The following is a 223,610-nucleotide window of genomic DNA, read 5'->3' as shown; positions in this document are numbered from 1 at the left end:
TGCATGCCGATCTGACTGCGTTCCGGCACCCGCAGTCGCAGCGCACCTCGCCTCTCGGCCTGCGGTCCTTCCTGCTTGGGTAACCCCTCGAACAACTGCTCGTCAGCCATCATCAGCCCCTGCTTCGCGCCATGCGATCGAATCACAGCTTCGCCTCTGTGGCAAATGCTGCCAAAAGATTCTCACGCTCTCAGGATGAGGACGGAATGCGCGGGAGCAGTTTCAACGGACGCTGACGCTGATTAGCCTCATCCTGAGGAGGCGCGTAAGCGCCGTCTCGAAGGACGAGGCGTAGGCACAGGCCGCCGCACCGGGGCTGACACCTCATCGTGTCACCTCTCGATCGTTCCGGTTCGCCGAATCTTCTTCTGCAGGAGCACGAGCCCGTAGAGCAGGGCTTCAGCCGTCGGAGGACAGCCGGGCACATAGATGTCGACGGGCACGATGCGATCGCAGCCGCGCACGACCGAGTACGAATAGTGATAGTAGCCGCCGCCGTTTGCGCACGATCCCATCGAGATGACGTAGCGCGGCTCCGGCATCTGGTCATAGACCTTGCGCAAGGCTGGTGCCATTTTGTTGCAGAGCGTACCCGAGACGATCATGACGTCAGACTGCCTTGGCGATGCGCGAGGAGCCGCGCCAAACCGCTCGATGTCGTATCGTGGCATCGATACCTGCATCTGCTCGATCGCACAGCACGCAAGGCCGAAAGTCATCCACATCAGAGATCCCGATCGCGCCCATGTGATGAGGTCGTCGAGTGGGGCTACGAAGTAGCCACGGTCACCGAGATGGTCCTGGACATTGTCGAAGGGAGCGTTTTCGAGATGACCCATGGCGGTATCGCCTCGCAAGCCCTGCCTGATGCTGCAAGGCACGGCTCCGTCTCGCTGTTCCTAATTTCTTCTCTGTTTCCTTCGGCCTGAAGCTCAAATGTCTTTTGCAGCCCGATTGGCAAGGAACAGTCTCGCGGATAGGCGGTTGACCGTCAAATCCGGAACTCGGGTCATCCCAAACCCAAGCCATGGACGGACATCATGAGGATCGAAAACTTCAAAGACCTGTACATCGCCGAGCTGCAGGAACTCGTCAGCATGGAGGATCAGCTGAGTGACGCACTCAAACGAATGGCCGAGATGGCGGTGCATCCTTCCCTGAAACTTGCCCTGGCCGAGCATCAGCAAGAGACGGAGCAACAAGCCCAACGGCTTCAGCAAATCCTGCGCAGGCATGGCGCAGATGCGCGCGTACACACCGATCAGGCTGTGGAATCGTTGATCGAAGAGACTGCGAAGATGATGAAGATGGTGACGCAGGATGACTTGCGCGACGCCGCGATGATCGCCTCCGCCCAGAAGCTGGAACATTACGAGATTGCCGCTTATGGCAGCGCAGCCGCTCTTGCCGGGCAGCTCGAGCTTAGGGAGGACCAGAACATCCTGCACGAGAGTCTGGAGGAGGAGAAGGCCACCGACGCCATGCTGACGACGCTCGCGAAGGGCGAAGTCAATCTCGACGCTCTTGCGGCCTGACTGGAACGTCGCTGGTTGAGTCCTTGGCGGAGGGCCACCAAGGTCCTCAAAACAAGGACCCCGCCGGTTACCGGGGTAACCTGGCGGGGCTTGTGAACGAATCTTTGATCTGGTTTATCCGCAGCTTTCGCTTTGGCCTTGCCATATCATTGATCGCTCACTGAATGACCAACCGACGAGCTCCATGGACGTTCCGGAGGATGGCCATTTTTAATGTTTCCGATCGTCGGTGCCAGGAGCGCAGTTCCCTCTCTGCCCTCCCGCTCCTCGTCCGTTTTCACCTCATCGACGTGCGACTGAAGGATCCGACGCAGCTTGGCGCGGCGGGGGCCGTGATCGTATGATGCCGAACGGCCGCGCATACGAGGCGTCAGTTGAAATCCGAAACGTCCTTGGGACGCCGCAGCACTTCCTTCTCGGTCGGACGCTCGGACGCGGGTCGCCCCCGATTCATGATGTCGTCATACGCCAGTTCTTGCTGTGCGGTCAGCGGTCCGTCGACGCCAGCGAGGTTCGCTGCGACCTGAATCGGCGAGTTGTGATAGATCATCAAGGCGTCGTCGTGCGACAGGGCGTCCAACCGCTCGGTGAGCGATTCGATCTCCGTGTCCGCATCCCGCTCGGACTTGCCAAGGACCTCGACGAGCGTTCGCCTGACGAGCCCCCAGAACTCATTCTTCGCGGACTGATCGAGATCGCCCACACTTTTCGCTATCGCCGCAACCGATGCATTTTCATCGTCTGAAGTCATCATGGGCACCTCGATAAAGGTGGTATCCAGCCAATTTAGAACAACGTAGACCTCTTGGCACCATCAATTGCCCTTCTGTGTACGATCGGACTGGGGAGTGCCGCCGCCGCTTGTGTCGAGTGAAAGCTGATCTGATCGCAATCGTTGATGATCAGCTGCTGCGGCCAAAGGGTGACCGGCCCGTACACGACATCGTAAGGGTGCGAGGAACTGCGCTGATGCGGAGGAAATCCGATCCGGCAGTCCGTCACCAAATCCCAGAAATCCTGGGTCGGCCTGACGAAAGCGAGAGCGTCCAGGCCCGCAAGCCAGTCGCGATTGAGCTGAAAGCGCAAGACGACCGCAAACACAGCTCTGGAAGGCAGACTGATCACCCGCGTATTCGCCCATTGTCTCGCCTGATGCGGATTGGTGGTGACGTAGAAGCCGCGGCCGAAATCTGTTCTTGGTCGGCACAGCGCCAGCCTCACAGCGAAGCTGCTCAAGGTCGCACCGCTTGCAACCAACGGGACGCCGAGCGGATCCGATACGCCGACCGAAGCGCTATCCGTCCCGTGATAGACGAACAGGTCCTTATTGTTCCATTGCGGCACGGCCACCTTCCCAACGGGCGATCAACAGATACGTTCCGTCGCACGAGCGTGCGGCGTCACGTCTGCACCACGACCTGATGGCCAGAGAGGCGCGATGCCCCCAAGCCCCAGCCCAATGGGGAACATTATCGGAAAACCTGAAGTTGTCGACGGTCAGGTTGGAATCTGGAGCGGGTGAAGGGAATCGAACCCTCGTATTCAGCTTGGAAGGCTGCTGCTCTACCATTGAGCTACACCCGCGTTACGGGCTCCCTAACACGGCCGGACGGCGGTCTCAACTGCCCAGGAGGTCGCTTTCTGGCGTCTTCCACCCCTCGCGAACCGCCTCTGGTCCCTCCGGACTCACCGGCACTTAACAGCGGCAGCAATGCTACCTATATTGAAGACTTCCGAAACCAACGAAAGGAGGTGATCCAGTGTCTTATCTCAAGCGCTGTCACCTCGCTGGGATCGCCCGCTGAGCTTTGACCAAAGCTTGGCATCGGGGCGCTCTCAGCCCTGGACCAGCGAGCAAGAAATCGGGCGCGACGGGGCCTCCCCGCCGCGCCTTTTCTTTTGCGTCTTTTGCGATTTCTTGGAGACGGGAAGCCGGGTCAGCCGGTGCGCAGCCGCTCGCGCAGCGCGACGGCGGCGATCAGCATGCCGACGCACCAGGCGACGACCGCGCGGTGCGGCTCTCCGCCGAGCAGCACCGTGAAGAGGCTCGCCAGAAGGCACGGCGCGATGGCCTTGCCGGTCCGGCTCATCAGCGCGAGCAGGAACGGCATCGCCGCGATCGCTATTTGCAGGAGGTTCATTTGAACGGCCGGCTCGTCGCAAGGCTTCAGAAGCCGAAGATGTTGAGCATGCGCGGCCGTTTGCCGCGCCGGCTCTCCGCGATCCGCTCGCCGCCGTTCTCGGCCGAGCTGCCGTAATAGCGGTGATGGCCCGCCTCGTCGTGCAAATCGGCCGGCTGCGACTGTCCCGCCCGCCGCGCGTCGCAGATGATCTTGCAAACGGTCTTGATGGTGTGACCCGACATTGCCGCCTCCAGCAAAAAGCTTGTTGTTGTGGTCCATCAGTCGCGACCAATTCCGGCGGCGTTCACATGGCAAGGCCGCAATCGGGTTTCAGGACGGTTTCGCCGCTTGCCGGCCACGCAATATTTTGCTTCGGGATTGTCGGCACGGGCTGCCGTGCCACGTCCTTGGGACTTGCGCAGAAAAGAAACGAGGTGACGATGCTGTACGCCATCCTGGCCTATCACGTGGAAGACGAGGTCTTGTCCTGGACGCCGGAGCAGGACGCCGCGGTCGTGGCCAAAGTCATCGAGGTTCAAGCACCTCTTCGGGCAAGCGGACAGTTTGGACCGGCGGCCCGTCTGGATGAGACGCGAAAGGCCCGCACCTTGCGTGGCCCCGGCGCGGGAATGGTGCTGGACGGGCCGTTTGCCGAGACCAAGGAGCAGCTCCTGGGCTTCCACCTGATGCAATGCGCCACCGAGGACGAGGCGATCGCGGCGGCGCGGAAGCTGCGTGCGGTCAATCCGACGGCGGTCTACGAAATCCGCCCGGTCAAGCTTTACGTGCCGGCCGATGGGTTCGGCGCGACACAAGAGTGAGCAGCCGCCTTACGCGCCCGGCTCGGTCCGCCCGATATAGAAGCGCTGGATCACGAGCCCGCCAAAGGCGATGAACCACACGAACGGGGCGACCTGCGGCGCGAACGCCGCAACGATCGTCCCCGGGATGAACACCAGCAGCGGAAACAGCGAAGCCATGATCTCGTGGCGCCAACCGCCCAGGATCGTCCACCACAGCCAGGCGTTGAGGCCGGCGATCGCGGTCAAATGCAGACCGTAGAGCACGGCGACGGCGTTGCTCATGCCGTAATTGGTGTAGAGGCCGTTGGTGACCGGCAGCAGCACGATCGAGAGCAGGAAAAACAGATTCAGGATCACCATCCCGCGGCTGCCGATGGGCTGGCGCGCCAGCCGGCGGTGATGGCTGATCCAGAACACGCCGGCGATGATGAAGCTGAGCGCGAAGCCGGCGAGCTTGCCGGAATAGACCCGGGCGAGATCGCTCCAGCCCGGGGCGCTGGTGAACACCGCGGCCTTGGGCAGGTCGTAGGCCAAAAGCGTCATGGCGACACCAAAGATGGTGTTGCTGAGCGATTCCAGCCGCCGCATCTCGAACTGGTCGGGCTTGAGCTCGGTCATCTCGGTCATGGGGGTGCTGGAACCAAAGGGCCGTCTTCCCCCTAAATCCTAATTCCAGTTCCGTCCAGCCGCATTGCGATTCGCGCTGGGATCGCCGAATCTCATCCTTTCACCGGGGCGATTCGTGGCGACATATCTGGACACGCTCAATGCGGAGCAGCGCCGCGCCGTCGAGCATGGCGTGGCCGAGGGCTCGACCGTGGGCGCCCCCCTGCTCGTCATCGCCGGCGCGGGCTCCGGCAAGACCAACACGCTGGCCCACCGCGTCGCGCATCTGATCGTCGCAGGCGCCGATCCGCGCCGCATCCTCCTGATGACGTTCTCCCGCCGCGCGGCGGCGGAGATGGCCGGCCGCGTCGAGCGCATCGCCCGCAAGGTGCTGGGCGAGAACAACACCGCAATCATGCGCGATGCCCTCACCTGGGCCGGCACCTTCCACGGCATCGGCGCGCGGCTCCTGCGCGAATATGCCGAGCGGATCGGCGTCGATCCCGCCTTCACCATCCATGACCGCGAGGACTCCGCCGACCTGATGAACCTGGTGCGGCACGAGCGCGGATTGTCGAAGACGGAATCCCGCTTTCCGGCCAAGGGCACCTGCCTCTCGATCTATTCCCGCTGCGTCAATGCCGAGATGGAGATCGAGAAGGTGCTTGGCCAGCACTATCCGTGGTGCAGCGGCTGGGCCGCCGAGCTGAAGGGTCTGTTCGCCGCCTACGTCGAGGCCAAGCAGGCCCAGCACGTGCTCGATTACGACGACCTCCTGCTCTATTGGTCGCAGATGATGAGCGATGCGCTGATCGCGGAAGAGATCGGCGGCCGCTTCGATCACGTGCTGGTCGACGAATACCAGGACACCAACCGTCTGCAATCCTCGATCCTGCTGGCGCTCAAGCCCGACGGACGCGGCCTCACCGTGGTCGGCGACGACGCGCAGTCGATCTATTCGTTCCGCGCCGCCACAGTACGCAACATCCTGGAGTTTCCGCAGAGCTTCTCGCCGCGCGCGGAGATGATCACGCTCGACCGCAATTACCGCTCGACGCAAGCGGTGCTGGCAGCGGCGAACGGCGTCATTGGCCTGGCACGCGAGCGCTTCACCAAGAACCTGTGGACCGACCGCACTTCCGGACGGAAGCCGCAGCTCGTCACCGTGCACGATGAGGCCGACCAGGCGCGCTACATCGTCGAAGCGGTGCTGGCGAACCGCGAGCAAGGCGCGCTGCTCAAGCACCAGGCGGTGCTATTCCGCACCTCCTCGCATTCGGGTCCGCTGGAAATTGAACTCACTCGCCGCAACATCCCCTTCGTGAAGTTCGGCGGGCTGAAATTCCTCGATGCCGCGCATGTCAAGGACGTGCTGGCGCTGTTGCGCTTCGCCGAAAATCCACGCGACCGCGTCGCCGGCTTCCGTATCCTGCATCTGTTGCCGGGCATTGGGCCCGCGACCGCGCAGCGCGTGCTCGACCAGATGGCGGAGAGCACCGACCCGCTTGCCGCGCTCGGCCGGCTCCCGGTGCCGGCGCGCACGGGCGCGGACTGGACCGACTTCGTCCGCACGACCCAGAATTTGCGCTATTCGGAATGGCCGGTTGATCTCGAACGCGTGCGGCTCTGGTACGAGCCGCATCTCGATCGGATCCACGAGGATTCCGAGACGCGCCGCGCCGACCTGATGCAGCTCGAGCAGATCGCGAGCGGCTATGCCTCGCGCGAGAAATTCCTGACCGAGCTCACGCTCGATCCGCCGGATGCGACCAGCGACAAATCAGGTCCACCCCTGCGCGACGAGGACTATCTGATCCTCTCCACCATCCATTCGGCCAAGGGCCAGGAGTGGAAATCGGTGTTCGTGCTCAACGTTGTCGACGGCTGCATGCCCTCCGATCTCGGCGCCGGCACCAGCGCCGAGATCGAGGAGGAGCGCCGCCTGCTCTATGTCGCGATGACCCGCGCCAAGGACGATCTCCACCTCGTCGTGCCGCAGCGCTTCTTCGTCCACGGCCAGGCCGCCAAGGGCGACCGCCACGTCTATGCCTCGCGCACCCGCTTCATCCCGGAATCCCTGGTCTACCTGTTCGAGCGCACCGCCTGGCCGAAGGCCGCGGCGGGCGCTGCGCGCACCGCGGCGCAGGGGCCGAAGATCGACATCGGGGCAAAGATGCGCGGGATGTGGCGGTAGACACAAGAGGCTAGTCTCGCGACCTGTCAGGATAACTGAAACAACAGAGGTCCGACATGAAAGCCGTCGTCGTCGAGCAATACGCACCCATCGATCAGGTCGAGCTGAAGGACATCCCGCGCCCGGCCATGGAGCCGGGGCAATTGCGCATCCGGGTGGACGCTGCAGGCATCGGATTTGTCGACGGTCTGAAGATCGAGGGACGCTATCAGACCAAGGATCCGCTGCCCTTCATTCCCGGGACTGAGTTCGCGGGGGTGGTGACGGACGCGCCCGGCGCACCCGGCGGCTATCAGCCCGGCATGCGGGTGATGGGCATGACGCGGTCGGGCGCGCTGGCCGAAGAGATCGTCGTCGACCCCACGGCGCTCCATCCCCTGCCGGACGGCGTTGCGGCCGAGGTCGCCGCCTCGTTTCGCGCCAATTACCTGACGGCGCTCTATGCGCTGAGCGCGCGCGCGTCGCTGTGCGCAGGCGAGCAGCTGCTCGTGCTGGGCGCTGCCGGCGGCACCGGAATTGCAGCCGTGCAGATCGGCAAGCTGCTCGGCGCGCGGGTGATCGCAGCCGCATCGACACCGGAGAAGCGTGAGTTCGCGCAGGCGCACGGCGCCGACGCGGTGATCGATTATACGCAAGCCGGCTGGCGCGACACGCTGAAGGAGTTGACGGGCGGTCACGGCGCCGACGTCATCTTCGATCCCGTTGGAGGCGAGATCTCGGTGCAGGCATTTCGATCCATCGCCTGGCGCGGACGCCATCTCGTGGTCGGCTTTGCCGCAGGCTCCATTCCCGCGCTGCCGTTCAATCTGCCGCTTCTGAAAGGCGGCACTCTGCTCGGCGTCGACCTCGCGCAGATTCCCGTGCGCGAGCCCGACGTGCAGAAGCGCCTGATGTCGGAGCTGACGGGCTGGCTCGCCGACGGCAAGCTGAAGCCTGTCGTCGGTCGCGTCTTCGCGCTGGACGATTTCCGGGAAGCGTTCAAGACGATGCAAACGCGCGGGGCGCTCGGCAAGATGGTCGTGCGCGTCTCGTCCCAGCCCCCTCAGTGATCGGGCGCCGCGCGGCCGGACTCAGAAATTATAGTTCAGCCCGGCCCGGACCAGATCGATCGTGGCGCTCGAACGCGCATTGAGAAAGCTCGGAGCGAACGGCGCGCCGGCATAGAGACTGCCGACGACCGGGTAGCTGCCGCTGCCGAGATCGACGTGCAGATACTCGACCTTCAGGCTGAGGTTCTGCGTGAAGCGCTTTTCGCCACCGATGCCGGCCGTCCAGCCGGTCGCGATGCGGGACGAGCTGCCGGCGAAGCACGCGCCCAGCCCATAAAACGGACCGCAGGCGAAGGCATAGCCGAAATTGCCGATGGAGTTCGATGCACCCGGCGGCAGCGACACGCTGGCCGATTCACTGACGCGCCCATAGGCGAAGCCGCCGGTGGCGAAGACGAGGAGATCCGGCGCGGCCAAGAATCCGACACGGCCGCGAACGGTGCCGAACCAGTCGATATTCCGGCTGACGTCGAACGTCGCGGGCTGTGTCCCGAGCAAGATTGTCGGCACCGACGAGCTGGATTTCAGGCTTGCCGCCGCGATATCGGCCTCCACGCCGACCACGCCGCGACCGGCAAACTGCCAATCGTAGCCGACCTGCCCGCCACCGAGCACACCGCCGGCGTTGAGCGAGGCCGAGACCGCCGGAACGACCGGCTGACCGAACGACACACTCTGCGTGAGCGGATCGCCGGGAAGCACTGTGACGCCGCCCCTAGCCCAGCCATAGCCTCCGTTGAGGCCGAGGTGAAATCCCGTCCAGCTGATCTCACCGGCCTCTGCAGATACGCATCCGCCGAGAGCCAACAGTGCCGCCGCAAGAGCCTTCTTCATACGCGTCCTTGTTGATGTCGCATCACACCGCGAGCTGGCGCGCACGGCCGTTTCGGGATTCGGAGCCGATCCTAGAAGATGACGCGCCGAGGTCTCGGCGCTCCGCGCAACTGACACGGCAATTTCCGCAATGATGCGGAAATGTTTCGCCTGTTGCGAGCACATCACACGGACGATCGCGCCGCATGTCGGCAGCGCGGCCTCAGCTCGAACCGGGTTTGCGAGACGCGCGACAAAGCCTTCGGATTTTGCCGGGGGCTCGACCAGTTTGACGATCAAGCGCGCGACGCGTTTTCTGTTCGACACCGACGTTCTGCCGCCCGAGGACAGGCTCGCCGTCTGGATCGAGGATCTCGGCGCCCACGGCATGCGGCTCGAGATCGCGCGCGTCGACCTCAGCGCCGATGAGCCGCGCGCAGAGGGCAATGACGGCTTCGCGTTCTGCTGGGTCGGGCAATCCGGCTATCGCATCCTCGGCGCGGATGGGGCGATGCCGCGGGACGCGGCGCACGGCATGCTGCTGTTCTACGGTCCTGAGAAGCCATCCGTTACCGAAAGCGGAGCCTCGCTCACCAACGTCCGGCTGGACGGCGCGCTGGTCCGCAGTAGAATCCCCGAGATCGACGCGCTGCTGCCGCGCCAGTCGTCCGTAGACAGCGCTGCGCTTCGTCTGCTGCAGGCCTATGTCGATGCCCTCGCAGCAAGCGGGATTCCCTCCGAGCGCAAGCTCGCCTGCACCGTCCATCACCATATCGTTGATCTGATTGCGGCCTCCCTGCAGCCGAACGGCAGCGATCTTGCGCATGCCGCAGGTGGTGCAGTTGCGCTGACGCGGCTTGACGCGGCGAAGACAGATATTCGTGCCCATCTCGCCGATCCGGCCCTGTCGGCGCGACAGGTCGCCCAGCGACTGGGCCTGTCCGAACGATCGATCTATCTGCTGTTCGAACGCAGTGGTCTCGGCTTTTCGTCCTTCGTCACGGAGGAACGGCTCGCGCGCGCCACCGCGATGCTGCTCGATCCGGCGCGGCAGCAGCAACGGATCGGCGACATTGCGCTGGCCGCAGGCTTCGGCGACCTCTCGACGTTCAACCGAAGCTTTCGCCGCCGCTATGGGCAAACACCCTCCAGCATGCGCCGTAGCAAGGTCGATCATCCAGATCCCCACCGAACGGATTGAACAATCGGAAACCGAGCATTTCCGGAATCCGACTTGTCGCGCGGCCGCAGTGCACTAAATCTGGCCGATCTTCCCCGCAGAGACCTGATCGATGACCGCACCGCTTCAATTCGGACTGGACACATTTGGCGACGTCACCAAGGACGCCTCAGGCGCCATGCTTCCGCATGCGCAGGTGATCCGCAACGTCGTCGAGGAGGCGGTGCTGGCCGACGAACTCGGCCTCGATTTCATCGGCCTCGGCGAGCACCATCGCGCCGATTTCGCGATCTCCTCGCCGGAAACCGTGCTCGCCGCAATCGCATCGCGCACCGGGCGCATCCACCTCGGCTCGGCCGTGACGGTGCTGAGCTCGGACGATCCTATTCGCGTCTTCCAGCGCTTTGCCACGCTGGACGCGGTCTCGAACGGGCGCGCCGAGGTGATCCTCGGCCGCGGCTCGTTCACCGAATCCTTCCCGCTGTTCGGCTTCGACCTGCGCAAATATGAAGAGCTGTTCGAGGAGAAGCTCGACCTGTTCGCCGCACTGCTGTCGCAGCAGCCGGTGACCTGGCAGGGCAAGCTGCGCCCGCCGCTGAAGGACCAGCTGGTCTATCCGCCGGTCGAGAACGGCCGGCTCAAGACCTGGATCGGCGTCGGCGGCAGCCCGCAATCGGTCGTGCGCGCCGCGCATTACGACCTGCCCTTGATGCTCGCGATCATCGGCGGCGATCCCGCGCGCTTTGCGCCTTACGTCGATCTCTATCACCGCGCGTTCAAGGAATTCGGCCGCCCGGCGCAGCCGATCGGCGTGCATTCGCCGGGCTATGTCGCCGAGACGGATGCCCAGGCGCGCGAGGAGCTATGGCCCGACTACAAGGCGATGCGCGACCGCATCGGCAAGGAACGCGGCTGGCCGCCGATGGGGCGCGACGAGTTCGTCAGCGAGGCCGAGCATGGCTCGCTCTATGTCGGCTCGCCGGAAACGGTGGCGCGCAAGATCGCGAAGACGGCGAAAGCGCTCGGGATCTCGCGGTTTCAGTTGAAGTACTCGGCGGGGCCGCTGCCGCATGAGAAGCTGATGCGGAGCATCGAGCTTTATGGGCGGAAGGTGATGCCGATGGTGCGGGAGATGACGGGGTAGCGGTTCGAGGCAGTCGCCTACTTCATGAGCCCAAGCCGGGTCGCGCCGACATAGAGCGAGAGTACGGCGGCGTTGGAGACGTTGAGGCTCTTGATCTCGCCGGGCATGTCCAGCCGCGCCACGACGCTGCAGGTCTCGCGCGTCAATTGCCTGAGGCCTTTGCCTTCAGCCCCCAACACCAGCGCAAGCGGCTCGCGCAGTGCAACGTCCGAAAGGTTCTCGGTGCCCTCGCTGTCGAGGCCGACGGTCTGGAAGCCGCGCTGGTTGAGCGCGGTCAGCGCGCGGGCGAGATTCTGCACGGTGACAACAGGCACGAGTTCGAGCGCACCGGAGGCGGCTTTTGCGAGCACGCCGGTGGCTTCCGGACTGTGACGCGCGGTGGTAACGATTGCCTTCACCGCAAAGGCCGCAGCCGAACGCAGGATGGCGCCCACATTGTGCGGGTCAGTGATCTGGTCGAGCACCAGCACCATGCCTTCCTGCTTCAGGGTTTCGATGTCGGGCGAAGGCAGAGGATCGGCTTCGGCGAGCAGGCCCTGATGCACGGCGTCAGGCGACAGCAAGCGGTCGATCTCCTGCGGCCGCACGATCTCAGGCGCGACGCGGGTCGCGATGTTTTCCTCCGCCAGCCGCCTTGCGGCATTCTCGGTCAGCGTCAGCTTGCGGATCCGCCGCGCAGGATTGGCGAGAGCCATGGTGACGGTGTGCCAGCCATAGAGGATGACGGGTCCGTCGCCATGCGAATCGCGGTCGCGCCAGGCCGGGCGGCCGGTCGATTTTCCGGGCTTGTTGAAGGGCTTAGCCCCGCCGCGGGAGCCCTTGGGGGCGAATTTTCGTTCCTTCATGGGCTCGCTTGTGTCACGGGCGCCGGAATATGGCAATTTGGGTGCCTCCAGGGGCGATTTTAGCTGTTCGCCTCGGTTGACTTTGCCCCACCGCTTCGCCCATAAACGCGCCCGGTCGCGCCCCGATCCGGGCTGTCGCGGCCTTCACGTTCCATGGCCGTCTTCGGTCCGCCGGTAAGGTCCGGCCCGATTGTGCTGCCGTCGAGCGGGGGAGTGTCCCGAGTGGCAAAGGGAGCTGACTGTAAATCAGCCGCCTCATGGCTTCGAAGGTTCGAGTCCTTCCTCCCCCACCAGCCTTCGCTCGCTTCGCGAGCTTCAGCTTGGCCACCTCAGAACATCATCGCACGGACTTGGCTTAGCCGACAGCCGCAGGCTGTCGATAAGCGATCGCCGATGCAGGACAGTTCGCATCCGTAAAGCAAAACGCCCGTCCGCATCATGCGAACGGGCGCTTCGCAAATCTCAACCGATCAGGCGATCAGTAGTAGCGGCGCAGCACGCGGTGACCGCCGTAATACGGCGCGTGGCGATGGGCATAGCCGTAGCGCGGAGCATGGCCGTAGTGCACGCGCGGCAGATAGCCGTAGCGCGGGCCGTAGCCGTAGCGATATGGACGGTAGTACGGGCGGTGATAGGGAGCGGCACGATAGCCATAGCCATAGCCGTAATTGGCGGGCGCGACGACCGCGTCCTCACGATAGGTCGGATACGGCGCGAAGGCGCCCGGACCGGTATAGGTCGGGCCCTGGTTCACGTAATAATACTGCGTGGTCGGCTCGGCGAGACGCTCAAAGCCGCCATAGCCGTACCCATAACCATAGCCGCCGCAGCCGGTGTTGCAGCCGGAATAGACCGGCGCAACCGGCGCGCACGTGGTGAAGCCGCAGGCCGCGGCGGGCGCGGTGGCGGCGAACATCACGGCGGCAGCCGCGACCAGTCCCGAAATCATTTGACGCATTACTCTCTCCTGTTGATTTCCGTTTTTTGGAATTTCACGTTTCTCAACCCGGCGGCTTGCCGGGTAGCTCTGTGTGCGGCCGCGGCCGAGGGGGCCGAGGACGGTCGTTGATCTCGGGCGCATAGATCACCGGCGGCGGATCGACGGGCACGTCCATCTGCGGCGGCAGCGGCGCGGACGAGGCGCCCCAGCTCTGGTGGTAGCTCTCGGCGGGCTTCGGCAATTTGCGGTTCGCGGGTGGCTCGACCTCGAGCCGGCCGTAGCCCGGCCGCAGGCCCAGCGTCGGATAATAGTGGCCGACGTCGTCGGGCTGCCGCTCGGCGATATAGCGTCCACCATAGATTGTGGGCTGTACCTGCTGGTTCTTGCCGAGACCCCAGACGCCCTCGACGACGGCATAGGACGCGTCGATGTTGTTGATGATGATCGGCACGCCGGGACGGCCGGGAACGACGATATCGAAGCCGCCGGCAAACGCCGTCGCAGGCAGTCCGATCAGAAAGGCGGCGAGCGCCACAGCGCGCATGAGGAGACCCCGGTTATCCGGCTACAACCTAACCGATCGCGGCACAGAGAGGGTTAAGGCCTGCTCACCAAATTCCGGTAAGCCTAACGTGCAAGGATTGCGCGCCACTCAAATGCTGCACAGCGGACTAGCGAAGCGTTAACGGCGCGGGACTCCGCCGCCGGAGCGGCGCCGCTGTGCTCACATCCGTTTGACTGTTCGCTTGCGAAAAATCCCAGGGTTGCATCGGAACGTCCGGCGCCGCCAGCGTTTAGCTCCCGTCAACAAAATGGGAGCGAACAACCATGACCATCAAGCTTCTCGGGGCCACGGCGATTGCAGCGACCATGCTGGCAGGCTCTGCCATGGCGCAGGCGGTCGTCACCAATCCGGGCCGGTGCTCGGCGCAATTCCCCAACGCCAACTGCCAGAACCTCGGCCCCGGAAACCCGTACACCGATAGCGGATACCGCCATCGCCGCGGCTCCTATCGTCAGACCCGGGCCGACTGGAATAACGATTGGAACAGGAGCCGCACCGGCTTCTGGCCGACCGACGTCGCGGCCGGCGTCGCCGGCGCTGCGATCGGCACCGCCGGCGCGATTGCCACCGCCCCATTCCGCGCCTGGGACAATTCCTATGCCTACGACCGCGGCTGGGACAACCGCGGATGGGACACCCGCACCTTCGCCCAGCGCAACGGCTTCGTCTGTACGCCCGGCACTTACTTCAAGGGCGAAGACGGCCGCCGGCACATCTGCCAGTAAGGCGGGCTCAAGCGAACGCAACCTGTCAGGCGGCCCCCAGGGGGGCCGCCTGAAACATGTCCGCACGGGCGGTCCGCGGGTTCTGGCACTTTCCAACCAAGTCTGGTATTGCGGCGCACGGGCGGATAGCCCCGGTAGATGCCGGGCCCGGCCCCGCTTTCCAGCGTCGCCGGCTTAGCTCAGCGGTAGAGCAGCGGTTTTGTAAACCGAAGGTCGGGGGTTCAATCCCCTCAGCCGGCACCATTGGTTTAGCCGACACCGCGTCGTGGCCGGCCACCGCAAGAACCAAATCATCGGCGTGGCGTTATCCTCGCACTATAGAGCGGTCTCGCGGAGATCCAGCGATGGACCCGAATGATCGAGCAGCCTTAGCCCTATCCGCTGTCGCCTTGGCCATCGCCATTGTGGTTGCATCGACGGTCACGTTAGAGCGCGTCAATACCCGTACCGCCAGCAACGACGCACCTCCCGGAACAGTAGGACTCGCCAGGCCTCACCCACCGCTGGACCGTGCTCCCGGTGAACCGATACAGACAACAGGAACGCCGTCCAACGCAAGGCAGCGTCCCTGACCGAACGCCGACCGCGACCAGCCTGGTCGGTCCCGGAAGCGAAAGTGAAACAGCGCTGCAACTTCAACTTCATCTCGCATCGATCATCGGACATGCTCCAGCCGCCAGAGCCCGAGGCTCTTGTCGCGCCAGCCGCCGCCACCCTCCTCGCAGTGCTCGTTGATCAGCTCGTGCGGCGAGGGCCAGTTGAACGGCGCCTTTGTCATGTTCAGTGCCCGCCAGTCACCGTCCTCGCAATCCTGATTTTCCTCCCATTCGGGAAAGGTGGTGACCAGCAGGAAGCGCGCGCCGCTCATCCGAAATTGCGCGAGGGCGCGATCGATATTCGCAAGGCTCAGATGCACCAGACAGTCGCGGCAGAGAATGATGTCCGCGCGCGGCAGTGCATCGCGCGTGATGTCGGCGACGAGAAACCGGCCCGGCGAACCGCCGCCCGCGACACGCCGGCGATTGGCTTCGATCAGCGACGGCACGATGTCGATGCCGGTGTAATCGATATCGAGCTCGAGCCGGCCAATCCATCCGGCCTCGCCGCAGGGCGCATCCAGCAACGAGCGCGCGCCGAGCCGCCGCAGCAATGGAGGCAGTGCCTCCCGGATCGCGGCGGTCGCGGGGGCCTCCGAGCCGAGGCCCGACACCGAAGTGGCCGCGCCCCAAAGGTTGGTGCGCTCGATCCGCTCGAACCGCGCGGCGAGATCGAGGCCCGCGAAATTGTCGCGGTCGGCGACGAAGCGTTCGTGGGCGAGCACCGGTGGACGATCGGGGATCATCGGAGGATTCCAAATCCAGATTCCATCGCCAGCGCAGTCTACACATGAACGTCGCGTCAGAAATCACCGGCCTCGCCATTCAAGCCGGCTTCTGCCACTCCATCATGTGAAAGTAGGGCACGCGGCGATGAAATGCGTTTCTGCTGGGATCGCCGCCCGCGGGCTCCGGCTCGACGAATAGGCGCAGCTGGAGCCCTTGGTCGAGCAGCAGCGTCATGTAGGTGCTGAGCGGACGATGCCAGTTCTGGATCCGGATGCCGCTCCAACTCACCCAGATCGGGCGCTCGTCCATGTAGTGATCGATCGCGAAGCGCATGTCGCCCTCGCCGTCGCGTGTCCAGCCGTCGGGTTGGCCGGCGGTGTTGAAGCTGGTCAGATTGGCGATCAGCAGCGTGCCGCCCGGGCGCAGCGCCGCCACCATCCTGGTGATTGCCACGTCGAGATCGGGCATATCGATCAGGCTGAGATAGCTGACGACCAGGTCGAAGCTCGCATCGATATCCATCGTCTCGGCGCGGCCGAGCCGATAGTCGCCATCCGGGTCCAGCTCACGGGCGCGCGCGAGCAACGCCTCGGTCGGATCGATGCCGGTGGCGCGGATGCCGGCGCGCTGCATGATGCGGCAGAAGCGCCCTTCCCCACAGCCGACATCGAGCGCATTGCGAAAACCGCGTCCTTCGATCCGCGCACGCATCGGCGCATCCAGCACGAAGCGCCGACCGTAGTCGCCGTCTTCGCCCTGCTCGATAATCCAGGCGGCCGCGGACGCGGCCCAGCCGTCGCTGATGTCCTCGTTCATAGGATAGACCTTCGGGAATGGATATTGGCCGCACGCATCGCGGGCGCGGCTACTGACCACAGATTGGATCAGAGTTCAACATCAGGTAGCATGCGCACACGATGCGCTCCACCACGCTCAAAGAAAAAGCCAGGATCGCCGCCGGTGCGGTGACGGCGATCGTGATGACAGCCGTGCTGTTCGCAATCGCAATGGGATTTCTGCTGGCGCTGTAGACGGCATCGGCACCGCGGGCATGCGCCGCGCAATCGCACCCGGCGCTCACGGTCCGGAGTTTTCGGACGTCATCATTCAGGCAGTCGCGCTTGATCCGTCAGCTTCGGGCGGGTCTCGGAGGCGGCTGATCCGATCAGGCCGGATCGGAACCAAAGACGTGCGTCACTCGTTCTTGCCCCATGCGGATCAGAGAAGAAAACCGAAATATGATTCTGCTGGCGACGGTGATGCTGTGCTGTGGCGCCGTGGCCGGCGCATTGACCCTGTTAGAACCTGTGCTCGGGCCGGCGCCGGAGAAGCCGGCCGCCAAGCGGGTCGACATCACCGCTCAGACGGTTCGGGTGGTCGGCGCGCCGTTCGAGCCCAACGTCAATCCGCGCGCGCGGTAACCTCACCGCGGCGAGGCCTCCTTGCCCCCCTCGGGACGGGCGTGGGCACGCGCCAATTCTTCCACGAACGCAATCACCTCCGCCCGCTTGTGGGGCGGCAGCGACAGGAACGCACGGATGAGCCTTAGGCCCTCCGCTTCGTCCGGACGTTCTTTTGTTGGATCCATTTTCCCAGTGTCGGACGACCGGGAAAAATATGCAATCCCTTGTAAACCTCCTTGATTCGACGCAGCCGCTTTGCTGGAATAAGCGTGGCTGAGGTGGATCATGAAATGGATCAGGGAGCGCGACGCACTGATCGCGCAGACACTGGCCTTCGTCCAATCGGTGACCGGCAGGAAGGATGACGTCCTGCAGCCGGAGGCGCCCGCGGCTGGCTCGACCGTGGCGGTGGAGATCGTCGCCTTGGAGGCGGTCGCCGTCCAGGTCGAACCGCCGCCAGTTCCCCTTCCGCCCCGGCCCGCACCTCTCCCCCCGCCGCGGACGAGCGGCGATTTCCGCACCGAGATGCAGGCCCGCATCGCCAATTTCCGCAAGCATCAGGAGCGCTTCGAGCGCGAGCGTGAGGAATATTGCGCGGCGACCCTGACCAAATTGCGTGCCGCCATCCGCGACGCTTCCGGCCCACCGGCCGAAAAATAAGGCCGCCCGGTCAGGGGCCTACAACCAAGACCAGACCAGCCAAAGATTGGCCGCGCAGGCGCCGAACAGCGCCAGCGTGAGGGGCAGGAGCATATGCCCGCAGGATGTCTTCAGGTCGCTCGTCATGGCGGAAAACATCCGCTGATTCCGGCGGACGAGTCCCAGGGATTCTTTTTTCCGGGATTCAGGACTCGTTAAGGACTCAAGGGCCCGGCGGCAACGGATCACGGCGCCGTGATCGAAGCGCACACCGGAACCCCTTACCGGGCGAGCTCGTTAATTGGGTTTCTTGGAGCGGGAAGAATGCCCTACGCCCTGTTCTGCAATGACGCCCAGATCAGCAAGGCCTATCCGAGCGAGTCCGACGTCTGGAAGCTCGCGCAACGGAGTGGTCTGGTCGTGGACGTGATGACGGACGACGAGCGGCCGGGACCGCGCCGGGTGCTCGACAACGACTACGAGATCGCGCCTTGCCAGGCAGCTCAGGGCGAGGACCCCGCCAAGAACAAGGCTGAGGCCGACCAGCAGTCGAGGATGGAGCTTGAGCTGAATTCCTGAACTCCGGCACGAAACCCGGAGCGGAGCTCAGGGCATGGCAGCCGCAAGCGAGGCCTGCTCGCCTGGCATCGCCACGCAGGCCTTGCGGCGATGCAGCCCACGGATGGCGCCGGTAACCTTCAGCACCTTGCCGGACGGACAGGAAGCGTCCTTGACGAAGGCGACCTCATAAGGTGCCAACATCAGCGGCTCGGATTTGAGGATTGTCTGTGCAGAGCACGGCAGGCCAAAAAAGCATGAGAGTACCACTGCTGACACCAAGATACGCATGTCCGTCGTCCCACCAGCCCGGTAATTCTCATATAACGCGTTCCGGAGCGCGAGTTCCGTAAATCGCAAAAATTATTTTTGCTTTACCCCGCCCCCATGACGCGCGTGAGAAGGCGCGCCAGCATCGTTTGCAAGCAAATGACGCGCCAGATGGTTCACGCAAAGCAAACGCGGCGTCGGCAGGCGGAGGACCGGCAAACGACAGGCCGGCGGAGCCGGCCTTTGTCGGATCTTGGATCGCCGCCGGCCGTCAGTAGCGAGAGCCGGCCGGACCGCCCCAGCCGAAGCGATAGTTCACACCGACCTTGACGGTATGCTCGTCCTCCCGGCCACGAACGCCTACGATGTCGGCCGGACCGGAGGTGAAGGTGGTGCTGCCGAAATTGTAGTACTGGTATTCCGCCTTGGCCGACCAGCTCGGCGCGAACATGTATTCGAGGCCGGCGCCGACGGTATAGCCGTCCTTGCTGTTGCCGGTGGTCGTGAAGGTCTGCGGCACGCCAGCGATGTTGACGCCGAGATTGTTGTTACGCCAGGCATAACCGCCCTTGGCGTAAAGCAGCGTCGGTCCCCAGGTGTAGCCGACGCGGCCGGTCACCGACCCGAGCTGGTCGGTGTTGGAGGTGACCTGCGTGCCCAGCGGGAAGGTGACACCGTTGTTGTTGGTCGGCAGCCAGGAATACTGAGCCTCGACACCCACCACCCAGTTGGGCGCGAACTGGTAGTCGAAGCCGCCCTGCACGCCGCCCATGAAGCGGGCGTCGCTCGACTGGAAGCTGTTGTCGCCGGCGAAGGCGCCACCGACATGGCCGCCGATGTAGAAACCGGTCCAGTTATAGATGATCTGAGGCGGCGTAGGGGCCGGAGCCTTGGTGTAGGTGCGCGGCTGCATGTCCGCGGCGGCGGCCGGCGCGGCCAGCGCAAGCAGAGCGGCTGCACCCAGCAAGATCGACTTCATGATCGTCCCCGTTCTTTCATTTACGACACTCGGGAAACAACGTGGCGTGAATTGGGTTGCCTCGCGGCAATGCCGGAACGTTGATCGTTCGTTACTGTGACGGGTTGGCAACAACGCAAATTTGTTCCGCCACGTGGCCTGCGCAAGGCCGCCGCTACGATTTGTCGCTATGCGAAACCACCCCGTTCAAAGCTCGCCGAAATGTGATCCAGCGGCTCCGGCTGCTTCTGTCTAACACCAGGCGATGAAGGCGGGCTTTGCGCTACCGCGTCATCTTTTCCAGTTCCGGAAAGGGTGTGTAAACCGCACCGGCGCAGAGATCGCTGGTCCGGTCGACGACGCGATCCGCTCGGCCGTTGACGAAGATCACGGCACGCTCGCGCATGATCTTATAGCTGCCATCGGTCTCGCGCGGGGTGAAGTGCAGGCAGCTCACATAGAACTGTCGGCCGCCGACCTCACGCTGCACCGGCTCGGCCATGCTGGCATCGCGCACGCCGACCGGATTGTTGAGATAGGTCCGCATCAGGGCCAGCGTGTCGCTCCGGAAATTGTCGGGAAACGGCTGCGGCCCGCCGGCCTGTGTCCCACCCAGCAGGGTTGGACGGTCACCGTCGCTGCCGAAACATGCCGCAAGCGCCAGCGGCAACGCCAGGATCACCGCACATCTCGCCAATCGCCCCACAGGCCCCGCTCTCCGCTGGATCAGATTCGGAGACGTTCTAGCCCCAAGCCTGCGCGAAGGGAATTCGCTTGCAGCGGCGCAAACAGCGCACCGGCCCGCCGCCGACACCTCGGGCTTGCGCACGAGGCGTGGCGAACGGACCAGGCCTGACGTCCGCGCGCGGCGGCGGGGCAATGCCAGGGATGCCGCCGCGCGGGATCAGTCGTCAGTTGCGCTTGTCCGACGTCGCCGGCTTGGTCACGTCCGGCTGCGCCTTCTGCGACTCCTTCACCGAGACCTGCTTGTGGTGATGGCGATGCTTGCGCACCTTCTTGTGCTCGTCAGACGTGACGGCCGCGTTGGCATTCATCGCCTTCGACTTGCTGTCCACCTTGGCATCCGCCTTGACATCGGTAGCCTTGACGCCGGCGTCCGGTTTCGCGGCGGTGGTCGCCGCCTTGGTCTGGCTCTGGTCCGACTTGATCACCGGAGCAGTCGTGGTGGTCTTGCCGGCCTCGGCCGCGACGGCCGGGGCTGCGATCACGGAGGCTGCGAGCAAAGCTGCGGAAATGGTCTTCAACATGGTGGTCTCCTCTTGGAAGGATCTTGAGGCGGGCGCCCTCTCGCCAACCCTTCGATCGTAGGTGGGAGCCTAGGCGCCGCGCACTGAACCCATTCTGAAGCCGATTGCAGGCTTCCGTTCATCTGGATGACAAGTTTGTCATCTGCGCCGGGGCGATTAGATCGTGCGAAGCGGGAATGTTTTCCCTTCCTGGGTGTTCCGGTCTTCGGGCAATCGTGTAGGATCGCCACGTTCCATACGGGAGACTTTTAGATGCGAAAACTCTCAACGCTTGTTGTGCCGGGCCTCGTCGCCGTGACGCTGGCGGCTGCGCCGGTGCTGTCCAGCGCCTACGCCGCTGGCAGCGACGAGCCGTCCTCGCCGCCGAAATCGGACTCCTCGTCCAAGAAGGGCAAGAAGAAGAGCTCTTCCGTTAGCGATCCCAAATTCCTCGCGGCCTATCGCACCGCCTACGCCGCGATCTACGACAAGCACGATTACACGGGCGCGATCGATCAGTTGAAGTCGCTGGGGCGCGACGACGTCGCCGACGTCGCCAATCTGATCGGCTATTCCTATCGCAAGCTCGGCGACTACCAGTCGTCGAAGGTCTATTACGAGCTGGCGCTGAAGGACGATCCGAACCACGTCCGCACCTGGCAGTATTACGGCCTCTGGCAGCTCGAGCAGGGCAACCGCGAACAGGCGCAGTATCATCTGAACAAGATCGCCTCGCTCGCCGGCACCGACAGCTCTGAATATCGCTCGCTTGCCGCAGCGCTCGACAAGCCGACCGGCGCGACGCTCGTCTACTGAGACAATCGCATCTTCAAACGACGCGGACGACGGGCACAACCACAGGGTTGTGCCCGTTCTGCATTTTCGGCTAGCCTTGCGCACCAATCCTCCCTCGCAAACCGGTAGCGCAATGGACATGTGGCTGCGATCCGCGATCGACTACATCGGCTCCTGGATCGAATTCCAATTGACGACAATCCAGCAGCCGGGCGTCATCGTGGCCTTCGCCCATCGCGGCGAAATCGTCGCCGAGCATGCGTTCGGCCTCGCCAATCTCGACACCGGCGAGAAGCTCACCCCGCGCCACCGCTGCCGCATCGCCTCGCACTCCAAGAGCTTCACCTCGGCCGGCATCATGAAGCTGCGCGAGCAGCGCAAGATCCGGCTCGACGACACCGTCGGCCAATATGTCGGCGGCCTGCATCCGCACGTCGCCGAGACCACGATCGCGCAAGTGCTGTCGCACAGCGCGGGGCTGACGCGCGATGGCGCCGATTCCGGCCAGTTCATCGACAGCCGCCCCTATCTCGACGCCAACGAGCTGCTCGCGGAATTGAAGCTGGCCACCGCAATCGAGCCCGGCACCCGCTTCAAATATTCAAATCACGGCTTCGGCCTGCTCGGCCTCGTGATCGAGGCCGTGACCAAGGAGCCCTACCCGGTCTGGATCAAGCGCGAGATCATCGAACCTGCGGGCTTGCGCGAAACCGAGCCGAATGCACCGCTTGCCAAGGGCACGCCGTTCGCGTGCGGTCATACGCGCAAAGTGCCGCTGGGCGAGCGCGGCGTGATCCCTGGCGACAATCCAGCACATGCGATGGCATCCGCCGCAGGCTTCGTCGCCACCGCCGCCGACACTGCCCGCTTCTTCGCGCAGCTGGCACCTAACGCGAAGAAGAGCGTGCTGTCGGTCGCGAGCCGCCGCGAGATGACGCGAAACCATTGGCGCATCCCGCAGAGCTTCGAGGCCTATTATGGCTTGGGCGTCAATGCCGGCAAGACCGACGGCTGGGACTGGTTCGGCCATGGCGGCGGTTTCCAGGGCTACATCTCCCGGACCTGCGCCATTCCCGCTTGCGAGCTTTCGATCAGCATCCTCAGCAACTCGATCGACGGCGCGGCCCCGTTCTGGATGGATGGCGCGATGCAGATCCTGCGCGTCTTCCAGACCCGCGGCGCGCCCGACCGGCGCGTGCGCGACTGGACCGGCCGATGGTGGACGATCTGGGGCGCGACCGATCTCGTCCCCGCAGGCAACCGCGTGCTCGTCGCCAATCCGCAGTTCAACAATCCGTTCATGGATGCCGCCGAGATCGAAGTCACCGGCCGCGACACGGGCAAGCTCGCCTGGGCTGCCGGCTATTCCAGCCATGGCGAGCCGGTGCGCCGGATCCGTGACAAGCGCGGCAAGATCAGCGACATCTGGATCGCCGGCGCGAACGTGAAGTCGGCCAAAGTCGTCGCGCGCGAGATCGCGCGGAGATATCCGCCGCGCAAGCGTCGCCCTACTCCCTGATCAGCGCCTCGACCTCGCTCCGGAATGCTTGCCGCGATCCGTCGCGCGAATAGAACATGTGGCCGCCGGGATAGACGACGAACTTCACGCGCTGCGTCACGAAGGCCGGCAGCTGGTCGAGCACCCGCTTCGTTCCGAAATAGGGCGTGGCGAGATCGAACAGGCCGTGCCCGACCAGCACGTTCAGCTTGGCATCGGTGGCGAGGATCTGGCGCAGCTCGGAGACCGATTGCGGCGGGTTGATGCCACGGCCGAAATCCCAATGCCCTTCGACGGCGCCGTTCAGGACTTCATAGGAGCCGTCGGGCCGCCAGTTGAGCTTGCGCGTCAGGACGTCGACCGCGGCACTCGTCAGCGGCGCCTGCAGCGCATCGCCGGAGGGATCGCCGAAGCGCGAGCTGCTGGAATCCGGATAGGGATCGAAGCCGCGCACAGAGGCATCGTAGCGTCCCGTCACCTTGCCGTTCTTGCGGTCGAACTCGCGGCGGAATTCACCGACATCGAAGCGCCCGGCGAGCCTGCGGCTGACCGCCCGATCGATGCCGGTGAGCTCGGCGACCTTGTCGGCAAGACGATTGGTCGCCTCCTTGTCCGCCTCGCCCTTGACGAGATCGGTCAGGAATTCGCCGCGCGCGTAAGCCTCGACGTCGGCGAGATCGGCGCGCTTGACCGGTCCCTTGGGTTCGCGCGCCACCGCGACATAGCTCGGCAGCGTCGCGACATATTGCAGGAGGCTCGTGCCGGTGAACTCGCGGAAATCCAAGAGCGGCGACACCATGATCAGTCCCCTGACGCCGATACCGTGCTGAAGCTGCAACTGGCGCACGACCTTCGGTCCGCGAATGCCGCCATAGCTCTCGCCGGCGACGTATTTCGGCGAGGTCAGCCGGTCGTGCTTTTCGAGCCAGCGTCGGATCACGAGTGCGATCGAATTGACGTCGCCGTCGACGGAGTAGAAGGATTTGCGCGCGTCCTCGCCGCTCGCGACGAAGCGGCTGTAGCCGGTGCTAACAGGATCGATGAAGACGAGATCGGTGAAGTCGAGCCAGGTCTCCGCGTTCGGCTTCACCTCGGGCGAGGCCGAGGGTGACAGGGCCTCGCCATCGAGCGGCAGCCGCCACGGACCGGCCGCGCCGAACTGGAGCCAGGCCGAGGACGCGCCCGGCCCGCCGTTGAAAAGGAACGTCACGGGGCGCGTCGCGCGATCGGCACCGTCGAGCTCATAGGAGGTGACGGCGATGTCGGCCAGCGGCTCGCCCTTGCCATCGAATACGCGGATCGAACCGGCGGTCGCGGCGAAGTTGAGGGTCCGGCCGGGCAGATCGAGCGTCTGCTTCGTGGTCGAGTCCGGCGGCAGACGGCGCGGCTCGGCCGCCGATGGGGAGGCCTGCGTCGCGCTTTGCGCGCCACCGCCGCGCCCGCCCTTCTGTCCGGCCGGCGATGCCGCCTCGGAGCGCGGCTGCGGCGGATCATCCGCGCGCGCAAGGCCCGCGAGCGCGAAAGCCGAGACCGCAAGCACCAGGCTCGCGCGGCGGAGCACCGGCAAATTCGTGACCATGATCGCTCTCCCTGTCCGGCTGTGACAGCCGGTGAGGACGGAAAGGTTAGCGCGAAATTGCGACGGTTTGGGGGATCATTGGTCTGGCGGGACCTGGAGCGGCCGACCAGGTTCAAATCGCCCGGTTCTGTGCTTAAATCCGTCCGACAGTCGCCGTTAGCTTTGGAGGACGGACCTCCTCGACAATGGAGGCTTAGGTCGTATAGACGAGCCCGGCGGAACTTTTCTCCAGCAAGGCGGCCCTGCCGAGAAGCCATGACCAAGCCCTCGCGATACGACCGGATCGCCTTCGTCGCCAGCCCGAGCAACGAGGCGCAGGTCGCCTTCGGCCAGCTCACCAGGGACTATGGCAATTGCGACCCCAAGGAGGCCGACGTCGTCGTCGCGCTCGGCGGCGACGGATTGATGCTCCAGACGCTGCATCAGAACATGCACTCGGGAAAGCCGATCTACGGCATGCATCGCGGCACCGTCGGCTTCCTGATGAATGAGTATTCAACGCACGATCTGCGTGCGCGGCTCGAGGCGGCCCACGAATCCGAGATCAATCCGCTCCTGATGCGCGCGACCGACGTCAATGACCGCGTCCATCTGCACCACGCCATCAACGAGGTCGCCCTGTTCCGGCAGACCTACCAGGCGGCGCGGCTGCGCATCCTGATCGACGAGCGCGAGCGCATGTCCGAGCTGATCGCGGACGGCATCATGGTGGCGACGCCGGCCGGCTCGACCGCCTACAACCTCTCCGCCCAAGGGCCGATCCTGCCGATCAACGCCGCCCTGCTGGCGCTGACGCCGATCAGCGCCTTCCGCCCGCGCCGCTGGCGCGGCGCGCTGCTGCCCAACACGGCCTATGTCGTGATCGAGGTGCTGGAGGGCGACAAGCGGCCGGTGGCAGCCGTCGCCGACCACGACGAGGTGCGCGACGTCCGCCGCGTCGAGGTGCTCTCCGACAAGACCATCGCGATGCGGATGCTGTTCGACCCCGGCCATAGCCTGGAAGAGCGCATTTTGCGCGAGCAGTTCGGCTACTGAGCCGCCTGCCCCGCAACGCCTCCCGAGCCCCGGTCGCAACCCTTCGTTAACCCCCGGCACGATATGGTTAACGAAGGTTGACCGCTTTGGCCAGGGCGTCATGTTCCGCATCGACTTCAACAAGCTGCGCTTCCTCGTCTGCGACGACAATCCGCACATGCGCCGCATCCTGCGGACGCTGCTGCATTCCTTCGGCGCGCGCGAGGTCTATGAAGCCGAGGACGGCGCCACCGCGCTGGAAATGTACAGCCATTACGTGCCCGATATCGTCATCACTGACTGGGCCATGCCGATCTTCGACGGGCTCGAGCTCGCGCAGATGATCCGGCAGCCGGAGTCAAAGGGCAATCCTTACGCGCCGATCATCATGCTGACCGGTCATTCCGAGAAGCGCCGCGTCACGGTGGCGCGCGATGCCGGCGTCACCGAATTCCTGGCCAAGCCGATCTCGGCCAAGGGGCTCTACCAGCGCATCCTCAACGTCGTCGCCAATCCCCGCCCCTTCATCAAGACCAAGACCTATTTCGGTCCGGACCGGCGCCGCAACACCAACTCCGCCTATATGGGCCCCGAGCGCCGCGTCGGCGAAAAGCACGAGGTGCTGCAGCAGCCCTCGCTGCTCGACAAGGCCCGCTCCACCATCTAGCGCAACGTCCTTCAGACGAGGCAGGAATCATGGCGAAGAACAGCGCAAAGGACATCGAGGTCAAGGCCTTCGCCACGCATCAAATCATCACGCAGCCCAACCCGCTGCGCAAGGTCCTGCGCCGCGTCGAGGAAAAGGACATGGACGATCCGGTGGGCCGCGCCGAACAGGCGCTCGCGGGCCTCGCCAGTGAGTTCAAGGACTGGATGACGATCGAGGTCCACAGACTGTCCGCCGCCTGGACTGCCGTGCAGAAGGATGGCTTCACGAAGGAGCTGCGCGACGAGCTGTTCCACGCCGCGCACGACATCAAGGGCGATGCGGCGACTTTCGGCTTTCCTTCGGCAGCGGGCATCGCCGAGAGCCTGTGCCGCATCATCGAGCACGCACCTGATCTGGAAAAGGTGCCGGCCGAGCTGTTCACGCACCACATCAATGCCATTCTCGCCATCGTGCACGAGAACACCAGGCTCGACAGGATCAGCGTTTCAGCCGAGCTCAGCCATCGCCTGCGCAAGGTCGCCGACGATTATCTCGCCCACGTCAACCGCGACCGCCCCGAGCATCTCGAGGTGATCCTGGCCCCGAGCATCGCGCCGGTGGAGTAATTCTCCTCTCGTCATTGCGAGCGCAGCGAAGCAATCCAGAATCCCTCCGCGGCGGCAGTCTGGATTGCTTCGCTGCGCTCGCAATGACGGAGCATGCGGGGCCGGCTACGCCGCAATCAGATCATCATAGACCGGATCGATCGCATCATCCGCGACGAGCTCGTCGCAGAACAGCCGTGCCTCTTCACGCGCGGATTCGGTGGCGAAGCGGCGCAGCAGGACCATCAGCGGCTCGGTGGCGCCCCGGTCGGTCTCGCAATGCGTGAGCACGCGCTCGACCATACGCCGGCGCAGCCGCACCGCGCCGTCGTCACTATCGACGAAGCCTTGCTCGTGGCAGGCCTCGAGTGCGACCTGGAATGCAGCAAACGTCGCCTCGGGCAACCCGGCGCGGCGGAGCAGCGCGTGCAGGCTATTGCCGCCGCGGTCGTGCAGCAGCGCCGAGACGCGTGCCAGCGGCAGATCGGCCAGTTCGGCGAGGGCCGCGTCGAACACATCGAGATTGCCCGATAGCAGTGCACGCAGGATCAGGCCCGCGGTGAGCTGGCCGGTGATGCGCAAATGCCGGACCAGGCCTTGCATGTCCTCGCCGCGCGAGCGCGCCGCGATGTTCATGGTGGAGCGGTCACGCGCCTCGATGGTGATGCGATCCGCGCGGTCGGCGCTCAGCCAGTTCCGCGCCACGACGAATTGCGCCAGTGTCTCCGAGAGCTTTGCCACCAGCGCGGCACGCGTTGCGGCCGGCAGATCCTCCAGCACCAGCATCGCCTCGCGGATCGCTGCGAGATGGCCGTGACGCTCGACGATGCGGTCCCAGGAGAACGGGGCCAGCTCGGCGTGGGGATTTTCGATCAGCTCGAGCGCGGCAGCCGCGCAGCCGACTTCGGCGATCGCGGCGCAGACCGATACCGGCAATGCGATGCGGCGGGCAACGGCGCATTGCACCTCCTCGTTGCCGGTCGCGACGATGTCGACGAGATCGGCGTCAATCAGCAGCGGAGAATGCTCGAGCAGCGGCAGCGCGACGGTCGGCTGATCTGTCGACAGCGCCCGCACGATCGCGGCCGGCGCATCAAGGCTGCGGGCAAAAGCTTCAGCCATCGCCTGCCGCACCAGCGGCGAGGGATCGTCGAGCAGCATCAGAAGCGCGCCTTCGGCGGCGATGCGGTCGTCCGCAGAAAGGTCTGAGATCAGCCAGGCCCGGGCCAACGCCCTTGTGGCCTCGGCCCGCTCGCCGGCGGGCGCCGTCCTGATCCAATGAATGAACTGCCGAACAATCATGCTGCTTCCGGCTTACACAACAAACGAAAAACGATGACGGCTCGTCACCTGCAACACAAAATAAACCACGACGCTTAACAAAGCGTTCACCATAACTGGCTGGTTTTATTGACGTTTTGTTAAGGGAACAAAGACTCCTTCCGCGCGTGCCCCGGACGCGGCGCAGCGCGCCAGCGATGCGCTGCTGAGCCGGGGTCCAGAATCTGAGCGAGTGGTGCGCGTGGCCTGGGTCCCGGCTCTGCGGCCCGTCGCTTGCGCGACGCGCCTTGTCCGGGACACGGCTTCAGAATTAGCTGCTGAACGTGCCGCTGCGATCGCTGAAGAGATCGAGCGGCTGCGGCGGCCGCACGTCCGGCGTCGCCGATGCGACCGAGGTGAGCGAGGCATTGTTGCCCCATAATTTCTGCACCGTGGTCGAGACCGGCTGCGTGGCATCGCCGGGCTGATAGATCGAACGAAACACCGGCGTGCTCGGCGCATTGTCCGCGACGACCGTTGGCGAGGTCGCATTGACGGGCGTCACGGCGCGCGTGTTCGGGAAGGTCTGGAGATAGGCGGCGTTGTCGATGACAGGCACAGCGGGCTGCACGCCGTTGGCGCTGGCGACCTCAGTGGTCGACGGCGTGCCGCCATACATCGCCATCGCGCTGCGGGTGACTTTCGAATTGGCCGCGCTGGCGTAGCGTGCGTCGAGCACCGAATAGACCTCTGAGACGCTGCGGGCGCGGCCGTCCTTGGCGTAGAAGATCGAGCGGTTGGCGGCAGCCGCGTTGGGAAACAGCCGCGCGCCGACGGCTTGCGGATTGTCCTCGGCATTGGCGATGAGTTTTGCGGCGCCGCCGACGCCCATGAAATGCGCCATATAGAGCTCGCTGTCGCTCGGCCTGCGGCCGAGCAGACCGGTGAGCTTGAAACTATTCGACTGCGTCAGCGCCGCCGCCATGGTAGATGCGGCCTCCGGGTCATCGCGCAGCTTCATGATCGATCGCTTCATCACGGGATCATCGACGGTGTAGGTGCCAGCCGAGGTCCTGGTGATGGCGTCGGCGTAGCTGCCATAACCGAGCTGGGCGCCCGCCTCCTTCACCGTGCCGAGCCAGGTCTGGTCGATGAACTGGTAGAGCCCGTGCGCGGACGAGGTGGTGGCCCCCGCCGTCGGATCGAAATCCGATTCCATCTTGGCGGTGGTCAGCATGTACTGGAAGCTGACGCCGGAGATGTTCGAGGCCTGCTTGATCGCACCGGCGACGCGCGCCCGCGACGGATCGAGGCCGGCCGTCTGCGTGGCACTGGAATTGTCGATCGACATGATGAAGTGCCCCGCCCCGCGCGGCGTTGAGCGGCGCCGGCAATTCAGCGCCCGTCGTCTCACCGTGGGACAGGTATGGTTAATGCGGGGTTAATTGACTCTCCGCGTCATTCCGGGGCATCGCGCAGCGATGAACCCGAAATCCCTCCGACCGCGCGTGTTGCCGTGCGATGGATTCCGGGCTCGTGCTTCGCACTCCCCGGAATGACAGCCGGCTATTTCTTGTAGACTGCGTCCGGATCGAACAGCCGCTCGGCCCCACTGAAGACCAGCTTCGCTCCCCCGCCCTCCGCCTCGACCTTGCGATAGAAGCACGACCGTCGGCCGGTGTGGCAGGCCGCGCCGATCTGCTCGACGCGGATCCAGACCGCATCCTGATCGCAATCGGTGCGCATCTCGATGACGCGCTGGGTCTGACCTGAGGTCTCACCTTTTCGCCACAAGGCATTGCGCGAGCGGCTGAAGTACCAGGCTTCGCCGGTCGCAATGGTCTTGCGCAGCGCCTCCTCGTTCATGTGCGCGACCATCAGCACGTCGCCGGTGGCGACGTCGGTCGCGACGCAGGTCACGAGGCCGGCGGCGTCAAAGCGCGGCTGGAAGGACAGCCCTTCCTCGATCTCATGGGAGTGAGCGGACACGACAAACCTCGCCAGTTCTTCGCGAGGTCAGCGCGTCGTGCCTCGCACCAGGGACAGGAAACGGGCTTGCTCCGCGGGGTTGTCGCGGAACATGCCGGTGAAGCGGCTGGTGAAGGTGGAGGCGCCATGCTTGGCAACGCCACGCACCGACATGCAGGTATGCTCGGCCTCGATCAGCACCGCAACGCCGCGGGGCTTGAGGATCTCGTCGATGGCCGCGGCGATCTGCGCCGTCAGGTGCTCCTGGGTCTGGAGCCTGCGGGCGAAGATGTCGGTCAGGCGCGCGAGCTTGGACAAGCCGACGACGCGTTCCACCGGCGTATAGGCGATGTGCGCCTTGCCGTAGAACGGCATCATGTGATGCTCGCACTGCGAGGTGAACTCGATGTCGCGCACCAGCACGAAATCGTCGTAGCCGGCGGTCTCGCCGAAGGTGCGGTCGAGCACCTCGGCCGGGCACTGGTGGTAGCCTTGATAGAGTTCGTCGAAAGCCTCGACGACGCGGCGCGGCGTGTCGAGCAGGCCCTCGCGCCGGGGGTTCTCGCCGATATAGGCGAGCAGCGTCTTCACCGCCGCTTCCGCCTCGGCGCGCGCGGGGCGCGGCTGGTCGGCGCGGACGGCGGCCTCCAGGAATTCGGCAGGATCAAGCTCGGCCGGACGGCTCTCGGGCTGCCGGTCAGAGGGCTTGTTGGGGCGGATGGATTTGATTGCAGCGTCCATATCGACTCCGTTCGACGGCCTCAACGGCCGGAGTGTCACCGGCAGACGGGGCGGCCAAGCCGCCGGACGCCTGAACAGAACAACTGAAGCCGGTGGAAAAGATCCTCACCACTAACGTCGGCCGCGTAGGTCTGGCCGCTCCGTTGGGCTATTTTTCCGCCGGTTCCGCCCCTATATAGGACCGTGGACGCCGCCCGCCAAGGCCGATCGGGTGCGGAAGTGCTGGACTCCATCACATGCTGAACGACATCTACAACAAGCGGATCATCGAACTGGCCGGGAATATTCCGCGCCTCGGGCGGTTGTCGGACCCCGACGCCTCTGCCACCGCCCACTCCAAGCTATGCGGCTCGACCGTGAAGGTCGACCTCAAGATGAACGGGGACACCGTCACCGACTTCGCCCATGACGTGAAGGCGTGCGCCTTGGGCCAGGCCTCTTCATCCATCATGGCAAGTCACGTGGTCGGCTCGACTGCAAGCGAGCTCCGTGAGTTACGTGAAACCGTTCGCAAGATGCTGAAGGAGAACGGCGCGCCTCCTGAAGGCAAATGGGAGGAGATCAAGTTCCTCGAGCCGGTCCGGGACTACAAGGCGCGTCATGCCTCGACGCTTCTAACCTTCGACGCCGTGGTTGATGCCATCGGCCAGATCGAGGCCAAGGCCGAGCAGCCGGCGGCAGCGCAGGGCTGATCTCTCTCCGTCCGTCATTCCGGGGCGATGCGCAGCATTGGACCCGGAACCTAGAGATGATCGATCGAGATTCTCAGGTGCGCAATTGCGCACCATAGGTCGAATGACTGCCAGGATTTTGAGAGGTTACTTCTGCGCCGCCGTAGCCGGCGCTGCCGCGCTGCCGGTCGGCACCAGGGCCTCCGCCGTCTTGGTCGACTTGGCCGGCTGTTCCGGTTCCGCGCCGAACCTGGCTTGCGTCTTCGGCGCAAGCTGCGCCATTGCCGGCGCTGAGATGTCCACATGCGGGAGCACATCAGCCACGAGATCGGTCGTGACCAGGTTGGTGAGCTTGAGCTCGCCGACGTCGAGCTCGTGCAGCTCTTCCCAGGGCGGAACGCTGAGCGCAAGCGATAGCAAGTCGCCGGCGCCGCCCATGTCGAAGGTGTATTTGGCGAGGCGGCCGATGTCGCGCTCCACGATCATCAGATCCTGCGCGCTGTAGCTCGCGGCCTTGGCATCATCGGCCCGGTCACCCATCCAGATCTGATGGACGCGGACATGAGCGGCTTCCGGCACGTAGCGCTTCTTGCCGGCCAGCAGCAGGAACACGCACATGGATTCGCAATAGGCTTCCGGCGCGACCGCCGGGCGAGCCGACTGCCCGCTGCGGAGGGTCACGCCGACCGTGGTCAAAAGCCCGAGATTGCGGAAGCGGCGGCCGAGCGTGATCGCGTCGTTGACGGAACCGCCGCTGGAGTCGAGCACCACGGTCGCGCCGCCGAGCTGGCGTCCACGCGAAAACTCTTCGAATTCCTTGGGCGTATCGGCGGTGATGATGCCGACTGCGCTGATCCAGCCGCGGCAGTTCGGCTCGCAGGCGACCCAGCTGAACTTCATCGGCAGCTTGCGCTCCTCGAGGGCAGCGCCGGCTCGGGCCGACGACCCGAATGTCGCGACGGCACCAGCCAGCGCGACTCCACAAACGGCGGTTCCCACTAGCAACCAGCCGCGAAGATCAAGGGAGTTCAGAAGTCTCAATCTGGTTCCTTCCCCAAGCCCCAAAGGTCCCTAAAACAATCCCCGGTAGCGCTCTCTGAGTCCATCATACAGGCGTATGTTTCTACACATGGACGTCACAAAAATGGTATCCGTGGGAATACAGCTCGTCCACAGCTACTTGCTGCACTGCTCCCAAAAAGCACGCAAAATATGGCGCGCAAACAACAGCTTACGGTTCCCTGCGCCGGAACCGTGCAACACCGCGATCAACGTCGCAGCAAAGCGCACATGAAGCATTCAGCCTGCGAGCATTGTTCCAGCTCTACCGACGGTGTGCTGCGGCTGCCGCGCAGGTTCGGCCGCGCGCTGATCTGGCTGTATCGGCATACGCTGTCGCCCCTGGTCGGTTACAACTGCCGGCATTTGCCGACCTGCTCGGTCTATGGCGATGAGGCAATCGAACGGTTCGGGCTTTGGGCCGGCGGCTGGATGACGCTCGCGCGCCTGCTCCGCTGCAATCCCTTCGGCACGTCCGGCATCGACAACGTGCCCCTCACCGCGCCGCAAGGCGCACGCTGGTATCTGCCCTGGCGCTACGGCCGCTGGCGTGGGGTCAATGCATCCTGACGTTGGCGCGGTGCTTTGTGCATCGCTGCCCTGACCGGAACCGGAACTTTCCGCTCGCGTTGTTTTGATGCTCCCACGGGAGGAAACAACAATGCGCTGGAAAATCAGCCCTCATTTTCACTTCAAGCCTGGTTCAAATCTCGGTTCCAAGGGGCACCTCGACCCCAGAACAATGGATCTCCTCGCCACCATTGCCTTGCTGGCGCTCGCCGTCGGTGCAGGTTGGTATCTGGCGACGAGTCTTGCCACGCCGCAGAGCACGACGACGTTCATCGTGCCGAGCCAGAGCGTGCATTGGTAGCTTAGAGGTCAAGCACCAGCCGCTCGGCGTCCGAGCCGGCCACGCAAACCATGAGATAGCGCTCGCGCTCGTAAGGCGACAGGATGCGGTCGCGGTGCACCGGCTTGCCCTCGATCCATCCGACTTTGCAGGCGCCACAGATGCCGCCGCAGCAAGAGGTGGCGATGTCGATGCCTCCCTCCTGCAATGCAGCCAGCATGGTCTGGCCGGCCCGCACGTGAATCTCGGCGCCCGAGCGCGCCAGTGACAGCGTGAACGGTTTGGCGTCGAGATCGATGACCGGTGGTGGTGCGGTGAACCGCTCGATATGGACACTCGCCGCGGGCCACGCCGCGGTCACCCGCTCGAAATCGTCGATCATGCTTTCCGGGCCGCAGCAGGCGACCATGATCTCAGATCCGCCCTCTCCGACGAGCGTTGCGAGATCGGGCCGCCCGGCCCGAGACGTCCGATGCACGATGATGCGCCCCTTGTCGACCAGTGAGCCGAGATGCGCGGCGAGCGGCACCTCTTCGCGCACGATCAGATGCAGCATGAAGTCGGCTTGCTGCGTTCGTTCGAGATGCCGCGCCACGGACAGGAACGGCGTCACGCCGATGCCGCCAGCCAGCAACACGTAGCGCGCGATGCGAGCTTGGGGCCCGAGTCCGCCGCGTGGCAACGACACGCCGATGACGTCGCCAATGCCGACTTCGTCATGCAGCGCCCGCGAGCCGCCGCGTCCATCCGCTTCGCGCTTGACCGCGATGACATAGCGCGTGTTGTCCGCGGGCTCGTTGCACAGCGAATAGGTGCGGACCAGCCCGTTCGGCAGATGCAGATCGATATGCGCGCCGGGCTTGAACGGCGGCAATTCCCACCGGTCGGGATCGGCCAGCGTGAATAGTTTTATGCCTGCCCCCGCCTCCTCGATGCCGGTAACGATCGTCTTGACGGTCGTGATCGGGCGCGCGCTCATGCTGCATTCCGCACGGTGTCGCCGACCCTGACGATGCCGCCTTGCACAATCTTGCAGTTGAGGCCGGAGCGATTGATCAAGGGGTCGAAGATCGCCTTGCCGGTAATCTCCTCGATATGCCGGCACGGCACCGACAGCCGCGTCGCTTCCAGCAGGGTCTCGCCCAGCCAGAGGCGGCGGCCGACGAGATGATTCAGCGGCACGCCCTCCACGGTGACGTTACGCCGATGCTCCTCTGGGCCGAGCTCGATCCCGGCGTCGCGCTTCAGCGCAACCAACGTCTCGAGTTCGAACAGGGTGACCTGCCGGCCCTCCTCGGGCTTGTGCGAGTAAAACCCCTCTTCCTTGCCGATCATGTAGCGGTCGCCCTTGATCCCCTTACCGGCGACGAGGGTGAGCGTCTCAGCTGCGCGCATCGGCAGGAACGCGCGCGGGGCGAGATGGAGGAAGCGCACCACGCCGGTCCAGCCGAGCTGTGCTGCGCTCTGCGCCGGACTGGCGCTGATCGTATCAAGCATGACACATCCTTATGAGCTTATCAGAAGTAGTGGCGCCGCCGGCACCGGCGCCGCGGGAATCAGGTCAGTTCCTTGTTCGCCATCTCCGGCGCGAACGTAGTCGCGGTCGCGGTGATGGCAGCGCAGGCAATCAGCAGCAGCGAGACCGGCCAGGTTGCGCCGCCGCTCCATGCCATCAGAGAGGCTGCAATCAGCGGCGTCAATCCGCCGCTCAGCGCGGCGCCGACCTGGAACCCGAGCGAAGCGCCGCTGTAACGCAGGCGCGCGGTGAACAGCTCGGAGTACCAGGGCGCGCCGATGCCGAACATGACCATCTGACCGAAGGTGATCGCGACCACGATGGTGCATACAACGATGGTCGGATCACGGGTGTCGAGCAGCCAGAACAGAGGGAAGGCAAACAGCGCCGAGAACAGGCAGCTCGCATAGAACATCGTCTTGCGGCCGACGAGGTCGGACAGCCAGCCGAACAGCGGGATGGCAAGCAGCGCGACCAGCGATGCGGCGAACGCCCCGTTCAGCACCACCGCACGCGGCAAGCCGAGATTGGCGGTGGCGTAGGACATCACGAACACACCTCCGATGCTGGCATAGGCGATTTCAGAGATCTTCAGACCGACCGCGGTGAAGAATGGCCGGCGGTGATGCCTGAAGATCTCAAGCAGCGGCAGGCTTGCGACTTCCTTCTTGGCCTGGACCTGACGGAAGGCGGCGGTCTCTTCCATGTTGAGGCGGATGTAGAGACCGACGCCGACCAGCAGGATCGAGATCAGGAAGGGGATGCGCCAGCCGTAGGCCATGAAGTCGCTCTCCGGCAGGCTCGCCACCAGCGCGAACATGCCGATCGCGGCGAGATTGCCGATGGGATTACCGACTTGCACCATGCTGCCGAGCAGGCCGCGGCGGTGTGTCGGGCAATTCTCCACGACCATCAGAACGGCCCCGCCCCATTCGCCACCGAGGCCGATACCCTGGAGAAAGCGCAATCCGATCAGCAGCACCGGCGCGGCGATACCGATCTGCTGGTAGGTCGGAAGCAGGCCAATCAGGAAGGTGCCGATGCCCATCACCATGATCGTGATCGCGAGCATCGCCTTGCGGCCGACCCGGTCGCCGTAATGGCCAAAGATCGCAGCCCCGAGCGGCCGCGCCAGAAATCCGACGGCATAGGTGCCGAAGGCCGCAATGGTGGCGAGCGTGGGGTTGCCGGCGGCGAAGAAGACCTTGTTGAACACCAGCGCGGTCGCTGTGCCATAGATGAGGAAGTCATACCATTCGACCGCGGTGCCGATCACGCTTGACCACACGATCCGCCGCAAGCTCGCCGCCTCGTCCGGCGCTACGTTCAGGGTTACGTCGTCTGCTACGGTCATCGATCTCTCCAAAAGGTACCGGCGCCAGGGAAAAGCAGTTGGTTCGGTCCGTGACGCCCATCGGCGGCCACGGCGGTAAAATCGATCATGTTTACTATTGGAAATCAACGCCACGGAACGCAGCAAATGCCGTCGATCGCGGCAAAGCCTCAAAAATGCGCCTAAATTCGGCGGATTTCCGCGAAATACCGGTTCACTTGCTCACAATATCCGCGCCTCTGCCTGAAATTTCCGCTCATAAGTTTTCCTTTGGAATACACTTGGCGGCAACCCTGCGCGGCGCCTTGCCGGCCGCCGGGCTGGCAGTCCGGCGCCATCTGTTGCAAAACGGGCCTGAGCAGTCCGGGAGATTCATGCGTGCTTGAGGTCAGCAAAGCCACGGCGGTCGGGGCCAACATCCGCCAGGCGCGGATCGCCAAGGGCCTGACGCTGGACCAGCTTGCGAAACAGAGCGACCTCACGCGCGGCTACATCTCGCTGGTCGAGCGCAATCTCAAGATCCCCTCCCTCGCCGCACTGCTGCGGATGGCCGCCGCGCTCGAGGTCAATGTCGCGAACTTCTTCGACCCGAACGCCGAGCCGGCGCCGCGCTACACGCTGTTCCGCCGCCAGGATGGCAATGTGCCGCTGTTCCAGGACACGTTTGGCGTGGTCCCGTTGGCGACCGGTCGCACCCGCAAGATGATGGAGCCATTTCTGCTGAGCCCGCCGCACAACGCCGCCACGCGGGCCTCGCATGCGGGTGAGGAGCTGCTGTTCGTCATCAACGGCAAGATCGCGATCAAGCTCGATGGCGAAGAGCTCGTCCTCGGAAAGGGGGACTGCCTGTATTTTTCAGGCGAGACGCCGCACGAGGTCAGGAGCCTCGGCCGGCAGAAAGCCGAAGTGCTGGTCGTCGTGGCCCAGACCTCTTGACGCCCGATCTCTGCAAATAGCCTAGCGGAACCAGAAAAAACGTCCCTGTGACGGCGGGACCGGCTCCGGCGGCCGCAGCCGCTTCGGGCGCGGCGGTTTTGGCGGCGGCTCGGCGGATGACGTGGCCTCCGCCTCCGGCGCGGTCTCGCTGCCCGGCACCTGCACCGCCAGCAGCAAATTCGATTCATGCGTCCGCCAGCGGTAACCGACGCCGAAATCGATCGGTTGAGCGCGCGTGAACAGTTCGGCGTAGCGCTGCTGGTAGCGGCCGGGGAATTCGTCGATCGGGCCGAGGTAGCGGCCGAACGGGAAGAACCTCCACTGCCGCGCATTGTAGTTCGCGAGCGGAATGCCGGAATCGTCCTGGATGATGGTGGCGCTGTTGGCGAGCAACCAGTCTCGCACAACGGTGAAATTGCCGGAGTGCAAGAGATAGGACGCGCTCTTGAGCAGGCTGTTGCCGGGCCCGAGCGTCTCGCAGAACTTCAGGAAGCCCGTCGCGCGCGCGCCGGAATTGGAGAGATCGGTCGAGAAATAGTACAGCGTGCGCGCTTCGCCATTGCTGCCCGCAAAGGTGATGCGGACGCCGCGCGTCGCGTTCCGCCCCGGATTGTCGTCGCCGACATGCACCCCACCCTTGTCGTCGAGCGCGACCATCTCGACATTGCGGATGGTCTTGCCGGAGCGGGCGAGGAAGACATAGAGGATCGGCAAGGTGCCGTTGACCTGGTTGGTGTGCAGGTCGACCTTCATCTGCTTGGTGATGAAGAAGGAGAAGCTCAGGATCGAGCCGAGCGAGCGTTCGACATTGTAGAGCGCGGCGCCGACCGAACCGCGCGGCAGCCGCGTCAGATCGGGCACCGCACCGACCGGCTCCAGCGCGCCGAGCACGTAGGTGCTGGCCTTGGAATAGAAGGCATTGGCGTAGAGGAAATCCGGGCCGCTGAACATGTAGAACATGGTCGGCCGCGGCGCGGCGAGATTGACGTCGGCCCAGCTGCGGATCTTCGAGAGCTGCCGCTGCTCGAGCTGGGCGAAGGCGCCGTCGAAGAATTTGGCGTGACGCTGCCAGCCCGGGTCCTTGGTGAGCGGCACCAGCGGCGAGTCCGCCGAAGGCTGCATACCCGCAAGGAAGCGCGCGGTGTCGTCGAAAGTGACGTCCGCGGCATGCGTGGACGAGACGGCCGCGGCCAGCAGGGCAAGGGCGACGGCCGCAATTCTCATGGGTCGAAACATGTTTATTCGCGGTGTGATGAATTGCCAGCGGCGACCGGCCGCCTGCGGAAAACAGCATAGATCAACAGGCCCGAGAGCATGACGAGCATCCCCGCGAGCGACTGCACCGGCCGCTCGGTCAAGAGGTAGTACATCATGAACGCGGTCACGAGCAGGAAAACGAGCGGCGTGAACGGGTATCCCCAGGCGCGATAGGGCCGCGGCAGGTCGGGATCGGTGATGCGCAGCTTGATGACGCCGGCGACCGTGAAGAACGAGCAGAACAACAGCGCGAACTGGATGAAGTCGAGCACCGCCTCGAAGCTGCGCGTGAACAACAGCAGGTTAGCGACGGCGAGCTGGAACAGAACGGCATAGGCCGGCGCGCCGCTCACCGATCGCTTCGAGAACATGCGCAGGGCCGGAATGTCCTCCCCCATGGTCATCATCACGCGCGGCCCGATCCACATCATCGCACTGATCGAGGAGATCAGGCCGACGCAAATCATGGCGCCGACGATCCGGCCGCCGAGGTTGCCGAAAATGGCGCTGCCGGCGACGCTGGCGACGTCGAGCTGGCCGGCAAGCGCACTCACCGGCGTGGAATAGAGAAACACCGCGTTGAGCGCGACGTACAGCACGAGCACGATCAGCGTGCCCGCGAGCAGCGCGCGCGGCAGGCTCTGCTGCGGCGTGTTCATCTCGCCGATGATATAGGTCGCGGCATTCCAGCCCGAGAACGAATACATCACGAAGACGAGGCCGATCGCGAACGGCGCGCTGACGATGTGCGCGAGGTCGCCCGGCTGCGGCGTGAAGGCGATCGGCTGCGGCACGCCGATGACGAAGCCGGCGACCAGGAAGGCGACGATCAGCATGACCTTGAGGATGGTCGAGATCAGCTGGAAGGTCGAGGAGTGCCTGACGCCGGTCAGTTGCACGAGCGAGACCAGCCATACCACGCCGATGGCCAGCGGGATCGGCGGCGGATCGGGCACGACGGATTTGGCGTATTCGCCGAACGCCATCGCGGCGAGCGCGACGGGCGCTGCAAAGCCGACCGTCGCCGACACCCAGCCGGCGAGGAAGCCGAAGGCCGGATGATAGGTGCGGCCGAGGAAGTTGTACTCGCCGCTCGAGCGCGGAAACATCGCGCCCAATTCGCTGTACGCGAACACCCCACACAGCGCGACGATGCCGCCGACCGTCCAGAGCAGCAGGATCGAGAAGCCGGACGGGATGTCCTTGACCTGGAAGCCGAGGCTGGTGAAGACGCCGACCCCGATCATGTCGGCCACAACGATGGCGGTCGCGACCGGAACGGAGACCCCGGCCCCGCTCCCGGTCAGCCGGCCAGTCCAGGTTGCGGTTCCCGCATCTGATGCCGTCATCGAGGTCCTTAATCTCAGGCGTCTCGCCTCGTGGGGCCCATCGTGCAGTTTGGCCCAGTCAATTCAAGCAGGGTTAACAAGGGCTAAATGAGGCAAGATCAGCAGGTACCAAAACACCGACTAAGCATGCTTTTGGACAATGACGCTGGATTTGCCCGGATTTCCCACTCCCCTTCCCCACAATCAGGACACGATTGCATGGTCCTTTTGAGCGTTCCGGATGTGGGGAAGTTTCTCCGGACGCTTAACGTCGCCTAAACGCCAGTCGGCTCAATTGTCTTAAATACCATGCCGACGGACTTGATGTCGTGGCTTGGGGTCATGGGTGGATGTTCGGGGCCGTTCTGACACTGAGAGCTGACTTTCGTGCCGATCGGACACCGTCCGGTCGGCACGGTCGTGCGCTCCGGGTCGGTCTGATCTCAGGCTTGGTGCCGTTGTCCCTGGCGCTGGTTCAATGCGGCAAGGCGCCCGATCTGGCGGCGAACTCCCAGGCGAACGTCCAGGTCGTCGCCAAGACCAATATCCGACAAGTTGCCAGCGCCGACACATTCGAGGACCGCTTTCCGGCCCCGCAGTTCAGGGAGCGCTTTCCCTCGGCGAGTGAAAGCTTCCTGCAACGGCAGATGTCGGACTTCTCGCCTAAGCGCGCTATTCAGCAACAACCGCCGGAGCAAGCGCCCTACAAGGTGGCGTCGCTCGAGCCGCAAGTCCCCTACAAGCGCCCCGCCCGCGAGGACCTGACGACGCTCGTTAGCATGAAGTCGTCGGCCTTCCCCTATTTCGGCAACAACCCCGCCTCTGACGCGCCCTTCCTCAACATTTCCAAGGGCGACCGCCGCGGACACCGCAGCTATTCCGGTCGCGTGTTCTGGCAGGACGAGACCTACAGCGACAGCCGCGTGCTGGTGCACGTGCCCGAGCATTTCGACGTGCGCAAGCCGGGTGTGATCGTGGTGTTCTTCCACGGCAACGGCGCAACGCTCGAGCGCGACGTCCGCGACCGGCAGATGGTGCCGAAACAGATCACCGATTCCGGCGCCAATGCCATCCTGCTTGCACCCCAAATGGCCGTCGATGCTGCCGATTCCAGCGCCGGCAAGTTCTGGCAACCGGGCGGCTTCAAGCGCTTCATGGCGGAATCGGCCGACCATCTCGCCCGCCTCACCGGCGATCCCGACAGCGCGCGCGCTTTCGCCAACATGCCGATCGTGATCGTCGGCTACAGCGGGGGCTTCCTGCCGACGGCCTGGAGCCTGGAGGTCGGCGGCATCAGCGACCGCGTCCGCGGTGTGGTGCTGCTCGACGCGGTCTACGGCGAAATGGACAAGTTCGCCTCCTGGATCGAGAGCCACCGTTCCGGCTTCTTCGTCAGCGCCTACACCCGCTACACGGCGCGGCGCGACCGCGAGCTGATGAGCATGCTCAGGCAGAAGGGCATCAGCGTCGCCGAGGACATGGATGGGCCGCTCCGTCCAGGCAGTGTGGCGTTCGTCGAGACCGGCGATGGCATCACCCACCGCGATTATGTGACCCGCGCCTGGACGCGGGATCCGCTCAAGGACGTGCTGGTCAAGATGTCGGCGACGCCGGCGCTGGCGCTGACGCGCGTCGCCTCCACCAATCCATCCACATCGGGCCGCTAGGCCGAAATTGCTCAGCTCGATCGGCGACTGAGCCTTGGCCTGACGAATATTAGTTCTTGGGCAGCTTCGGAATGCTCTCGGCAAAGCCGTTGAAGCAGGCCAGCCGCTCATCCTCTTCCTTGAAGAAACGGCAATCGGCGTAGCCCTTGGCCTTCGCCGGCTTCGGCTTCGGCGCCGGCGGGATCACGGCATCGTAGCAGTTGAGGCGATCCTTGGTGCCATCATCGATCTCGAGGCAGGCCTGGAGCCGAACGGCGACCGACTGCGGCTTGCCCTTCGCCGCCGCGGCCGGCTTGGCCGCAGCCTCTTTGGTCCCCTTGGGCTTGACCTGCACCAGCGGCTTGTCCCCCACCATCGGTGGCTTGTCGGCTTGCGCAAACGCGGAGGCTGAATAGAGCACCGCGGCAACCGCCAGAATCATCCTCATTTTAGTCCACTCTCTTTGGTCCCCATGACCGGCCTTCTAGCGCTCCCGCGCGCGGTTTGCCAAGCACCTTGCTTACACCAAGCGCGGGATTCAGGCCGTGGCGGCAACCGCCGGCCGGGGCCGGGTCAGCACCACCAGGATCAGCGCCAGCACGACGAAACCGACTGCGACGAACCCCAGTGTATGCAGGAGCTCGCGGGCGAACAGCAGTCCGCCGACGGCAGAGCCGATTGCCTGGCCGATATAGAGGACGGAGGTATTGAGGGCGACGGTGGCTGGTGCCAGCGGCGGCGCGGCCGCGACCAGCCGCACCTGCTGCATCGAATTGGTCGAGGCAAAGCCAAGGCCCCAGATCGCGACCGCGCCCGCCATCCAGACGAGCGAGCCGGCGCCGAGCGCCCAGCCGGTCATCCCGGCAAGCAGCAGGCAGGTGAACAGCAACGAGGTGCGATAGGGCCCCGAGGTGTCGACGATGCGGGTCGCAATGACAACGCCAAGGAAGCCGCAGACCCCGTAAAGCGCGAACACCATGCCGATCGCATCGGGCCCGGCGCCGGTGAGCTTGTTGAGCAGCGGGCCCATATAGGTGAACACGACGAACTGTCCCGACATTTGCAGCATCGTGATCGCAAGCAGCAGCAGGATCGTCCTGCTCCGGCCGACCGCGGCCCATGTCTTCAGATCCACCGGTGCACCCTTCAGGCCCGCCGGTAGACGCAGCAGCAACAGCAGGAAGCTGATGCAGCCCAGCGCGCCGATCCCGCCATAGGCCGCGCGCCAGCCATAGCGGCTGGCAATGAAGGTGATCAGCGGCAGGCCGACGGCGGCTGCCAACGACCAGCCGAGGAAAATGTACGCAATGGTGCTGCCGCGCCGCCCCGCCGGCACGATCAGCGCCGCCGTGCCGGCCGCCTGCGGCGTATAGAGCGCGCCGACCGCGAGCATCCCCAAGCGGATGACGAGGAGCCTCGTGTAGTCGGGCGCGAAGGCCGAGGCGAGATTGCCAAGCGCGAGCACCGCCAGCGTCGTCGCAAGCAGCGTCCGCCGTTCGATGCGGCTGGTGAGCCAGGCCGTCAGCGGCGAGCCGATGCACAGCGTGACGGCACCGAAAGTGATGAGGAGCCCTGCCGCATGGATGCTGACGTCGAGCCCCGTCGCCAATTCCGGCAGCATGCCGGCCGGCGCCAGCACCGAGCAGCCGGTGACGAGATTGCCGAGCATCAGGGCGGTGGGGGCGAAACGGCCGGCGGCGGGGGCATTTTCCATGCAAACGCATGTAGCGGCGGCTTGTGATGAGTTAAAGGGTACAACGCCAAATAGTTGGGGCTGCGCCCCCGGTTTTGCGCGCCACTTTCTTGGAAATGCCGGATTGCGCAGGCCGAATCGCCTGATATATCGCTCGTTCCCGCTTACCTGCGCTCGTTCGCAGGAGTGAGCCTCAGGAGAAAGCAATGACCGACCAGCCCAAATCCGAGTCCGGCTTCCAGTACAGCCTCTCCAATCTGAAGCCCGTGACCCCCGCTCCCAAAGTCACCCTCACCTTCCCCGACGGCGCTCAGCGCCAGTTCGACAAGGGCATCACCGGCCTCGACATCGCCAAGGGCATCTCGCCGTCGCTGGCCAAGCGCACGGTTGCGATGGCGCTCGACGGCGCACTCGCCGATCTCAACGATCCCATCGACGCCGACGCCAAGATCGAGCTGGTCAATCGCGACGACCCGCGCGCGCTGGAATTGATCCGCCACGACTGCGCGCACGTGCTGGCCGAAGCCGTGCAGACGCTGTGGCCGGGCACCCAGGTCACCATCGGTCCGGTGATCGAGAACGGCTTCTACTACGACTTCTTCCGCAACGAGCCGTTCACGCCGGAAGACTTTGCCGCGATCGAGAAGAAGATGCGCGAGATCATCGCGCGCGACAAACCCTTCACCAAGGAAGTCTGGGACCGCGAAAAGACCAAGCAGGTGTTCCGCGACAAGGGCGAGGCCTTCAAGGTCGAGCTGGTCGACGCCATTCCCGGCACCGAGCCGATCAAGATCTACTACCAGGGCGACTGGTTCGATCTCTGCCGCGGCCCGCACATGACCTCGACCGGCAAGGTCGGCAACGCCTTCAAGCTGATGAAGGTTGCCGGCGCCTATTGGCGTGGCGACAGCAACAACCCGATGCTGACGCGCATCTACGGCACGGCCTTCGCCAAGCAGGAGGACCTCGACGCTTATCTCAAGCAGATCGAGGAAGCCGAGAAGCGCGACCATCGCAAGCTCGGGCGCGAGCTCGACCTCTTCCACTTCCAGGAGGAAGGTCCGGGCGTCGTGTTCTGGCATCCGAAGGGCTGGACCATCTTCCAGCAGCTGATCGCCTATATGCGCCGGCGCCTCTCCGGCGACTACAACGAGGTCAACGCGCCGCAGATCCTCGACAAGGTCTTGTGGGAGACCTCGGGCCATTGGGGCTGGTATCGCGAGAACATGTTCGCGGCGCAATCGGCCGGCGACGAGGCCGAGGACAAGCGCTGGTTTGCGCTGAAGCCGATGAACTGCCCGGGCCACGTCCAGATCTTCAAGCATGGCCTGAAGAGCTATCGCGACCTTCCCTTGCGCCTCGCCGAGTTCGGCGTGGTGCACCGCTACGAGCCCTCCGGCGCCATGCACGGCCTGATGCGCGTGCGCGGCTTCACCCAGGACGACGCGCACATCTTCTGCACCGAGGACCAACTCGCCGATGAATGCCTGAAGATCAACGATCTCATCCTGTCGACCTACGCGGACTTCGGCTTCACCGGCGATCTCACGGTCAAGCTGTCGACCCGGCCGGATAAACGCGTCGGCACGGATGCGATGTGGGATCACGCCGAACGGGTGATGGCGACCGTGCTGCGCGAGATCCAGTCGCAGAACAATCACATCAAGACCGAGATCAACCCCGGCGAAGGCGCCTTCTACGGGCCGAAGTTCGAATATGTTCTGCGCGATGCCATCGGCCGCGACTGGCAGTGCGGAACCACGCAGGTCGACTTCAACCTGCCGGAGCGGTTCGGCGCGTTCTACATCGACCATGACGGCGGCAAGAAGCCGCCCGTGATGGTGCACCGCGCGATCTGCGGCTCGATGGAGCGCTATATCGGCATCCTGATCGAGCACTATGCCGGCAACTTCCCGCTCTGGCTCTCGCCGGTGCAGGCGGTGGTCACGACCATCACCTCGGAAGGCGACGAATACGCCAAGGTGGTGCTGGAGCAGGCGCGGCGCGCAGGGCTTCGGGTCGAGATCGACCTGCGCAACGAAAAGATCAACTACAAGGTCCGCGAGCATTCGCTGGCCAAGATCCCGGCGCTGCTCGTGGTCGGCAAGAAAGAGGCCGAGACGCATTCGGTCTCGGTCCGCCGCCTCGGCAGCGACGGCCAGAAGGTGATGACGACCGCCGAGGCGATCGCCGCCCTGGTCGACGAGGCCACTCCGCCGGATGTCCGACGGGCGCGGGGCGCCGTCTGATCCCTGAAATCGATCTAAATTCGCTTCCGGTTGCGGGCGTGCATGCCTATCTCGGCATGGCACGCCCGACGACCAGCCGAAGAGGATATCCCCGTGCCCGACGCCATCGAACTCCTGAAGACCCGCCGCTCGGTCAAGCCGCGCGAGATGACTGGCCCCGGCCCCTCGCCGGCCGAGCTCGAGACGATCCTCACCATCGGGGCGCGCGTGCCCGATCACGGCAAGCTCACGCCCTGGCGCTTCATCGTCTTCGAGGGTGACGGCCGCCAGCGTGCCGGCGAGGTCATCGCGAGGGTCTTCGCCCGGAAGAATCCGGGCGCACCGGCGGCCGACGTCGAGGTCGAGCGCAAGCGCCTGATGGACGCGCCATTGGTGATCGGCATCGTCAGCTTCACCAGGCCGCATCCGAAGGTGCCGGCGTTCGAGCAGGAGTTGTCGGCGGGCGCCAGCGCCATGAACATCGTCACGGCCGCCACCGCGCTCGGCTACGGCGCCTGCTGGCTGACCGGCTGGTTCGCCTTCGACCGCGACGTGCTTGACGGCCTCGGCCTCAAGCCGGACGAGAAGCTCGCCGGCTTCGTCCATATCGGCACGCCGACCAAACCGAGCGAGGACCGTCCGCGACCGTTCCTTTCGGAAATTGTGACGCGTTTTTAGTCGAAGTCGTGTTGACGCTCTGAATATCTTGCGGCTTTGATCCCGCCGAGGGAGGAGCCCGGATGCGACGGCGTGAATTTCTGCTCGGAGCCGCGATGCTCGCCGGCGCAATGACGCGAGGCCGCGCCGCCGACATTCCCGCCCCCTCGTCCGAGGGGCTCGACCGCATCACGGCGTATTTCGACAACGAGGTGGCAAGCGGCCGGTTGCCGGGCGCGGTGATCCTGGTCCAGCAGCACGGCAAGCCGGTCTATCTGAAGTGCTTCGGCGTGCGCGACACCAGGACCGGCCTCGCCATGACGCCGGACACGATCTTCGCCATCCACTCCATGACCAAGCCGATCACATGCCTTGGCGCGATGATGCTGATCGCCGAGGGCAAGCTTGCGCTCACCGATCCCGTGTCGAAATACATCCCGCTCTTTGCCAAGACCAAGGTGGGCCTCGAGGTCACCGAGCCGGACGGCAAGCTGGAGCTTGACCTCGTGCCACCGGTCCGTCCTGTCAACATCGAGGATCTGCTGCGGCACACCTCTGGCATCAGCTACGATTATATCGGCGGCAAATGGGTCGAGCAGGCCTACAAGGCCGCCGACATCTTCGAAGGCCAATTCAACAACAGGGAATTCGCCGATCGCATCGCCAGGCTGCCGCTGGCGCGGCAGCCGGGAACGCTGTGGCGCTACGGCCATTCCACCGACGTGCTCGGCAGCATCATCGAGATCATCTCGGGCCAGACGCTGTATCAGTACCTGAAACAGCGCATCTTCGACCCGCTCGGCATGAACAGCACCAAATTTGTGCTCGCGACGGAGGACGAGCTGGCGCGGATGGCGCGGCCGCTGCCGAACGATTTCATCCTGCTCGCCGGCGAGCGCGAGCGCCTCGATCATCCCGAATGGCAGTCCGGCGGCGGCGGCCTGCTCTCGACCATCACCGACTATCAGCGCTTCTCGCAGATGCTGCTCAACGGCGGCGAGTTCGCAGGCAGGCGCTACCTCAGCCCGGCCGCGTTCAAGGCCATGACGACCGACCACATCGGGCCGGGCTCCGGCGTCGGACGCGACTATTTCTATTTCCCGGGCGACGGCTTCGGCTATGGCTACGGCCTTGCGGTGCGGACCGATCCCGGCAACGCCAAACCGCCGCCACCGGGCTCGCTCGGCGAATTGAAATGGGATTCAGGGAGCGGCACCTATTTCGGCGTCGATCCCAAGCTCGACATGGTCTACCTCATGATGCAACAGACCCAGAACGAGCGCAGCCGCATCACGCCCGCGTTCAAGGCACTGGTCTACGACTGCTATCCGCCCGCACTACGCCGCCCGTGAGGTGCGCTGACCGAAATCGGCGAGCAGCTTTCCGATCTCGGCCGCGGGCCGCGCGGCGCTGAACAGAAATCCCTGCACCTCGTTGCAGCCTTCGGCACGCAGCCAGTCGAGCTGATCCTCGGTTTCCACGCCCTCGGCGGTCGTGGGGATGTTGAGGCTGCGGCCGAGCCCGGAGATCGCGCGCACGATCGCGCCGCAGTCGGGCCGCTGCGCCAGATCCTTGACGAAGGAACGGTCGATCTTGATCTTGTCGAAGGGAAAGCTGCGGAGATAGCTCAGGCTGGAATAGCCGGTGCCGAAATCGTCCATGGAAATGCCGACGCCGAGCTCGCGCAATTGATGCAGGATGGCGAGATTGGCATCGGTCTCCGCCAGAAAGATCGATTCGGTGATCTCGAGCTCGAGCCGCTTCGGCGACAGGCCGGACTGCGCCAGGGCCGAGATCACGACCTGAACCAGGTTGCGGCTGCGGAATTGCGCCGGCGACAGATTGACCGCGACCTTGACGTCGACAGGCCATTTGACGGCCTCGGCGCAGGCTTCGCGCAGCACCCACTCGCCGAGCTGAATGATGAGGCCGATGTCCTCGGCAACAGGGATGAACTCCGCCGGCGAGATCATGCCCTTGTCCGGATGACGCCAGCGCAGCAGCGACTCGAAGCCGGAGATGCGGTCGGAGGCGATCGACACCAGCGGCTGATAGTGCAGCTCGAACTCGCCATTGGCGAATGCGCGGCGCAGATCGAGCTCCATGTCACGGCGCCTCTGCGCCTGGAGGTCCATCTCACGCTCGAAGAAGTGGTGCACGCCACCGCCCTCGGACTTCGCCCGATACAGCGCCATGTCGGCATTGCGCATCAACTCTTCCGGCGTCGTGCCGTCGCCCGGCGACAGCGCGATGCCGATGCTGGCGCCGATCACCATCTCCTGTCCGTCGAGATCATAAGGGGCCTTCACCATGTCGATCAGCAGGCTCGCGCAGGCGCTGGCCTCGTTCGGCGAGACGTCGGCGGCCAAAATGACGGCGAACTCGTCACCACCAAGCCGCGCCGCGAGATTGGCGCCGCGGACCGCGATGGTCAGGCGCTCGGCGACCTGCTTCAGCAGGCGGTCGCCGACCGGATGACCGAAGGAATCGTTGATGTTCTTGAAGAGGTCGAGATCGATGTAGAGCACGCCGACCCGCTTTCCCCCGGCCTGGCCCAGCGCCTGCTTCAGACGCTCCTGGAAGTGCTCGCGGTTCGGCAGGTCGGTGAGCCCGTCATGGTGCGCCATATGGGCGATGCGGGCCTCGGCCTTGCGGCGCTCGGTGATGTCGACCACCGCCACCAGGTAGCCGTCGCGATCGTCGAAGGCGACGCGGCGGCCGAAGGTGAGCACCTCGATCTCGCTGCCGTCGGCGCGTAAGTGCCGCCAGTTGCGCGAGGAGTGATAGGCGTCGCCGACGCGCTCCAGCGCCTCGGCGTGGCTGTCCCACTCGTCCTCCGGCCAGATCTCGTGCAGCTTCATGCGCAGGAAGGTGGCGCGGCTGTAGCCGTAATGCTGGACCGCGGCGTCGTTGACGCTGAGGAACTCCTTGGTCTCTGCGTCGAACACCCACATCGGCATCGGGTTGTTGTCGAACAGCAGGCGGAACGAGGCATCGCGCCGCTTCAATGCGGTGACATCGGAGATCGTCAGCGAGACCACGTCGGCGAAGGCGGTGGCGCTGAGCCTGAGGTAGCGGGCCTCGCTCTCGATCTCGAGCTGCTCGCCGCGGCCGCCCGAGACGGCCTTGAGCAGGAATTCCATCACCTCGGGCGAGGCCAGCAGCGTGCTGCCCTCGCCGATCCGCCGCCACAACAGGCTTCCGCTCGCAACCTTCAGCAACTCGCCCGCGCTTCTGTTGTGATGCACGACCTGAAGATCGAACGGCTTGCCGCCGGCATCGCGCAGCGTCGCCAGGGAGACCACCGCGTCGTCGGTCGAGGAAAAGATGGCGTCGAGGAGATTGTATTGCGCGCCGCGCTCGTTGACATAGGCGCCGACCAGCGTCGCGCCCCAGCGGGAGGACGTCGGCAGCGCCAGCACGTCATAGGTCCTGACCATGCCGTCGCGTACGCAATGCGCGCTCGCCTGGTGCGGCCGTCCGGTCGCAAGCGCGCTCCCCGCCGCTTCCGACAGCGCCGTGGCGCAGTCCGGCGACAGCTCGGCGACGGGAATGTCCCAGCGCTCCTCGCCGAGCCATTTCTGCACGTAACGTCCGCTGCGCGACAGCTCGAGCACACCGTCGTTCTTCAAGAGCGCGATGTGGTCGGCGAGCCGTCCGAGGCTGCCGAGCATCACGTCCTCGTAGCGCGGCAGCCGCTCGCCCGGCTTCAACGCCGCACGCCATTTGCGCTGAAGCACCGGGATGTCGTCGAACATTTCGGCGGCCGGTTTTCCCGGCATCTTCTTCGCGGCAGTCATTGCAGTCCCCAACGCACTTTCCCGGAGCATCCAATGCAGGCGCGCTTAACGACATGTAAAAAGCGCGCAGGCGCGGGTTCCATTCAGCGATTATGACAGTTTTAAGTCAGGTGTTGGTTAGTGGGCGTTAGAGACTATGACGGTTGTGCAAAGGCGGTGCTCTCGTGTCCAGGACGCGACGTAACGCGCAAGCGTTGCGGCTCAGAGCCGGGACCCAGCAGGCTACGTCGCTCGCTGCTGCATGGGCCCCGGCTCTGCAGCGCATCGTCAAAGAGACGCTGCGCTGCGTCCGGGGCACGAAAGCGTTGATGAATGGGTGCATGGGATCGCATTCTCGCGGCTCATCTCGCCCGAGCTTTGCATCGTGACCTCACCCCCAGTGAAAGAGGGCGCAGGGAAGACCTGGTGCCGGCCGGGCACCCACGGTCCACTGTGCGAAAGGTGACAACAAGAATCTTGCACAGCGGCATACAGGTGAAGCCAAGCATCCGGCCTTCCCTGCGCAGTGGTTTTACGGCTTATGTCGTGCTCTCCTCGGAGAGCGATGCACTATTGCCCCCGTCGCCTTGCGGATGGCTGATGCACGTGCCCGGTCGGGCCGCCACATCACCGCAACACTTGGCGCACAGACCCCGGGCGCCAGGACCACACGATTTTGCCGTACGCGAACCGCACCTGTCGTTGGCACGAGGTCTTCGCTCACGGTCGCCCGCCCTGCGAAGCTTTTCGCGCCGGTGCAACTCACGTCCACCGCCGCCCGACCCGCGTTCGTGACGATCGCGATACGCCCCTCTTCCTTGGGCCGGGTTGCGGCGAGACATACGTTATTTCCGAATTTCGGTAAAGGAGAATGTTTTCGACGGCAGGCATTGACCCATCGCTGGCGTGTTTTGCCCGACAGGCAACGCAAGGTCTTGTAGCCCGGATGTGCGAAGCGACATCCGGGATCGCGGCACGAGCTGTCCCGGGTATCGCTCCGCTCACCTGGGCTACGCAGCCATAAACGCCGCTAGTCCTCGCTGGACGCCGCCGAGCGGTTGCGCAAATGGGCTTGGGACAACAGGAAGAACAACGCGCGCTCGCCTTGATATTTGGCAGACGGCCGGGTGCGCTCGAAGCCATCGGCAAATATCTTGCCGGACTGGTCGCACACTTGCCATCGCCAGCCAAACCGCTTGCGCCTGGTGAGGATCACTTCGAACATGCCGACGAGCCTGGTCCCCTGCTCCGTGCCGGTCTCGCAAGGCATGCGCCTGCTCCGGCCTCCCCCGTTAGACGGACGCCCGACATATAGCGCAGCAGGACGGAAAGAGAATAAGATTGATTATCGGAAATCCGTATCTTCCACCGGTCGCGGGGGCAGGCGCGCCGCCTCTGGAATGAGCCGATGCCACCGGTGTTTCCCGGCCCCAAGAGGCAACCGGTGGCGCTGGCCAGTATTCAAGGCAGAACACAGGAGCTGGTGGGCAAGAGCAGTTGCCTGGCAGCACCGATGCCAAAGGCGGCGGTATTGGGAGAAGTACACCCGTGCGCGCGATGAGAATTGTCGTGCCGAGCGCCTCGCTGCGGGCAGCACCGCCGCCCGGGCCTTAGCGCGCCACCACTTCGACTTCGCCGTCGACGCCGTTGACGACGTTGAAACCGCGCTCGTAGACCTTGCCCTCGTTCTTGGCGATGGCGCGGTATTCGCCTTCGGACAGCACGACACGCGGGAAGGCGCCGATCGATTCCTTGATGACGTCGCCGCCCGGGGTCAGCACCGACCAGGCGGTGTTGGCGAGCGCCTCGCCGCCCCTGTCGCTGACCAGCTTGAGCGTGATGACGGCGGCGCGGTGGGTGATGGTGACGTCGGTGAGCTTGCCGGCCTGAACGCGAATGTCGGAACGCACCACCGAATTGGCGTCGCCATAGTTGGAGACGATGTAGTAGGTGCCCTCCGGGATCAGCACGACGTCGCCGGCGGAGACGTTGGGCACCAGCGAGGCGCGCTCGCCGGATTCGAACTGGCTGCCCTTGTAGATCGCGAACGAGATCTGGTTCTGCGGAATGCGGCTGGTGCCGACCCGGCCCTCGATGCGCAGGCCGCCGGCCGGCAGCACGAAGGATTCGCGGTCGGTCTCGGCCTTCAGGCTGACGGTGCGCACCGCGCTGACGAGGCCGAAGGCGACGTGGACGACGTAGTTGCCGGGCGGCAGCACGATGTTGGGCGTGGCACTGCGATCTTCACGGATCAGCTTGAAGGTGCCGTTCTCGTCGGGACGGTCGGCGAACACGCGCCAGACCAGGCCGCTGGTGATCGGGGCTGAGTCCTTGCCGTATTTCGCCGTCAGCGACAGCACACCCTGCCCGGGCACAGCCGCATTCAGCGGCGCGGCCGGCGGCACGGTCGTGACAGCCGGCGGCGGCATGCTGGGCGTAGCGGGCTGCATCAGCGTCGGCGGCAGGCTTGGGGGTCCCGCGCCCGGCCCGGAGGGCGGTGCCAGATTGATGGCGTTGCCGGGGTCGGGCACCGATGCCGGCGGCACCGGCGGCGGGCGATCGGAGAAAAGCTGCGCCTGCGCAGCATTTTGGCCCGGGGTCACGAGACACGCGGCAAGGATCAGCGCCGGCAGCAGCCTGCCGCTGCGCCGCCATCCGATGATGCCGTCACCCCCGCGTGTCATGTTCCCTGCTTTTCACCGAAAACGCGGCAAATTCAAGCCTCTAAAACCCCAAGAAATACGACCTCGCTTGCGGCCCCTCCTTCCCTGGAACCGGGTTGACGCCTGCGCGATTATCCCTGGAGCAACCGTCCATCGCCATACTCCTGCCCTGTGCGCTTCCCAAAGCAGCATAAACCATGCTTCGCCCCTGAGATGGCGGAGGTCAGGAACGGTCCCTAGTCTGGTGGTTGGTTGGGGCTGGCCCGGCGTAGGAGAGTTTCGGTGCTGGACATCTTGAAAGGTCGGAGCGCGAACGGCTCGAACGGCGAGAAGGTTGGTCTCGGCAGCATCCGCCGGCCGGTCATTGGCCTTGCGCTCGGCGGCGGCGCGGCGCGCGGCTTTGCCCATATCGGCATCCTGAAGACCTTGCTCAGCAACGGCATCGTGCCCGATGTCGTGGTCGGAACGTCAATTGGCGCCGTGGTCGGCGGGGCCTATGCGACCGGCCAGCTCGACACGTTCGAAGAATGGGGCCGCAGCCTGCAAGGCATGCGCAACATCCTCGGCTATCTCGACATCCGCCTCAACGGCTCGGGCCTGATCGGCGGCGAGAAGCTGGCAACCCGGCTGGAAGAGGCGATCGGCCAGACCCTGATCGAAGACCTGCCAGTCAAGTTCGCGACCGTCGCGACCGAAGTCCGTACCGGCCATGAGATCTGGCTGACCCGCGGCCGCGTGGTCGACGCGATGCGCGCCTCCTATGCCCTGCCCGGCATCTTCTCGCCCGTGCTGATCGGCGACCGCTGGCTGGTCGACGGCGCGCTGGTCAATCCGGTGCCGGTCTCGGCCGCGCGCGCGCTCGGCGCCGAAATCGTCATTGCGGCAAACCTTTCCAGCGACATCTTCACCCATTCCACGACGATCTATTCGCACGGCGCGATGCCCACACCGGTCGCGCCGGTGGCCGAGGAAACAGCGACCGCCAAGCGGCGCTTCCCGCGGCTCTTCTCGCCCGAGAGGACCATGAAGCGTGAGTTCTTCGGCGGCGGCGGACGGCCCGGCATCTCCTCGGTGATGGTCGATGCGTTCAACATCATGCAGGACCGCATCACCCGCGCCCGCCTCGCCGGCGATCCGCCCGACATGCTGATCACGCCCCGGGTCGGGCAGTTCGGCTGGTTCGACTTCCACCGCGCCGAGGATCTGATCGCGCACGGCGTACGCGCCACAGAGCGTGCGTTGGACTCGATCCAGGAAGCGATCCACGTGCTGGCGCCGCCGCCCGAGGGCGCCGCGCCCAAGGCCGCGGAGTAAGGCCGCGGAGTAAGGCCGGTCAGGCGGTCTTGATGTAGTCGCGCAGGGCTTCCTGTTCGGCCTCGTATTCCTCGACCCGGCGCTTGACGACGTCGCCGATCGAGATCAGGCCCACCACCTTGCCGTTGTCGATCACGGGCAGATGGCGGAACTTGCCCGATGTCATCATCTCCATGAGCTCGGCCACGGTATCGGTCTCCTTGCAGGTCACGACCTTGCGGGTCATCACCTCCGAGACTGGCGCCTCCAGCACGCCAGCGCCGCGCTCGCCGAGCACGCGCACAATGTCGCGCTCCGACAGGACGCCCTCGAGCCGGCTCTGGTTCATCACCAGCACCGCGCCGATCTTCTTCTCACCGAGCAGCTTGATCGCGGCAGCCAGCTTGACGTCTGGCTCGACGCTCACGATCTGGTGGCCCTTGGTGTTGAGAATGGAACGTACCGTCATTGTCGCCTCCCTGAATCGGAGCCGTCCGCCTTGTGGCGGTCCGAACTTGTTCGCGAGTCTTCAACTAACAGTTTCGGCGCGGGTTTCACGCTCGCGCGCTTTGCGAAGCATCGCCGCTAGCGGCTTGCAGCTTCGCAACATTCTTCTTGGGAATGATGGATGAATTCGGGCCGCGCCGCAAGCACAGCTTCAAGCACGGTCGGAAACGTCCCGTGATGACGCATCCGCAGCATCGCTTCGCACGCGCGGCACGGGATCGAACAGCGCGAACAGCAGAAGGCCGGCGAAGAAGCCGCCGATATGCGCCTGCCAGGCGACGCTGGTGGTTTCGGCATCGATGCCGATCGCGCCGACGCCGAAGATGATGTTGACGCCGAACCACACCGCGAGGAAGCCGACCACCCGTCCGTCACGCAGCGCGCGCGACAGCGGCAGCGCGGGAACCTTCGCGGCGGTATCGGCATCCGATCGGCTGAACGACAGGAAGCTGCCGCGGACGAAGGCAAAGCGGATCGCGGCGGCCATCGCGCCCGACACCGAGGCCGAAGCGCCGATCATCGGCGCCACCGCATGCTCGTGGGTGATGAGATGGGCGAGCGCGCCGGCCGCCGCCGTCACCGCCAGGAAGACGAAGAACCTGACCGCGCCGAAACGCCGCGCCAGCGCGCTGCCGAACGGCAGCAGCCACAGCACGTTGAAGCCGAGATGGGTGAGATTGGCGTGCAGCAGCGAATAGGTGACGAAAGTCCAGACCTTCGCCCCCGCCCCGCCCGGGATCTGCAGATTGAGCAGCGAGGAATCGTAGCGCTTCGGGATGAAGCCGAAGACGTCGATGGTCCAGTTCTCGAGCTCCGGCGGCAGCAGCACCCGCAGATGGATCAGCGCCAGCAGGGCGATATAGGTGGTCAGCGCCGCCGGCAGCGTCAGGATCGGCTCGCGCGGAGCCTCCTCAACGACGGCCGGCACGTTCGGTGACGAATCTTGCGGGGAATCCAAGGCAGCTTCGCTTTCGGGCGCGATCGGAGCGACGAGACTGGAGATAGTCGCCTTTACCGTCCCTGCGCAAGTGCACAAAAGGAAAAGGCAGCGGTAAACACTCGGTCATTCCGACCGCAGCGACATGGGCCCCGGCTCTGCAGCGCATCACTGAAGAAGTGCTGCGCTGCGTCCGGGGCACCAAGATCTCGTGTCCCGGACAAGGCGCGGCATGAAGTGACCCGCCGCAGAGCCGGGACCCAGATTGGCTGCAAACCCGAATTGTGCAATTTTAGGTGGTTCCACATGCGGGCTTCGCCGATGCACACCGCCTTCTTCGTCTACATCCTCGCAAGCAAACGAAACGGCACCCTCTATATCGGTGTCACCAACGATCTCGCTCGCCGTATGGCCGCACACAAGGCCAAGCTGGTGCCTGGGTTCACGAAACAGTACGGGGTCACTCTGCTCGTCTATTTCGAGACCTATGAGTCTATTCTCGAAGCACGGGCTCGCGAGCACTCGCTGAAGCGCTGGCGGCGTGCCTGGAAGCTGAAGCTGATCGAGGACCTCAACTCGGACTGGCGGGATCTGACGGACGAACTGAGCGCTTTGGCTGGCTGACTGGGTCCCGGCTCTGCAGTGCATCGCTGAGGCGCTGCACTGCGTCCGGGACACATGATCTTCGTGTCCCGGACAAGGCGCGGCACGAAGTGACGCACCGCAGAGCCGGGACCCAGCTCTTCTTGAATTGAGCTCGCAACATGGGCCCCGGCTCTGCAGCGCATCACTGAAGACGTGCTGCGCTGCGTCCGGGGCACGAAGACGGTCCCTGAAAAGGAAAAGGCAGGGCCCTGGGAAAGCCCTGCCTGTCCATGTCGGTCTTCCGGTGGCCGGAGAGATAAGGTGTATCCCCACCCCTCCCCGCGGCCCGTGACCAAACTGTTTGACGCCCCTAAGTACAGGCCCCGCCGAGAACCTGGAGAAAGCGGCGAGGCTTGCGACCGCGGTCACCATAGCAGGCGCGCGGCCGACACAAAGCGCATAGTTAATTTAACGTTAATGACGCAAAGACCGCCTTAACAGGCCCGAAAACGCCGCTGCGGCATGGACGCTGCAAATCCCCTCCTGCACAACAACAGAAGGGATCGCGGGTGCACTGAAGCGGGACAGGTTTGTCCCTTCGAGGTTGCGCCCCGGGCGAGCGTTCAGTCATGAAACATCCGTCGAGCCGCGCGTTCTTCGCATATTGGGACAAGAAGCGCGGCACTGCACGGGCCCCTGACAGGGCCGACATCGATCCGGCCGCGGTCCGCGGCCTGCTCGGCGACATCTTCGTGCTGTCCTGCGAGCCCCATCTCGGCTTCCCGTTCCGCGTCGCCGGCACGCGCGTCTGCGCGCTGGCAGGGCGTGACCTCAAGGACCAGAGCTTTGCGGCGCTGTTCGATGCTGCGAGCCGAAGCGAGATCGAGGAGATCACGACCATCGTCGCAGACGAGACGCTGGGCGCCATCGCCGGCCTCACCGCCGCGCGCGAGGACGGCAGCAAGGCCTATCTCGAGCTATTGCTGCTGCCCTTCAACGCCCGCCCGCACACGCCGGTGAGCGTGACAGGCGTGCTCGCGCCGTTCGACGACGAATGCGGTATGCTTTCCGCCTTCACCCTCACCTCCTGGCGCTATCTGCACCAACCCGAGAAACTCTTGCCGCGCGCCATCCGCAAATTGCAGGTCGCACGCGGGCTGATGGTGTATGAGGGGCTGAGATAATCTCCGCCGCCCGATGCGCGGCGTCGCGCGCAAGAAGAACCGCCGCGCGGGCAAATCAACGCGCATGCGGATGGCCGTTTTTGCCGGATCTGCGTCATTCCTGATCTCGTTGCCAAGAGTTAGCTTCCGCCTCGCGTGAAGCAATTGGGATCGGGTGACATCATCATGACATGGCGCATTCTGGCGTTGAGTGGCGTCGGTTGCGTGGCGTTGCTGGCGGTCATCGGCGCAACCTGGTTGTTCCTGCTGCCCGGCGCGCCGGCTCCGGGAACCGCGCCTGCGATATCCAAAGCCGAGGCCGATGCGACGCTTGCGGCGCTGAAGCCGCCGAAGCGCAAACGTCCCCTGATCGCCATCGTCGGCATCAACGACATGAGCGAGACGACCGACTATCTGATGCCATACGGCATCCTCGCGCGCGCTGACGTCGCCGACGTCCTCACATTGGCGACGCAGCCTGGACCCGTCGCGCTCTATCCCGCACTGAAAGTGCAGCCGCACGCGACCATCGCCGAGTTCGATGCGGCCCATCCCGACGGCGCCGACTACGTGATCGTGCCCGCGATGAGCCGCGAAGACGATGCCGTGGCGTTACAGTGGATCAAGAGCCAGGCCAGCAAGGGTGCGATCATCATCGGCGTCTGCGTCGGCGCAAAGGTCGTTGCCAACACCGGCCTGCTCGACGGCCGGCGGGCCACCACGCACTGGTATTCCGTGCGCGACCTACAAAAGTATTCTGCGATCAGCTATGTCGCGGATCGCAGGCTGGTGGTCGACCGCGGCGTTGCGACGACGACCGGCATCACCGCATCCATGCCGATGGCCCTGACCCTGGTCGAGGTCATCGCCGGCCGCACCAAGGCGGAGGCGGTCGCCCGCGACATCGGTCTGGCGCAATGGGATGCGCGCCACCGCAGCGAGGCGTTCCGGTTCACGCGCCCCTTTGCGCTGACGGCGATCGCCAACACGCTCGCATTCTGGAACCGCGAGCAACTCGGCATCGCGCTGACGCCTGATTTCGACGAGGTGTCGCTTGCGCTTGTCGCCGATGCGTGGTCGCGCACCTATCGCTCGCGAGCCCTCACCTTCGCGGCCACGGCAGAGGCGCGGACCAGTCGCGGCGGTCTTCGCATCCTGCCGGACGAGGTCGCGGCCGACTGGCCGGCAAAGCTGACGCCGCCGGCCGCCGTTGACCTGCCGCCGGCGCGAGCGCTGGACCAGACGCTTGACGCCATCGATGCGCGCTACGGGACGCGCACGGCCGACTTCGTCGCGATGCAGCTGGAATATCCGAGATGACGCCACGGCAGCGCTGCGGCATAAATGGACCAACCGAGACGGAACGACGGATCGACATGAGCAAGACGCACTGGCGTCCCGCGCGCACCTCCGACCTGCCTGCGATCAGCGCGATCGCAGCAGGCATCCATCCTGCGCTGCCTGAACGCCCCGAGGTGCTCGCGGAGAAGATGCGGCTCTACCCGGACGGCTGCCGCGTGCTCGGCGCGGATGAAGGCATCGTCGGCTACGGACTGACGCATCCCTGGATGCAGTACCGGATTCCGCCGCTCAACAGCTTCCTGCAAGAATTGCCCGATCGCGCGGATTGCCTCTACCTGCACGACATCGCCGTATTGCCCGGTTTTCGCGGCGGCGTTGCGCGCGATTATGTTGCCGATATCGAGCAGCTGGCGCGCGCGTCACACATCGCGACGCTCGCGCTGGTCTCGGTCTACGCCACGCGGCCGCTGTGGGAACGCCTCGGTTTTGGGGCCGCCACGATGGATACGGATCTGCGTGCAAAGCTCGCCTCGTATGGCGAAAGCGCGACCTATATGCTGCGCGACCTCGCTGCGACGTAACGTCCCTTCCCGACTGCCCGGCTCACGCGGGCGTGAAACCGCCGTCTCGAACCGGGTTGGATCAGCCTCCGTCGAAGGGATGTGCGAGCCGTTCCGGTCTCGCCGAACCGAGGCTGGAGAAGATCCATGAAACTCACATTGTCGAAAGTTGCTCTTCTTGCATGCGTTGCGACGGCCGCGTTCACCGCGACCAGCGCCAACGCGGCACAGTACCGCACCTATGGCTGCGACACCGCCTTCTTCGAAGGCTGCGGCATCGTCGTCGAAACGCCGCATGTGGGCAGAAGCCGCACCAGCGTCATCCATCTCGATACCTCGCCGACCTACATGAAGCAGACCGACCCGCGCTATAGCTCGTCGATGCGCGATGCCGGCGGCGGTGGCGGCGGAGGCGGAGGTGGCGGCGGTGGCGGCCGCTGAACTCACACCTGACCTTTCAGATGATGCCGCCGGTGCAATCCGGCGGCATCATTGCCGTCCTGAACAGCGGCGGCTCAGCCGCGATGCTTTTTCTTCTTCGACTTCTTTCCCGGCGCGCCCTTCACCGGCCACGGGGTGACCGAGGGCTCCGCGCGGCCCTGCTTGTCCCGATGCTTCTTTTTCTTTCCAAAGGACGGCGCATCGTCAAATCGCGGCGCGCGCTCGCCGGGCGGCTTGCCGCGTGGCTTGAACTCACGTGCTTCGCGCGGGCGATCGTCGCGGCGTTCGCGATGATCGCCATCGTCCCTCTCGCGACGCGGCGCGTGTGACCGCTCCTCCGCCGGCGCCGGGCGCTGCGGAGCATCCGCCATCGGCTCGATGCGGATGCTGTCTTCCTTGTCCGGACGCTTGATCTTCGCCGCAAAGGATTCGGCGACCCGCTCGGAGATCTCGAACTCGGTGGTGGTGTCCATGATCTTGATGGCGCCGATGTCGCGCTTGTCGATGCCGCCGCGGCGGCAGATCATCGGCAGCACCCAGCGCGCCTCCGCATTCTTGCGTCGCCCGATCGCGGCGCGGAACCAGACGCTGGCCTCCGCCATGCCGTGCTTCGACGACGCTTTCCCCGACTTCGATCGGGGCTTGGCCGGACGATCGCCGCCGCCTTCAAACCTGTCGCGGCCGCGCTCGTCGCGTGGCCGGCCGGTCCGCTCGCCGGGATCGATGATGTCCTCGGGCGACGGCAGCCGCGCACGGTAAAGGCGCGCCAGCGCGGCGGCGATGTCCTCGGGCGAGCGCTCGGCCAATAGCGCCTGCGCGAGAGCGAGGTCGTCGGCAGCGGTCTCCTCGGTGAACAGCACGTCCTTCATGCGCTCATGATCGAGCTTGCGGATTTCATCCGCCTGGGGCGCGATGCCCCAGGCCGCGTCGATCCCAGAGAGATTGAGCAGCAACTCGGCACGCCGCCGCCGCGCCGGCGGCACCAGAAGGACGCTGGTCCCCTTGCGGCCCGCGCGCCCGGGGCGGCCCGAGCGGTGCTGCATGACTTCGGCGTCATTGGGCAGGTCGGCATGAATGACGAGGTCGAGGCTCGGCAGATCGATGCCGCGGGCGGCAACGTCCGTCGCGACGCAGACGCGGGCGCGTCCGTCCCGCAGCGATTGCAGCGCCAGGGTGCGTTCGTTCTGCGTCAACTCGCCCGATAGCGCGACCACGGAGAAACCGCGTTCCAAAAGCGCGGCCTGCAAATGCCTGACGGCATCGCGCGTGCTGCAAAACACCAGCGCGCTCGGCGCCTCGTAGAAGCGCAAGACGTTGACGACGGCATGCTCGACGTCGGCGGGCGCGATGCGGATCGCGCGGTATTCGATATCGGCGTGGCCACCCTCGTCACCGGCGACCTCGATCCGGAAGGCGTCGCGCTGATACTGCCTGGCAAGCGCGACGATGCCGCGCGGAAAGGTCGCCGAGAACAGCAGGGTGCGGCGCGTCTCCGGCGTGGTCTCGAGGATGAATTCCATGTCCTCGCGAAAGCCGAGATTGAGCATCTCGTCGGCCTCGTCGAGCACGACGGCGGCGAGTTCGGAGATATCGAGGCGACCGCGGCGCAGATGATCGCACAGCCGTCCGGGCGTGCCGACGACGATGTGGGCGCCGGCGGCCAGCTCGCGCTGCTCGCGGCGCGGATCCATGCCGCCAACGCAGGAGACGACGCGCCCGCCCGCATGTCCGTAGAGCCAGGCCAGCTCGCGCTGAACCTGAAGCGCGAGCTCGCGGGTCGGCGCCACGATCAAGGCGAGCGGCGCTGCCGCAGCTCCGAACTGCTCGGCATCATCAAGAAGATTCTTGGCGATGGCCAATCCGTAAGCGACGGTCTTGCCGGAGCCGGTCTGGGCCGACACCAGGAGGTCGCGGCCGGTGGCCTCATGGGCGAGGACCGCGAGCTGGACGGGGGTCAGTGAATCATAGTTCCGCTCGGCCAAAGCGCGGGCGAGCGGCGGGGTCAGGGCCGGAAGAGACACGAGATGGAGAACCTTGGTTGATTCAGGCGCGGAACGGTGATCCTGCGGACCTGAGCTGCGTGCGCGGCAAACGGCCCGGCCGCACGCTGATTTGATCTGGGCGCTCTTTACGCCAAGCGCCCGGAAATCACCATGCCTATGTTGCATGGCTTGGTGGAGAGCACCCCGCCTGAAGGTTGCAGCGGATTTTTGCGGCCGCCTCGATTAACGTGCGACGAGGTCGGCCGACAGCCGAGCCACGTTCAGGTCTGATTATCTGGGGAAGCGCAACGATGCGATTGGCAGTCATTTCCGATATCCATGGCAATCTTGCCGCTTTGGAGGCCGTGCTGGCCGACATCAAGACGCGCGGCGTCGATCGTACGGTCAATCTGGGCGATTGCGTCACCAGCCCGTTGTGGCCGAGAGAAACCTTCGAAGCACTCCAGTCGCTGTCATTGCCGACCGTGCGCGGAAACCATGATCGCTGGATTGAGGAATTTCCGGACGACAAGCTCTCGCCGGCAGGTCTGTTTGCGCGCAACGCATTGACTGCGGAGCAGCGTCGTGCACTCCACAGCTTGCCTTCCCGGATATGGCTGGACGATGGGATCCTGGCCTGCCATGGCACGCCCGATGACGATACGACGTGCCTGCTCGAGGAATCGCTCGACGACGGCCGCTTTGTGCCGGCACGGCGCGAGGTGCTAGCGACGCGTCTCAAGAGTGAACCTGCGGCCCGCGTGGTGCTCTGTGGTCATAGCCACCGCCAGGCGGTCATTCAGGGCCCCGGCGAATGTCTGGTTCTCAATCCGGGGAGCGTTGGTTGCCCGGTGTTCGCGGACATTCCCTTTGCCGCGAACCTGGAATACCGCTCGCCTCACGCCCGGTATGCGGTCCTCACGAAAAGACAGAAGGGCTGGCAAGTCGAACTCCTCGCCCTCGAATACGACTGGGAGGCCGCGTCGGCGCGTGCGCTCGCCAACAACCGCCCGGAATGGGCGCACGCCATGTTGTCCGGATACGTCAAATAGAATTTCTCAGATCTCCGCATAGATCTCCAGCAGATTGCCGTCGGGATCGCGGAAGAACAGCGTGCGGTGGCCGAAGGACTGGTTCGTCGGCGGCGAGAGCAGCGCCACACCTTGTCGAACGAGTTCGCCGGCGCATTGATCGACCTCGTCCGCGGAGACCTTGAACGCCAATTGCAGCGCGGCGCTCCCCGCCGGCGTCGGTGCATCAGCGGCGGTGCGGCTCGGACGGGCCAGCGCCAGCGTATTGCTGCCCAGGCCGTACTCGATCCAGTTCGGCGAGAGCTCGCTCAGCAACGGAAAGGCGAGGACGTCCTCATAGAAGCGCCGCATCGCGGCCATGTCGCGCACGAAGACAACGGTGTAGTCGATTGCGCGGATGGCGCGGAAGGGCGAGCGCCGGTTTGGGCCGGTTGTCTGATCGTTGGTCATTTCGTCGCTCAATCCAAACTCCGACGCGTAGCCCGCATGAGCGAAGCGACATGCGGGAAAGCCTTTATAGACGTCCCAGATGTCGCTTCGCTCATCCGGGCTACAAAATCTCACTCCACCAGCTCCGGCCACGGCACGATGGTCGACTTCACCGTCTTCATCGCCATCGCGTCCTTCACCGCCTGCGCGACGCCCTCTTCGGTGAACGGATAGATCGTCTGCATCTTCAGCCACGGATATTTGTCACGCGTGCGGTAGAGCATGTCGACGCCGAGCGGGAGATCATTGCCGGTGAAGCCCCAGGATCCCAGCACGTTGAGGTCCTTGGTGCAGATGCGGTGCCATGACGTGTCGATCGAGCCGGCGTCGGTGAACTGGCCCATCTCGACATAGGTGCCGCCGTCGCGCAGCATCTCGATGCCTTCAGGGCCGGCCGTGGGATGGCCCGAGCAATCCATCACGAGATCGGCGCCGAAGCCGCCGACGATTTTCCGCACGCGATCGATGCGATCCTGCGGTGACTTCAGCTCCTCGATGTTCACAGTCGCCTCCGCGCCGAATTCGCGCGCGAGCTTGAGCCGCGGCTCCTCCGGCGCGCCGACGCAGATGACGCGCCCTGCCCCCATCTCCTTTGCGGCCGCGACCGCCAGAATGCCGATCGGGCCGGAGCCCTGGATCACCACGGTGTCGCCCCAGGAAAAACCACCGGCGCGGGTCGCGCGGTTGAAGGCGCGGATGCAGGAGGTCAGCGGCTCGGACAGCGCCCCCAGCCGCAGCGACATGTCATCGGGCAGCTTGTAGATCTTGGTGCCCGGCAGCATGTCGAGATCGACATAAACATACTCGGCCCACCCACCCCACAGATGCGGCGCCTTGTCGAAGCCGAGATAGCGGCCGTAATAGACCGGCGTCAGGCATTTGTTCGCTACTTGCGGATAATGGATGCAGTAGTAGCAGCGCCCGCACGGCATCAAGGGCGGGATCATCACCTTCGAGCCAACCTTGAGCGGCTTGCTCATGAAATCCTCGGTGAACTCGTCACCGCATTCGACGATGACGCCGCCGAGCTCGTGGCCGAGCGTGAACGGCCACGGCAGCGGCTTCGGCCAATGGCCTTTGAGGATGTGCAAATCGGTGCCGCAGACCCCGCAGGCGCCGACCTTGATCAGCGCAGCTTTGCGGCCGACCTTCGGCCATGGCACGGTGCGGATGACGGGTTCTGATCCCGGCCCGGCGTGGGTGCAGACGCGGATGGATTCCATGGCTGTTTCCTCGTGCCCGTCTGTTATGATTGCTGGTGCGGGCTGAGGCGAAGCGTATGTGAGATGCGCGGCCATGCCAAGCGCGTGTCTCGTAGCCCGCATGAGCCAACGGGTCGGCGCAAAGCGCCGCCCGATGACAGGCTCCGCGATATGCGGGACCAGCGGCCCCGGATATCGCTGCGCTCATCCGGGCTACAAGGAAAAGCCTGATGCTACGCGACTATCAGCCAGCAGATGCCGAGGCGATCATGGGTGTCGCGCTGGCGGCTTTTGCCCAATTCGAGCAGCACTATTCCGACTGGCCGCTGTTTATGACTCACGTCGCGAAGATGCCGGAACTTGCCAAGACCGGCGAGATCATCGTCGCCGAAAATGGCGGCCAGATCGTCGGCGCTGTCGCCTATATCGGCCCACGGCAACCGAAGCCTGCGTTCTTCGATCCGGCCTGGCCGGTCATCCGCATGCTGGTGGTCGATCCCCTCGCGCGCGGCAAGGGCATCGGCCGCCAACTCACGGAAGAATGCGTTCGCCGCGCCGAGCGCGACCAATCGTCGGTCATCGCGCTGCACACGACACCGATCATGACGGTCGCGCTGCCGCTGTATCTGCGCATGGGATTTGCGAAGGTGCGAGAGGCGCCGGATATCTTGGGCGTGCCGTATGCGGTCTACGTCAAGGCACTGGCGTAGGATCGGGTTCGTAGCCCGGATGAGCAAAGCGACATGCGGGAACAGCGGCCCCGGATATCGCTTTGCTCATCCGGGCTACAGGACTAAAGACCGCAGACGCATATCTGCCGCATGCTTCCCGCCGCCAGCGGGCTGCGATCGAAATCACCGAAGCGCGCGATGAGGCCCAGGCCGCCCGAGGCCACGAGCAACGGCATCTCCTGCGGGAAGATGCAGCGCATCGGCAAGGCGGCTTGCCAAAAGTCCTTCTCCGTCTCGGTCGACCAGTACCAATCCACGTGCCTGATCTGGGTGAGCGGGTCGTATCGCGCGCGCTCCTCGACGGTGATCGCGCCAATGCCGTCGTGGACCACCGTGCCGATCAACTCGCGCTTGTTGGGATCAGCGTTGAGCATGGCGATATCGGGCAGGAAGGCGTCGAACACCAGCCGGCCCTGCAGCGATAGGTGTCTGCCGACCGACCCGAAGAAGCCTCTGAGTCGTCGGGGCTATGCAGGTGCAGGATCGAGTTCACGGCGACGATGATGGTGTCGAACGTCCGCCCGCCGAGATCGAAATCGCGCATGTCCAGCTGGATGAATCTCGGTTCAACCGCATTCGCTCTGGCATGATTCCGCGCACGCTCGAGCATCGCGCAAGACAGATCGGCTCCGACGACCTCAAGCCCGGATTGCGCCAGCGGAACGGTCAGGCGACCGCTGCCGCATGCAAGATCGAGAACGCAGCCGCCTCGCTCGCACGCCGTCTCGACATAGAAGCGTTCGAGGATCGCATCTCGCGGCGCCATCAAGTCGTAGAGATCTGGGCGATAGTAGAGGCTGTTCTGTTCCATGAGGGCGATGGTAGCGGATAATCTCGCGGCCCGCGTGGGGCGACTTGTCCGCCATAGCTCGACGAGCCAGTCGAAAGCGACATGTGGGACCGACGCTCCCGCAAGTCGCATTGCTCGTGCGGACTACACGCCTTCACGCTCAACAGTGCAGACTCCGTATTCCGGCAGGAATCTTGCAGCGAAGCACGCAGCGTTGCACCGATTTCCTTTCGGAGAGCCCATGACTGATCGCATACGCGCTCTATTCGATCGTTGGGAGCAGGTTTGGCACGACGGACGATTTGACCTGATCCCGGACTGCGTGGGATCGCATTATATCCGTCACGATGAGAGAGGCGACCGGACCGTCAGCCGGGACGAGTATGCTGCGGAATTGCAGACCGTGCATCGAGACCGGCCCGGAATCCGCGTCGTGGTGTATGATCATTCCTTCACGATCGACCGCGCGTGGTTCCGATTTGCATTCGTATGGCCCGATCCCGCGATCGGCGAGAGGCGCAGCCGTGCCGGAATGCAGAGCTATCGCATTGAGGGCGGCAAGCTGGCCGAGACCTGGATCACGATGCTTGGCCTTGATACCACATGGGCCGACGAGCCCCAGGAAAGCTGGACCCGCCGCAAGGCATGAGGAACGCGCAGGTTCGCGGCATCGCTTGTGTGCCCCTCGCGGCGGCGAGGGCGGCCTGGTCGTCATCGGGACTGCCACAGTCGCCCGGTCTCGGCCTGCCCGCCCCTGATGTGGCTTTTCGAGCGCATTGTTGCCGTTCGTATCCGCCGCGCCCGATCCTAACGCGGCATTAACCCTATGCACCTTAGGGTCGTGCCGGACTCCGCCCGGGCGGGGGGTCGGGTGTTGGAAATGGCGTTGGCGAACAAAAAATTTCTTCCGGCCGCCGAGGAGCGCAGGCGCTTCCAGCGGGTGAAGGTGCACCTGCTCGGCCGCTACATGCTGCCGGACCGCCGGGAATTCCCCTGCCAGGTGATCAACATGTCGCCGGGCGGCCTCGCTTTGCTCGCCCCCGGCATCGGCAATGTCGGCGACCGCGTCGTCGCCTATCTCGACCATATCGGCCGCGTCGAGGGCAAGATCACCCGCATCATCGACAATGGCTTTGCCATGACGATCGGGGCGACGCCGAGGAAGCGCGACAAGCTCGCGGCCCAGCTGACCTGGCTCGCCAATCGCGACATCCTCAATCTGCCGGAGGACCGCCGCCACGATCGTATCGTGCCGCGCAACCCCATCGCGGTGCTGACGCTCGAGGACGGCACCAAGATGACCTGCCGCATCATCGACCTCTCGCTGTCGGGCGCGGCGATCGCCGCCGAGAACCGCCCGCCGCTGAAATCGACCGTTCTGCTCGGCCGGGTCCAGGGCCGCGTGGTCCGAAACCTCGAGGACGGCTTCGCGCTGGAGTTCATGCACGAGCAGCCGGCCGAGACACTCGAAGAGAGCGTTACCGCGCGGTAAAGCGCAAGGACGCGAAAACCTCCATATTTCCAGGCTTGAAGGCGGCCTCCGCGATGCGGACGCCGCCTTTTTCATGTCCTACGGCATGCCGCCCGCGGTTAACGCGCGGGTTGCAGCTGCGCGCAAACAGCGCTTCTGCCAGCATTTCCGCGTTAATCGATAAAATTTGAATCAATTGCAGTCATATCGAATTTTATTCGAATTCGCTTCAAGTATAGATCGAATTCGCGCCGCCTTTTACTTGTATTCGTCTCGACTTGACTTGGCTGACTTAGCGGCAACTCAAAAGCTCCGTGCGAAATGTGGTCCCAACAAGAAACGGGGGCCGCAATGTTTGAGTTCAGGGGACAGGGGAAGAGGCTGGCGCTGGTCGCCATGCTCTTCGGGATCAGCGCGGCAGCGCAGGCCGGCGAAGGCCGTCTGCTCTACGCGAGCCTCGGCGACACCACGCGTGCGCCGATCGGCTGGGTCGAGTTCTGCGCGGATAATGCTGCCCAGTGCCAGAGCGCACCGATGCAGCCGCGCGACATCGTGATGTCGCAGGCCGCATGGCGCGACCTCGTCAAGGTCAATCGGTGGGTCAACGAGACCGTCAAGCCTTTGACCGACCAGGAGCACTGGGGCGTGATCGAGAAGTGGTCGCTGCCATCAGACGGCTACGGCGACTGTGAAGACTATGTGCTGTTGAAGCGCAAGATGCTGATGGATGCCGGCTGGCCGCGCCAGGCCCTGCTCATCACCGTGGTGCGCGACAAGAAGGGCGAAGGCCACGCGGTGCTGACGGTGAAGACCGACAAGGGTGAGTTCGTTCTCGACAATCAGAACGAGAACGTCGTCGCCTGGACGGAGACCGGCTACCGCTTCGTCAAGCGCCAGTCGCAGAGCGATCCCAACGTCTGGGTCTCGCTGGGCGATACCAAGCCGGCGGTCTCCACCGCCAGCGCGAAGGATTAGTAGGAACGAGACAACAGGTTACGTGACCCGGTCACATCCCCACCCCTCCCCGTCCCAGACCGGTTCGCGCGCGGCCAGCCATCCCCCAATGGCTGGCCGCAACTTTTTTGGGGATGCGCGGTCAGCCCTGCGACGACCACGGCACGCGCGCCGCGGTGAAGTCTCGCCAGCTGTCCTGCAAGGACCGGTGCACGCTGATCGATGCACGCGCCTGCCAGCCTGCGATCGCGGCCGCCGCGATGGCGCTGTCGCGATCTTCGGAACCGAGCCCGTCGAGCAATGAGGCCGTCACCGCCATGTCGTTGAATGCGCCGAGCTCCTCCTGCAAGCCGGCGAGCCTGCGCGCGAATTTTCGCGCGGACTTGCGATCGGCAAACAGCGGCAGCAGGAACTCGCCGAGATAGCGCAAGCGCTTGGCCGCGAGCCGCACCCGGTGCACCTCGTCGACGTTAAGCGATTTGAAGCGGCGGCCGCGCTTGAGCAGCTTGGCGTGCTGCTCCGACAGAACGCGCTGTGCGAAATCGACCGCGGGCTCGGCGAGCCGGCCGAGATCTTCGGACGCGATGTCGTTGCGCCAGCCGCGCGTCTCGATCCAGCCGCCGAGACTGATCAGGAACAGGGCGCAGCGGCGATCATCAAGCGCAAGGTGGGCCCTGCGATAAGCCTCCGACTGACGCTGCGCTGCGACCCGCCCCAGCACATCGAAGCCCGCGACCGAAGGACAGGCTGTTGCGATCGCCGGCAAGGTGTCACGCTGGAACACGTCCCAGTCGCGCGCGGCGGACAGGCCTTGCGCCAGCCATTTGGCTTCCGACCGCAGTGCATCGAGGTTGCTCAGCGCGCCGACCGATCGCATCAGGTCGAGTGCCGATCGCAGCCGGCGCAGCGAGACGCGCAGCTGATGCACGCCTTCCGGGTTGCGGCCGTCTTCGGCCGCCGGCAGGGACTGCAGCAGATGAAGGAAGCACGAGCGCAGGATGGTCGAGAAGGCTTCATCGAGCGTGACGGACGGATCGAGCCGAAGCTTGCGCGGCCGGCGCGCCGACGGCGCCTTGTCGGCGGCAAGGTCGAAGCCGCGCGCGGACTTGCTGCGGATGGACGGCTTCACCGCCCCGTGCTCCGCAAGCCGCAACGCAATCTCGTAGACCGTGCTCGCGCTGCCGCTCTTGAGCTCCAGCTCGATCTCGCTCACCGGCAGCGACCTGCCGCCTGCCGTCAGCTCGCCCTGGTCGAAAGCTATCTCGACCGTGCCAGACGGCAGATCGACGATGCGCGTGTGCCGATGGATATCGGCCGTGAAGACCGCTTCCAGCGGCTGTGCGCCGAGATGGCTGCGCAGCTTCTCCGGAATGAACGGCAATGCCAAAGCGGGGTCGGGCGCAAGCGAGGGCACGCTCGCCTCCCACTCACCACGACGTAGCGGATCGTCCGCGGCGTCGGTCTTCACGGTTTGGACAAAACGCGTGCCGCTCCGGCGTACACGCAAACTCAGGCCGGCGCGATGAAGTTCCCGCTCGGGCGTGTCGTAATAGACGGACTTGAGACGTTTTCGCGTACCCTTGTTGCGTGCGTTCGCCGCGATAGCCGGCGCAGCGCTGAAATGCGCCATGCGATCGGGATCGACGAGAAGCTTAAGCTCGATTTCGCCGGCGGGACGCGCGCCAACGCTCGGCTCAGCAGACTCCAGATCAGGCGTCATCTCTTGCGATGGCGCCGGATCACTCACAGCGCCTTCGATCCCCGGCTCCGCGCCTGTTCCGGCGGGCTCCCTCAGGAAGCCGGCGATGACTTGCGCTCGCTTGTTCTCCTTCGGAGCATGATTCCCATCCGGCGCGCCCGGAGTCTTCCGGGCCGGTGTTGAATCTGACTTCAGCATTGAGGGTAACATGACAGTTCGATGACAGATCACGAGCATATAGCCGGTCGGCCGCGCTAGGAATAGTCAGGCTACGTCGCAACGCATCATCGTCCACATGTGACATCTCAAGCGCAAGTATCGACGAGGACTGTCACAATTGGGCGCGGCGTGACGAATTAAGTTGGCGCCGCGTACAGTTAGTGATCGTATCGAGAGGGAATCTCGCAGTTCTCGAAAGCGAGATGAACGCATCAACGAGCTTGGTTCATGCTAGCCGAGAAATTCTTTCTGGTTCTGGAGACACTTAGAAGTCACCTGCCCGATGACCGGCCCGAGATTGTGACAAGCCCTCCGCCGGATGCATCGATTCCCTCGGATGCGCGCCCCAAAAAGCCGGTTCCCGGCGGTCAGGAGCAGAAATAAATATCGTTCGAGCGGCCGCACCACGGTGCTCAGTGCTCTCATGGACACAGCACATCTCTGAGCCACGGCAGCGGCGGCAGGGACCATAAGGGCTTGGCCGCAACTTCTTCAGGGGTAACAGCTCACTCCGCGGCTTCAAGATTGGCGGGCTTGTCGGCCTCGCCCAGCGGTGACACTGCGGGGCCATTGAGCGCGGTGCCATCAGGGGCGAACTGCGAGCCGTGACACGGGCAATCCCAACACTGCTCGAGTGAATTCCAGTGCACGACGCAGCCGAGATGGGTGCAGCTTGCCGAATGCAGATGCAAATGCCCGTTCCGGTCGCGGCACGCCGCGATCTTCTTCAGGCCGCTGCGGACGAGGCGGCCCTCGCCGGGCCGCAGACGTTCGACGCTCGCGATTTCGCTCGCCGCAAGATACTCCGCGAAATTCTTCAGCGGCGTGATGTTCTCGTTGATGAGCTCGCCGATGTTCTTGTGAATCTTCCGGGCCGGGGCGTAGACCTCCTCCCACGGGCTCGCGCCAATCGTGATCAAATCCGTCACCAACAAGCCGGCGACGAGCCCGTTCGTGATCCCCTGTCCTGAATCGCCGCTGACGATGAAGACATGCTCCTCGTCGGGGCTGCGGCCGATGAAGCCGGTAAAATCGATCGGCTCCAGCACCTGGCCGGACCAGCGATGAGTGACCTCGCGCAGGTCCGGCAATCGCTCTCGCGCCCAGCGTTCGAGCGCATCAAGGCGTTGTGCGCCGTCGTTCGCTTCACCCGACTTATGATCTTCGCCGCCGATGATCACGATATCCTCGTCGGCAGAGAACGGCTGGAGTCGGACATAGTGATAGGGATCGAGCGTATCCCAATACAGCGCATCCTCCAGCGCGCCGGCCGCAATCTTCGCGGCGAGCGCATAGGTGCGGTAAGGCGCCTGCTTGGTGTGGATCGCGACCTGCACATTGACGGGCGAGTTCGTCGCGACCACCACGTCGGCGGCGTGGACCTCGTGGCCTGAGGCGGTCGTCACGACCGTGTCGCCATGGTGTTCGTGGATGCTCTCGACACAGGTGTCGGCGTAGAGCTTCGCTCCCCGGCGCTCCAATGCGCTCGCCAGACCTGCGAGATATTTGGTCGGGTGCACGCGTGCCTGGCGCGGAAACCGCAGCGAACGCATCTGGCCTTTGGCATGGAACGGGGTCGGCTCGACGCAATTCTCGATGGGAATGATCAGCTTGCGACAGCAATCCAGTTCCTGGTCCAGTTCGGATGCGGGCGTTTCGGGCGCCAGCACCCAATAGCCGTCCACGCGTTGAAAATCGCAATCGATGTGCTCGATACGCTGGATGGCCTCGGCGCGATCGATCGCGGTCGCGACGCTCTGATAGTAGTGGCGGGCACAGTCGTGGCCTCGCACCCTCACCAACGCGTCGTAACCGTCGTCGAGCGCCGTCGCCAGGTGTGCGGTGGTGCGCGCCGTCATACCGCTGCCGATGCCGCCGCGGTCCAGCACCACGACCGAACGTCCGTGGCTGGCAAGTTCATAGGCGACCGATAACCCGGCAATTCCAGAACCGACAACGACGACGTCCGTGCCCACGGTCCCGGATAGCGCCGGCGCGTCGGCGACCGAGACATCCATCCAGGGCGATCGGGTGTGCTCGTCCCGTACGTTCATGACCGTTCTCCTCGGAAGAACAAACGAGGCGGCAGGATCAGGGTTCCTGTCCGGCAGACGGCGAGCGGAAATGCCAATGAAGGCCACCCCGTTCATTAGGAACCTTCACCGCGCTCGCGCTTGAAACGGCATGAAAACTCCATCACCGGGAATGCGCAGAGCGCTGCGTCAGGCTCAATTGTATGGGCACCTGCTCGTCCGAAATGACAGGCTGTATTACCCAGGAGGCAGTCATCCGATCTGCTCGATACAGCTTGCACGAGAGATGGTCAGATCAGGATGGATGACCAAGCAGGAGGGCGAATACGAGATCACGCCTGACGGCCAGCTTGCCGCCGAAAGCGAGTTCAGCCGCTGATGCGGCCCCGCCGGCCCGGCTGCAACGCCTCGCAGTACCGGTCAGGCGCCGAGCCCATCCGCGAGCCGCAGCTCGTCGGCGGCGGGATCCTTCAGGAACAGCTCCGCCTCGATCTCGTTCAGGTGCGACAGCATCAAGGCCCCCGCGCGTGCTTTGTCGCGCTTGCGGATCGCGGCAACGATTCCCGCGTGATGGTCGGTGCCGCAGGCCGGCGTGTCGTGGCGGCGGTAGAGCAGGATGATGAGCGAGGAGCGCGCGATCAGCTCCTTCAGGAAGCCGAGATAGATGCTGTGGCCGCTCATCTCGGCGACGAGACGATGAAACTCGCCGGAGAGCCGCACCGAGGCGCGCGCGTCGCCGCGCAATTCCGCTTCGCGCTTCTCAGCAAGATGCCGGCCGAGGCGATCGAGCCAGGCCGGTGAGACCGCGTCGATCGCGTGGTCCACGATGGTGGGCTCGATCAGGCGGCGCGCCTCGAACACTTCGCGGGCATCGGCGGGCGTCGGGCGCGCGACGAAGGCGCCGCGGTTCTTCTCGATATTGACGATGCCCTCATGCGCGAGCTGCTGCAGCGCGGTGCGCACCAGCGTGCGGCTCGCGCCGTAGATCTCGCCGATCTCATCCTCGCCGAGCTTCGTGCCCGGCAGCAGGCGGTGCTCGAGGATCGCTGCGGTCACGCCCTCCCGGATACGGCTGACGCGATCGCTCGCGTCTGGCGCATCGGATTTTTGGCGGGTCTTGGCGGCCATGGGAGTGAGGGCTCGATCGAAAGACGTTCGGCCTCGAATGTTAGTCGACGAGCTGTATCCAATCACAGGCGAAACTTTATACAATCTGCGCCTGTTTTGTGTGCAGATGACTGCGCAGGTGGCGGCCAGCCGAACCGGGCCGGAATTGACCTAACGATCTGACTCCGCTGCACAGTTTTGGAAATTCGCACCGCCGACTGCTGTTGGCACGGACCTTGCGGAGAGAGGCGGGACGCATCGCCCCTCCTCGGACACGCCATGGCCACTCCCGCCGCACTCGAACTGGTCGCCGTCACCAAGCGCTACGACACCACGCTGGCGGTCGACAACGTCAACCTGAAGATCCCGGCCGGCACCTATTGCTGCCTGCTCGGCCCCTCCGGATGCGGCAAGACCTCGACCCTGCGCATGGTCGCGGGCCACGAGGCGGTCAGCGCGGGCGACATCATCCTCGGCGCGCAGAACGTCACCGACCTCGAGCCCGCCAAGCGCGGCACGGCGATGATGTTCCAGTCCTACGCGCTGTTTCCGCATCTCACCGTGCTCGACAATGTGGCCTTCGCACTCAAGATGCGCGGCATCGACAAGCCGACGCGGCACAAGCGCGCCGGCGAACTGCTCGAGCTGGTCGCGATGAGCCAATATGCGGGCCGTCTCCCGGCGCAGCTCTCCGGCGGCCAGCAGCAGCGCGTGGCGCTCGCCCGCGCGCTGATCACCGAGCCGCAGATCCTCCTGCTCGACGAGCCGCTGTCGGCGCTCGACCCGTTCCTGCGAGTGAAGATGCGGGGCGAATTGAAGCGGCTGCAGCGCGAGCTCGGCATCAGCTTCATCCAGGTCACCCACGGCCAGGAAGAAGCGATGGCGCTGGCCGACCACATCGTGGTGATGAACCACGGCAGGATCGAGCAGCAGGGCACCGCCCGCGACATCTTCCATTATCCCCGCACCGAATTCGTGGCGCGCTTCATCGGTGGCCACAACGTGCTCAGCGACGCCGGCAACCTCATTGCCGTGCGCGCCGATCAGCTCGGCATCGTGCCGTTCGCCGACGGCGCGTTCGGCGCGCCGGCGCTGCTGACCCAGACCGAGTACCAGGGCTCCTACATCGCCGTCTCACTCACGCTCGACGACGGCACCACCCTGTTTTCCCATGTTCCCGAAGCCACCTTCGACGTCCACCCGTTCCGTCCGGGCGATCGCGTGCTGGCGACCTGGGATCCCGCCAAGGCGCAACGCCTGCAATAGCGCCGATCGATCACTGGAATGCGCAACAGAGGAGTGACTGACATGAGCGAGACCACCAGGACGACCGGCGTCAGCCGCCGCACGCTACTCAAGGGCACCGCGGGTCTCGCGGGCCTTGCCGCCGGCTCCGGCGCGATCACCGGCTTTCCCTACGTGAAGTCGGCCGATGCAAAGGTGCTGCGCTATCTCGGCACCGCCGTGAACGAGGGCGACGACATCTCCAAGCAGTGCCTGAAGGATACCGGCATCAAGATCGAATACATCACCGCGACCACCGACGACGTCACCAAGCGCGTGATGACCCAGCCGAACTCCTTCGACGTACTGGATACCGAATATTTCTCGCTGAAGAAGCTGGTGCCGTCGGGCAACATCCTTGCGCTCGACGCCAAGAAGATCAAGCAATTCGATAACATCACGCCGGTCTTCACCAAGGGCATGACGCCCGGCGGCAAGAAGATCGGCGGCCAGGGCACCGCGCCGTGGAAGGTGCTCTATCTCGAAGGCAAGGACTCCAAGAAGTTCGCGACATCGGCGACCGAGTTCGTGACGCTGATCCCGACCGTCTACAACGCCGACACGCTCGGCATCCGCCCCGACCTGATCAAGCGTCCGATCAGCACCTGGGCCGAGCTGCTCAACCCCGAGTTCAAGGGCAAGGCCTCGATCCTCAACATCCCCTCGATCGGCATCATGGATGCCGCGATGGTCGTGGAAGCCACCGGCAAGTACAAATATGCCGACAAGGGCAACATGACCAAGGAAGAAATCGATCTCACCATGAAGGTGATGACCGAGGCCAAGAAGGCCGGCCAGTTCCGCGCCTTCTGGAAGGACTTCAACGAGAGCGTCAACCTGATGGCATCGGGCGAGACCGTCATCCAGTCGATGTGGTCGCCGGCGGTGACCAAGGTGCGCTCGATGGGCATTCCCTGCACCTTCCAGCCGCTGAAGGAAGGCTACCGCTCCTGGGCATCGGGCTTCTGCGTCTCCAAGGGCGTCTCGGGTGCCAAGCTCGAATGGGCCTATGAATTCGTCAACTGGTTCCTGTCCGGCTATGCCGGCGCCTACCTCAACCGCCAAGGCTATTACTCCGCCGTGCTCTCCACCGCGAAGGCGCACATGGAGCCCTACGAGTGGGCCTACTGGATGGAAGGCAAGCCGGCCGAGAAGGACATCAAGGCGCCCGACGGCTCGCTGCTGGAGAAGGCCGGCGCGGTGCGCGACGGCGGCTCCTACGAGGATCGCATGGGCGGCGTCGCCTGCTGGAACGCGGTGATGGACGAGAACGACTACATGGTCCGCAAGTGGAACGAGTTCATCGCCGCGTGATGGATACGTCGGAGGACATCCTGCATCAGGCATCCCCGGACCTCGTCCGGGGATCGGAGACGAAGCGCGCCGCGAAAGCGGCGCGCCTGTCGCCGTCTTTCATCTCCTGGCTCCAGGCCGGGCCGATGATGCTGGTGTTCCTCGCCTTCTTTCTCATTCCGCTGGTCTTCGTCGTCATCGTGTCCTTCTGGGACTACAACGAATACCAGCTGCTGCCGGCCTTCTCCGGCCGCGGCTACACCGACACGTTCGAGGGCTGCATCGCGCAGCTCCCCGATCTCTGCACGATCGGCAAGACCTATCTGAAGACGCTGAAGCTGTGCTTCATGGTCTGGGCGATCACCCTCTTCATCGGCTTCTGGGTTGCCTATTTCCTCGCCTTCCACGTCAAGTCCAAGACCTGGCAGATGGGCTTGTCGCTGCTCTGCACGATCCCGTTCTGGACCTCCAACGTGATCCGCATGATCGCCTGGATTCCCCTGCTCGGCCGCAACGGCCTCGTGAACTCCGGCCTGATGAAGACCGGGGTGATCAACCAGCCGCTGGAATGGCTGCTGTTCTCCGAATTCTCCGTGGTGCTGGCGCTGGTGCACCTCTTCACCTTCTTCATGGTGGTGCCGATCTTCAACTCGATGGTGCGCATCGACAAGTCGCTGATCGAGGCCGCCTATGACGCCGGCGCCACCGGCTTGCAGACCCTCGTCAACGTCATCATCCCGCTGGCCAAGCCCGGCATCGTGATCGGCTCGATCTTCGTCATCACCATCGTCATGGGCGACTTCATCACCATCGGCGTGATGGGCGGCCAGCAGATTGCCGCCGCCGGCAAGATCATCGAGACGCGGGTCAACGCGCTGCAGTTCCCGGCCGCAGCGGCGAACGCCGTGATCCTGCTCGCGATCACCTTCCTGATCATCACCATGATGTCGCGCATCGTCGACATCAAGAAGGAGCTCTAGCGCATGAAGGAAGGACGCCCGCGCTCCTTCTACGTGCTCGCGATCTTCTTCGCGGCCTATGTGCTGTTCCTCTACGGGCCGATGATCGCGATCTACGTGCTGTCGTTCCAGGGGCCGCAGGGCGGCCTCACCTTCCCGATGAACGGCGTGTCGACCTTCTGGATCGCAAAATTGTTCCAGGGCACCGGCATCGTCGATCTCGGCGCGGCCTTCCGCCGCTCGCTGCTGCTCGGCATCATCGTGATGATCGTCACCGTCGTGCTGTCGGTCGCCGCCGGCATGGCCTTCCGCAGAAGATTCAAGGCGCAAAGCATTTTGTTCTACTCGGCGATCGCAAGCCTGATCGTTCCTTCGATCATCACCTCGCTCGGTATCTCCTTGGAATTCCGCATCATCGACGATCTGATCAAGGCACATTGGAACGAGAACTTTGAAACCTCGATGGGCCTGCTCACATCGGGGCTCGGTGCGCATTTGACCTGGACGTTACCGTTCGGGCTTTTGATCATGTTCGCGATCTTCAACCGCTTCGATCCGCGGCTCGAGGAAGCCGCGCGCGATCTCGGCGCAACGCCGTGGCAGACCTTCCGTCACGTCGTGCTGCCGATCATCCTGCCGTCGGTAATCGGCATCGGCCTGTTCGGCTTCACGCTGTCCTGGGACGAGCTCGCGCGCTCCAGCCAGGCGATCGGCGCGGTCAATACGTTGCCGCTCGATCTGCAGGGCCTCACCACCACCGTGACCAACCCTGATATCTACGCGCTCGGCACCGTGATCTCGGCGGTCTCGTTCACGGTGATCACGCTTGCGCTCGGCACCATCCACGTGCTCAACAAGCGGCAGGCGGCCAAGGGCTCGGACGCCGGCAAAGGGCTTGTCTGATCTGATGCGGCTGCACGTCGTCAATCCCAACACAACGGCGGCCATGACGGCGAAGATCGCCGCTGCGGCGCGCAGCGTCGCCCTGCCGGACACATTGATCGACGCCGGCCAGCCTGCGATGGGTCCGGTCTCCATCGAGGGATTTTACGACGAAGCCTTTGCCGTCCCCGGCATGCTCGGCTGCATCCGCGAGGCCGACCGCAATGGTGCGGATGCGCACATCATCGCCTGCTTCGACGACACCGGATTAGATGCCGCGCGCGCCGCCGCCAAAGCGCCGGTGATCGGCATCGGCGAGGCCGGCTTCCACATGGCGAGCTTGGTCGCAGCGCGCTTTGCGGTGGTGACGACGCTGGGAGTCTCCATCGTGCCGATCGAGCATAACTTGCGGAAATACGGACTCGCCGAGCGCTGCGCCCGGGTCCGCGCCGCCGAAGTGCCGGTGCTCGCGCTCGAGGAGCGCAATGCTGATGCGCTCGGAAAAATCTCGGCGGAGATCACCGCCGCCATCCGTGACGATCGGGCTGAGGCCATCGTGCTCGGCTGCGCCGGCATGGCCGATCTCGCCACTGAGCTCGCCGGCGCGCACGGCCTGCCCGTCGTCGACGGCGTCGCCGCCGCGGTGACGCTGGCGGAATCACTGGTGCGGCTGGGGCTGAAGACCTCCCGCCTCGGCCCCTACGCGCCGCCGCGGGCGAAGAGCTATTCCGGGCTGTTTTCGCAGTTTCAGCCTTGATCCTGCCCCTTAAGGGGGCTCTCGGGGCCCGCAAGGCCTGCTGATCACTGGTTTTTTGGCTCTCAGCCTCTTTTTGGTCCCATTCCTTGCCGAAACGTAACGTTTTCGGGACGCCCCGGTGACCCCTCTGGGTTGCCGGTCTTCGCCACTCACCAAGTTTCAATTTGGGTTTTGTCAGCGATGATCGATCTCGCCCAGGACACACCGTCCAACCCCCTCCTCCGCCTCGGCGCGCAGCCCATCGCGCTGACCGCTGCAGCCCTCTTGCTCCTGATCGCGGGAGTGACTTCAATCGCGATCTGGCGCGCCTATACCGGCGCAGCCCCCGAGACCGACCGGGTGGTGGCATCGCGGCAGCTCCAGGCCCGCACCGCCCAGGCGTCCGAGCAGCTGGTCGAGAAGACCAAGGGGCTCGAGGTGACCCAGCAGGAATCGATCGACCAGCTTCAGGTGGTGCAGGACCAGCTCCAGACGATGAAGCGGCTGATGGCGGCGCAACAGGCCGACACCAAGCGCCTGTCCGAGCAGGTCGCAAGCCTGAACGAATCCATCGACGGTTTGCGGCAGTCCTTTGCCAGTGCACGGGCGACCGAGGTCGAGACGCCGTCGGTTACCCGTAGGAAACCGGCACGGCACCGCGTTCACGCCAGCGCACGCAAGCGCTCACGCGGCTGAGCTGATGCGCGACGGGAACTTTTATTTTCGCCACTTGTGAACTGGATCACATTCGCCCGTATGATTCCGCGCGATGCTCGCCGTCACCGGATGGCGTGAGCCGATTTCAATATCCGGGGCTGGCAAGGTCGTTGACGGTATACTGCGTCAACGGCCTTGTTTTTTAACAGGCATTCCGCCTCACTCGCAGACGTCGACGCGACGATACCGCCATCCCGACGGCGTCATCACGCGCTTGCGGACGACGTAGCAGCCGCCATAACCGCCATCGTCGTAGCCGGTACCATAATAGTAGGGATCACCGTAATAGGGGTAACCGTAGCCGTAATAGCCGCCGTAGTAGCCGGCACCGACGAGACCCGCACCGATCGCGACGCCTGGCCAGAAGCCGCCGCCATGCCAATGCCGGTGCCCCCAGCCGCCCCCGCCAAACCCACCTCCATGGAAACCACCACCATGGAAGCCACCACCATGTCCGAAACCGCCACGCGCCTCGGCCAGTTGTGGCGCCGACAGCCCGGCTGCCGTCACAGTCAGCGCCGTCATGATCATCTTGCGTAACATCACTCGATCCTCCGCGTGGACACGCTCCACGCTTCAAAGCAGGACCAAGCTAACGTCAGTTGGAAACTCGTGACAGCCACACTGTCTCACTTCCGCGCGAGCGTCAGCAGCCGCGGCAGATGCTCTTCATCTTCCGGTCGAGCTGCCGGTTCTCGGTGTTGACGGTGGCATCAGCCTCCCCGCCCGCGCCGGTGCCGGTGGTGACTCCGGATCCCGGGCCGGATGATTGAGCCGTACCCAGGCTGTTGGTACCGGGCGGCGGAGCGGGCGAGTTGCGAACACCTCCGGTCGATCCCACCGCGCCTCCGCTCGATCCGGCAGAGCCGCCGGTCGCTTGCGCGAACGAGACGGCCGGCATCGCCGCGAGTGCAAGGATCATGATCGTGGTCTTGATTGACGCGGTTGCGGACGATCTGGCCATCGGAAATCCTCCTTTGCCGGTCAACGGCCGCGGCAAAGACCAGTTCCGGAACAAATGAGCGCACACTGAGCGCTATGCCGCCGCCGCCGGCCTCTCGGTCCGGTCCTCGACCATGGTCACGAACATGTGGGACTCCTCATCGGCGCCGCCCACCTGGATACGGCGAGCGCAGATGACGCGGCGCCCGCGGACGGGGCTATCGATGGTATCGATGATCGGCTCGAGTTGCTGCCTCTGGGCGAGAAGCTGCTGGTCGCGCCGCTCGATCAATTCGGCGGCCTCGACGGAGAACAACTCTCGCGCGGTCTTGCCGATGATCTCGCCGCGCGACATGCCGATCATCTTCTCGGCGGCCTTGTTGACGAAGACGTAGCGCAGATTGCGCGCATCCTTGGCGATGATGCCCTCAGCCACGTTCTCGATGATGGTGGCGAGGAAGCGCTCCATGCGCTCGAGAATGCGTTCGCGCTGACGCTGCTCGGTGACGTCCTCCTGCACCGACACCCAGCCGCCGCCGTCCATCGGGCGCTCGTAGATCTTGATGGTGCGACCGTCGTTCAAGGCAATCTCGTAGGCCGTCGGCTGGCGCCTGGCGATCCGGTCGAGAACCGCTCCGACATATTTCGTGACGTCGCCGCTGAACAGCCCGCTTCTAACCCGGTGCTGGAGGATTTCCTCGAGACTCGATCCGGCCTGAATCGTCTCGGGCAGGCTATAGATCTTCCGGTAGTTGGCGTTCATCGCGACCACATTGGCCTTGCCGTCGAGCATGATCAGGCCCTGCGGCATGCTGCTGATCGCGGCCGAAAGCTGCCACTTCTTGGCCTGGTACTTGTCGTTGAACTTGTCGCGCTCGGTCATCGCCACGTCGCGCGCCTGCGCGGTTCCGAGCTCGAGCTCCTCGAGCTCGAAGATGCGTGCCACGGCGTCGCGGAAGTTCTGCACGGCGCGCGCAAGACGTCCAATCTCGTCGTAACGGCGCAGATGCGGCACCTCGCTCTTCACGTCGCCTTGTGCGATCCGGTCGGTCGCCTGCGTGATCTCGGCCAGCGCGCCGACCACCGAGCGGCGCATCACGACGACGTTGAGCGCCGCCAGCAGCAAGGCGGCGAGCCCGAGCGCGAACAGATAGGCGGCCGCATAGCGGTTCTCATTGGCAAGCTCGTCCGCCTCGCGGGCACGCTGCTGGTAGATGCGCTCGAGCGCCTCGATATCGCTGTTGAGCTTATTGCGCACTGTCCGGTTGGCGTCGTTGTCGCCCCATTCGCGCGCCGCGGCCGAGCTGATCTCCACGCCGCGCCGCACGAGCTCCTGACGGAAGTCGATGAACTGCGCGATCCGCTGCCGGAAGTCCGAGAACAGTTCGGCGTCGTCGTCGCGGACGTTCTGCTCCATGGTCTTCACGGCCTCGGCAAGCTCACGGTTGCGCCGCAAGAGGCCGTCGGCGAACTGCTTCATCTTGCCGCGATCGGCCGTCATGTAGATGCCGCGCGACTCCATGACGATCGCATAGATCAGCGCATTGATGCGCCCGACGTTGATCGCCGCCGCGGCCGAGGACGCATGCATATGACGATAGGTCGTCTGCAAGCGCACCGACTGGATCGACATCACGAGCAGGAAGGTGGTGACGATCGCCAGGAAACCGGCGATGCTATAAACCTTCTCCGCGACGGTGAGGGTGTCGACGCCGCGCGCGAACCTCACAAATTTCTTCAACAATTTGGTTCCGGCGCCAAAACCGGATCCCAGCGCCGTCGCATCCATGGCGCCACTCCTCCTGGTTGAAAACGCTCGACGATTAGCGTGATCGCGCTAGCGGAGGATTAAAGTTGCCGCCGGTATTTTTACGGTGCGGAGCTCAGCCGATCCGCTTCAAGCCTTGCTTGAAGCGCGGGCCGTTGGCGACATAAAACTTCGCCGCACTCCCCATCTTCTGCACCTGGGCGTCGTCGAGCGTGCGGATCACGCGCGCGGGCGAGCCGATGATCAGCGAGCGCTCGGGGAACTCCTTGCCCTCGGTGATGACGGAGCCGGCGCCGACGATGCTGTTGCGGCCGATCCTGGCCCCGTTCATCACGATCGAGCCCATGCCGATCAGCGCGCCCTCCTCGATGGTGCAGCCGTGCAGGATGACGTTGTGGCCGACGGTGCAGTTCCTGGCGATGACAAGCGGAAAGCCGAGATCGGTGTGGCAGGTCGAGCCGTCCTGGACGTTGGCGCCCTCGCCGATCTCGATCCACTCATTGTCGCCGCGCAGCACCGCGCCGAACCAGACGCTCGCGCCCGGCTTCAGGCGCACGCGGCCGATCACGGTGGCGGTTTCGGCGATGAAATAATTGCCGTCGGCGGGAAGGTCGGGCGCCTGCCCGTCGAGCTCGTAGATCGCCATGGAGGTCTCCTGTCGCGTTGACCACTGGCATAGCCAAACCGCAGCCTGGAGGCAAAGGGCCGGCCGCGCTCAGATCGCGAGCGTCAGACCAGAAGACCGGCGGCGCGCAGCGTCATCAGAAAGAAGGTGCCGCTCATCATGCTCCAGAACCCGGCGATGAGCGTCGCCATCATCACGAATTCAGCCCGGCGGCTTTCCACCCGCATGCCGCGCAGCGTGTTGCGCATGATGATGAAGGGCGCGGCGAACACCAGGAACGGAACCGCCGCAAAGGTTTTCGGCGCCACGCCGTCCTGCAACAGGCCGAAGCCGGCGGGCCGCTGCGCGAGCGCCTGGTATCCGTTCACGAGCGCGCCCGCGAGCGCGAAACCGATGCAGATCGAGAAGAAGGTATTGAGAGCTTCAGGTGTCATCGGATCGGCCCTTACGCAACGCCACCGCCTTCCTGTGACAAAGAGTGCCGGTTAACGCTACATTATCCTTAAGAGAAGGTTAACGCGGCCGGCCGGTCCGCGCAGGGCCGTCCCCGCTTCCCGCAGCCGGGAACGCTGCGCGAAATCGCCGTCGCATGGCATATTCGCCGCTGATTCGTCGGCCATCGGCCGACCTCCGGTCGACTTGCGCAATTCATGACGGTGTTCTCGGCAGCTCCCCTCAGGTCCCCCCGCACGCGCACCCGGGCGCATGTCGTCCCGATCGTGCTCGGCGGCACTGCCGCGGCATGCGCGGTCGCGCTCGTCGCCTATCTGTTGTGGCCGACCTGGGGCAGCCGGGGTGCGAACGCTCCGGACAAGCTGCCGGTGAGCATCGGCGGCACATTGTTCAACCTGCCGGTGACCGCGATCCGGATGAAGATCCAGCGGCACTCGGGGCCGCAGGAACGCATCGATCTCGACTTCCTCTACCCCTCGCTGGAGCCGCCCGGCGCGCCGAAGCACGTCAGCGCCGAGACGGTGGAAGCGGCAGTGCAATCGATCGACCGCATCTTCCTGTCGATCGCGGCCCATCACGATGCGCTCTCGCCCGAGCAGCGAACCGCCACGATCTATCCGCGCTATCTCGACCAGGCCGCGGCGATGCCGGTGGATGGCCTGACGATGCGGATGTTCCGCACCGACACGCCTTACGGCAGCGAGGACCTCTATTCCGCGGTGAGCCCCGCGCTGACCGCGCGCTGCACGCGCGATGCGGCCACCCCGGGCATGTGCCTCTCAGAGCGCCGCGTCGGCGGCGCCGACCTCACCTTCCGTTTTCCGCGGAGCTGGCTGTCACAGTGGCGCGAGGTGGCGGATGCGATGGAGAAGTTGACGGCGCAGCTGCGCGGGCCGAAGGGGTGAGCGCGGCCACCTGGCCTGGGCCTTCCAAAAACAAAAACTTCGAAAACAACCCCATGCACAGTAGCCAAGCCTTTGGCACGACTTCGTATTTTTAGAATCACAGTCCGATCGTCATGCCGTGAATGACTGTTGCGGCTACACATCGCGTGCCGTGCGAAATTCAACCGCCTCCATGTTTCGTATTTTTCGAAATTTACTTGAGGCGTCGGGCAAAACAGCGGTAGAATGGCACAATGGAAAATCGCGAGATGGTCGTGCAAGCCGACCTCGTCGACGCGGAGGGCATCATCGTTGCCGATGCAACTGCGCGGCTGCGCGTGCTTGCGAAGAGATAGAGTTATGCCGCCGCGAAGCTGGTGCTGCATCGCTGCGCTCGCAATGACGGCTGTTGAGAGAGCGCGCCTCGATCTCGATGCGTGCCCCGGACGCAGCGCAGCGTCTCTTCGACGGTGCGCTGCTGAGCCGGGGCCCATGTTGCGGAGATGCGCCGTGCGGCTTTTGGGTCCCGCTCTGCACTGCAACGCCATAGCGTGTCGAAGACGCGCGTAAACGCGCTTATGGGCGTTGCGGTGCGTCCGGGACACGAGAGCGCCGCGCACGGCGAAGAGTTCGCTTCGCTCGCAACGGCGGCGTAGCAACGCCTACTCCTGGTCGACGAGATCGTCCTCGAGGATCGCCATCTGGAACTGGAACGAACGATCGTCGTCCTCGTCGTCGACGAAGAGGACGCCGATGAATTCCTCGCCGATATAGACTTCGGCGGAATCGTCCTTCTTCGGCCGCGGTACGACGCGAATCTTGGGATTGCCGAATACGCGCTTCAGATACGCGTCGAGCTTTCTCACTTCCTTGACGTCCACGGCAAGTCTCCAATCGAAAATCTGGTTGGCGGGGTTTACGACGAGACGCGGCGAACCGCCAGCATGAATTGCCAAAGAAATTTGGGACGGAAAGGGCCGGAAAATCGGCCCCGTTCCATCGAGCGAAGATCAAAGCCCCAAGGCGTTGATCATCTGATCCATGGTGCGCGACGGCTCGGCGCAGCCGGCTTCGCCGACGATCTTGGCCGGCACGCCCGCGACGGTGACGTTGTGCGGCACCGGCTTGACCACGACCGAGCCGGCGGCGATGCGGGCGCAATGGCCGATCTCGATGTTGCCGAGGATTTTTGCGCCGGCTCCGATCAAGACGCCATGGCGGATCTTCGGATGACGGTCCTCGTTCTCCTTGCCGGTGCCGCCGAGCGTGACGCCGTGCAGGATCGAGACGTCGTCTTCGATGACAGCCGTCTCACCGCAGACGAAACCGGTGGCGTGGTCGAGGAAGATGCCGCGGCCGATGCGCGCGGCGGGATTGATGTCGGTCTGAAACACCGCCGACGATCGGCTCTGAAGGTAGTATGCGAAATCCTTGCGGCCCTTCAGATAGAGCCAGTGCGCGAGGCGATGGGTCTGGATTGCGTGGAAGCCCTTGAAGTAGAGCAAGGGATCGATGAAGCGCGAGGTTGCGGGATCGCGGTCGTAGACGGCAACGAGATCGGCGCGGAAGGCGTTGCCGATATCAGGGTCGTCGCGCAGCGCCTCAATATAAGCCTGGCGCACGAGGTCGCCCGACAGTGCGGAGTGATCGAGCCGGTCGGCGACGCGGTGGACCACCGAATCTTCCAGGCGGCCGTGATGCAGCACCGCCGAATAGATGAAGGTCGCAAGCTCCGGCTCCCGACGGACGATGTCCTCCGCTTCGCCTCGGATCCGGTCCCAGATCGGATCGAGCGATGCGAGCTTTCCTCCCGGATTGACCTGATGCACTGCCATGGGATTTGCTCTCTCGAATGGGCTTCTTTTGCGGGCTGTATAGCACAGTCTAGGCGACAAAGTCCTGACGGGCTTGCCTGAGAGTGAACAGCACCTTGCCCCGCCGGGGCATGCCAAGACTTTGAAACACAACAGTTTCTTCTGACGCCCCGAAGCGCAAGGTCGGCTCAAAGTGGTCAGAGTTTTGGCAAATTCAAGCGGGGCGGCGTCAAACTATTGGTGAATTCTCTCTGAGCCGTTATTGCGGTCATGTCCGAGCGAGGACGGGGAGCAGATTTGAGCATCACCACCGAACAATTGCGCGCGCGCGCCGCTGATACGTTTTGGCTGCGGCTGGCGGCGGTGGCCCTGCCCCTCCTGATGATCGCGCCGGCGTTCTGGAACGGCTATCCGCTGCTGCAATGGGATACCGGCGGCTATCTGGCGCGCTGGTACGAGGGCTATCTCGTCCCCAGCCGTTCCACGGTGTTCGGCCTCTATCTGCATTATGGCGAGAGTTTCGGCTTCTGGATCAACCTCGCCGCCCAGTCGCTGGCGACGCTGTGGCTGCTGCAGCTCACCCTTCGCGTCCTCGGATTGATGCAAACCTTCCGCTTCGTCGTGATCAGCCTCGGCCTGATCGTGTCGACCGCGCTGCCCTGGCTTGCGAGCATGCTGCTCACCGACATCTTTGCCGGGCTCTCAGTGCTGTCGCTGTTCCTGCTGGCCGTCGGCGCAAGCCGCATCTCGGCGCGCGAAAAGATCTCGCTGTTCGTCTTCACCGCCTTTGCCGCCGCAACCCACAGCGCGACGCTCGGCGTGCTGCTCGGTCTTTGCGCCGCGGGCTGGATGGCACGGCCGTTCCTTCGGCAGCGCCTGCCGCTTGCCGGATTGGCACAGGCGAGCCTCGCCATCGTTGCGGGCAGCCTGATGCTGGTCTCGGCCAATTACGCGCTGTCCGGCAAGCTGGCCTGGACTCCCGGCGGTTACGGCGTCGCCTTCGGCCGCATGATGCAGGACGGCATCGTCGCACAATATCTCAACGACCATTGCCCGCGCGAACGCTACAAGCTGTGTCCGTATCGCAATGAACTGCCGTCGACAGCAGATGAGTTCCTGTGGGGCAAGAGCATGTTCAACACGCTCGGCCGCTTCGAAGGCATGAATGAGGAGATGGGTTACATCGTCGTGCATTCGCTTGCGGACTATCCGGCCTGGCAGGCGGGCGCGGCGTTGCGCGCGATGGGACAGCAATTGCTGCATGTGGCGACCGGCGAAGGCACCAATGGCTGGATCCCGCACACCTACGGCATCATCGAGCGCTACATCCCCGCGCAGGTCGCGCCGATGCGGGCGGCGCGGCAGCAGCACTGGGACATCAATTTCGACACCATCAACTGGCTGCATGTCCCGGTCGCGCTGGCCTCGATGCTGGGACTGGTCGCGCTGCTCGCGCATGCGCTGGCGAAGCGCCGGCTGGACGACCTGACGCTGCTGGCGGCGACTGTGACCCTGGCCTTGCTCGGCAACGCCTTCATCTGCGGCGTGATCTCCGGCCCGCACGACCGCTACGGCGCGCGGATGGTGTGGGTCGCGACGTTCGTGGTGCTGACGGCGCTGGCGCGGCGGTTTGGCGGCGACGTCAAAGCGTGATGAGATTGGGATGACGAGTCATCGCGCTTGGTTTCGTCCGAGCAGCGATCGCTTTCATCGAAAAGGAACAGCCAGAACTGACTTGGCGTTCAAAAGCGTCTCCCCGTCGGCAAAGCACCAGAGTCCGATAACAGCCCTTGGCGGACTCTGGGCGCTCTCGCGCGGGCCGCTTGCACGTCTGCTCGTGACCCAAAGCGGGCTTCAGTGGAGCGAGGCAATCGCCACGAACGATTGCTGCGGAAACGTCAGCTTGCCACCTGCCAGCATGGAATAGTCGAGCCGAGAGGCGGCATCGTCGGAAATCGACATGATTAAGCGATCCCGCTCAGGCACCTCTTTGTCGTTCAACAGACTAGCCATCGGCGTTGCCGTGAGCTGAAAGCGCACATAATCCAGCATTGACGGGAACCTGATCTGTTTGGTGACAGGGGCCACTTCGACGAAGTCAAAGCCGGCCTGCTTCGCCCAATCGGCAATCTCCTGAGCATCGCAAGAAAGATGCTCAGAACGTTTAATGCGTGACGCCTCTTCTCCGAGACACTTATCGAGTGCCTGCACGAAAGCGTACGCCGCTGGGGTCTTCTCAATTGAGCCGTAAACGCTGAATCCAGCGTGGCCGGCGGGCTTAAGCACCCTCACCATTTCCTTTAGCGCTAGAAGTCGATCTGGGAAGAATTGTAGCCCGAGTTGGCAGAGTACGACGTCGAAGCTGCCTGCATCGAACGGAAGGTCAAGCGCGCTCCCCTCGATCCATTCAATCTTTGGAGACTTTGAGCGCGCAATCGCGAGCATCGCAGAATTGAGGTCAAGGCCGACAACACGTCCCGCTATGCCACGTTGCTCTATCAATCTCGCGACGATGCCGGTCCCACACGCGATGTCGAGTACGCTCTCGCCGCGCGCTGGTGCAATGCGGTCGAGCAGGTCGTTGGCCCATAATGATGTGATGGCTGGTACTAGGTAACGTTCGTACAGTTCCGGCGCGCTGGCATCCATTTGCCAATGTTCGTGGACCGACATGACTTGCCCCTATTGCCGAGTGGAAAGCATCGAGAGACATTGCCGTGTTGATGCTGGCCTATCTGGCGACGAGCTGCAAGGAGGAGGTCCGCTTGCGGCCCATAGCTGACCTCTGGCGGTACTCGGGCGAACGTCTGCAAGTGGCCCTTTGCCGACGTTCCTATCCACTTCGAACTGACGTCTCATGTCCGCCCTTAGCGGACTCCCGATCTCTGCGCATGAAGGAGTGCACGGCCGCGCTGAAGGGAGTGGACGCCCCCTCGTGATAGGACCCTTTAGAACGGTTGCGCAACAACCGCATCGCCTCCGACAACATTGCCTCAGCCGCGACGTGACAGGAAATCCAGCACCCCGGTCTTGTAGACCTTGTCGCCGACCGCGCGCATGTGATCCCGGTCCGGAATGTCGAGCACTTCAGAACCGCGTATGAGCGCGCCGAGCGCGCTCGCAGAGCCGGCGACGTCGTCCCTGCTGCCGACGGCGATCAGCACGGGCACGTCGATCCGCGCGGCCTCCTCCCTGGTCATGAGGTCGCGCGTGCCGCGCAGGCAGGCGGCGAGCGCACGGCGGTCGGAGCGCGTCTGATCGGCAAACGCGCGAAAGGTGCGGCCGACGGGATCGGTGACGTCCTCCAGCGCGGGCGCTTCCAGCGCTTTGGCGACGTTCTCGCCGGGGCCGGTGCCCTCGATCAAGCCGCCGATGCCGATGCCGCCGAGGATCGCCGAGCGCAGGCGCTGCGGCTCGTTGAGGGAGAGCCACGCCGCCATCCGTCCGCCCATCGAGTAGCCCATGATGTCGGCCTTGGGAATGGCGAGGTGATCCATCAGCGCGAGCACGTCGCCGGCCATCACGGGAATCGAGTACTCTGCGGGCTCGTAGAGCTTTGCGCTTTCGCCGTGGCCGCGATTGTCGAGCGCAATCACGCGGCGGCCGTTCTTGCGCAGCTCCGAAACCCAGGTCGGGTAGACCCAGTTCACGTTCTTGCTGGAGGCAAAGCCGTGCACCAGGATGATCGGATCGCCCTCGCCTTCGTCGAGATAGGCAATTTCAACGGCGCCGTTGTGAAAGCTCGGCATCATCAGTTCCAGGGGTCTCGAGGGGAATGGTTGATCTTAGAGCATGATCCGGAGCAGTTGTGCAGCGGTTTTTCCTCGCCACAAGCGCGGAACGCGTTTGCGCAGAGGTCATGCCGAGATAAAAGCCCACAACGCGACGACGAATGACCTCAATTTCGTCGCGCTTTAGGCTTTGAGGGCCGCGTCCGCCAGAGCGGCGTCAGCCGCGATCCGTGCCCGGCGAAGCCGCCGCGCCCTCTTGCGATCGCACCAGGCCTGGGTCAGGCGCTCGGTCGTCGCCTTGATGGAGGAGAGAAGGCCGAACAGCGTCAGTGCCGCACTGAACAGCCAGAGCGCCAGATCGAACGCGCCGCCGACGAGCAGCAGCGCGCCCCGGCCGAGCAGCTTGATGATCGCGCGGGTCTTGCCGCCCTGCGCTTCCGCAAGCCGGGCCGCGCGCGCGACGTCCTTCGGGCCTTCGGCGATCCGCAAGCTATCCATCGCCCCGCGCGTGCCGGTCTTCTCGGCGACGCGTGTGACGTCCTTGCCGAGCCGGACCAGGGCACCGGCCTTCTCGGCCCGGAACGCGGCCTTGATCGCGCCGACGGTCTCGCCCGGGCGGAACACGGACCCCTTGGCGACCGCGTTCCGGAGCATCGGCGTATCCACGATCTCGCGGGCGGACCGGCCGGCCCATGCGGCAAGCCCCTCGCCGAGCCGTCCGACTTTCCGCGCATCCTTCACCAGCGTCAGTCCGGCGCGGACCGGCGCGGCACCGCCGACGGACACGTAGGTTGCCGCCGTCACCGCAAGGCCGGCTGCCGCAAGCCCGAGCACGAGGCGGTCGGTGTCCTCGCCCATCGCAAGATGCTTGCCTTCGCGCACCACGTCCCTGACGTCGCCGATCACGAACAGATCGCCGGCCACGGTTCCCGACAGGCTCGCGACATCGTCCGCGTTGCCGGTGACGAGACCGGCGGCGAACCGCTTGGCGAAATGCGAGGTGGAACTCTCCAAGTTCACCGCATCGCTGACGCGGCTCAGGAGGTCGTCGGGGAGCGCGATGTTGCGGTCACGCGCCAGCGCAACGAAACTGTCGGCGAGATCGGCATCGCCTGATGCAAGCGCGGCCTCGATATTGTCCTGAACCAGGCGGTCGTTCTGCCGCAGCACTGCATCGAGCTTGAGCTCGGAGAGCGCGGCCGGATCATCCTGGGCAGCGAAGATCGCGCCGGCCTCGCGGGCGTGCGGTGCGACCTGCGCGAGCATGAAGCCGCAGGCCGCGATACCGATCAACGCTGTGCTGATTCGCAGCCACTTCATGTGGAAAGCCCGGATGCCCCTGGGACCGCTCGTGCCTGATGATTCGTCTTTCGTCGCAAATTGCACTCGTCCCCAGACATAGTATGCCAAAATTGCGACACAACGTCCCCGACGAAAGAAGGGCTTCTCTCCGGCCTCAAGATTGTGTCGAATTTGCATGAGCAAATGAGCATGGGGCGATTGCGAACCTTTCGGTTCCGCTGGACTAGCAATCATCTGCACCCGCCAGTATGGTCCGCGGCGCCTTAAAGATGCCGCGTCAGTCGTTGATTGTGTCTGCCGCCATTGCCACTCCAGGATGAGTTACGATGTCCGACCATGTCGTCCCGCACTTCCATAACGATGCCGGCGTCCCCGTCATCGAGATCGGCTCGCAAGAGTTCATGTGCGTGGGCGCTAACCCTCCGTTCGACCATCCGCACGTCTTCCTCGACCTCGGCAACGACAACGAGATCATCTGCCCTTACTGCTCGACGCTGTACCGTTTCGCGGCCGACCTGAAACCGGGCGAAGCCCGCCCGCCGGAATGTGTGCTGAAGGACAAGGTGGCCTGACCGCTTCCTTCGGTCAGGGGTGGCGCTCTCCCGAACGATTGTCATCGCTGGTGCCGGCATCGGTGGCCTGACGGCCGCGCTTGCGCTTGCGGCCCGCGGCTTCCGCATCGTCGTGCTGGAAAAGGCCGAGCGCCTCGAGGAAGTCGGCGCCGGCCTGCAGCTCTCCCCCAATGCCAGCCGCGTGCTGGTCGAGCTCGGCCTGACCGAACGCCTCAAGTCGCGCGCGGTGACCCCGGAGGCGGTCTCGATCATGAGCGCGCGCGCCGGCGGCGAGCTGCTGCGCATGCCGCTCGGTGAAGCAGCCTCGCTGCGTGCCGGCGCTCCCTATTGGGTGGTGCACCGTGCCGACCTGCAATCGGCGCTCGCCGGCGCGGTCTCCGACCATCCCGATATCGACCTGAAGCTGGGTGCAAGCTTCGAGGACGTCGCGCCCCACGCCAGGGGACTGACGGTGGTCCATCGCAGCGGCACGATCCGCCGCAGCGATCTCGCCAGCGCCCTGATCGGCGCCGACGGCATCTGGTCGACGGTACGCCAGCATCTGTTTCCCGAGGTGCAGCCGCGCTTCTCCGGGCTGATCGCCTGGCGCGGCACGCTCGATGCCACGCAACTGCCGAAGGACTATGCCGCGCGCCGGGTGCAGCTCTGGATGGGGCCGAACGCCCATCTGGTCGCCTATCCGATCGCGGGCGGACGCCAGATCAACGTGGTCGCGGTGCTGCCCGGGACCTGGAATAGGCCGGGCTGGAGCACGCCCGGCGATCCGCGCGAGGTGATGGACGCCTTTGCCGCCCCGCGCTGGCCGCCGCCGGCGCGGATGATGCTCGCCCCGGTCGACAGCTGGCGGAAATGGGCGCTGTTCGGCGTGCCCGACGGCTGTCCGTGGAGCAAAGGTCCGGTGGCGCTGCTCGGCGATGCCGTGCATGCGATGCTGCCTTTTGCAGCTCAAGGCGCCGGCATGGCGATCGAGGATGCCGCCGTGCTCGCCCGGCATTTGAGCGTTGAAGCCGCCGAGAGCACCAACGGCATCGCCGCCGCGCTGACGCAATACGGCCGCGCCCGCCAGGGGCGGGTACGGCAGGTGCAGCGGACCGCGCGGCAGCAGGGGCGCATCTATCACTTCAGTGGGCCGCTCGCGCTCGCACGCGATCTTGCGATCCGTGCGCTCGGCCCGGAGCGCATGCTGGCGCGGCAGGACTGGATCTACGGCTGGCGGCCGTGATGCGAAGCGCCGACGGCGCGAGGCCTCAGCGGGCCGCTTTTCCGGATTTCGATGCGGGTTTGGCGGCGGCCGCGGGCGATGCCGCAGGGGGCGTCGCCTCGGGCGGCGTTTCCCGGCACTTGTTGCGGCGCCAGGCGTCCTCGGCCAATTGGGCCTGCCCGCGCACCGCGATATAGTCGTTGCGATAAGCGAGCTCGGACACGACCGCGCCCCCCGCCCCGGTCTCGGCCTTCTCCATCAGCATGCGCAAATCATCGGTGCGCTTGGCGAGCGCCTTGCGCTCACCCTCCAGCTGCTTGCAGTCGTACAATTCGTATTTGGCGGGATCGGCAAAGGCCGGTGCGACCGTCTCGCTCATGCCGGCGCAGCCGGACAGCGCGACGCCAGCCGCAAGCAGCGCAACGAGCGCGCCAAAGCCGCGCAGCGGAGAGGAAGACGAAGCAGCCATGCCGGATGAATAGCCCCCGTGGATTGAGAATGCCTAAAGCAACAACAGATGTCCGGATTGAGGCTTTGCCTTGTGCGTCCGGCTCGCTTAAGGAAGAACCGTCCCTCCAGGTCCGCAACGCGCCAATTCCAGACGGCCGGGATGGACTTAAGTATTTGATCTCGTTGGATCAAGCGGGCATGGCGGAATTGGTAGACGCAAGGGACTTAAAATCCCTCGGTGCGCAAGCGCTGTGCCGGTTCGACCCCGGCTGCCCGCACCACGAGATTTGACGCCGCAGCCTCCGGAAACAGGCCTATGGCCATGACGCGCGCCGCATGGGCCATCGGTGAAGGCGGTCTGCCACCGGCTGCAACCAGGCGATCATCGAACGCGCGCCCGGCGACGGCTCGATCAGCCCGACGGCTTCGTTGGGCGGATTCGGCATTTGAAGATCGCTCGCTTCAAGTCCGAGCAGGCTCTTCGCCACATGCGGGCGACGGCATCCGCTCAATGAGCGAGCCATGAAAGGAACCGGCGCCCGGATCGACGTTGATGCAATCAAAGGCGAAAGCGAGAGGTTCGACGTCCGTCTCATCTTGGCTCCTCGCCCATCAATCGCGAGAGCCGTCAACTTTAGGGCGATTGTGCCTCACATGTCCTTGAGAAATGCGGCGCTCGCTGCTAACTCGGGCAGGAACAAGGCGCAGGCTCCATGGCTCAAACCTCCTTTCTCTCCGAACCAACAACGGAAGGTCTGAAAGTCGGGGCCGATACGTATTCAAGCGCGATCGCCGACGCACAGAATTACATGAACTGGGTTGTCGACCAGTTCCGCCCCTACCTGAAGGGTGAGATCGTCGAGGTCGGGTTTGGGCATGGGCTCTACAGCAGAGTGCTCGGAGAGCTCGGCGACTATTGCGGCGTGGACCACGACCGCGAAAGCGTCGAACGTGCCACCAGGGCGATGCCCGACCGCAAGTTCGCCGTCTGCGACATTCTGATCCGCGATCAGTTGAGTTCGCTGTTTCCCGACGGCGTCGATGCGGTCTTCACCATCAACGTTCTCGAGCACATCGAGGATGACGCCACCGCAATTGCCAACCTGGTGCAGGTGCTGAAACCCGGAGGACACCTCCTGATCAGCGTTCCGGCCCTGATGCTGCTCTACAACGATCTCGATCGCCTCGCGGGGCACTGCCGCCGCTACACCACGGCGCGCCTCGCCAAGCTCCTCGCCGATCAACCGGTCGAGCTGGTCCGGCTGAACTACTTCAATCCGATCGGCGGGCTTGGATGGCTTGCCAATCGCCTGAAGCGCCATCAGTCGCTCAACGATGCCGCCGTCAACGGGCAGATCGCCCTGTTCGACAAATATGCCGTGCCGCTGTCGCGGGCGCTCGATCCGCTCTCGCGAAGCTTCTTCGGGCAATCCGTCACCTGCATTGCACGTCGCTTATGATTTCAGTCGTCATTCCTGCGCTCAACGAGCGCAACGGCATTGTTGAAACCATTGATCGAGCCAAGGCGGCTCTCGACGGCGCTCAACTCACCCCCTATGAAATCGTCATCGTCGATGACGGTTCGGTCGACGGGACCGGCGAGCTCGCCGAACAGGCGGGCGCAAAGGTGCTCAGGCATCCCCATAACATCGGCTACGGCCGCTCGCTGAAGGACGGGATTCGCGTAGCGACGTACGATACGATCGTCATCAGCGACGCCGATGGTTCTTACCCGATGGAGGCGATTCCGGCGCTGGTCGCCCGCTTCAACCAGGGCTTTGACATGGTCGTCGGCGCCAGGACCGGGCCGAACTACCGCGAGTCGATGCTGAAGTCGCCATTGCGCGCCGTCCTGAAGGCGATCGTCGAATTCACCGCCAACCGCGAGATCCCCGACATCAACTCCGGCCTGCGCGTGTTCGGCAGGCAGGTCGCGATCTCCTATTTCGAGCATGTCAGCGACCTCTTCAGCTTCACGACGTCGCTGACGCTTGCCTACATGATGAACGCGAAGTTCGTCGACTACATCGATATCGACTACAAGGAGCGGATCGGCCGCTCCAAGGTGAACCTGTTCCGCGACTCCATTCGGACCCTGCAATACGTCCTCGAGGCCTGCACCTATTACAACCCGCTGAAGATCTTCGTGCTGCTGGCGATGATGTGCATGGCGCTCGCACTGCTCTCGCTGATCGGCGGGATCATCCTGCAGCTCGTCAGCGCTTTCGTGCTGGGCGTCGGCGCGATCCTGCTCAGCATTCTCGTCGTCGCGATGGGGCTGCTCGCGGTGCTTCTGAAGCAGATCATGAATCAGCGACCATGACCTCCCTCGACAAGGGAACGCGATGTGCGGGATAGCGGGCATCTTTCATCGTGACGGCCGCCCCGCCGACGGCCGCGCGGTTGCGGCGATGTCGGCAGCGCTGGTTCACCGCGGGCCGGACGGCGAGAGCACCTGGCTGGACGGGCCTGTCGGCCTCGCCCACCGCCGGCTCGCCATCCGCGATCTCTCCGATGCAGGGCGCCAGCCGATGCTGGACGCGTCGGAGCGTATCGTCGTCACCTACAACGGAGAGATCTACAACGATCGCGAATTGCGCAGCGAGCTCGAGCGATCGTTCGGCTTCCGCTTTCGCAGCACCTGCGACACCGAAATCCTCCCTTACGCCTACCTTGCCTGGGGCGAGGCGATGTTCGAGCGCCTCGAGGGCTTTTTCGCGATCGGCCTGTGGGATCGGCAGGAGGGCCGCCTGATCCTGGCCCGCGACGGCATCGGGATCAAGCCGCTGTATTATTCCGAAAGCAGCAGCCGCGTGCTGTTCGCAAGCGAGATCAAGGGACTTACGGCGAGCGGAGACCTCGCCGCGCGGATCGATCCCGTCTCACTGCATACCTATCTCGCCGCAGGCCATCCGGGAACGCAGCAGAGCCTGTACCACGACATCAAGCAGCTCCCGCCCGGCACAATGGTGGGATTCACCGACCGCGAGCGGACCGAGCGACGCTTCTGGCGGCCGGTGCGCGCACCCGTGATCCGCGACCTCGATGAAGCCGTTGTCCGGCTGCAATCGACGATCGAGACCGTGGTGAAGAGCCAGATGGTGAGCGACGTGCCGCTCGCCGTGCTGCAGAGCGGCGGCATCGACAGTTCGCTGATCAGCCTCACTCTCGGCCGGCTCGGATTGAAGCCGCCCTTGTTCACGGCCGGCTTCACCGAGAAGAGCCATGATGAAACCGCGGTGGCGCGCCAGATTGCCGCGACCGCAGGCCTGTCGCTTCACGTCATCGACGGGGAAGCAGGCGAAGGGGCCGAGAGTGCGCTCCGCGCCGTCGTGTACCATTTCGACGGACAGTGCGCCGACACCGGCGCGCTTGGCTTCTACCATCTGGCAGGCGCCGTCCGACAGCACTGCACGGTCGTCCTGTCCGGCGATGGCGGCGACGAATTCTTCGGCGGCTATGAAACTTACGCCGCGACCATGATGGCAGAGCGCATACGCCACGTCATTCCGCGCCCCGTCGCTGGCCTCGCCGGCCGCATTGCCTATGCGTCCGTGCGCGGCAACGAGAAGCGGCTTCCGGCGGCAGCCCAACTCGCCCGCTTTGCGCTCGGGCTGGGTGAAGCCGGCAATAGCCCTCACCTGCAATGGCGACGCCTCGTTCCCCGCTTTCTGGCCGAGAAGATCTATGACGGCGAGATGGCCCATCTGGCATCGACCGATCCGTTCGCCGAATATGCCGAGTATTACGCCGAGCCGCACGCAAACGTGCTCGACCGGGCCCTGATCGCCGACCAGCGCTTCCATCTGCAAAGCGTCCTCGCGAAGGTCGATGCGATGAGCATGGCGCATTCGCTGGAGGTGCGCGTTCCGATCCTGGACCGGCGGGTGATGGACCTCGCAGGTATGATCGACACCTCGCTGCTCAATCCCTGGCCGAAAGGGGCGCCGAAATACGTGCTGCGCAAGCTCGCCGAGCGCCTGGGCATGCCGAGCCGAGCTGCCTGGTCACGCAAGCGCGGCTTCAACGTGCCCATCGCGCAACTGATGCGGAGCGGGCTGCGGTCGATCTGCGACCGCGTGCTCAACCAGGAGGCCGACGTGTTTGCGCCGTTCCTGAAGCCCGATGCGGTCCGGCAGCTGTGGAAGGACCATCTCGAGCGCAGAAACGACAACGCATTCGCGCTGTGGCCGATCCTCACCCTGGGAATCTGGTTGCTGGGGCTCGCCTGCCCCGCGCCGCGCTGAGCGGACGACGCGGGGAACGCACCCATGCCCGATCTGAAGGATGACACGATCAGAGATTTCGGAGAGCAATGGAGCGCGTTCCGCGACAATCCCGGCTATTACGGATCCGCCGTCTTGCTCGCCGACCTCCTTGGTCCACTCGTCGCGCTCGATGAACTCAAAGGCAAGACCATCGCCGACATCGGCAGCGGCTCGGGGCGCATCGTCAACATGCTGCTGGATGCCGGCGCCGCTCGCGTCGTCGCGGTCGAGCCATCGGCCGCCATGCAGGTCCTGAAGGACAACACCGCCGCGCGCAAGGACCGGATCGACTATCTGCAGATTCCCGGCGACCTCTTGCCGCCGGATCTCGGGTTGGACTACGTGGTTTCGATGGGCGTCTTGCATCATATACCGGCGCCGATCCCCGTGGTGCGCGCGGCGTTCGAGGCATTGCGTCCCGGCGGGCGATGCATCGTCTGGCTCTACGGTTACGAGGGCAACGAGACCTATCTGTCACTCGCGGTCCCGCTGCGCAGGCTTACGGTCCTGTTGCCGCACCGTCTGCTCGTGGCGCTATCCCACGTTCTGGAATGGGCGCTGACGGCCTATATCGGGCTGTGCCGGATATTGCCGCTCCCGATGCGCTCCTACATGCGTTCGGTGCTGGCCAAGTTTCCGCGCAGCGTCCGACGTCTGACCATCTACGATCAGCTCAATCCCGCCTACGCCAAGTACTACACCCGCGAAGAGGCCGAGGCGCTGCTCCCGGCCGGCGGATTCGAGGACGTGAAGATCTATCATCGTCACGGATATAGCTGGACGGTGTGCGGCACCCGGCCGGCGCGAGGGGCATCTTGAGGGAGGGCCGCTGCCGCCTTCGCTCAGCCAATCCGGAGAATCCATGCCTGCCACCGCGGCAACTCTGATCCTCGTCGTCGTCCTGCTCGCAGGCCTTATCGCGGCCGCCGTGGTGTTCGATCAGGTCAGCCGCTCGGGCGTACCGGGGATGCTGACCTCTTGGGCGCGCCGCAGGCGCCCTCTCGCACGGCCGCAGCCCCCGGAAGCGGGTCTGCAGCCATAAGTGTAGATTGCGGCCGCGGAAGGAGCTGGCCCGCCGAATGAATTATCCGTGCTCGAGGCGCTTGGGCTCCGCGCGAAAATCGAGCAGCACGATCCAGAAGCAGATCAGCGAGATGACGAGGAGGATGAAACTGCCCTCGAATGGCGCCCCCAGAAGCGAGATCAGTGTCGGAAAGGCGAGGCCGACGGTGAGCATGGCGGCGAGCGCCATGGCCGGAAGATCGACGATGAGGATGGCGGCATAGAGCGCGAGCTCGAAGAAAGCATATTCTTTCAGACGCGGCGAGCTGAGATAGAGCGCGAACATGGCAAGCACGGTGACCCGCATGGCCGTGCGGGGATGATCCATCAGCCAGAGATCCAGTCGCATCAGAAGCGATGCCCCTCCCCCCGCGGGCAGGGCGATCGCATATGGCGTGCACGATGCGGCGGCATCGGCACTGGGCTCCCTCCCCCGCTTGCGGGGGAGGGTTGGGGAGAGGGTGTCTCCGCGTTGGGGTTGTTGAGAATTTGCCGAGTATGTCCCTGCGCGGCGAGAGCCCTCACCCGCCGCGCTCTGCGAGCGCGTCGGCCTCTCCCGCAAGCGGGAGAGGCGGAGCAAGCCCGCGGACAGTCCCCGCGAAAGCATATGCGATCGCCCTCCCCCCGCGGGGCGGCTGCCCACCATGCGCAGGACGGACAGGCCGAACGGCACGAGCACGAGCGCGAGTGCTGCGAGCGCATAGCTCGCGAACAGCGCCGGCTTCCCGTCGCCGAGCCCGGCGTGCTCCATGAGGCTCAGCGCCAGCAGCAGCAACGATGGATTTGTCTCCAGCAGATCGACATGGTGCTGGTCGGGGATCTGCCCCGCCATCGCAAGCTGCCAGCTTGCAAACAGATCGGGATACAGCAGCTTCGATATCAGGATCGGCACGACAAAGCTGAGGATCGCCACCGCGATCAAGGCCAGCTTGCGGCCGCGCGGCAGCGGCAGGAAATAGAGCGCCGCCAGCACCGGGAAGAACACCAGCTTGAACGAGGTAACGAGGCCGAGCAGTGCGGCGCCGGCGAGGCGCCACGTGAAGTCCTGATCTCCCCCCGCTTCCGATCGAAGCGGACGAAGCAAGAGCTTCAGCGCGACCGCGGTCAGTACACCGCTCAGGAGCGCAAAATTCCCCGACGCCTCGACCCATTCGAAACCGACGAACGCGCCGATCGCGCAGAGCACCCGGAGCGCAGCATCGCGCGCGCTTGGGCGCGTTCGGGCAAGGCCGGGCAAGAGCAGCCCGCAGAGCACGGCGAGGACGAGAAAAATGCTTCTGTAATGATCGACCAGAACACCGCCCGCGCAGAGGGGACGGAAAACGTCCAGCGTCACCGGCAGATAGGGATAAGAGAGCTTGGTGCCCTTCAGGTTCTTGACGAAGTAGGGATCGAGCCCTCCGGCATAGGCATCGACCGCCGCGCAATTGACGCGAACGTCCCAGCCAAATTTCACGTCGAGTGCGGCGTCGTTGGCGAGATTGCCGAGCACCAGCAGCCCCGTCAGCGCGATCAGGCAGGCAAGCCAGATGTTGCGCCTGCCAGTCGTGGCGGCCGCGGGCTCCGACCATCGTGCAGCATCGGACATGTCGGACACGGGCGGACCCCTGTTTGGCTTGGTTTGTCTCGGCGCCGTTGCGACAGCCGGTCCGGCCACAATGGACAGGATGGGTTGCCGATTCATCTCCCCGCCGTTCCGTGCCCGATCTTATGGTGAATCCCTGGTTGCCGGCCCACCTCCGATGGCGGGAACTCGTTGCCCGCGATCGCCCGCCAAAACGAACGCAGCGCCTACCGTGACGCGCGGGCGGCCAGCCAGGCGTCGAGCGCCTCGCGTGTGTCCTGTGTCGCGGCCATCCGCGCGAACTGCTCGCTCTCGATGGCGAGGCCTTCCGCGATCGAGACATTGAGGCCCCGCGTGGCGGCCGTGATGATACGGGCGACCGCCAAGTGGGAATGCCGCGTGATGCGGCCGGCCAGCGCGAAGGCTGCGTCGAGGAGCTGACCGTGCGGCACGATGCGGTTGACCAATCCCATCTCCAGGGCTCGCTGCGGTGAAAAGGAATCTCCGGTCAGGAGGTATTCCAGCGCCCGCTTGCGGCCCGCGAGCCGCGGCAGCCGCTGCGTGCCGCCGAAGGTCGGCGTGATGCCGATCGCGATCTCGGGCTTGGCAAAACTCGCGCGTTCGCTGGCGACTGCGAGGTGCACGGCTTCCGTGATCTCGCAGCCGCCACCGAAGGCGATGCCGTTGACTGCGGCGATGATCGGCTTCGAGAATGCTTCCATGCGCGCCGTCATCGCCTGCCCCCGTCGCACGAAGTCCTTCACTGCGATGTCCGGCCCGCATCTCACGCTCTCCGAGAACTCGGCAATGTCGGCGCCCGCCGAGAAGGCGCGATCGCCCGCCCCGGTCAGGACCACCGCGCGGACATTTGCATCGTCCTCGATGCGGTCGAGGATATCCATCAGGCGGTCGATCAGCGCGTAGCTCAGGGCGTTGAGCTTGTTCGGGCGGTTGAACGTCAGCAGCGCGACGGCGCCCCGCGTTTCCGAAAGGACGAGATCGGACAAGGTGCAGCTCCTTCAGGTCGAACAGACCGGAGGAAGTCAGCCACAGCGATCTTGTCGTGTATACTCACTAGGCAGTATACATTGCCGATGTCCGGAAGAGGTGACACCACGCGTCAGCAGATCGTCGTTGCGGCGACGCGCCTGTTCTATGGCGAGGGCATCCGAGCGGTCAGCATGGACGCGGTCGCCGAGAAGGCCGGCGTCACCAAGAAGACGCTCTACTATCACTTCACCAGCAAGGACGAACTCGTCGCAGCGACCATCGCGGCCAGGGACCAGCCGACCCTCGAGCTCTACATGCGATGGTTCGCCGAGACCGACGGTGGCGTGGCCGACAAGGTCCGCGGTCTCTTCACCAAGCTCGGACGCTCCGTGGATACGCCGCGATGGCGCGGCTGCGGCTTCCTGCGCACGATCGCCGAGCTCGCCAACACGCCGGCCCATCCGGCGGTCAAGGCCGGCGCGGCGCACAAGAAGCGCTTTGAAGCATGGCTCGAAGCGGAGCTGCGCAATCACGGCATCGCCGGAGCAGAGGCGCTGGCGCGCCAGCTCGTGATCCTGCTCGACGGCGCCACGACCGTGATGCTGATCCACCGCGATCTCGCCTATGTCGACACGGCCGGGCGATTGGCGCTCGACCTGGTCGAGCAGGCCCGCAAGCGCGGCTGATTGAAGAGACAGCCCCGGCCCGGCGACTTCACCAATTCTTGTCCGCCCCTGCTCCGCCTGCCAGCCATCCCGAAACATGGGTTGTGCAACGCAGCATGGCGATAGATAAAGCCGCCCAATTTCAGGGGTAAGCTTCTTGTCTGACGTCAATGCCGACGATTGGGTGTCCTCGGGACACCGCCCGATGGGTTTTCCGGAATTCGTCATCGTGATCGCGTCCATCATGGCGCTCAATCCGCTCGCGATGGACATGATGCTGCCGGCGCTGCCCAATATCGGGACCGCGTTCAAGATTCCCGTCGAGAACCATCTTCAACTGGTGCTGTCGACCTTCCTGATCGGCTTCGGCGCCGGCCAGTTCGTCATGGGCCCCCTGTCGGACCGCTTCGGCCGCCGGCCGGTGCTGCTCGGCGGCATGGCGGTCTACGCGGTGGCGAGCGTGCTGGCGGTCGCGGCGCCCTCGTTCGAGACGCTGCTGCTGGCGCGTGCGCTCCAGGGGCTCGGCACCTCGGCGACGCGCGTGATCGCGACCTCGATCGTGCGCGACTGCTATGTCGGCCGCCGCATGGCGAGCGTGATGTCGCTGGCCATGATGGTGTTCATCGCGGTGCCCGTGGTCGCCCCCTCATTCGGACAGGCGGTGCTGCTGGTGACGGCGTGGCGCGGCATCTTCGTGGTGCTGATGCTCTACGGCCTGCTCGCGCTCGCATGGTGCGTGCTGCGGCTGCCTGAAACCCTCCCCGAATCGGAACGCAGGTCGCTGGCGCCCGCCGATGTGCTGTCGGCGTTCCGGCAGACCGTGACCAACCGCCAGACCATCGGCTATGCCATGGCTGCCGGCAGTGTCATCGGCGCGCTGTTCGCCTACGTGTTCTGTGCCCAGCAGGTCTTCACCGGCATCTATCACCTCGGCCATTACTTCCCGCTCGCTTTCGCCGCGATTGCCGCCGGTACCGCCATCGCGGGCTTCCTCAATTCACAGCTGGTCGGACGCCTTGGCATGCGCGTGATCTCGCATGGCGCACTGACGCTCTACACCGTGGTGGCAGGCGTGATGCTGCTGACGGAAAGCCTTGGTGTGCTGCCGCTCGCCCTGTTCATGGTGCTCTCCTCCCTGATGATGTTCTCATTCGGCATGATGGTCGCCAACTTCACCGCGCTCGCCATGGAGCCGCAGGGACACATCGCCGGCACCGCCTCTTCGCTTTACGGCTCGATCACGACGCTGATCGGGATCGTGGTCGGGATGGCGATCGGGCAGAGCTTCGACGGCACGCTGCTGCCGTTCTCGATCGGCTTCTTCCTGTCGACCCTCGCCGCGCTCGCGATCGTGCTGGTGGTTGAGAAGGGACGGCTGTTCAGGCCGCATCATCGTCCCATCTGAAGGAACCACCCGACGGCCTCGATGTTGTCCTGCAGCAATTCCAGAGGGTGCTGCAATGGAACTGAAACATCGCAAAGACAACGCCGCCGAGGTCGAACGGCAGAAGACCGAACGTCCCGAACCGCGCGCCGAGCAGGTCACGTTCACCACACCTCTTGCGAGCGAGGGGCTCGAGCAGGTGCGCGACAGCCACTGCTGAATACGACGCCTATTCGGTTCCTCGCCGGCTGGCGCTGAAATCATCCGCAGCGCTGGCCGGCACCGGGCTTCCCGGCGGCAGCGCCATCAGCACGACCACCTCCCGCGCAAGACCCGGCCGGCCCCACAGCGACGCCCGCACGGTAAACTCGCGCCTGACGAAATGTCCGACGCGGGGGGACACCCAGCCCATCCATCGGATGCAAGACTCCTGGTCGCGGAAACAAAGTGCGGCCCAGCCACGCTCGGGCGACGTCTTGCGCGGCAAGCCCCACCCATCTTCGTACTCGAAGGGCCCCGCATTGTCCGGATGGTCCGGGCTGTAGAACGCGGCGGCGAAAGCCAGCGAGCCATCACCACTCACGGCACTCAGGGGCTCGCCGGTCAGCTCCCGCCACTGGCGCGTCAATTCGCGGGCCGCCTGCGCGTAAAGATTACGTCCCTCCTCGTAACCATGATCGTTGCGATACAGGGCATGGATTGGGGCTGCGACCAGGACGGCGGCCAGCGCGACGCCGGCCACGATCACCGTGACGTTGACGGTGTAGAAGCGCTCGATCGGGTAGCGCGCGCCACAGACCACGAGGATGACGAACAGGAACAGCCCCTGCAACGCCCACAAGGACGGCAGGTCCGTCCCCATCGCGAGCGACGTCAGCACCGGCAGCACGATCGTGCCGATCGTGACGTAGAACAGAAGCCGCAGGCCCGGGCTCATGGCCGCGAAGTCGGCCGGAAGCTGCTTCAGCCGCGTGCCGGCGATCAACACCCAGAGCACGGCCGACGCACCCATGGCCGCCACCAGCCCCAACAGAAAATTCCTGGCCTCACCGAGCGAGCTCGCAGCACTGCCATTGGCGTGGGCCAGCGCATAGGTGAAGGACGACGCGCCTGTCGTCGCCAGCCAGTGGACGTGCGGCGACAGCGCCACGAGCCCGGTCCCGACCGAAATCCATGGCGAAGCGGAGCTGAAATAGGCGCGCCGCGCCGGATGCGCCAGCGCGGCAAAGGCGAAGCTCGCGACGAGGAAGATCGAGTAATATTTGCCGACCATCGCCAGCGCCGTCGTGCATCCCACCGCCATCGCCCACAGCGAAGCGCGGGTCTCGAATGCGCGCAGGAAGCAATAGGTCGCCAGCGGCCAGGTCGCGAGCAGCACGGCATTGGCGTTGAAGCGCTGGGCGTGGAATTGATACGCGGGCGTCAGCACCAGGAGCAGCAGCACCAGGATGCGCTTGTGCCCGGTGACGAACTGCCGCGAGATCAGATCGACGAAGACCAGCGCAAGCCCGGCATTGGCCATCGCCATCAATTGCATCGACCAGTCGCTGGGCGGAAAGACCGAGGTCCACGCCGCCGCAGCCCACCCCATCAGCGGTGGATGCTTGGCATAGCCCCAGGCAAAATCCCGCCCGAGCGTCCAGGCCTCGAGCGTATCAGGGTGCAGGCCACCGCCGGCATAGGCAATCGCCAGATAGAGCGTCCAGATCGCAACGAAGCAGGCGATCAGAAGCGGCACGGCCCAGCCCGCCTCGACGCCATCGACCCACCGCAGGAAAGGCCGTCGCCAACGCGCCGGTGCGCGATCGGACCGTTCGGCCATCGCCTGGAATGCAAAATCGATCGGCACGGGAATCAGATTGAAAAAGGGAAAGTAATGCGTGAGGACGAGACATCTATTTCAAGATTGAAACAAATAGCAATGATTGGACATTGGAAGGGTTAAAAGCGCCCGCGCCTCCTCGGCCGACACCGGGTCAAGAAAAGGCAGCGGCGCCGCTGATGTCAGCGGCGCCGCATGATGATCCGGGCAAAGGTCGCGAGGATGCCCCCCGCTTACTCCGACTTGTCGACGTTCCAGAACAGCGGCGTTGCCGGACCGTCGAGCACGCCGGTCAGCGATTTGCGCCAGCCGCTCGGCAGCAGGTACTGCCCGAGCGGAATGTAGATCACCTGCTCATAGGCTTCCTTCTGAATATCTGCGGCGATCTTCTTCTGCTCGTCGAGCGAGGCGGCGCGCACGAAAGCGTCCTTGAGCTGCTCGATCTTGGGATCGTCTGCCCAGCCGAACCAGCCGCCCTTCTTGCCCTGGCCGCCGATCGAGAGGTTGGCGATCGGGTTGGACACGTCGGGCGCGACCCAGTTGGTGAAGAACATGTTCCAGCCGCCCTCCTTCGGTGGCTTCTGGCTGGCGCGGCGGCTCACCACGGTCTGCCAGTCGGTCGCTTGCAAGTCGACCTTGAAGCCGGCCTCGCGCAGCAGCTGGGCCGCGACGATCGGCTGCGCCTTCAGCGTCGTGACGTCGCCCGGCGCCATGACTACGACCGGGGTGCCGTCGTAGCCGGACTCGGCCAGCGCTTTCTTGGCTTCCGCCATGCCATTGCCCTTAACCAGCGTGTCGGCGCCGACCTCGGTCGCAAACGGCGTATCGCAGATGAAGAACGCGCCACAGACCTTCTGATACTTGGCATTGCCGACCAGCGCGTCGAGCACGTCCTTCTGGTTCATGGCCAGCAAGGCGGCGCGTCGCACTTTCACGTTGTCGAACGGCGGATAGAGGAAGTTCATCCGGCCGAGCGTCTGATAGCCGAACTTGTTCAGGACCTCGATCGTGAGTTCCTTGTTCGCTTCCAGCACCGGCAGCATGTCATACGGCAGGTTTTCCATGAAATCGATGTCGCCCGACTGCAGCGCGTTCACCGCGGTCTGCGAGTCCGGCATGGTAATCCACTCGACGCGGTCCACCTTCACCACCTTGCCGCCGGAGGTCCAGCTTGCCGGCTCCTTGCGCGGCACGTAGTCGGTGTTCTTGACATAGACCGCCTTCACGCCGGGCTGGAATTCGCCCTGCACGAACTTGAAGGGACCCGAGCCGATCTGTTCCGGGATCTGCTTGTCCGGCGGCGTCTCGGCAAGGCGCTTCGGCATCATGAAGGCGACGCGCGAGGACGGCTTGCCGATCGAGTCGAGCACCAGGCCGTAGGGTTCCTTCAGCTTCAACGTGATGGTCTTGGCGTCGGTCGCCTCGATGCTCGCGGTGAAGTCCATGAGCTTCTGGCCCATGCCGTCGACCGCAGCCCAGCGCTTCAGCGAAGCGACGCAGTCCTCCGCCGTCACCGGCGCGCCGTCATGCCACTTCAGGCCGTCGCGCAGGGTGAAAGTGTAGGTGAGCTTGTCGTCGGAGATCTTCCAGTCCGCCATCTGCGGTTGGATCTTGAATTTCGAATCCGGGGCGACCAGCGTGTCGTAAACCATGTAGCCATGGTCACGCGTGATGTAGGCCGTGGTGAAAATCGGGTCGATGATGCGCAAATCCGAATGCATCACCGCCGTAAGGGTCTTGCCGGCCGCAAGCACTGGCGAGGCCAGCGCGGTCGAAAGCGCGACGACCGACAGCGCAAGTTTGGAGGCGAACGCGCGAGGCCCCCGGCGCATGAAGTGGAACATAGAAGGTTCTCCTGACGTGAAACTGTTCAAAGGCAGGTTATTGATTGAGCATGCGGTTCGTTCGTTGGGCGAACTAACCTCATGCAATGCCTTTATCTTTTCGAGACTTGCAGACAGTGCCGAGCGCGTCAATCCGGTTTCGTCGCAAGCCCTTGCGGCGCGCGCACGGGCTCCACAAAGATCGGTTTAGCTCTACAACACCCTCCGCTCGTCCTGCCCCGCGCCGATGCAATGCGCGTTCCATCTTTCCAAGCTTGAGAGACATTGAGATGAATCCTGCCAATCTCCCCTTTGATTCCGAGGCAATGCTCGAGGGCCTGCGCGGCTGGGTCGAATGCGAGAGCCCGACCTGGGATGCAAGCGCCGTGGACCGCATGCTCGATATCGCAGCGCGGGATATGGCGATCATGGGTGCGACGATCGAGCGCATCGCCGGTCGCCAAGGCTTTGGCGGCGTCATCCGCGCGCGCTTTCCGCATCCGAAGCAGGGCGAGCCGGGCATCCTGATCGCCGGACACATGGATACCGTCCACCCGGTCGGCACCATCGAGAAACTGAAATGGCGGCGCGAGGGCAACAAATGCTACGGCCCCGGCATCTACGACATGAAGGGCGGCAATTATCTCTCGCTGGAAGCGATCCGACAGCTGGCGCGCGCCTCGTTCACGACGCCGCTGCCGATCACCGTGCTGTTCACGCCGGATGAAGAGGTCGGCACGCCCTCCACGCGCGACATCATCGAGGCGGAAGCCGCGCGCAACAAATACGTGCTGGTGCCCGAGCCCGGCCGCGCCGACAACGGCGTCACCACCGGACGTTACGCCATTGCGCGCTTCAATCTCGAGGCGACGGGCCGGCCGAGCCACGCCGGCGCGACGCTGTCGGCAGGACGTTCGGCGATCCGCGAAATGGCGCGGCAGATCCTCGCGATCGACGCGATGACGACGGAGGATTGCACCTTCTCGGTCGGCGTCGTCCACGGCGGCCAGTGGGTCAATTGCGTTGCAACGACCGCGACAGGCGAAGCGCTCTCGATGGCCAAGCGTCAGGCCGATCTCGACCGCGGTGTCGAGAGGATGCTGGCGCTGTCGGGCGCCAACAACGACGTCACCTTCAAGGTCACGCGCGGCGTGACGCGGCCGGTCTGGGAGCCGGATGCCGGCACCATGGCGCTGTATGAAAAGGCGCGCGGCATCGCCAAATCTCTCGGCGCGGAATTACCGCATGCAAGCTCCGGCGGCGGCTCCGACGGCAACTTCACCGGCGCGATGGGAATCCCAACGCTCGACGGCTTGGGCGTGCGCGGCGGCAATGGCCACACGCTGGAAGAGTATATCGAGGTCGACAGCCTGGTCGAGCGCGGCCGCTTGATGGCGGGATTGCTGGCGACGCTGGAATAAAATTGAATCATCTTCGCACTGCACAATGCATCGGCAGTCGCGGTCTAAATTTAGCCTTGTCCAAAAATGAGGCGTATCGTACTGCTCGGCTTGTCCACGCGATGATGCGGGAGAGATCGTGACGAAGGCTTTCGGCTTTCGTTGCGGCGCCGACGGAGCAACCGCCCCGGAAACTCTCAGGCAAAAGGACCGTTTCGTCAGGACGATCTGGAGAGAGACCGCACGATTGAAGTCGATCGTGACGTCCACCGAAGGGGATAGTCCGTTGCAAGACCTCGTTGAGGTCCCGCGCCGGATCAAGCTCTCAGGTACCGTGACAGATGGGGCGCCGCCAACGGCTTTGGCCGGCGGCCTATCCTAACTCACGGGAGCCCCGAAACCTGCCATGACCCATATCGCCATCATCGGCGCCGGCATCACCGGCGTGACGACTGCCTATGCCCTGCTCGAACGCGGCTTTGAGGTGACGGTGCTCGACAAGCACCGCTACGCCGCGATGGAGACGTCCTTCGCCAACGGCGGACAGCTCTCCGCATCGAACGCCGAAGTCTGGAACAGCACTGCGACGATCCTGAAGGGCCTGCGCTGGATGTTCCGGCGCGACGCGCCGCTGCTGATGAACCCACGGCCGAACTGGCACAAATATTCGTGGATGAGCGAGTTCGTCGCCAACATCGGCAACTACCGCGCCAACACGATCGAGACCACGCGGCTCGCGATCGAAGCCCGCAAGCATCTGTTCGAGATCGCGGCACGCGAAGGCATCGACTTCGATCTCGAGCGCCGCGGCATCCTCCACATCTATCGCGACAAGGCCGGCTTCGAATCCGGTCTGCGCGTCAACGCGCTGCTGCAGGAAGGCGGTCTCGATCGCCGCTCGGTGACGCCGGAAGAGATCCGCGCGATCGAGCCGACACTGCGCAAGGACTATTATGGCGGCTTCTACACGCCGTCGGATGCGACCGGCGATATCCACAAGTTCACCCGCGGGCTCGCCGAAGCCTGCAAGCGGCGCGGCGCAACCTTCATCCACGAAGCCAACATCGATTCGATCGCACGTGTCGGCAGCGGCTTCGTCATCGGCTGGGCCGACCTCTCTGCGAGCAATGCTGATGCGTCCCCGCGCGGCACGTTGAAGGCGGACGGCGTCGTGGTCTGTGCGGGCGTCGCGAGCCGTCATTTCGCCGCCCTGCTCGACGAGCGGGTCAACGTCTATCCGGTGAAGGGCTACTCGATCACCGTGCAGCTCGACACCGCCGAGAGCCGCAACGCCACCCCGACCGTGAGCCTGCTCGACGAGGCCGCCAAGATCGTCACCAGCCGGCTCGGGGCCGATCGCTTTCGCGTCGCTGGCACCGCCGAGTTCAACGACTTCAATCGCGACATCCGCGCCGACCGCGTGCAGCCGCTGATCGACTGGGTGCGCAGCAACTTCCCCGCCGTCGAGACGTCGCGCGTCGTGCCCTGGGCCGGGCTGCGGCCGATGATGCCGAACATGATGCCGGTCGTGCGCGCGGGACGGATACCGGGCGTGTTCTTCAACACCGGCCACGGCCATCTCGGCTGGACCCTGTCGGCGGCGACGGCGCAGATGATTGCCCAGACCATCGACGGCTGGCGCGGGCTCAATGCGCCGCCGACCGTGCCTTCACTAGGGGTTGAGCGTGAGCTGCGACATGCATCCTGAGTTGGTCGACGCCGGGGGCATGCCGGCCTCTTGCTACAGCGCAGCCCTTGGCACACAATTTGCCCCGAGAGGACGGCGTCTCCGGGCGGCCTTGTCAGCCCAAGTGATAGGCATGATAGACACGACAGAATTCACGGGCGCCTCGAGCCCCCACAAGTTCCGCAGCCGGAGATAGGTGCATGCTGGGTTATCTTATTCGCCGCGTTCTGGCCGCGGTGCCCGTGATGGGCGTCGTCGCGCTGTTCGTGTTCCTGCTGCTGCGACTGACGCCCGGCGATCCCGCCGCGATTCTCGCCGGCGACAATGCGACGCCGGAACGGCTCGAGCGCATCCGCACCTCGCTCGGCCTGAACGAGCCGCTGATCGTGCAGTTCATCACCTGGGTGAACAAGCTGCTGCACGGCGACCTCGGGACCTCGCTGATCTCCAACCTGCCGGTGATGAAGATGATCGGCCAGCGCGTCGAGCCGTCGATCTCGATCGCACTGTCGACCATCATCCTCGCCGTCATCGTTGCCGTTCCCTTGGGGGTGATTGCGGCGTGGAAGCACGGCACCTGGATCGATCGCTTCGTGATGGGCCTGTCCGTGCTCGGCTTCTCGGTGCCGGTGTTCGTGGTCGGCTATGTCCTGATCCAGATCTTCGCCATCGACCTGCGCTGGGTGCCGGTGCAGGGCTTCCGCAGCATCTTCAACGGCTTCGGGCCGTTCTTCGAGCGCATCATCCTGCCGACCTGCGCATTGTCCTTCATCTACATCGCGCTGATCGCGCGCATGACGCGCGCGGCGATGCTCGACGTCCTCGGCGAAGATTACGTGCGAACGGCGCGCGCGAAGGGCATCAACGAGATTGCGGTGATGATGCGCCATGCGCTGCGCAACGCCGCCGTGCCGGTGATCACGGTGATCGGCACCGGCTTTGCGCTGCTGATCTCCGGCGTCGTCGTCACCGAGAGCGTGTTCAACATCCCCGGCATCGGCCGCCTCACCGTGGATGCGGTGCTGGCGCGCGACTACCCGGTGATCCAGGCGATGATCCTGCTGACGTCGCTGATCTATGTCGTCGTCAATCTCCTCATCGACGTCGCCTACACCCTGCTCGATCCCCGGATCCGGTACTGAGGCAAGGATAAGAACACACATGTCGGTCGATACCCTTCCCCAGTCGTCCATTCCGATCACGTCGCCGCTGCGGCCGCGATTCGGATTCCTCACCTCGACGCCGATCATCGCGACCGCGACGGTCCTGCTCGCCCTGATCGTGGTGATCTCGATCCTCGCGCCGCTGATCGCGCCGCATGACCCGATCCAGCTCGCGCCGTCGCAGCGATTGAAGCCGACATCGGCACAATTCCTGCTCGGCACCGACGCCTACGGACGCGACCTGTTGTCGCGCGTGATCTATGGCGGCCGCATCTCGCTGCTGATCGGCATCGGCTCGGCGATCCTGTCGATCGCCATCGGGCTTTCGATCGGCCTCGTCTCCGGCTTCTTCAAGCTGGTCGATTCCGTGCTGATGCGCGTCATGGACGGCCTGATGGCGATGCCGAGCATCCTGCTCGCGATCGCCGTGGTCTCGCTCTCCGGCGCCAGCCTCTGGACCGTGCTGATCGCGATCACCATTCCCGAGATTCCGCGCGTGGCGCGCCTGGTGCGCTCGGTCGTGCTGTCGGCCCGCGAGGAGCCTTACGTCGAGGCCGCGATCTCGGTCGGCTCCAGCTTGCCGAAGATCATGTGGCGCCACCTGATGCCGAACACGATCGCGCCGCTGATCGTCCAGGGCACCTATGTCTGCGCCTCCGCGATCCTCACCGAGGCGATCCTCTCCTTCCTCGGCGCCGGCATCTCGCCGGAGACGCCGACCTGGGGCAACATCATGGCCGAGGGGCGCCAGTACTTCCAGATCAAGCCGTCGCTGATCTTCTGGCCGGGCCTCCTGCTCTCGATCGCCATCCTCAGCATCAACCTGATCGGCGATGCCGCCCGCGACGCCCTCGATCCCCGCATGAAGCAGCGGGAGGGGAAGTGAGTATCCTCCGTTTCGTCATTCCGGGGGGCGACGAAGTCGCGAACCCGGAATCCATTCCACCTCTTGTACTGACGCCCGATGGATTCCGGACTCGCGCTAACGCGCGCTCCGGAATGACGAGCGAGAGTTTTGCAGCATGACCAACACCGTCCTCGACATCAACAACCTCGTCGTCTCCGTCGGCAAGAAGCCGGGCGGGCCGAAGATCATCGACGGCATCTCGATCCAGGTGCGCGAGCGCGAGACGCTGTGCCTCGTCGGCGAAAGCGGCTCTGGCAAGTCGGTGACCTCGCTCACCACGATGGGCCTCTTGCCGAAAGGCACGCTGGTTCCCACCAGCGGCAGCATCAAGCTGGTCGGCGAGGAGCTGCTCACCGCGACCGACCGCCGCCTGCGCCAGCTCCGCGCGACGCAGATGGCCATGATCTTCCAGGAGCCGATGACCGCGCTCAATCCGGTGGTGCCGGTCGGCCGCCAGATCGACGAGGTGCTGCGCGCACACACCAAGCTCGATGCCAGGGCGCGCAGGAAGCGCATTCTCGACATGATGGAGCAGGTCCACCTGCCCCAGGTCGAGCGCATCTTCGCCTCCTACCCGCACCGCCTCTCCGGCGGCCAGCGCCAGCGCATCATGATCGCGATGGCGCTGGTGCTGGAGCCGAAGCTCCTCATCGCCGACGAGCCGACCACCGCGCTCGATGTCACCACGCAGAAGCAGATCCTGAGCCTGATCCGCGAGCTCCAGCGCGATCACGGCACGGCCGTGCTGTTCATCACCCATGACATGGGCGTGGTTGCCGAGATCGCCGATCGCGTCGCGGTGATGCGGCAGGGCCGCCTGGTCGAGACCGGTCCGCTCGAGACCGTGCTGCGCAACCCGACCATGGAGTATACGCGCAACCTGCTCGCCTCGGTGCCGAGCCTGGTGCCGCGGCAACCGCGCGAGGAGAGCCGCGAGCCCGTGGTGCTGGAGGCCAACGAGCTCAGCAAGGTCTACAAGGAGCGCGCCTTCTTCGGCAAAGGCCGCGAGGTCGTCGCCGCGGACAAGGTCACGCTCACCCTGCGCAAGGGCCGCACGCTCGGCATCGTCGGCGAAAGCGGCTCGGGCAAGTCGACGGTGGCGCGCTGCATCGTCCGCCTGATCGACCCGACCTCCGGTGGCGTGCGCCTCGCCGGCCGTGAGATCGCCGACATCTCGCGCCGCCTGCTGCAGCCGCACCGGCAGAAGATCCAGATCGTGTTCCAGGATCCCTACCGCTCGCTCAACCCGCGCGTCACCGTCGGCGAGAGCATCGCGGAAGGCCCGATCAATTACGGCGTGGCGCACGCTGAGGCAATGAAGCGCGCGCGCGAGCTGCTCGAGCTGGTCGGCCTGCCGGCCGATGCGGTGTCGCGCTATCCGCACCAGTTCTCCGGCGGCCAGCGCCAGCGCATCGCGATCGCGCGTGCGCTCGCGCTCGATCCCGACGTGCTGGTCGCGGACGAAGCGGTCTCCGCCCTCGACGTCTCGGTGCAGGCGCAGGTGCTGGAGCTGCTCGACGAGATCCAGAAGCGGCTCGGCATCGCCATCCTGTTCATCACCCATGATTTGCGCGTCGCGGCGCAAATCTGCGACGAGGTCGTGGTGATGCAGCACGGCCGCGTGGTCGAACAGGGCCCCGCCGCCGAAGTGCTGACGCATCCGAAGGAGGCCTACACCAAGGCGCTCCTCGACGCCGCCCCCGGCCGCAACTGGGACTTTGCGAACTTCCGGCCGGTGGCGGAGGGCGTGGGGGCCACGGCCTAACTCTCACCATCGTCATTCCGGGGCATCGCGAAGCGATGAGCCCGGAATCCATCCAGCCGCGGCGTCTGTCGCTAAATGGATTCCGGGCTCGCGCTGCGCGCGCCCCGGAATGACTGCGGAGCAGCATTCCCAAAACGATCTTACCCTATGCGCGGCGCGATTGCTTCCCGCCTTGCTCTCCTCGCAAGGCCAAGGCTAACGTCGCGCACTTTCCAACGCTGGACTTGAACTGAATGACACGTATCGCCGTCGGCGGCTTCCTGCACGAGACCAACACTTTCGCTCCCACCAAGGCGACCTTCGCCGATTTCCAGCATGGCGGCGGCTGGCCGGCGATGACTAGAGGTGCCGACGTCTTGAGGGTGATGCGCTGCATCAATGTCGGCCTCGCCGGTTTCGTCGACAGCGCTGAAGTGAACGGCTGGGAACTCATTCCGACCATCGCTTGCGGGGCGAGCCCGTCGGCGCATGTCACCAAGGACGCCTTCGAGCGCATCGTGAAGGTCATGGTCGACGGCATCGCCGCCGCGGGCCCGATTGACGCCGTTTATCTCGACCTGCACGGCGCGATGGTCACCGAACATCTCGACGATGGTGAAGGCGAGATTTTGGCGCGTGTGCGCCGCGTCATCGGCAAGGATGTTCCGCTGGTCGCCAGCCTCGACCTGCACGCCAACGTAACCCCCGAGATGATTGAGCATGCGGACGCGCTGATCGCCTACCGCACCTATCCCCATGTCGATATGGCCGAGACCGGCCGGGCCTGCGCGAAACATCTCGCGCTGCTGCTGAAGACCAAGCAGCGCTTTGCAAAATCGTTCCGGCAATTGCCGTTCCTGATCGCGATCAGCTGGCAATGTACGAATGACTTCCCCACCAAGGGCATCTACGAGAAGCTCGCGGCGCTGGAGAGCGATACCGTGCCGACCCTGTCTTTCGCGCCCGGCTTCCCGGCCGCGGATTTCCGCGATTGCGGCCCGAGCGTGTTCGCCTATGGCAAGACCCAGGCCGACGCCGATCGCGCGGCCGATGCGATCGTGAAGCTGATCGAAAGCCATGAGGACGATTTCGACGGCAGGATCTGGTCACCCGACGATGGCGTGCGCCACGCCATGGAACTTTCGAAGAACGCGAGCAAGCCGATCATCATTGCCGACACCCAGGACAATCCAGGCGCCGGCGGCGATTCCGACACCACGGGCATGCTGCGCGCGCTGGTGCGCAACAAGGCCAGCGCGGCAACCGGCGCCATCTACGATCCGGAATCGGCCAGGGCTGCGCATGCGGCCGGCGTCGGCGCCGCCGTGACGCTCTCGCTCGGCGGCAAGTCCGGCATCCCCGGCGACGAGCCCTATCGCGAAACCTTCGTGGTCGAACAGCTTTCCGATGGCCGCTTCATCGCGCCCGGTCCCTACTATGGCGGCCGCGAGATGGAGATGGGCCCCTCCGCCTGCCTTCGTATCGGCGATGTTCGCGTCGTCGTCTCTTCACACAAGGCCCAGCTCGCCGACCAGGCGATGTATCGCTATGTCGGCATCGAGCCGACCGCGCAAAAGATTCTGGTCAACAAGAGCTCGGTGCACTTCCGCGCCGATTTCGAGCCGATCGCGGAACAGTTGATGATCTGCGCCGCCCCCGGCGCAATGCCGGCCGACACCGCTTCCCTGCCCTGGACGCGCCTGCGGCCCGGCATCCGCATCAAGCCGAACGGCCCCGCTTTCGATCCTTCTTCACGCTAACCGGACAGGACACATGCCCACGATCGACCGCATCGACGGCTATGCCGACGAACTCACCGCTATCAGGCGCGACCTCCACGCCCATCCCGAGATCGGCTTCGAGGAGGTGCGCACCTCCGGCATCGTCGCCGACAGGCTGAAAAGCTGGGGCATCGAGGTGCATCGTGGCCTCGGCGGCACCGGCGTGATCGGCGTCATCAAGGGCAAGGGCTCGGGCAGCAAGCGCATCGGCCTGCGCGCCGACATGGACGCGCTGCCGATGGAAGAGAACACCAATCTGAAATGGAGCTCGAAAATCCCGGGCCGCTTCCACGGCTGTGGCCATGACGGCCACACCACCATGCTGCTCGGCACCGCGCGCTATCTCGCCGAGACCCGGAATTTCGACGGTACCGTGCACCTGATCTTCCAGCCGGCCGAGGAAGGCCTCGGCGGCGCCCGTGCCATGATCAAGGACGGCCTGTTCGAGAAGTTCCCGTGCGACGAGCTTTACGGCCTGCACAACGCGCCCGACCTCAACCACGGCGAGATCGCGATCCTGCCCGGGCCGGCCATGGCTAGCGCCGACTTCTTCGACCTCCGCATCACCGGCTATGGCGCGCATGGCGCGATGCCCGAGCGCTCCAAGGACGCGGTGATCATCGCGACGACGCTGGCGCAGGCGATCCAGACCATCGTCAGCCGCAACGTCGATCCATTACAGGCCGCCGTCATCTCGATCACCCAGATCCACGCGGGTTCCGCCTATAACGTCATTCCGGGCGATGCGCATCTGTGCGGCACCATCCGCACCTTCTCCAATGAAGTCCGCGCCCTGATCGCCGAACGCATCCGCACGATCTGCGCCGGCATTGCGGCCGCGTATCAGTGCACGATCGAAGCCGACATCCGCGACACGTTCGGTGTTCTGGTGAATCAGGTCGAGCAGTCCAAGGTGGTCGAGGAAGTCGCGCGCACCATCGTCGATCCCGCCAACGTAATCACCCGCGCCCAGCCGAAGATGGGCAGCGAGGATTTTGCCGACATGCTGCAGACCATTCCCGGCGCCTATTTCTGGGTCGGCCATGACGGCTCGGTGCCCGTGCACAATCCCGGCTTCGTGCTCGACGACAAGATCCTTCCGATCGGCGCCAGCATGTTCGCTCGGATCATCGAGACCCGTATGCCCGTAGGTTAGCAATGCATAAGAAGAGCCCTGAGGAAGCGGTCACCTCGCTGCACGATCTGTCGGCGGTCGATCTGATCGCAGGCTATCGCGCAAAACAGTTCTCGCCGAGCGAGGTGCTGGAGGACGTGCTCGCGCATGTCGCCGCGTGGGAACCGCATCTGAAAGCGCTCTATGCGTTCGACCCCGACGGCGCGCGCGAGGCCGCAAAGGCTTCAACCGCGCGCTGGAGCGGCGGCGAGCCCTCCGGCGCGCTCGACGGCGTGCCGGTCACGGTGAAGGACAACATCGCGACCAAGGGCGTGCCGGTGCCGCTGGGCGCGGCCAGCGTCAAGCTCGTGCCGGCCGAGAAGGACGCACCGCCCGCCGCGCGGCTGCGCGAGGCCGGCGCGGTCATCTTCGCCAAGACCACCATGCCCGACTACGGCATGCTGTCCTCGGGGCTCTCAAGCTTCCATGCGCTGGCACGCAACCCGTGGGACCTCAGCAAGAACCCCGGCGGCTCCAGCGCCGGCGCAGGCGCCGCCGCCGCGGCCGGCTATGGTCCCTTGCATCTCGGTACCGATATCGGCGGCTCGGTGCGCCTGCCCGCAGGCTGGTGCGGGCTCGTCGGCCTGAAGCCGAGCTTCGGCCGCGTGCCGATCGATCCCACCTATGTCGGTCGTGTCGCAGGTCCCATGACCCGCACCGTCGATGATTGCGCGCTGATGATGAGCGTGATCGCCAAGCCCGACCGGCGCGACGGCATGAGCCTGCCGGCCGAGCCCCTCAACTGGAAGGGACTGGAGAAGTCCCCCCGAAAGCTGCGCATCGGCCTGATGCTCGATCCCGGCTGCGGCCTGGCGCTGGAGAAGCCGGTGCGCGAGGTCGCGGTGAAGGCGGCCAAGGCGTTCGAATCGGCAGGCAGCGTCGTGACCGAAGTCGACGGCATCCTAACCCGCGAGATGCTCGACGGCCTCGACAATTTCTGGCGCGCGCGGATGTGGGACGATCTGTCCAAGCTGACGCCGGCCGAGCAGGCCAAGGTGCTGCCCTACATCTTCAAGTGGGGCGAGTCCGGCGCCAAGTTGTCGGGCGTCGATGTCATCCGCGGCTTCAATCAGACCATGGCGATCCGCGCGGCGGCGTCAAAACTGTTCTGCGAGCTCGACTATGTGATCTCGCCGACCGCGCCCAACGTGAACTTTCCGGCGGAGTGGGCCTCGCCGATCAACGATCCCATGAATCCGTTCGAGCACATCGCCTATACCGTGCCGTGGAATATGTCGGAGAATCCGGCCGTGTCCGTCAACGGCGGCTTCGACGCCAAGGGTTTTCCGATCGGCGTGCAGATCGTCGGCCGCCGCTTCGACGATATCGGCGTGCTCGGGATGGCCAAGGCTTTTGAAGGCCTACGCGGCGCGCAGAAACCCTGGCCGAAGCCGCCGGCGAAGTAGCCGCACTCCGTCATTCCGGGTTGCGCCCTCTTGGCGCAAGCCCGGAATCCATTCATCGGCACTACTGGTGCCGATTGATGGATTCCGGGCTCGCGCTTCGCGCGCCCCGGAATGACGTGCTAGAGAGATCGATAAAGAAACCGGGAAGGAAACCACCATGGCGTATGAGACGATCAAATACGAGGTCGCCGAGCAGATCCTCACCATCACGCTGAACCGGCCCGACAAGCTCAACGCCTTCAACGCGCAGATGCAGGCGGAGCTGATCGATGCGTTCGACGCCGCCGACAAGGATGACAATGTCCGCGCCATCATCGTCACCGGCGCCGGCCGCGGCTTTTGCGCGGGCGCCGACCTCTCCTCCGGCGCCGATACGTTCGACCGCGACGCGCGGCGCGGGCCGGTGAAACGCTTGGTCGACGGCAAGGTCGATTACAGCGATCCGCAGGTGCGCGACGGCGGCGGTCAGGTCACCTTGCGCATCTTCAAGTGCCTCAAGCCCGTGATCGCCGCGGTGAACGGCCCGGCCGTTGGCATCGGCGTCACCATGCAGCTTGCGATGGACATCCGCATTGCCTCCGAGGCTGCGCGGTTCGGCTTCGTGTTCTCCCAGCGCGGCATCGTGCCCGAGGCGGCCTCGAGCTGGTTCCTGCCGCGCATCGTCGGCATCTCGCAGGCACTGGAATGGTGCTATTCGGGGCGCGTCTTCCCCGCCCAGGAAGCGCTTGCGGGGCGTCTCGTCAGCAAGGTCGTGGCCCCCGATGATCTCTTGCCGACCGCGCGCGCGCTCGCCAAGGAGTTTGCGGCAAAAACCGCGCCGGTCTCGGTGGCGCTGATCCGCCAGATGATGTGGCGCATGATGGGCGCCGACGATCCCATGGAAGCCCACAAGGTCGACAGCCGCGGCATCTACGCCCGCGGCCGCTCGGACGATGTGAAGGAAGGCGTGGTGTCGTTCCTGGAAAAGCGTCCCGCGCAGTTCAAGAACAAGGTGTCCACCGACATGCCAGACTATTTCCCGTGGTGGACCGAGCGGGAGTATAAGTGACGCGACGAGCGGGCACGGCTGTCATCACCCGCGAAGGCGGGTGATCCAGTATTCCACCAGCTTCAATTGTCACGACCGCTGGTGATTACTGGATGCCCCGCCTGCGCGGGGCATGACATCTCACTCCATCAGCAACGCCACCCGCCCGATCGCCTTGCGGTCGATCAACAACCGCATCGCCTTCGCATAGTCCTTAAGCGGCAGGCGGTGCGAGACATTGGGGCGCAGCTTGCCCTCCTCCGCCCATCGCAACAGGGCCTTCAGGCGGACCTCGCCAAGCGCAGGATTTTTGCGCACGGCCTCTCCGGCGCGCACACCAAGCACGCTGGCGCCCTTGATCAGCAGCAGATTGGTCTTGGCTGAGCCGATGCCGCCGGTGAAGCCGATCACCAGCAGCCGCGCGCCCCAGGCGATGCAGCGCATCGAGTCCTCGAAGACCTCGCCACCGACGGGGTCGAACACGACGTCTGCGCCGCGGCCATCGGTGATGCGCTTGACGGCTTCGCGAAACGGCTCCTGGTCGTAGCGGACGAGATGATCGGCGCCGCGCGACTTCGCGATCGCGAGCTTCTCGTCGCTGGAGGCCGTGGCGATCACGGTCGCGCCCAGCATCTTGCCGATCTCGACCGCAGCAAGACCGACGCCGCCGCCGGCGCCGTGCACCAGCAGCACCTCGCCCGGTTCGAGCCGGCCCCGGTCGATCAGGGCGTGATAGGCGGTGCCGTGGCCGGCGAGATAGGTCGCGGCTTCGGCGTAGTCGAACGTGGACGGCATCGGCGTGAGCTGCGATGGCGTGACGACGGCTTCATCGGCAAAGGCGCCATGGCGCATCTTGACGATGACCTTGTCGCCGACGGCAACACCGCGTGCCTCCGCGCCCACCTCGGTGACATCGCCCGCAGCCTCCATGCCCGGTGTGAACGGCAGCTCCGGCTTGAGCTGATATTCACCCGCGGCCATCAGCACGTCGGGAAAGTTCAGCCCGGCGGCGCGGATGGCGACGCGTACCTCGCCCGGCTTCAGCGCGCGCGGCGGAAACTCTTCCAGCAGCAAACGCTCGGGCGCGCCCAGCTCTCGGCAGACGACAGCGCGCACCATCAGGCTGCGCTCGCCTTGCTGCGCTTAAGTGCCTCGCGGATCAGCGGCAGGCGGTCGTTGCCGAAATACATGTCGGTCTTGTTGACAAAGATCGTCGGTGAACCGAAGCCGCCGCGCGCGACCACCTCTTCCGTATTGGCCTTGAGCTGGTCCTTGATGCCCTGCTCTGCGATAGCGGCGAAGAATTTCTGCTCGTCGATACCGACCTTCTTGCAGATCCCGGCGAGCACCGCGTCTTGCGAGATGTCCTTGTCCTCGCCCCAATACGTCTCGAACAGGCCGGTGGCGAACGGCACCATGTCCTTGCCGAGCCAGATGCAACCGCGCATCGCCTTGACGCTGTTCACGGGGAACACCGTCGGCGGCATCTTGATCGCAAGGCCGGCCGAGCGCGCCCAGTCCTGAAGGTCCTTCTTCATGTAGCGCGCCTTCAGCGGCACCGGTTTCTCCCGCTGCGCATAGACGCTCGGATTGACCGTGTTGAAGATGCCGCCGACCAGGATCGGCCGCCAGACGATCTCCGCGCCGAGCTCCTTCGCGAGCGGCTGGATGTTGTGGAAGGCGAGATAGGTCCAGGGGCTGGAACAGTCGAAGAAGAATTCGATCATGGCGTTTCCTGTCCGGCGTCGCCAGCTCAGATGACGACTTTTGTTGTTCTGTACCTTGACGTTAAGTCATGGCAGGAAGGGGCGCAACACAACCTGCCGGGAGGCCCGCCATGCTGTTTCCAACCACGATCGCCGGCTCCTTGCCGAAACCGGAATGGCTCGCTGAGCCCAACATGCTCTGGGCGCCCTGGAAGTCGCAAGGCGCCGAGCTTGCTCGCGCCAAGCGCGATGCGACCTTGATCTGGCTGAAGATCCAGGAGGACGCCGGCGTCGACATCGTCACCGAGGGCGAGCAGGCCCGGCAGCATTTCGTCCACGGCTTCCTGGAGAAGGTCGAGGGCATCGATTTCGCCCACAAGGTCGAGATGGGCATCCGCAAGGACCGCTACAAGGCAATGGTGCCGCAGGTGGTCGCGCCGCTCCGGCTCAAAGGCCGCGTCCATGCCGACGAGGCGCGCGTCGCACGCACGCACACGAAGAAGAAGCTGAAATTCACCCTGCCCGGCCCAATGACCATCATCGACACCATTGCCGATCGTTACTATGGCGACCGCGTCAAGATGGCATTCGCTTTCGCCGAGCTCCTGAACGAAGAGGCCAAGGCGCTCCAGGCCGACGGCGTCGATCTCGTGCAGTTCGACGAGCCCGCGTTCAACGTCTACATGGACGAGGTCAATGACTGGGGCATCAAGGCGCTGGAACGCGCCGCGCAAGGCCTCACCTGCGCCACCGCCGTGCATATCTGCTACGGCTACGGCATCAAGGCGAACACCGACTGGAAGGAGACGCTCGGCGCGCAATGGCGGCAGTACGAGCAGATCTTCCCGGCGATCGATGCGAGCCCGATCCAGCAGGTCGCGATCGAGTGCCGCAATTCGAAGGTCCCGCTCGACCTGCTGGCGCTGCTCAAGAGCAAGATCGTGCAGGCCGGCGTGATCGACGTCGCCAGCGACACCGTGGAGACGGCCGAGGACGTCGTGAAGGTGATCGACGCCGTGTCGAAATTCGTACCCAAGAGCAACATCATCGCCACCACCAATTGCGGCATGGCGCCGATGCGGCGGGAGATCGCTGAAGCGAAGCTGGCGGCGCTTGGCGCCGGCGCTGCGCTGGCGCGCGAGAAGCTGGCGTAACGGCCAGGGCAGGCACTGCGCTAAGGCAGTGCAGTCGGATGCAACACCGGCGCGTAGCCGGCATTCAATGTGCGCAGCGTCGAGGGCGGCGTCAGCAACGCCGCCTCGCCAAGCTGACGCTCGACCGCGCTATAGCCCGCCGGCGACCACAGCAGCGTCCTGCCCTCCGTCACCAGAAAACTCTCCTCGCCTTGCTGAACCATCGCACCGTCGGGGAGCTGGTCGAGCGGCACCAGCAGCGCGTGCAGTCGTTTCCTGCCGTGATCGAGCCGTTCGTGATGCAGCACCGTGTCGATGTCGTGCATGCGGACGCCGTGCACGCGATTGCCCTTCTCCCATGCGGCCCGGAAGCGATTGGCGTCGTCCTTGCGGCAATAGAAACAGGGGCGATGTCCGGCGGCGAGCGCGGTGGCCTCGTCCAGGAAGAACAGCTCGGTCCAGCTCCGCTGCGCCATCACTTCGCGGCGCCGGCCGCGGAATTCGCAGGTGCAGGTGAGCCACGCCGGCGACGACCAGCGCTTTTTCAGCAGCGTCTTCGTCGCGGGATCGTGGATGATGCCGCGATTGCCGGTGAACAGGCCGCGATGCGAGGTGGTGATGATGTCGCCGGTGGGCGTGACGCGGTTTTGCAGGGGCATGGTGCGCGTTCTCTCCCTCGCCCCGTTCTTACGGGGAGAGGGTTGGGGTGAGGGGCTGCCTCCACAAATATGGTGAGAGACGGACTCGCGGAGAGTCCCCCTCACCCGGATCGCATCTTCGATGCGCTCCGGCCTCTCCCCGCAGGCGGGGAGAGGCGAAGGAAAGCTACGCCGCCCCGTCGCGCAGCGGCGGGGGGTAGGACAGCGCGGTGTCCCAGGGGAAGAAGATCCAGGTGTCCTGCGAGACTTCCGTGATGAAGGTGTCGACCAGCGGGCGGCCCATCGGCTTGGCATAGACGGTGGCGAAATGCGCGTCCGGCAGCATCTCGCGCACCAGCTTGCCGGTCTTGCCGGTGTCGACGAGGTCGTCGACGATCAGCAGCCCCTTGCCGGTGCCGCCGCCGAGCTTGATCGCCGCCTCCGAAATGCCCTTGAGGACCTGGAGCTCGCCCTGCTTGTTATGGTCGTAGCTGGCGATGCAGACCGTATCGATGACGCGCACGCCGAGCGCGCGCGCGACGATCGCGGCCGGCACCAGGCCGCCGCGGGTGATCGCGATCACCGCATGGAACGGACCGACCTCGTTGAGCCGCCAGGTCAGCGCTCGGCAATCCCGGTGGAACTGGTCCCACGAGACCGGGAAGGCCTTGCCGGCCTTCTCCTGCGCATTCGGTTCCGGTGCTTCGCCTGCCATTGTCGTCTCCTGCTTCGTAAAACGTCCGGCAAGCCGGGCGCTTTAGCGGGTGATGTTCAATCCCGCCAGCATTTCCTTCACCGCACCCATCGCCGCCGCCAGCTTCTCCGGATCGCGCGAGCGCACAACCAGATTGGTGTTGGGCTTCTGCTCCTCGTCCATGAAGGGATAGCTGCCGATGATGGTGTCCGGATGGGCGGCGGCGATCGCCCGCAGCGGGCTGCCGATGTCGCCCTCGCGCGCATTGGCGCGGACCGATTCGGACAGCATGCGCACGCCCGACTTCAGCTTGGGCGAGACGATGTCCATCATCGCCTGCATGATCGACGGCACGCCGGCCATGACGATGACATTGCCGATCTTGAAGCCGGGCGCGAGGATGGTCGCGCTCTGGATCAGCTCGGCACCGTCGGGGATGCGGGCCATGCGCAGGCGAGCCTCGTTGAGGTCCTGCTCGCTCCAGCGCTCGCGGAAGCGGGCGACGACCTCCGGGTGATGGTCGATGTCGACGCCGAATGCCTTGGCGACGCTGTCGGCGGTGATGTCGTCATGGGTCGGCCCGATGCCGCCCGTCGTGAAGACGTAGCTGTAGCGATGGCGCAGTGCGTCCAGGGCGGCGATGATGTCGGCCTCGTCGTCGGAGACGATCCGAACCTCCTTCAGGTCGATGCCGATATTGGTCAGATATTCGGCGATGAAGCCGATGTTCTTGTCCTTGGTCCGGCCGGACAGGATTTCGTCCCCAATGACCAGAATGCCCGCCGTGACGATGTCGCTCATGCCTTAAGTCCCTCACCTGTGACGCCGACTTTGCCGAGGTAACGCGTTGAAGTCACGCGGTTTTGCTTCTGAAATAAGCAGTCCTCAGCCATTTTTTCAGGCATGTTCGCGGTCATCCCCGCCAAATGCTGTCAGTCCATGCATATCGCGCTGGCCCGGCCCTTGCTACCTCCTACGGAAGTCATGCACTCTCACGGCGTGACCACAGGACGTTGCGGTCTTCAGCAAGGCCTAAGGCGACCTGACCAATGGTGCAACGCCTGGGGGCGAACAGTCGGGATCTATGGCAGTCGCATTTGACGAAATGAATATTCCCGGCGGGGACCTTCGCCCCGCCTATCAGGAGCTGGCGCGCTGGCTCAAGGAGACGCCGCCCGAGGCTCTCGAATATCGGCGCCAGGAGGCCGAGCTGCTGTTCCGTCGGATCGGCATCACCTTCGCGGTCTACGGCGATTCCGAGTCCACCGAGCGGCTGATCCCGTTCGACGTGATCCCGCGGATCATGTCGGGCAAGGAATGGGCGCTGCTGGAGAAAGGCCTGAAGCAGCGGGTACGTGCGCTCAACATGTTCCTGCGCGACATCTATCACGGCCGCGACATTCTCCGTGCCGAAATCGTGCCCGACGACCTGATCTTCCAGAACCCGGTCTTCCGGCCCGAGATGAACGGCCAGCAGGTGCCGCACGACGTCTACGTGCACATCGCCGGCATCGACATCGTCAGGGTCGATGCCGAGGACTTCATCGTGCTGGAGGACAATGCCCGCACGCCGTCGGGCGTGTCCTACATGCTGGAAAACCGCGAGATCATGATGCGGCTGTTTCCGGATCTGTTCGCCCGCCACAGGGTGGCGCCGGTCGAGCGCTATCCGGACGAATTGCTCGCGGCGCTGCGCTCGGTCGCGCCGCAAAGCGCATCCGGCGAGCCGACCGTCGCCCTGCTCACGCCCGGCGTCTACAACTCCGCCTATTACGAGCACTCTTTCCTCGCCGACAAGCTCGGCATCGAGCTGGTCGAAGGCCGTGACCTCATCGTCAAGAGCAACGAAGTGTTCATGCGGACGACGGAAGGGCTGAAGCGGGTCGACGTGATCTATCGCCGTGTCGACGACGATTTCCTCGATCCCCTCACCTTCCGTCCCGACTCGGTGCTCGGCGTGCCGGGCCTGATGTCGGCCTACGCCGCCGGCAACATCACGCTCGCCAACGCCGTCGGTACCGGCATCGCCGACGACAAGGCGATCTACTCCTACATGCCTGATATCGTGAAATTCTATCTCGGCGAGGAGCCGATCCTGAAGAACGTGCCGACCTGGCGCTGCCGCGAGCCCAAGGACCTCGCCTATGTGCTGGACAATCTCAGCGAGCTCGTCGTCAAGGAAGTGCATGGCTCCGGCGGCTACGGCATGCTGATCGGACCCACTGCGACCAAAGCGACGATCGAAGCATTCCGCGACAAGCTCAAGCGCGAGCCGGAAGGTTTCATCGCGCAGCCGACGCTGGCGCTCTCGACCTGCCCGACCTGCACGGCAAGCGGCCTCGCCCCGCGCCATGTCGATCTTCGCCCCTTCGTGCTCACCGGCAGCAAGAGCACCACCATCGTGCCCGGCGGGCTCACCCGCGTCGCACTCAAGGAAGGCTCCCTGGTGGTGAACTCGAGCCAGGGCGGCGGCACCAAAGACACCTGGATTTTGGACGAGTAGAGAGATGCTGTCGCGTACCGCCGAAAACCTCTACTGGCTCGCCCGCTACGTCGAACGGGCCGAATATCTCGCGCGCACCATCGATGCGACGCTGCGCGTCACCGCGCTGCCCGCCGCCTATATCGGCAAGACCAACGAATGGGACTCGGCGCTGCTCACCGCCGGCGTCGCCGCGAGCTTCTATCAGGCCTATGAGGAAGCCAACGAGCACAACGTCGTCGAGTATCTGTCGTTCTCGCCGAACAATCCGTCCTCGATCCGGAACTGCATCGAAGCAGCGCGGCTGAACTCGCGCTCGGTGCGCACCGCACTGACCAGCGAGATGTGGGACACCATCAACTCGGCCTGGATCGAGCTTCAGGCAGTCTGGAGCAAGGGCACCTCGACGCGCGAGGATCTCGCCAAATTCCTCCGCTTCGTGCAGGAGACCTCGCTGCGCTTCGACGGCTCGGCCTACCGGACCATGCTGCGCAACGACGCCTATTGGTTCTCGCGGATGGGCGTGCATCTGGAACGCGCCGACAACACCGCGCGCATTCTCGACGTGAAATATCATGTGCTGTTGCCCGAGGAGGAGCACGTCGGCGGTCCGCTCGACTTCTATCAGTGGAGCTCAATCCTGCGCTCGGTTTCGGCGCTGACCGCCTATCACTGGGTCTATCGCGAGACGCTGAAACCCTGGCTGATTGCGGATCTCCTGATCCTCAACGACACGTTGCCACGCTCGCTCGCCAGCTGCTACGGCAACCTCGTGCGCAACCTCGACCAGATCGGCGTCGCCTATGGCCGCCAGGGCCCGGCCCAGCGCCACGCCCGCGGCATCCGCAACCGGCTGGAACACAGCAACATGAACGACATTTTCCAGCATGGCGTGCATGAATTCATTCAGGAATTCATCACGGACAATTCCAGGCTGGGCGAAATCATCACGAAGCAGTATTTGATCTGATACACGCCGTCATTCCGGGATGGCCCGAAGGACCAGACCCGGAATCTCGAGATTCTCAGGTGCGCAATTGCGCACCATAGTTCGGTGCTGCGCACCGCCCCGGAATGACGCCAGAACAACGGTCCACCATGCGCCTGCGAATCCTGCACACCACGACCTATCGCTACGAGCCGCCGGCCACCAGCGTGATCCAGATCCTGCGCATGACGCCGGGCAGCCATGACGGGCAATACGTCGCGGAATGGCAGATCGACGTCTCCACCGACACCAAGCTCGACATGCATGAGGACGCGTTCGGCAACGTCACCCACGTGCTGTCCTGCGGGCCTGTCGGCGACATCCAGATCACCGCCGAGGGGCTGATCGAGACCCACGATACCGGCGGGGTGCTGCGCGGCACTGATGAGCGTTTCCCGGCCGGCATGTTCCTGCGCTCCACCGACCTCACTTCCGTCAACCCGGCGATGACGGCGGTTGCGCGCCAGTTGCGCAGCGAAGCCGAGAGCGACACGCTGGGTTTCCTGCACACGCTGATGACGCAGATTGCGGATCACATGACGTTCGACGAGGACCCCACCAACAGCGGCACGTCCGCGGCGGAGGCGTTCGCGCTCAAGCGCGGGGTCTGCCAGGACTACGCGCATATCTTCATTGCCTGCGCCCGCGCCGGCGGCGTGCCGGCGCGCTTCGTCTCCGGGCATTTCCTGCGTGCAGACGACACGGTGCATCAGGAGGCCGGCCATGCCTGGGCGGAGGCTTACGTGCCCGATCTCGGCTGGGTCGGCTTCGATCCCGCCAACAGCATCTGCGCCACCGACGCCCATGTCCGCGTTGCGATCGGGCTCGACTATCTCGGCGCAGCCCCGGTGCGCGGCACCCGCTATGGCGGCGGCACGGAAACGCTGGCAGTGACTGTCAAGGTCGAGCAGGCCGGCCGCGGCGGGCAGTCGCAATCGCAGTCCCAGCGGCAGGGATAGCTCCTTCCAGTCATTCCGGGGCGATGCGAAGCATCGAGCCCGGAATCCATCGGGCCGCAGAGTTAGAGGATAAATGGATTCCGGGTTCGCGCTACGCGCGCCCCGGAATGACGGCCTCGCCCCCCGGGAATCGGGGGTTTCATGCCTCCGTGAAATTGGCTAGTAATTCCGCGCAAACGCGTTCGGGGACTGGAAATGACCTATTGCTGCGGAATCCTGGTTCGGGACGGCCTGGTGATGATCGCCGATACCCGCACCAATGCCGGCCTCGACAACGTCTCGACCTTCCGCAAGCTGCACATCTTCTCCAAGCCCGGCGAGCGCATCATGGCAATCGCCAGCGCCGGCAACCTCGCCATCAGCCAGTCGGTGCTCTCCACCCTGACCGAAGGCCTGGAGGATCCCAACACGGGCGAGGTCGAGACGCTGATGAACGCGCCGACCATGTTCCAGGCCGCCCAACGCATCGGCCGGGCGATCCGGGCGGTGCATGCCACCGAAGGGCCGGCGCTGAAATCCGAGGACGTGTCCTTCGACGTCTCCTTCCTGTTCGGCGGCCAGATCAAGGGCGCGCGCATGCGTCTGTTCATGGTCTACACCGCCGGCAATTTCATCGAGTGCACCACCGACACGCCCTACCTGCAGATCGGCGAGCACAAATACGGCAAGCCGGTGCTCGACCGCGCCATGCATTACGACGTCGAGCTCTACGAGGCGCTGAAGACCGGCCTGATCTCGATGGACTCGACGATGCGATCCAACCTCGGCGTCGGCCTGCCGATCGACGTGCTGGTGGTGCGCAACGAGGCCTGCGAAGCCGATCTCAACCATCGCATCGAGGCGGGCGAGCCCTATTTCCACGACCTTCGCTCGCGCTGGTCGGCGGCGCTGCGCGCGGCGCATCAGAACATTCCGCGGCCGCCTTACAAGAACGAAAAAGAATCCAAAACCTGACAGCTCAAGAGAAAAGGCAGGAAACGATGAGTGAAGCGAAAAAGATCGCAGTGGTGACCGGCGCCGGCACCGGCGTCGGGCGCGCGGCGTCGCTGGCGCTGATGAACACCGGCTTCACCGTGGTGCTCACGGGCCGCCGGCTCGACATGCTCGAGGAGACGGCGAAGCTCGGTCCCGCGGGAAAAAGCCTCTGCGTCACCGCCGACATGACCAAGCCGGACTCCATCGCCGCGCTGTTCGACAAGGTGAAGGCGACTTACGGCCGCCTCGACGTGCTCTTCAACAATGCCGGCATGGGCGCACCGGCCGTGAACTTCGAGGACCTCAGCCTCGAGCAGTGGCAGGCGGTGGTGAATACCAATCTCACCGGTCCGTTCCTGTGCACCCAGCACGCCTTCCGCATCATGAAGGACCAGACCCCACGCGGCGGCCGCATCATCAACAACGGCTCGATCTCGGCGCACGCGCCGCGGCCGTTCTCGGCCGCCTATACCTCGACCAAGCACGCCATCACGGGCCTGACCAAGGCCAGCAATCTCGACGGCCGCATGTACGACATCGCCGTCGGCCAGGTCGACATCGGCAATGCGGCGACACCGATGACCGACCGCATGGTCAACGGCCCCGGCGTGCTGCAGCCCGACGGCACCACCAAGCACGAGCCGCGCATGGATGCCAAGGCGGTCGGCGACGCCGTGGCCTACATGGCCAGCCTGCCGCTCGATGCCAACGTGCTGACCATGACTGTCATGGCGACCAAGATGCCGTTCGTCGGACGGGGCTAGTCGCCGATCTCGTGCCCCGGATGCAGCGCAGCATGCAATGATGCGCTGCTGAGCCGGGGCCCATGTCTCCGCAATCTCGTTCTCGGCTTACTGGGTCCCGGCTCTGCGCCGCAACGCGTAGGCGTTGCAGCTTGTCCGGGACACGAGATCCCCCTACTCCAGGCTCTCCACCTTGCGCAGGGTCGGAAACAGCTTCATCCACAACAGCGCCACCGCGACGGTGGCAACGCCGCCGAGCACGGCGGCGGGCATGGCGCCGAACAGGGCGGCCGTGAGGCCACTCTCGAACTGGCCGAGCTGGTTCGAGGCGTTGATGAACAGGAAGTTGACCGCGCCGACCCGGCCACGCATCTCGTCGGGGGTGGACAGCTGCACCAGCGAGAAGCGGATCACGACGCTGATCGTATCGGCCGCACCGAGCACGGCGAGCGACAGCGCCGACAGCCACATCCACGGCGACAGCGCGAACACGATCGTGGCGAGGCCGAACACGATCACCGCCTGGAACATGCGCAGGCCCACATGCCTGGAGATGGCGTGGCGCGCCAGCACCATGGTCATCAGCAGCGCACCGACCGCCGGCGCGGCGCGGAGCACGCCGAGGCCCACCGGGCCGGTCTGGAGGATGTCGCGGGCATAGATCGGCAACAGCGCGGTGACTCCGCCGAACAGCACGGCGAACAGGTCCAGCGAGATGGTACCCAGGATCGCGGGGTTGCCGCGGATGAAGCGGACGCCGGCAAAGATATTGTCCGAGTTCGTCCCCTCCTTGAGCACCGCTTGTGGACGCGGGCGGATGAAGCCGGTCAAAATCATCCCCAAGACCCAGAACAGCACCATCACGGCATAGGCGAGATGCGGGGCGACCGCATAGGCGAGTCCGCCGAGCGCCGGCCCCGTGATGGTCGCGACCTGCGCCGCGCCGCTGGAGACGGCCGTGGCGCGCTGCAGCGACCCTTGCGGCGCGATCAGCGGCAACAACGCCGCGGTAGTCGGGCTCTCGAATGCCCCGGCAATGCCGAGGACGAAGGTCGCGATGAAGATCTGCACCTCGCCGACCGCGCCGAGATAAGTGATGGTTGCAAGATAGAGCGCGGTCGCGGCTTCCACGAGCTGGCAGAGCTGGACCACGCGCTTGCGCTGGTAGCGGTCGGCGGCGTGGCCGGCGACGAACACCAGGAGCGCCGTGGGCAGGAACTGCACGAGACCGACCATGCCGAGGTCGAATGCCGAGCCGGTGAGATCGTAGATCTGCCAGCCGATCGCGACCGCCGCGATCTGGCTGGAAAAGCGCGACAGGCTGCGCGAGAGCAGGAAGAACAAGAAGGCGCGGTGGCCGAGCAGCGCGCCGGCGCTGACCGGCGGATTTTCGGATATTGACTGCTCTGGCATCGCCTCTTCGGTCACCTCGGACTGTCCGGCCCTGATCTCGATGGGCCTCCGCGTGGCTGAGGCTTACCTGCTTGTCAACAACGAGCCGCTTCCGTGGCCCGTCGGCATTGCCTTTGCAATGCACACACGGCCATAATCATTGAGGGTTTGGGGACATCATGCTTCGGCTGCAATCGGCACTCGGCATTTTCGCATTGCTGTTGATCGCCTTCACGCTGGCGGAGAATCGCCGCGCTGTCTCGCTGCGCCAGGCCGCGATCGGCCTCGCCGCGACCTTCGTCACCGCGGTCGTGCTGCTGAAGCTGCCGATCGTCGCCCATGCCTTCGGCACCATCAACGACGCGGTCGGCGCGATCTCGGCGGCCTCCCGCGCCGGCTCCGCCTTCGTGTTCGGCTATATCGGCGGCGGCCCCCTGCCGTTCGATCTGAAGGTGCCGGGCGCGGACTTCATCCTGGCGTTCCAGGCATTGCCGATCGTGCTGGTCATGAGCGTGCTGACGACGCTGCTGTTCTATTGGCACGTGCTGCCACCGATCGTGCGCGGCATGGCCTGGCTGCTGGAGCGCACGCTGGGCGTCGGCGGTGCCGTCGGGCTGTCGACGGCCGCCAACATTTTCCTCGGCATGGTCGAGGCGCCGCTGTTCGTGCGGCCGTATCTGGCTCAGATGACGCGCAGCGAATTGTTCCTGGTGATGACCGGTGGCATGGCCGGCATCGCCGGCACGGTGCTGGTGCTCTACGCGACGTTGCTGGCGCCGCTCATCCCCGACGCGGCCGCGCATTTCGTCATCGCATCCGTGCTGGGCGCGCCGGCTGCGATCCTCGTCAGCCTGATCATGGTGCCGGAGATCTCCGACAAGCGCACCGGCGGCGCGCTGGAGGACCCCTGGGTCGCCAGCGATCCCGGGATGAACGTGTCCGGCACGATGGACGCCATCGTGAAGGGCACAACCGCCGGCCTCGAATTGTTGCTCAATATCGTCGCCATGCTGCTGGTGCTGGTGGCGCTGGTCTATCTCGTCAATGCCGTCCTCGGCCTCCTGCCAAGCATCGGCGGCGCCGCGATCTCGCTGCAGCGCCTGCTTGGCCTCGTCATGGCACCGGTATGCTGGTTGATGGGACTGCCATGGGATCAGGCGATCACCGCCGGCAGCCTGATGGGCACCAAGACCGTGCTCAATGAATTGATCGCCTATGTCGACCTCTCGAAGCTGCCACCCGACGCGCTCGATCCGCGCTCGCGCCTGATCATGCTCTACGCAATGTGCGGCTTCGCCAACTTCGCCAGCCTCGGCATCATGATCGGCGGCCTGGGCGTGATGGCGCCGGAACGACGCCAGGAGATCAACGCGCTCGGGCTGAAGTCGATCGTGTCGGGAACGCTGACCACGTGCTTGATGGGGGCGGTGGTGGGGGTGTTGGCGTAGGCCTTTACTAAGCGAGAGCTCCCGCCACGGTACGAAAGGCCGTGACGGCGCGATCGATAGCCGCATCATCGATATGGCGATGGGTCACGCAGCGCAATCGCTGCTTGCCCCAAGGTCTCGCCTTCACGCCCGCCTTCTCCAGAGCCTCCGACCACGCGGCGCTGCCGCGCCCGGAGCGGGAGACATCGACCTGCACGATATTCGTTTGCGGGATCGTCGCACTGACCTCTGGATGCATCTTGTTCAACGCATCACTCAGGGCTCGCGCTCGCCGGTGATCCTCCGCCAGACGCTGACCCATGACTTGAACGGCTTCCAGGCCGGCTGCGGCCAGGACGCCGATCTGGCGCTGCGAGCCTCCCAGCATGCGGCGAAACCTGCGGCTCCTGTCGATCACGGCGCGCGGCCCAGCGAGCACGGCGCCGGCCGGCGCACTCAGGCCCTTCGACAGACACAGGGCGACGGTGTCGCAATGCGTCGCGACCTGATCCGGCGCCACGCCAAGGGCCGTTGCGGCGTTGAAGATCCTCGCTCCGTCGACATGCACCGGGACGCCGCGGGATGAGGCCATGGCGTGTACGGCCTGCATGTGCTCCAGCGGCAACACGGCGCCGCTCGCATTGTTGTGCGAGGTTTCCATCGCGACAAGGGCAGTCTTGAGCTTGAGGCCCTCGCCCTGCAGGGCGTCCTCAAGCAAATCCAGGTCCATCGCGCCGGCGGTCCCGGCGACAGGGAGGTAGAACAGCCCCGTAAACGTCGCTGCGCCTCGTTCAGACACATACATATGGGCAGCCGATTCCAGTATGACCTGTTCGCTGCGCTCCGACTGCGCGAGCGTCGCCAGGAGATTGGCCATGGTGCAGCTTGGCACGAACAGGCCGGCCTCCTTGCCCAAGGCCGCAGCCGCAACGGCCTCCAGCTCCCGCGCCGTGGGGTCGCCGTCCAGCCCATCATCGCCCAGCGGCGCCGAGGCCATGCGGGCGTACATCGCCCCGGTCGGCTTGGTGACCGTATCGCTGCGCAGGTCGATGGGCGGCAACTCAACGGCTGCCGAGTTCGTTTCGTTTTGATGTGCCATGACGGACTTCCTAGAGCGCCTTGCGCATTATTCGTAGGCTGCCGGGTCGCCGGAATCGGTCGGGTTGGCCAGCGCCCGCTTGAGGGCCGCGCTCATCGGAAATTTCAAGTTGAGGCCATGCGGCGGGATCGGTGAATTGAAATATTTGTCGTAGAGCGCCGCAATCCGTCCGTTCTTCATCAGGTCGATCACGGCCTCGTCGACCACCTTCTTGAAAGCAGGATCATCCTTGGGCTCGACGATGCCGTAAGGCGCCAGCTCGAGGCTCTTGCTGCCGATCAGGAAGTCATCCGGCGTCCTGGACGAGGCGACCGTGGCATAGGCGAGACCATCATCGTTGGCGGTGCCGGCCGCCCGGCCCGACGACAGCATCAGGAAGGTCTCGGCCGTGTCCTTGGCCGGCACGACGGTGATGCCGAGATTGTTCTTGGCGTTGATCAGCGTAATCACCTTGAAAGTCTGGCCACCGGCCTGGGCGGCGATGGCCTTGCCGCGAAACGAAGCCGGATCGTTGACGTCGACCCCGCCATCCTTGCGCGCGACGAGGACGACCTGCGCAACGAAGATGGTGGGAGAAAAGGCGACGAGTTTGTGCCGCTCGAGATTATTGGTGGTGTTGCCGCATTCGAGATCGATCGTCCCATTGGCGAGCAGCTGAAGACGCGTCGCAGACGTTATAGGCGTGTAGCGTGTCTCGAGCTTGGGGAGCTTGAGGGCCGTCTTGATCGCCTGCACCACATGCTCGCAGATTTCCACGGTGTAGCCGATCGGCTTCTGGTTGTCGTCGAGATAGGCGAAGGGCACCGAGGTCTCGGGATACCCCAATGAAATCGAACCGCTCTCGCGGATCTTGTCCAGCCTGCTCGCACCCTGCGCCATGGCCGGGTTCGAGAGAAGACATACAACGGCGGTCGCCGTGGCCAGTGCCTTGATGATCGTCGCTTTCATGTCGTCTCCCTCTCCTCGCAAATGCCCGCCCGCGGCGTGAGCCACGGGAGAGCTCCCCGCGAACGGCTTCATGCTCTGGACTATCGTCCAAAAGCTCGATCTGATGGAAATTCCAGTTTCACACTCTCCTATACGGATTTGATATGGCTTCCAGACGCATGGGCCTGAAGCACGTGGAGGCCTTTCGGGCCGTCTTCCAGACGGGATCGATGACGCAGGCTGCCCGGCGTATGCACACCTCGCAGCCCCAGATCAGCCGCCTGATCGGACAGTTGGAAGCGATCACGCAACTCCCGCTGTTCGACCGCAGTGGCGGGCGCCTCCGCCCGACCGTGGACGGATCGCGCTTCTTCCAGGAGGTCGAGAAGACGTTCATCGGCCTGGCCGGCCTCGAGGCCAGCGCAGCCAGCATCCGTTCATTCGGCATGGGGCGGCTAAGCGTTGCGGCGATGCCGCGCCTGGCCGGCGGTCTGCTGACGCACATCGCGGCGCGCTTCAAGATCGACTATCCGCACGTGATGATCTCGATCCGATCCGGCACGGCGAGCGCCGTGCACGATTGGGTCAGCTCCGGGCTTTGCGACATGGGGCTCGCCATGCTCTACGACGAGGTTGCGGGAGTGAATGTCGAGCCTGTGCTCAAGACGAAATGCGTCGCAATCATGCCTAGGGGGCATCGTCTTGCGCAAAAGAAAACGCTGCGTCCCGCCGATTTTGCCGATGAGGCCTTCATCTCCTTCGCCACGGGGAGTCCACTCCACGATCGTATCGATACGATGTTCGCGCAGGCGGGCGTCACGCGCCGCATTGTTGCGGAGACGGATCTCGGCGCATCGGTCTGTGCTCTGGTCTCGGCCGGCCTCGGCGTCAGCATCATCAACCCGGTTGCCGCGCACGACGAAAGCGCGGGCGCGGCACTGATCACCCGTCCCTTCAGCCCCGCCGTCCCCGTGACGATCGCACTGCTCTACCCGCCTTATGCCGCGCGCAGCCGCCTGATCGATGCCTTCAGCGAATATGCTCGCAAGATCATGAGCGAGGAACTGGGCTATCTTGGGCGATAGTTGGCCTGCGTCATCCGCATTACAAGAGCCCCGTCTTCGGCGGACAGCCGTCGCAAGAGCTCCTCGCAATGACGGCGGAGAATCTCCGCCTCAACTGCACAATTTCGACTTCTGCAGGATGCGACGCACCTCGGCCAGCTTGGCCCGGCACGGCTCGGCTGCCATGGCCTTCGCCTCGCTGGTTCGTCCCTGCGCCCACAGCAACACCGCCATCAAGCCCTGCGCCCCGGAGCGCACCGGCCCGCCCGCCACATCCGTAGCTGCGAGCGACATGGCGGTTCGCGCTTCGGTCTCGGCGGCATTGAAGTTCGCATGCTCCAGGAAGAAGACCGCTCGGAACACGTGAGCCCGCGCGTCTTTCGGGTAGCGGGTGACGAGATCGAAAGACCGGCTGACCATCTCATCAGCCTTTGTCGGCACTTCCGAGGCGCGGATATAGTGCAAGGCGTCGGCCATGTAGGATGAATAGTGAGCGGCTGCGAAGCCGGCGCAGATCAGAGATCCGAGGGATCCTGCAAGCAACGTCATGCTCGCGCTCCGCGGCAGGCTGTCATAGGACCAGAAGGCGAGCCACGGCATGACGGCAAGCGCGGCGCCGGCCACCGCACCGCCTGCATGGGCATAATAGTTGACATTGCCCGAGGCGCCAAAAGCAAGCGGCAGCAATGCGGGAACACCGAAGAAGAGCGACGTCTTCAGCCTCGATATGGTTTGATCGGCGTCCGCTTCGGGATCGAAGCTCGCGACGAACAGCGCGGCGATGAGCCCGGTAATGGCGCCGGACGCACCGACGCCCACTGTGCCGGGGCCGTTGCCCAGCAGAGAGCCGGCCTCCCCGGCCAGTGCACTGGCAACGAAGATCAGTGCAAACCAGCCACGGCCGATCAGAGACTCCAGCCTGACGCCGACGATGAACAGCCCAACGCAGTTGCTTACGAGGTGCCACCCGCTGCCATGCAGCAGCGGCGCAAGGCCGATCCGCCACCACTCTCCCCTCCCGACCACGAGATCGTAGCCTGACGCGCCCTGAGCGATCAGCGAGCGGACATCGAGGTCGCCGTCCCGCGCAATGTCGATGGCCAGACTGCGCTGCAGAGCGAAGATCAGGAGCAGACCAAAAATCAGGCCAATGGTGAGGAAGGGGATATCGGCCAGAAGCTTGTTGTCGCCAAAAAGCGTCCCCTCACCGGACACGGGTTGGGCGCAGTCGCGCACGACCGCTGGAGCGATCGGCGCGGCGACGGGTTGAAACGATGCTCTTGGAGGTGGCGCTACGGTACCGCGCCGACCAAAAGTGTTGGTCGCCATGAAAGCATCTCCCGCATTTTGACAGCCTTGAGTTGACGCGAGAGATATTTTCGACTGGTTAGCGCCAACCTTGCGGGGCGGCTGAAATCATCCCGATTGCTAACTGCCGGTTTCGCGGATCGGCAGCTTTTTAGCGATCATGTCGAGGACGCTGCCGACGCGTTTGATGAGCTAGGGCTATCGCATATGACGCGTGGCGGCAGCCTGCGCGCACGCCTCGTCCTTCGAGACGGCGCTTACGCGCCTCCTCAGGATGAGGCTAATCGGCGTCAGTGCCCGTTGAACCTGCTGCCGCGCACTCCGTCCTCATCCTGAGGAGCCCGCCTAAAGCGGGCGTCTCGAAGGATAGCCGCAGGGAAAAGCTCTCAAATGCGATAGCCCTGCGGTGGTTGCGGTGTTGGCGTAAGTCTCTCTGCCCGCCATTGCGAGCGAAGCGAAGCAATCCAGTCTGCGTCCGCGGAGATATCTGGATTGCTTCGCTTCGCTCGCAATGACGAGTGGAGAGAGGTGCGCGCTATTCTTGACAGCACCTACGCCTTGAGCTCCACCGTCTTGAACTCAGCCGGCAGGATCACCTCCAGCAGCTCCACGTCGTCCGAATAGTCCAAGATCATGTGCTTGATCTTCGGCGGCTGGGTCCAGGCGCTGCCTTGCTTCATCAAGGTCTCGCCCTGCCCGTCCATATAGGTCTTCACCCAGCCCTTGAGCACGTAAACCATCTGGAATTCGACGTCGTGATAATGGAGCTTGGAAACCTCGGCCGGATTGCAGGGGCCTTGCAGGCGGATCACATGCGCCTGCGCCAGGCCGTGGGTCGCCTCAGCGATGCCGAGATCGCGGTACTTCGCGTAGGCGCGCAGGCCGTCGGCCTTGAAGTCTTCCTCGCGGTGATGGCTGATGGCGATGCGCTGCTTCGGCCGCACGGGCTTCTTCGGAGCGACGGTGCGCGCCTTCGCCTTCACCGCCTTGCGCGCCGAGGATCGCGCCGCCGCCTTGGCCCCGCTCCGCTTCTTCACGGCGGTCTTCGTTGCGGGTCTTGATGCCTTTTGCTTGGCCATTGTCTGCCTCCCTGTTCTGAGCCGCGCCCGTCGCACGGGCATGACCCGGAGGGCAGATTATCCAGTCCCGGGCGAGGCAGCAATTGCGGAGCTTAGGCCAGTCGCTCGATCACCCGATCGGTCGTAGCTTGTCCCAAGCTGTCGTGGCGGACGGCCGTCGTCTCGTCTTCGTTCTCTCACTGAATTAATCTCGCCAGGAGATCCGGGGGATTTGATTCATGGGCAACAGCGTCGGTCAGCGTGCATTTCAGAATGCCCGGCTTCAGAAACGGCAAAAGGCCGACGTGCTGCCATTGCTCGGGCAAGCGCTCGAGTTGCACAAGAAGGGGCGCCTCCCCGAGGCCCGGGCTGCCTATCGCCAACTCCTGCAGATCGCGCCCAACCAATTCATCGCGCTGCATATGCTCGGCGTTTTGGAGTCTGACGCCAAGAACTATCAGCAGGCTGAAATCCTGCTGAGCCGCGCGGTTGGCGTGGACCCGCGATCTGCCGAAGCTCACATGAGCCTGGGCGTCGCGCTGAACGGACTAAAACGTCACGATGAGGCCCGCGAGAGCTATCGAAAGGCTCTCGCCTTGCGACCCAACTACGCCCTGGCCCTGGCCAATCTCGGTAACGCGAGCGCGGCGCTTGATCTGCACCTGGAAGCGCTCGATAGCTACGATCGGGCGCTCGCAATCGACGGAAACCTTGCCGAAGCCCACAACGGTCGGGGCTCTGCGCTCTGCCGTCTGCGCAACTATGACGAGGCGCTCGCAAGCCTGAACCGCGCCCTCTCGATCAAGCCTGACTATGCCGCGGCGCTGGCGAACCGCGCCGTTGCATTGCGCGAGCTTCAGCGATTTGACGAAGCCATGGCGGATTGCAATCGGGCAATCGCCCTGGCACCCGACGACGTGAATGGGTGGCTCTGGCGCGCCAATGTCCTGCTCCAAACCCAGCAAATTGCCCAAGCATTGCCCGATTGCGAGAGGGCGCTCGCGATCGCGCCCGATTCTGATCAAGCTCACTTGGTGCTGGGCCTTTGTCTCGCCGGGCTTGGCCGGGTCGACGAAGCCCTCGCCAGCTTCGACAAAGCCCTCGACATCCAGCCTGACCTTGAGAGCGCGATCTCCAGCAAGATATTCACGCTCGATTTTGTGGCGGACGCCAGCGTTGAACGGCATCAGCAAGCGCGTCGCGTGTGGTGGGAGCGGATCGGGGCGCAAATCGCTTCCGAAGCGGCGGCACCGCATGACAACAGCCGCGATCCGGATCGCCGTCTCGTGCTTGGCTACGTCTCGTCGGACTTCAACGCGCATTCGGCCGCGTTCATTTTCAAGCCGGTCCTGCAACACCATGACCGCGCCCAGTTCGAGATCGTGTGCTACTCGTGTTCGTCGAAAGTGGATGCGACGACAAGAGAATTTCAAGCGATCACCGATCGCTGGCGTGACGCCTCGCAATGGACCGACGATCGCCTGGCCGCTCAGATTCGCGCCGATCGCGTCGATATCCTGATCGATCTGTCCGGCCATACCAGAGGAAACCGCCTCGGCGTGTTTGCGCGCAAGCCGGCACCGATCCAGGCCCACGGCTGGGGCCACGGCACCGGCACCGGGCTGCCGACGATCGATTATCTGTTCTCGGACCCCGTCGCGATTCCTTCGGCGGTTCGGCATCTGTTTGCGGAGACCGTCGTCGACCTGCCGTGCTTCGTGACGCTGACGCCTCTGCCGGCCGGCATTGCGCGGGCGGAGGCGCCGGCGATCTCGAACGGCTTCGTCACGTTCGGTGTCTTCAACCGCATCAGCAAGATCTCGGACGAGGCCGCGGCAGTCTGGTCCAGGATCCTCGAGCGGGTGCCGGACTCGCGACTTCTGATCAAGGATGTTGCGCTCGACGATCAATTGGTCCGCGACAAGCTGCTGACGCGATTTGCGGCTTGCCGATTGCCGGCCGAACGCGTCGATCTGCTCGGAGCCACCTTGCGGGACGAGCATCTGGCATCGTTCAATCGTGTCGATATTGCCCTCGACCCGTTCCCACAGAACGGCGGCGTCAGCACATGGGAAGCCCTGCAGATGGGCGTGCCCGTGGTGGCGATGCTCGGAAGCAGCCTGCCCAGCCGTGCCGCCGGCGCCATCCTCACCGCGCTTGGCCTGCCGGACTGGGTCGCCGATAGCGAGGAGGCCTATGTCGAGATCGTAGCTGGCCGAGCGGCTGAGATCGGCGAGCTCGACAAGTTGCGCCGCGCACTGCCCGCTCAGATCAACGCTGCAGCCGCCGGCGATGCTGTCTCATATGCGCGAGCGGTGGACGACGCCTATCGCGCGATGTGGACACGCCATTGCAGCGGCGGCGTCTGATCTCTGCTCAATGCAGGCGGAACACGCCGTCGACGGCGCGCAGCTCGGCCGGCTTGATCAGCTTGGAATGCGCCACGGTGACCGAATGGAGGGGGCCATCGAGCTTCTCCTGCCAGAACGCCAGGAAATCCGTGAGCGCCGGAAATTTCGGAAACATGTCGTAGTTCTGCCAGACGTAGGTTTGAAGCAGCGAGGGATGATCCGGCATCCGGTAGAGAATTTGTGCCGTCGTCAGCCCGTAGCCCAGCATCTGTTTCCGGAAGTCCTCGGAAACGCCCCCAACGCGCAGTCCCATGCCAAACCTCCTTTGCAGGAGCGCATGCAGGGGGTGGCTTGATCGGTGCTCCGGGAGCCACCCGGATACGATGCGCTCACATGAGAGAAATGTGACGCAAACTGACAACCCATCTCAAGCCCAAAAGTTTAACAAGCTGTTGAAATTCAATGCGTTAGCAGCAGACACGGCTCCGTGCTAATACGGCCTCCCCGGGGCCTCGAAGAGCCTCCAAGGCTGGTTAACGATGGCAAAGAGTTTCTGGCAGTCCGCGCTTTCGGGTGCTAATTTTTCTGCTACAAACCCTTGCTCCCGCAAAATTCCTGTCCTATTTCAGCCTCGCTCGTGCTAGCACTCGCGGGCAACGACTGCTAACAATCTCAAAATCCTCAACTCGTACAATTGCTTAGGAGGACTGCATGAAATTCCGTCCGCTTCACGACCGCGTCGTGGTCAAGCGCATCGACGCAGAAGAGAAGACCGCTGGCGGCATCATCATTCCCGACACTGCCAAGGAAAAGCCCTCCCAGGGTGAAGTCGTCGCCGTTGGCCCCGGTGGCCGCGACGAAGCCGGCAAGCTGATCCCGATCGATCTCAAGGTCGGCGACCGCGTGCTGTTCGGCAAGTGGTCCGGCACCGAAGTCAAGATCGACGGCGTCGATCTGCTGATCATGAAGGAAAGCGACATCATGGGCGTCCTCGACGTCCCCGCTTCCAAGAAGAAGGCGGCCTAAGAGCCCCTCTCTCCCTCCAGTCAAACACCTCAAGGAAAAATCCAGATGGCAGCCAAAGAAGTCAAATTCTCGGTTGAAGCGCGCGACAAGATGCTGCGCGGCGTCGACGTCCTCGCCAACGCGGTGAAGGTCACGCTCGGTCCGAAGGGCCGCAACGTCGTGCTCGACAAGTCGTTCGGCGCTCCCCGCATCACCAAGGACGGCGTCACCGTCGCCAAGGAGATCGAGCTCGAGGACAAGTTCGAGAACATGGGCGCCCAGATGGTGCGCGAAGTCGCCTCCAAGTCCGCTGACGCGGCCGGCGACGGCACCACCACCGCCACCGTGCTCGCCCAGGCGATCGTGAAGGAAGGCGCGAAGTCCGTTGCCGCCGGCATGAACCCGATGGACCTCAAGCGCGGTATCGACCTCGCGGTCGAGGCCGTCGTTGCGGACCTGCAGAAGAACTCCAAGAAGGTCACCTCAAACGACGAGATCGCCCAGGTCGGCACCATCTCGGCCAACGGCGACCAGGAGATCGGCAAGTTCCTCTCCGACGCCATGAAGAAGGTCGGCAACGAGGGTGTCATCACCGTCGAGGAAGCCAAGTCGCTCGAGACCGAGCTCGACGTCGTCGAGGGCATGCAGTTCGACCGCGGCTACATCTCGCCCTACTTCGTCACCAACGCCGACAAGATGCGCGTTGAGATGGACGACGCCTACATCCTCATCAACGAGAAGAAGCTCTCCTCGCTGAATGAGCTGCTGCCGCTGCTCGAGGCCGTGGTGCAGACCGGCAAGCCGCTGGTCATCGTCGCCGAGGACGTCGAGGGTGAAGCGCTCGCGACCCTGGTCGTGAACCGCCTGCGCGGCGGCCTGAAGGTCGCGGCCGTCAAGGCTCCGGGCTTCGGCGATCGCCGCAAGGCCATGCTGCAGGACATCGCGATCCTGACCGGCGGCCAGGCGATCTCGGAAGACCTCGGCATCAAGCTCGAGAACGTCACGCTCAACATGCTCGGTCGCGCCAAGAAGGTGATGATCGACAAGGAGAACACCACGATCGTCAACGGCGCCGGCAAGAAGGCCGACATCGAGGCGCGCGTGGCCCAGATCAAGGCGCAGATCGGGGAGACCACCTCGGACTACGACCGTGAGAAGCTCCAGGAGCGTCTCGCCAAGCTCGCGGGCGGCGTCGCGGTGATCCGCGTCGGCGGCGCGACCGAGGTCGAGGTGAAGGAGCGCAAGGATCGCGTTGATGACGCGATGCATGCGACCCGCGCGGCTGTCGAGGAAGGCATCGTCCCGGGCGGCGGCGTCGCCCTGCTCCGTGCCTCCGAGCAGCTCAAGGGCCTGCGCACCAAGAACGACGACCAGAAGACCGGCGTCGAGATCGTGCGCAAGGCGCTGTCGGCTCCCGCTCGCCAGATCGCGATCAACGCCGGTGAAGACGGCTCGGTTATCGTCGGCAAGATCCTGGAGAACAAGGCCTACAATTACGGCTTCGACTCCCAGACCGGCGAATATGCCGACCTCGTCAAGAAGGGCATCATCGACCCGACCAAGGTGGTCCGCACCGCGATCCAGAACGCTGCCTCGGTGGCCGCGCTCCTGATCACCACGGAAGCCATGGTCGCCGAGCTGCCCAAGAAGGGCGGCGCCGGCCCGGCGATGCCCCCCGGCGGCGGCATGGGCGGCATGGACTTCTAAGGCGACGAAGCCGTCCCGGACGCGGTGCAGCGCGAAGCGATGCACCGCAGATCCGGGATCTCGCTCCACGAATGCGAAACCCCGGCAGCGCTGCCGGGGTTTTTGTTTGTGGCCAAAATCTCTCCGCCCGTCATTCCGGGGCGCGCCCGCTTGGGCGCGAGCCCGGAATCCATTTCACCACTTGCGCGTGACCTATCCGTCCCGATGCCTCACATGAAAGATCGGAATCCCGGCGCTAGTGACGGAATCCAAACGATGGGCTGAGCTCACGGGTCCCTGGATTCCGGGCTCGGCGCTTTGCACCGCCCCGGAACGACGAGAGCCTCACTCCACCTTCCCCAGCCGCTCGAAGCGCGGCTCGCCGTCTTCATCGAGCGACCAGAAGATCCGCGTCACCTTGCCGATGAGGTTGTCCATCGGCACAAAGCCGAACGCCGGCATGCGGCTGTCGGTGGAATTGTCGCGGTTGTCGCCGAGCACGAAGAAATGGCCCGGCGGCACCGTGAAGACGTTGGTATTGTCGAGGTAAGCGTCGTCGATGCAGTCGTAGGTCACATAGGACGCGCCGTTCGGCAGCGTCTCGCGCCAGCGCTTGACCTTCGCCTCGTCACCGCCTCCGCAGGTGGAGCCGGCGCGCGTCGCCTCCATGGCGACGCGCGTCACCAGACGGTCGTTGAGGACGAGCCGGCCCTGCCGCATCTGGATGCGGTCGCCGGGCAGCCCGACCACGCGCTTGACGTAGTCGGCCGAACTGTCCTTCGCCGTACGGAACACGACGATGTCGCCATATTCGGGGTCGGCGGCGAGGATGCGGCCCGAGATCCAGGACGGCGCGAAGGGTACGGAATAGCGGCCGTAGCCATAGGTGTATTTCGCGGCGAACACGTAGTCGCCGACCATCAGCGTCGGCGCCATCGAACCGGAGGGGATGTTGAACGGCTGATACAGGACGAAGCGAAACAGGATCAGCGGCGACCACAGCACCGGGACCAGCAGGATCAGGATGAGAATCGCCTTCCGTTCCCGCGATCGCACCCTCGCGGGCCGGATCGTTTCCGAAAGAGTGGTCATGCGCTTGCCCCGATCAAGTCTCGTCGCGAGATTACGCAACCTTGGCGCGCGCGCAATCCCGGTTCCGTGATCTTGGTCGCACGTCGTACAGATTGCGTTCAATGCGCGGCCTTGGACGTCGCCAGCGGTCAGCCGTGTGACAAGTCCTTGAAGCAGGCCCTCACCCAGTCGATCGTCACGCGTGTCGCCGGATCGCGCTTGAGGTGGTTCTGCACCAGGAGCCAGACGTCGCGCCGCCTCGGCAGTAGCGTGGCGCGCAGGCTGCGGTCGGCGAGCAACGATCCGCAGCTGTGCTCGGGCAGCACGCCGATGGCCTGATGCGACTGGATCATGGTGCGGATGATGCGGACATTGTCGGTGACGCAGCGCACGTTTGTCAGACGCTTCGCACGCAGGAACTGCGCTTCCGGGATCGCGTCGAGCTCGTCAGGATAGACGCAGACGACCGGCTCGGCTCCGCCGCGGTCCGCGGGCTCGAAGAAATACAGCCTGACCTCGCCGAGCTTGGAGATGGTGAAGTCGCCCTTCTCCGGCTTGCGCAGGCGGATGGCGAGATCGGCCTGCCAGCGCGAGAACTTGACGTTGCCGCTCGAGGTGAGGAATTGCAGCGTCAGCCCGGGATGATCGCGCAGGAAGCTGCTCGCATGCGGCGCCAGCAGCTCTTCGGCGACCGCATTGGTCGAGGCGATGCGAAGGCGCCCGACCGGGCCCACCTCGCTCTCCTTGACGCGGTCGATCGCCGCGGCATGCGCGGCCATCGCGCCGACATGCTCGAGCACCGCCTCGCACTGGCGCGTCGGCCGGCGCAAGCCGTCCACGGCATCGAACAGCGGCACGCCGAGATCGCGCTGGATGCGCGCCAGCCGGCGGCCGACGGTGGTCTCGTCGATGCGCAGCCGCGCGCTGGCGCCGGCATAGGTGCCCTCGTCCCTCACCGCGGCAATGATGCGCAGATCGTCCCAGTTCATTGCACGAGCCTAGCAGGCGACGGCGCTTCCTGCAAATTTGCAGCCATATGCCGCAATATTCCTGCACAATGGCAGGCTACGGCTGCGCTAGTGTGACGTCATCCGACATCGCCCTAGAAGGCCTGAACCAGCATGACCGCTCCAAAGACCCTGCTCGAATTCGCCGGCGCGGATCTCAATCCGCCGAAGCTCAACGAGGCCTGCCTCGTGCTGATCGACATCCAGAACGAATATTGCACCGGCCCGCTGGCTCTGCCCGACGCGCAAGCGGCGATCGCCGCGGCTGCGCGCCTGCTCGCGCGCGCACGGGAGAGCGGAGCTGCGATCTTCCATGTCGCGCACAAGGGCCGCGCCGGCGGCCTGTTCGACCGCGAGGCCGCGCGCGGTGCGATCGTCGATCGCCTGACGCCGCGCGCCAGCGAGCCCGTGATCGAGAAGGCGCTGCCGAACGCTTTTGCCGGCACCGACCTGCAGGCCCGACTGGCCGCGACCGGACGCAAGAACATCGTGCTGGCCGGCTTCATGACGCATATGTGCGTGTCTTCGACCGCCCGCGCCGCGCTCGATCTCGGCCTGCGCACGACGATCGCGGCCGACGCCTGCGCCACCCGCGATCTTCCCGATGGCCGCGGCGGCGCGCTGGACGCCCGGACGATCCATCAGGTCGCGCTGGCCGAATTGTCGGACCGCTTCGCGACCATCGCGCAAGTCGACGCACTGACTTGATGGAGCATGCGATGCTGCAGCTCTATTTCTTTCCGATGGCCTGCTCGCTCTCGAGCCGCATCGCGTTGATGGAGGCCGGTATCGAGGCGCAGTATCACCTCGCCCATATCTGGACCAAGCAGGTCGTGGACGACGGCAGCGACTTCCGCGACCTGTCACCGAAGGGCGCGGTGCCGGTCCTGGTGCTGGAGAACGGCGAGCGGCTGACCGAGAGCGCGGCGGTGCTGCAATACATCGCCGATCTGAAGCCGGAAACGGGCCTTGCGCCGCGGCCCGGCGATTTCGATCGCTATCGCCTGCAGGAATGGCTGAGCTTCATCGGCGCCGAGATCCACAAGGCATTCCTGTTTCCGGCCTTCTGGTACAAGGACGACGGCTCGCTCGCCAAGCCGCGCGCAAGAATCGCGCAGACATTGTCGGTACCCTCAGCGCATCTGGCGGAGCGCGAATTCCTCGTCAGCAACAGCTTCACCGTCGCGGACGCCCATCTCACCTGGGCCCTGCTGCTGCTCCGTCCCGCAGGGATAGACATCGCGCAATGGCCACCCCTGTCGGCCTATCTCGCGCGCATGCAGGCGCGCCCCGCCGTGCGGGGGGCGATTGCGACCGAGATGGCGCTGCGGAAGGCCGTGGCGGCGTGACAGGATGCCACGGCCGCCAAATCTGACGGTTCCATAGCGGGGCATTGATGCCGGCGCGACATGCGCTAAGCTGGAAGATATTTTTCGATATTTTCCCGGACGGCATTCATGCGCGCTGTTTCAAGATTTCACCTGCCCGGATTCTCTGTTGCCCTCCTCGCCTCCTGGCTGTGCTTTGGTCCTGCATCGGCGGAAACGCGGGTCGCGCTGGTAATCGGCAACGGCGCCTATGCCTCAACGGCGCAGCTTCCCAACCCGTCGCACGATGCTGAAGACGTCGCCGCCTCGCTCAGGCGCAGCGGTTTCGAGGTGCTCCAGGGCATCGACCTGCGCCAGGCAGAGATGCAGGACCTGACCATCCGTTTCGCGCGCGCCGCGAGCAGAGCCGACGTCGCCATGTTCTACTACAGCGGCCATGCGATGCAGTACAACGGCGTGAACTATCTGATGCCTGTCGATGCCGTGTTGGCCGATGAAGCAGACCTGAAGCGCTTCGTACGGGTCGACGACATCGTGAACGATCTGCAGCAGGCCAAGAACCTGCGTATCCTCGTGCTCGATTCCTGCCGCGACAATCCGCTCGCCGAAAGCCTCAAGCGCTCAGCGACGCGCGCCGCCTCGATCGGACGGGGGTTGTCGAAAGTCGAAGCACCGCGCGGCACGATCGTGTCGTTCTCGACGCAATCCGGGCAGACCGCTGCGGACGGCACCGGCCGCAACAGCCCCTACACGACGGCATTCCTGAAGCACATCGAGGAGCCGCAGGAAATCGGCGACGTGTTTCGCGACATCAGCAGCGACGTCTATGATTCCAGCGGTAAGACCCAGCTGCCGGAGCTGTCGCTGTCGATCATCGGCAAGTTCTACCTGAACGGACCGGTGTCGGTCACCGTAGCGCCAGCGGCCCCCCAGGCCGCGCCGAAGGCCGATCCTTGCGCATCCGCGGAGGCGCATTGGAAAGCAGCGGACGGCATCGGCACCGTTGGCGCCTTTGAGGATCATCTGGCGCGATTTGCCAATTGCAGCTTCGCCAGTCTCGCCAAGGCGCGGATCGACGGCCTGAAGCAGAAGACCGCGCTTGCGCCAGCGACCGACAATGCCCGGGCCGGTGGAAGCAAGGCCTTCGACGGCAACTGGGATGTGACGCTGAATTGCCAGACGACCGGCAAGGCGCAGGGCTTCACCAGGGCCCTCGCTGCCACCGTGACGAACGGGGTGTTTCATGCCGAGGCTCAGGGCCAGGGCGGCGTCAACCGGCTGGAGATCGACGGCCAGATCCCGGCGGACGGCACGACGACCTTGAGCGCGCGCGGCACGACGGGGGCGAGCACTTACACGCTCAATAATCTTGCGCCCGGCTCGCCTTACGCCTTTACGGTCGATGCGCAGTTCGATCGCACCCGCGGCACCGGCAAGCGCAACGAGGCGCGTGCCTGCAACCTCGTTTTCATCAAACGCTAGCCGTGCAGAAAGCGGTGAGGCCGCTCCGCCTCACTCCACCCGCGCCAGCACCGCGAGCTTGCGGATGCCCTTGTTGCGGTAGGCGTCGAGGAACGCGTAATAGTCCTTGAACGACACGCAGCCGTTGGAGTCGCCGTTTGGCCCGAGCATGAAGGTGTGCGCGAGCAGGCCATCGCGGCCGTAGATCGCGCTCTCGCCGCCGATCGGGGTCAGGCGCAGCGCCGGCACGCCGTGGAACAGCGCCTCGCGCGGCTTCAGCGTGTAGATGTGCGGCGGCGTCACGCCGCGCATGCGGGTTTTCGAGGAGCGCGGATCGTCGAGATTGGAGCCGAGGCCCGAATGCGCCTCGAGCTTGGTGCCGTCGGGCAGATACACCGTCTTGGCGGTGATGTCGTAGACCGCGGTGTCGCGCTCATAGGGCGGCGCGCCACCGAACATCGGGTTCTGCTCCTTCGGCGCGATGGACGCGGTCACGCTGGCATCGGCCGAGGCATAGGCGAGCAGCCCGCCGGACGGCTCACGCTTGCCCCAGAGCTTTTCCACCATCGACTGGCGGGGACCGGTGATCGACATCACCGCAGCCTTGGCGCGATCGGCGAAGGATTTTGGTTTCGCCTCGGGCGCCGGCACGATCTGGGCCGGATCGGCCGAGGCCAGCTGGATCTGGGCATCCGGCGCGCGCTTGGCCTTGTCAGCGGTCTTGTCAGTAGTCTTGGCCGCCGGCTTCAGCGCTTCCGCGACCTTCGCGATCACGCTCTGCTTCGGGCCGTCCTTCGAAGTCTCCTTTGCGGCGGCAACCTGGGTCGCGGGCGCGGCGCTCGCCGCATTCGATGGCACGCCTTGCGTCGCGGCCGCGGCAAAGCGCTCGTTGAACATCTCGCGCGAGATCGGAGCTGCGACCTGGAGCCGGTCGGGCAGCAGCGCGAAGGCTTCCTTGATGGCCTCGCCAGCCTCGCGCAGCGCCACCTTGGGCGCGCGCTTGATCACCGGCTCGTCGTAGCCAATGCTGCCGACGGTCGGATAGACGCTCGCGCCGAAGACGTTGCTGTAGATGGTCCAGCCGGCGCCAATCACGACGCAGCCGATCGCCGCGGCGCCGAGCCAATTCGTCGTGGTCATTTTCCGGGAAGATTTCCGCGAATTATACTTCGAGAAATTTTTGGACTTCCGTGCCGCGTTACTTTGCGCAGCGATACTCGTACTCATTCGCCTTGCGTCCAGGACGGTGTCACTCAGTCCCCCTTCGAAGTGCCGCTGGTCACGATCCGGGAACAGCATCTCGCAAAGGGTCGGAGCGTCATTAAGGCGACTTTTAGTTAAATGCGGATTAAGTTCGGGCGGATGTGGGGCAACTCGTTAACGCTGTCCCGTTTTGAGAAAAAAGCCCGCAGAACTACGGACTTAGTCGCGTCTGTTAACCATGTTTCTCGACCGGTTTGCGCCAACTGATCGACGCGTGCGGCCGCATCCATGACGCATTCAACAACGTCATTTTCGTGGTCCTCAAACTGGCCCTGAACGTAGCGCTGAAGCGTTGCGTGAGGCTGGTGGACTCCGCGTCCATCGGACCCTGCTTCCGCCCGCCGATCGCGGCAACAGCGCATCACCCACCGCGCGGCCTCACGCGGCACGGCGCCGTGACTGAAAGTTGATCCCGTCGGTTCTGGACATCGCCGCCACGAGAAAATAGCTGCCAGCTCGGCACTTTTCAGCAGCCTCTGCGCGTGATACGGTACCGTATCATCCCGCCTTGAACTGTGCCGAGCACGCAAACGGAGGCTGGCATGAGAGGGATCGCGCGCGCAGGGTTTTTCGCCCTGGCAGGGTCGCTTCTGTTGATTGGATCTGCGACGGCACAGCCTGCGACCAATACGGGCTGCACGGCGTCACCGTCGGCTGCCGGGACGCAGACCTGGCGCTGTGACAACGGCATCACCATCGTTGCGGAAAACGGCGCCAAGTTTGAACTTAAGGACGCCAACCGCGACGGACATATAGACTCCGTGGAGTTGAGCAGCAAAGCCCTGCTGGTCGAGGTGCCCAGGAAGCCGCGGGGCACCCCCTTCAAGGTGCTGACGCCGCAAGCGATTGCCGCTGTGCGCGGCACGAAATGGGCGGTCGATGTCGCCGACGCCAAGACCTCCGTGTTCGTCGCCGACGGCCGGGTCGGCGTGACCCGCAGGGCTCGAGGACGCGCCGTCGTGCTTGGACCCGGCGAAGGCGTCGACGTCGAGCCAACCGGCCCGTTGACCGTCAAGACATGGGGCCAGCCGCGCGTCGACGCGCTCATGGCCAGACTCGGGCAATGAGACTGGGTCGACAAGGCTCGGCCCATGAGATTTGGACAATAGAAGATTGCAAGACGACCGCATGCGCAGCCGACGCGTTCAGATCCTGGTGGCACTCGTCCTCACCGCGCTGTGGGGCGCGGGCATCTATGCCGCGCACGCAGGCGGCCATCTGCGCTTTCTCGACCGCCTCGAAGCCACGCTGACGGACTGGCGGACGCAGGCCCGCGGCGTGCAGCGTCCGCCGGATCTCGTCACCATCGTTGCGATCGACGACACCGTGGTGAAGCGCGGCGGCAGCTATCCGCTGCCGCGCGCCGATCTCGCCCGCGTCGTCGACACTATCGTGCAGTTCAAGCCGAAGGTCGTCGCAATCGATCTCCTGCTCGTCGACCGCAGCGCGGCGATCGGCGATGCGACGCTGGCCAACACCCTCGCCACCGGTCCCATGGTGCTCGCCGCCGCGGCGATCTTCCCCTCCGCCAGCGAAACCGTGGCACCCAGCAGCGAAGGTCCCCTCGCCGTTCTGCCGCAGGCCGAACGCTTCCTGCAGCCGTTGCCCGCATTCGCCGAACACGCCGACGTCGGCGTCGTCAACGTCGCGACAGGTCAATCGGGCTCACCGCTCTCGGTGCCGATGCTGTTCCGGACGCAAGACAAGGTCGAGCTGTCGTTCCCCTTGCGCGTCGCCGCCCGCGCGCTCGACAAGCCGCTGACGGTCGCTCCCGATCACCTCATGCTCGGCGATCGCGCGGTACCGACCGACGGCGATTTGGCATTGCCGATCACCTATTACGGCCCGCGCCGCACGATCCGTACCGTCAGTGCACAGAGCATCTTCGACGGCACGCTCGATCGCGCGGCGATCGAGAACCGGATCGTCGTGATCGGCGCTTCGGTCGCCGGCGGCGGCGACTTCTATCCGACGCCGTTCGATTCCCTGATGCCCGGTGTCGAGGTGGTCTCGACCGCGATCACGCATCTCGTCGCCGGCGATGCCATCGTGCGCGACCACAGGGTCCGTATTGCCGACGCACTCACGGCGATCCTGCTGCCGATGCTGCTGGTCGGCCTGCTCGCCTGGCGGCGCAGCGCGCTCGGCATCATGGCGGCGGCCGCGGTGATGATCGCCTGGGCCGGGCTCAACCTGTTCGCGTTCACGCATGGCGTCTGGCTGAACGCCGCCACCACCCTCGCCGCCGCAGTGCCGCCGGTTGCGATCTTTGCCGGCGTGCAACTGTGGGCCGGAGGCCGCCGCACGCAATATTTTGCCGCCAAGAGCAGGTCGCTTGCGCAATTCCAGGCTCCGGCGGTGCAGGAGTGGCTGGCGCGAGATCCGAACTTCCTGTCAAACCCCGTCCGGCAGGATGCAGCCGTGGTCTTTGTCGATCTCTCCGGCTTCACCGGTCTGAGCGAGCGAACCGATCCGGACGAGCTCAGGGATCTTCTGAAGGCGTTTCATGCACTGATCGACAAGGCCGCGATCGATTGCGGCGGCATGATCACCGGCTTTCTCGGCGACGGCGCCATGATCCTGTTCGGGTTGCCGCGCGCGATGCCCGACGACGCGGCGCGCGCGCTGAAATGCGCGATCGATCTGCATCGCGGCCTCGAACGCTGGATCGCCTCGCTGGCGCCAGCAATCGCAGGTCAGCTCGGCTTCAAGATCGGCGCGCATTGCGGCCCAATCGTCGCGTCCCGGCTCGGCGAAAGCCATCAGCACATCACGGCGACGGGCGACACCGTCAACGTCGCAAGCCGGCTGATGGAGATTGCGACCCAGAACGATGCGCGGCTCGCATTGAGTGATACGCTGCTGGATGCGGCCGACTTCCAGGGCGCACCCGACGGCGTTCTGACGGGTCCGCTGCCCGCCCAGGTCCGCGGCCGCTCCGGTGTCGTGACCGTCTGGTTCTGGCGCGACCAGGATGGGCCGGGCCAGGATACGACCAAGGCCGAGATGATCGGCTGAAGGCCACCGCTGCACACCACACACGCCGCCGTCGTCCCGCGAACGCAGGGACGACAAAGAGCTTACCGCGCTTCCGGCGGCGGCGAGCGATCCAGCACCTCGCCCTTTGCGCCCTCGAGCAGATCGATACCGTAGGTCTCGACCACCAGCGGCCCCCGCTTGCGCTGCAATTGCGCAATCTGCGTCACCTGCTCAAACAGAGCATTGAGGACGGGATGGCCTTCGCTGCGCAGCTCGTCGACATAGAGCAGCTTGCCGGCGAGCAGCTTGGGATCGGGCTCGCCCATGTTGACCCAGCGGATGCGCTGGGTTTGCTGCGCGACGCAGGTGCCGCGCGGCAGATAGAATGCGAGCCAGCTCGTGGTGCCGTAGTCCTGTGCGAGCACGCAAGTCGCACCACTGCGCACGCGCACCGCGTCGATCTCTGCGGCAAGCTCGCGCCAGCCGACACCGACGCTGCGCACGGTGGCATCGCGACGATAGCCCGACAGCCAGCCGGTATTGGCCTGAACGATCAACGCGGCAAACATCACGATGCCGACGGGTGCGGCCCAGCGCAGGCAGAAGTCGACGAGGCGCCGCTGGCGCGGCTTCCATTGCGCGAGGTTAGCAGCGGCGGCCGCGGCGACAACGAAGGGTGGATAGACCGGCGCGAACCAGTTGGCTTCGACGCGGGCATGCAGCGAATGCCAGACGAAATAGGCGACGATGGTCCAGAACATCGTCTCGATCAGCACGCGCGAGGCCAGCGCGCCGGCGCGCTGCCAGGTCAGCGCGTGCAGGCCCATCGCGCCGAGGATGAAGACCAGCGGCGTTGCGAACGCGATCTGGGTCGGGATCAGCTCGGCGATGAAGACGGGGCGGAAGTCCTCGATTTTGGCGCGGCCAAGCTGCTTTGCGAACGAGACCCATTGATGGTCCGCATTCCAAAGGATCACCGGCGAGAACAGCGCCAGGGCAACCAGGCCGCCGAGATATGGCCAGGGCGAGAGAAACCAGCGCCTGAGCTTCGGCACGGACGCGAGCCAGATCAGGATCGCTGGTCCGAAGAACATCGCGGTGTATTTCGACAGCAGCGCCGCGCCGACGGCGGCACCGACCGCGAGCCACCAGGCACCCCGGCCGGTCTCCAGCACCTTGGCGAGGAAGAACAGCACGAAGCTGGAGGCGACCAGCAGCGGCGCATCGGGCGTGACGATCAGCGTGCCGACGGAGGCCAGCAGCGTCACGTTGAGCAGGATGGCGCTGGTGGCCGCGACGCGCGCGCCCCCGAACAGGATCGCGGCTGAGCGATAGACCGCGTAGCTCATCGGCAGTGCGAGCAGGATCGAGACCAGGCGGACGCCGAGCTCGGTATTGCCCGCGATCATGGTGCCGGCGCGGATCACATAGGCGACCATCGGCGGGTGGTCGTAATAGCCCCCGGCGAGGTTCTTCGACCACATCCAGTAATAGGCTTCGTCGAACGTGATCGGGGTGAAGGCGGCTGCGACGAGCCGCAATCCGACCAGCGCGAGTATCAGCAGCGCGGTATTGCGGACGATCCGCGCGTCAGCTCCGCCCATTGTGAGCTATTTCTTGCGCCAGACGAACAGTCCGGACATCGCGTAGTTCCACACCACACCCATCAGCGCGCCGGCCAGGCCGGCCAGCCACCAGATCGGCTCCTGGTCGTACACCGAGAAGGCGACGCCGACATTGGCGAGCAGGCCGACGCTGCACACGATGTAGAAGGCGATCAGGCCGCGCAGCAGCGCAAAGCCCTTCAGCCGCTGGTCGCGATAGGTGAGGAAGTTGTTGAGGATGAAATTGCTGGTCATGGCGACGATGGCGCCGGCGGCCTGCGCCTCCGCGAACGGCACCTTGAACAACTGAAGCGCGATGAACAGCGTGGTCAAGTGCACCACGAGGCCGATGCCGCCGACCATCGCGAACAGGATGAAGCGCAGCGAGACGATGTCGTTGGTGAGCTTGGCGAAGACGAGACCGAGGAAGTCGAGCGCGACCATGGAATCGAGCTTGCTCTCGCCGTGCTGGCGGGCACCGAAGGTGTAGGGAATCTCGACCGCCCGCAAGCTGCCGTGCGCGGTCGCGACGACGTCGAGCAGGATCTTGAAGCCGTGGACGGAGAGCTTTGGCGCGAGCTGCTCGAAACGGTCGCGACGGATCATGAAGAAGCCGCTCATGGGATCGGCGATCTCGACCCGCAGCATCTTCCTGGCGACCTCGGTCGCGAGCGCGCTGGCGCCGGCGCGCTGCTTGTTGAAGCCTTCGCTCTTGTAGCCCTCGATATAGCGGCTGCCGACCACGAGGTCGGCCTGATCGCTTGCGAGCAGCAGCAACATCTTCGGCAGTTGCGTCTCGTCGTGCTGGAGATCGGCATCGATCACGGCTACATAGGGCGCGCTGGAGGCCAGGATGCCCTCGATGCAGGCGCCCGACAGGCCGCGCCGGCCGATGCGGCGGACGCAGCGCACGCGGCTGTCGCTCTGCGCCAGCGCGCGCACGACGTCCCAGGTGCCGTCAGGCGAGTTGTCGTCGACGAACACGACTTCCCAGGCGACGTTGACGAGCGTCGCCTCCAGGCGCCGGTACAGCACCGTGACATTGTCGCGCTCGTTGAAGGTCGGGACGATGACCGACAGTTCCGGCCCCTCTTGAGCCTGGTTGTCGACGCCCGGTCTGATCGCTTCATCCATGACGGCAGCGTATATCCGCCGCGTCCTGCGCTGCCAAGCCGGGGTCTCTGGGGAACAGCCGAAAAGGGGGCCTTAAAATGCCAACGACCCCGGAACGGCGGACCGCGCGTACATCCGGCGCAGGTCTGAGCTATTCCAAGGTCGTCCCAGCGACGGAGTTCTTCGCTCAACGTCGCCGTTAGGAGCTAGATGGGGACGGCAAAAGCGCTTCGCAAGGGGGGCAGAAACCCCATTTTTCGTGCCCTATTGGTTGGGCACTTCCCGGATGATCGGCCCGCGCGGCGCGGGCGCGGCGGGGGCTGCCGGTGCCGCCGCCGGGGCCGACTCGACTTTCGCCGGCTTGGGCGGTTTGCCGTACTGGCCGATCGGCCCGAACACGACGGCGACCGCAAGCACGATCGCCGCGACGATCGCCCCCAGAATGCCACCCACCGACTCAGACGACATGCAAGTCCATCCCTGCTCCAGATCAGCCCACTGATACCATGGATGAGCGCGCGGCCGGAAGAGCTCGCGGACAGCACTGGTGAGCGGTTTACTTCTGGGGCGGCCGGTGCTTGATGAAGGCCATCACGATGTCCTTCTGCGCCGCCTCCACCGCCCTGTTCGCGGTGGCGAGATGGGCGCCGGTATCGATGTTCGGATACTGCGTGGTGAGATAGTCGAGCAGCACCACCCGGTAATATTGCCGCTCCGATGGACAGGCGCCTGCCACCGAGCGGCCGAAATCCTGCTCCGACAGGCCCTGATTGGAGTCGCGCGAATATTCCCGCGCCAGGCAATGCCAGTAGTCGTCGCGGCCCTGCTGGGCAAGCTTCTGTGCGCTTTTCGCGTCGTCGTCATCCGCCAAGGCAGAACATGTCATGGCAGCAGATGTCATGGCAGCAGATGTCATCATGACGAGCGCGGCTCCCACCGTCAGCATCCGCATTGTTGTTCTCCTTCTTCGCGGGTCCGTCGCGAGCTTAGACAGGACGGGCCAACTGGCCAATCACGTCTGGTTTGATTAGGATACAGCCCATCTCCCCCCGACGATGCGAGATCCTCCCGTGGCCAAAGCAAAAACCGCGTCAAAAAAATCCGGCAACATCTTCATCGGCATCGGCGGCTGGACCTTCGAGCCCTGGCGCGGCGTGTTCTATCCGGAGAAGCTCACGCAGGCGAAGGAGCTGTCCTATGCCGCCTCGAAGCTGACCTCGATCGAAATCAACGGCACGTATTACGGCTCGCAGAAGCCGGAGAGCTTTCGCAAATGGGCGAGCGAAGTTCCCGATGGCTTCGTGTTCTCGGTGAAGGGACCGCGCTTCGCCACCAACCGCCGCGTGCTCGCCGAGGCCGGCGATTCCATCAAGCGGTTCTATGATTCCGGCGTGCTGGAGCTCGGCGATCATCTCGGTCCCGTGCTGTGGCAGTTCGCGCCGACCAAGAAGTTCGACGGCGCCGATTTCGGCAAGTTCCTGGAGCTGTTGCCGCGCAAGCTCGATGGACGCGCGTTGCGCCACGTCGTGGAAGTGCGCCATGACAGTTTTTGCACGCCTGACTTCGTCGCGCTGATCCGCGAATTCGAGACACCGGTGGTGTTCGCCGAGCACGGCAAATATCCTGCTATCGCGGATGTCGCCGGCGACTTCGTCTATGCGCGGCTCCAAAAGGGCAATGACGAGATCAAGACCTGCTATCCGCCGAAGCAGCTCGATGCCTGGGCCAAGCGCTTCCAGGACTGGGCTTCGGGCGGTGAACCCGACGACCTGCCGAAGGTTGACAAGGCCAAGCCGAAGAAGGAGCCGCGCGACGTGTTCGCCTATGTCATCCACGAGGGCAAGGTGCGCGCACCGCACGGCGCCATGGAACTGATCGCGCGGGTGAGCTGAGGATGGTTCATGGCAAAGGCGAACAAGCTCTTCACCATCGGCTATGAGCAGACGCCGCCCAAGGCCGTGCTGGACGAGCTGGAAGAAGCCGGCGTCAAGCTCGTGGTCGACGTGCGCGCGGTGACGTCGTCGCGCCGGCCGGGCTTTTCCAAGAAGCAGCTGTCGGCAGGCCTCGACGAGCGCGGCATCGCCTATGTCCATCTCGCCGCGCTCGGCACGCCGAAAGAGGGCCGCCTAGCCGCGCGCAGCGGGCAATACGACGTGCTGCAGAAGATCTATTCAAAGCACCTGAAGACACCGCAGGCAAAAGAAGAGCTGGACGAGCTCTCGGCGCTGGTGAAGAAGGCCGGCCCGGTGTGCCTGCTCTGCTACGAGCGCGACCACACCCACTGCCACCGCCAGATGATCGCGGAGATCATCGAGGAGCGCGATGGGGTGACGGTGAAGAATTTGGCCGGGCGGCAGGTGTAGCTGCATCGTCATTCCGGGGCGCGCCTTGGCGCGAACCCGGAATCCATCGAGCGGCAGAGGTCATGGACAAATGGATTCCGGGTTCGCGCTACGCGCGCCCCGGAATGACAACCTACCCCTCCCCCGCGAGCTTGAACGTCCCCTCCATCATCTGCACGCAATGGCCGCCGACGTAGGCATTGAGCAGAGCACCGCCCTCCTTCTCGACTGTCGTGCGCAGGATGCTCGGCCGCCCCATACCGAAGCCCTGGCCGCCCGTGAGCTCCAGCTCGCCGTCGCGCAAGGGATCGAGCTCGGCGAGCAAGGCGGCCGCCGCGACTGTTGCGCTGCCTGTGGCGGGGTCCTCGGCAAAACCGCCGGCGCCGCGCATGAACATCCGCGCCTGGAGGTCGCAGCCGGCTTCCGCCGCGGGAATGTCGCGCGTGTAGAAATAGACCGAGAACGCGCCGCCGCGCGGCAATGTCCGGCCGAAGGCGGCAGCATCGGCGCTCGCCCGCCGCAGGGCTTCGCGCGAATGCAATTCCGCGACCACGAACGGCGTGCCGACGCCGACGGCCTCAGGTACATGGCGATCGATCTTGATGTCGTCCGCGGTCAGCGACAGGCAGGCGGCGACCTCGGCGGCGGACAGCTTTGCAAGACGGGCCAGTGGCTGCGGCGCGGTCAGCTCGGCGCCAACGACCTCGCCCTGCTCCCGCCAGATCTCGACCGGGACGATTCCCGCTTTCTCCTCGAACAACAAACGCGGCCGGGGCTCGTTGCTGCACCGCGCCAGCACGAAGGCGGTGCCGACATTGGGATGGCCCGCGAAGGGAAGCTCCCGGACCGGAGTGAAGATGCGCACCTCGGCGTCGTTGGCCTTGTCGCGCGGCGGCAGCACGAAGGTCGTCTCGGAATAATTGAACTCGGTGGCGATCGCCTGCATCTGCGCCGTCGACAGGCCGCCGGCATCGAGCACCACGGCGAGCTGGTTGCCGCCGAAGGCGCGGTCGGTGAACACGTCCACGGTGATGTAGCGGCGCTGCATCGTCTCTTCCTCATGCAAGTGACGGCCGCGATCGGCCGCATCGCCGGCAGTCTACAAGCCGGCGACATCGCTCGTCATGCCCCAAAATTCGGAGCAATCGGAGCAATTGCCGATGAAGGAAGAGAACTGCGCGCAACAAACGTCTGATGCGGGCTATCCCAGCTGAAACACTGCCACCGGCCGCTCGTAGCCGCGCACCTCGACTTCGCCGAGCGCGACGGCATCGCTGCCGTCGGCGCCCAGCGCCTCGCGGACGGACGCGGAGATCAGGAGCTGAGAGCCGAACTCCTTGTTCAGCGCCTCCAGTCGCGAGGCGAGGTTCACGGTATCGCCGATGACCGTGTACTCCTTGCGCCGGGGCGAGCCGATATTGCCGGCGACGACCTCGCCGAAATGGATGCCGATGCCGATGCGCAGCGGCCAGCTCGTCTGCGCGTTGATGCGGTCCATCGCGCGCAACATCTCGCGGCCCGCGGCAACCGCCCGCTGCGCGGCGTCGGAGGCCTCCAGCGGCGCGCCGAACAGGGCGAGAAAGCCATCGCCCAGGAACTTGTTCACGATGCCGCCGTGACGGTCGAGGATGTCCACCAGCACCGCAAAGGCGCCGTCGAGCCGGTTGACCACTTCCTGCGGGCTGCGCGATTGCGCGCCGGCAGTGAAGCCGCGGAAATCAACAAACATCACCGCGACGCGGCGGACGTCACCGCCCCCGCTGGTTCCTGCCGCCATCAGCCGTTCCACCACCTGCGGAGAGACGTGCTGGCCGAACAGGTTGGTTACCCGGTCGCGCGCGGTCGCGGCCGCAATGCTCGCGGCGAACTGGCGGCGCAGCTGAGCGCCGACGGCGCCGGCCAGCACGCCGCAGATCAGGATGACGACGCTGCGCACAGCGTGGAAATAGATCAGGGGGTCGCCGGTCTCATCAGCCGCGTTGTAGTGCAGCGCGACGGACAGCAGCCCGGCTGCGGCCACGAAGCCTGTGAATGCAGAGAGCCAGAAGTCGAGCCGCAGGGTCGAGAGGATGAGGAAGATGAAGTACATCAGCGGCACGGCGAAGCCGAGAGCCTGGCTTGGGCCCATGGTCCGGGTTTGCAGGATCAAGATCACCGTGGGCAGTGACGTCTCGATCAGCGTGCCGATATAGCGCCTGACCACCGGCAGATCGCGATCGAGCCGAAGGTTCGTCCTGATCTGGGTGTGGATCCAGACCTCGAACAGGATGAAGCCGCCGAGGAGGCCGTAGACCTCGACAAGCCCTTCCGTTCCGCGCCACACCCGGTTCACCACACTGGGATCGATCAAATAGATCGCGGTGAGCAGCAGCATCATGACGCAGCCCGTCAGGATCAGCGCCCGCACCCGCAGCAGCTCGGTGCGCAGCACCTCCCGAGTCAGCTCGCGCTCGAAGTCCTCCGATAGCACGGCATGATGCCGGGCCTTCCTGCTTGCAAACCTGACCATTTCACCCCCCGATTCCGGGGCATTGTGCCTCAATCCAGCGTGCGGCGGAAGCGCGTCACGGCGATGGTCATGGCGAGCAGCATCAGGGCTGCCAGCGCCAGCGTATCGAAACGCAGATTCTGCATGGCCGCGCCCTTCAGCATGATCGCACGGACGATGCGCAAATAATGCGTCAGCGGCAGGCATTCGCCGAGATATTGCGCCCAGGCCGGCATGCCTGCGAACGGGAACATGAAGCCGGACAAGAGAATGCTCGGCAGGAAGAACATCATCGACATCTGCATGGCCTGGAGCTGGTTCTGCACCAGCGTCGAGATGGTGTAGCCGATTGACAGATTGGTGGTGATGAACAGCGTCGACAGGAGCGCCAGCAGGAACAAACTGCCGAGCACGGGCACGCCGAACAGACCGACGCCGATGCCGATGATGAGGAAGGCCTGGACGAAGCCGACCAGGACGTAGGGCACGATCTTGCCGAACATCACCTCGACCGGCCTGATCGGCATCGACAACAGGCTCTCCATGGTGCCGCGCTCGACCTCGCGCGTGACAGACAGCGCGGTGAAGATCAGCATGGTCATGGTCAGGATGGTGCCGACCAGGCCCGGCACGATGTTGAGGCTGGAGGCCGCGGCCGGATTGTAGCGGGCATGCGCGCGGATCTCGAACGGCATCTCCGGGGGATCGCCGATATAGAGATCGTGCTTGAGCGCAGTCTGCACGAGCGTGCCGAGCGAGCCGAGCGCGGCGCTCGCCGCGACCGGATCGGTGGCATCGGCCGCAACCAGCAACGCCGGCCTGTCGCCGCGCCGCACCGCCCGCTCGAAGCCGCGCGGGATCTCGACGCCGAACAGCACCTTGCCGGATTTCAGCAGGTTGTCGAAATCATCGACGTCGTGCACCTCGTAGAGAAAGCGGAAATAGGCAGTGTTCTCGAGCGCCTTCAGGATCGAGCGGGTGAGATCGGAATCCTCCTGGAGCAGCACGGCGCTCGGCAGATGGTGCGGCGTGGTGTTGATGGCATAGCCGAACAGCATGAGCTGCATCACCGGCAGCATCACGATCATCGCGAACGAAACGCGGTCGCGCCTGAGTTGGATGAACTCCTTGATCAGCATCGCATAAGAGCGCCGCAGGAAGCCGAAGCGCTCGCGGATTTCGCGGCGTGGTGCGGGATGGTCGACTGCACTCATTGGAAATTGTCCTTGGAGCGGCTCATCAGCTCGATGAACACGTCTTCGAGCGACGGCGACGACTTCTGCCAGTCCAGGCCGCTCTTCTCGCGCCACGGCCCGATGCTGGCTTCGAGCGCGGCGACGTCGCGCCCCGAAACGTGCAGCGAGGTGCCGAACGGCGCCACCATGTCGATGCCGGGCTTGCCGGTGAGCTCGGCCGCGAGGCCGTTCAGGTCTTCGCCCGTGACGGTGTAGGTCGTGAGCGCGGACTTCGCGATCACCTCCTCCACCGTGCCGTGGGCCAGCAGATAGCCGTAGGCGATGTAGGCGATCTCGTGGCAGCGCTCGGCCTCGTCCATGTAATGGGTCGAGACCAGCACCGTGAGGCCCTCGGCGGCGAGCGCGTGGATCTCGTTCCAGAAATCGCGCCGCGCCTTGGGGTCGACGCCGGCGGTCGGCTCGTCGAGCAGCAACAATTGTGGATTGGGCAACGTGCAGGCCCCCAGCGCCAGCCGCTGTTTCCAACCGCCGGAGAGCTCACCCGCAAGCTGCTCCTCGCGCCCTGAGAGCCCGAGCCGCTTGATCATGTCGCGCGCAGCGCCGCGCGCGTCGGGGAGGCCATAGAGCCGCGCGACGAATTCGAGATTCTCGCGCACCGAGAGATCCTGGTACAGGCTGAAGCGCTGGGTCATGTAGCCGACCTGGCGCTTGATCTTCTCGGCATCGCGGCGGATGTCATAGCCGAGGCAGGTGCCCTCGCCGCTATCAGGCGTGAGCAGCCCGCAGAGGATGCGGATAGTCGTGGTCTTGCCCGAGCCGTTGGGCCCGAGGAAGCCGTAGATCGAGCCGCGCTTCACCTGCATCGACAGATCGTGCACGACCTCGCGGCCGCCGAACGACTTCGTGAGGCCCTTGACGTCGATCGCGATGCCGTTGCCGCCATTCATCGCTTGTCCGCCACCGGTGTCTTCGGATTGAGATAGACGTCGATCGGCTGTCCCACCCGCAGGGCATCAGGCCGCGAGGGCCGCGCCTGGATCAGATAGACCAGCTTGTTGCGCTCCTCGAGGCTGTAGATCACGGGCGGGGTGTATTCGGCCGAGGTCGCGATGAAATAGATCTTCGCGGTGAGGTCGGCCGCACAATTGTCGCAAGAAACGCGCACCGTATCGCCGATCGCAAGCTTGGGCAGCTCGGCCTCCGGCACGAAAAAGCGCAGCTTCATGTTGCCGGGTGGCATGATCGAGAGCACCGGCCGCTGCGCCGCTACCATCTCGCCCTCGCGGAAATAGATCTGCTGGATGGTGCCGGCGACGGGCGCAAAGCCCTTGCGCCGCGCCATCCGCGTCTCCGACGTCGCCACCCGCGCTTCCGCCACCCGCAAAGCCGAAACGGCGGAGTCCAGATTGGCCTGCGTGCCCGAGCCGGTCTTGCTCAGCGAGGCCGCGCGGTCATAGGTCTGCTGCGCGTTCGCCAGTGTCGCCTTGTTCTGATTGAGATCGGCGCGCTGGAGATCGTCGTCGACGGAATAGAGGTGATCGCCGACCTTGACCTCGTCGCCTTCGCGGATGTTGAGCTTGGTGACCCGACCCGCTTCGTCCGGGCTGACGAAGATCATGTCGGCCTCGACCCAACCCTGGAAACCAGGATCGCGCTTCTCGTTGCACCCGGCAAGGCCGGTTGCGAGCGTGACGACCAATGCCAATCTGAAAATTGCTTGCGACGACGTCATGTCGTCCTCCGTTCGCCAAAAATCAAATCGAGATGAACGCGCAGCATCTCTTGCGCGTCGAGCGGCGCGTGCCGCGCAAACAGGCTCTGCCAGATCACCGCGATCATCGCGGGCGCGACCAGGATTTGCGGATAGCGAGCGAGATCCTTTTCGCGGATCTCGCCGCGGGCAATCCCGAGCTCGATCAGCGCGCGCATGGCGGCGATCCCGCGCGAGACCACCTCACGGTAATAGAAGTCGGCGACCGACGGAAAGCGCGGGCCCTCCGCCACGATCAGGCGCACCAGATCGCCGCGCCTCGTGCCAATCACCTCCTTCAGGAAGTTGCCTGCAAAGGTCTCGACAAGCTCGCGCACCGTTCCGGTGGGCGGCGGCAGCGTCGTGAGGCGTGTGACCACGGGCACGATCACGGTGCGCACCAGTTCCTCGAACATCGATTCCTTGTCCTTGAAGTGCAGGTAGATCGTGCCCTTGGCGACGCCCGCGCGCTTGGCAATGTCGTCGAGCCGCGTCGCCGCAAACCCGCGCGCGATGAATTCGTCCATCGCCGCTTCCACGATCGCCGCACGCCGCTCCGCCGCACGCGTGGCGCGGTTCGAGGCAGGCACCTCGTCGCTACGAGCCGGCACAGGGCCCTTCGCGCCGGCGCGAATGGCTGATGGCACGGCGGTCTTGCTCGGCTTCCTGGTCATTTGAAATATATGACTGACTGGTCAGTCATAGTCAAGTCAGTGATGCAACCCCATTCACAAGACGAATTAGTATTGACTAATGAATTAGCCTTCACTAATTTAACCTCATGATGGAAGCCGCCCCAACCCCCGTCACCATCGTGATGCGCGCCCTCGCCGATCCAACCCGGCGCGCCGTGTTCGAGCGCGTGTTCGAGAGCAAGGAGATCAGCGTCGCCGAGCTGACGCGCGGCAGCGGCGTCACTCAGGGCGCGATCTCGCAGCACCTGAAGTCCCTCAAGCAGGCCGGTCTCGTTGCCGAGCGTGCAGAGGGCCGTAACGTCTATTACCGCGCCGCGCCGCAAGGACTCGAGCCGCTGGTGACCTGGATGGATCACTACGGCGTCTTCTGGCGCGAGCGCTTCCAGAACCTGCGTGACCTCTTGAAGGAGATCGATCCGTGAGTACTGCCGCGTTGAAAGCTGAAACAAAGGACATCGTCATTGACGAAGTGCTCCCTCATGCGCCGGAGACGGTCTGGAAGGCGCTGACCAGTGCCGCGTTGATCGCGCGCTGGCTGATGAAGCCGACCGGCTTCGAGGCGATTGAAGGCAACACCTTCACGTTCCAGACCACCCCGGGCGGCGCGTGGGACGGCGTGATCCTTTGCCGGGTTCTGGAGGTCGTGCCGAACCGCCGCCTCGTCTACGCCTGGAAGGGCGGCGACGAGCGCAACACCGGCTATGGCGCACCGCTCGACACCGTCGTGACCTGGTCCCTCACCCCGGTCGAAGCCGGCACGCGGATCCGCCTGGTCCATGCCGGCTTCGTCCTGCCCAGGAACGAGTCGGCCTTCACGGTCATGAGCGGCGGCTGGAAGAAGGTTGTCCGCCAGCTCGACGAGATCAGCGGCGAAAAGTGAGTGGGAGATATTGAGATGGACAAGCCCTATACCGGCGGCTGCGCCTGCGGCGCGATCCGCTATTCGATTCTGGGGGAGCCCCTGTTCAGCAATCACTGCCAGTGCCGGGACTGCCAGCGGGAAAGTGGCAGCGGGCATGGCTCCTACGCGACATTCGCGCGCGCTGGCGTCACGCTCACCGGAGAAGCGAAGCATTGGGACATGGTCGCCGACAACGGCAACGTGAAGACGCGCGGCTTCTGCACACGATGCGGCGTGCCTGTGTACATGACCTTCGCGGCGCAGCCCGACGTCTTCACGATCCGGGCGGCAAGCCTCGACGAGCCCGCCCGCTACAGGCCGCAGGCGGTCACCTTCGCCGCGCGCGGTCATGACTGGGATCAGATCGATCCCAGCCTGACGAGGTTCGCAGGCATGCCGCCGGGCTGAGGCGATAGATTCTTGTTTTGACGCGTTTTCCTTACGCGAACCGGTATCCACTTCGCTCGAAAACGCTTTAGCCAAAATCCAGCACCATGCGGCCGTCGATCTTGCCGGCCTTCATGCGGTCGAAGACGTCGTTGATTTGCGCGAGCGGCACCTTGCTCACCTCGGCCTTGACCTTGCCGTCGGCGGCGAAGGCGATGGCCTCATCCAGGTCACGCCTGGTGCCGACGATGGAGCCGCGCACGGTGATGCGCTTGAGCACGACGTCGAAGATCGGCGTCGGGAATTCGCCCGGCGGCAGGCCGACGAGGCTAACGGTGCCCTTGCGGCGCACCATCTTCAGCGCCTGCGCGAACGCGGCAGTCGAGACCGCCGTCACCAGCACGCCGTGCGCGCCTCCGCCGCTTGCCGCCAGCACCTTGTCCACCGCGCCGTCCGCGAGCGCATTGACCGCAAGATCAGCGCCGGTCTCGCGCGCGAGCGCGAGCTTGTCCTCGGCGATATCGACGGCGGCGACCTTGAGGCCCATCGCCTTGGCGTACTGGATCGCGACATGGCCGAGCCCGCCGACGCCCGAGATCACCGCCCATTCGCCGGGCTTGGCCTCGGTCTCCTTCAAGCCCTTGTAGGTGGTGACGCCGGCGCACAGGATCGGTGCGATGGCAGCGAAATCGACCGTGGCCGGAAGCTTTGCGGCGAAGGCAGCTGAGGCGATGACATATTCGGCGAAGCCGCCGTTCACGCTGTAGCCGGTGTTGTGCTGATGCTCGCACAGCGTCTCCCAGCCGGTCTCGCAATATTCGCAAGCCATGCAGGCGTCATGCAGCCAGGCAACGCCGACGGCATCGCCGACCTTGAGATTCTTCACGCCGGGCCCAAGCGCGGTGACGATGCCGGCGGCTTCATGGCCGGGGATGAAAGGCGGCACCGGCTTCACCGGCCAGTCGCCGGATGCCGCGTGCAGATCGGTATGGCAGACGCCGCAGGCCTTCACCTTGACCAGGACCTCGCCCGGGCCGGGCTGCGGCACCGGCACATCTTCGATCACCAGCGGCTTGCCGAATTGTCTGACGACTGCGGCTTTCATGGTCGGCATCGGTCTGCTCCCTTGCATCATGAGCGCAGACTAGCGGCAGCGAACGGGACTCCTTTGACGGGGGTCAAACAGCACAAAGTTTGCGCAAGTCGATCGCGATCATGACATTCCGATGACGCGCTGCGTAAGGCGCGACAACGTCAGCTATGGAACTTCAGACTATCGACGATCTTGTCGATCACCTTGCGCTCGGCACGCATGCCGATACCCACGAGATTGAGGTCAGTGCGCGCCACCGCCCTTACCGCCTCGCGATTGGCCGCATCATGCGTCGTCCTGAACATGTCCTCGGTGTAGACCGCCGGCACGACGTTACGCGCAAGTGCGCGGTCGAGCGCGCGGGACAGCGCGGCAGCGTCGGCACCATAGATCAGGATCGGCTGACCGATCAGCGCGTGATATTTCGTGCCTGAGGCGTCTTCATAGGCCTCGCCGATGCAGTCCGGAAAGGCCGCGGCGATGCCGCTGGTGAGAAAGGACGCGACGTTGAGCTTCTGCCAGGCCTGAAGATCGGTGCGGATCACGACCGCGATCTTGGTGTCGAACTGCATGTGGTTCCTTCCACCGTCATTCCGGAGCGCGCCGTTTAGCGCGAACCCGGAATCCATCGCACCACAGAACAGGTGGACGAATGGATTCCGGGTTCGATGCTACGCATCGCCCCGGAATGACAGCAAGTAGAATCAGCGCTTGACCGACTCAACCCTTCGCGTCGCAGGCCCAGGCGCGGATCACGCATTCCTTGCCGCCATACTTGTAGCATTCGCGCGTGGCGGCGTTGAGCGAAGCCGAAATCTTCGGCTTCACGGCATAGCCATAGGCACCGCAGGGGTTGGCGAGGTCGACCGCCATCGCGGCGCAAGCGCGCTTCATCGTCATCGTCGTGCAATCGCCCTTGCACTGCTTCTGCGCGGCGGCGCGCGCCTCGCGCTCGGCGCCATAGTCAAACGCCTGGCCATAGGCGCCGCACTTGCCGACCGCAAAGGCGCCGGCGGCATGCGCATTCGTGATGTGACGGGCACCGGCAACACAAACCGACAGCGCAAAGAAAAACATCGCGCAACGGCGCGCGACGACATTCGAAGCCATGGAAAAACCCCTCCCCCCAAGGCAGGTGGAGGCGACTCTAAGCGGCGGTCGTTTCCAGATGGTGAACAGGTGGTTGAAATTGGCCGACCGGGAGGTGCCGGGTGGGCAAAGCGAAGCGTGCCCACCAATTCTTGATCATGGTTCGACGAGATGGTGGGCACGGCGCTACGCGCCTTTGCCCACCCGGCACCGTCAGTTACGGTACCTTCATCCGCGCCGCGCCGCTTCCAGCGCCTGCGGCGTGTCGATGTCGAGGAAAGCGCTCTCGCCATCCACCGGCACTTCGGCCACCGCCTCCGCATGCTTGGCGATCAGGTGGCGTGCGCCAACGTCGCCGTCGAGCGTCATCAACTCCTTGAAGAAGCGGCGCGACCACAGCACGGGATTGCCGCGGCGGCCTTCGCTGACGGGCACGACGATGAGATTGCCGCGGTCCGGCGCAAAACTGTCGATGAGGCGGTCGATCAGACCGGCGTCGATCAGCGGCATGTCGCCGAGACACACCACGGCGCCGTCGCAGCTCTCGGGCACGGCCGCGATGCCCGCCTTGACCGAGCCCGCGATGCCGCCGGCGAAATCCGGATTGCGGACGAACTTCACCTTCAGGCCTTGCAGAGCCTGCTCGACCAGCTCGGCCTGATGCCCCGTGACGACGATCACCTCGGATGCTTTCGAGGCCAGCGCCTGCTCGGTCGCGAGCCGCACCAGCTTTTTGCCGTCGAGCTCGGCGAGCAGCTTGTTCGGCCCGCCCATCCGGGTCGAGCGGCCCGCCGCCAGCACGATGGCCGCGACCTGGCTGTTGCCCTCGGTCTCCGGCGTGGCACGCGGCTGCGGCCGCGTCACGATCTCCATCAGGAGACCGCCGACGCCCATGCCCATCAGCTCGGACCGCGTCACCTTGATGTCGGCAAGAAGCCGCATCAAGACCCAGTCGAACCCGTTCTCGACCGGCGAGCGTGCGCAGCCCGGCGCACCCAGCACCGGCACGCCGCCGGCGCGGGCAATCAGCAGCAGATTGCCGGGATCGACCGGCATGCCGAAATGCTCGATCTCGCCACCGATGCCGGTGACCGCCGCCGGGATCACGTCGCGGCGATCGGCGATCGCAGAGGCGCCGAACACAATGACGAGCTCGGCACCGAGGCCGAGCAATTCCTGGATCGCGGCCGACAGCGCCTGCTCCTCGTGCGGCACCCGCCGCTCCGCGATGATGCTGGCGCCGGCCGGCGCGAGCCGCTCGGCGGTGACGCGCAGGGTCTTGTCGATCACCTTGGAGGACAGGCCCGGCAGCAGCGTCGAGACCACACCGACGCGCTTGATCACATAGGGCGCGATCTTCAGGACGTCCTTGCCCGCCGCCTTCACCGCGGCATCGCGCAGGCTTCCTTCGACGCCGAACGGAATGATCTTGACGGTGCCGACCATCTCGCCCTCGACCACCGGCTTGTAGGCGCTGAGCGTCGCAAAAGTGATGGCCTCGTCGATATTGTTGATGCGATCGACCGCGGCGCGGTCGATCACCAGCACGCCCGCTCGCGCGGCGAACAGATTGGCGCGGCCAGTGAAGGCGCGCTCGACATGAATGCCATCGCCGCCGACGGCAAGCGCGATGCTGGCGGCCGCAACGTCCTCGGAGACGTCGCCCGCCTCCATGCGCACCACGACGATGTCCTTGATGCCGGCGCGCGTGAGCGCCTCGACCTCGGCAGGTCCGATCGTCGTGCCTTTTTTCAGCACCAGCGGGCCCTGGCGCAGGGTGTGGACGGTCACCCCGCCGATCGCATCCTTGGGGCTCGCCGGGCCGAACTTCATGCCGCTTCTTCTTTTTCTTTGGGAGGCAGCCGGAGCACCGCCGTGATCTCGGCCATGATCGCCACTGCGATCTCGGACGGCGAGACCGCGCCGATCGCAAGGCCAATGGGCGCGTGGATGCGCGCGATGTCGCTTTCCTTGGCGCCTTGCGCCCGCAACCGGTCGGCACGCTTGGCATGCGTCTTCCGCGATCCGAGCGCGCCGATATAGAAGCATTTGCGCTCGAAGGCGTGCAGCAGCGCGGGGTCATCGATCTTCGGATCGTGAGTCACCGCGACGAAGGCCGTGTAGGCGTCGACGTTGAGCGGCGGCAGCGCGGTGTCGGGCCATTCGGCGATCAGCGGAATGTCGGGAAAGCGCTCGGGGCTGGCAAAGGCCGTGCGGGGATCGACCACGGTGACGTCATAACCGAGCGAGCGCGCCAACGGCGCCAGCGCCTGGCTGATATGGACCGCGCCGACGATCACGAGCTTGGCCGTCGGCGCGTAGACGTTGAGGAACAGCTTCTTGGCGCCGGCCTCGACACTGGCGCTCTTGCCCATGCGAAGCTGCTTCTCCAGCTCAGTGCGCAGCGGATCCTTGGCAAAATCCTTGGCCTTCACCAGCCGCTGCTCGCCGCTCTCGGTGTCGGTCACCAGGATCACCGGCCGGCGCGCGGCGCGCTCGGCATTGAGTTCGTGCAGGATTGCGAGCTTCACGGCTAGCCGACCTTTTCGACGAAGACGCGGATGGTGCCGCCGCAGGACAGCCCGACATTCCAGGCGGTCTCGTCGGCGACGCCGAACTCCAGCATCTTTGGCTTGCCGCTCTCGATCACGTCCATGGCCTCGGTGACCACGGCGCCCTCGACGCAGCCGCCGGAGACGGACCCCAGGAAGGTGCCCTCATCATTGATGACAAGGCTCGAGCCCGCCGGGCGCGGCGCCGAGCCCCAGGTCTCGACGACAGTAGCGAGCGCGACGCCACGGCCGGCCTTCTGCCAGTCCTCCGCCGCTTTCAGAATGTCCTCGTCGCGATCGAGCATGGGGTGCCTCTCAAGCTGCGGAGCGGATCAGGCTGCGGTGATGCGGCGGCAGCGGCTGGGAGAGCGTCGTGATCAGCTCCTGGATCGAACTCAAATTATGTACCGGGCGGAATTCGTCAACGTGCGGGAGCATCATTTTGATGCCCTGCGCCTTGGCCTCGAAGCCGCCGAACCGCAACAGCGGGTTGAGCCAGATCAGCCGCCGGCAGGACCGGTGCAGCCGGTCCATCTCGAAGGCCAGCTTGGAATCGGCCTCCCGCTCCAGCCCGTCGGAGATCAAGAGCACGATCGCGCCCTGGCTCAGCACCCGCCGCGCCCACAATTTGTTGAAGTTGTGCAGAGAAGCCGAGATCCGCGTGCCGCCCGCCCAGTCCTCGACCGAGGCCGAGCAGCTCGCCAGCGCCTCATCAGGGTCGCGCTGGCGCAGCGCGCGGCTGACGTTAGTGAGGCGCGTGCCGAACAGGAACACCGAGACGCGCTTTCGCGCATCCGTGATCGCATGCAGGAAATGCAGGAACAGGCGGGTGTACTCGCTCATCGAGCCCGAGATGTCGAGCAGCGCCACGATCGGCGCCGGCTTCTCGATCCGCCCGAGACGATGGATGTCGATGATGTCGCCGCCGGTGCGCAAGGATGCGCGCAGCGTGCGGCGCAGGTCGAGGCGCAGGCCGCGGGCATCGGGCCGCTGCCGGCGCGTCAGAAGCTCGGCCTGCGGCAGGTGCATCCGCTCGATGGCATGGAGTGCCTCGGAGATCTCCGCTGCACTCATCTGCGCAAAATCCTTCTTCTGCAGGATCTCCTTGTCGGAGACCGACAGGCGCAGGTCCTGCTCCTGGTGCTGCGGCGTCTCGGTCATGCGCGGCTGCGACATCGCCTCCTGCACGCGGCGGGCGCCGGCCTGCGGCTTCTTCTTGGCCTGCTCCGGCAGCGGCACCGAATCCAGCATGTGCTTCCATTCTTCGGAAGGCCGGAAGAACAGGTTGAAGGCTTGGCTGAAGATCAGCGCATGCTCATGGCGCTTGACGAAGATCGCCTCGAGCGTGGCGAAGACATCGGACCGGTTGCCGATCTCGATCACCTGCAGCGCGCTCATGGCATCGATCACCGCGCCCGGCCCGACCGGCAGGCCGGCCGACCGCAGCGCGCGGGCGAAGCCGACGATGTTGTCGGCGAATTGCTCGGTCTGCTCGGGAGCAAGGTGGTTGATGGCCATATTTCAACACTTTCAGCCGTCATTCCGGGGCGCGCCCTCTTGGGCGCGAGCCCGGAATCCATTCATCCACTAACTCTGCGGCCCGATGGATTCCGGGTTCGCGACTTCGTCGCGCCCCGGAATGACGAGCGCAATTCGAGGCGAGATCAATTCTCGCTCGTCGCTTCCTTCAGCACCTTTTGCAGGGTGTCGCCCTGCATCCGGGTGATGTCGTCCTGATACTTGAGCAGCGCGCCCAGCGTGTCGCCGACCACTTGCGGCGTCAGGGAGCGGGCATCTAACTCGGACAGCGCGGTGGCCCAATCGATGGTCTCGGCGACACCAGGCGACTTGTAGAAGTCCTGGTTGCGCAGCGCCTGGACGAAGCGCACGACCTGCTGCGACAGCTTGGCGGAGATGCCGGGCACGCGCGTCTTGACGATCGCAAGCTCGCGCTCGGCGGCAGGATAATCCACCCAGTGATAGAGACAGCGCCGCTTCAGTGCGTCGTGGATCTCGCGGGTGCGGTTGGAGGTGATGATGACGATCGGCGGATGCGGCGCCTTCACGGTGCCGAACTCGGGGATGGTCACCTGGAAGTCACTGAGGATTTCGAGCAGGTAGGCCTCGAACGCCTCGTCGGCGCGGTCGAGCTCGTCGATCAACAGCACCGGCGGGCCTGCGACGTCGGGCTCCAGCGCCTGGAGCAACGGCCGCTTGATCATGTAGCGATCGGCGAAGATATCGCTCGAGAGCTGCTCGCGATCGGTGTCGCCGGCGGCTTCCGCCATCCGGATCGCGATCATCTGGGCCGCGCTGTTCCACTCGTAGACCGCGGAGGAGACGTCGAGACCTTCATAGCACTGCAGGCGGATCAGCTTCCGTCCCAGCGCCGCCGCGAGCACCTTTGCGATCTCGGTCTTGCCGACCCCGGCCTCGCCCTCCAGGAACAGCGGCCGGCCCATGCGCAGCGACAGGTAGGCCACCGTCGCCAGCGACCGCTCGGCGAGATAGCCGCGCGAGGTCAGGAGTTCGAGCATCGCATCGACCGATGCCGGCATGGCACCGGAAGTATTGGCCGCTGAAGTCATGAAAGGCCAGTCTCGTTTACGCCCTCATCGGGCAAGTATTGGGCCAATGAGTGAGGCCCATCATTCCTTCGCATTGGCGGCGTCGACGGCGCGCCGCGTCAGCACACCGATGAGGTGCGCGCGGTATTCGGCGCTGCCGTGGATATCGCTGTTGAGGCCTTCCGCCGGCACGTTGATGCCTTCCAGCGCCTTCGAGGCGAAGCGCTTCTTCAGGGCCTCCTCGAATGCGGTGACACGGAACACGCCTTCGGAGCCGGCGCCGGTGACGGCAACACGGACGTCCGAAGGACGCCGCGCCACGAACACGCCGACCAGCGCGTAGCGCGAGGCCTGGTTGCGGAATTTGACGTAGGCCGCTTTTTTCGGCAGCGGGAACATCACCTTGGTGATGATCTCGTCGGCTTCGAGCGCCGTCGTGAACAGGCCCTGGAAGAATTCTTCAGCCTTGAGGCGGCGCTTGTTGGTGACGATGGTGGCCCCGAGCGCAAGCACCGCGGCCGGATAGTCGGCGGTCGGATCGTTGTTGGCGAGCGAGCCGCCGATCGTGCCCTTGTGGCGCACGGCGGGATCGCCGATGCCGCCGGCAAGGTTCGCCAGCGCCGGGATCGCCTCACCGACGATGGCGGAGGTCGCGACCTCGGCGTGCTTGGCGGTGGCGCCGATCACCAGCGAGCGGCCCTTCATCTCGATCGTGTTGAGCCCCTCGATGTGGGAGAGGTCGACCAGATGCGGCGGGCTTGCGAGGCGTTGCTTCATGACGGGAATCAGCGTGTGACCGCCGGCGATGACCTTGGCGTCCTCGTTCTTCACCAGGAGGTTGGCCGCCTGGCGAACGGTCCCAGGGCGATGATATTTGAATTCGTACATCTGAATGTCCTGATCGCGGGATGCGCGTTACGCGAGATCGGATTTCGCCATCGCCTTGGCGCCGGCGGAGATCGAGGTGACGATGTTCTGATAGCCCGTGCAGCGGCAGAGATTGCCTTCGAGCTCCTCGCGAATGGTGTGGTCGTCGAGCTCGTGGCCCTTGCGGTGCACGATGTCGATCGCGGTCATGATCATGCCGGGCGTGCAGAATCCGCACTGCAGGCCGTGATGCTCGCGGAAGGCCTCCTGCATCGGATGCAGCGGCGCGCCGTCGGCGGCCAGTCCCTCGATCGTCTTGATTTCGTGACCATCGGCCATCACGGCAAGCGTGGTGCAGGACTTCACGGCCTTGCCGTCGAGATGCACGACGCAGGCGCCGCATTGCGAGGTGTCGCAGCCGACATGGGTGCCGGTCAGGCGCAGATTCTCGCGCAGGAACTGCACCAGAAGCGTGCGGGGGTCGACGTTGGCCGTCACAGGATTGCCGTTCACGATGAGGGAGATTTTTGCCATAAGCACTCTCTATCAGCGCCCCGACGGGTCCCGTCGAAGCGGTTCTTATAATTATTCCAACCCATCATATGGGCCATTGTCCCCTGGGGCAACATCACCCCGGACGCAAGCCGCCATGCCGAAGGCGATGACCTTCAGCTCTGTACTGCCTTGGCGAAGTTCGCGAAAAACTCGTCGGCGAGCTTCTTGGCGGCGCCGTTGATCAGGCGCTGGCCGAGCTGCGCCAACTTGCCGCCGATCTGCGCCTCGACGTCGTAGGAGAGCAGCGTGCCGCCGTCCTTCTCCGCGAGCTTGACCGCGGCCCCGCCTTTGGCAAAGCCGGCCACCCCACCCTCGCCTTCGCCTGAGATCTTGTAGCCGTTCGGCGGGTCGAGATCTGAGAGCATCACCTTGCCCTTGAAGCGCGCCGACACCGGCCCGACCTTCATTTTCGCGATCGCACGGAAGCCGCCGTCGTCGGTCTTCTCCAGCTCCTCGCAGCCGGGGATGCAGGCCTTCAGCACCTCGGGATCGTTGAGCTTGGCCCACACGGCCTCGCGCGACGCTGCGAGCTGGACTTCGCCGTTCATTGTCATGGCCATGGGGTGCCTCCCGGAATTTCGAAGCTGGGTCGCGTAACTATAGTGCTGCTCAAGTAACGTACGAAGGCCGCAAAGGAAAGGCCACTTCCGGTCACGTGCAATGCATATTCGCAACTGCAAAAAGACGTGTGCGGATGGTTGGGGATTGGCACAGCCGGGCCTTGATGATTAGGTCGCGCGCACCATGAGCACATCCCTCTCCCCCCTGCTCGCCCCGATGCTGTCGAGCGCCGCCATGCGCGCGGTCTGCGACGATCGGTCGACCCTGCAGAACATGCTCGATTTCGAGGCAGCCTTGGCACGCGCCGAGGCTGCCACGGCTGTGATTCCGGCATCCGCCGTCGGCCCGATCGAGGCGGCATGCAAAGCCGATTCCTTCGACATGGCCGCACTGGCCGAGGCTGCGACGCGATCGGGCAATCTCGCGATTCCCCTGGTCAAGACGCTGACCGCCAATGTCGGCAAGGCCGATACGGAGGCCGCGCGCTACGTGCATTGGGGCGCGACCAGCCAGGATGTCATCGACACCGCGACCATGCTGACGCTTCGCGCCGGCATCGCGGCGCTGGACGTCGACCTCAGCCGCGCCATCAAGGGCTTTGCGACGCTGGCGCGAGCCCACCGCAATACCGCGATGGTGGCGCGGACTTGGCTCCAGCACGCGCTGCCGATGCCGTTCGGGCTGAAGGCGGCGGAATACGCCTCAAGCCTCGCCCGTGCGCGCTGCCGCCTGCGGCGGCTCTCCCGTGAGGGCCTCGCGCTGCAATTCGGAGGTGCTGCCGGCACGCTCGCCGCGCTCGGCGGCAACGGGCTCACGGTGGCCGAACGGCTGGCGCAGGAGCTGAGCCTGCCGCTGCCCGAGGCGCCCTGGCATACCCATCGCGACCGCATCGCCGAGGCGGCATCCTGCTTCGCAATTCTCGCCGGCAGCTGCGGCAAGATCGCACGCGATGTCTCGCTGCTGATGCAGACCGATGTCGGCGAAGCCTTCGAGCCCGCCGGCGAAGGTCGCGGCGGCTCCTCGACGATGCCGCACAAGCGCAACCCGGTCGCCGCTGCGAGCGCGCTGGGCGCCGCGACCATGGCCCCGCAGCTCGCCGCGACGATTCTTGCCGCGCAGGTGCAAGACCATGAACGCAGCGCCGGCCCGTGGCACGCGGAATGGCCGACGCTGCCGCAATTGATGCTGGTCACCTCCGGCGCGCTGGCCGCCATCGTCGACATCGCCGAGGGTCTCGAGGTCGATGCGGCGCGCATGCGCAGCAATCTCGATGCGACGCACGGGCTGATCATGGCCGAGGCGGTCACCTTTGCGCTGGCCGAAGCCATCGGCAAGAGCGATGCGCATCATCTCATCGAGGCCGCCAGCAAGCGCGCGGTCGCCGAGAAGAAGCATCTGCGTGAGGTGCTGTCAGGCGATTCGCGGGTCACCGCGCATCTGCCGCCGGAAAAAATTGCGGCATTGTTCGAGCCGATGGCCTATCAAGGCGCTTCGCAGGCGCTGATCGACCGCCTGCTGGATTCATTGGATCTCTCCTGATGTCATTGCCGGGCTTGACCCGGCAATCCATCATCCTGGATAGATTCACTTTTTGGATGGATGCGCGGGTCATCTAGATTAAGACGCGCTCTGCGCTGTTGCCCACACATGACGAGGAACATGCCATGCCCATGATCGATGCCGACGGTTGCCTGCTCAACGTCTCCGTCGAGGGCCGCGACGGCGGGCCGACGCTGATGCTGTCGAACTCGCTCGGCTGCACCTTGCAGATGTGGGAGCCGCAGATGAAGGCGCTGACGCAGGTGTTCCGCGTCATCCGCTACGACCGCCGCGGCCATGGCAGGTCGAACGTTCCACCCGGCCCCTACACGATGGAGCGCTTCGGCCGCGACGTGCTCGCGATCCTCGACGACCTCAACATCGAGAAGGTGCATTGGTGCGGCCTGTCGATGGGCGGCATGGTCGGGCAATGGCTCGGCGCCAATGCGCCGGAGAGGCTCGGCAAGCTCATCCTCGCCAACACCGCCTGCTATTACGCCGAGCCGACCAGGTGGCTGGAGCGTATCGACGCCGTGAAGAAGGGCGGCATCGCGGCGGTCGCGGACGCCGTGATCGCAGGCTGGCTCACCCAGGATTTCCGCGAGCGCGAGCCTGTGATCACCGCAAAGATGAAATCGATGCTGCTCGCCTCCCCCGTCGAGGGCTATCTCGCCTGCTGCGAGGCGCTGTCGACACTCGACCAACGTGAGCTGCTGCCCAAAATCAAGAGCCCGACGCTGGTGATCGCCGGCCGCCACGACATGGCGACGCCGATCTCGGCGGCCGAGCTGATCCGCTCCAACATTCCCGGCGCCAGCATGACCATCATCGACGCCGCGCACATTTCCAACGTCGAGCAGCCGCACGCATTCACGGATGCGGTGGTGGGGTTCCTGACGCAGCGTTAGAGCCGCGCATTCGAACACCTCTCCCATCGGGAGAGGTCGGCGCGAAGCGACGGGTGAGGGGTTACGGTCTCTCATTGGGCACCTGAGCCCCCTCACCCGATTTGCTGCGCAAATCGACCTCTCCCCGCTGGGGAGAGGTGAAGAGCCGAGCAACAGGAGACATCAATGGACGACCAGAAGCGCCGCGATGCCGGCATGAACGTGCGCCGCAGGGTGCTGGGCAATGCCTGGGTCGACAAGTCGATCGCGAACCGCAATGCCTTCAACACTGACTTCCAGGACCTGATCACCCGCTATGCCTGGGGCGAGATCTGGACGCGGCCGCATTTCGACGAGCGCACGCGGCGGGTGCTGGTGATCGGCACCATGGTCGCGCTCGGGCAATGGGACGAATTCCGCCTGCACGTGCGTGCGGCGCTCGCCGAGGGCGGCTTCACGCCCGATGACATCAAGGAAATCCTGTTGCAGCAGGCGATCTATTGCGGCGTGCCGGCGGCGAACCACGCCGTCAAGGAAGCCTCAGCGATTGTGCAGGAGCTCGGCCTGCTCAAGACCTAGAGGAGCGGCGATCTCGACGGCCTTCGGCGCTGCCGCCGGCTTCTCGATCACCACCACGATGGCAGCACCGAGCAAGAGCAGCAGCTCGGTGGCGTGCAGCCGCAGCGCGGCCATCTCGCCGACCTTCGAGGCCATCACCATGCTGGCAAACGAGATCAGGCTGCCGAGCGCCAGCGCAATGCCGAGCGCCTCGTCGCTGCCGCCATTCCGGCGGACGCGGGGAATGCACAGCAGCACAAGATAGATCGCGAAGAACGCCACGACGGTCAGCCGTCCCAGCGCCAGCAGCCAGGCCGCGCGCACCGTGTCCATCCCTGCCATATGGAGATGGTCGCTGAGGTATAGCGCGACTGCGACACTGGGCCGCTCGTAGAGGCCGTGCACCGGCGCCACGATGATGTTGAAGGCGACCAGCGCCCAGGCCGGGATGAAATAGGCTGCCAGCAGCGCGCCGTTGACCGTGTCGATCCGCCAATTCTTGAACATGCCGCTTCCCGCTTCGCCTGCCACGCGCCTTCATTGGGAAGGCTTTGCGGGGAGCTAACTCGCATCAGACTGTGGCGGCAATTTAAACCCTTTGTTTACCTTAACCGCCCTCGCAGACGTTCGTCATTCCGGGATGGTGCGCCAGCACCAGACCTCAGGTGCGCAATTGCGCACCGGGGAATCTCGAGATTCTCAGGTGCGCAGTTGCGCACCGGAGCTCGGCCCTTCGAGCCGCCCCGGAATGACTCTTCAACAAAAAAGGCCCCGCCTTTCGGCGGGGCCGCTCCTGGGCTCCCAAACTCGTTATTCCTGATCGCGCTGGCCGCCCTGCTGCTGGCCGGGACGCTCGCCCTGGCGCATCGGGTCCTGCTGCTGCTGTCCGGGTTTCTGGCCGCCACCCTGCTGCTGTTGCGGGTTGCGCTGGCCGGGGTTCTGGCTCTGCTGACCCGGATTCTGGTTCTGCTGCTTCGTCATTCGGGGAAACTCCCTTGTTGGACGTCAGAGCGGAGATAACGGACGGCCTCCATTTTGGTTGCCCGCGGAACCCGGTTCCTCCCAGGTGCGGAACCGGAAGACGACATCCGTCACAAAATGAGTTCTGTACAAGCCTTTATGCCGAGGCCTGGCCAGTTGCAGCCGCCAGTTCCGTCCTGTTACAAAACGGGAAGAATGCGAGGGGCTGCCGGGGCCTCAAGAAACTCACTCTCTCAAGAGCTCCCTTTGAGCCCGTGTCAGGTTTGGTAACGGCAGCGCATGGATTATTTCGCCCAGCAGCTCATCAATGGCCTCGTGCTCGGCTCGATCTACGGCCTGATCGCGATCGGCTACACGATGGTCTACGGCATCGTCGGCATGATCAACTTCGCCCATGGCGACGTCTTCATGATCGGCGGCTTCATCGCCCTCATCACCTTCCTGATCCTGATCTCGCTCGGCCTCACGGCCATCCCCGTGATCCTGCTCGTCGTACTCTTGGTCTCGATGGCGATCACGGCGCTCTATGGCTGGACCATCGAGCGCATCGCCTACCGGCCGCTGCGCCATTCCTTCCGCCTCGCCCCGATGCTGTCGGCGATCGGCATGTCCTTCGTGCTGACCAATTATTCGCAGGTGACGCAAGGCGCCAGGGTCAAGCCGATCCCGCCCTTCATCACCGGGGGCTACACGCTGCATGAGAGCCCGGATGGCTTCGTGATCCAGCTCTCCAACATCCAGATCATGGTGGTCGTCACCACCATCGTGCTGCTGGCGATCTTCACCTGGCTGGTCTCGCGCACCCGGCTCGGCCGCGACATGCGCGCCTGCGAGCAGGACCAGACCATGGCGGCGCTGCTCGGCGTCAACGTCGACCGCACCATCTCCATGACCTTCGTGATCGGCGCTGCGCTCGCCGCGGTCGCCGGCCTGATGTACCTGCTCTATTACGGCCTGGTCGATTTCTTCATGGGCTTCGTCGCCGGCATCAAGGCGTTCACCGCCGCCGTGCTCGGCGGCATCGGCTCGCTGCCGGGCGCCATGCTCGGGGGGCTCGCGATCGGCCTGATCGAGACGTTCTGGTCGGCCTATTTCTCGGTCGAGTACAAGGACGTCGCGGCATTCTCGATCCTGATCGTCGTGCTGATCTTCATGCCGACCGGCCTGCTCGGCCGTCCCGAAGTCGAAAAAGTCTGACGGACCGGCCGCGTGACAGCTCCCTCGACCAATACGGCCAAACCTGCAACGGGCATCCCCGCCCTTCTCAAGACCGCCTTCACCAACGCCCTGGTCGCGCTGGTGCTGTTCTCGCTGATGGTCGGCATCCGCACCGAGGCGGGTTCCTCCGGCCAGCTCACCTACTGGACGCGCTTCGGCGAGCTGGCCTCGCTCGTCGGCGTCGTATTCGGCGGTTCGATCGTGATCGAGCTGTTCAGGCAATGGATCGGTCCGAGCGGCGCCGAGCGGCTGGTGCCGCCGGCGGTACATAGCGGCATGGCGTTCGTCGGCCGCTTCCTCGCGCCGGCGCTTCTGATCTTCGCCCTGCTGGTGCCCGTGATCTTCTATGACCAGCGCTACATCCTCGACCTCGGAATCCTCGTCCTCACCTATGTGATGCTGGGTTGGGGCCTCAACGTCGTGGTCGGGCTCGCCGGCCTGCTCGATCTCGGCTACGTCGCCTTCTATGCGGTCGGCGCCTATTCCTACGGGCTGATCGCCACCAATTTCGGCTGGTCGTTCTGGGTCTGCCTGCCGCTCGCCGGCATCCTCGCCGCCTGCTGGGGCGTGCTGCTCGGCTTCCCTGTGCTGCGCCTGCGCGGCGACTATCTCGCCATCGTGACGCTCGCCTTCGGCGAGATCATCCGCCTCGTCATCATCAACTGGCAGGAGCTCACGGGCGGGCCGAACGGCGTCCCCGGCATTCCGCGCCCCACGCTGTTCGGGATCCCGCTCGACAACAGCGACGACGGGCTCGCCGCCAAGCTCGGCATCGAATACTCGTCGACGCATCGCATCGTCTTCCTGTTCTACCTGATCCTGGCGCTGGCCCTGCTCACCAACTGGGTGACGATCCGCCTGCGTCGCCTGCCGATCGGCCGCGCCTGGGAGGCCTTGCGCGAGGACGAGGTCGCCTGCCGCGCCCTCGGCATCAACACGACGACCACGAAGCTCACGGCGTTCGCCACCGGTGCGATGTTCGGCGGCTTTGCCGGCGCGTTCTTCGCCACACGGCAAGGCTTCATCAGCCCGGAATCCTTCACCTTCCAGGAGTCGGCGCTGGTGCTCGCCATCGTCGTGCTCGGCGGCATGGGCTCGCAGCTCGGCGTCGCGCTCGCCGCGCTCACCATGATCGGTGGCTTCGAGCTGTTCCGCGGCCTCGAGACCTATCGCATGCTCGTGTTCGGCATGGCGATGGTGCTGATCATGATCTGGCGGCCGCGCGGCCTGATCGGCCATCGCGCGCCCACCGTGTATCTGACCAAGGCGCAGGCGATCTCTTCCGACCTCGTCAAGGAAGGACACGGATGAGCGGCGACAAGATTCTCAGCGTCGACCGGCTGACCATGCGTTTCGGCGGCATCGTCGCCGTGCAGGATCTCTCATTCGCCGCCGAGCGGAAGAAGATCACCGCGCTGATCGGGCCGAACGGCGCCGGCAAGACCACGGTCTTCAACTGCATCACCGGTTTCTACAAGCCGAGCGGCGGCGCCATCCGCCTCACCCATGACGACGGCAGAGTGATCGCGCTGGAGCGGCTGAACGATTTCCGCATCGCCAAGCAGGCCAAGGTCGCGCGCACGTTCCAGAACATCCGCCTGTTTCCCGGCATGACCGCGCTGGAAAACCTGATGGTGGCGCAGCATAACGCGCTGATGCGCGCCTCCGGCTTCACCTTGCTCGGCCTTGTCGGCGCCCCCGCCTACCGCGACGCCGAGAAGCGTGCGATCGATCTCGCCACCGACTGGCTGAGGCGGGTCAACCTGCTCGACCGCGCCGACGACGCCGCCGGCAATTTCGCCTATGGCGACCAGCGCCGGCTGGAAATCGCGCGCGCAATGTGCACCGAGCCCGCCCTGTTGTGCCTGGACGAGCCCGCCGCCGGCCTCAATGCGCGCGAGAGCGCGGCCTTGAGCGAGCTCCTGCTCTCGATCCGGGACGAGCTCGGCACCTCAATCCTGCTGATCGAGCACGACATGTCGGTGGTGATGGAGATCTCCGACCACATCGTGGTGATGGACCATGGCGTGAAGATCGCGGAAGGCACGCCGCGCGAGATCCGCGACGATCCCAAGGTGATCGCCGCCTATCTCGGCACCGACGAGGACGAGGCCGTGGCCGTGATGGAGAGCGGGACGTGACATCGGCGCCCACTCCCCTGCTCGCGATCCGCGGTCTTCGCGCCGCCTACGGCAAGATCGAGGCGCTGAAGGGCGTCGACGTCGAGATCAATGCCGGCGAGATCGTGGCCCTGATCGGCGCCAACGGCGCCGGCAAGTCGACGCTGATGATGACGATCTTCGGCAAGCCGCGCGCCCGCGCCGGCCGGATCCTCTATGACGGCCGCGACATCACCGGCGTGCCCACCCACGAGATCGCGCATTTGCGCATCGCGCAATCGCCCGAGGGCCGCCGCATCTTCCCGCGCATGAGCGTTGCGGAAAACCTGCAGATGGGGGCCGACTCCACCGGATGTACCGACGCCGAACGCGAGGCGATGCTGCAACGCGTGTTCACGCTGTTTCCGCGGCTCAAGGAACGCTATGCCCAGCGCGGAGGAACCCTGTCCGGCGGCGAGCAGCAGATGCTGGCAATCGGCCGCGCGCTGATGAGCCGCCCCCGCCTGCTCCTGCTCGACGAGCCCTCGCTCGGGCTGGCACCGCTGATCGCACGCCAGATTTTCGATGCGATCCGCACCCTGAACCGGCAGGACGGCCTGACCGTCCTGATCGTCGAGCAGAACGCCAACCATGCCCTCAAGCTCGCCCATCGCGGTTATGTCATGGTCAATGGCCTGATCACGCTGGCCGGGACCGGCAGCGAATTGTTGCAGCGCCCCGAGATTCGCGCCGCCTATCTGGAAGGCGGCCGCCACGGCTGACCGAGACGGCTGACCGAGACGGCTGACCGAGCCCTGGGGCGGACGAGTGCGGCCGAATGTGGCGAGATAACCGCGCAAGTGCCCGTATTTTGCCGGTGACTTCTCCTCGAATTCATTCAAGAATGGCGGCGGTTTGAACCGGACATTCCCGGCAACTTCCACAGGCGACCACCCGCGAGGTATCTCATGAAATCACTGAAGCTCATCGGTCTGGCATTCGGCGCATCGATCGCGCTGTCGAGCGCGGCATTCGCGCAGGATGTCACCGTCGCAGTCGCAGGCCCGATGACCGGCGGCGAGTCCGCCTTCGGCCGCCAGATGAAGAACGGCGCCGAGATGGCCGTGGCTGATATCAATGCCGCCGGCGGCGTCAACGGCAAGAAGCTCGCGCTCAGTGTCAACGACGACGCCTGCGACCCGAAACAGGCGCGCTCGATCGCCGAGAAGATCGCCGGCGCGAAAATCCCGTTCGTGGCCGGGCACTATTGCTCGTCATCGTCGATCCCGGCTTCGGAAGCCTATGCCGACGGCAACGTCCTCCAGATTACGCCGGCCTCGACCAACCCGCTGTTCACCGAGCGCAAGCTCTGGAACGTGGCGCGCGTCTGCGGCCGTGACGATCAGCAGGGCCTGATCGCGGCGCAGTACATCGCCAAGAACTTCAAGGGCAAGAACATCGCCATCCTCAACGACAAGACCACTTACGGCAAGGGTCTTGCCGACGAGACCAAGAAGGCGCTCAACAAGGCCGGCATCACCGAGAAGATGTACGAGTCGTACAACAAGGGCGACAAGGACTTCAACGCGATCGTCTCGCGCCTGAAGCGCGACAACATCGACCTCGTCTATGTCGGCGGCTATCATCAGGAAAGCGGCCTGATCCTGCGCCAGATGCGCGACCAGGGCCTCAAGACCGTGCTGATGGCCGGCGACGCACTCGCCGACAAGGAATACGCCTCCATCACCGGCCCTGCCGGCGAAGGCACGCTGTTCACCTTCGGCCCCGACCCGCGCAACAAGCCGACCGCGAAGAAGATCGTCGAGGCTTTCAAAGCCAAGAACATCGACCCCGAGGGTTACACCCTCTACACCTATGCTGCGATGCAGGTGTGGTCGCAGGCGGCCAAGAAGGCCGGCACCACCGACGCCAAGAAGGTCATGGCGGCGATGAAGGCCGGCAAATGGGACACCGTGATCGGCCCGGTCGAATATGACGCCAAGGGCGACATCAAGCAGATCGACTACGTCGTCTACAAATGGGACGCAAAGGGCGGCTACGCCGAGATCGTGGGCGGCGGCACCTAGCCGCTGGCCTTGACCTCAATCCCCTCAATCATCACCGCGCCCCGGCTTACCCCGGGGCGTTTCTTCTTGCGGCAGGGATCAGACGGCGGGCAGCTCGCCGCCGGCCGCGGCCGCGGCCTTCCGCAATGCTTGCAGGAGATCGTTCGGCCGAAACGGCTTTTGCAGGCAGACCACGTTGGCGAGGAGGGGCGATTGGTCCATGAAATCGAGCGCCGTCATCCCGGATACCGCAATGACGGGGAGCGCCGGCGCGCGTTCGCGCAGGGTAGCAATGACGTCGACGCCGCTGGTGTCGCCGAGGAAGATGTCGACGATCGCCGCGTCGAAGGAGCTTTCCGCGAAGGCCTTCAGTCCGGTTGCACCGCTCTCGGCCTCCTCGACCTCGAAATGATTGACCCGAAGCACCATCGCGATCATCGTGCGGACGCCCTTCTGGTCGTCGATGACGAGAACGCGAGGCATTGGGAACAACCCCCGATATCGATCAAATCGCCTGATCCAACCTGGAACCCGCCGCGGCTGAGGGGCATTATGGCACCGTCCAGTAAAGCGCGTCTTACCTTCCCTAATTCCGTGTTCCCACCGTAGTTAAGTAAGCTGTAACCTTCGGTTGAGTCGTAACCGGTTCCTTCACGAGGCGCGCCCCGAACCCGCTACCATGAACGGACTGCCGGCCGAACGAGACTAGCGGAGATGCTCAAGACCCTGCTCAAGACGGACCCGCGAGAGGTGGACGTGCCTGCGACGATCGACCGAAGCACATTTCTTTCGACCCTGCCGGCCACTTCGACCGACCGCAGCGCCGCATTGACGATTGTCGGCGTGTCCTCCCTCCTGTTCGCAGCGGCCGTGCCCTTCGCCGGTACCCCGCTCCAGCCGGTCCCGGCCTTCGTCGCGAGTTATCAATCGGCGCTCGCCGTAAGCGACATCGTCACGGCAGTGCTGCTGCTGTCGCAATTTGCGGTCTTGCGGACCCGTGCGCTGCTGTGGCTGGCGACCGGCTATCTCTTCACCGCCGCTGCGGCGCTGGTTCATGCCCTCACCTTTCCCGGACTGTTCGCACCAGCCGGGCTCTTTGGCGCGGGCCGGCAGACCACGGTCTGGCTCTACATGATCTGGCACGCCGGCTTTCCGCTGTGCGTGATGGCTTATGCCTGGCTGAAGGAAAAGGACGGCGGCCCGCGGATCCGCGGCGCGGCAAGCAGCGCGATTCATGCCAGCGTGCTCGGCGTCATCGCCGCGATGGCCGTCTTCGGCTGGATCGTCACTGCGCAGCACGATCTGTTGCCGGTCCTGCTGCGCGACGGTCACTACACGCCGACCATGATCGGGGTCGTGTCCTTCGTGTGGTCGCTGAGCTTCGCCGCGCTGGTCTCGCTCTGGTTCCGCAGGCCGCATACGGTGATCGACGTCTGGCTCATGGTGGTCATGTGTGCCTGGCTGTTCGACATCGCGCTGTCGGCGATCGTCAACGTCGCGCGCTTCGATCTCGGCTTCTATGCCGGCCGGCTCTACGGCCTCGCTGCGGCGACCTTCGTGCTCGCGGTGCTTCTCATCGAGAATGTCCGCCTCCAGGCGCATACGGTGGGCCTCGTCGGGAAGTTGCGCCAGCAATCGGCCTCGGAACGCGACTATTACGGCAAACGCCTCGCGCTGTACGGCGCGGTGGTCGAGTCGTCCAATGACGCCATCATCACGAAATCGCTCGACGGCATCATCACCGGCTGGAACAAGGCCGCCGAACATCTGTTCGGCTATCCCGCCGCCGAGGCCGTCGGCAAGCCGATCGACATCATCGTGCCGCCGGATCTCAAGGGCGAAGTCAGGAGCATCCTCAACCGGGTAGCCAGCAACGAGTCGATCGCCCAGCACGAGACGATCCGAATCCGGAAAGACGGCCGCCCGCTCGACGTCGTCCTGAACATTTCACCGCTGCGGACCGATGAGGGAGAGATCATCGGCGCCTCCAAGATCGCCCACGACATCACCGAAGAGAAGCAGGCGAGAGAGAAGCTGCGCCGCGAGACCGAGGAACGCCAGCGCATCTTCGAGACATCGCAGGACCTGATCCTGGTCACCGACGGCTATGGCAATTTCGTCCAGGTCAGCCCGAGCGTGCAGAACATTCTCGGCTACAGCCCCGAGGACATGGTCGGGCACATCGCGACCGAGTTCATCCACCCCGACGATCTCGACAAGGCGCGGAACGAGATGCGTGCAGCCCGTCGTGGCGCGGTCAAGCGCAGCTTCGAGGCGCGCTACTACCATTACGACGGTCACGAGGTCACGCTGAACTGGATGGGTACCTGGTCCGAGCCGGTGAAGCGCCACTTCTTCATCGGCCGCGACCTCACCGACAAGCAGGCCGCCGAAGCCCAGTTCCGGCAGGTCCAGAAGATGGACTCGATCGGCCAATTGACCGGCGGCGTCGCCCACGACTTCAACAACGTGCTGACCGTCATCACGGGCACGATCGGCATTCTCAGCGACGCGGTCGCCGACCGGCCCGAGCTTGCCGCCATCACCAAGCTGATCGACGACGCCGCCGAGCGCGGCGCGCAGCTGACCAAGCATCTGCTCGCCTTCGCCCGCAAGCAGCCGCTCCAGCCGCGCGAGATCGACGTCAATGCGCTGGCGCTCGAAGCCGCCAAGCTGCTGCATCCCACCCTCGGCGAGCAGATCACCATCATGCCGCAGCTCACCGAGGATGCCTGGCCGACGCTGGTCGATCCGGGCCAGCTGTCCACCGCGATCCTCAATCTCGCGCTGAATGCGCGCGACGCCATGCCGGACGGCGGCACCCTGGTGCTTGAGACCCGCAACGTCTTCCTCGACGACGGCTATGCCAGCATGAATCCCGACGTCACCGCCGGCAATTACGTGATGATCGCGGTCAGCGACACCGGCAGCGGAATCCCCGCGGAGCTGATCGACCGGGTCTTCGATCCCTTCTTCACCACCAAGGAGGTCGGCAAGGGCACCGGCCTCGGCCTCAGCATGGTATTCGGCTTCGTCAAGCAGTCGGGCGGCCACATCAAGATCTACAGCGAGGAAGGCCACGGCACGAGCGTGAAGATCTACCTGCCGCGCTCGACCGGGGTGCACGAGACCGAGTTCGAGGCGCTCCAGAACGCGCCCGTCACCGGCGGCGACGAGAAGATCCTGATCGTCGAGGACGATACGCTGGTGCGCCAGTATGTCGTGACGCAGGTCAAGAGCCTCGGCTATACCGCGCTCGAGGCCGCCAACGGCGCCGAGGCCCTCAATATCATCGACAGCGACGAGACCATCGACCTGCTCTTCACCGACATCATCATGCCCGGCAACATGAACGGCCGCCAGCTTGCAGACGAAGCGGCCCGGCGCCGCCCCGACCTGAAGACGTTGTTCACCTCGGGCTACACCGAAAACGCCATCGTCCATCACGGCCGACTGGATTCCGGCGTGCTGCTATTGGCAAAGCCCTACCGCAAGTCCGAGCTCGCCAAGATGCTGAGAATCGCGCTCGCCAGTTGAGCCTGCGGCATCGCTGCGCTATCGCAGATCGCGAATTGCTCTCAACGACGAGGCCGTCTTGAAGAACCTTCTTACCGATATCGCCGGCGTCCGGGTCGGCCATGCCGAAGACGCGAAAGTCGCTTCCGGCGCGACCGCAATTGTCTTCGATTCTCCCGCGATCGCCGCCATCGACGTTCGCGGCGGCGGCCCCGGCACACGCGAGGATGCACTGCTCGATCTTGCCAACACGGTCGAGCGCGTCGATGCGATCGCGCTGTCGGGCGGCTCCGCCTTTGGCCTCGATACCGGCGGCGGCGTGCAGGCCTGGCTCGCCGAGCAGGGCCGCGGCCACCGGGTTCGCGAAGCGCTGATCCCAATCGTGCCGGGGGCGATCCTGTTCGACCTGCTCAATGGCGGCGACAAGGCCTGGGGACGCTTCTCGCCCTATCGCGACCTCGGCTACGCCGCAGCGGCCGCTGCCAGCAGCGCGGACTTTGCGCTTGGCAGCGTCGGCGCCGGCTTCGGCGCCACCACCGCGACGTTCAAGGGCGGTCTCGGCTCGGCGTCGGCCGTGACGCCGAGCGGAATCAAGGTCGCGGCGATTGTCGCCGTCAACGCCGTGGGCAGCGTCACCGTCGGCGAGGGACCGTGGTTCTGGGCGGCGCCGTTCGAGGTGGACGGCGAGTTCGGGAGACGCGGCCTGCCGGACAAGTTCACCGAGGACATGCTCCTCATGCGCATCAAGGGCGGTCCTGCGGCGAGCGCGCGCGAGAACACCACCATCGGCGCCGTGGTCACCGATGCGGTGGTGACCAAGCCCCAGGCCAAGCGGCTGGCGATGATCGCGCATACCGGCTTCGCCCGTGCGATCTATCCGGTGCATGCGCCGACCGACGGCGACGTGCTGTTTGCCGCCGCCACGTGCGAAAAGCCGATCGAGCCGCTGGTTGGCCTCACCGAGCTCGGCACGGTCGCCGCCAACGTAGTCGCACGCGCCATCGCGCGCGGTGTGTACAGCGCGACGGCGTTGCCGTTCCCCGGTGGGCAGCCGGCGTGGAGGGATCGGTTTGGGGCGTAAGGAGCACACGTCTCTCACCACGTCGCGCGTTGCCCCGCCTGCGCGGGGCGTGACAGCATCATTGGCGGAGAGAGGGCTGCCCGCTCACACACTCATCGACATGGACGAGCCGGCAGCCGCCGAGGCGCCCTGCCCCTGCCCGCCTTGCTGCTGCATCAACTGCGCAAACAGGTCATAGGCTGAACTACGGGAAGAGTTCGCCCCCGGCACCGTCGTCGACATCTTGAAGCCATCGGCATAGGTGACGGTGGTGGTCGTCGAGCCGTCGGCATTGGTCGTCGTGGTCGAAGTCGAGCCGCCGCTGGATTGCGACGAGGACCCCGAACCGTCGCCCGAGCCGCCGGCGCCTTCCGCGTGATGATGGCCGTGACCGCCCCTCAGCGCCTTCGTCATCTCTCCGAGATTGATGCTGCCATCGGCATTCGCATCCATCTTCGAGAACACGTCGTCGGCCTGGGCGAGGTTGGTGCCGCCGGCGCCGAGCGCGCCCTCGAACTCGGATTGGGTGATCTTGCCGTCGCCGTCCGCGTCGATCTGCGAGAACAGGTCCTTCAGGGCATCTTCACGACTGTTCGGTGCCGAGGACGCTGCCCCCGTCGAGGCCGAGCTGGTCGCGCCGCTCGTGTCCGCCGACTGGCTCTGCGCAGCAAACAACGCGTTCATCGTCTCCGGCGAGATCTGCGGATGCCTGCCCGCGTTGACCGACGAGGTCGACCCGCCGGTCGTGCTGCTGCCGCTGTCGATCGCGAACGGATTGGTCGGCGCGCTCTGCGAGGAGCCCGTCTTGTGCGTCGCCGACGACGATTTCGAGCTCGTCAGCGACTGGATCGCGTCGAGCGCGCTCGAGACGGCGCCAAGGGCGAACAACATTGCACAAACTCCAACGGGATGCGGCGTGCCGCGACGAATGTTCTGTCCGGTGAGATCAGCAAGCGACGTGCCATCGCGAAAAGCTCAATGAAATCCGCGTCCACCACGCTTTGCAGGCCGCGGGAACACCGGCAATTCGTGCCGGTCGCGGCAGAAATTTCCGCCCACAGGAAGCCGGCCCCTGCTGCATTGCCCGCCATGGAGCCCCATGTTAGGCGAGGCCATTCGTCGTCCGTCCGCCACGGGAAAACGCGCCATGACCCAAGCTTTCGCCCCCCGCCCCCTGGCCATCGCGCCCTCGATCCTGGCCTCGGACTTTTCGAAGCTCGGCGAGGAAGTCCGCGCAGTGGACGCCGCCGGCGCCGACTGGATCCATCTCGACGTGATGGACGGGCACTTCGTTCCCAACATCTCCTACGGCCCTGATGTCATCAAGGCGATGCGCCCGCACACGAAGAAGATCTTCGACGCGCATCTGATGATCTCGCCCTGCGATCCCTATCTCGAGGCCTTCGCGAAAGCCGGCTGCGACCACATCACCGTGCATGCGGAGGCAGGTCCCCACTTGCACCGTTCGCTCCAGGCGATCCGCGCGCTCGGCAAGAAAGCCGGCGTCTCGCTCAATCCGGCAACGCCGATCAGCGCGCTCGAATACGTCCTCGACCTCGTCGACCTCGTGCTGGTGATGTCGGTCAATCCCGGCTTCGGCGGCCAGGCCTTCATCCCCTCCGCGATCGGCAAGATCCGCGACATCCGCGCGATGACGGCGGGCCGTCCGATCGACATCGAGGTCGACGGCGGCGTCGGCCCCGATGTTGCGGGCGCGCTCGCCGCGGCCGGCGCCAACGCCTTCGTCGCCGGCACCTCGGTGTTCAGGGGCGGCACGCTGGAATCCTACAAGACCAACATCGCCGCGATCCGCAATGCGGCGCTGGGGGCTCGCGGCGAAGCGATTTGAGCTGGATCAAGCGGTTCAGGCGGACGAGCACAAATCCCGTGGCGTTTACGGGTGCTGCAGCGCGCAAAGCTTAAATTTCAATCCTGATCCGTACTCATCCGGACTTCACTGATTCGCGCAAATCACCGCAAGTGACTCCTGCCTGCTTTTGACGGGAGCACATCATGACGACGACCCTGATTTGGACTGGCGTAGCGTTGTGGTTCGGATTCAATGCGGCGATTGCTGCTCGCAGCCTCTACGTGGCGCGACCGGCGAAGGCCGTATCCTCTGCCCGCATCATCCATCTTCATCGTCGCCGGGGGTGATGCCATGCAGCTCGCACTCGTGAAACGTCAGCCGAAGCGCAGGTGCCGTATTCCGCGGCGCCCGCATCCGAGCCTCGACTATTTCTTCGGACGCCTCGAGCGCGCCGACGGCACACTGGACCACGATGCCGGGCTCGACAATTCGGACCTCGATCGCTTGTTCGGCTCGCAGCGCCGACACCGAGACTACTTTTCCCGGACCGCGCCATGAAACCGCATTGCCCGAACTGCCTGAAGGAAATGACCAAGGCGTCCGCGTCGCGCAACCTGTTCAATTGCGAGCCCTGCCGCGAGATCATCCAGTATTTTGGCGGCAGCGCGGATCACGGCGAACCCGGCCCGCAATTCTCCTGGCCGATCCGCCGCAAGCAGGCGGCCTGATCGAACCTGCAAGACGCCGGACCGACTAACCCGCCATTTCGCCGGCATCTGATCCGCCGGCGTCCCCAGCCATCCGCGGCGGCCGCACCACGGTGACGGTGCAGGTCGCCTCCGAGGCCACCTTGGCCGAGACGCTGCCGAGCAGCGTGCGCCTGAACGAGCTCTGCCGCGCGCCGATGATGACGTGGTCGACCTGGTTCGCCTCGGCGAACTCCAGGATCGCGGCAGCGGGATCGACCGCCTCCAGCACATGAGCCGACAGCCGGCCCTCATCCAGCTTGAGCGGCGTCGCCCAATGCCTGAGCGCGACCAGGCGATCGATGTGCTTGTTGGAGCCCTGCTCGTCCAGGGTACGGTCGATCGCGATGCGGTTCAGCTTGAGCACGTTGACGCAGGCAAGCCGCGCCGACGGCAAGGTCGCCAGGATGCGCTCGGTGGTCACGCGCAGCGCCTCGTTCAGCTCCGGTGCCCCCTCCACGGTGTCGAGCGCGACGGCGAGGATCGGGCTCGATGCGATCTGGGCGGCGACATCCGATTTCGCGTGCGGCGCCATGGCGCCCTGGTTGAAACGACGCCGCCAGGCGACGCTGAGGGGATCGCGTTTCACCCGCTCCGAACGTGCGGTGAGCTTGACCTGGTCCGGATGGGCGAGATCGAAGGCGAGTTGGGACGCCGTCGGATAGCGCCACACCGGCTCGATCTCGAGACAGCGCAACACCACCTCCTGAAGCCAGGGCGGATAATCCGCGCGAAGCTTCCGCGGCGGATGCGGGTCGCGCCACAGCCTGCGCCGCATCGCGCGCAGCGTCTCGCCCTCGCCGAACGGCCGCTCGCCGGTGGTGAAGAAATAGAGCAGCACGCCGAGCGAAAACAGATCGCTGCGCGGATCGTCGCGCACTCCCAACAGCCGTTCGGGCGCCATGTAGGGCGCGGTGCCGTAAGGCAGGCGGAATTCCTCCTGCAGGAGATCAGGCAGGTGGTTGTGGTGCGACAGGCCATAGTCGATCAGCACCGCCTCGCCGCTATCGCGGAACATGATGCTGCTCGGCTTGATGTCGTGATGGATCACGTTCTGCCGGTGTAAGTCCGCAAGCGCGGCCGCGATCTTGGCGACGAGCTGCCGCGCCTCGTCATAGGGCAGCGGCAGGTCCGGCAGCCGCTTGTAGAGCGTGACGCCTGGGATGCGCTCGATCACGACATAGGCTTGCCGGGCGAAATCACCGGTGCCGAAGCAGGCCGGCACGTGCGGACCCGCAAGCCGCGGCAGGATCATCATCTCCATCTCGAAGGAGACGATCGCGGCGGGGTCCTCGCCCTCCGACACCCGCGGGATCTTCATCAGCAAGGGCACGTCGATGCCGGGATGGGTGACGGTCCACAGCGTCGCCATGCCGCCGGCATGCACGCATTCGCCGATGGTGTAACCGTCGATCTCCGCACCTGACCTGACCAGGGGTTTCGGCATCGCCGTCAGCGCCCCTGGGACAACCTGTCGGCCAGCCAGGACGGCAGTCCGTTGTCGCGGATCCTGCTTGCTGCGGTCGCGACGTCATAAGGTGCGCGGCAATAGGTGATCTGGCATGAGACCGTGTCGAACAGCGCGAAGGACGCTGACGGATCGCCGTCGCGGGGCTGGCCGACCGAGCCCAGCACGGCGAGCCATTGCCGTCCGCGCAGGAGCTGCACCGGGACATCGGTCTTCGGCACGAAGCTCGTCATCTTGGCTGTCACCGACATCGAATAGAGCGCGGGACGGTGGATGTGGCCGCAGAACGTGACATGGGCGGACGTCGCGATCAGGCTCTTGGCGGCCTCCACCGTCGAGCGGACATAGTGCCAGCGCTGGGGATGAGAGGCCTCCGAGTGCACGAACAGGCGGCCGTCGTCCTCTACCAGCATCGGCAATTCGGCCAGGAATCGCCGCTGCGCGGCGTCGAGGCGGCCGCGGGTCCATTCGATCGCGATCTGCGCCTCGGCGTTCATGGTCTCGGCCGAGGAATTGACCGCCTGGTCATGATTGCCGCGCACCGCGACAGCGCCCTGCGCAACCAGCTCCATCGCCGTATCCACCACCCATTCCGGATCGGCGCCATAGCCGACGAAGTCGCCGAGCAGAACGACGCGCTCCGCGCCCTTGGCGCGGGCAACCTTCAGGCAGGCCTCGAACGCCTGCCGGTTGCCGTGGATATCCGAGAAGACAGCGAGAAGCACGCACCCTCCACCCTCAAATTGTTATTGGAGGCCGATGAGGCCAAATTGAGGGAGATCAACAAGATGCGTCAGCGCTGCGCCGTTTACCAGCGCAGTCCTGCAGTGATGGTCAAAGGCCTATTGCTCGTCCTTCGGCGGCATCCGGGGCGGCGGAATCGGCGTGAACACCGCACCTTGGGCACCGGCGGGCGGGGCATTGAACTCGCCGGTGGAGGAATCGCCGCCGCTCGTCTCCAAAATGGTCTTCGGCGTCACATATTCCCGGACCATGTCGATCAGGCTGCCGTCGCCGCCGCCGAAATCGGCCGCGCGCCCGCCTTGCGGATGTCCGGCCGCGATCTCATTCTCAGCGGCGTGGGTCTTGTCGGCCAGCCGGTCATTGTAGGGCACACGAAAGGCGCGCGGGATGCCGCTTGGGCGGTTGTCCTCGTCCAGCGCCTCGACCCAGAGATAGATCGAGCCGGGATCGCCTTCCAGCGAATGCGGCTCGACGATACGGGCCTTCAGCAGCTTGAAGGTAGCAGGCAGCCGGTCCGCGCTGGCCCAGCCGAGCAGGCCGCGCATTTCGGTGAAGCTGACGACATAGAAGGCGCTGGTCACGACCACCGCGACCGCCTTCAGCGACCAGTGCAGCCGCGCATAGACCAGCACGACCAGCAGCAGCGCGCCGATGACGGCGTAAGCGACCGATAGCGTGAGGATGATCGTTTGCAGGCTAGTCACGGCGCACCCTCGCAGCGTTCCTGCTCACACCGGTCTTGGGGTCGAGATCGCCGCCGTTGCGCCAGCTGCTGCGGAACGTCTCCAGCAGCGACTTCGGCCGCTGATCCACATTGACCACCTTGCCTTCCGCATCGATCCGGAACCGCACCGCGGTTTTCTCGTCGCCGGTGTGGTCGAGCGTGAACTTGTTGTCGAAGACCACCTGCGCCGTCGGATTGAGCTTCTGCACCTTCACATTGGCCGTCACAGGCTCGCCCGTCGTGGCCTGGAAATGCGAGACGTTGACGGTGTATTCGCCGGCGACGATGCCGCGCACCGTGACGATCTCCTCGCGGATGGGCGAAGCGATCTTCTTGCCGGCGACCATGATGAAATCGTTGGCCCCGCCGCGGTCGTCGCGGTCGAGCGTGAGGAAGCCGGCCTCGCGGTGGCGATACCAGGCGATGTTGCCGGCGGGATCCTGCACGAACAGGTCGAGATCGTCGGGGTGATTGTCCGGCCAGTCCAGCGTGATCATGAACTCCGCCTTGGAGTCGATCTTGCCGTCCTTGGCATCCGGGGAGACCGCGAGCAGCGCGAGGAAGAACAGGAACGCGATCACCTGGAGCGCCTTGAACAGCATCACGCCAAGCGGATCGAACGGCTCCTCACGCGGATAGAGACCGAAATCATCCATCATGGCCGCGCACCAGAACCCTTGCCAGAACCCTTGCGCTCCAGCACCGGCGTCACATAGGTCTCGGTCAGCACCACCGCGTCCGAGAACACCCGCTGCGTCGCGGCGTCCAGCATGTAGTACTGGATGCGGACCAGGATCGAGCCGACAAGGCCGGCGAGCGTCGTGTACATCGCGACCGCCATGCCGTCGCTCATCAAGCCCATCGAGGAGCGCATCGCGACCTTGTCGGCGGCATCCAGCCCCGCGATCGGCGCCAGCATGATGATGAAACCGATGATGGTGCCGAGCAGGCCGAGCTTCATCAGCGTGTCGGAAACGAAGGCGCCGAACCCGTTGGAGCCGCGCAGGCGGTCGGCCAGCGTTCGCAGCAGCAGCGTCTGGTCCACGGGACGGTAATCCTGCGCCGCCGCCTTCGTCACCAGGCTCTCGATGTGATCGCGAACCAGCCCGCGCGGCAGCGCCGTCGCACGCGCATCGAGCACCCTGCCGCCGTCAGGCGCCGCGAGCGCCGCCCGGCAGCGCCGCGCCGCCGCCCCCTCGCGGGCAATGGCCCGCGTGCGCAGGAAGCAATGGCCGCAGGTCAGGACATAGAGCACCGCGATGATGCTCGAAATGTAGGTGCGGTCCGAGGTCAGCATCAGATGGATCAGGCCGAAGCGCCACAGCAGCACGACGGCGAAGATCGACAGCCCGGTGAAGATCATCCAGAACAGCAGCGCGCTGCGCTCGGATGGATCGGCGGCCCGGCCCGTGATCGGTCCCATCGTCATCGAACTCATGCTGCACCGCTCCTGGTTTGCAAGGACAGGCTTGCAACGATTCCATCCCGATTAGATCAAAGCCGCCGCGCCCGGTCCAAAGACCCATGCCCAATCCGGCTTGGGAAATTTGCCCGAGCTGCAATCCTGCCACACCCCGCAATTGGCAAGGCGTGGCGGCGTTGTTAGGCTGACCTTACCAAACGTCGGGGGTGATCGCATGCGCCTCGTGCTTCAGCTTGTTGCCCGCCTGCTGCTCATCGTGGCGCTGTGCCTGGGAGCCGCGACCGTATGGGCCACTTTCGACGCCTATCGTAGCGTCGATCGGGCGACTGCGGCCTCGGCACAGCGGGTCGCGCAGGCGCTACAGGCGCTGTATTGGCGCGAGCTTTTGTTGCGCAGCAGCAGAGCGCGCGAGCATCTTCTGCCGGTTCCAGACTGGCGCACGCTGGAGACGATGAAGCTGATCTCGCCCGGCGTCTGCGTCGAGTTCCAGCCGGCCGCGGCATTCGAGAAGCCGCTTTGTGGCCAGAGCGAGGGGCTGGGCAAGACGCCGCCACGCTGGTTCGCCGCCATCGTGCCCACCTTCCTCGGCAGCCACGCCGAGGTGGTACGGCCCGTCAGCCCCCGCGCGATTGCCGCCGGGTCGGTGGTCGCGACGCCGGACGGCGCGGCGGCCGTCTCGCTGGCCTGGGAGTACATCCTCAACGTCATCGACGTCGCGCTATTGATGGCGGCGGCAATTGCGCTGCTGGCGTCGCTCGCGATCGCACATGCACTGGCGCCGGCGCGCGCGATCGTGACCGCCTTGCAGCGCATGGCGCGCGGTCAATATCGCACGAAACTGCCGCGCTTCCGCTCAATGGAGCTGGCGATGATCGGCAGCGCCGTCGGCGAGCTCGGCGACCGGCTGGAGGAAGCGACCGAACAGCGCGCCGCGCTGACGCGGCGCCTGATCGAGATCCGCGACGACGAACGCCGCGCGCTCGCCCGCGAGCTGCACGACGAGTTCGGCCAGAATCTCTCCGCCATTCTCGCCTTCGCCAACACAATCGAAACAGCGAGCACGAAAGACAACAGCGACACCGGGATCGCGCAGGATGCGCGCATGATCTCGCAGGCCACCCATCATCTGATGGCCTCGCTGCGCGACGCGCTGAAGCGGCTGCGCAATCCGCTGCCCGAGGAGCTCGGGCTCGAGGCAAGCCTCGTCAATCTCGTCGACAGCTGGCGCTCGCAGAGCGCGGCACGGCCGACGATCCAGCTCGATCTCAGGGGTAACCTCACCGACATCAGCGGTCCGGCTGCCACCACGGCCTATCGCGTGGCACAGGAATGCCTGACCAACGCGCTGCGTCATGGTGCGGCGCGCGAGATCTCGTTGCGGATCGAGCGGCGCGCGGGCGAGGACGATGCGCTGCTGATCCGTGTCGAGGACGATGGCGGCGGCGACGCGACCCGTGTCGCGCAGTCGGCCGGCTTCGGCCTGACCGGCATCCGCGAGCGTGTCACGGCCGCCGGCGGATCGCTGTCGATCCTGCCTGCCCGCGGCGGCCTCAGCGTTGCCGCCACCATTCCGCTCGCGGCGTGAGGCCGGAATGAGCGAGGTTGCGGCAACAGGCATCTCGGTGCTGCTGGTCGACGACCACCCGATCGTGCGGCAAGGCTATCGGCGCGTGCTGGAGAGCCAGGGCGATCTGCATGTCGTGGCTGAAGCCGACAACGCCGCGGACGCCTACGGCGCGTTCAAGGCGCATGATCCTGACGTCGTCGTGCTTGATATCTCGATGCCCGGCGCGAGCGGGCTCGAGGCGATCCGCAACATCCGCGCGCGCAGCCCGCGAGCGCGGATCCTGGTATTCACCATGCACAACGAAGCCGTGCTGGTGAAGGCAGCCTTCGGCGCAGGCGCGAGCGGCTTCGTCACCAAGAGCAGCGAGCCCTCTGCAGTCGTGACCGCGATTCGCAGCGTTGCCCGCGGCGAGCGCGCCATGAGCGACGACATCGCGCATATTCTGGCCGAGGAGAGTCTTTCGCCGACTGGTTCAGTGCTGGATCAACTGGGCGAACGCGAGATCGAGATCCTGCGCCAGTTCGCCGGCGGCGCCACCACCGAGCAGATCGCAGCGCATCTCAATCTCAGCGTCAAGACGGTGCAGAACTATCATTATCTGATCAAATCGAAGACGGGCGCACGCACGGACGCGCAACTCGTGCGGCTCGCGGCGTCGTGCGGGTTGACGAGGATCTAGCAGCAAAGCTGCCGCATTCCCTCAGACCCTTGAACCTTCTGAATGTGCCGACCTCGATGGAACGGAGACCCTTCAGTTCCGGTTAGCATCCGACGAAGGAGTACATCGCCATGAGCAAGGGTCATCACAAAACAGCCGACCATCCCCCGATCATCACAGTAGGCGAGCTCATTGACGAACTTTGCCGCCTGCCGGACACCGCCGTCGTCCACTTTCGCTGCCCCATGTTCGATCAGGAGCTGACATTCTACCGCCTTCGAAGGCGGTCAAAGGACGCCGTCGAAATCGCAGTCAATGCATATCCGGAGAGTCCGCCGGTCGTGCCATCGTCCGATCCTGCCTTCCACACGCGAAGACATTCGGCATCCTCACCCTCGCTTCGCGACGGCGCCGTTCTCCACAAGACGAGAGGTTGATTGGCCGCACCCGGGATCGAATGGCTCCTGCGGCCTCAGGCCGCCTTCAGCCCGCGCAGCAATAGCGCCAGCGTCGCATCGACGCGCGCCGGGAGATCGGCGTCCTTCCACTCGTCGGCATGGGCCGGATGATGGAAGCGGACGGTGGCATCAAAGATGGCCCGCGCGGTGGTCTTGACGTCGTCCACAGCGAACACGCCCTGCTTCACGCCGTCGGTCAGGATCGCCGCGATCTGATCGATCATGGTGTCCTTGTGACATTTGACGGCCGCACAGGCCTCGCGCGCCAGGGTCAGATAAGTCTCGAACATCTCGGGATCGTCGAGCACGCGCGAACGCTTGGCGGCGAACAGCGTGCGCAGCCAGCGGTCGAGCCTGTCGGGCGCCGGGCCTTGCTCCTTGGCGATCGCCAGCAACGGGGCGTCGATGCGGTCCAGCCAGCGCTTGGCAACGGCCTCGCGCAGCGAGGCCTTGCTGGGGAAATGGCGATAGACGCTGCCGTGGCTCACATCGAGCGCACGGGCAACGTCGACCACGGTGGCCTTGGCAAGTCCGTAACGCCTGAGCACGTCCTCGGTGACTTCGAGGATCCGCTCCGGCGTCAAGACAACGGCTTCATTCATGCCAGCACCATGTTCCCGTTTGGGGCTCAGTTATCCGGCAGTAGGGCTGCTTCCGAAGCGCCCGCGCCGGTCGTTCGAAAGCCTATGCCTTAATGAGGCAGTTTTGCAGCCTGCGCCGCGATCTGGCGCGCCACCAGCAAATTGAGCCAATGCCCAATCGCGCCGGTGAAATTGAGGATTTCGGTCGTCATTGTCTTAAGTCTCCATTCGTCCGCGGTCCCCGTTCTTCAATCCGCCCTCCAATCCGAACTCTGGTTCGGATGTCGGGCTCCCCGGGGCTGTCGCGGGACGCCCAATCGGAGCGTCCGAGAACGGATATACACGTCTCGCTGACAGATTTCAATATCTGTCAGTCAACGATCCGTGATTGACCGCTGATTTCTGCGGCCCGCCCGGCCAAGCCCGCTGGCGATCCGTCCCCCAGCCGAGCCTGGGCGCCAGCTGCCGGCTTGGCCCCAATCATCCCCCGCTACCTTGCCTCCGCCGTTTGTTTCGCCCTCCCCGCTCTGCTAAATCACGGCGTAAAAAACATTTTGGCCGGCGCAGCCCTCTTGGGCCGCCCGCCTACCTTGCTGGAGCCGTCAGATGATCCCCCGCTATACCCGTCCCGAAATGGCCTCGATCTGGGAGCCGCAGACCCGGTTCAAGATCTGGTTCGAGATCGAGGCGCATGCGGCGGACGCCCTCGCCGAGCTTGGGACCATCCCCAAGGAGGCCGCCAGGACGGTCTGGGCCAAGGCCAAGGACGCCACTTTCGACGTCGCCCGCATCGACGAGATCGAGCGCGAGACCAAGCACGACGTTATCGCCTTCCTGACCCATCTCGCCGAGATCGTCGGCCCCGAGGCGCGCTTCGTGCACCAGGGCATGACCTCCTCCGACGTGCTCGACACCTGCCTCAACGTCCAGCTCACCCGCGCCGCCGACCTCTTGCTTGCCGACCTCGACAAGGTGCTGGCCGCGCTGAAGAAGCGCGCCTTCGAGCACAAGATGACGCCGACCATCGGCCGCAGCCATGGCATCCATGCCGAGCCCGTAACCTTCGGCCTCAAGCTCGCTTATGCCTATGCCGAGTTCACGCGCGCCAAGGAACGCCTGATCGCCGCGCGCAAGGAGGTCGCGACCTGCGCCATCTCCGGCGCCGTCGGCACGTTCGCGCAGATCGATCCCCGCGTCGAAGCGCACGTCGCCAAGGCCATGGGCCTCGTGCCGGAGCCAATCTCGACCCAGGTGATCCCGCGCGACCGACACGCCATGTATTTCTCCACGCTCGGCGTGATCGCGTCCTCGATCGAACGCATCGCCGTGGAAATCCGCCACATGCAGCGCACCGAGGTGCTCGAGGCCGAAGAGTTCTTCTCCGAAGGCCAGAAGGGCTCGTCCGCGATGCCGCACAAGCGCAACCCGGTGCTGTCGGAAAACCTCACCGGCCTCTCCCGCATGGTGCGCGCCTATGTGACGCCGGCGCTGGAGAACGTCGTGCTCTGGCACGAGCGCGACATCTCGCACTCCTCGGCCGAGCGCATGATGGGCCCGGACGCGACTGTGACGCTCGACTTCGCGCTGGTGCGCCTCGCCGGCCTGATCGACAAGCTGCTGGTCTATCCCGCCAACATGCAGAAGAACCTCGACCGCCTCGGCGGCCTCGTGCATTCGCAGCGCGTGCTGCTGGCGCTGACGCAGAAGGGCGCCAGCCGCGAGGACGCCTACAAGCTCGTGCAGCGCAACGCCATGCCGGTCTGGCGCGGCGAAGGCGACTTCCTCCAGCTCCTGAAGAAGGACGCCGAGGTGAAGAAGTATCTCTCGGACGCCGAGATCAAGGAGCAGTTCGACCTCGGCTATCACCTCAAGCACGTCGACACGATCTTCAAGCGCGTGTTCGGCGACAGCTGACATTCTTCGTCATTCCGGGGCACGCGAAGCGTGAACCCGGAATCTCGCGCTACAATCTCCGGATTCCGGGTTCGATGCTCCGCATCGCCCCGGAATGACGACAAAACCAGCAAGAAACGGATCCCCTCATGCCCATCGTCAACCGCGTCGCCGCCCTCTCCGACGAAATGGCCGCCTGGCGCCATGACTTCCACGAGAACCCCGAGCTGCTCTACGAAGTCCACCGCACCGCCGGCATCGTCGCCGATCGCTTGCGCGAGTTCGGCTGCGACGAGGTGGTGACAGGCATCGGCCGCACCGGCGTGGTCGGCGTCATCCGCGGCCGCAAATCGGCCTCCGGCAAGACCATCGGCCTGCGCGCCGACATGGACGCGCTGCCGATCATGGAGACCTCGGGCGTACCATATGCGTCGAAGGTCCCCGGCAAGATGCACGCCTGCGGCCATGACGGCCACACCGCGATGCTGCTGGGCGCGGCCAAATATCTCGCCGAGACACGCAATTTCGACGGCACGGCCGTGATGATCTTCCAGCCCGCCGAGGAAGGCGGGGGCGGCGGCAAGGCCATGGTCGAGGACGGGCTGATGACGCGCTGGAACATCCAGGAGGTCTATGGCATGCACAACATGCCGAACCTGCCTGAGGGACATTTCGCCACCACGCCCGGCCCGATGCTCGCCTCCTCCGACAACATCCAGATCACCGTTCGCGGCAAGGGCGGCCATGCCGGCGCCGGCCCGCACAAATCCGTCGACAGCGTGCTGATCGGCTCGCAGATCGTCAATGCGCTGCAGTCGATCGTCGCGCGCAACGTCGACCCGCTGAAGTCCGCGGTCATCTCGATCACGCAATTCCATTCCGGCACGGCCTTCAACATCATCCCGGAGGTCGCCGAGCTCGCCGGCACCGTGCGCACGCTCGACCCCGAGGTGCGCGATCTCGTCGAGCGCCGCATCGGCGAAGTCGCCGACAGTATCGCCCGCGCCTATGGCGGCTCGGCCGAGACGAAGTACACGCGGATGTATCCGGTGACGATGAACCATGCCCGCGAGGCCGGCATTGCCGCCGACGTCGCCCGCGACATCGTCGGCACTGATCGCGTCAACGACAAATTCGTCCCGATGATGGGCGCCGAGGATTTCTCCTTCATGCTTGAAGCGCGTCCCGGCGCGATGGTGCTGGTCGGCATGGGCGACGGCAACGAGTGCCACCACCCGGCCTACGTCTTCAACGACAACATCCTCGGCCACGGCGCGTCGTTCTGGGCGCGCCTCGTCGAGACGCGGATGCCGGCGGGATAAGACCGCAATCGCCGCGCTTGTAGCCCGGGTGAGCGAAGTGACACCCGGGAAGCCACACCTTCCCGGATATCGCTGCGCTCATCCGGGCTACAGTTTCAATGCAAGCACCTACACCTGCACCACCTCGTGGCGCATCACGAACGGTGCCAGCAGCGCGTGCACCTCGCCGGCAACCGCATCGCGCTGATCTGCCGGCAAGTCCGTCAGCGTCACGGTCGCGATCGAGCCGTGGCTGCCGTGCGGACCGACCTTCACCTTGCAATCGATGCCGCGCTCGACCAGCGGCGCCAGCACCTTGGTGAACACGCGCTCGGCCGCGTCCCAGCGCAGCTGCGGCTTGAACACCTTGCCGACTCCCGTCACCGGCATCGGATTGATCGGAATGACCTGCACCGGAACGGCGGCGCGCTCCGGCGTGCGCTCGCGCACCCACGCCTCGAGCTCGCCCGGTTCGACGGTCGCGCCGGGCTTCAGCTGCACGTACCCCACGGGCAATTCGCCGGCATAGGCGTCGGGCTGACCGACCACCGCGGCGAAGCCGACGGCGGGATGTCCGAACATGATCTCCTCGATCGGCGCCGGATCGATGTTGTGGCCGCCGCGGATGACGAGATCCTTGGCGCGGCCGGTGATCCAGAGATAGCCGTCGGCATCGAGCCGGCCGAGATCGCCTGAGTTGACCCAGACCTCGTCGACGAAGGCGCCCTTGTTGTGCTCGTCGTTGAGGTAACCGCCGAACACGCCGGGCCCGGCCATGATGACGACGCCGATCTCGTCGGTCGCGCAGTCGCGGATCAGGCGTCCCTCGGCGTCGAGCTGCACGATGCGCACGCGCGCATAAGGCATGGGAAGGCCGACCGAACCGAGCCGGATCGGCCGGCCGGGATAAGCCAGCGTGTGCACGCTGGAGGTCTCGGTCATGCCGTAGACCTCGACCACCGGTAGCTTGAGCTTGTCCTGGATCGCCGAGCCGACCGCGACTGGAATCGCCGAGCCGCCGCCGGCCGCATATTTCAGGCTCGAGATATCCGCATTTCCCGGCGGCACCGCAAGCGTCGCGGCGAGCACCGTCGGCACGCTCGACAGCGCTTCGGGCTTGAAGCGCTCGACGAGCTGCCAGATGTTTTTCACCGCATTCGGGTTGCGCCAGCCGCTCGGCGACAGCACGACCAGCGAGCCGCCGCTCGACAGCGTCGTCAGCACCTGTGTCAGCGATCCACCGACGTGAAACAGCGGCATGCCGAACAGCAGATTGGCGCCGGGCTTCCCCTTCAACAGCAGATTGAGCGCCCAGGCCTGATAGACTTGGTTGGCATGGGTATGCCGCACCAGCTTCGGCGTGCCAGTGGTGCCTCCGGTGTGGAAATAGGCGGCGATGTCGCTGCCTAAAATCTTGCGGCCACTGACGAGCCGATCGGACGGCTGCTGCTTGATCAGGTCGCTGAAGGCAAAGACACCGTTCGCCGGGTCGCCGCCGCCGAACACCTGCACGATGGCCTTGAGATGCTTCAATTGCGGGCGAATCTGCTCGACCTTCTGCCAGATGTCTGTGCCGGGCATCGGTCCGAGCGCCACCAGGATCTTGGTGTTCGCGGCCTCCAGGATCTCGGCGATCTGGTGCGGCTCGAGCAGCGGATTGACGGGATTGGCAATGCCGGCGGCTTCCGCGCCGAACAGAGTGACGAAGGCATCCGGCACCAGCGGCAGCATGAAGCTGATGACGTCGCCCTTCTCGGCGCCGAGCGCGTGAAACATGTTGGCGGCCTGCGTGACGCGCGCGATGAAATCGCGATAGGTGACGACCAGCGGCGTGTCGGCGGGATCGGCATTTTGCAGGAACTGGATCGCCGCCCCGTCGGGGTTGCGCTCAGCACCAAGCCTGATGGCGTCATAGGTGCTCGCGGCCGCGACGCGGTCGGCGTAGGGGACCTGCTCGAACGCCCGGACCTCCTCGTCCGTCAAGAGATCCGGATAGTCGTTGCCGATCAACCGATCGAGCGCGTGGATACCCGCCATGAAATTCTGTCCTCCCTCAGATGCATGTCCCCGCCCCCTGTCTTTTGACATTTTGGTTCGGCGAGGCCTCGGCCGATGGCGGCCGGGCCGGACCAGAATGATGGATGATTTGGCGTTCGTCCATTGCTTACCGGCTGTGGCGCTTGAACCTCTGTGGCCAATCCGGGGACCAAGAACTGGCACTGAATTCGCTCGTCAGCGCCCTGCCGCAAGACTTGAGGTCATCATGACGACGCCTCTGCGAAACCGCATCACACGGCTGATCGCCGCGTTCGCGATCGTATCCGCAATCGCTCTGCCCTCTGCCACTCTCGGCGCCGACACCCAGCTCGACAAGATGCGCGCGAAGGTCGCGACATTCATCGCCGACAAGATGGAGAAGCTGGGCGGATCGCGCATCGTCTACAAGGTGGACACCGACGCCTTGCGGGAGGCGGTCACGACGGACCTGCGCGACGACGTCTACAGGATCCTGCGCGAGGGCCGGATCGCCTTCACCGGCCTTGCGATCCGCGACGGCGGCGTCGATGTGAAGATCGCTGACGCCAAAGGTCGCGAGCAGCTCACGCGCAAGCTCGCCTCGGCGGCGGAGGGGTTGCCCACGCACGCGCTCACCGTGACCGATGCTGGAGACGGCTCGCTCAGGCTGGCGCCGACCGATGCCGCATCCGCGGCGCGGCTGCGCGATCTCGTCGAAGATTCCATCGCCATGATCGAGCAGCGCCTCAAGGACGCCGGCGTCAAGCTTGCCAGCGTCCAGCCTGAGGGGACCGACCGCATCCGCATCTTCCTGCCCGGCGTGATGGAGCCCGAGCATCTCACCGCGATCTTCGCCAAGAAGGTCAAGGTCGGCTTCCGCCTGATCGACCTCTCGATGTCCGCGGAGCAGGCGCAATCGGGCACGCCGCCGGCGGGCACGGAAGTCCTGCTCGGCTTCAAGGACAAGCTTCCTTATCTCGTCGCCAAGGACAGCGCGCTGGAAGGCGGCGACATCAGCTATGCCGGCCCGGGATTTACGAGCGACACGAAGGAGCCGATCGCCTTGTTCCGCTTCAACGGCCGCGGCACGCGGCGCTTCGCCCATATCACTGCAGAGAACGTCGGAAAGCCCTTCGCCATCGTGCTCGACGACAAGGTGATCTCCGCTCCTGTCATCCGCGAGCCCATCACCGGCGGCTCCGGTCAGATCGCCGGCAACCTCACCCTGGAGGAGGCCAACAGCGTCGCCATGCTGCTGCGCGCAGGCTCGCTGCCAGGACGCCTCGGCCTCCTCGATCAGCAGGTCGTGCAACCCGCCACCAAGCCGTAAAGCCAAGACCGCCCCGCCGCGTCGATGGTGCAGGCCCGTTCCGCGACGCCGAAGCCCGCACGAGTGCCCCGAATCACCGCCGCGCCGCGGCCAGACGCGCAACCAACGGGCAATTGCCGAAACGCCCGATCAGGCTAGAATTTGCCTCTTGCGGCATGACGGCCGGAAGCGTCATTCAAGCGGTCGTCATTCGATTTCGGCTATACGAGTGCCGACCAGGACTGAATGCCTTATGTGGGGTTAGTACCATGCCGTCCGGCAGCGCAGACATTTCGTCGATCCTCGACCGCATTCTCGACGCGGCCACGGATAACCTCAGGATCGCGAAAATCCTGGTCCAGATGGGCCTCGACCCCGATAACGTCACCTACGACGCGATCTTCAACCGGCTGCTGGAAATCTTCATCCACAACATCACCCTCGCCAATCTGTTCGCCGCGGTCGGCGCCGGCTTCTTCGTCGCCACCCTCCTGATGCGGACGATGGTGCCCCTGCGCGTTGCCAACATGATCGGCTGCGCCCTCTTCGCCGTCTTCGGCGCCCTCACCGCCAACGTCGCCACGTTCCTGCTCTATCTGCTGCTGCTCCCGATCAACGCCTTGCGGCTGCGGCAGATGCTCAAGCTCGTCAAGAAGGCGCGGCATGCGACCGAAGGCGACATGTCGATCGAATGGCTCAAGCCGTTCATGACCGAACGCAAATATCGCCGTGGTGACACGCTCTTCAAGCTGGGCGATCCAGCCCAGGAGATGCTCCTCACGGTCACCGGCAAGTTCCTGGTCAAGGAGATCAATGTCGAGATTGGGCCCGGCGCGCTGATGGGCGAGCTCGGCTTCCTGACGCCGGACAACCGGCGCACCGGAACGATCGAATGCATCGAGGACGGACAGGTGCTGACGATCACCTACGACCGGCTGCTCGAGATCTACTTCCAGGATCCGCAATTCGGCTATTACTTCCTGGTGCTGACCAGCCAGCGCCTGCTGCAAAACATCGATCGCTTGCAGAAGCAGCTGGCAACGGAGCGCGCGGCAACGACGAACAGGATCGCGTGAGTGCTGCGCGCGTCCGACCTGATTGCACGTGATGATGTGATGTGGACAGCGCTCGCCCAGCTCTCGTGCCCCGGACGCAGCGCAGCGCTTTTCGCGATGCGCTGCAGAGCCGGGGCCCATGCCTCAAGAGCAACAGTGCGGCTGGGTCCCGGCTCTGCGCAGCAACGCTAAGAGGCGTTGCAGCGCGTCCGGGACACGAGACGTCGGCCCTCCGGGTCTTTGCGGGGGGCCCGCCGCAAAATCGCCCTAAAAACCGAATGGTAACCATGGCGGGCTAGGGTAATGACGTGACCAATTCTCCGACCATCCTGGTGTTCGATTCCGGCCTTGGCGGGCTCACGGTGCTGCGTGAGGTCGTGGCCGCGCGCCCGGACGCCCACTTTGTCTACGTCGCCGACGACGCCTTCTTTCCCTATGGCCACCACAGCGAGGACGAGATCATCGCCCGCGTCGTGCCGCTGATGGGGGAGCTGATCAGCACCCATGATCCCGACCTCGCCGTCATCGCCTGCAACACGGCGTCCACCCTGGTGCTGTCGCACCTGCGCGCAGCCTATACTCTGCCCTTCGTCGGAACGGTGCCGGCGATCAAGCCGGCCTGCGCGCAGTCCAGGACCCGCCGCGTCTCGGTGCTGGGCACCAAGGGCACGGTGAAACGCGAATACACCAAGGCGTTGATCCGCGATTTCGCGCAAGGATGCGAGGTGACGCTGGTCGGCTCGCCCGAGCTCGCCTCGCTCGCCGAGGCCGCGCTTGGCGGCCATCCGATCAGCGACGGCGACATCCTCGCCGAGCTCGCCCCCTGCTTCGTCGGCGATGCCGCGGACGCGCGCGCGCGCACCGACACCGTGGTGCTCGCCTGCACGCACTATCCGTTGCTGCTCGACCGGCTGAAGAAGCTCGCACCCTGGCCGGTCGACTGGATCGATCCGGCGCCCGCGATCGCCCGCCGCGTCTCGGATCTGCTCGGTGCGCCTGGTTGCGGCATCGCGCAGTCCGGCGCCGAAATGATTTTTACATCAAAGCGCGTGCATGACCTCAGCGCCACGCTGACACCGTTCTTCGGCGGGCGCGCGGTCGCCTGACTTTCCGCATCGACGCCGCGCTGCTAGGTTCTGCCGTCGTCATCTGCGCGCAGGTTATCACATGCCGGTCCCCGCAAAGCCGCTCAATCGCCTTCGCCAATTGTGGAGCGAGGGCCGCCCCGCTTTCGGCGCGATCGCGACCATCCCGAGCGTGCAGATGGTGCAGATCATGGCACGCTCGCTCGACTGGATCATCGTCGATCTCGAACATGGTCCGATCGGGCTCACCGAAGCACATGCGATGATCGCCGCGACCACGGGCACGCCCTGCACGCCACTGGTGCGGATCGCCGCGAACGAGCCGTGGCTCGCGAAAGCTCCGATGGACATCGGCGCCTTCGGCATCAACTTCCCGATGATCACAAACCCCGTCGAAGCCGAGAAGGCCGTACGTAGCGTGCGCTACCCGCCGCGCGGCGATCGGCTCTGGGGCCCCTTCCACGCGCCGTTCCGCTGGGGCCAGTCGATGCCGGATTACATGGCCAGCGCCGATGACGAGATGATCTGCATGATCACCATCGAGCATGTCGAGGCGGTCAATCGCATCGACGAGATCATGGCAACGCCGGGCGTCGACGTCGCCGTGATCGGCCCCGGCGATCTCGCCACCTCCATCAACAAGCGCGGCCAGATGGACGACCCCGAGCTGCTCGAACTCGTCGCGCGCGCCGAGGCCGGCATCCTCAGAAGCGGCGTGCCGATCGGCGGTGTGGCGCGCACCGCCGACCAGGCCAATGCCCTGATCGACCGCGGCTACCGCGCGATCGCGCTCGGCTTCGACTGGTCGCTGTTCCAGCGCGGAATCATGGCGGCGTTCGAGGGGGTCAGGCGCTGAACCAGCCGATTGACGCATTGCCGGGACCTGCGGCGCCGCCAGGATCGCCCCATTCAAGAGATAAATCATTGAAAATCATTGATTTTTACGTCTTCATCAAGACCAAATTGGCGATCCCTGATGCGGCGAACCGACCGGCCCTAAACGGGTTGGTTCGTGCTAGAGCGAGCGGGCGGGCACCCCGCTCGCTGCACATATTTTGATCTTTTGATCCCTGGGAAACGGAGACCAATGCGCGGGACGCCCAAGACCATTTCGCTGCGGCGCCGTCTGATCTGCGACCTCATGCATGCCTCGATGGGCGTGCCCTTCGTTTCACTCTCCCGTTCGCTCAATATCGGCCCTGTGCTGGAGGCCCGCGCCGGCGCAACGGCGCCCGCCGGGTGGGCCGCGATAATCGTCAAGGCTTTCGCCTTGGTTGCACGGGACGAACCGATCCTGCGCACCGTTTACACCAAATGGCCTTGGCCGGCCCTCTACGAGCTGCCAAGGAGCGTGGCGACGGTCGCGATCGCCCGGGTCGAGAATGGCGAGGAATGCGTGCTGCCTCAGCGAATCGCCGCTCCTGAGACCCTTTCGCTGGCAGCGATCAATGCGGAAATCAGGCGCGGCAAGACGGCCCCGGTCGAGGACGTCCCGATGTTCCGCAAGATCATGCGGGCGACCCGCCTGCCGCTGCCGCTGCGGCGCCTGTCCTGGGCCATCGGCCTGAATTTCGGCCGCCAGCGCGGCAACTGGTTCGGCAGCTTCGCGGTGAGCTCGGTGGCCGCCTATGGCGGCGGCGAGCTCCACCCCATCGCGCCGGGCCCCTTTGTCGTCAGCTATGGGCTCGTCGAGCCGGATCAGACCATCCATGTCGTGATCCGCTGGGACCACCGGGTCACCGACGCCGCCCCGATCGCCCGGGTCCTGACCCGGCTGGAACAGGTCCTGAACACTGAAATCGCTGCCGAATTGCGGGAAGCCATCCCCAAGCCCGTCCGGGCGGTGCGCACGTGACCGCGTAGCGGTCACCCCGGGGGGTGCGCAAGCACCGAACCCGGGATCTCGAGATTCCGGGTTCGCACTTCGTGCGCCCCGGAATGACAGCGTAAAGAATTGACAGCCAGCCCCAAACTCCCCTAAAAGCCGCCTGCTCGCGGGCCGATTTCGGCCCGCGAAGCGTTTCGCGACCCGTGGTCAAATCCCTTAAGCTTTGGGGATCGGACCTGTCGGTGCCGGGCTAAGCCCGTCACACAGGAGGGCGCGTTTCCTCAAACCATGCAACCGAAGAGGACGCGATGACTAAGCGCAGTGAGGCGAAGTACAAGATCGATCGCCGTATGGGCCAGAATATCTGGGGCCGCCCGAAGAGCCCCGTCAACCGCCGCGAGTACGGCCCCGGCCAGCACGGCCAGCGCCGCAAGGGCAAGCTCTCCGACTTCGGCGTGCAGCTCCGCGCCAAGCAGAAGCTGAAGGGCTATTACGCCAACATCAGCGAGCGTCAGTTCCACGGCATCTATGTCGAGGCGAGCCGCCTCAAGGGCGACACCGGCGAGAACCTGATCGGCCTGCTCGAGCGCCGCCTCGACGCGGTCGTGTACCGCGCCAAGTTCGTCTCCACGATCTTCGCCGCGCGCCAGTTCATCAACCACGGCCACGTCAAGGTGAACGGCCGCAAGGTCAACATCTCGAGCTACCAGCTCAAGGTCGGCGACGTGGTCGAGGTCAAGGAAGCGTCCAAGCAGCTCGCCCACGTGCTCGAAGCCAGCCAGCTCCCCGAGCGCGAGGTTCCCGACTATCTCGAAGTCGACCACGGCAAGATGACGGCGAAGTACGCACGCATCCCCGGCCTCTCCGACGTGCCGTTCCCGGTGCAGATGGAGCCGCATCTGGTCGTCGAATTCTATTCGCGCTGATAGTTTCGGCACATCAACGTTCAAAGGCCCCGGTTCACCGGGGCCTTTTCGTTTGAGGCGGCCACTCCCATGTCTCAGCCCATCTGTGCTATGATTGCGCGTAGCGGAGTTGACCATGACGCGTCTTCTGGATGAGGCCTTCAGCAAGGTTTCCACCCTACCTGCTTCAGAGCAGGACGACTTGGCGCGGACCCTCCTTGAGCTTGCTGGGGTGAATCAGCCGCCGCTCCAACTGACGGCGGCGGAAGAAGCGGATTTGGCCGAGGCCGAAGCTGAAATCGCCCGCGGCGAGCTTGCCACTGCCGACGAAGTTCGCGCCATGTGGGCCAAGCACGGGCTGTGAAGGTCCGTTACACGAAGCGGGCACTCGCCCAGATCGACGAAGTTCTGACCTACATCGATGCGCGTTCTCCACAGGGAGCCAGCCACGTGCGCGACCGCATTGTCGCGCTGCTCGGGGATCACCCGTATGCAGGGCGGCAGACCACGCGTGCATACGTCCGTCGCTTGCCGGTCAACCCTTATCCCTATCTGATCGATTTATCGTGTGAGCGCGACGGAAATCATTATTATGCGATTTCGTCACGCCGCCCGGCGTCCACCCAGAACTCGCTGACCACGAGTAAGTGACACCGCGGTACGGGTACTCCATTTCGCGCTGGTAAATCGGCAAATCATCGTTCAAGGCCCCGGTTTCCGTAACCATTCTGTTGTGGTAACCTACGATCGATGTCCCAGACGACCGACCAGCTCGCCAACATCACCCCTTCGGCAGCGCCCTCCGAGGTCGAGCTTGAGGCATGGGCCAAGCTGCCCCGCGACGAACAGGTCCGCCGATATCAAGCGCTATTCGCGCAGCCCGATTGCAACAACTTCACCTCGGACACGCCGGACGACATCCTGGCCGCCGCGCGCCAACGCGTCGCTCAACGCCGCCATGGCTGAGTATCGGTTATCGGAGCGCACCCGGACCGACCTGATCGACATCTACGACTTCACCGAAAGCCGGTTCGGTAAATATCAGGCCGAGGCTTATTATGCCGGTCTGATCCGCTCCTTCGGACTTCTCGCCGACTTCCCTCTCATTGGCCAGCAAGTGGATGAGCTCGCCGCTGGCTATCGACGTTTCCGCTTCCAATCCCATCTTATCTTCTACACGGTGCAATCCGACCACGTCGAAATCCGTGCCATTCTTCACGGTGCGCAAGACATCAGACCGCAACTGTTCGACTAGATGAAGTGACGAGACCAGCCATGCTCTACACCCCTCCCCCGATCGATCCCAAGGCGCCGCCGGTGCGCATCAATCTGCTCTCGGACACGCAGACCAGGCCAACGGCTGCGATGCGCGAGGCGATGGCGCGGGCGGAGGTCGGCGACGAGCAGGTCGGCGACGATCCGACCGTCAATGCGCTGTGCGAACGCGTTGCGGATCTGCTCGGCAAGGAAGCCGCCGTCTACATGCCCTCGGGCACGATGTGCAACGTCACCGCGACGCTGGTGCATTGCCGCCCCGGCGACGAGATCCTCGCGCATGAGACCGCGCACATCATCGCGCGCGAAGGCGGCGCGCACGCGGCGATCGGCGGCTTCCAAGTGACGCAGCTCAAGGGCCCCGATGGCCAGTTCACGCCGGAGACTCTTCGCAAGGCACTGCATCCGCGCACGCGTTACCAGCCGCCGCAGACCGTCGTCAGCGTCGAGCAGACCGCCAATATCGGTGGCGGCACGATCTGGAAGAAGGCGGCGCTCGACGAGATCGTCGCGATCGCCAGGCAGCACCGCCTCGTCACCCATATGGACGGCGCGCGCCTGCTCAACGCCACCGTGGCGAGCGGCATCACGCCGCGCGACATGACCGCGGGATGGGATTCGGCGTGGATCGACTTCTCGAAGGGCTTGGGTGCGCCGATCGGCGGCGTGCTCGCTGGCACGCGCGCCTTCATCGATGCGGTGTGGCAGTGGAAGCAACGCCTCGGCGGCTCGATGCGGCAGGCCGGGGTCTGCGCGGCCGCGTGCATCTACGCGCTCGATCATCACGTCGAGCGCCTGGCCGACGACCACGCCAATGCGCGGGCGCTCGCCCGCGGACTGTCGCAGATCGCAGGCATCGAGGTGCAGGAGCCCGAGACCAATCTCGTCTTCTTCAAGCCGGACGGCGCCGGCATTCCCGGCGACAAGATGGTCACCGCGCTCCGCCAGCGCGGCGTGACGCTCGCGATGATGGACGGCCGCATCCGCGCCTGCACCCATCTCGACGTCAATGCGAGCCAGATCGAGGAGACGATCGGATACGTCCGCGAGATCGTGCGCGGGGCATAAGTCCCGTAGCCCGGGTGAGCGGAGCGATACCCGGGACTTCACTCACGGAGACCCGGATGTCGCTTCGCTCATCCGGGCTACAAGAACGAAATTGCGCTCACCGTCCCATCGCCCGATAGATCAGCGTCTTCAGCTCGAGTTGAATCCGGCCGCGCTGCGAGGGCGTCTGCACCATGAAGATCCCGAACAGATCGTCTTCGGGATCGATGAAGAAGAACGTGCCGCCGACGCCGTCCCAGCGATATTCGCCAAGCGGCCACGAGGTGCCTGGCGGCACAGAGGTGCGCACGGCGAAGCCGAGGCCGAAGCCGGAGCTTGCGCCCGGATAATAGTCTGGTCGCGTGCGATTGCAGTCTCGGGGCCGATATGATCCGACGCCATCAGCGCAACCGTCTCGGCTTTGAGATAGCGCCGGCCTTCAAAGGTGCCGCCATTCAGCAGCATCTGCGCGAAGCGGGCATAGTCGCCGACCGTGCCGATCATGCCGGCGCCACCTGATTCCGATGTCGCGGGCTTCCTGATGTCGCGGACATCAGTCGTCGGGCTGATCTTGCGGTCTTCCGGCATCGGTTCGGCGATACGTGCAAACCTGGCGGGATCGGCAACGTAAAATGCGGTCTCGGTCATGCCGAGCGGATCGAGCAGCCGCTCCTTCTCGAACTGGAGCAGCGTCCTGCCCGAGATCACCTCGACGACGCGGCCGAGCACGTCGGTGGCAAAGCCGTAATCCCACACCGTGCCTGGCTGCTCGGCGAGCGGCAGCGTGGTGATCTTCGCGACGAGCTCGGCGTTGGAAAGATCGCTGTTGAAGAGGTCGGCCGCAGCATGGAGCTCGCGCACCAGCCCACCACCGTAAAAGCCGTAAGGCAGCCCCGCGGTGTGGCGCAAGAGGTCCTTGATCGTGACCGGACGTTGCTGCGGCTCCAGCGTCAGCGAAACCTTGCCGTCCCCTGCTTTCCTCTCGACGCCGACCTTCATGTCGGCGAAGGCCGGAATGTATTTGGACACGGGATCGTCGAGCGAAAGCCTGCCTTCTTCGACCAGCATCATCGCCACGACTGATGTGATCGGCTTCGACATCGAATAGAGACGGAAGATCGTATCCGCGCTCATCGAAAGTTCGCTGGTGGCATCGCGAACACCGAAATTCTCGTAGTAGACCGGCTTGCCGTGTTGCTGGAGCAGCAGGATCGCACCGGGGATCCTGCCCGTCGCGACCTCGTTCCGGATGTAGTCGGAAACCCTTGCCAAGCCTTCCGTGGAGAGCGCGCGGGCAGCGCGTCCCTCGGAGCCGGCCTTCGCGCCGACGACCCCGACGAGAAGAACGAGCGCCGCGATGAACGCGCGGCGCCCAAGCATGTCATTTCTCCATGGCTTCATAAACCAACTGCTTCAATGTTCGCTGCACGCGCCGGCGCTCGGTCGGGGTCTGCCTCAGGAGGACGAAGAACCTATCCTGCTTGGGGTCGATCACGAAATAGCACTGCCGATCTTGCCGGGGCCGCCGTGTCGCGCAAGCGCCTCGGCGTGGAGTTTGGCGCCAGGCTCGGAGAAGCAGCAGAACACCACGCGAGCAAGGGACGGCGCAGCGGCGAGCCCATCGACCGCCGTGCGCACGGCGATATCGGCCGCCCGGTCGGCAGGAAAGCGATAAATGCCGGTCGAGATCGCGGGGAATGCCACCGAGGTCAGCTTGTGCCTGTCGCACAGCTCCATCGATCGGCGATAACAGGAGGCGAGCAGATCGTCCTCGCCGAGCGCGCCGCCATTCCATACTGGACCGACGGTGTGGATCACATGCGCGGCCTTGAGCCGATAGCCCCTGGTGATCTTCGCGTCACCCGTCTTGCAGCCGTGGAGCATGCGGCATTCGGCGACGAGCTCGGGTCCGGCCGCCCGATGGATCGCACCGTCTACGCCGCCCCCGCCGAGAAGCGACGTGTTGGCAGCGTTGACGATGGCGTCAACGCCGAGTGTCGTGATGTCGGCAACGATGACCTCAAGCTCGGCGCTGCCAATCCGGCGCGTCAGCGGGGTCACGTGTCAGGCCGCGACGACGACGCCCTTTTCGGAGAAGAGCTGCTGCAATTCGCCGGCCTGGAACATCTCGCGGACGATGTCGCAGCCACCGATGAACTCACCCTTCACATAGAGCTGCGGGATGGTCGGCCAGTTCGAATACTCCTTGATGCCGTTGCGCAGCTCGGCGGATTCGAGGACGTTGAGGCCCTTATAGCCGACCCCGATATGGTCGAGGATCTGGACGACCTGCCCGGAGAAACCGCACTGCGGAAATTGCGGCGTACCCTTCATAAACAGAACCACGTCGTTCGACTTCACTTCGTTGTCGATGAATTCCGCGATGCTCATATCCGTGTCCTTCTGGGGCAGAGCCCTCACCAATTGCTTCGGGCCGGCTCGGCCGATTTAACCCGATACCCGCCCATATATGTAGCCCAAACCGTTGTGCATCCAAAGTAAAATGGCGGCGACGGGCCCCTGGCGACCGTGCCGAGCCCAACAGGTCCATAGGCTGATGACATCAATATCATCGTCGGAGAGGACTTTCATACCGTGACGGAGCCCCTATCTAGGACGAACCCTGGTCATGGAACCGGGTCGCGCGAACAACGTTCTCTTGTCCTGTCTGGAGAAAAACGTGACGAAACAAGCCTCAGCCACGGCCGCCACCCAGCTTTCGTCACCGTCCTCCCACCCGGACGACCTCGCCCAGCGGCTGGAAGCGGCATTTTTCACCGTCCGCAATGAGACCGAACGGCGGGCAGCGCCGCTGTCACCAGAGGACCAGCAGATCCAGTCGATGCCCGATGCCAGCCCGACCAAATGGCACCGGGCCCATACCACCTGGTTCTGGGAGCAATTCCTGCTCGGCGAGCATGCTGTGGGCTACCGGCTCTTCCACCCCGATTTCGCGTTCCTGTTCAATTCCTATTACGTCAGCGCCGGCCCGCGACATGCCCGCAATCATCGCGGCGACATCACCCGTCCCAGCGCCGACGAGGTCGGCGCCTATCGCAAATACGTCGATGCTGCCGTCGTCAAATTCTTCCGCGAGGCCGGCGAGGACAAGCTCCGTACAATCGCGCCGCTGGTCGAAGTCGGGCTCAACCACGAGCAGCAGCATCAGGAGCTGATGTTCACCGACATCCTGCATGCCTTTGCGCAGAACCCGATCTACCCGTCCTATGACCCGAACTGGCGCTTCCCGGCCGCAACGCGCAGCGGCGACGACTGGCTGCCCCTCAACGAAGGCATCCACACCGTCGGCCATGTCGACGACGGCTTCCATTTCGACAACGAGAAGCCGGCGCACCGCGCCCTCGTCGGTCCGGTCAAGATCGCCCGCAATCTGGTCACCAATGCCGAGTGGCTCGCCTTCATGCAAGATGGCGGCTACCGGACCGCAACCCTGTGGCTGATGGACGGCTTTGCCGCGGCCAGCAAGGAAGACTGGCAGGCCCCGGGATATTGGCGCGAGGTCGACGGCGCATGGCAAGTGATGACGCTCGCCGGCCTCAAGCCGGTCGACCCGGACGCGCCGGTCTGCCACATCAGCTATTACGAGGCTGACGCGTTCGCGCGCTGGTCCGGAAAACACCTGCCGACCGAGATGGAATGGGAGGTCGCGGCCCGCGCTGGCCAACTCAACGACGCCTTCGGCCTCGTCTGGCAATGGACCCGCAGCTCCTACTCGCCCTACCCCGGCTATCGCGCGATTGAGGGCGCGCTCGGCGAGTACAACGGCAAGTTCATGGTTAACCAATTGGTGCTGCGTGGCTCCTCGCTTGCAACTCCGCAAGGCCACAGCCGTATCACCTATCGCAACTTCTTCTATCCGCACCACCGCTGGCAGTTCACCGGCCTGCGGCTCGCCGATTACGACTAGTTCTCATCCGACGACAAATGCGCGCCGGACAGCGCGTTCAGGAGAGTATCATGAATGTGCACGCCAGCGCTTTGGCCGAAGCCCATCTTCCCGACGAGCAGACCACTGCCTTTGCCCGCGAGGCCATCGAGGACCTCTCGCGGCAGCCGAAAAAGCTGTCGCCGAAATATTTCTATGACGCGACCGGATCGGAGTTGTTCGAGGCGATCACGAAGCTGCCGGAATATTATCCGACGCGCACCGAGCTTGCGATCCTGAAGGAGCGCGGCAGCGAGATCGCAAAGATCATTCCGGAGCATGCGGCGCTGGTCGAGTTCGGCGCCGGCGCGACCACGAAGGTGCGCCTGCTGCTGGGTCATTGCAGGTTCGCCGCCTATGTCCCCGTGGACATCTCCGGCGACTTCCTGAAAGCGCAGGCAAGCGGCCTGAAGCGTGACTTCCCGACGCTCGGCATCTATCCGGTCGCCGCCGACTTTACCACGCCGTTCGAGCTGCCCAAGCAGGTCGCATCGATGCCCAAGGTTGGCTTCTTCCCGGGCTCGACCATCGGAAATTTCGAGCCGCAGGAAGCGCAAGCCTTCCTGAAGAGCGCGCGCAAGATCCTCGGCCGGGGCGCGCAGATGATCATCGGCGCCGATCTCGAGAAGGACGAGCGCGTGCTGTTTGATGCCTATAACGACGCTGCCGGTGTCACCGCGCGCTTCAACCTCAATGTGCTGGTGCGGATCAATCGTGAGCTCGGCGGCAATTTCGATCTGTCCGCCTTCACCCATCGCGCGATCTACAATCGCGAGCGGCATCGCATCGAGATGCATCTGATCAGCAGGAAGAGCCAGACCGTGCGCCTGCTCGGCACCAGCTTCGCGTTCCGCCCGGGCGAGAGCATTCATACCGAGAACAGCTACAAATACAGCCTCGACCGCTTCGCCGCGCTGGCGCAGGGTGCCGGCTGGCGCGTGCGCGAGAGCTGGACGGACGCGGCGAAGATGTTCTCGGTGCATGCGCTGGAGGTTGCGGAGTAAGAGCTTCGGGCGTCAGCGCTCTCCGACCTCCTCCACCTTCGACCCCAGCGATACCGACTCCCACACCGCCACGACGATCATGATCACGGTCGTCGCCACCGACAGCCAGAGCGGTGACAGATCGGCTGCGAACCAGCTCAGCGCCAGCAGCAGGATGATGCCGACGCCGTGCGAGAGCTGGAGGAAGCCGCGGATCGCGTGCTTGAACAGGATGGTGCCGACCAGGAACACCAGGGGACCGCCGATCGTGCTCACGATGGTGCGCACGTCGGAATGGCCGGTCGGATGCTTCAGCACGAGTTCGTCCGAGACCGCGGTCAGGATGATGCCGGCAACGATCGGCATGTGCAGATAGGTGTAGGCGAGCCGCGCCAGGCGGCCGGATTCGGCTGACTTGGAGATCCGTTCGGAGCCGGCCTCCGCTCCCTTGTGGAAATAAATCCACCACATCGCGATGGCGCCGACCAGCGCCGAGACGAAGGCGAGGATATTGCTGGCGCTCCACTCCAGTTCAGCGAAGGTCGCGCCGTTGACGACGATGGCCTCGCCGAGCGCGATGATGACGAACAGCGCGCAGCGCTCGGCCATGTGGCCGCCTTCGACGGCCCAGGCCTCGACCGAGGAAAATCCGAGCTTCGGGACCCAGAACCGTGCCGCCGGCGAGATGTATTCCCAGGTCACCGCCGCGATCCACAGCCATAGCCGTGCATCTCCCTCGGACAAGCCGCCGGCGATCCACAACACTGCGGAGATCGAGAGCCAGGTCAGGATGCGGATCGCGTTGTGCCGTACTGCGGTCCGGTGGCGCGGGGTTGCGAACATCCAGAACGCGGTGCGTCCGACCTGCATGGTCGCATAGGCGATCGCAAACCACAGGCCGCGCTCCTCGAACGCCGTCGGGATCGTGGTCGACAGCACGAGGCCGCCCAGCATCATCGAAAACAGCAGGAGGCGGACCGGCGTCAGCTCGGGATTGAGCCAGTTGGTGACCCAGGTGGTGTAGACCCACACCCACCACACCGCGAGAAACAGCACCGCAACGTGCACCGCGCCAAGCGGCGTGAAATGGTGCAGCAGCGAGTGCGAGATCTGCGTGACGGCAAAAACGAAGACGAGGTCGAAGAACAGCTCGGCATTGGTGACGCGGCTGTGCTGGTTCGGCACGATGACGCGAAACATCGCGCCGCGCGGGTTGTCCGCAGCCATCATCGTCCCCGTGGCGCGATCAGGTCAGGTGCCGGGTACGCCGGTTTGCAGCGCCAGCGCATGCAGCACGCCGCCCATCTGGCCGCGCAGGGACTGATAGACGATCTGGTGCTGCTGGACGCGCGACTTGCCGCGGAAGGATTCCGAGATCACGGTCGCGGCATAATGGTCGCCGTCGCCGGCGAGGTCACGGATGGTCACCTCGGCATCGGGGATCGCCGCCTTGATCATCGCCTCGATATCGTGGGCGTCCATGGGCATTCGGGTCTTGCTCCTTCTGGTCTAAGCGTTCGAATCGCAGCCGGGGTCCCCTCACCGGCGGGCTCAAACTTAGCGTGAACGGGCTTCTAGGTCACGCTTTCCGGCACTATATCCGTGGTCCCACCAGGATAAAGGCACGACAAAGTGCCGCGCGCGGCAGATTGATCGAAAAGGCGTGAAATCATGAAGCTTCCAGGGCCCGACCACCCCATCACCATCACCCCCAATCCCCGGCGCGTCCGCGTGACCGCGGGCGACATCGTCATCGCCGAGACCAGCAAGGCGCTGACCTTGAAGGAGGCCAGATATCCGGCGGTGCAATATGTGCCACGAGAGGACACCAACATGGCCCTGCTGGAGCGCACCGACCGTGTCACCCATTGCCCGTACAAGGGCGACGCGAGCTATTACAGCGTCAAGGCCGACGGCAAGACGCTGGACAACGCGATCTGGACCTATGAGACGCCCTTCCCCGCCATGACCGAGATTTCCGGCCATCTCGCGTTCTATCCGGACAAGGTGAAGATCGAGGAGGTGGGGTAGGTTTGGTGGTGGTCATTCCGGGGCGGTCCTCAGGACCGAACCCGGAATCTCGAGATTCCCCGGTGCGCAATTGCGCACCTGAGGTCTGGTGCTAGCGCACCATCCCGGAATGACAAACGAGAAAGGCTACGCCCTGAAGATCGTGAGCCCCAGGATCAGCAGCACCAGGAAGATCACGACGAACACGTAGAACAGGAAGCGGGCGATGTCGGCGGAGGCGGCCGAGATGCCGGTGAAGCCGAGCACGCCGGCCACGATCGAGACAAGCAGGAAGATCAGCGCCCATTTCAGGATTGTCATCGCCAGCTCCAAACCGCCGCGGCTTCTCGCGGCCCTCATGCCCTTTTTGGCGAACGCTAACTTCGCTGCGCGGAACTGGTTCCTAGTGGCGCCAGGGCTGACTTCCGGCATAGATAGACTGCACTTGCTGAATCGAGTTCCCGGCGGCACAGTCCAGTCGGGATCAGGAACGCGATCGGGGCGGCCACGATGACGATGTCACATTCAGCGACGATCGGCGCAGAGGTGCATGCCGCGCCGAAGAGCAAGGCGCGCAATTTGGCGATCGATCGCGCCCGCACCTTCCTCACTCTGGTGGTGCTGCTGCATCACGCGGTGATCCCCTACACTTATTTCGGTCATACCGATCCGAAGTACTTCCTCGGCTTCGACATGATCGTGCTCGCCACCGACAGCTTCTTCATGGCGATGTTCTTCTTCCTGTCGGGACTGTTCGCCTGGTCTGGCATCGCCCGGAAGGGAGCGCGGAGCTATTTGGCAGATCGCCTGCTTCGGCTTGGCTTACCCTTCGTGATTTGCGCCCTTACCGTCATTCCGCTCGCCTACTACGCGATCTCCCTGCGGCAGCATCCAGAGATCGGCTTTTCGGAATTCTGGTGGAATATGGTCACGAAGGGCCCGTGGCCGAGCGGGCCGATTTGGTTCCTTTGGATCTTGTTCGCCTTCGACCTGGTTGCCTGCCTGCTGCACCGGCTGTCGCCCAATCTGCTCGATCCGATCAATCGCCTCTCGCTACACGGTCGCCGTCGGCCCGCCGTGTTCTTCGCGGTCATGCTAGCCGTCACCGCGGCGTTCTACATTCCCGGGCGGGTTCACTTCGGACCAAACAGTTGGTTCGAGTTCGGGCCGTTCTCGGTCCAGCACGGGCGCGTGATGCTCTACGCGACCTACTTCTTTTTCGGTGCCGGCATCGGCGTTGCGCAAATGGATCGCGGGCTGCTCGCTGTCGACGGCCGCATGGCAAAGGTCAGCTGGGACTGGACGGTACTGGCGATCGTTCCGTATTGCCTCTTGTGGGTGCTGATCTTCATCAAGCGCGAAATACTGGGCAACCCGTCGCCGTTACCGGACTGGTATGAAGCGCTCTATGCCATCTGCTTCACTGTCTTCAGCGTGGCCATCATGTTTCTGATCCTGGCCTTTTTCCAGAGGTTCAAGCAATCAGGCTCAGCCAAGCTGCTCGATCCAATGCAGAGCGACGCGTACGGCATGTTCCTGGTGCACTATCCGATCGCACTGTGGCTGCAATACTGGCTGTTCGACTATGACCTGCCGGCGATCGTCAAGGCCACGATCGGGTTTGTACTGACAGTCGCGGCGAGCTGGGCGCTGACGCGAGCGTTGCGGCAGATCCCGGGCGCGACGAAGGTGCTTTGAGGAAGCGGCACCGGGCTCCTATCGTCATTGCATTGCGAGCGCAGCTTCGCTCCTCGCAATGACGGGGAGATGGCGTCGCTACGCCGCCTTCCCGCCCATATACTCCGGCAGCCAGCGCTCGAACGACTTGCGCAACGTGTCGATCGCAACCGGCGCCTCGCCCGCGATCGTGATCGCGTCGCCGCCGGTGGTGCCGATCCGCACGCAGGGCACCTCGCAGCCGCGCATCTTGGCGAGCACGCGGCCGGCTTCCGCTTCCGGCACGGTGACGAGATAGCGCGCCTGGTCCTCGCCGAACCAGTAGGCCTGCGACACCAGCGCGGTCGGTGCCGCGAGCAGCTTTGCGCCGATGCCGCCCGCCAAGGCCATCTCGGCCAGCGCGATCAGGAGACCGCCGTCGGAGAGGTCGTGCACGGCGGTCGCAGTGCCCGCATGAATCATGCCGCGCACGCAATCACCGTTGCGCTTCTCGGCGGCGAGATCGACCGGCGGCGGTGCGCCCTCCTCGCGGCCGCAAATGTCGCGCAAATAGACGGACTGACCGAGCCAGCCATGGGTCTCGCCGACCAGCAGGATCGCCTCGCCCTTGGCCTTGAAGGCGAGCGAAGCGGATTTGGTGAAATCGTCGAGCAGGCCGACGCCGCCGATCGAGGGCGTCGGCAGGATCGCGCGGCCGTTGGTCTCGTTGTAGAGCGAGACGTTGCCCGAGACGACCGGGAAGTCGAGCGTGCGGCAGGCTTCCGAGATGCCCTTCAGGCAGCCGACGAACTGGCCCATGATCTCGGGCCTTTCAGGATTGCCGAAGTTGAGATTGTCGGTGATCGCGAGCGGCTTGCCGCCGACCGCGGTGATGTTGCGCCAGGCTTCCGCCACCGCCTGCTTGCCGCCCTCGAACGGATCGGCTTCGCAATAGCGCGGCGTGACGTCGACGGTCAGCGCGAGGCCCTTCGGCCCGTCCTGCACGCGCACCACGGCGGCATCGCCGCCGGGACGCTGCATGGTGTTGCCGAGGATGACGTGGTCATACTGCTCCCAGACCCAGCGCTTGCTGCACATGTCCGGCGTGCCGATCAGCTTCTCCAGCGCAGGCCCGAGGCCCATCGGCGCCGGCACGTCGCGGGCGTGCACGATCGGCAGCGCGGCAGAGGGGACATGCGGGCGGTCATAGACCGGCGCCTCGTCGCCGAGCTCCTTGATCGGCAAATCAGCCATGACGTCGCCGCCATGCTTGACCACGAAACGCTTGCTCGGCGTGGTGTAGCCGACCACCGCGAAGTCGAGGCCCCACTTCGTGAAGATCGCCTCGGCTTCTTGCTCCTTCTCGGGCTTGAGCACCATGAGCATGCGCTCCTGGCTCTCCGAGAGCATCATCTCGTAGGCGCTCATGCCGGTCTCGCGGGTCGGCACCGCGTCGAGATCGAGGTCGACGCCGAGATCGCCCTTGGCGCCCATCTCCACCGCCGAGCAGGTCAGGCCCGCCGCGCCCATGTCCTGGATCGCGATGACGCAGCCCTTCTCCATGATCTCGAGACAGGCTTCCAGCAGCAGCTTCTCGGCGAAGGGATCGCCGACCTGCACGGTCGGACGCTTCTCCTCGGACTTGTCGTCGAACTCGGCCGAGGCCATCGACGCGCCATGGATGCCGTCGCGGCCGGTCTTGGAGCCGAGATAGACGATCGGCATGTTCACGCCGGAGGCGGCCGCATAGAAGATCTTGTCGGCATCGGCGAGGCCCACCGCCATTGCGTTGACCAGAATGTTGCCGTCGTAGCGGGTGTGGAAGCGCACCTGGCCGCCCACCGTCGGCACGCCGAAGGAATTGCCGTAGCCGCCGACGCCCGCCACGACGCCGGAGACGAGATGCCGCGTCTTCGGGTGCTCGGGCGCGCCGAAGCTGAGCGCATTGAGGCAGGCGATCGGGCGCGCGCCCATCGTGAAGACGTCACGCAAGATGCCGCCGACGCCGGTGGTCGCGCCCTGATACGGCTCGATATAGCTCGGGTGGTTGTGGCTCTCCATCTTGAAGACCACGGCCTGGCCGTCGCCGATGTCGATCACACCGGCGTTCTCGCCGGGGCCCTGGATCACCCAGGGCGCCTTGGTCGGCAGGCCGCGCAAATGGATGCGCGAGGACTTGTACGAGCAGTGCTCGTTCCACATCGCCGAGAAGATGCCGAGCTCGGTGAAGGTCGGCTCCCGCCCGATCAGCTTCAGGATGCGCTCGTACTCGTCGGGCTTGAGCCCGTGGGCGGCAACCAGTTCGGGAGTGATCTTGGGTTCATTCTTCATGGATTCGGGGCTTTCGGCGGCGGTTGGCCGTTCTTAGGAACATCAGGGGCTCACGAAAAGCCCTTTATGGCGCATTTTCCCGCTGTCCCACGTTTTGCGCCGGGGCGCCTGCGGGAACAGGAATTGCGCGGCGCGGACAGATCGGATTTAAGGGCTAAAGACCCGCAATTGAAGGCCTATTTCCTTGCACGAATTGACCAAAGCGCCCCCGCCCCGCCGCCCCGACCTCCATGTCGCGACTGAGGGAGAATTCAAAGGCTGGCGGACCTGGATCCGGGACAGTTTTGAGTCCCATGTCGGCCCCTTCTGGCACCGGATCGAGGCGGATGGCAGCGTCCGAAGCGCCTTCCGGGTCGAGAAGAAGCACCTCAACGGCTCCGGCAACGTCCATGGCGGCTGCTACATGGCCTTTGCCGACTACTCCCTGTTTGCGATCGCCACCCATGTCCTGGACAGCCGGGCGGTAACGACCAACTTCGCCTGCGAATTCCTCGATGCGGCACGCGAAGGCGAGCTGATCGAATGCACTGGCGAGGTCAGCCGCGCCGGCGGCTCGCTGATCTTCCTGCGCGGCAAGATGATGTCCGGCGAGCGGCTGCTGCTCACTTTTTCCGGCACGATCAAGCGGATGAAGCGGAAGGCGCCACCTCAGCCAAACGCATAGCTCGGCGCCTTCCCTTTTCGGGCCCCCTCGCCCACAGTCGGGCCAAGCGCTTATGCGCCGGGGAGCAAGAACAAGGTGCCGCAGAGCACATCGGAGGCGGGTCGCACGACGGCATCTGCGTCAACGCCGTTGCCGTCCATGGTCGCCACCGGCGTGCGGAGCTGGCGCGACTATGCGCTGCTGCTCGCGCTCGCCTGCTGCTGGAGCTCGACCTATCCGCTGGCCAAGCTGGCGCTTCCGACGATCCCGCCCATCACCTTCATCTCGGCGCGCTCGCTGATTGCGGCCGCCTTCCTGTTCGCGATCCTGTGGATGCGCGGCGTCAAGGTCCCGACCGACGCAAAAGCCTGGAAGCTGTTCGCGACCCAGCAATTGATCAACTCGACCTTCCCGTTCCTGATCATCACCTGGTCGCAGCAATATGTGCCGGCGTCGAACACCGTGGTGCTGGCCTCGACCACGCCGATCTTCGCCTTCCTGATCACCTCGCTGATCACGCGGCACGAGCCGGCGACGCTGCTCAAGCTCGTCGGCGCGATTCTCGGGCTTGCCGGCACGATACTCATCGTCGGCCTCGATGCGCTGCGCGGGCTCAGTAGCGAGATCGTGGCGGAGATCGCGATCCTGCTCGCCACCATCTCCTTTGCCTGCGCGACGATCTTCGGCTTGCGGCTCTCCGAGTACGACCCGATGGTGGTGGCGGCCGGCTCGCTGCTGTTCGGCGGCCTCGTGCTGCTGCCGCCCTCGCTGCTCATCGACCAGCCCTGGACGCTGCATCCGACGCCGACCGCGATCATCGCCACCATCGTCATGGGCATCGTCTCGAGCGCGCTCGGCTTGATGCTGTTCTACGTCTGCCTCGGCCGGCTCGGCACGCTGACCACGAACGCGCAGGGGTACTTGCGCATCCCGATCGGCGTCGGTCTTTCAGTGCTGCTGCTCGGCGAGAGCGTGCCGTCGAACCTGGCGTTGGGCCTGCTGCTGGTGATGGCCGGCGTCGCCGCGATGACGGTGCCGGCGGAGAAGTTCAAGCTGCACTAGGCCGATTGCGCGGGCTTTGAGCCCTAGCGCGGGCA

At 64.8% G+C, this 223,610-nt stretch carries 226 protein-coding genes, 4 tRNA genes, 3 pseudogenes and 2 riboswitches; of the genes and pseudogenes, 120 read left to right on the top strand and 113 right to left on the bottom strand.

What is annotated here, in order from left to right; translation table 11 throughout:
* Positions 1–332 precede the first annotated feature (332 nt).
* Positions 333–794: pseudogene (locus tag CVM73_RS07945) on the bottom strand (NuoB/complex I 20 kDa subunit family protein); the annotation flags it as partial.
* Between the two features lie 246 nt (positions 795–1,040).
* Here CVM73_RS07945 and CVM73_RS07940 point away from each other — a divergent pair.
* Positions 1,041–1,535, top strand: a complete 495-nt coding sequence (locus CVM73_RS07940; RefSeq protein WP_100231435.1) for a YciE/YciF ferroxidase family protein — start codon at positions 1,041–1,043, stop codon at positions 1,533–1,535.
* A gap of 370 nt (positions 1,536–1,905) precedes the next feature.
* Here CVM73_RS07940 and CVM73_RS07935 read toward each other — a convergent pair whose 3' ends face one another.
* The 5 genes from CVM73_RS07935 to CVM73_RS07915 form a co-directional block, all read right to left on the bottom strand.
* The gene (locus CVM73_RS07935; protein WP_146006573.1) at positions 1,906–2,289 is read right to left on the bottom strand and encodes a hypothetical protein; all 384 of its coding nucleotides are present in this window, start codon (positions 2,287–2,289) and stop codon (positions 1,906–1,908) included.
* Positions 2,290–2,321: 32 nt separating this feature from the next.
* Positions 2,322–2,879, bottom strand: a complete 558-nt coding sequence (locus CVM73_RS07930; RefSeq protein ID WP_158237552.1) for a DUF3990 domain-containing protein — start codon at positions 2,877–2,879, stop codon at positions 2,322–2,324.
* 166 nt (positions 2,880–3,045) lie between these two features.
* Positions 3,046–3,119, bottom strand: a tRNA-Gly gene (locus CVM73_RS07925).
* A gap of 353 nt (positions 3,120–3,472) precedes the next feature.
* Entirely contained in the window at positions 3,473–3,676 is a 204-nt protein-coding gene (locus CVM73_RS07920) for a hypothetical protein (protein WP_100231432.1), read from the bottom strand.
* 26 nt (positions 3,677–3,702) lie between these two features.
* The gene (locus tag CVM73_RS07915; RefSeq protein ID WP_100231460.1) at positions 3,703–3,900 is read right to left on the bottom strand and encodes a hypothetical protein; all 198 of its coding nucleotides are present in this window, start codon (positions 3,898–3,900) and stop codon (positions 3,703–3,705) included.
* 198 nt (positions 3,901–4,098) lie between these two features.
* On the opposite strand from CVM73_RS07915, the gene CVM73_RS07910 reads away from it, so the two are divergent.
* Positions 4,099–4,479, top strand: a complete 381-nt coding sequence (locus CVM73_RS07910) for a YciI family protein (protein WP_027576889.1) — start codon at positions 4,099–4,101, stop codon at positions 4,477–4,479.
* Between the two features lie 9 nt (positions 4,480–4,488).
* Here CVM73_RS07910 and CVM73_RS07905 read toward each other — a convergent pair whose 3' ends face one another.
* Positions 4,489–5,079, bottom strand: a complete 591-nt coding sequence (locus tag CVM73_RS07905; protein WP_100231459.1) for a TMEM175 family protein — start codon at positions 5,077–5,079, stop codon at positions 4,489–4,491.
* 124 nt (positions 5,080–5,203) lie between these two features.
* Here CVM73_RS07905 and CVM73_RS07900 point away from each other — a divergent pair, with 124 nt between their 5' ends.
* Positions 5,204–7,261 carry an ATP-dependent helicase gene (locus CVM73_RS07900; RefSeq protein ID WP_100231431.1) on the top strand — a complete coding sequence of 686 codons (2,058 nt, stop codon included), beginning with the start codon at positions 5,204–5,206 and terminating at the stop codon, positions 7,259–7,261.
* A gap of 56 nt (positions 7,262–7,317) precedes the next feature.
* Positions 7,318–8,310, top strand: a complete 993-nt coding sequence (locus tag CVM73_RS07895; RefSeq protein ID WP_100231430.1) for an NADPH:quinone oxidoreductase family protein — start codon at positions 7,318–7,320, stop codon at positions 8,308–8,310.
* A gap of 21 nt (positions 8,311–8,331) precedes the next feature.
* Here the strand turns inward: CVM73_RS07895 and CVM73_RS07890 are convergent, their stop codons facing one another.
* Positions 8,332–9,144 carry an outer membrane protein gene (locus CVM73_RS07890; protein WP_158237551.1) on the bottom strand — a complete coding sequence of 271 codons (813 nt, stop codon included), beginning with the start codon at positions 9,142–9,144 and terminating at the stop codon, positions 8,332–8,334.
* Between the two features lie 268 nt (positions 9,145–9,412).
* Between CVM73_RS07890 and CVM73_RS07885 the strand changes: the two genes are divergently transcribed.
* On the top strand, positions 9,413–10,324 hold the full coding sequence (locus CVM73_RS07885; RefSeq protein ID WP_158237550.1) for an AraC family transcriptional regulator: 912 nt from the start codon (positions 9,413–9,415) through the stop codon (positions 10,322–10,324).
* A 91-nt stretch (positions 10,325–10,415) separates the two neighbouring features.
* Complete coding sequence (locus CVM73_RS07880) at positions 10,416–11,447, top strand: LLM class flavin-dependent oxidoreductase (protein WP_100231428.1); 1,032 nt, start codon at positions 10,416–10,418, stop codon at positions 11,445–11,447.
* A 17-nt stretch (positions 11,448–11,464) separates the two neighbouring features.
* Here CVM73_RS07880 and rlmB read toward each other — a convergent pair whose 3' ends face one another.
* Complete coding sequence (gene rlmB / locus CVM73_RS07875; RefSeq protein ID WP_167406695.1) at positions 11,465–12,292, bottom strand: 23S rRNA (guanosine(2251)-2'-O)-methyltransferase RlmB; 828 nt, start codon at positions 12,290–12,292, stop codon at positions 11,465–11,467.
* Positions 12,293–12,499: 207 nt separating this feature from the next.
* On the opposite strand from rlmB, the gene CVM73_RS07870 reads away from it, so the two are divergent.
* Positions 12,500–12,585: transfer RNA gene (locus CVM73_RS07870), tRNA-Tyr, on the top strand.
* Between the two features lie 185 nt (positions 12,586–12,770).
* Here the strand turns inward: CVM73_RS07870 and CVM73_RS07865 are convergent.
* Both CVM73_RS07865 and CVM73_RS07860 read right to left on the bottom strand, forming a co-directional pair.
* Positions 12,771–13,250: a hypothetical protein gene (locus tag CVM73_RS07865; RefSeq protein ID WP_100231426.1), complete on the bottom strand. Its 480-nt coding sequence runs from the start codon at positions 13,248–13,250 to the stop codon at positions 12,771–12,773.
* 43 nt (positions 13,251–13,293) lie between these two features.
* The gene (locus CVM73_RS07860) at positions 13,294–13,776 is read right to left on the bottom strand and encodes a hypothetical protein (RefSeq protein WP_100231425.1); all 483 of its coding nucleotides are present in this window, start codon (positions 13,774–13,776) and stop codon (positions 13,294–13,296) included.
* A 284-nt stretch (positions 13,777–14,060) separates the two neighbouring features.
* Here CVM73_RS07860 and CVM73_RS07855 point away from each other — a divergent pair, with 284 nt between their 5' ends.
* Positions 14,061–14,522: a hypothetical protein gene (locus tag CVM73_RS07855; RefSeq protein ID WP_100231424.1), complete on the top strand. Its 462-nt coding sequence runs from the start codon at positions 14,061–14,063 to the stop codon at positions 14,520–14,522.
* A 168-nt stretch (positions 14,523–14,690) separates the two neighbouring features.
* A tRNA-Thr gene (locus tag CVM73_RS07850) sits at positions 14,691–14,765 on the top strand.
* A gap of 412 nt (positions 14,766–15,177) precedes the next feature.
* Here CVM73_RS07850 and CVM73_RS07845 read toward each other — a convergent pair.
* A complete protein-coding gene (locus CVM73_RS07845) occupies positions 15,178–15,864 on the bottom strand; it encodes a class I SAM-dependent methyltransferase (RefSeq protein ID WP_100231423.1) in 687 nt (228 codons plus the stop codon).
* A 79-nt stretch (positions 15,865–15,943) separates the two neighbouring features.
* Complete coding sequence (locus tag CVM73_RS07840; protein ID WP_100231422.1) at positions 15,944–16,663, bottom strand: class I SAM-dependent methyltransferase; 720 nt, start codon at positions 16,661–16,663, stop codon at positions 15,944–15,946.
* Positions 16,664–17,085: 422 nt separating this feature from the next.
* On the opposite strand from CVM73_RS07840, the gene CVM73_RS07835 reads away from it, so the two are divergent.
* Positions 17,086–17,268: a hypothetical protein gene (locus CVM73_RS07835; protein ID WP_208639175.1), complete on the top strand. Its 183-nt coding sequence runs from the start codon at positions 17,086–17,088 to the stop codon at positions 17,266–17,268.
* Between the two features lie 2 nt (positions 17,269–17,270).
* Here CVM73_RS07835 and CVM73_RS39090 read toward each other — a convergent pair whose 3' ends face one another.
* Positions 17,271–17,537, bottom strand: coding sequence for a hypothetical protein (locus tag CVM73_RS39090; RefSeq protein WP_146006572.1), 267 nt, complete (start codon positions 17,535–17,537; stop codon positions 17,271–17,273).
* On the opposite strand from CVM73_RS39090, the gene CVM73_RS07830 reads away from it, so the two are divergent.
* Complete coding sequence (locus tag CVM73_RS07830; protein WP_100231420.1) at positions 17,536–17,910, top strand: hypothetical protein; 375 nt, start codon at positions 17,536–17,538, stop codon at positions 17,908–17,910. The two genes, CVM73_RS39090 and CVM73_RS07830, sit on opposite strands and share 2 nt — an antisense overlap.
* Before the next feature lie 303 nt (positions 17,911–18,213).
* The gene (locus CVM73_RS07825; RefSeq protein WP_100231419.1) at positions 18,214–18,468 is read left to right on the top strand and encodes a hypothetical protein; all 255 of its coding nucleotides are present in this window, start codon (positions 18,214–18,216) and stop codon (positions 18,466–18,468) included.
* Between the two features lie 27 nt (positions 18,469–18,495).
* Here the strand turns inward: CVM73_RS07825 and CVM73_RS41615 are convergent, their stop codons facing one another.
* From CVM73_RS41615 to CVM73_RS07805, 4 genes are all read right to left on the bottom strand, one after another.
* Positions 18,496–18,738, bottom strand: a complete 243-nt coding sequence (locus CVM73_RS41615; RefSeq protein ID WP_100231418.1) for a DUF6719 family protein — start codon at positions 18,736–18,738, stop codon at positions 18,496–18,498.
* 250 nt (positions 18,739–18,988) lie between these two features.
* A complete protein-coding gene (locus CVM73_RS07815; protein WP_100231417.1) occupies positions 18,989–19,696 on the bottom strand; it encodes an outer membrane protein in 708 nt (235 codons plus the stop codon).
* Positions 19,697–19,958: 262 nt separating this feature from the next.
* Complete coding sequence (locus CVM73_RS07810) at positions 19,959–20,354, bottom strand: hypothetical protein (RefSeq protein WP_100231457.1); 396 nt, start codon at positions 20,352–20,354, stop codon at positions 19,959–19,961.
* Positions 20,355–20,586: 232 nt separating this feature from the next.
* Positions 20,587–20,943, bottom strand: a complete 357-nt coding sequence (locus tag CVM73_RS07805) for a His-rich protein BRANT (RefSeq protein WP_100231416.1) — start codon at positions 20,941–20,943, stop codon at positions 20,587–20,589.
* Between the two features lie 252 nt (positions 20,944–21,195).
* On the opposite strand from CVM73_RS07805, the gene CVM73_RS07800 reads away from it, so the two are divergent.
* On the top strand, positions 21,196–21,738 hold the full coding sequence (locus tag CVM73_RS07800; RefSeq protein ID WP_100231415.1) for a tetratricopeptide repeat protein: 543 nt from the start codon (positions 21,196–21,198) through the stop codon (positions 21,736–21,738).
* Positions 21,739–21,850: 112 nt separating this feature from the next.
* Positions 21,851–23,236 carry a serine hydrolase domain-containing protein gene (locus tag CVM73_RS07795; RefSeq protein ID WP_167406694.1) on the top strand — a complete coding sequence of 462 codons (1,386 nt, stop codon included), beginning with the start codon at positions 21,851–21,853 and terminating at the stop codon, positions 23,234–23,236.
* Here CVM73_RS07795 and CVM73_RS07790 read toward each other — a convergent pair.
* Positions 23,226–24,794 carry a S10 family peptidase gene (locus tag CVM73_RS07790; protein ID WP_100231413.1) on the bottom strand — a complete coding sequence of 523 codons (1,569 nt, stop codon included), beginning with the start codon at positions 24,792–24,794 and terminating at the stop codon, positions 23,226–23,228. The two genes, CVM73_RS07795 and CVM73_RS07790, sit on opposite strands and share 11 nt — an antisense overlap.
* Before the next feature lie 255 nt (positions 24,795–25,049).
* Here CVM73_RS07790 and CVM73_RS07785 point away from each other — a divergent pair, with 255 nt between their 5' ends.
* From CVM73_RS07785 to CVM73_RS07775, 3 genes are all read left to right on the top strand, one after another.
* Complete coding sequence (locus tag CVM73_RS07785; protein ID WP_100231412.1) at positions 25,050–25,829, top strand: NAD kinase; 780 nt, start codon at positions 25,050–25,052, stop codon at positions 25,827–25,829.
* 100 nt (positions 25,830–25,929) lie between these two features.
* A complete protein-coding gene (locus CVM73_RS07780) occupies positions 25,930–26,475 on the top strand; it encodes a response regulator (RefSeq protein ID WP_011088265.1) in 546 nt (181 codons plus the stop codon).
* Positions 26,476–26,504: 29 nt separating this feature from the next.
* The gene (locus tag CVM73_RS07775) at positions 26,505–27,083 is read left to right on the top strand and encodes an Hpt domain-containing protein (RefSeq protein WP_100231411.1); all 579 of its coding nucleotides are present in this window, start codon (positions 26,505–26,507) and stop codon (positions 27,081–27,083) included.
* A gap of 105 nt (positions 27,084–27,188) precedes the next feature.
* Here the strand turns inward: CVM73_RS07775 and CVM73_RS07770 are convergent, their stop codons facing one another.
* The 4 genes and pseudogenes from CVM73_RS07770 to folE form a co-directional block, all read right to left on the bottom strand.
* Entirely contained in the window at positions 27,189–28,364 is a 1,176-nt protein-coding gene (locus tag CVM73_RS07770) for a DUF2336 domain-containing protein (RefSeq protein WP_100231410.1), read from the bottom strand.
* A gap of 289 nt (positions 28,365–28,653) precedes the next feature.
* Positions 28,654–29,716: pseudogene (locus CVM73_RS07765) on the bottom strand (lytic transglycosylase domain-containing protein).
* 172 nt (positions 29,717–29,888) lie between these two features.
* Positions 29,889–30,311 (bottom strand): phosphoribosyl-AMP cyclohydrolase, encoded by a 423-nt coding sequence (gene hisI / locus CVM73_RS07760; RefSeq protein WP_100231408.1) that lies wholly within the window; start codon positions 30,309–30,311, stop codon positions 29,889–29,891.
* A gap of 27 nt (positions 30,312–30,338) precedes the next feature.
* The gene (gene folE, locus CVM73_RS07755; RefSeq protein WP_100231407.1) at positions 30,339–31,031 is read right to left on the bottom strand and encodes a GTP cyclohydrolase I FolE; all 693 of its coding nucleotides are present in this window, start codon (positions 31,029–31,031) and stop codon (positions 30,339–30,341) included.
* A gap of 236 nt (positions 31,032–31,267) precedes the next feature.
* On the opposite strand from folE, the gene CVM73_RS07750 reads away from it, so the two are divergent.
* The gene (locus CVM73_RS07750; RefSeq protein WP_100231406.1) at positions 31,268–31,723 is read left to right on the top strand and encodes an iron-sulfur cluster assembly scaffold protein; all 456 of its coding nucleotides are present in this window, start codon (positions 31,268–31,270) and stop codon (positions 31,721–31,723) included.
* Positions 31,724–31,849: 126 nt separating this feature from the next.
* Here CVM73_RS07750 and CVM73_RS07745 read toward each other — a convergent pair whose 3' ends face one another.
* Positions 31,850–32,743, bottom strand: a complete 894-nt coding sequence (locus tag CVM73_RS07745) for a COG3904 family protein (protein ID WP_100231405.1) — start codon at positions 32,741–32,743, stop codon at positions 31,850–31,852.
* A gap of 249 nt (positions 32,744–32,992) precedes the next feature.
* Here CVM73_RS07745 and yidD point away from each other — a divergent pair, with 249 nt between their 5' ends.
* Together yidD and CVM73_RS07735 are read left to right on the top strand one after the other, a co-directional pair.
* The gene (yidD, locus tag CVM73_RS07740; protein WP_100231404.1) at positions 32,993–33,331 is read left to right on the top strand and encodes a membrane protein insertion efficiency factor YidD; all 339 of its coding nucleotides are present in this window, start codon (positions 32,993–32,995) and stop codon (positions 33,329–33,331) included.
* A gap of 91 nt (positions 33,332–33,422) precedes the next feature.
* Entirely contained in the window at positions 33,423–33,632 is a 210-nt protein-coding gene (locus CVM73_RS07735; protein ID WP_167406693.1) for a hypothetical protein, read from the top strand.
* A 1-nt stretch (position 33,633) separates the two neighbouring features.
* On the opposite strand, the gene CVM73_RS07730 is transcribed toward CVM73_RS07735, so the two are convergent.
* The 3 genes from CVM73_RS07730 to CVM73_RS07720 are packed head-to-tail and all read right to left on the bottom strand — an operon-like array spanning position 33,634 to position 36,481.
* Positions 33,634–34,590, bottom strand: coding sequence for a PDR/VanB family oxidoreductase (locus CVM73_RS07730; RefSeq protein ID WP_100231402.1), 957 nt, complete (start codon positions 34,588–34,590; stop codon positions 33,634–33,636).
* Positions 34,587–35,108: an MOSC domain-containing protein gene (locus CVM73_RS07725; RefSeq protein WP_100231401.1), complete on the bottom strand. Its 522-nt coding sequence runs from the start codon at positions 35,106–35,108 to the stop codon at positions 34,587–34,589. Before CVM73_RS07725 ends, CVM73_RS07730 begins: the two co-directional genes overlap by 4 nt.
* Positions 35,109–35,167: 59 nt before the next feature.
* Complete coding sequence (locus CVM73_RS07720; RefSeq protein ID WP_100231400.1) at positions 35,168–36,481, bottom strand: MFS transporter; 1,314 nt, start codon at positions 36,479–36,481, stop codon at positions 35,168–35,170.
* A 50-nt stretch (positions 36,482–36,531) separates the two neighbouring features.
* Here CVM73_RS07720 and CVM73_RS39085 point away from each other — a divergent pair, with 50 nt between their 5' ends.
* Both CVM73_RS39085 and CVM73_RS07715 read left to right on the top strand, forming a co-directional pair.
* Positions 36,532–36,846, top strand: coding sequence for a hypothetical protein (locus CVM73_RS39085; RefSeq protein ID WP_146006571.1), 315 nt, complete (start codon positions 36,532–36,534; stop codon positions 36,844–36,846).
* Positions 36,839–37,396, top strand: coding sequence for a helix-turn-helix domain-containing protein (locus tag CVM73_RS07715; protein ID WP_100231399.1), 558 nt, complete (start codon positions 36,839–36,841; stop codon positions 37,394–37,396). Before CVM73_RS39085 ends, CVM73_RS07715 begins: the two co-directional genes overlap by 8 nt.
* Before the next feature lie 21 nt (positions 37,397–37,417).
* On the opposite strand, the gene CVM73_RS07710 is transcribed toward CVM73_RS07715, so the two are convergent.
* Both CVM73_RS07710 and CVM73_RS07705 read right to left on the bottom strand, forming a co-directional pair.
* Entirely contained in the window at positions 37,418–38,620 is a 1,203-nt protein-coding gene (locus CVM73_RS07710) for a hypothetical protein (protein WP_167406705.1), read from the bottom strand.
* A gap of 14 nt (positions 38,621–38,634) precedes the next feature.
* Positions 38,635–40,002, bottom strand: a complete 1,368-nt coding sequence (locus tag CVM73_RS07705; protein WP_100231397.1) for an APC family permease — start codon at positions 40,000–40,002, stop codon at positions 38,635–38,637.
* A 329-nt stretch (positions 40,003–40,331) separates the two neighbouring features.
* Between CVM73_RS07705 and CVM73_RS07700 the strand changes: the two genes are divergently transcribed.
* Positions 40,332–41,648: an alpha/beta hydrolase gene (locus CVM73_RS07700; protein ID WP_100231396.1), complete on the top strand. Its 1,317-nt coding sequence runs from the start codon at positions 40,332–40,334 to the stop codon at positions 41,646–41,648.
* A 49-nt stretch (positions 41,649–41,697) separates the two neighbouring features.
* Here the strand turns inward: CVM73_RS07700 and CVM73_RS07695 are convergent, their stop codons facing one another.
* Both CVM73_RS07695 and CVM73_RS07690 read right to left on the bottom strand, forming a co-directional pair.
* The gene (locus CVM73_RS07695) at positions 41,698–42,075 is read right to left on the bottom strand and encodes a hypothetical protein (RefSeq protein WP_100231395.1); all 378 of its coding nucleotides are present in this window, start codon (positions 42,073–42,075) and stop codon (positions 41,698–41,700) included.
* Between the two features lie 90 nt (positions 42,076–42,165).
* Complete coding sequence (locus tag CVM73_RS07690) at positions 42,166–43,341, bottom strand: MFS transporter (RefSeq protein ID WP_100231394.1); 1,176 nt, start codon at positions 43,339–43,341, stop codon at positions 42,166–42,168.
* A gap of 185 nt (positions 43,342–43,526) precedes the next feature.
* Between CVM73_RS07690 and thrS the strand changes: the two genes are divergently transcribed.
* From thrS to CVM73_RS07675, 3 genes are all read left to right on the top strand, one after another.
* Positions 43,527–45,569 (top strand): threonine--tRNA ligase, encoded by a 2,043-nt coding sequence (thrS, locus tag CVM73_RS07685; RefSeq protein WP_100231393.1) that lies wholly within the window; start codon positions 43,527–43,529, stop codon positions 45,567–45,569.
* Positions 45,570–45,662: 93 nt separating this feature from the next.
* A complete protein-coding gene (locus CVM73_RS07680) occupies positions 45,663–46,226 on the top strand; it encodes a nitroreductase family protein (RefSeq protein ID WP_167406692.1) in 564 nt (187 codons plus the stop codon).
* A gap of 62 nt (positions 46,227–46,288) precedes the next feature.
* Positions 46,289–47,557: a serine hydrolase domain-containing protein gene (locus tag CVM73_RS07675; RefSeq protein WP_100231391.1), complete on the top strand. Its 1,269-nt coding sequence runs from the start codon at positions 46,289–46,291 to the stop codon at positions 47,555–47,557.
* Here CVM73_RS07675 and CVM73_RS07670 read toward each other — a convergent pair.
* From CVM73_RS07670 to CVM73_RS07655, 3 genes are all read right to left on the bottom strand, one after another.
* Positions 47,543–50,005, bottom strand: coding sequence for a putative bifunctional diguanylate cyclase/phosphodiesterase (locus CVM73_RS07670; protein ID WP_100231390.1), 2,463 nt, complete (start codon positions 50,003–50,005; stop codon positions 47,543–47,545). The two genes, CVM73_RS07675 and CVM73_RS07670, sit on opposite strands and share 15 nt — an antisense overlap.
* A 1,009-nt stretch (positions 50,006–51,014) precedes the next feature.
* Positions 51,015–51,254, bottom strand: a complete 240-nt coding sequence (locus tag CVM73_RS40050; RefSeq protein WP_245452238.1) for a hypothetical protein — start codon at positions 51,252–51,254, stop codon at positions 51,015–51,017.
* Positions 51,255–51,594: 340 nt separating this feature from the next.
* On the bottom strand, positions 51,595–52,668 hold the full coding sequence (locus CVM73_RS07655; protein WP_100231389.1) for a hypothetical protein: 1,074 nt from the start codon (positions 52,666–52,668) through the stop codon (positions 51,595–51,597).
* A 261-nt stretch (positions 52,669–52,929) separates the two neighbouring features.
* On the opposite strand from CVM73_RS07655, the gene CVM73_RS07650 reads away from it, so the two are divergent.
* On the top strand, positions 52,930–53,961 hold the full coding sequence (locus tag CVM73_RS07650; RefSeq protein ID WP_100231388.1) for a patatin-like phospholipase family protein: 1,032 nt from the start codon (positions 52,930–52,932) through the stop codon (positions 53,959–53,961).
* A 19-nt stretch (positions 53,962–53,980) separates the two neighbouring features.
* Here CVM73_RS07650 and CVM73_RS07645 read toward each other — a convergent pair whose 3' ends face one another.
* Both CVM73_RS07645 and CVM73_RS07640 read right to left on the bottom strand, forming a co-directional pair.
* Positions 53,981–54,409, bottom strand: a complete 429-nt coding sequence (locus tag CVM73_RS07645; protein ID WP_100231387.1) for a CBS domain-containing protein — start codon at positions 54,407–54,409, stop codon at positions 53,981–53,983.
* 189 nt (positions 54,410–54,598) lie between these two features.
* A complete protein-coding gene (locus CVM73_RS07640; RefSeq protein ID WP_208639173.1) occupies positions 54,599–55,405 on the bottom strand; it encodes a rhomboid family intramembrane serine protease in 807 nt (268 codons plus the stop codon).
* Between the two features lie 300 nt (positions 55,406–55,705).
* Here CVM73_RS07640 and CVM73_RS07635 point away from each other — a divergent pair, with 300 nt between their 5' ends.
* From CVM73_RS07635 to CVM73_RS07615, 5 genes are all read left to right on the top strand, one after another.
* Positions 55,706–56,008: a GIY-YIG nuclease family protein gene (locus tag CVM73_RS07635; RefSeq protein ID WP_100231456.1), complete on the top strand. Its 303-nt coding sequence runs from the start codon at positions 55,706–55,708 to the stop codon at positions 56,006–56,008.
* 590 nt (positions 56,009–56,598) lie between these two features.
* Positions 56,599–57,153, top strand: coding sequence for a PAS domain-containing protein (locus tag CVM73_RS07630; RefSeq protein ID WP_100231386.1), 555 nt, complete (start codon positions 56,599–56,601; stop codon positions 57,151–57,153).
* A 165-nt stretch (positions 57,154–57,318) separates the two neighbouring features.
* On the top strand, positions 57,319–58,452 hold the full coding sequence (locus CVM73_RS07625) for a DJ-1/PfpI family protein (RefSeq protein ID WP_100231385.1): 1,134 nt from the start codon (positions 57,319–57,321) through the stop codon (positions 58,450–58,452).
* Positions 58,453–58,508: 56 nt separating this feature from the next.
* On the top strand, positions 58,509–59,015 hold the full coding sequence (locus tag CVM73_RS07620; RefSeq protein ID WP_100231384.1) for a GNAT family N-acetyltransferase: 507 nt from the start codon (positions 58,509–58,511) through the stop codon (positions 59,013–59,015).
* A gap of 126 nt (positions 59,016–59,141) precedes the next feature.
* Positions 59,142–59,435: a hypothetical protein gene (locus CVM73_RS07615; protein ID WP_100231383.1), complete on the top strand. Its 294-nt coding sequence runs from the start codon at positions 59,142–59,144 to the stop codon at positions 59,433–59,435.
* Positions 59,436–59,509: 74 nt separating this feature from the next.
* Here CVM73_RS07615 and CVM73_RS07610 read toward each other — a convergent pair whose 3' ends face one another.
* Positions 59,510–61,441, bottom strand: a complete 1,932-nt coding sequence (locus tag CVM73_RS07610; protein ID WP_430641291.1) for a DEAD/DEAH box helicase — start codon at positions 61,439–61,441, stop codon at positions 59,510–59,512.
* Between the two features lie 287 nt (positions 61,442–61,728).
* Between CVM73_RS07610 and CVM73_RS07605 the strand changes: the two genes are divergently transcribed.
* On the top strand, positions 61,729–62,469 hold the full coding sequence (locus tag CVM73_RS07605; protein WP_100231381.1) for a metallophosphoesterase family protein: 741 nt from the start codon (positions 61,729–61,731) through the stop codon (positions 62,467–62,469).
* A gap of 6 nt (positions 62,470–62,475) precedes the next feature.
* Here CVM73_RS07605 and CVM73_RS07600 read toward each other — a convergent pair whose 3' ends face one another.
* Both CVM73_RS07600 and CVM73_RS07595 read right to left on the bottom strand, forming a co-directional pair.
* A complete protein-coding gene (locus tag CVM73_RS07600) occupies positions 62,476–62,898 on the bottom strand; it encodes a VOC family protein (RefSeq protein ID WP_100231380.1) in 423 nt (140 codons plus the stop codon).
* Positions 62,899–63,008: 110 nt separating this feature from the next.
* Positions 63,009–64,160: a zinc-binding dehydrogenase gene (locus tag CVM73_RS07595; protein WP_100231379.1), complete on the bottom strand. Its 1,152-nt coding sequence runs from the start codon at positions 64,158–64,160 to the stop codon at positions 63,009–63,011.
* A gap of 209 nt (positions 64,161–64,369) precedes the next feature.
* Between CVM73_RS07595 and CVM73_RS07590 the strand changes: the two genes are divergently transcribed.
* On the top strand, positions 64,370–64,849 hold the full coding sequence (locus CVM73_RS07590; RefSeq protein WP_100231378.1) for a GNAT family N-acetyltransferase: 480 nt from the start codon (positions 64,370–64,372) through the stop codon (positions 64,847–64,849).
* Positions 64,850–64,932: 83 nt separating this feature from the next.
* Here CVM73_RS07590 and CVM73_RS07585 read toward each other — a convergent pair whose 3' ends face one another.
* Together CVM73_RS07585 and CVM73_RS41610 are read right to left on the bottom strand one after the other, a co-directional pair.
* Positions 64,933–65,274, bottom strand: a complete 342-nt coding sequence (locus tag CVM73_RS07585; RefSeq protein ID WP_167406667.1) for a hypothetical protein — start codon at positions 65,272–65,274, stop codon at positions 64,933–64,935.
* Positions 65,211–65,636, bottom strand: a complete 426-nt coding sequence (locus tag CVM73_RS41610; protein ID WP_347338454.1) for a class I SAM-dependent methyltransferase — start codon at positions 65,634–65,636, stop codon at positions 65,211–65,213. Before CVM73_RS41610 ends, CVM73_RS07585 begins: the two co-directional genes overlap by 64 nt.
* A gap of 265 nt (positions 65,637–65,901) precedes the next feature.
* Here CVM73_RS41610 and CVM73_RS07575 point away from each other — a divergent pair, with 265 nt between their 5' ends.
* From CVM73_RS07575 to CVM73_RS07565, 3 genes are all read left to right on the top strand, one after another.
* Positions 65,902–66,309 (top strand): nuclear transport factor 2 family protein, encoded by a 408-nt coding sequence (locus CVM73_RS07575; protein WP_100231375.1) that lies wholly within the window; start codon positions 65,902–65,904, stop codon positions 66,307–66,309.
* A 231-nt stretch (positions 66,310–66,540) separates the two neighbouring features.
* A complete protein-coding gene (locus CVM73_RS07570) occupies positions 66,541–67,152 on the top strand; it encodes a PilZ domain-containing protein (RefSeq protein ID WP_026312634.1) in 612 nt (203 codons plus the stop codon).
* A 330-nt stretch (positions 67,153–67,482) separates the two neighbouring features.
* Complete coding sequence (locus CVM73_RS07565) at positions 67,483–68,106, top strand: transglutaminase-like cysteine peptidase (RefSeq protein ID WP_167406691.1); 624 nt, start codon at positions 67,483–67,485, stop codon at positions 68,104–68,106.
* 121 nt (positions 68,107–68,227) lie between these two features.
* Here CVM73_RS07565 and CVM73_RS07560 read toward each other — a convergent pair whose 3' ends face one another.
* The 3 genes from CVM73_RS07560 to CVM73_RS07545 all read right to left on the bottom strand — a co-directional run bounded on the left by CVM73_RS07560 (position 68,228) and on the right by CVM73_RS07545 (position 73,164).
* Positions 68,228–69,982: a CYTH and CHAD domain-containing protein gene (locus CVM73_RS07560; protein WP_100231373.1), complete on the bottom strand. Its 1,755-nt coding sequence runs from the start codon at positions 69,980–69,982 to the stop codon at positions 68,228–68,230.
* 527 nt (positions 69,983–70,509) lie between these two features.
* Positions 70,510–72,057: an FAD-dependent oxidoreductase gene (locus CVM73_RS07555; RefSeq protein WP_167406690.1), complete on the bottom strand. Its 1,548-nt coding sequence runs from the start codon at positions 72,055–72,057 to the stop codon at positions 70,510–70,512.
* Positions 72,058–72,456: 399 nt separating this feature from the next.
* Positions 72,457–73,164, bottom strand: a complete 708-nt coding sequence (locus tag CVM73_RS07545) for a GntR family transcriptional regulator (RefSeq protein ID WP_100231370.1) — start codon at positions 73,162–73,164, stop codon at positions 72,457–72,459.
* 258 nt (positions 73,165–73,422) lie between these two features.
* Between CVM73_RS07545 and CVM73_RS07540 the strand changes: the two genes are divergently transcribed.
* The 6 genes from CVM73_RS07540 (at position 73,423) to CVM73_RS07515 (ending at position 78,993) form a co-directional block, all read left to right on the top strand.
* Positions 73,423–74,409 carry an ABC transporter ATP-binding protein gene (locus CVM73_RS07540; RefSeq protein ID WP_100231369.1) on the top strand — a complete coding sequence of 329 codons (987 nt, stop codon included), beginning with the start codon at positions 73,423–73,425 and terminating at the stop codon, positions 74,407–74,409.
* A gap of 42 nt (positions 74,410–74,451) precedes the next feature.
* The gene (locus CVM73_RS07535) at positions 74,452–75,741 is read left to right on the top strand and encodes an ABC transporter substrate-binding protein (protein ID WP_167406689.1); all 1,290 of its coding nucleotides are present in this window, start codon (positions 74,452–74,454) and stop codon (positions 75,739–75,741) included.
* Positions 75,741–76,700 carry an ABC transporter permease gene (locus CVM73_RS07530; RefSeq protein ID WP_100231367.1) on the top strand — a complete coding sequence of 320 codons (960 nt, stop codon included), beginning with the start codon at positions 75,741–75,743 and terminating at the stop codon, positions 76,698–76,700. Before CVM73_RS07535 ends, CVM73_RS07530 begins: the two co-directional genes overlap by 1 nt.
* Before the next feature lie 3 nt (positions 76,701–76,703).
* Entirely contained in the window at positions 76,704–77,582 is an 879-nt protein-coding gene (locus CVM73_RS07525) for an ABC transporter permease (RefSeq protein WP_100231366.1), read from the top strand.
* Positions 77,583–77,586: 4 nt separating this feature from the next.
* Positions 77,587–78,318: an aspartate/glutamate racemase family protein gene (locus tag CVM73_RS07520; RefSeq protein ID WP_100231365.1), complete on the top strand. Its 732-nt coding sequence runs from the start codon at positions 77,587–77,589 to the stop codon at positions 78,316–78,318.
* Between the two features lie 180 nt (positions 78,319–78,498).
* Complete coding sequence (locus CVM73_RS07515; RefSeq protein ID WP_100231364.1) at positions 78,499–78,993, top strand: hypothetical protein; 495 nt, start codon at positions 78,499–78,501, stop codon at positions 78,991–78,993.
* 180 nt (positions 78,994–79,173) lie between these two features.
* Here CVM73_RS07515 and CVM73_RS07510 read toward each other — a convergent pair whose 3' ends face one another.
* From CVM73_RS07510 to CVM73_RS07490, 5 genes are all read right to left on the bottom strand, one after another.
* Complete coding sequence (locus tag CVM73_RS07510; protein ID WP_100231363.1) at positions 79,174–79,557, bottom strand: hypothetical protein; 384 nt, start codon at positions 79,555–79,557, stop codon at positions 79,174–79,176.
* A gap of 103 nt (positions 79,558–79,660) precedes the next feature.
* Positions 79,661–79,978: a hypothetical protein gene (locus CVM73_RS07505; protein WP_100231362.1), complete on the bottom strand. Its 318-nt coding sequence runs from the start codon at positions 79,976–79,978 to the stop codon at positions 79,661–79,663.
* Between the two features lie 72 nt (positions 79,979–80,050).
* Positions 80,051–81,745, bottom strand: coding sequence for a PAS-domain containing protein (locus tag CVM73_RS40625; RefSeq protein WP_100231361.1), 1,695 nt, complete (start codon positions 81,743–81,745; stop codon positions 80,051–80,053).
* Positions 81,746–81,839: 94 nt separating this feature from the next.
* Positions 81,840–82,370: a gamma carbonic anhydrase family protein gene (locus CVM73_RS07495; protein WP_100231360.1), complete on the bottom strand. Its 531-nt coding sequence runs from the start codon at positions 82,368–82,370 to the stop codon at positions 81,840–81,842.
* A gap of 83 nt (positions 82,371–82,453) precedes the next feature.
* Positions 82,454–82,783 carry a DUF6949 family protein gene (locus CVM73_RS07490; protein ID WP_100231359.1) on the bottom strand — a complete coding sequence of 110 codons (330 nt, stop codon included), beginning with the start codon at positions 82,781–82,783 and terminating at the stop codon, positions 82,454–82,456.
* A 216-nt stretch (positions 82,784–82,999) separates the two neighbouring features.
* Here CVM73_RS07490 and CVM73_RS07485 point away from each other — a divergent pair, with 216 nt between their 5' ends.
* Positions 83,000–83,707 carry a hypothetical protein gene (locus CVM73_RS07485; RefSeq protein WP_100231358.1) on the top strand — a complete coding sequence of 236 codons (708 nt, stop codon included), beginning with the start codon at positions 83,000–83,002 and terminating at the stop codon, positions 83,705–83,707.
* Positions 83,708–84,348: 641 nt separating this feature from the next.
* Here CVM73_RS07485 and CVM73_RS07475 read toward each other — a convergent pair.
* Both CVM73_RS07475 and cysE read right to left on the bottom strand, forming a co-directional pair.
* Positions 84,349–84,567: a DUF3126 family protein gene (locus CVM73_RS07475; RefSeq protein ID WP_007602550.1), complete on the bottom strand. Its 219-nt coding sequence runs from the start codon at positions 84,565–84,567 to the stop codon at positions 84,349–84,351.
* 129 nt (positions 84,568–84,696) lie between these two features.
* Positions 84,697–85,521, bottom strand: coding sequence for a serine O-acetyltransferase (gene cysE / locus CVM73_RS07470; protein WP_100231357.1), 825 nt, complete (start codon positions 85,519–85,521; stop codon positions 84,697–84,699).
* A gap of 276 nt (positions 85,522–85,797) precedes the next feature.
* Here cysE and CVM73_RS07465 point away from each other — a divergent pair, with 276 nt between their 5' ends.
* A complete protein-coding gene (locus CVM73_RS07465; RefSeq protein WP_167406688.1) occupies positions 85,798–87,153 on the top strand; it encodes a hypothetical protein in 1,356 nt (451 codons plus the stop codon).
* Between the two features lie 201 nt (positions 87,154–87,354).
* Here the strand turns inward: CVM73_RS07465 and CVM73_RS07460 are convergent, their stop codons facing one another.
* From CVM73_RS07460 to CVM73_RS07450, 3 genes are all read right to left on the bottom strand, one after another.
* A complete protein-coding gene (locus CVM73_RS07460; RefSeq protein ID WP_100231356.1) occupies positions 87,355–88,173 on the bottom strand; it encodes a class I SAM-dependent methyltransferase in 819 nt (272 codons plus the stop codon).
* A 320-nt stretch (positions 88,174–88,493) separates the two neighbouring features.
* Positions 88,494–89,249: an alpha/beta fold hydrolase gene (locus CVM73_RS07455; RefSeq protein ID WP_100231453.1), complete on the bottom strand. Its 756-nt coding sequence runs from the start codon at positions 89,247–89,249 to the stop codon at positions 88,494–88,496.
* Positions 89,250–89,414: 165 nt separating this feature from the next.
* Positions 89,415–90,551, bottom strand: a complete 1,137-nt coding sequence (locus CVM73_RS07450) for a hypothetical protein (RefSeq protein ID WP_100231355.1) — start codon at positions 90,549–90,551, stop codon at positions 89,415–89,417.
* 308 nt (positions 90,552–90,859) lie between these two features.
* Here CVM73_RS07450 and CVM73_RS07445 point away from each other — a divergent pair, with 308 nt between their 5' ends.
* A complete protein-coding gene (locus tag CVM73_RS07445) occupies positions 90,860–91,105 on the top strand; it encodes a zinc-finger domain-containing protein (RefSeq protein ID WP_008562814.1) in 246 nt (81 codons plus the stop codon).
* Between the two features lie 19 nt (positions 91,106–91,124).
* The gene (locus CVM73_RS07440) at positions 91,125–92,327 is read left to right on the top strand and encodes an FAD-dependent monooxygenase (RefSeq protein ID WP_100231354.1); all 1,203 of its coding nucleotides are present in this window, start codon (positions 91,125–91,127) and stop codon (positions 92,325–92,327) included.
* Positions 92,328–92,352: 25 nt separating this feature from the next.
* Here CVM73_RS07440 and CVM73_RS07435 read toward each other — a convergent pair whose 3' ends face one another.
* A complete protein-coding gene (locus CVM73_RS07435; RefSeq protein WP_100231353.1) occupies positions 92,353–92,775 on the bottom strand; it encodes a twin-arginine translocation pathway signal in 423 nt (140 codons plus the stop codon).
* A gap of 173 nt (positions 92,776–92,948) precedes the next feature.
* Here CVM73_RS07435 and CVM73_RS07430 point away from each other — a divergent pair.
* Positions 92,949–93,037: transfer RNA gene (locus tag CVM73_RS07430), tRNA-Leu, on the top strand.
* A gap of 33 nt (positions 93,038–93,070) precedes the next feature.
* Here the strand turns inward: CVM73_RS07430 and CVM73_RS39080 are convergent.
* The gene (locus CVM73_RS39080; protein WP_146006570.1) at positions 93,071–93,352 is read right to left on the bottom strand and encodes a hypothetical protein; all 282 of its coding nucleotides are present in this window, start codon (positions 93,350–93,352) and stop codon (positions 93,071–93,073) included.
* A 213-nt stretch (positions 93,353–93,565) separates the two neighbouring features.
* Here CVM73_RS39080 and CVM73_RS07425 point away from each other — a divergent pair, with 213 nt between their 5' ends.
* The 4 genes from CVM73_RS07425 to CVM73_RS07410 are packed head-to-tail and all read left to right on the top strand — an operon-like array spanning position 93,566 to position 97,843.
* A complete protein-coding gene (locus CVM73_RS07425; protein WP_158237548.1) occupies positions 93,566–94,216 on the top strand; it encodes a class I SAM-dependent methyltransferase in 651 nt (216 codons plus the stop codon).
* Positions 94,213–95,079, top strand: a complete 867-nt coding sequence (locus CVM73_RS07420; RefSeq protein WP_100231351.1) for a glycosyltransferase family 2 protein — start codon at positions 94,213–94,215, stop codon at positions 95,077–95,079. Before CVM73_RS07425 ends, CVM73_RS07420 begins: the two co-directional genes overlap by 4 nt.
* Before the next feature lie 22 nt (positions 95,080–95,101).
* Positions 95,102–97,003, top strand: coding sequence for an asparagine synthase (glutamine-hydrolyzing) (asnB, locus tag CVM73_RS07415; RefSeq protein WP_100231350.1), 1,902 nt, complete (start codon positions 95,102–95,104; stop codon positions 97,001–97,003).
* A 24-nt stretch (positions 97,004–97,027) separates the two neighbouring features.
* Entirely contained in the window at positions 97,028–97,843 is an 816-nt protein-coding gene (locus CVM73_RS07410; RefSeq protein WP_100231349.1) for a class I SAM-dependent methyltransferase, read from the top strand.
* A gap of 265 nt (positions 97,844–98,108) precedes the next feature.
* On the opposite strand, the gene CVM73_RS40835 is transcribed toward CVM73_RS07410, so the two are convergent.
* Together CVM73_RS40835 and CVM73_RS07390 are read right to left on the bottom strand one after the other, a co-directional pair.
* The gene (locus CVM73_RS40835; RefSeq protein WP_245452240.1) at positions 98,109–99,674 is read right to left on the bottom strand and encodes a hypothetical protein; all 1,566 of its coding nucleotides are present in this window, start codon (positions 99,672–99,674) and stop codon (positions 98,109–98,111) included.
* Positions 99,675–99,877: 203 nt separating this feature from the next.
* Complete coding sequence (locus CVM73_RS07390; protein ID WP_100231347.1) at positions 99,878–100,657, bottom strand: crotonase/enoyl-CoA hydratase family protein; 780 nt, start codon at positions 100,655–100,657, stop codon at positions 99,878–99,880.
* Positions 100,658–100,744: 87 nt separating this feature from the next.
* On the opposite strand from CVM73_RS07390, the gene CVM73_RS07385 reads away from it, so the two are divergent.
* The 3 genes from CVM73_RS07385 (at position 100,745) to CVM73_RS40045 (ending at position 102,909) form a co-directional block, all read left to right on the top strand.
* The gene (locus tag CVM73_RS07385; protein WP_100231346.1) at positions 100,745–101,326 is read left to right on the top strand and encodes a TetR/AcrR family transcriptional regulator; all 582 of its coding nucleotides are present in this window, start codon (positions 100,745–100,747) and stop codon (positions 101,324–101,326) included.
* Between the two features lie 136 nt (positions 101,327–101,462).
* Positions 101,463–102,710: a multidrug effflux MFS transporter gene (locus CVM73_RS07380; protein WP_100231345.1), complete on the top strand. Its 1,248-nt coding sequence runs from the start codon at positions 101,463–101,465 to the stop codon at positions 102,708–102,710.
* Positions 102,711–102,765: 55 nt separating this feature from the next.
* Positions 102,766–102,909, top strand: coding sequence for a hypothetical protein (locus CVM73_RS40045; protein ID WP_167406687.1), 144 nt, complete (start codon positions 102,766–102,768; stop codon positions 102,907–102,909).
* 9 nt (positions 102,910–102,918) lie between these two features.
* Here CVM73_RS40045 and CVM73_RS07375 read toward each other — a convergent pair whose 3' ends face one another.
* Both CVM73_RS07375 and CVM73_RS07370 read right to left on the bottom strand, forming a co-directional pair.
* On the bottom strand, positions 102,919–104,511 hold the full coding sequence (locus CVM73_RS07375; protein ID WP_100231452.1) for a glycosyltransferase family 39 protein: 1,593 nt from the start codon (positions 104,509–104,511) through the stop codon (positions 102,919–102,921).
* A gap of 233 nt (positions 104,512–104,744) precedes the next feature.
* Positions 104,745–106,355, bottom strand: a complete 1,611-nt coding sequence (locus CVM73_RS07370) for an ABC transporter substrate-binding protein (RefSeq protein ID WP_100231344.1) — start codon at positions 106,353–106,355, stop codon at positions 104,745–104,747.
* A gap of 269 nt (positions 106,356–106,624) precedes the next feature.
* On the opposite strand from CVM73_RS07370, the gene CVM73_RS07365 reads away from it, so the two are divergent.
* The 9 genes from CVM73_RS07365 to CVM73_RS07325 all read left to right on the top strand — a co-directional run bounded on the left by CVM73_RS07365 (position 106,625) and on the right by CVM73_RS07325 (position 118,644).
* Positions 106,625–107,755 carry a M20/M25/M40 family metallo-hydrolase gene (locus tag CVM73_RS07365; protein WP_100231343.1) on the top strand — a complete coding sequence of 377 codons (1,131 nt, stop codon included), beginning with the start codon at positions 106,625–106,627 and terminating at the stop codon, positions 107,753–107,755.
* Between the two features lie 97 nt (positions 107,756–107,852).
* Positions 107,853–107,957: riboswitch (glycine riboswitch) on the top strand.
* A gap of 3 nt (positions 107,958–107,960) precedes the next feature.
* Positions 107,961–108,077: riboswitch (glycine riboswitch) on the top strand.
* Between the two features lie 63 nt (positions 108,078–108,140).
* On the top strand, positions 108,141–109,442 hold the full coding sequence (locus CVM73_RS07360; protein ID WP_100231342.1) for a D-amino acid dehydrogenase: 1,302 nt from the start codon (positions 108,141–108,143) through the stop codon (positions 109,440–109,442).
* Between the two features lie 179 nt (positions 109,443–109,621).
* Positions 109,622–110,563 (top strand): ABC transporter permease, encoded by a 942-nt coding sequence (locus CVM73_RS07355; protein ID WP_167406686.1) that lies wholly within the window; start codon positions 109,622–109,624, stop codon positions 110,561–110,563.
* A 19-nt stretch (positions 110,564–110,582) separates the two neighbouring features.
* Positions 110,583–111,470 carry an ABC transporter permease gene (locus tag CVM73_RS07350; RefSeq protein WP_100231341.1) on the top strand — a complete coding sequence of 296 codons (888 nt, stop codon included), beginning with the start codon at positions 110,583–110,585 and terminating at the stop codon, positions 111,468–111,470.
* A 136-nt stretch (positions 111,471–111,606) separates the two neighbouring features.
* The gene (locus CVM73_RS07345; RefSeq protein WP_100231340.1) at positions 111,607–113,256 is read left to right on the top strand and encodes an ABC transporter ATP-binding protein; all 1,650 of its coding nucleotides are present in this window, start codon (positions 111,607–111,609) and stop codon (positions 113,254–113,256) included.
* A gap of 233 nt (positions 113,257–113,489) precedes the next feature.
* The gene (locus CVM73_RS07340) at positions 113,490–114,995 is read left to right on the top strand and encodes a M81 family metallopeptidase (protein WP_100231339.1); all 1,506 of its coding nucleotides are present in this window, start codon (positions 113,490–113,492) and stop codon (positions 114,993–114,995) included.
* Positions 114,996–115,008: 13 nt separating this feature from the next.
* Entirely contained in the window at positions 115,009–116,172 is a 1,164-nt protein-coding gene (locus tag CVM73_RS07335; protein ID WP_100231338.1) for a M20 aminoacylase family protein, read from the top strand.
* A 2-nt stretch (positions 116,173–116,174) separates the two neighbouring features.
* Complete coding sequence (locus CVM73_RS07330) at positions 116,175–117,596, top strand: amidase (protein ID WP_100231337.1); 1,422 nt, start codon at positions 116,175–116,177, stop codon at positions 117,594–117,596.
* A gap of 157 nt (positions 117,597–117,753) precedes the next feature.
* Positions 117,754–118,644 carry a crotonase/enoyl-CoA hydratase family protein gene (locus CVM73_RS07325; protein WP_100231336.1) on the top strand — a complete coding sequence of 297 codons (891 nt, stop codon included), beginning with the start codon at positions 117,754–117,756 and terminating at the stop codon, positions 118,642–118,644.
* A 120-nt stretch (positions 118,645–118,764) separates the two neighbouring features.
* Here the strand turns inward: CVM73_RS07325 and CVM73_RS07320 are convergent, their stop codons facing one another.
* Positions 118,765–119,742, bottom strand: coding sequence for an NADPH:quinone oxidoreductase family protein (locus CVM73_RS07320; protein WP_100231335.1), 978 nt, complete (start codon positions 119,740–119,742; stop codon positions 118,765–118,767).
* Complete coding sequence (locus tag CVM73_RS07315; protein WP_100231334.1) at positions 119,742–120,350, bottom strand: 2-hydroxychromene-2-carboxylate isomerase; 609 nt, start codon at positions 120,348–120,350, stop codon at positions 119,742–119,744. The genes CVM73_RS07320 and CVM73_RS07315 overlap by 1 nt, the downstream gene beginning before the upstream one ends.
* A gap of 110 nt (positions 120,351–120,460) precedes the next feature.
* Here CVM73_RS07315 and CVM73_RS07310 point away from each other — a divergent pair, with 110 nt between their 5' ends.
* Positions 120,461–121,483 (top strand): methionine synthase, encoded by a 1,023-nt coding sequence (locus CVM73_RS07310; protein WP_100231333.1) that lies wholly within the window; start codon positions 120,461–120,463, stop codon positions 121,481–121,483.
* A 20-nt stretch (positions 121,484–121,503) separates the two neighbouring features.
* Here the strand turns inward: CVM73_RS07310 and CVM73_RS07305 are convergent, their stop codons facing one another.
* The 3 genes from CVM73_RS07305 to CVM73_RS07295 all read right to left on the bottom strand — a co-directional run bounded on the left by CVM73_RS07305 (position 121,504) and on the right by CVM73_RS07295 (position 123,595).
* The gene (locus tag CVM73_RS07305; protein WP_100231332.1) at positions 121,504–122,121 is read right to left on the bottom strand and encodes a hypothetical protein; all 618 of its coding nucleotides are present in this window, start codon (positions 122,119–122,121) and stop codon (positions 121,504–121,506) included.
* 166 nt (positions 122,122–122,287) lie between these two features.
* Positions 122,288–122,815, bottom strand: coding sequence for a xanthine phosphoribosyltransferase (gene gpt, locus CVM73_RS07300; protein WP_100231331.1), 528 nt, complete (start codon positions 122,813–122,815; stop codon positions 122,288–122,290).
* A gap of 42 nt (positions 122,816–122,857) precedes the next feature.
* Positions 122,858–123,595 carry a competence/damage-inducible protein A gene (locus CVM73_RS07295; RefSeq protein ID WP_100231330.1) on the bottom strand — a complete coding sequence of 246 codons (738 nt, stop codon included), beginning with the start codon at positions 123,593–123,595 and terminating at the stop codon, positions 122,858–122,860.
* A gap of 283 nt (positions 123,596–123,878) precedes the next feature.
* On the opposite strand from CVM73_RS07295, the gene CVM73_RS07290 reads away from it, so the two are divergent.
* The 5 genes from CVM73_RS07290 (at position 123,879) to CVM73_RS07270 (ending at position 128,962) form a co-directional block, all read left to right on the top strand.
* Positions 123,879–125,297 carry a circularly permuted type 2 ATP-grasp protein gene (locus CVM73_RS07290; protein ID WP_100231329.1) on the top strand — a complete coding sequence of 473 codons (1,419 nt, stop codon included), beginning with the start codon at positions 123,879–123,881 and terminating at the stop codon, positions 125,295–125,297.
* A gap of 4 nt (positions 125,298–125,301) precedes the next feature.
* The gene (locus CVM73_RS07285) at positions 125,302–126,246 is read left to right on the top strand and encodes an alpha-E domain-containing protein (protein ID WP_027575996.1); all 945 of its coding nucleotides are present in this window, start codon (positions 125,302–125,304) and stop codon (positions 126,244–126,246) included.
* Between the two features lie 128 nt (positions 126,247–126,374).
* Positions 126,375–127,223: a transglutaminase family protein gene (locus tag CVM73_RS07280; RefSeq protein WP_100231328.1), complete on the top strand. Its 849-nt coding sequence runs from the start codon at positions 126,375–126,377 to the stop codon at positions 127,221–127,223.
* A 195-nt stretch (positions 127,224–127,418) separates the two neighbouring features.
* Positions 127,419–128,177 carry a proteasome-type protease gene (locus tag CVM73_RS07275; protein WP_100231327.1) on the top strand — a complete coding sequence of 253 codons (759 nt, stop codon included), beginning with the start codon at positions 127,419–127,421 and terminating at the stop codon, positions 128,175–128,177.
* 26 nt (positions 128,178–128,203) lie between these two features.
* A complete protein-coding gene (locus CVM73_RS07270; protein ID WP_100231326.1) occupies positions 128,204–128,962 on the top strand; it encodes an SDR family oxidoreductase in 759 nt (252 codons plus the stop codon).
* Between the two features lie 153 nt (positions 128,963–129,115).
* Here the strand turns inward: CVM73_RS07270 and CVM73_RS07265 are convergent, their stop codons facing one another.
* A complete protein-coding gene (locus CVM73_RS07265; RefSeq protein ID WP_100231450.1) occupies positions 129,116–130,354 on the bottom strand; it encodes an MFS transporter in 1,239 nt (412 codons plus the stop codon).
* A 158-nt stretch (positions 130,355–130,512) separates the two neighbouring features.
* Between CVM73_RS07265 and CVM73_RS07260 the strand changes: the two genes are divergently transcribed.
* On the top strand, positions 130,513–131,781 hold the full coding sequence (locus CVM73_RS07260; RefSeq protein WP_100231325.1) for a NupC/NupG family nucleoside CNT transporter: 1,269 nt from the start codon (positions 130,513–130,515) through the stop codon (positions 131,779–131,781).
* Positions 131,782–131,788: 7 nt separating this feature from the next.
* Here the strand turns inward: CVM73_RS07260 and CVM73_RS07255 are convergent, their stop codons facing one another.
* Together CVM73_RS07255 and CVM73_RS07250 are read right to left on the bottom strand one after the other, a co-directional pair.
* Entirely contained in the window at positions 131,789–132,859 is a 1,071-nt protein-coding gene (locus CVM73_RS07255) for a threonine aldolase family protein (protein ID WP_100231324.1), read from the bottom strand.
* Between the two features lie 27 nt (positions 132,860–132,886).
* Positions 132,887–133,807, bottom strand: a complete 921-nt coding sequence (locus tag CVM73_RS07250) for an amino acid ABC transporter substrate-binding protein (protein ID WP_100231323.1) — start codon at positions 133,805–133,807, stop codon at positions 132,887–132,889.
* 143 nt (positions 133,808–133,950) lie between these two features.
* On the opposite strand from CVM73_RS07250, the gene CVM73_RS07245 reads away from it, so the two are divergent.
* Complete coding sequence (locus tag CVM73_RS07245; protein WP_100231322.1) at positions 133,951–134,871, top strand: LysR substrate-binding domain-containing protein; 921 nt, start codon at positions 133,951–133,953, stop codon at positions 134,869–134,871.
* Positions 134,872–134,961: 90 nt separating this feature from the next.
* On the opposite strand, the gene CVM73_RS07240 is transcribed toward CVM73_RS07245, so the two are convergent.
* Together CVM73_RS07240 and CVM73_RS07235 are read right to left on the bottom strand one after the other, a co-directional pair.
* Positions 134,962–136,179: a rhomboid family intramembrane serine protease gene (locus CVM73_RS07240; protein WP_245452236.1), complete on the bottom strand. Its 1,218-nt coding sequence runs from the start codon at positions 136,177–136,179 to the stop codon at positions 134,962–134,964.
* A gap of 530 nt (positions 136,180–136,709) precedes the next feature.
* Positions 136,710–137,237, bottom strand: a complete 528-nt coding sequence (locus CVM73_RS07235; RefSeq protein ID WP_100231321.1) for a cupin domain-containing protein — start codon at positions 137,235–137,237, stop codon at positions 136,710–136,712.
* Positions 137,238–137,455: 218 nt separating this feature from the next.
* On the opposite strand from CVM73_RS07235, the gene CVM73_RS07230 reads away from it, so the two are divergent.
* A complete protein-coding gene (locus CVM73_RS07230; RefSeq protein ID WP_100231320.1) occupies positions 137,456–139,585 on the top strand; it encodes an O-linked N-acetylglucosamine transferase, SPINDLY family protein in 2,130 nt (709 codons plus the stop codon).
* 7 nt (positions 139,586–139,592) lie between these two features.
* Here the strand turns inward: CVM73_RS07230 and CVM73_RS07225 are convergent, their stop codons facing one another.
* Complete coding sequence (locus tag CVM73_RS07225) at positions 139,593–139,880, bottom strand: usg protein (protein WP_027560138.1); 288 nt, start codon at positions 139,878–139,880, stop codon at positions 139,593–139,595.
* A gap of 398 nt (positions 139,881–140,278) precedes the next feature.
* Here CVM73_RS07225 and CVM73_RS07220 point away from each other — a divergent pair, with 398 nt between their 5' ends.
* Both CVM73_RS07220 and groL read left to right on the top strand, forming a co-directional pair.
* Positions 140,279–140,593 (top strand): co-chaperone GroES, encoded by a 315-nt coding sequence (locus tag CVM73_RS07220; RefSeq protein WP_014494241.1) that lies wholly within the window; start codon positions 140,279–140,281, stop codon positions 140,591–140,593.
* Between the two features lie 45 nt (positions 140,594–140,638).
* On the top strand, positions 140,639–142,279 hold the full coding sequence (gene groL, locus CVM73_RS07215; protein WP_100231319.1) for a chaperonin GroEL: 1,641 nt from the start codon (positions 140,639–140,641) through the stop codon (positions 142,277–142,279).
* Positions 142,280–142,603: 324 nt separating this feature from the next.
* Here groL and lepB read toward each other — a convergent pair whose 3' ends face one another.
* On the bottom strand, positions 142,604–143,350 hold the full coding sequence (gene lepB / locus CVM73_RS07210) for a signal peptidase I (RefSeq protein WP_100231318.1): 747 nt from the start codon (positions 143,348–143,350) through the stop codon (positions 142,604–142,606).
* 128 nt (positions 143,351–143,478) lie between these two features.
* On the bottom strand, positions 143,479–144,318 hold the full coding sequence (locus tag CVM73_RS07205) for a LysR family transcriptional regulator (RefSeq protein WP_100231317.1): 840 nt from the start codon (positions 144,316–144,318) through the stop codon (positions 143,479–143,481).
* A 132-nt stretch (positions 144,319–144,450) separates the two neighbouring features.
* On the opposite strand from CVM73_RS07205, the gene CVM73_RS07200 reads away from it, so the two are divergent.
* From CVM73_RS07200 to CVM73_RS07190, 3 genes are all read left to right on the top strand, one after another.
* A complete protein-coding gene (locus tag CVM73_RS07200) occupies positions 144,451–145,044 on the top strand; it encodes a cysteine hydrolase family protein (protein WP_100231316.1) in 594 nt (197 codons plus the stop codon).
* 11 nt (positions 145,045–145,055) lie between these two features.
* The gene (locus tag CVM73_RS07195; RefSeq protein WP_100231448.1) at positions 145,056–145,685 is read left to right on the top strand and encodes a glutathione S-transferase N-terminal domain-containing protein; all 630 of its coding nucleotides are present in this window, start codon (positions 145,056–145,058) and stop codon (positions 145,683–145,685) included.
* A 108-nt stretch (positions 145,686–145,793) separates the two neighbouring features.
* Positions 145,794–147,146: a caspase family protein gene (locus tag CVM73_RS07190; RefSeq protein WP_100231315.1), complete on the top strand. Its 1,353-nt coding sequence runs from the start codon at positions 145,794–145,796 to the stop codon at positions 147,144–147,146.
* Positions 147,147–147,176: 30 nt separating this feature from the next.
* Here the strand turns inward: CVM73_RS07190 and CVM73_RS07185 are convergent, their stop codons facing one another.
* Complete coding sequence (locus tag CVM73_RS07185) at positions 147,177–148,265, bottom strand: DUF2778 domain-containing protein (RefSeq protein WP_167406685.1); 1,089 nt, start codon at positions 148,263–148,265, stop codon at positions 147,177–147,179.
* 665 nt (positions 148,266–148,930) lie between these two features.
* Between CVM73_RS07185 and CVM73_RS07175 the strand changes: the two genes are divergently transcribed.
* A complete protein-coding gene (locus tag CVM73_RS07175; protein WP_167406684.1) occupies positions 148,931–149,455 on the top strand; it encodes a FecR domain-containing protein in 525 nt (174 codons plus the stop codon).
* A 61-nt stretch (positions 149,456–149,516) separates the two neighbouring features.
* On the top strand, positions 149,517–151,406 hold the full coding sequence (locus CVM73_RS07170; RefSeq protein WP_100231311.1) for a CHASE2 domain-containing protein: 1,890 nt from the start codon (positions 149,517–149,519) through the stop codon (positions 151,404–151,406).
* Between the two features lie 62 nt (positions 151,407–151,468).
* On the opposite strand, the gene CVM73_RS07165 is transcribed toward CVM73_RS07170, so the two are convergent.
* The 4 genes from CVM73_RS07165 to CVM73_RS07150 all read right to left on the bottom strand — a co-directional run bounded on the left by CVM73_RS07165 (position 151,469) and on the right by CVM73_RS07150 (position 155,036).
* Positions 151,469–152,971: a glycosyltransferase family 39 protein gene (locus CVM73_RS07165; protein ID WP_100231310.1), complete on the bottom strand. Its 1,503-nt coding sequence runs from the start codon at positions 152,969–152,971 to the stop codon at positions 151,469–151,471.
* Positions 152,972–152,977: 6 nt separating this feature from the next.
* The gene (locus CVM73_RS07160) at positions 152,978–154,105 is read right to left on the bottom strand and encodes a glycosyltransferase family 2 protein (protein ID WP_100231309.1); all 1,128 of its coding nucleotides are present in this window, start codon (positions 154,103–154,105) and stop codon (positions 152,978–152,980) included.
* Between the two features lie 243 nt (positions 154,106–154,348).
* On the bottom strand, positions 154,349–154,552 hold the full coding sequence (locus CVM73_RS07155) for a hypothetical protein (protein ID WP_100231308.1): 204 nt from the start codon (positions 154,550–154,552) through the stop codon (positions 154,349–154,351).
* Between the two features lie 88 nt (positions 154,553–154,640).
* On the bottom strand, positions 154,641–155,036 hold the full coding sequence (locus CVM73_RS07150; RefSeq protein ID WP_100231307.1) for a hypothetical protein: 396 nt from the start codon (positions 155,034–155,036) through the stop codon (positions 154,641–154,643).
* Between the two features lie 103 nt (positions 155,037–155,139).
* Between CVM73_RS07150 and CVM73_RS07145 the strand changes: the two genes are divergently transcribed.
* Entirely contained in the window at positions 155,140–155,976 is an 837-nt protein-coding gene (locus CVM73_RS07145) for a DUF72 domain-containing protein (protein ID WP_100231306.1), read from the top strand.
* Positions 155,977–155,985: 9 nt separating this feature from the next.
* Entirely contained in the window at positions 155,986–156,447 is a 462-nt protein-coding gene (locus tag CVM73_RS07140; protein ID WP_100231305.1) for a DUF488 domain-containing protein, read from the top strand.
* Positions 156,448–156,559: 112 nt separating this feature from the next.
* Here the strand turns inward: CVM73_RS07140 and CVM73_RS07135 are convergent, their stop codons facing one another.
* The 6 genes from CVM73_RS07135 to CVM73_RS07110 form a co-directional block, all read right to left on the bottom strand.
* Positions 156,560–157,474: a PhzF family phenazine biosynthesis protein gene (locus tag CVM73_RS07135; RefSeq protein ID WP_100231447.1), complete on the bottom strand. Its 915-nt coding sequence runs from the start codon at positions 157,472–157,474 to the stop codon at positions 156,560–156,562.
* 153 nt (positions 157,475–157,627) lie between these two features.
* The gene (locus tag CVM73_RS07130) at positions 157,628–158,935 is read right to left on the bottom strand and encodes an adenylate/guanylate cyclase domain-containing protein (protein ID WP_100231304.1); all 1,308 of its coding nucleotides are present in this window, start codon (positions 158,933–158,935) and stop codon (positions 157,628–157,630) included.
* 29 nt (positions 158,936–158,964) lie between these two features.
* Positions 158,965–160,128 (bottom strand): ABC transporter permease, encoded by a 1,164-nt coding sequence (locus CVM73_RS07125; RefSeq protein ID WP_100231303.1) that lies wholly within the window; start codon positions 160,126–160,128, stop codon positions 158,965–158,967.
* Complete coding sequence (locus CVM73_RS07120; RefSeq protein ID WP_100231302.1) at positions 160,125–161,057, bottom strand: ABC transporter ATP-binding protein; 933 nt, start codon at positions 161,055–161,057, stop codon at positions 160,125–160,127. The genes CVM73_RS07125 and CVM73_RS07120 overlap by 4 nt, the downstream gene beginning before the upstream one ends.
* Entirely contained in the window at positions 161,054–161,842 is a 789-nt protein-coding gene (locus CVM73_RS07115) for an HlyD family secretion protein (protein WP_100231301.1), read from the bottom strand. Before CVM73_RS07115 ends, CVM73_RS07120 begins: the two co-directional genes overlap by 4 nt.
* The gene (locus tag CVM73_RS07110) at positions 161,839–162,534 is read right to left on the bottom strand and encodes a TetR/AcrR family transcriptional regulator (RefSeq protein ID WP_100231300.1); all 696 of its coding nucleotides are present in this window, start codon (positions 162,532–162,534) and stop codon (positions 161,839–161,841) included. Before CVM73_RS07110 ends, CVM73_RS07115 begins: the two co-directional genes overlap by 4 nt.
* Positions 162,535–162,641: 107 nt before the next feature.
* Between CVM73_RS07110 and CVM73_RS07105 the strand changes: the two genes are divergently transcribed.
* From CVM73_RS07105 to CVM73_RS07095, 3 genes are read left to right on the top strand one after another with little or no spacing between them, the layout of a single operon-like run.
* On the top strand, positions 162,642–162,977 hold the full coding sequence (locus CVM73_RS07105) for an ArsR/SmtB family transcription factor (protein WP_100231299.1): 336 nt from the start codon (positions 162,642–162,644) through the stop codon (positions 162,975–162,977).
* Positions 162,974–163,435, top strand: coding sequence for an SRPBCC family protein (locus CVM73_RS07100; RefSeq protein WP_100231298.1), 462 nt, complete (start codon positions 162,974–162,976; stop codon positions 163,433–163,435). The genes CVM73_RS07105 and CVM73_RS07100 overlap by 4 nt, the downstream gene beginning before the upstream one ends.
* Positions 163,436–163,450: 15 nt before the next feature.
* Positions 163,451–163,864 carry a GFA family protein gene (locus CVM73_RS07095; protein ID WP_100231297.1) on the top strand — a complete coding sequence of 138 codons (414 nt, stop codon included), beginning with the start codon at positions 163,451–163,453 and terminating at the stop codon, positions 163,862–163,864.
* A gap of 67 nt (positions 163,865–163,931) precedes the next feature.
* Here CVM73_RS07095 and adhP read toward each other — a convergent pair whose 3' ends face one another.
* The 11 genes from adhP to CVM73_RS07040 all read right to left on the bottom strand — a co-directional run bounded on the left by adhP (position 163,932) and on the right by CVM73_RS07040 (position 173,126).
* A complete protein-coding gene (gene adhP, locus CVM73_RS07090; RefSeq protein ID WP_100231296.1) occupies positions 163,932–164,957 on the bottom strand; it encodes an alcohol dehydrogenase AdhP in 1,026 nt (341 codons plus the stop codon).
* A gap of 140 nt (positions 164,958–165,097) precedes the next feature.
* Entirely contained in the window at positions 165,098–165,508 is a 411-nt protein-coding gene (locus tag CVM73_RS07085) for a DUF2000 family protein (protein ID WP_100231295.1), read from the bottom strand.
* Between the two features lie 148 nt (positions 165,509–165,656).
* On the bottom strand, positions 165,657–166,046 hold the full coding sequence (locus tag CVM73_RS07080; protein ID WP_100231294.1) for a DUF4189 domain-containing protein: 390 nt from the start codon (positions 166,044–166,046) through the stop codon (positions 165,657–165,659).
* A gap of 207 nt (positions 166,047–166,253) precedes the next feature.
* Positions 166,254–167,858, bottom strand: coding sequence for an NTP transferase domain-containing protein (locus CVM73_RS07075; RefSeq protein ID WP_100231293.1), 1,605 nt, complete (start codon positions 167,856–167,858; stop codon positions 166,254–166,256).
* Positions 167,855–168,556: an XdhC family protein gene (locus CVM73_RS07070; protein WP_100231292.1), complete on the bottom strand. Its 702-nt coding sequence runs from the start codon at positions 168,554–168,556 to the stop codon at positions 167,855–167,857. Before CVM73_RS07070 ends, CVM73_RS07075 begins: the two co-directional genes overlap by 4 nt.
* 2 nt (positions 168,557–168,558) lie before the next feature.
* The gene (locus CVM73_RS07065; protein WP_008564652.1) at positions 168,559–168,882 is read right to left on the bottom strand and encodes an XdhC family protein; all 324 of its coding nucleotides are present in this window, start codon (positions 168,880–168,882) and stop codon (positions 168,559–168,561) included.
* A gap of 10 nt (positions 168,883–168,892) precedes the next feature.
* A complete protein-coding gene (locus CVM73_RS07060; protein ID WP_100231291.1) occupies positions 168,893–170,095 on the bottom strand; it encodes a vWA domain-containing protein in 1,203 nt (400 codons plus the stop codon).
* A 146-nt stretch (positions 170,096–170,241) separates the two neighbouring features.
* Entirely contained in the window at positions 170,242–171,165 is a 924-nt protein-coding gene (locus CVM73_RS07055; protein WP_100231290.1) for an AAA family ATPase, read from the bottom strand.
* A 60-nt stretch (positions 171,166–171,225) separates the two neighbouring features.
* Positions 171,226–172,032 carry an FAD binding domain-containing protein gene (locus tag CVM73_RS07050; protein WP_100231289.1) on the bottom strand — a complete coding sequence of 269 codons (807 nt, stop codon included), beginning with the start codon at positions 172,030–172,032 and terminating at the stop codon, positions 171,226–171,228.
* Between the two features lie 27 nt (positions 172,033–172,059).
* The gene (locus CVM73_RS07045; RefSeq protein ID WP_100231288.1) at positions 172,060–172,545 is read right to left on the bottom strand and encodes a (2Fe-2S)-binding protein; all 486 of its coding nucleotides are present in this window, start codon (positions 172,543–172,545) and stop codon (positions 172,060–172,062) included.
* A 134-nt stretch (positions 172,546–172,679) separates the two neighbouring features.
* Positions 172,680–173,126 carry an SRPBCC family protein gene (locus CVM73_RS07040; RefSeq protein WP_100231287.1) on the bottom strand — a complete coding sequence of 149 codons (447 nt, stop codon included), beginning with the start codon at positions 173,124–173,126 and terminating at the stop codon, positions 172,680–172,682.
* Between the two features lie 184 nt (positions 173,127–173,310).
* Here CVM73_RS07040 and CVM73_RS07035 point away from each other — a divergent pair, with 184 nt between their 5' ends.
* From CVM73_RS07035 to CVM73_RS07025, 3 genes are all read left to right on the top strand, one after another.
* Entirely contained in the window at positions 173,311–174,666 is a 1,356-nt protein-coding gene (locus CVM73_RS07035) for a 3-carboxy-cis,cis-muconate cycloisomerase (protein WP_100231286.1), read from the top strand.
* Between the two features lie 125 nt (positions 174,667–174,791).
* On the top strand, positions 174,792–175,574 hold the full coding sequence (gene pcaD / locus CVM73_RS07030; protein ID WP_100231285.1) for a 3-oxoadipate enol-lactonase: 783 nt from the start codon (positions 174,792–174,794) through the stop codon (positions 175,572–175,574).
* Between the two features lie 165 nt (positions 175,575–175,739).
* Complete coding sequence (locus CVM73_RS07025; RefSeq protein WP_100231284.1) at positions 175,740–176,132, top strand: carboxymuconolactone decarboxylase family protein; 393 nt, start codon at positions 175,740–175,742, stop codon at positions 176,130–176,132.
* Here the strand turns inward: CVM73_RS07025 and CVM73_RS07020 are convergent.
* A complete protein-coding gene (locus CVM73_RS07020) occupies positions 176,094–176,618 on the bottom strand; it encodes a hypothetical protein (RefSeq protein ID WP_100231283.1) in 525 nt (174 codons plus the stop codon). The two genes, CVM73_RS07025 and CVM73_RS07020, sit on opposite strands and share 39 nt — an antisense overlap.
* Positions 176,619–176,921: 303 nt before the next feature.
* The gene (locus tag CVM73_RS40040) at positions 176,922–177,092 is read right to left on the bottom strand and encodes a hypothetical protein (protein WP_167406682.1); all 171 of its coding nucleotides are present in this window, start codon (positions 177,090–177,092) and stop codon (positions 176,922–176,924) included.
* Positions 177,093–177,371: 279 nt separating this feature from the next.
* On the opposite strand from CVM73_RS40040, the gene CVM73_RS07010 reads away from it, so the two are divergent.
* From CVM73_RS07010 to CVM73_RS06990, 5 genes are all read left to right on the top strand, one after another.
* Positions 177,372–178,289 carry an ABC transporter permease subunit gene (locus CVM73_RS07010; RefSeq protein ID WP_100231282.1) on the top strand — a complete coding sequence of 306 codons (918 nt, stop codon included), beginning with the start codon at positions 177,372–177,374 and terminating at the stop codon, positions 178,287–178,289.
* Positions 178,290–178,301: 12 nt separating this feature from the next.
* Positions 178,302–179,621 carry a high-affinity branched-chain amino acid ABC transporter permease LivM gene (gene livM / locus CVM73_RS07005; protein ID WP_100231281.1) on the top strand — a complete coding sequence of 440 codons (1,320 nt, stop codon included), beginning with the start codon at positions 178,302–178,304 and terminating at the stop codon, positions 179,619–179,621.
* Entirely contained in the window at positions 179,618–180,451 is an 834-nt protein-coding gene (locus CVM73_RS07000) for an ABC transporter ATP-binding protein (RefSeq protein ID WP_100231280.1), read from the top strand. The genes livM and CVM73_RS07000 overlap by 4 nt, the downstream gene beginning before the upstream one ends.
* Positions 180,448–181,191: an ABC transporter ATP-binding protein gene (locus tag CVM73_RS06995; RefSeq protein ID WP_100231279.1), complete on the top strand. Its 744-nt coding sequence runs from the start codon at positions 180,448–180,450 to the stop codon at positions 181,189–181,191. Before CVM73_RS07000 ends, CVM73_RS06995 begins: the two co-directional genes overlap by 4 nt.
* A 186-nt stretch (positions 181,192–181,377) precedes the next feature.
* Positions 181,378–182,496, top strand: a complete 1,119-nt coding sequence (locus CVM73_RS06990; protein ID WP_100231278.1) for a branched-chain amino acid ABC transporter substrate-binding protein — start codon at positions 181,378–181,380, stop codon at positions 182,494–182,496.
* A 78-nt stretch (positions 182,497–182,574) separates the two neighbouring features.
* On the opposite strand, the gene CVM73_RS06985 is transcribed toward CVM73_RS06990, so the two are convergent.
* On the bottom strand, positions 182,575–182,958 hold the full coding sequence (locus CVM73_RS06985) for a response regulator (RefSeq protein WP_100231277.1): 384 nt from the start codon (positions 182,956–182,958) through the stop codon (positions 182,575–182,577).
* A 231-nt stretch (positions 182,959–183,189) separates the two neighbouring features.
* Between CVM73_RS06985 and CVM73_RS06980 the strand changes: the two genes are divergently transcribed.
* Both CVM73_RS06980 and CVM73_RS06975 read left to right on the top strand, forming a co-directional pair.
* Complete coding sequence (locus tag CVM73_RS06980) at positions 183,190–186,012, top strand: PAS domain S-box protein (RefSeq protein ID WP_100231276.1); 2,823 nt, start codon at positions 183,190–183,192, stop codon at positions 186,010–186,012.
* Positions 186,013–186,070: 58 nt separating this feature from the next.
* The gene (locus CVM73_RS06975) at positions 186,071–187,072 is read left to right on the top strand and encodes a P1 family peptidase (protein WP_100231275.1); all 1,002 of its coding nucleotides are present in this window, start codon (positions 186,071–186,073) and stop codon (positions 187,070–187,072) included.
* Positions 187,073–187,156: 84 nt separating this feature from the next.
* Here CVM73_RS06975 and CVM73_RS06970 read toward each other — a convergent pair whose 3' ends face one another.
* Positions 187,157–187,942 (bottom strand): EF-hand domain-containing protein, encoded by a 786-nt coding sequence (locus CVM73_RS06970; RefSeq protein ID WP_100231274.1) that lies wholly within the window; start codon positions 187,940–187,942, stop codon positions 187,157–187,159.
* A gap of 256 nt (positions 187,943–188,198) precedes the next feature.
* On the opposite strand from CVM73_RS06970, the gene rpe reads away from it, so the two are divergent.
* From rpe to CVM73_RS40035, 4 genes are all read left to right on the top strand, one after another.
* The gene (gene rpe, locus CVM73_RS06965) at positions 188,199–188,900 is read left to right on the top strand and encodes a ribulose-phosphate 3-epimerase (protein WP_100231273.1); all 702 of its coding nucleotides are present in this window, start codon (positions 188,199–188,201) and stop codon (positions 188,898–188,900) included.
* A 164-nt stretch (positions 188,901–189,064) separates the two neighbouring features.
* On the top strand, positions 189,065–189,208 hold the full coding sequence (locus CVM73_RS39665) for a hypothetical protein (RefSeq protein WP_158237546.1): 144 nt from the start codon (positions 189,065–189,067) through the stop codon (positions 189,206–189,208).
* 4 nt (positions 189,209–189,212) lie between these two features.
* Complete coding sequence (locus tag CVM73_RS06960; protein WP_100231272.1) at positions 189,213–189,419, top strand: hypothetical protein; 207 nt, start codon at positions 189,213–189,215, stop codon at positions 189,417–189,419.
* Positions 189,416–189,589 carry a hypothetical protein gene (locus CVM73_RS40035; RefSeq protein ID WP_167406681.1) on the top strand — a complete coding sequence of 58 codons (174 nt, stop codon included), beginning with the start codon at positions 189,416–189,418 and terminating at the stop codon, positions 189,587–189,589. Before CVM73_RS06960 ends, CVM73_RS40035 begins: the two co-directional genes overlap by 4 nt.
* 25 nt (positions 189,590–189,614) lie before the next feature.
* On the opposite strand, the gene CVM73_RS06955 is transcribed toward CVM73_RS40035, so the two are convergent.
* From CVM73_RS06955 to CVM73_RS06935, 5 genes are all read right to left on the bottom strand, one after another.
* Entirely contained in the window at positions 189,615–191,054 is a 1,440-nt protein-coding gene (locus CVM73_RS06955; RefSeq protein WP_100231271.1) for a serine/threonine protein kinase, read from the bottom strand.
* 5 nt (positions 191,055–191,059) lie between these two features.
* Positions 191,060–191,800 (bottom strand): metallophosphoesterase family protein, encoded by a 741-nt coding sequence (locus CVM73_RS06950; RefSeq protein WP_100231270.1) that lies wholly within the window; start codon positions 191,798–191,800, stop codon positions 191,060–191,062.
* Positions 191,801–191,917: 117 nt separating this feature from the next.
* A complete protein-coding gene (locus CVM73_RS06945) occupies positions 191,918–192,523 on the bottom strand; it encodes a hypothetical protein (RefSeq protein WP_100231269.1) in 606 nt (201 codons plus the stop codon).
* A complete protein-coding gene (locus CVM73_RS06940; protein WP_100231268.1) occupies positions 192,516–193,202 on the bottom strand; it encodes a DUF2135 domain-containing protein in 687 nt (228 codons plus the stop codon). Before CVM73_RS06940 ends, CVM73_RS06945 begins: the two co-directional genes overlap by 8 nt.
* Complete coding sequence (locus CVM73_RS06935; RefSeq protein WP_100231267.1) at positions 193,199–193,981, bottom strand: MotA/TolQ/ExbB proton channel family protein; 783 nt, start codon at positions 193,979–193,981, stop codon at positions 193,199–193,201. Before CVM73_RS06935 ends, CVM73_RS06940 begins: the two co-directional genes overlap by 4 nt.
* Positions 193,982–194,180: 199 nt before the next feature.
* Between CVM73_RS06935 and CVM73_RS06930 the strand changes: the two genes are divergently transcribed.
* Both CVM73_RS06930 and CVM73_RS06925 read left to right on the top strand, forming a co-directional pair.
* A complete protein-coding gene (locus tag CVM73_RS06930; protein WP_100231266.1) occupies positions 194,181–195,551 on the top strand; it encodes a sensor histidine kinase in 1,371 nt (456 codons plus the stop codon).
* A 7-nt stretch (positions 195,552–195,558) separates the two neighbouring features.
* Positions 195,559–196,212, top strand: a complete 654-nt coding sequence (locus CVM73_RS06925; protein WP_100231265.1) for a response regulator — start codon at positions 195,559–195,561, stop codon at positions 196,210–196,212.
* 451 nt (positions 196,213–196,663) lie between these two features.
* Here CVM73_RS06925 and CVM73_RS06915 read toward each other — a convergent pair whose 3' ends face one another.
* Positions 196,664–197,251, bottom strand: coding sequence for a TetR/AcrR family transcriptional regulator (locus CVM73_RS06915; RefSeq protein ID WP_167406680.1), 588 nt, complete (start codon positions 197,249–197,251; stop codon positions 196,664–196,666).
* Positions 197,252–197,836: 585 nt separating this feature from the next.
* On the opposite strand from CVM73_RS06915, the gene purB reads away from it, so the two are divergent.
* Both purB and CVM73_RS06905 read left to right on the top strand, forming a co-directional pair.
* Positions 197,837–199,144 carry an adenylosuccinate lyase gene (gene purB / locus CVM73_RS06910; protein WP_100231262.1) on the top strand — a complete coding sequence of 436 codons (1,308 nt, stop codon included), beginning with the start codon at positions 197,837–197,839 and terminating at the stop codon, positions 199,142–199,144.
* Between the two features lie 128 nt (positions 199,145–199,272).
* Positions 199,273–200,445, top strand: a complete 1,173-nt coding sequence (locus CVM73_RS06905) for a M20 aminoacylase family protein (RefSeq protein WP_100231261.1) — start codon at positions 199,273–199,275, stop codon at positions 200,443–200,445.
* A 108-nt stretch (positions 200,446–200,553) separates the two neighbouring features.
* Here the strand turns inward: CVM73_RS06905 and CVM73_RS06900 are convergent, their stop codons facing one another.
* The gene (locus tag CVM73_RS06900) at positions 200,554–202,461 is read right to left on the bottom strand and encodes an acyl-CoA synthetase (RefSeq protein WP_100231260.1); all 1,908 of its coding nucleotides are present in this window, start codon (positions 202,459–202,461) and stop codon (positions 200,554–200,556) included.
* A gap of 226 nt (positions 202,462–202,687) precedes the next feature.
* Between CVM73_RS06900 and CVM73_RS06895 the strand changes: the two genes are divergently transcribed.
* The 11 genes from CVM73_RS06895 to CVM73_RS06845 all read left to right on the top strand — a co-directional run bounded on the left by CVM73_RS06895 (position 202,688) and on the right by CVM73_RS06845 (position 210,965).
* The gene (locus CVM73_RS06895) at positions 202,688–203,770 is read left to right on the top strand and encodes a SecDF P1 head subdomain-containing protein (RefSeq protein ID WP_100231259.1); all 1,083 of its coding nucleotides are present in this window, start codon (positions 202,688–202,690) and stop codon (positions 203,768–203,770) included.
* A 248-nt stretch (positions 203,771–204,018) separates the two neighbouring features.
* On the top strand, positions 204,019–204,825 hold the full coding sequence (locus tag CVM73_RS06890) for a cyclic nucleotide-binding domain-containing protein (protein ID WP_167406700.1): 807 nt from the start codon (positions 204,019–204,021) through the stop codon (positions 204,823–204,825).
* 287 nt (positions 204,826–205,112) lie between these two features.
* A complete protein-coding gene (gene murI, locus CVM73_RS06885; protein ID WP_100231257.1) occupies positions 205,113–205,910 on the top strand; it encodes a glutamate racemase in 798 nt (265 codons plus the stop codon).
* Between the two features lie 61 nt (positions 205,911–205,971).
* The gene (locus CVM73_RS06880) at positions 205,972–206,745 is read left to right on the top strand and encodes an HpcH/HpaI aldolase family protein (protein WP_100231256.1); all 774 of its coding nucleotides are present in this window, start codon (positions 205,972–205,974) and stop codon (positions 206,743–206,745) included.
* A gap of 231 nt (positions 206,746–206,976) precedes the next feature.
* Positions 206,977–207,744, top strand: a complete 768-nt coding sequence (locus CVM73_RS06875) for an acyltransferase (RefSeq protein WP_100231255.1) — start codon at positions 206,977–206,979, stop codon at positions 207,742–207,744.
* Positions 207,745–208,025: 281 nt separating this feature from the next.
* Positions 208,026–208,643, top strand: a complete 618-nt coding sequence (gene rpsD, locus CVM73_RS06870) for a 30S ribosomal protein S4 (RefSeq protein ID WP_100231254.1) — start codon at positions 208,026–208,028, stop codon at positions 208,641–208,643.
* A gap of 115 nt (positions 208,644–208,758) precedes the next feature.
* Positions 208,759–208,986, top strand: a complete 228-nt coding sequence (locus CVM73_RS06865; protein ID WP_100231253.1) for a hypothetical protein — start codon at positions 208,759–208,761, stop codon at positions 208,984–208,986.
* Entirely contained in the window at positions 208,983–209,273 is a 291-nt protein-coding gene (locus CVM73_RS06860; protein WP_347338453.1) for a type II toxin-antitoxin system RelE/ParE family toxin, read from the top strand. The genes CVM73_RS06865 and CVM73_RS06860 overlap by 4 nt, the downstream gene beginning before the upstream one ends.
* A 99-nt stretch (positions 209,274–209,372) precedes the next feature.
* Positions 209,373–209,588, top strand: a complete 216-nt coding sequence (locus CVM73_RS06855) for a hypothetical protein (protein WP_100231252.1) — start codon at positions 209,373–209,375, stop codon at positions 209,586–209,588.
* Positions 209,581–209,877, top strand: coding sequence for a type II toxin-antitoxin system RelE/ParE family toxin (locus CVM73_RS06850; RefSeq protein ID WP_061023123.1), 297 nt, complete (start codon positions 209,581–209,583; stop codon positions 209,875–209,877). The genes CVM73_RS06855 and CVM73_RS06850 overlap by 8 nt, the downstream gene beginning before the upstream one ends.
* A gap of 20 nt (positions 209,878–209,897) precedes the next feature.
* Positions 209,898–210,965 carry a threonine aldolase family protein gene (locus CVM73_RS06845; RefSeq protein ID WP_100231251.1) on the top strand — a complete coding sequence of 356 codons (1,068 nt, stop codon included), beginning with the start codon at positions 209,898–209,900 and terminating at the stop codon, positions 210,963–210,965.
* Between the two features lie 97 nt (positions 210,966–211,062).
* On the opposite strand, the pseudogene CVM73_RS06840 reads toward CVM73_RS06845, so the two are convergent.
* The 3 genes and pseudogenes from CVM73_RS06840 to grxD all read right to left on the bottom strand — a co-directional run bounded on the left by CVM73_RS06840 (position 211,063) and on the right by grxD (position 213,335).
* Positions 211,063–212,324 (bottom strand): annotated as a pseudogene (locus CVM73_RS06840) (serine hydrolase domain-containing protein).
* Between the two features lie 111 nt (positions 212,325–212,435).
* The gene (locus CVM73_RS06835; protein WP_100231250.1) at positions 212,436–213,005 is read right to left on the bottom strand and encodes an O-acetyl-ADP-ribose deacetylase; all 570 of its coding nucleotides are present in this window, start codon (positions 213,003–213,005) and stop codon (positions 212,436–212,438) included.
* A gap of 3 nt (positions 213,006–213,008) precedes the next feature.
* The gene (gene grxD / locus CVM73_RS06830) at positions 213,009–213,335 is read right to left on the bottom strand and encodes a Grx4 family monothiol glutaredoxin (RefSeq protein WP_018647423.1); all 327 of its coding nucleotides are present in this window, start codon (positions 213,333–213,335) and stop codon (positions 213,009–213,011) included.
* A 238-nt stretch (positions 213,336–213,573) separates the two neighbouring features.
* On the opposite strand from grxD, the gene egtB reads away from it, so the two are divergent.
* Positions 213,574–214,872, top strand: a complete 1,299-nt coding sequence (gene egtB, locus CVM73_RS06825; RefSeq protein WP_167406679.1) for an ergothioneine biosynthesis protein EgtB — start codon at positions 213,574–213,576, stop codon at positions 214,870–214,872.
* Positions 214,873–214,922: 50 nt separating this feature from the next.
* Positions 214,923–215,894, top strand: coding sequence for an L-histidine N(alpha)-methyltransferase (egtD, locus tag CVM73_RS06820; RefSeq protein ID WP_167406678.1), 972 nt, complete (start codon positions 214,923–214,925; stop codon positions 215,892–215,894).
* Positions 215,895–215,906: 12 nt separating this feature from the next.
* Here egtD and CVM73_RS06815 read toward each other — a convergent pair whose 3' ends face one another.
* Both CVM73_RS06815 and CVM73_RS06810 read right to left on the bottom strand, forming a co-directional pair.
* Entirely contained in the window at positions 215,907–217,100 is a 1,194-nt protein-coding gene (locus tag CVM73_RS06815) for a low temperature requirement protein A (RefSeq protein ID WP_167406677.1), read from the bottom strand.
* Between the two features lie 24 nt (positions 217,101–217,124).
* A complete protein-coding gene (locus tag CVM73_RS06810; protein ID WP_011088461.1) occupies positions 217,125–217,361 on the bottom strand; it encodes a BolA family protein in 237 nt (78 codons plus the stop codon).
* Positions 217,362–217,544: 183 nt separating this feature from the next.
* Between CVM73_RS06810 and CVM73_RS06805 the strand changes: the two genes are divergently transcribed.
* On the top strand, positions 217,545–217,904 hold the full coding sequence (locus CVM73_RS06805) for a DUF427 domain-containing protein (protein WP_100231247.1): 360 nt from the start codon (positions 217,545–217,547) through the stop codon (positions 217,902–217,904).
* A gap of 126 nt (positions 217,905–218,030) precedes the next feature.
* Here the strand turns inward: CVM73_RS06805 and CVM73_RS06800 are convergent, their stop codons facing one another.
* Entirely contained in the window at positions 218,031–218,204 is a 174-nt protein-coding gene (locus tag CVM73_RS06800; RefSeq protein ID WP_007612121.1) for a DUF1328 domain-containing protein, read from the bottom strand.
* A 189-nt stretch (positions 218,205–218,393) separates the two neighbouring features.
* Between CVM73_RS06800 and CVM73_RS06795 the strand changes: the two genes are divergently transcribed.
* Positions 218,394–219,581, top strand: coding sequence for an acyltransferase family protein (locus CVM73_RS06795; RefSeq protein ID WP_100231246.1), 1,188 nt, complete (start codon positions 218,394–218,396; stop codon positions 219,579–219,581).
* A gap of 78 nt (positions 219,582–219,659) precedes the next feature.
* Here the strand turns inward: CVM73_RS06795 and purL are convergent, their stop codons facing one another.
* On the bottom strand, positions 219,660–221,870 hold the full coding sequence (purL, locus tag CVM73_RS06790) for a phosphoribosylformylglycinamidine synthase subunit PurL (RefSeq protein ID WP_100231245.1): 2,211 nt from the start codon (positions 221,868–221,870) through the stop codon (positions 219,660–219,662).
* Positions 221,871–222,054: 184 nt separating this feature from the next.
* Between purL and CVM73_RS06785 the strand changes: the two genes are divergently transcribed.
* A complete protein-coding gene (locus CVM73_RS06785; RefSeq protein ID WP_167406676.1) occupies positions 222,055–222,534 on the top strand; it encodes a PaaI family thioesterase in 480 nt (159 codons plus the stop codon).
* 75 nt (positions 222,535–222,609) lie between these two features.
* On the top strand, positions 222,610–223,575 hold the full coding sequence (locus tag CVM73_RS06780; RefSeq protein ID WP_100231244.1) for a DMT family transporter: 966 nt from the start codon (positions 222,610–222,612) through the stop codon (positions 223,573–223,575).
* Positions 223,576–223,610 lie beyond the last annotated feature (35 nt).

The sequence above is a fragment of the Bradyrhizobium forestalis genome, assembly GCF_002795245.1.
GTDB classification, from domain to species: domain Bacteria; phylum Pseudomonadota; class Alphaproteobacteria; order Rhizobiales; family Xanthobacteraceae; genus Bradyrhizobium; species Bradyrhizobium forestalis.
The sequence above is the reverse complement of the archived record's forward strand: the minus strand, read 5'-3'. Positions and strand labels throughout refer to the sequence as shown.

Bases quoted from the DNA above. Each gene is read 5' to 3' on its own strand.
- CVM73_RS07940 (WP_100231435.1), top strand. From the start codon at position 1,041: ATGAGGATCGAAAACTTCAAAGACCTGTACATCGCCGAGCTGCAGGAA.
- CVM73_RS07935 (WP_146006573.1), bottom strand. From the start codon at position 2,289: ATGATGACTTCAGACGATGAAAATGCATCGGTTGCGGCGATAGCGAAA.
- CVM73_RS07920 (WP_100231432.1), bottom strand. From the start codon at position 3,676: ATGAACCTCCTGCAAATAGCGATCGCGGCGATGCCGTTCCTGCTCGCG.
- CVM73_RS07915 (WP_100231460.1), bottom strand. From the start codon at position 3,900: ATGTCGGGTCACACCATCAAGACCGTTTGCAAGATCATCTGCGACGCG.
- CVM73_RS07910 (WP_027576889.1), top strand. From the start codon at position 4,099: ATGCTGTACGCCATCCTGGCCTATCACGTGGAAGACGAGGTCTTGTCC.
- CVM73_RS07905 (WP_100231459.1), bottom strand. From the start codon at position 5,079: ATGACCGAGCTCAAGCCCGACCAGTTCGAGATGCGGCGGCTGGAATCG.
- CVM73_RS07895 (WP_100231430.1), top strand. From the start codon at position 7,318: ATGAAAGCCGTCGTCGTCGAGCAATACGCACCCATCGATCAGGTCGAG.
- CVM73_RS07890 (WP_158237551.1), bottom strand. From the start codon at position 9,144: ATGAAGAAGGCTCTTGCGGCGGCACTGTTGGCTCTCGGCGGATGCGTA.
- CVM73_RS07880 (WP_100231428.1), top strand. From the start codon at position 10,416: ATGACCGCACCGCTTCAATTCGGACTGGACACATTTGGCGACGTCACC.
- rlmB (WP_167406695.1), bottom strand. From the start codon at position 12,292: ATGAAGGAACGAAAATTCGCCCCCAAGGGCTCCCGCGGCGGGGCTAAG.
- CVM73_RS07865 (WP_100231426.1), bottom strand. From the start codon at position 13,250: ATGCGTCAAATGATTTCGGGACTGGTCGCGGCTGCCGCCGTGATGTTC.
- CVM73_RS07860 (WP_100231425.1), bottom strand. From the start codon at position 13,776: ATGCGCGCTGTGGCGCTCGCCGCCTTTCTGATCGGACTGCCTGCGACG.
- CVM73_RS07855 (WP_100231424.1), top strand. From the start codon at position 14,061: ATGACCATCAAGCTTCTCGGGGCCACGGCGATTGCAGCGACCATGCTG.
- CVM73_RS07845 (WP_100231423.1), bottom strand. From the start codon at position 15,864: ATGATCCCCGATCGTCCACCGGTGCTCGCCCACGAACGCTTCGTCGCC.
- CVM73_RS07840 (WP_100231422.1), bottom strand. From the start codon at position 16,663: ATGAACGAGGACATCAGCGACGGCTGGGCCGCGTCCGCGGCCGCCTGG.
- CVM73_RS07835 (WP_208639175.1), top strand. From the start codon at position 17,086: ATGATTCTGCTGGCGACGGTGATGCTGTGCTGTGGCGCCGTGGCCGGC.
- CVM73_RS07830 (WP_100231420.1), top strand. From the start codon at position 17,536: ATGAAATGGATCAGGGAGCGCGACGCACTGATCGCGCAGACACTGGCC.
- CVM73_RS39090 (WP_146006572.1), bottom strand. From the start codon at position 17,537: ATGATCCACCTCAGCCACGCTTATTCCAGCAAAGCGGCTGCGTCGAAT.
- CVM73_RS07825 (WP_100231419.1), top strand. From the start codon at position 18,214: ATGCCCTACGCCCTGTTCTGCAATGACGCCCAGATCAGCAAGGCCTAT.
- CVM73_RS41615 (WP_100231418.1), bottom strand. From the start codon at position 18,738: ATGCGTATCTTGGTGTCAGCAGTGGTACTCTCATGCTTTTTTGGCCTG.
- CVM73_RS07815 (WP_100231417.1), bottom strand. From the start codon at position 19,696: ATGAAGTCGATCTTGCTGGGTGCAGCCGCTCTGCTTGCGCTGGCCGCG.
- CVM73_RS07805 (WP_100231416.1), bottom strand. From the start codon at position 20,943: ATGTTGAAGACCATTTCCGCAGCTTTGCTCGCAGCCTCCGTGATCGCA.
- CVM73_RS07800 (WP_100231415.1), top strand. From the start codon at position 21,196: ATGCGAAAACTCTCAACGCTTGTTGTGCCGGGCCTCGTCGCCGTGACG.
- CVM73_RS07795 (WP_167406694.1), top strand. From the start codon at position 21,851: ATGGACATGTGGCTGCGATCCGCGATCGACTACATCGGCTCCTGGATC.
- CVM73_RS07790 (WP_100231413.1), bottom strand. From the start codon at position 24,794: ATGGTCACGAATTTGCCGGTGCTCCGCCGCGCGAGCCTGGTGCTTGCG.
- CVM73_RS07785 (WP_100231412.1), top strand. From the start codon at position 25,050: ATGACCAAGCCCTCGCGATACGACCGGATCGCCTTCGTCGCCAGCCCG.
- CVM73_RS07780 (WP_011088265.1), top strand. From the start codon at position 25,930: ATGTTCCGCATCGACTTCAACAAGCTGCGCTTCCTCGTCTGCGACGAC.
- CVM73_RS07775 (WP_100231411.1), top strand. From the start codon at position 26,505: ATGGCGAAGAACAGCGCAAAGGACATCGAGGTCAAGGCCTTCGCCACG.
- CVM73_RS07770 (WP_100231410.1), bottom strand. From the start codon at position 28,364: ATGATTGTTCGGCAGTTCATTCATTGGATCAGGACGGCGCCCGCCGGC.
- folE (WP_100231407.1), bottom strand. From the start codon at position 31,031: ATGGACGCTGCAATCAAATCCATCCGCCCCAACAAGCCCTCTGACCGG.
- CVM73_RS07750 (WP_100231406.1), top strand. From the start codon at position 31,268: ATGCTGAACGACATCTACAACAAGCGGATCATCGAACTGGCCGGGAAT.
- yidD (WP_100231404.1), top strand. From the start codon at position 32,993: ATGAAGCATTCAGCCTGCGAGCATTGTTCCAGCTCTACCGACGGTGTG.
- CVM73_RS07735 (WP_167406693.1), top strand. From the start codon at position 33,423: ATGCGCTGGAAAATCAGCCCTCATTTTCACTTCAAGCCTGGTTCAAAT.
- CVM73_RS07730 (WP_100231402.1), bottom strand. From the start codon at position 34,590: ATGAGCGCGCGCCCGATCACGACCGTCAAGACGATCGTTACCGGCATC.
- CVM73_RS07725 (WP_100231401.1), bottom strand. From the start codon at position 35,108: ATGCTTGATACGATCAGCGCCAGTCCGGCGCAGAGCGCAGCACAGCTC.
- CVM73_RS07720 (WP_100231400.1), bottom strand. From the start codon at position 36,481: ATGACCGTAGCAGACGACGTAACCCTGAACGTAGCGCCGGACGAGGCG.
- CVM73_RS07710 (WP_167406705.1), bottom strand. From the start codon at position 38,620: ATGAGAATTGCGGCCGTCGCCCTTGCCCTGCTGGCCGCGGCCGTCTCG.
- CVM73_RS07705 (WP_100231397.1), bottom strand. From the start codon at position 40,002: ATGACGGCATCAGATGCGGGAACCGCAACCTGGACTGGCCGGCTGACC.
- CVM73_RS07700 (WP_100231396.1), top strand. From the start codon at position 40,332: ATGTTCGGGGCCGTTCTGACACTGAGAGCTGACTTTCGTGCCGATCGG.
- CVM73_RS07695 (WP_100231395.1), bottom strand. From the start codon at position 42,075: ATGAGGATGATTCTGGCGGTTGCCGCGGTGCTCTATTCAGCCTCCGCG.
- CVM73_RS07690 (WP_100231394.1), bottom strand. From the start codon at position 43,341: ATGGAAAATGCCCCCGCCGCCGGCCGTTTCGCCCCCACCGCCCTGATG.
- thrS (WP_100231393.1), top strand. From the start codon at position 43,527: ATGACCGACCAGCCCAAATCCGAGTCCGGCTTCCAGTACAGCCTCTCC.
- CVM73_RS07675 (WP_100231391.1), top strand. From the start codon at position 46,289: ATGCGACGGCGTGAATTTCTGCTCGGAGCCGCGATGCTCGCCGGCGCA.
- CVM73_RS07670 (WP_100231390.1), bottom strand. From the start codon at position 50,005: ATGACTGCCGCGAAGAAGATGCCGGGAAAACCGGCCGCCGAAATGTTC.
- CVM73_RS40050 (WP_245452238.1), bottom strand. From the start codon at position 51,254: ATGCCTTGCGAGACCGGCACGGAGCAGGGGACCAGGCTCGTCGGCATG.
- CVM73_RS07655 (WP_100231389.1), bottom strand. From the start codon at position 52,668: ATGACACGCGGGGGTGACGGCATCATCGGATGGCGGCGCAGCGGCAGG.
- CVM73_RS07645 (WP_100231387.1), bottom strand. From the start codon at position 54,409: ATGACGGTACGTTCCATTCTCAACACCAAGGGCCACCAGATCGTGAGC.
- CVM73_RS07635 (WP_100231456.1), top strand. From the start codon at position 55,706: ATGCACACCGCCTTCTTCGTCTACATCCTCGCAAGCAAACGAAACGGC.
- CVM73_RS07630 (WP_100231386.1), top strand. From the start codon at position 56,599: ATGAAACATCCGTCGAGCCGCGCGTTCTTCGCATATTGGGACAAGAAG.
- CVM73_RS07625 (WP_100231385.1), top strand. From the start codon at position 57,319: ATGACATGGCGCATTCTGGCGTTGAGTGGCGTCGGTTGCGTGGCGTTG.
- CVM73_RS07620 (WP_100231384.1), top strand. From the start codon at position 58,509: ATGAGCAAGACGCACTGGCGTCCCGCGCGCACCTCCGACCTGCCTGCG.
- CVM73_RS07615 (WP_100231383.1), top strand. From the start codon at position 59,142: ATGAAACTCACATTGTCGAAAGTTGCTCTTCTTGCATGCGTTGCGACG.
- CVM73_RS07605 (WP_100231381.1), top strand. From the start codon at position 61,729: ATGCGATTGGCAGTCATTTCCGATATCCATGGCAATCTTGCCGCTTTG.
- CVM73_RS07600 (WP_100231380.1), bottom strand. From the start codon at position 62,898: ATGACCAACGATCAGACAACCGGCCCAAACCGGCGCTCGCCCTTCCGC.
- CVM73_RS07595 (WP_100231379.1), bottom strand. From the start codon at position 64,160: ATGGAATCCATCCGCGTCTGCACCCACGCCGGGCCGGGATCAGAACCC.
- CVM73_RS07590 (WP_100231378.1), top strand. From the start codon at position 64,370: ATGCTACGCGACTATCAGCCAGCAGATGCCGAGGCGATCATGGGTGTC.
- CVM73_RS41610 (WP_347338454.1), bottom strand. From the start codon at position 65,636: ATGGCGCCGCGAGATGCGATCCTCGAACGCTTCTATGTCGAGACGGCG.
- CVM73_RS07575 (WP_100231375.1), top strand. From the start codon at position 65,902: ATGACTGATCGCATACGCGCTCTATTCGATCGTTGGGAGCAGGTTTGG.
- CVM73_RS07570 (WP_026312634.1), top strand. From the start codon at position 66,541: ATGGCGTTGGCGAACAAAAAATTTCTTCCGGCCGCCGAGGAGCGCAGG.
- CVM73_RS07565 (WP_167406691.1), top strand. From the start codon at position 67,483: ATGTTTGAGTTCAGGGGACAGGGGAAGAGGCTGGCGCTGGTCGCCATG.
- CVM73_RS07560 (WP_100231373.1), bottom strand. From the start codon at position 69,982: ATGCTGAAGTCAGATTCAACACCGGCCCGGAAGACTCCGGGCGCGCCG.
- CVM73_RS07555 (WP_167406690.1), bottom strand. From the start codon at position 72,057: ATGAACGTACGGGACGAGCACACCCGATCGCCCTGGATGGATGTCTCG.
- CVM73_RS07545 (WP_100231370.1), bottom strand. From the start codon at position 73,164: ATGGCCGCCAAGACCCGCCAAAAATCCGATGCGCCAGACGCGAGCGAT.
- CVM73_RS07540 (WP_100231369.1), top strand. From the start codon at position 73,423: ATGGCCACTCCCGCCGCACTCGAACTGGTCGCCGTCACCAAGCGCTAC.
- CVM73_RS07535 (WP_167406689.1), top strand. From the start codon at position 74,452: ATGAGCGAGACCACCAGGACGACCGGCGTCAGCCGCCGCACGCTACTC.
- CVM73_RS07530 (WP_100231367.1), top strand. From the start codon at position 75,741: ATGGATACGTCGGAGGACATCCTGCATCAGGCATCCCCGGACCTCGTC.
- CVM73_RS07525 (WP_100231366.1), top strand. From the start codon at position 76,704: ATGAAGGAAGGACGCCCGCGCTCCTTCTACGTGCTCGCGATCTTCTTC.
- CVM73_RS07520 (WP_100231365.1), top strand. From the start codon at position 77,587: ATGCGGCTGCACGTCGTCAATCCCAACACAACGGCGGCCATGACGGCG.
- CVM73_RS07515 (WP_100231364.1), top strand. From the start codon at position 78,499: ATGATCGATCTCGCCCAGGACACACCGTCCAACCCCCTCCTCCGCCTC.
- CVM73_RS07510 (WP_100231363.1), bottom strand. From the start codon at position 79,557: ATGTTACGCAAGATGATCATGACGGCGCTGACTGTGACGGCAGCCGGG.
- CVM73_RS07505 (WP_100231362.1), bottom strand. From the start codon at position 79,978: ATGGCCAGATCGTCCGCAACCGCGTCAATCAAGACCACGATCATGATC.
- CVM73_RS40625 (WP_100231361.1), bottom strand. From the start codon at position 81,745: ATGGATGCGACGGCGCTGGGATCCGGTTTTGGCGCCGGAACCAAATTG.
- CVM73_RS07495 (WP_100231360.1), bottom strand. From the start codon at position 82,370: ATGGCGATCTACGAGCTCGACGGGCAGGCGCCCGACCTTCCCGCCGAC.
- CVM73_RS07490 (WP_100231359.1), bottom strand. From the start codon at position 82,783: ATGACACCTGAAGCTCTCAATACCTTCTTCTCGATCTGCATCGGTTTC.
- CVM73_RS07485 (WP_100231358.1), top strand. From the start codon at position 83,000: ATGACGGTGTTCTCGGCAGCTCCCCTCAGGTCCCCCCGCACGCGCACC.
- cysE (WP_100231357.1), bottom strand. From the start codon at position 85,521: ATGGCAGTGCATCAGGTCAATCCGGGAGGAAAGCTCGCATCGCTCGAT.
- CVM73_RS07460 (WP_100231356.1), bottom strand. From the start codon at position 88,173: ATGTCGGTCCACGAACATTGGCAAATGGATGCCAGCGCGCCGGAACTG.
- CVM73_RS07455 (WP_100231453.1), bottom strand. From the start codon at position 89,249: ATGCCGAGCTTTCACAACGGCGCCGTTGAAATTGCCTATCTCGACGAA.
- CVM73_RS07450 (WP_100231355.1), bottom strand. From the start codon at position 90,551: ATGAAGTGGCTGCGAATCAGCACAGCGTTGATCGGTATCGCGGCCTGC.
- CVM73_RS07445 (WP_008562814.1), top strand. From the start codon at position 90,860: ATGTCCGACCATGTCGTCCCGCACTTCCATAACGATGCCGGCGTCCCC.
- CVM73_RS07435 (WP_100231353.1), bottom strand. From the start codon at position 92,775: ATGGCTGCTTCGTCTTCCTCTCCGCTGCGCGGCTTTGGCGCGCTCGTT.
- CVM73_RS39080 (WP_146006570.1), bottom strand. From the start codon at position 93,352: ATGAGACGGACGTCGAACCTCTCGCTTTCGCCTTTGATTGCATCAACG.
- CVM73_RS07425 (WP_158237548.1), top strand. From the start codon at position 93,566: ATGAACTGGGTTGTCGACCAGTTCCGCCCCTACCTGAAGGGTGAGATC.
- CVM73_RS07420 (WP_100231351.1), top strand. From the start codon at position 94,213: ATGATTTCAGTCGTCATTCCTGCGCTCAACGAGCGCAACGGCATTGTT.
- asnB (WP_100231350.1), top strand. From the start codon at position 95,102: ATGTGCGGGATAGCGGGCATCTTTCATCGTGACGGCCGCCCCGCCGAC.
- CVM73_RS07410 (WP_100231349.1), top strand. From the start codon at position 97,028: ATGCCCGATCTGAAGGATGACACGATCAGAGATTTCGGAGAGCAATGG.
- CVM73_RS40835 (WP_245452240.1), bottom strand. From the start codon at position 99,674: ATGTCCGATGCTGCACGATGGTCGGAGCCCGCGGCCGCCACGACTGGC.
- CVM73_RS07385 (WP_100231346.1), top strand. From the start codon at position 100,745: ATGTCCGGAAGAGGTGACACCACGCGTCAGCAGATCGTCGTTGCGGCG.
- CVM73_RS40045 (WP_167406687.1), top strand. From the start codon at position 102,766: ATGGAACTGAAACATCGCAAAGACAACGCCGCCGAGGTCGAACGGCAG.
- CVM73_RS07375 (WP_100231452.1), bottom strand. From the start codon at position 104,511: ATGGCCGAACGGTCCGATCGCGCACCGGCGCGTTGGCGACGGCCTTTC.
- CVM73_RS07370 (WP_100231344.1), bottom strand. From the start codon at position 106,355: ATGTTCCACTTCATGCGCCGGGGGCCTCGCGCGTTCGCCTCCAAACTT.
- CVM73_RS07365 (WP_100231343.1), top strand. From the start codon at position 106,625: ATGAATCCTGCCAATCTCCCCTTTGATTCCGAGGCAATGCTCGAGGGC.
- CVM73_RS07360 (WP_100231342.1), top strand. From the start codon at position 108,141: ATGACCCATATCGCCATCATCGGCGCCGGCATCACCGGCGTGACGACT.
- CVM73_RS07355 (WP_167406686.1), top strand. From the start codon at position 109,622: ATGCTGGGTTATCTTATTCGCCGCGTTCTGGCCGCGGTGCCCGTGATG.
- CVM73_RS07350 (WP_100231341.1), top strand. From the start codon at position 110,583: ATGTCGGTCGATACCCTTCCCCAGTCGTCCATTCCGATCACGTCGCCG.
- CVM73_RS07345 (WP_100231340.1), top strand. From the start codon at position 111,607: ATGACCAACACCGTCCTCGACATCAACAACCTCGTCGTCTCCGTCGGC.
- CVM73_RS07340 (WP_100231339.1), top strand. From the start codon at position 113,490: ATGACACGTATCGCCGTCGGCGGCTTCCTGCACGAGACCAACACTTTC.
- CVM73_RS07335 (WP_100231338.1), top strand. From the start codon at position 115,009: ATGCCCACGATCGACCGCATCGACGGCTATGCCGACGAACTCACCGCT.
- CVM73_RS07330 (WP_100231337.1), top strand. From the start codon at position 116,175: ATGCATAAGAAGAGCCCTGAGGAAGCGGTCACCTCGCTGCACGATCTG.
- CVM73_RS07325 (WP_100231336.1), top strand. From the start codon at position 117,754: ATGGCGTATGAGACGATCAAATACGAGGTCGCCGAGCAGATCCTCACC.
- CVM73_RS07320 (WP_100231335.1), bottom strand. From the start codon at position 119,742: ATGGTGCGCGCTGTCGTCTGCCGAGAGCTGGGCGCGCCCGAGCGTTTG.
- CVM73_RS07315 (WP_100231334.1), bottom strand. From the start codon at position 120,350: ATGATCGAATTCTTCTTCGACTGTTCCAGCCCCTGGACCTATCTCGCC.
- CVM73_RS07310 (WP_100231333.1), top strand. From the start codon at position 120,461: ATGCTGTTTCCAACCACGATCGCCGGCTCCTTGCCGAAACCGGAATGG.
- CVM73_RS07305 (WP_100231332.1), bottom strand. From the start codon at position 122,121: ATGCCCCTGCAAAACCGCGTCACGCCCACCGGCGACATCATCACCACC.
- gpt (WP_100231331.1), bottom strand. From the start codon at position 122,815: ATGGCAGGCGAAGCACCGGAACCGAATGCGCAGGAGAAGGCCGGCAAG.
- CVM73_RS07295 (WP_100231330.1), bottom strand. From the start codon at position 123,595: ATGAGCGACATCGTCACGGCGGGCATTCTGGTCATTGGGGACGAAATC.
- CVM73_RS07290 (WP_100231329.1), top strand. From the start codon at position 123,879: ATGGCAGTCGCATTTGACGAAATGAATATTCCCGGCGGGGACCTTCGC.
- CVM73_RS07285 (WP_027575996.1), top strand. From the start codon at position 125,302: ATGCTGTCGCGTACCGCCGAAAACCTCTACTGGCTCGCCCGCTACGTC.
- CVM73_RS07280 (WP_100231328.1), top strand. From the start codon at position 126,375: ATGCGCCTGCGAATCCTGCACACCACGACCTATCGCTACGAGCCGCCG.
- CVM73_RS07275 (WP_100231327.1), top strand. From the start codon at position 127,419: ATGACCTATTGCTGCGGAATCCTGGTTCGGGACGGCCTGGTGATGATC.
- CVM73_RS07270 (WP_100231326.1), top strand. From the start codon at position 128,204: ATGAGTGAAGCGAAAAAGATCGCAGTGGTGACCGGCGCCGGCACCGGC.
- CVM73_RS07265 (WP_100231450.1), bottom strand. From the start codon at position 130,354: ATGCCAGAGCAGTCAATATCCGAAAATCCGCCGGTCAGCGCCGGCGCG.
- CVM73_RS07260 (WP_100231325.1), top strand. From the start codon at position 130,513: ATGCTTCGGCTGCAATCGGCACTCGGCATTTTCGCATTGCTGTTGATC.
- CVM73_RS07255 (WP_100231324.1), bottom strand. From the start codon at position 132,859: ATGGCACATCAAAACGAAACGAACTCGGCAGCCGTTGAGTTGCCGCCC.
- CVM73_RS07250 (WP_100231323.1), bottom strand. From the start codon at position 133,807: ATGAAAGCGACGATCATCAAGGCACTGGCCACGGCGACCGCCGTTGTA.
- CVM73_RS07245 (WP_100231322.1), top strand. From the start codon at position 133,951: ATGGCTTCCAGACGCATGGGCCTGAAGCACGTGGAGGCCTTTCGGGCC.
- CVM73_RS07240 (WP_245452236.1), bottom strand. From the start codon at position 136,179: ATGGCGACCAACACTTTTGGTCGGCGCGGTACCGTAGCGCCACCTCCA.
- CVM73_RS07235 (WP_100231321.1), bottom strand. From the start codon at position 137,237: ATGGCCAAGCAAAAGGCATCAAGACCCGCAACGAAGACCGCCGTGAAG.
- CVM73_RS07230 (WP_100231320.1), top strand. From the start codon at position 137,456: ATGGGCAACAGCGTCGGTCAGCGTGCATTTCAGAATGCCCGGCTTCAG.
- CVM73_RS07225 (WP_027560138.1), bottom strand. From the start codon at position 139,880: ATGGGACTGCGCGTTGGGGGCGTTTCCGAGGACTTCCGGAAACAGATG.
- CVM73_RS07220 (WP_014494241.1), top strand. From the start codon at position 140,279: ATGAAATTCCGTCCGCTTCACGACCGCGTCGTGGTCAAGCGCATCGAC.
- groL (WP_100231319.1), top strand. From the start codon at position 140,639: ATGGCAGCCAAAGAAGTCAAATTCTCGGTTGAAGCGCGCGACAAGATG.
- lepB (WP_100231318.1), bottom strand. From the start codon at position 143,350: ATGACCACTCTTTCGGAAACGATCCGGCCCGCGAGGGTGCGATCGCGG.
- CVM73_RS07205 (WP_100231317.1), bottom strand. From the start codon at position 144,318: ATGAACTGGGACGATCTGCGCATCATTGCCGCGGTGAGGGACGAGGGC.
- CVM73_RS07200 (WP_100231316.1), top strand. From the start codon at position 144,451: ATGACCGCTCCAAAGACCCTGCTCGAATTCGCCGGCGCGGATCTCAAT.
- CVM73_RS07195 (WP_100231448.1), top strand. From the start codon at position 145,056: ATGCTGCAGCTCTATTTCTTTCCGATGGCCTGCTCGCTCTCGAGCCGC.
- CVM73_RS07190 (WP_100231315.1), top strand. From the start codon at position 145,794: ATGCGCGCTGTTTCAAGATTTCACCTGCCCGGATTCTCTGTTGCCCTC.
- CVM73_RS07185 (WP_167406685.1), bottom strand. From the start codon at position 148,265: ATGACCACGACGAATTGGCTCGGCGCCGCGGCGATCGGCTGCGTCGTG.
- CVM73_RS07175 (WP_167406684.1), top strand. From the start codon at position 148,931: ATGAGAGGGATCGCGCGCGCAGGGTTTTTCGCCCTGGCAGGGTCGCTT.
- CVM73_RS07170 (WP_100231311.1), top strand. From the start codon at position 149,517: ATGCGCAGCCGACGCGTTCAGATCCTGGTGGCACTCGTCCTCACCGCG.
- CVM73_RS07165 (WP_100231310.1), bottom strand. From the start codon at position 152,971: ATGGGCGGAGCTGACGCGCGGATCGTCCGCAATACCGCGCTGCTGATA.
- CVM73_RS07160 (WP_100231309.1), bottom strand. From the start codon at position 154,105: ATGGATGAAGCGATCAGACCGGGCGTCGACAACCAGGCTCAAGAGGGG.
- CVM73_RS07155 (WP_100231308.1), bottom strand. From the start codon at position 154,552: ATGTCGTCTGAGTCGGTGGGTGGCATTCTGGGGGCGATCGTCGCGGCG.
- CVM73_RS07150 (WP_100231307.1), bottom strand. From the start codon at position 155,036: ATGCGGATGCTGACGGTGGGAGCCGCGCTCGTCATGATGACATCTGCT.
- CVM73_RS07145 (WP_100231306.1), top strand. From the start codon at position 155,140: ATGCGAGATCCTCCCGTGGCCAAAGCAAAAACCGCGTCAAAAAAATCC.
- CVM73_RS07140 (WP_100231305.1), top strand. From the start codon at position 155,986: ATGGCAAAGGCGAACAAGCTCTTCACCATCGGCTATGAGCAGACGCCG.
- CVM73_RS07135 (WP_100231447.1), bottom strand. From the start codon at position 157,474: ATGCAGCGCCGCTACATCACCGTGGACGTGTTCACCGACCGCGCCTTC.
- CVM73_RS07130 (WP_100231304.1), bottom strand. From the start codon at position 158,935: ATGGTCAGGTTTGCAAGCAGGAAGGCCCGGCATCATGCCGTGCTATCG.
- CVM73_RS07125 (WP_100231303.1), bottom strand. From the start codon at position 160,128: ATGAGTGCAGTCGACCATCCCGCACCACGCCGCGAAATCCGCGAGCGC.
- CVM73_RS07120 (WP_100231302.1), bottom strand. From the start codon at position 161,057: ATGAATGGCGGCAACGGCATCGCGATCGACGTCAAGGGCCTCACGAAG.
- CVM73_RS07115 (WP_100231301.1), bottom strand. From the start codon at position 161,842: ATGACGTCGTCGCAAGCAATTTTCAGATTGGCATTGGTCGTCACGCTC.
- CVM73_RS07110 (WP_100231300.1), bottom strand. From the start codon at position 162,534: ATGACCAGGAAGCCGAGCAAGACCGCCGTGCCATCAGCCATTCGCGCC.
- CVM73_RS07105 (WP_100231299.1), top strand. From the start codon at position 162,642: ATGATGGAAGCCGCCCCAACCCCCGTCACCATCGTGATGCGCGCCCTC.
- CVM73_RS07095 (WP_100231297.1), top strand. From the start codon at position 163,451: ATGGACAAGCCCTATACCGGCGGCTGCGCCTGCGGCGCGATCCGCTAT.
- adhP (WP_100231296.1), bottom strand. From the start codon at position 164,957: ATGCCGACCATGAAAGCCGCAGTCGTCAGACAATTCGGCAAGCCGCTG.
- CVM73_RS07085 (WP_100231295.1), bottom strand. From the start codon at position 165,508: ATGCAGTTCGACACCAAGATCGCGGTCGTGATCCGCACCGATCTTCAG.
- CVM73_RS07080 (WP_100231294.1), bottom strand. From the start codon at position 166,046: ATGGCTTCGAATGTCGTCGCGCGCCGTTGCGCGATGTTTTTCTTTGCG.
- CVM73_RS07075 (WP_100231293.1), bottom strand. From the start codon at position 167,858: ATGAAGTTCGGCCCGGCGAGCCCCAAGGATGCGATCGGCGGGGTGACC.
- CVM73_RS07065 (WP_008564652.1), bottom strand. From the start codon at position 168,882: ATGCTCGATCGCGACGAGGACATTCTGAAAGCGGCGGAGGACTGGCAG.
- CVM73_RS07060 (WP_100231291.1), bottom strand. From the start codon at position 170,095: ATGGCCATCAACCACCTTGCTCCCGAGCAGACCGAGCAATTCGCCGAC.
- CVM73_RS07055 (WP_100231290.1), bottom strand. From the start codon at position 171,165: ATGACTTCAGCGGCCAATACTTCCGGTGCCATGCCGGCATCGGTCGAT.
- CVM73_RS07050 (WP_100231289.1), bottom strand. From the start codon at position 172,032: ATGTACGAATTCAAATATCATCGCCCTGGGACCGTTCGCCAGGCGGCC.
- CVM73_RS07045 (WP_100231288.1), bottom strand. From the start codon at position 172,545: ATGGCAAAAATCTCCCTCATCGTGAACGGCAATCCTGTGACGGCCAAC.
- CVM73_RS07040 (WP_100231287.1), bottom strand. From the start codon at position 173,126: ATGGCCATGACAATGAACGGCGAAGTCCAGCTCGCAGCGTCGCGCGAG.
- CVM73_RS07035 (WP_100231286.1), top strand. From the start codon at position 173,311: ATGAGCACATCCCTCTCCCCCCTGCTCGCCCCGATGCTGTCGAGCGCC.
- pcaD (WP_100231285.1), top strand. From the start codon at position 174,792: ATGCCCATGATCGATGCCGACGGTTGCCTGCTCAACGTCTCCGTCGAG.
- CVM73_RS07025 (WP_100231284.1), top strand. From the start codon at position 175,740: ATGGACGACCAGAAGCGCCGCGATGCCGGCATGAACGTGCGCCGCAGG.
- CVM73_RS07020 (WP_100231283.1), bottom strand. From the start codon at position 176,618: ATGTTCAAGAATTGGCGGATCGACACGGTCAACGGCGCGCTGCTGGCA.
- CVM73_RS40040 (WP_167406682.1), bottom strand. From the start codon at position 177,092: ATGACGAAGCAGCAGAACCAGAATCCGGGTCAGCAGAGCCAGAACCCC.
- CVM73_RS07010 (WP_100231282.1), top strand. From the start codon at position 177,372: ATGGATTATTTCGCCCAGCAGCTCATCAATGGCCTCGTGCTCGGCTCG.
- CVM73_RS07000 (WP_100231280.1), top strand. From the start codon at position 179,618: ATGAGCGGCGACAAGATTCTCAGCGTCGACCGGCTGACCATGCGTTTC.
- CVM73_RS06990 (WP_100231278.1), top strand. From the start codon at position 181,378: ATGAAATCACTGAAGCTCATCGGTCTGGCATTCGGCGCATCGATCGCG.
- CVM73_RS06985 (WP_100231277.1), bottom strand. From the start codon at position 182,958: ATGCCTCGCGTTCTCGTCATCGACGACCAGAAGGGCGTCCGCACGATG.
- CVM73_RS06980 (WP_100231276.1), top strand. From the start codon at position 183,190: ATGCTCAAGACCCTGCTCAAGACGGACCCGCGAGAGGTGGACGTGCCT.
- CVM73_RS06970 (WP_100231274.1), bottom strand. From the start codon at position 187,942: ATGTTGTTCGCCCTTGGCGCCGTCTCGAGCGCGCTCGACGCGATCCAG.
- rpe (WP_100231273.1), top strand. From the start codon at position 188,199: ATGACCCAAGCTTTCGCCCCCCGCCCCCTGGCCATCGCGCCCTCGATC.
- CVM73_RS39665 (WP_158237546.1), top strand. From the start codon at position 189,065: ATGACGACGACCCTGATTTGGACTGGCGTAGCGTTGTGGTTCGGATTC.
- CVM73_RS06960 (WP_100231272.1), top strand. From the start codon at position 189,213: ATGCAGCTCGCACTCGTGAAACGTCAGCCGAAGCGCAGGTGCCGTATT.
- CVM73_RS40035 (WP_167406681.1), top strand. From the start codon at position 189,416: ATGAAACCGCATTGCCCGAACTGCCTGAAGGAAATGACCAAGGCGTCC.
- CVM73_RS06955 (WP_100231271.1), bottom strand. From the start codon at position 191,054: ATGCCGAAACCCCTGGTCAGGTCAGGTGCGGAGATCGACGGTTACACC.
- CVM73_RS06940 (WP_100231268.1), bottom strand. From the start codon at position 193,202: ATGATGGATGATTTCGGTCTCTATCCGCGTGAGGAGCCGTTCGATCCG.
- CVM73_RS06935 (WP_100231267.1), bottom strand. From the start codon at position 193,981: ATGAGTTCGATGACGATGGGACCGATCACGGGCCGGGCCGCCGATCCA.
- CVM73_RS06930 (WP_100231266.1), top strand. From the start codon at position 194,181: ATGCGCCTCGTGCTTCAGCTTGTTGCCCGCCTGCTGCTCATCGTGGCG.
- CVM73_RS06925 (WP_100231265.1), top strand. From the start codon at position 195,559: ATGAGCGAGGTTGCGGCAACAGGCATCTCGGTGCTGCTGGTCGACGAC.
- CVM73_RS06915 (WP_167406680.1), bottom strand. From the start codon at position 197,251: ATGAATGAAGCCGTTGTCTTGACGCCGGAGCGGATCCTCGAAGTCACC.
- purB (WP_100231262.1), top strand. From the start codon at position 197,837: ATGATCCCCCGCTATACCCGTCCCGAAATGGCCTCGATCTGGGAGCCG.
- CVM73_RS06905 (WP_100231261.1), top strand. From the start codon at position 199,273: ATGCCCATCGTCAACCGCGTCGCCGCCCTCTCCGACGAAATGGCCGCC.
- CVM73_RS06900 (WP_100231260.1), bottom strand. From the start codon at position 202,461: ATGGCGGGTATCCACGCGCTCGATCGGTTGATCGGCAACGACTATCCG.
- CVM73_RS06895 (WP_100231259.1), top strand. From the start codon at position 202,688: ATGACGACGCCTCTGCGAAACCGCATCACACGGCTGATCGCCGCGTTC.
- CVM73_RS06890 (WP_167406700.1), top strand. From the start codon at position 204,019: ATGCCGTCCGGCAGCGCAGACATTTCGTCGATCCTCGACCGCATTCTC.
- CVM73_RS06880 (WP_100231256.1), top strand. From the start codon at position 205,972: ATGCCGGTCCCCGCAAAGCCGCTCAATCGCCTTCGCCAATTGTGGAGC.
- CVM73_RS06875 (WP_100231255.1), top strand. From the start codon at position 206,977: ATGCGCGGGACGCCCAAGACCATTTCGCTGCGGCGCCGTCTGATCTGC.
- rpsD (WP_100231254.1), top strand. From the start codon at position 208,026: ATGACTAAGCGCAGTGAGGCGAAGTACAAGATCGATCGCCGTATGGGC.
- CVM73_RS06865 (WP_100231253.1), top strand. From the start codon at position 208,759: ATGACGCGTCTTCTGGATGAGGCCTTCAGCAAGGTTTCCACCCTACCT.
- CVM73_RS06855 (WP_100231252.1), top strand. From the start codon at position 209,373: ATGTCCCAGACGACCGACCAGCTCGCCAACATCACCCCTTCGGCAGCG.
- CVM73_RS06850 (WP_061023123.1), top strand. From the start codon at position 209,581: ATGGCTGAGTATCGGTTATCGGAGCGCACCCGGACCGACCTGATCGAC.
- CVM73_RS06845 (WP_100231251.1), top strand. From the start codon at position 209,898: ATGCTCTACACCCCTCCCCCGATCGATCCCAAGGCGCCGCCGGTGCGC.
- grxD (WP_018647423.1), bottom strand. From the start codon at position 213,335: ATGAGCATCGCGGAATTCATCGACAACGAAGTGAAGTCGAACGACGTG.
- egtB (WP_167406679.1), top strand. From the start codon at position 213,574: ATGGAACCGGGTCGCGCGAACAACGTTCTCTTGTCCTGTCTGGAGAAA.
- egtD (WP_167406678.1), top strand. From the start codon at position 214,923: ATGAATGTGCACGCCAGCGCTTTGGCCGAAGCCCATCTTCCCGACGAG.
- CVM73_RS06815 (WP_167406677.1), bottom strand. From the start codon at position 217,100: ATGGCTGCGGACAACCCGCGCGGCGCGATGTTTCGCGTCATCGTGCCG.
- CVM73_RS06810 (WP_011088461.1), bottom strand. From the start codon at position 217,361: ATGCCCATGGACGCCCACGATATCGAGGCGATGATCAAGGCGGCGATC.
- CVM73_RS06805 (WP_100231247.1), top strand. From the start codon at position 217,545: ATGAAGCTTCCAGGGCCCGACCACCCCATCACCATCACCCCCAATCCC.
- CVM73_RS06800 (WP_007612121.1), bottom strand. From the start codon at position 218,204: ATGACAATCCTGAAATGGGCGCTGATCTTCCTGCTTGTCTCGATCGTG.
- CVM73_RS06795 (WP_100231246.1), top strand. From the start codon at position 218,394: ATGACGATGTCACATTCAGCGACGATCGGCGCAGAGGTGCATGCCGCG.
- purL (WP_100231245.1), bottom strand. From the start codon at position 221,870: ATGAAGAATGAACCCAAGATCACTCCCGAACTGGTTGCCGCCCACGGG.